Source organism: Spirosoma panaciterrae DSM 21099, assembly GCF_000374025.1.
GTDB classification, from domain to species: Bacteria; Bacteroidota; Bacteroidia; order Cytophagales; family Spirosomataceae; genus Spirosoma; species Spirosoma panaciterrae.
The window spans coordinates 57,672-226,327 of the sequence record NZ_KB893175.1 but is presented as its reverse complement, the minus strand read 5'-3'; the positions used below and the strand labels follow the sequence as shown (position 1 = coordinate 226,327).

129 protein-coding genes and 1 pseudogene (1 of these 130 only partly in view) are annotated in these 168,656 nt (G+C 48.3%); 60 read left to right on the top strand and 70 right to left on the bottom strand.

Annotated elements, in window-relative coordinates; translation table 11 throughout:
- Positions 1 to 249: transposase (locus tag B153_RS37195; protein ID WP_020596090.1), on the top strand; the 249-nt coding region annotated here is incomplete at its 5' end.
- Between the two features lie 120 nt (positions 250 to 369).
- Entirely contained in the window at positions 370 to 1,569 is a 1,200-nt protein-coding gene (locus tag B153_RS0107560) for a glycosyltransferase family 2 protein (protein ID WP_020596089.1), read from the top strand.
- Between the two features lie 100 nt (positions 1,570 to 1,669).
- Here B153_RS0107560 and B153_RS0107555 read toward each other — a convergent pair whose 3' ends face one another.
- Genes B153_RS0107555 through B153_RS0107545 form a run of 3 tightly spaced genes read right to left on the bottom strand, consistent with a single transcriptional unit; the run spans position 1,670 to position 4,762 of the window.
- Positions 1,670 to 2,044 (bottom strand): Hpt domain-containing protein, encoded by a 375-nt coding sequence (locus B153_RS0107555; protein ID WP_020596088.1) that lies wholly within the window; start codon positions 2,042 to 2,044, stop codon positions 1,670 to 1,672.
- Between the two features lie 45 nt (positions 2,045 to 2,089).
- The gene (locus tag B153_RS0107550; RefSeq protein WP_245564845.1) at positions 2,090 to 3,568 is read right to left on the bottom strand and encodes a response regulator; all 1,479 of its coding nucleotides are present in this window, start codon (positions 3,566 to 3,568) and stop codon (positions 2,090 to 2,092) included.
- Positions 3,569 to 3,622: 54 nt separating this feature from the next.
- Positions 3,623 to 4,762 (bottom strand): FIST signal transduction protein, encoded by a 1,140-nt coding sequence (locus tag B153_RS0107545; protein ID WP_020596086.1) that lies wholly within the window; start codon positions 4,760 to 4,762, stop codon positions 3,623 to 3,625.
- A 372-nt stretch (positions 4,763 to 5,134) separates the two neighbouring features.
- On the opposite strand from B153_RS0107545, the gene B153_RS38690 reads away from it, so the two are divergent.
- Entirely contained in the window at positions 5,135 to 5,263 is a 129-nt protein-coding gene (locus B153_RS38690; RefSeq protein WP_020596085.1) for a 30S ribosomal protein THX, read from the top strand.
- Between the two features lie 70 nt (positions 5,264 to 5,333).
- Here the strand turns inward: B153_RS38690 and B153_RS0107535 are convergent, their stop codons facing one another.
- Positions 5,334 to 7,925 carry a glycosyltransferase family protein gene (locus B153_RS0107535; protein WP_020596084.1) on the bottom strand — a complete coding sequence of 864 codons (2,592 nt, stop codon included), beginning with the start codon at positions 7,923 to 7,925 and terminating at the stop codon, positions 5,334 to 5,336.
- 414 nt (positions 7,926 to 8,339) lie between these two features.
- Between B153_RS0107535 and B153_RS0107530 the strand changes: the two genes are divergently transcribed.
- From B153_RS0107530 to B153_RS0107500, 7 genes are all read left to right on the top strand, one after another.
- Entirely contained in the window at positions 8,340 to 8,849 is a 510-nt protein-coding gene (locus tag B153_RS0107530) for a response regulator transcription factor (RefSeq protein WP_020596083.1), read from the top strand.
- A 232-nt stretch (positions 8,850 to 9,081) separates the two neighbouring features.
- On the top strand, positions 9,082 to 10,257 hold the full coding sequence (locus B153_RS38685; protein WP_051097232.1) for a sugar transferase: 1,176 nt from the start codon (positions 9,082 to 9,084) through the stop codon (positions 10,255 to 10,257).
- Complete coding sequence (locus B153_RS0107520) at positions 10,236 to 11,165, top strand: glycosyltransferase family 2 protein (protein ID WP_020596081.1); 930 nt, start codon at positions 10,236 to 10,238, stop codon at positions 11,163 to 11,165. Before B153_RS38685 ends, B153_RS0107520 begins: the two co-directional genes overlap by 22 nt.
- 70 nt (positions 11,166 to 11,235) lie before the next feature.
- Entirely contained in the window at positions 11,236 to 12,768 is a 1,533-nt protein-coding gene (locus B153_RS0107515) for an O-antigen ligase family protein (protein WP_020596080.1), read from the top strand.
- Entirely contained in the window at positions 12,725 to 13,870 is a 1,146-nt protein-coding gene (locus B153_RS0107510) for a glycosyltransferase family 4 protein (protein ID WP_026261980.1), read from the top strand. The genes B153_RS0107515 and B153_RS0107510 overlap by 44 nt, the downstream gene beginning before the upstream one ends.
- A 43-nt stretch (positions 13,871 to 13,913) precedes the next feature.
- Positions 13,914 to 14,771 carry a glycosyltransferase family 2 protein gene (locus B153_RS0107505; protein ID WP_020596078.1) on the top strand — a complete coding sequence of 286 codons (858 nt, stop codon included), beginning with the start codon at positions 13,914 to 13,916 and terminating at the stop codon, positions 14,769 to 14,771.
- Between the two features lie 155 nt (positions 14,772 to 14,926).
- Complete coding sequence (locus B153_RS0107500) at positions 14,927 to 16,135, top strand: glycosyltransferase (RefSeq protein ID WP_020596077.1); 1,209 nt, start codon at positions 14,927 to 14,929, stop codon at positions 16,133 to 16,135.
- A 32-nt stretch (positions 16,136 to 16,167) separates the two neighbouring features.
- Here the strand turns inward: B153_RS0107500 and B153_RS0107495 are convergent, their stop codons facing one another.
- The 5 genes from B153_RS0107495 to B153_RS0107475 all read right to left on the bottom strand — a co-directional run bounded on the left by B153_RS0107495 (position 16,168) and on the right by B153_RS0107475 (position 23,098).
- On the bottom strand, positions 16,168 to 17,886 hold the full coding sequence (locus tag B153_RS0107495) for a GMC oxidoreductase (RefSeq protein ID WP_020596076.1): 1,719 nt from the start codon (positions 17,884 to 17,886) through the stop codon (positions 16,168 to 16,170).
- Positions 17,887 to 17,922: 36 nt separating this feature from the next.
- Complete coding sequence (locus B153_RS0107490; RefSeq protein WP_020596075.1) at positions 17,923 to 18,462, bottom strand: gluconate 2-dehydrogenase subunit 3 family protein; 540 nt, start codon at positions 18,460 to 18,462, stop codon at positions 17,923 to 17,925.
- A 28-nt stretch (positions 18,463 to 18,490) separates the two neighbouring features.
- Positions 18,491 to 19,423, bottom strand: coding sequence for a sugar phosphate isomerase/epimerase family protein (locus tag B153_RS0107485; RefSeq protein WP_020596074.1), 933 nt, complete (start codon positions 19,421 to 19,423; stop codon positions 18,491 to 18,493).
- A 52-nt stretch (positions 19,424 to 19,475) separates the two neighbouring features.
- Positions 19,476 to 22,271, bottom strand: a complete 2,796-nt coding sequence (locus B153_RS0107480) for a PQQ-dependent sugar dehydrogenase (RefSeq protein WP_020596073.1) — start codon at positions 22,269 to 22,271, stop codon at positions 19,476 to 19,478.
- Positions 22,272 to 22,384: 113 nt separating this feature from the next.
- Complete coding sequence (locus tag B153_RS0107475; RefSeq protein ID WP_020596072.1) at positions 22,385 to 23,098, bottom strand: 4'-phosphopantetheinyl transferase family protein; 714 nt, start codon at positions 23,096 to 23,098, stop codon at positions 22,385 to 22,387.
- A gap of 257 nt (positions 23,099 to 23,355) precedes the next feature.
- Between B153_RS0107475 and B153_RS0107470 the strand changes: the two genes are divergently transcribed.
- The 3 genes from B153_RS0107470 (at position 23,356) to B153_RS0107460 (ending at position 28,302) form a co-directional block, all read left to right on the top strand.
- Positions 23,356 to 24,252 (top strand): T9SS type B sorting domain-containing protein, encoded by an 897-nt coding sequence (locus tag B153_RS0107470; protein WP_157634600.1) that lies wholly within the window; start codon positions 23,356 to 23,358, stop codon positions 24,250 to 24,252.
- Positions 24,253 to 24,451: 199 nt separating this feature from the next.
- Complete coding sequence (locus B153_RS0107465) at positions 24,452 to 25,891, top strand: MOP flippase family protein (RefSeq protein ID WP_026261977.1); 1,440 nt, start codon at positions 24,452 to 24,454, stop codon at positions 25,889 to 25,891.
- A gap of 971 nt (positions 25,892 to 26,862) precedes the next feature.
- Positions 26,863 to 28,302 (top strand): MOP flippase family protein, encoded by a 1,440-nt coding sequence (locus tag B153_RS0107460; protein ID WP_026261976.1) that lies wholly within the window; start codon positions 26,863 to 26,865, stop codon positions 28,300 to 28,302.
- Positions 28,303 to 28,355: 53 nt separating this feature from the next.
- Here B153_RS0107460 and B153_RS0107455 read toward each other — a convergent pair whose 3' ends face one another.
- On the bottom strand, positions 28,356 to 29,669 hold the full coding sequence (locus B153_RS0107455; protein WP_020596068.1) for a glycoside hydrolase family 2 TIM barrel-domain containing protein: 1,314 nt from the start codon (positions 29,667 to 29,669) through the stop codon (positions 28,356 to 28,358).
- Between the two features lie 165 nt (positions 29,670 to 29,834).
- On the opposite strand from B153_RS0107455, the gene B153_RS0107450 reads away from it, so the two are divergent.
- Positions 29,835 to 32,375: a glycosyltransferase family 2 protein gene (locus tag B153_RS0107450; RefSeq protein WP_020596067.1), complete on the top strand. Its 2,541-nt coding sequence runs from the start codon at positions 29,835 to 29,837 to the stop codon at positions 32,373 to 32,375.
- A gap of 60 nt (positions 32,376 to 32,435) precedes the next feature.
- Here the strand turns inward: B153_RS0107450 and B153_RS0107445 are convergent, their stop codons facing one another.
- The 5 genes from B153_RS0107445 to B153_RS0107425 all read right to left on the bottom strand — a co-directional run bounded on the left by B153_RS0107445 (position 32,436) and on the right by B153_RS0107425 (position 47,857).
- Positions 32,436 to 36,533 carry a non-ribosomal peptide synthetase gene (locus B153_RS0107445; RefSeq protein WP_020596066.1) on the bottom strand — a complete coding sequence of 1,366 codons (4,098 nt, stop codon included), beginning with the start codon at positions 36,531 to 36,533 and terminating at the stop codon, positions 32,436 to 32,438.
- 3 nt (positions 36,534 to 36,536) lie between these two features.
- Complete coding sequence (locus B153_RS0107440; protein ID WP_026261974.1) at positions 36,537 to 43,247, bottom strand: type I polyketide synthase; 6,711 nt, start codon at positions 43,245 to 43,247, stop codon at positions 36,537 to 36,539.
- Between the two features lie 178 nt (positions 43,248 to 43,425).
- A complete protein-coding gene (locus tag B153_RS0107435; protein ID WP_020596064.1) occupies positions 43,426 to 45,618 on the bottom strand; it encodes a GumC family protein in 2,193 nt (730 codons plus the stop codon).
- 10 nt (positions 45,619 to 45,628) lie between these two features.
- Positions 45,629 to 46,336: a TolC family protein gene (locus tag B153_RS0107430; RefSeq protein ID WP_020596063.1), complete on the bottom strand. Its 708-nt coding sequence runs from the start codon at positions 46,334 to 46,336 to the stop codon at positions 45,629 to 45,631.
- 327 nt (positions 46,337 to 46,663) lie between these two features.
- Complete coding sequence (locus B153_RS0107425; protein WP_020596062.1) at positions 46,664 to 47,857, bottom strand: glycosyltransferase family 2 protein; 1,194 nt, start codon at positions 47,855 to 47,857, stop codon at positions 46,664 to 46,666.
- A 269-nt stretch (positions 47,858 to 48,126) separates the two neighbouring features.
- Between B153_RS0107425 and B153_RS0107420 the strand changes: the two genes are divergently transcribed.
- Positions 48,127 to 48,402 (top strand): hypothetical protein, encoded by a 276-nt coding sequence (locus tag B153_RS0107420; protein ID WP_245564844.1) that lies wholly within the window; start codon positions 48,127 to 48,129, stop codon positions 48,400 to 48,402.
- Positions 48,403 to 48,521: 119 nt separating this feature from the next.
- Here the strand turns inward: B153_RS0107420 and frr are convergent, their stop codons facing one another.
- The 6 genes from frr to dusB all read right to left on the bottom strand — a co-directional run bounded on the left by frr (position 48,522) and on the right by dusB (position 53,577).
- Positions 48,522 to 49,082 (bottom strand): ribosome recycling factor, encoded by a 561-nt coding sequence (gene frr / locus B153_RS0107415; protein ID WP_020596060.1) that lies wholly within the window; start codon positions 49,080 to 49,082, stop codon positions 48,522 to 48,524.
- A gap of 92 nt (positions 49,083 to 49,174) precedes the next feature.
- Positions 49,175 to 49,903 carry a UMP kinase gene (gene pyrH, locus B153_RS0107410; protein ID WP_020596059.1) on the bottom strand — a complete coding sequence of 243 codons (729 nt, stop codon included), beginning with the start codon at positions 49,901 to 49,903 and terminating at the stop codon, positions 49,175 to 49,177.
- 140 nt (positions 49,904 to 50,043) lie between these two features.
- Complete coding sequence (locus B153_RS0107405; protein WP_020596058.1) at positions 50,044 to 51,006, bottom strand: sugar phosphate isomerase/epimerase family protein; 963 nt, start codon at positions 51,004 to 51,006, stop codon at positions 50,044 to 50,046.
- A gap of 17 nt (positions 51,007 to 51,023) precedes the next feature.
- A complete protein-coding gene (locus B153_RS0107400; RefSeq protein ID WP_020596057.1) occupies positions 51,024 to 51,524 on the bottom strand; it encodes an acyl-CoA carboxylase biotin carboxyl carrier protein subunit in 501 nt (166 codons plus the stop codon).
- Positions 51,525 to 51,592: 68 nt separating this feature from the next.
- On the bottom strand, positions 51,593 to 52,498 hold the full coding sequence (locus B153_RS0107395) for a DMT family transporter (protein WP_020596056.1): 906 nt from the start codon (positions 52,496 to 52,498) through the stop codon (positions 51,593 to 51,595).
- 83 nt (positions 52,499 to 52,581) lie between these two features.
- A complete protein-coding gene (gene dusB / locus B153_RS0107390; RefSeq protein ID WP_026261972.1) occupies positions 52,582 to 53,577 on the bottom strand; it encodes a tRNA dihydrouridine synthase DusB in 996 nt (331 codons plus the stop codon).
- 193 nt (positions 53,578 to 53,770) lie between these two features.
- Here dusB and B153_RS0107385 point away from each other — a divergent pair, with 193 nt between their 5' ends.
- From B153_RS0107385 to B153_RS0107370, 4 genes are all read left to right on the top strand, one after another.
- Positions 53,771 to 54,652, top strand: coding sequence for a CPBP family intramembrane glutamic endopeptidase (locus tag B153_RS0107385; protein ID WP_020596054.1), 882 nt, complete (start codon positions 53,771 to 53,773; stop codon positions 54,650 to 54,652).
- Positions 54,653 to 54,733: 81 nt separating this feature from the next.
- Positions 54,734 to 54,958 (top strand): putative signal transducing protein, encoded by a 225-nt coding sequence (locus B153_RS0107380; RefSeq protein ID WP_020596053.1) that lies wholly within the window; start codon positions 54,734 to 54,736, stop codon positions 54,956 to 54,958.
- Positions 54,939 to 55,772: a phosphatidate cytidylyltransferase gene (locus tag B153_RS0107375; protein WP_026261971.1), complete on the top strand. Its 834-nt coding sequence runs from the start codon at positions 54,939 to 54,941 to the stop codon at positions 55,770 to 55,772. The genes B153_RS0107380 and B153_RS0107375 overlap by 20 nt, the downstream gene beginning before the upstream one ends.
- Before the next feature lie 674 nt (positions 55,773 to 56,446).
- Positions 56,447 to 57,178, top strand: coding sequence for a carboxypeptidase-like regulatory domain-containing protein (locus B153_RS0107370; protein WP_026261970.1), 732 nt, complete (start codon positions 56,447 to 56,449; stop codon positions 57,176 to 57,178).
- A 27-nt stretch (positions 57,179 to 57,205) separates the two neighbouring features.
- Here the strand turns inward: B153_RS0107370 and B153_RS0107365 are convergent, their stop codons facing one another.
- Positions 57,206 to 57,985, bottom strand: coding sequence for a UDP-2,3-diacylglucosamine diphosphatase (locus B153_RS0107365; protein ID WP_026261969.1), 780 nt, complete (start codon positions 57,983 to 57,985; stop codon positions 57,206 to 57,208).
- Between the two features lie 218 nt (positions 57,986 to 58,203).
- Here B153_RS0107365 and B153_RS0107360 point away from each other — a divergent pair, with 218 nt between their 5' ends.
- Entirely contained in the window at positions 58,204 to 58,971 is a 768-nt protein-coding gene (locus B153_RS0107360) for a hypothetical protein (RefSeq protein ID WP_020596049.1), read from the top strand.
- Positions 58,972 to 59,051: 80 nt separating this feature from the next.
- On the opposite strand, the gene bioB is transcribed toward B153_RS0107360, so the two are convergent.
- The 10 genes from bioB to B153_RS0107305 form a co-directional block, all read right to left on the bottom strand.
- A complete protein-coding gene (bioB, locus tag B153_RS0107355) occupies positions 59,052 to 60,047 on the bottom strand; it encodes a biotin synthase BioB (protein ID WP_040761000.1) in 996 nt (331 codons plus the stop codon).
- A 131-nt stretch (positions 60,048 to 60,178) separates the two neighbouring features.
- On the bottom strand, positions 60,179 to 61,375 hold the full coding sequence (locus B153_RS0107350; protein ID WP_020596047.1) for an acyltransferase family protein: 1,197 nt from the start codon (positions 61,373 to 61,375) through the stop codon (positions 60,179 to 60,181).
- 2 nt (positions 61,376 to 61,377) lie between these two features.
- On the bottom strand, positions 61,378 to 63,357 hold the full coding sequence (locus B153_RS0107345) for a pyrroloquinoline quinone-dependent dehydrogenase (RefSeq protein ID WP_020596046.1): 1,980 nt from the start codon (positions 63,355 to 63,357) through the stop codon (positions 61,378 to 61,380).
- A gap of 105 nt (positions 63,358 to 63,462) precedes the next feature.
- Positions 63,463 to 64,662 (bottom strand): helix-turn-helix transcriptional regulator, encoded by a 1,200-nt coding sequence (locus B153_RS0107340; protein WP_020596045.1) that lies wholly within the window; start codon positions 64,660 to 64,662, stop codon positions 63,463 to 63,465.
- An 86-nt stretch (positions 64,663 to 64,748) separates the two neighbouring features.
- Positions 64,749 to 66,518, bottom strand: coding sequence for a signal peptide peptidase SppA (sppA, locus tag B153_RS0107335; RefSeq protein ID WP_020596044.1), 1,770 nt, complete (start codon positions 66,516 to 66,518; stop codon positions 64,749 to 64,751).
- Between the two features lie 185 nt (positions 66,519 to 66,703).
- On the bottom strand, positions 66,704 to 67,306 hold the full coding sequence (locus B153_RS0107330) for an inorganic pyrophosphatase (RefSeq protein WP_020596043.1): 603 nt from the start codon (positions 67,304 to 67,306) through the stop codon (positions 66,704 to 66,706).
- Positions 67,307 to 67,393: 87 nt separating this feature from the next.
- Positions 67,394 to 68,389, bottom strand: a complete 996-nt coding sequence (locus B153_RS0107325) for a glycosyltransferase family 2 protein (protein ID WP_020596042.1) — start codon at positions 68,387 to 68,389, stop codon at positions 67,394 to 67,396.
- A 387-nt stretch (positions 68,390 to 68,776) separates the two neighbouring features.
- Positions 68,777 to 69,505, bottom strand: a complete 729-nt coding sequence (locus tag B153_RS0107315) for a tRNA1(Val) (adenine(37)-N6)-methyltransferase (protein ID WP_020596040.1) — start codon at positions 69,503 to 69,505, stop codon at positions 68,777 to 68,779.
- A 71-nt stretch (positions 69,506 to 69,576) separates the two neighbouring features.
- Positions 69,577 to 70,215, bottom strand: coding sequence for a ribonuclease H1 domain-containing protein (locus B153_RS0107310; RefSeq protein WP_026261966.1), 639 nt, complete (start codon positions 70,213 to 70,215; stop codon positions 69,577 to 69,579).
- A 218-nt stretch (positions 70,216 to 70,433) separates the two neighbouring features.
- A complete protein-coding gene (locus B153_RS0107305; RefSeq protein ID WP_026261965.1) occupies positions 70,434 to 72,170 on the bottom strand; it encodes a PQQ-dependent sugar dehydrogenase in 1,737 nt (578 codons plus the stop codon).
- Positions 72,171 to 72,360: 190 nt separating this feature from the next.
- On the opposite strand from B153_RS0107305, the gene B153_RS0107300 reads away from it, so the two are divergent.
- The 7 genes from B153_RS0107300 to B153_RS0107270 all read left to right on the top strand — a co-directional run bounded on the left by B153_RS0107300 (position 72,361) and on the right by B153_RS0107270 (position 81,407).
- Complete coding sequence (locus tag B153_RS0107300; RefSeq protein WP_026261964.1) at positions 72,361 to 72,837, top strand: MarR family winged helix-turn-helix transcriptional regulator; 477 nt, start codon at positions 72,361 to 72,363, stop codon at positions 72,835 to 72,837.
- Positions 72,838 to 72,896: 59 nt separating this feature from the next.
- Entirely contained in the window at positions 72,897 to 74,228 is a 1,332-nt protein-coding gene (locus B153_RS0107295; protein WP_020596035.1) for a TolC family protein, read from the top strand.
- Between the two features lie 29 nt (positions 74,229 to 74,257).
- Positions 74,258 to 75,313 carry an efflux RND transporter periplasmic adaptor subunit gene (locus B153_RS0107290; protein ID WP_020596034.1) on the top strand — a complete coding sequence of 352 codons (1,056 nt, stop codon included), beginning with the start codon at positions 74,258 to 74,260 and terminating at the stop codon, positions 75,311 to 75,313.
- Between the two features lie 83 nt (positions 75,314 to 75,396).
- On the top strand, positions 75,397 to 78,528 hold the full coding sequence (locus tag B153_RS0107285) for an efflux RND transporter permease subunit (RefSeq protein WP_020596033.1): 3,132 nt from the start codon (positions 75,397 to 75,399) through the stop codon (positions 78,526 to 78,528).
- Between the two features lie 263 nt (positions 78,529 to 78,791).
- Positions 78,792 to 79,049 (top strand): acyl carrier protein, encoded by a 258-nt coding sequence (locus B153_RS0107280; RefSeq protein ID WP_020596032.1) that lies wholly within the window; start codon positions 78,792 to 78,794, stop codon positions 79,047 to 79,049.
- 224 nt (positions 79,050 to 79,273) lie between these two features.
- On the top strand, positions 79,274 to 80,779 hold the full coding sequence (locus tag B153_RS0107275; protein ID WP_020596031.1) for a DUF2271 domain-containing protein: 1,506 nt from the start codon (positions 79,274 to 79,276) through the stop codon (positions 80,777 to 80,779).
- Positions 80,724 to 81,407 carry a PepSY-associated TM helix domain-containing protein gene (locus tag B153_RS0107270; RefSeq protein ID WP_020596030.1) on the top strand — a complete coding sequence of 228 codons (684 nt, stop codon included), beginning with the start codon at positions 80,724 to 80,726 and terminating at the stop codon, positions 81,405 to 81,407. The genes B153_RS0107275 and B153_RS0107270 overlap by 56 nt, the downstream gene beginning before the upstream one ends.
- An 84-nt stretch (positions 81,408 to 81,491) precedes the next feature.
- Here B153_RS0107270 and B153_RS0107265 read toward each other — a convergent pair whose 3' ends face one another.
- The 8 genes from B153_RS0107265 to B153_RS0107230 form a co-directional block, all read right to left on the bottom strand.
- Complete coding sequence (locus tag B153_RS0107265) at positions 81,492 to 83,147, bottom strand: carboxylesterase/lipase family protein (protein WP_020596029.1); 1,656 nt, start codon at positions 83,145 to 83,147, stop codon at positions 81,492 to 81,494.
- 155 nt (positions 83,148 to 83,302) lie between these two features.
- Positions 83,303 to 83,881, bottom strand: coding sequence for a TetR/AcrR family transcriptional regulator (locus tag B153_RS0107260; RefSeq protein WP_020596028.1), 579 nt, complete (start codon positions 83,879 to 83,881; stop codon positions 83,303 to 83,305).
- Between the two features lie 185 nt (positions 83,882 to 84,066).
- On the bottom strand, positions 84,067 to 85,035 hold the full coding sequence (locus B153_RS0107255) for an MBL fold metallo-hydrolase (protein ID WP_020596027.1): 969 nt from the start codon (positions 85,033 to 85,035) through the stop codon (positions 84,067 to 84,069).
- 150 nt (positions 85,036 to 85,185) lie between these two features.
- Positions 85,186 to 86,433, bottom strand: coding sequence for a peptidase T (gene pepT / locus B153_RS0107250; protein WP_020596026.1), 1,248 nt, complete (start codon positions 86,431 to 86,433; stop codon positions 85,186 to 85,188).
- A 74-nt stretch (positions 86,434 to 86,507) separates the two neighbouring features.
- On the bottom strand, positions 86,508 to 86,960 hold the full coding sequence (locus B153_RS0107245; protein WP_020596025.1) for a GNAT family N-acetyltransferase: 453 nt from the start codon (positions 86,958 to 86,960) through the stop codon (positions 86,508 to 86,510).
- A 15-nt stretch (positions 86,961 to 86,975) separates the two neighbouring features.
- On the bottom strand, positions 86,976 to 87,449 hold the full coding sequence (locus B153_RS0107240; protein WP_020596024.1) for a pyrophosphohydrolase domain-containing protein: 474 nt from the start codon (positions 87,447 to 87,449) through the stop codon (positions 86,976 to 86,978).
- 88 nt (positions 87,450 to 87,537) lie between these two features.
- On the bottom strand, positions 87,538 to 88,098 hold the full coding sequence (locus tag B153_RS0107235) for a hypothetical protein (protein WP_020596023.1): 561 nt from the start codon (positions 88,096 to 88,098) through the stop codon (positions 87,538 to 87,540).
- Positions 88,099 to 88,153: 55 nt separating this feature from the next.
- The gene (locus B153_RS0107230) at positions 88,154 to 89,320 is read right to left on the bottom strand and encodes a M20/M25/M40 family metallo-hydrolase (RefSeq protein ID WP_157634601.1); all 1,167 of its coding nucleotides are present in this window, start codon (positions 89,318 to 89,320) and stop codon (positions 88,154 to 88,156) included.
- 248 nt (positions 89,321 to 89,568) lie between these two features.
- Here B153_RS0107230 and B153_RS0107225 point away from each other — a divergent pair, with 248 nt between their 5' ends.
- Positions 89,569 to 90,216, top strand: a complete 648-nt coding sequence (locus tag B153_RS0107225) for a carbonic anhydrase (RefSeq protein ID WP_020596021.1) — start codon at positions 89,569 to 89,571, stop codon at positions 90,214 to 90,216.
- 53 nt (positions 90,217 to 90,269) lie between these two features.
- Here the strand turns inward: B153_RS0107225 and B153_RS0107220 are convergent, their stop codons facing one another.
- The 4 genes and pseudogenes from B153_RS0107220 to B153_RS37185 all read right to left on the bottom strand — a co-directional run.
- On the bottom strand, positions 90,270 to 92,459 hold the full coding sequence (locus B153_RS0107220) for a glutamine synthetase III family protein (RefSeq protein ID WP_020596020.1): 2,190 nt from the start codon (positions 92,457 to 92,459) through the stop codon (positions 90,270 to 90,272).
- Positions 92,460 to 92,602: 143 nt separating this feature from the next.
- Positions 92,603 to 92,923 carry a hypothetical protein gene (locus B153_RS0107215; protein WP_020596019.1) on the bottom strand — a complete coding sequence of 107 codons (321 nt, stop codon included), beginning with the start codon at positions 92,921 to 92,923 and terminating at the stop codon, positions 92,603 to 92,605.
- Between the two features lie 966 nt (positions 92,924 to 93,889).
- Positions 93,890 to 94,930: a discoidin domain-containing protein gene (locus B153_RS0107210; protein WP_020596018.1), complete on the bottom strand. Its 1,041-nt coding sequence runs from the start codon at positions 94,928 to 94,930 to the stop codon at positions 93,890 to 93,892.
- 270 nt (positions 94,931 to 95,200) lie between these two features.
- Positions 95,201 to 95,386 (bottom strand): annotated as a pseudogene (locus tag B153_RS37185) (transposase); the annotation flags it as partial.
- A 602-nt stretch (positions 95,387 to 95,988) separates the two neighbouring features.
- Here B153_RS37185 and B153_RS0107205 point away from each other — a divergent pair.
- Complete coding sequence (locus B153_RS0107205) at positions 95,989 to 97,122, top strand: ATP-binding protein (RefSeq protein ID WP_020596017.1); 1,134 nt, start codon at positions 95,989 to 95,991, stop codon at positions 97,120 to 97,122.
- 107 nt (positions 97,123 to 97,229) lie between these two features.
- On the opposite strand, the gene B153_RS0107200 is transcribed toward B153_RS0107205, so the two are convergent.
- From B153_RS0107200 to aroQ, 4 genes are all read right to left on the bottom strand, one after another.
- On the bottom strand, positions 97,230 to 98,264 hold the full coding sequence (locus B153_RS0107200) for a glutamine synthetase beta-grasp domain-containing protein (RefSeq protein ID WP_020596016.1): 1,035 nt from the start codon (positions 98,262 to 98,264) through the stop codon (positions 97,230 to 97,232).
- A gap of 328 nt (positions 98,265 to 98,592) precedes the next feature.
- Positions 98,593 to 99,168 carry a MarC family protein gene (locus tag B153_RS0107195; protein ID WP_026261962.1) on the bottom strand — a complete coding sequence of 192 codons (576 nt, stop codon included), beginning with the start codon at positions 99,166 to 99,168 and terminating at the stop codon, positions 98,593 to 98,595.
- A 52-nt stretch (positions 99,169 to 99,220) separates the two neighbouring features.
- Positions 99,221 to 100,258 carry an aminotransferase class V-fold PLP-dependent enzyme gene (locus B153_RS0107190; RefSeq protein WP_020596014.1) on the bottom strand — a complete coding sequence of 346 codons (1,038 nt, stop codon included), beginning with the start codon at positions 100,256 to 100,258 and terminating at the stop codon, positions 99,221 to 99,223.
- A 77-nt stretch (positions 100,259 to 100,335) separates the two neighbouring features.
- Positions 100,336 to 100,761 carry a type II 3-dehydroquinate dehydratase gene (gene aroQ / locus B153_RS0107185; protein ID WP_020596013.1) on the bottom strand — a complete coding sequence of 142 codons (426 nt, stop codon included), beginning with the start codon at positions 100,759 to 100,761 and terminating at the stop codon, positions 100,336 to 100,338.
- A gap of 77 nt (positions 100,762 to 100,838) precedes the next feature.
- On the opposite strand from aroQ, the gene xerD reads away from it, so the two are divergent.
- The gene (gene xerD / locus B153_RS0107180; protein WP_020596012.1) at positions 100,839 to 101,774 is read left to right on the top strand and encodes a site-specific tyrosine recombinase XerD; all 936 of its coding nucleotides are present in this window, start codon (positions 100,839 to 100,841) and stop codon (positions 101,772 to 101,774) included.
- 141 nt (positions 101,775 to 101,915) lie between these two features.
- On the opposite strand, the gene B153_RS0107175 is transcribed toward xerD, so the two are convergent.
- Positions 101,916 to 102,452 (bottom strand): hypothetical protein, encoded by a 537-nt coding sequence (locus B153_RS0107175; protein WP_020596011.1) that lies wholly within the window; start codon positions 102,450 to 102,452, stop codon positions 101,916 to 101,918.
- A gap of 77 nt (positions 102,453 to 102,529) precedes the next feature.
- On the opposite strand from B153_RS0107175, the gene B153_RS0107170 reads away from it, so the two are divergent.
- Entirely contained in the window at positions 102,530 to 103,723 is a 1,194-nt protein-coding gene (locus B153_RS0107170) for an aminotransferase class V-fold PLP-dependent enzyme (protein ID WP_020596010.1), read from the top strand.
- A gap of 18 nt (positions 103,724 to 103,741) precedes the next feature.
- On the opposite strand, the gene gloA2 is transcribed toward B153_RS0107170, so the two are convergent.
- Genes gloA2 through B153_RS0107155 form a run of 3 tightly spaced genes read right to left on the bottom strand, consistent with a single transcriptional unit; the run spans position 103,742 to position 104,832 of the window.
- On the bottom strand, positions 103,742 to 104,131 hold the full coding sequence (gene gloA2 / locus B153_RS0107165; RefSeq protein ID WP_020596009.1) for an SMU1112c/YaeR family gloxylase I-like metalloprotein: 390 nt from the start codon (positions 104,129 to 104,131) through the stop codon (positions 103,742 to 103,744).
- Positions 104,132 to 104,137: 6 nt separating this feature from the next.
- Positions 104,138 to 104,329, bottom strand: coding sequence for a hypothetical protein (locus B153_RS0107160; RefSeq protein WP_020596008.1), 192 nt, complete (start codon positions 104,327 to 104,329; stop codon positions 104,138 to 104,140).
- Positions 104,326 to 104,832: a SixA phosphatase family protein gene (locus B153_RS0107155; RefSeq protein ID WP_020596007.1), complete on the bottom strand. Its 507-nt coding sequence runs from the start codon at positions 104,830 to 104,832 to the stop codon at positions 104,326 to 104,328. Before B153_RS0107155 ends, B153_RS0107160 begins: the two co-directional genes overlap by 4 nt.
- A 169-nt stretch (positions 104,833 to 105,001) precedes the next feature.
- Between B153_RS0107155 and asnS the strand changes: the two genes are divergently transcribed.
- Positions 105,002 to 106,486 carry an asparagine--tRNA ligase gene (gene asnS, locus B153_RS0107150; RefSeq protein ID WP_026261961.1) on the top strand — a complete coding sequence of 495 codons (1,485 nt, stop codon included), beginning with the start codon at positions 105,002 to 105,004 and terminating at the stop codon, positions 106,484 to 106,486.
- A 106-nt stretch (positions 106,487 to 106,592) separates the two neighbouring features.
- Complete coding sequence (locus B153_RS0107145) at positions 106,593 to 107,675, top strand: complex I subunit 1/NuoH family protein (RefSeq protein ID WP_020596005.1); 1,083 nt, start codon at positions 106,593 to 106,595, stop codon at positions 107,673 to 107,675.
- Positions 107,676 to 107,735: 60 nt separating this feature from the next.
- Here B153_RS0107145 and B153_RS0107140 read toward each other — a convergent pair whose 3' ends face one another.
- From B153_RS0107140 to B153_RS0107120, 5 genes are all read right to left on the bottom strand, one after another.
- Positions 107,736 to 108,428, bottom strand: coding sequence for a sulfite oxidase-like oxidoreductase (locus tag B153_RS0107140; protein WP_020596004.1), 693 nt, complete (start codon positions 108,426 to 108,428; stop codon positions 107,736 to 107,738).
- Positions 108,429 to 108,478: 50 nt separating this feature from the next.
- Positions 108,479 to 109,552, bottom strand: a complete 1,074-nt coding sequence (gene pheA, locus B153_RS0107135) for a prephenate dehydratase (RefSeq protein WP_026261960.1) — start codon at positions 109,550 to 109,552, stop codon at positions 108,479 to 108,481.
- 195 nt (positions 109,553 to 109,747) lie between these two features.
- Positions 109,748 to 111,226: a RagB/SusD family nutrient uptake outer membrane protein gene (locus B153_RS0107130; RefSeq protein ID WP_020596002.1), complete on the bottom strand. Its 1,479-nt coding sequence runs from the start codon at positions 111,224 to 111,226 to the stop codon at positions 109,748 to 109,750.
- An 18-nt stretch (positions 111,227 to 111,244) separates the two neighbouring features.
- Entirely contained in the window at positions 111,245 to 114,421 is a 3,177-nt protein-coding gene (locus tag B153_RS0107125) for a SusC/RagA family TonB-linked outer membrane protein (RefSeq protein WP_020596001.1), read from the bottom strand.
- Positions 114,422 to 114,697: 276 nt separating this feature from the next.
- A complete protein-coding gene (locus B153_RS0107120) occupies positions 114,698 to 116,593 on the bottom strand; it encodes a DNA topoisomerase IV subunit B (RefSeq protein ID WP_020596000.1) in 1,896 nt (631 codons plus the stop codon).
- 240 nt (positions 116,594 to 116,833) lie between these two features.
- Here B153_RS0107120 and B153_RS0107115 point away from each other — a divergent pair, with 240 nt between their 5' ends.
- The 19 genes from B153_RS0107115 to B153_RS0107025 all read left to right on the top strand — a co-directional run bounded on the left by B153_RS0107115 (position 116,834) and on the right by B153_RS0107025 (position 140,193).
- Positions 116,834 to 119,449, top strand: coding sequence for a polysaccharide biosynthesis/export family protein (locus B153_RS0107115; RefSeq protein ID WP_020595999.1), 2,616 nt, complete (start codon positions 116,834 to 116,836; stop codon positions 119,447 to 119,449).
- A 15-nt stretch (positions 119,450 to 119,464) separates the two neighbouring features.
- Entirely contained in the window at positions 119,465 to 120,577 is a 1,113-nt protein-coding gene (locus B153_RS0107110; protein WP_020595998.1) for a GumC domain-containing protein, read from the top strand.
- Positions 120,578 to 120,649: 72 nt separating this feature from the next.
- A complete protein-coding gene (locus B153_RS0107105; protein WP_020595997.1) occupies positions 120,650 to 121,489 on the top strand; it encodes an ABC transporter permease in 840 nt (279 codons plus the stop codon).
- Between the two features lie 88 nt (positions 121,490 to 121,577).
- Complete coding sequence (locus tag B153_RS0107100) at positions 121,578 to 122,837, top strand: ABC transporter ATP-binding protein (protein WP_020595996.1); 1,260 nt, start codon at positions 121,578 to 121,580, stop codon at positions 122,835 to 122,837.
- 134 nt (positions 122,838 to 122,971) lie between these two features.
- Positions 122,972 to 124,078: a DegT/DnrJ/EryC1/StrS family aminotransferase gene (locus B153_RS0107095; RefSeq protein WP_020595995.1), complete on the top strand. Its 1,107-nt coding sequence runs from the start codon at positions 122,972 to 122,974 to the stop codon at positions 124,076 to 124,078.
- Positions 124,079 to 124,189: 111 nt separating this feature from the next.
- Positions 124,190 to 126,256 carry an ArnT family glycosyltransferase gene (locus B153_RS0107090; protein ID WP_020595994.1) on the top strand — a complete coding sequence of 689 codons (2,067 nt, stop codon included), beginning with the start codon at positions 124,190 to 124,192 and terminating at the stop codon, positions 126,254 to 126,256.
- Between the two features lie 85 nt (positions 126,257 to 126,341).
- A complete protein-coding gene (locus B153_RS0107085; RefSeq protein WP_020595993.1) occupies positions 126,342 to 127,046 on the top strand; it encodes a WbqC family protein in 705 nt (234 codons plus the stop codon).
- A 102-nt stretch (positions 127,047 to 127,148) separates the two neighbouring features.
- On the top strand, positions 127,149 to 127,802 hold the full coding sequence (locus B153_RS0107080) for an acetyltransferase (RefSeq protein ID WP_020595992.1): 654 nt from the start codon (positions 127,149 to 127,151) through the stop codon (positions 127,800 to 127,802).
- 105 nt (positions 127,803 to 127,907) lie between these two features.
- The gene (locus B153_RS0107075; RefSeq protein ID WP_020595991.1) at positions 127,908 to 129,095 is read left to right on the top strand and encodes a glycosyltransferase family 4 protein; all 1,188 of its coding nucleotides are present in this window, start codon (positions 127,908 to 127,910) and stop codon (positions 129,093 to 129,095) included.
- A 190-nt stretch (positions 129,096 to 129,285) separates the two neighbouring features.
- On the top strand, positions 129,286 to 130,332 hold the full coding sequence (locus B153_RS0107070) for a glycosyltransferase family protein (protein WP_020595990.1): 1,047 nt from the start codon (positions 129,286 to 129,288) through the stop codon (positions 130,330 to 130,332).
- A 2-nt stretch (positions 130,333 to 130,334) separates the two neighbouring features.
- Positions 130,335 to 131,369: a glycosyltransferase family 9 protein gene (locus B153_RS0107065; RefSeq protein ID WP_020595989.1), complete on the top strand. Its 1,035-nt coding sequence runs from the start codon at positions 130,335 to 130,337 to the stop codon at positions 131,367 to 131,369.
- Positions 131,366 to 132,193, top strand: coding sequence for a DUF5672 family protein (locus B153_RS0107060; RefSeq protein ID WP_020595988.1), 828 nt, complete (start codon positions 131,366 to 131,368; stop codon positions 132,191 to 132,193). The genes B153_RS0107065 and B153_RS0107060 overlap by 4 nt, the downstream gene beginning before the upstream one ends.
- An 8-nt stretch (positions 132,194 to 132,201) precedes the next feature.
- Positions 132,202 to 133,227: a glycosyltransferase gene (locus B153_RS0107055; RefSeq protein WP_157634599.1), complete on the top strand. Its 1,026-nt coding sequence runs from the start codon at positions 132,202 to 132,204 to the stop codon at positions 133,225 to 133,227.
- 18 nt (positions 133,228 to 133,245) lie between these two features.
- Positions 133,246 to 134,262, top strand: coding sequence for a hypothetical protein (locus B153_RS0107050; protein WP_020595986.1), 1,017 nt, complete (start codon positions 133,246 to 133,248; stop codon positions 134,260 to 134,262).
- Between the two features lie 119 nt (positions 134,263 to 134,381).
- Positions 134,382 to 135,491, top strand: a complete 1,110-nt coding sequence (locus B153_RS0107045) for a glycosyltransferase family 4 protein (protein WP_020595985.1) — start codon at positions 134,382 to 134,384, stop codon at positions 135,489 to 135,491.
- 3 nt (positions 135,492 to 135,494) lie between these two features.
- Positions 135,495 to 136,391, top strand: coding sequence for a glycosyltransferase family 2 protein (locus B153_RS0107040; RefSeq protein WP_020595984.1), 897 nt, complete (start codon positions 135,495 to 135,497; stop codon positions 136,389 to 136,391).
- A 78-nt stretch (positions 136,392 to 136,469) separates the two neighbouring features.
- Positions 136,470 to 137,849, top strand: a complete 1,380-nt coding sequence (locus tag B153_RS0107035) for a hypothetical protein (protein WP_020595983.1) — start codon at positions 136,470 to 136,472, stop codon at positions 137,847 to 137,849.
- Positions 137,849 to 139,015 carry a glycosyltransferase family 4 protein gene (locus B153_RS0107030; RefSeq protein WP_020595982.1) on the top strand — a complete coding sequence of 389 codons (1,167 nt, stop codon included), beginning with the start codon at positions 137,849 to 137,851 and terminating at the stop codon, positions 139,013 to 139,015. The genes B153_RS0107035 and B153_RS0107030 overlap by 1 nt, the downstream gene beginning before the upstream one ends.
- 20 nt (positions 139,016 to 139,035) lie before the next feature.
- On the top strand, positions 139,036 to 140,193 hold the full coding sequence (locus B153_RS0107025) for a glycosyltransferase (RefSeq protein WP_020595981.1): 1,158 nt from the start codon (positions 139,036 to 139,038) through the stop codon (positions 140,191 to 140,193).
- A gap of 19 nt (positions 140,194 to 140,212) precedes the next feature.
- Here B153_RS0107025 and B153_RS0107020 read toward each other — a convergent pair whose 3' ends face one another.
- The 3 genes from B153_RS0107020 to B153_RS0107010 all read right to left on the bottom strand — a co-directional run bounded on the left by B153_RS0107020 (position 140,213) and on the right by B153_RS0107010 (position 143,940).
- On the bottom strand, positions 140,213 to 141,067 hold the full coding sequence (locus B153_RS0107020; protein ID WP_026261959.1) for a polysaccharide deacetylase family protein: 855 nt from the start codon (positions 141,065 to 141,067) through the stop codon (positions 140,213 to 140,215).
- A 94-nt stretch (positions 141,068 to 141,161) separates the two neighbouring features.
- The gene (locus tag B153_RS0107015; protein ID WP_020595979.1) at positions 141,162 to 141,926 is read right to left on the bottom strand and encodes a methionyl-tRNA formyltransferase; all 765 of its coding nucleotides are present in this window, start codon (positions 141,924 to 141,926) and stop codon (positions 141,162 to 141,164) included.
- 64 nt (positions 141,927 to 141,990) lie between these two features.
- Positions 141,991 to 143,940 (bottom strand): sialate O-acetylesterase, encoded by a 1,950-nt coding sequence (locus B153_RS0107010; protein ID WP_245564843.1) that lies wholly within the window; start codon positions 143,938 to 143,940, stop codon positions 141,991 to 141,993.
- A 165-nt stretch (positions 143,941 to 144,105) separates the two neighbouring features.
- Between B153_RS0107010 and B153_RS0107005 the strand changes: the two genes are divergently transcribed.
- The 4 genes from B153_RS0107005 to B153_RS0106990 all read left to right on the top strand — a co-directional run bounded on the left by B153_RS0107005 (position 144,106) and on the right by B153_RS0106990 (position 147,789).
- Positions 144,106 to 145,038, top strand: coding sequence for a glycosyltransferase family 2 protein (locus B153_RS0107005; protein WP_020595977.1), 933 nt, complete (start codon positions 144,106 to 144,108; stop codon positions 145,036 to 145,038).
- 41 nt (positions 145,039 to 145,079) lie between these two features.
- Positions 145,080 to 145,646 (top strand): WcaF family extracellular polysaccharide biosynthesis acetyltransferase, encoded by a 567-nt coding sequence (locus B153_RS0107000; protein WP_020595976.1) that lies wholly within the window; start codon positions 145,080 to 145,082, stop codon positions 145,644 to 145,646.
- Positions 145,643 to 146,416, top strand: a complete 774-nt coding sequence (locus B153_RS0106995) for a glycosyltransferase family 2 protein (protein ID WP_020595975.1) — start codon at positions 145,643 to 145,645, stop codon at positions 146,414 to 146,416. Before B153_RS0107000 ends, B153_RS0106995 begins: the two co-directional genes overlap by 4 nt.
- Before the next feature lie 164 nt (positions 146,417 to 146,580).
- Positions 146,581 to 147,789, top strand: a complete 1,209-nt coding sequence (locus B153_RS0106990) for a glycosyltransferase family 4 protein (RefSeq protein WP_020595974.1) — start codon at positions 146,581 to 146,583, stop codon at positions 147,787 to 147,789.
- Between the two features lie 67 nt (positions 147,790 to 147,856).
- On the opposite strand, the gene B153_RS37475 is transcribed toward B153_RS0106990, so the two are convergent.
- On the bottom strand, positions 147,857 to 150,922 hold the full coding sequence (locus tag B153_RS37475; RefSeq protein ID WP_020595973.1) for a beta strand repeat-containing protein: 3,066 nt from the start codon (positions 150,920 to 150,922) through the stop codon (positions 147,857 to 147,859).
- A 432-nt stretch (positions 150,923 to 151,354) separates the two neighbouring features.
- Here B153_RS37475 and B153_RS0106980 point away from each other — a divergent pair, with 432 nt between their 5' ends.
- Complete coding sequence (locus tag B153_RS0106980) at positions 151,355 to 152,680, top strand: glycosyltransferase (protein WP_020595972.1); 1,326 nt, start codon at positions 151,355 to 151,357, stop codon at positions 152,678 to 152,680.
- A 156-nt stretch (positions 152,681 to 152,836) separates the two neighbouring features.
- Here B153_RS0106980 and B153_RS34785 read toward each other — a convergent pair whose 3' ends face one another.
- The 5 genes from B153_RS34785 to B153_RS0106955 all read right to left on the bottom strand — a co-directional run bounded on the left by B153_RS34785 (position 152,837) and on the right by B153_RS0106955 (position 160,601).
- Positions 152,837 to 153,223, bottom strand: coding sequence for a hypothetical protein (locus tag B153_RS34785; protein ID WP_020595971.1), 387 nt, complete (start codon positions 153,221 to 153,223; stop codon positions 152,837 to 152,839).
- A gap of 436 nt (positions 153,224 to 153,659) precedes the next feature.
- Positions 153,660 to 154,121, bottom strand: a complete 462-nt coding sequence (locus B153_RS0106970) for a hypothetical protein (RefSeq protein WP_020595970.1) — start codon at positions 154,119 to 154,121, stop codon at positions 153,660 to 153,662.
- 547 nt (positions 154,122 to 154,668) lie between these two features.
- The gene (locus B153_RS38195; protein ID WP_026261958.1) at positions 154,669 to 156,126 is read right to left on the bottom strand and encodes a TolC family protein; all 1,458 of its coding nucleotides are present in this window, start codon (positions 156,124 to 156,126) and stop codon (positions 154,669 to 154,671) included.
- Complete coding sequence (locus B153_RS0106960; protein WP_020595968.1) at positions 156,101 to 159,322, bottom strand: efflux RND transporter permease subunit; 3,222 nt, start codon at positions 159,320 to 159,322, stop codon at positions 156,101 to 156,103. Before B153_RS0106960 ends, B153_RS38195 begins: the two co-directional genes overlap by 26 nt.
- A 139-nt stretch (positions 159,323 to 159,461) precedes the next feature.
- On the bottom strand, positions 159,462 to 160,601 hold the full coding sequence (locus tag B153_RS0106955; protein ID WP_020595967.1) for an efflux RND transporter periplasmic adaptor subunit: 1,140 nt from the start codon (positions 160,599 to 160,601) through the stop codon (positions 159,462 to 159,464).
- 416 nt (positions 160,602 to 161,017) lie between these two features.
- Between B153_RS0106955 and B153_RS0106950 the strand changes: the two genes are divergently transcribed.
- Both B153_RS0106950 and B153_RS0106945 read left to right on the top strand, forming a co-directional pair.
- Entirely contained in the window at positions 161,018 to 161,560 is a 543-nt protein-coding gene (locus B153_RS0106950) for a hypothetical protein (RefSeq protein ID WP_020595966.1), read from the top strand.
- Between the two features lie 114 nt (positions 161,561 to 161,674).
- Entirely contained in the window at positions 161,675 to 163,012 is a 1,338-nt protein-coding gene (locus tag B153_RS0106945) for a vanadium-dependent haloperoxidase (protein WP_026261957.1), read from the top strand.
- A 123-nt stretch (positions 163,013 to 163,135) separates the two neighbouring features.
- Here the strand turns inward: B153_RS0106945 and B153_RS0106940 are convergent, their stop codons facing one another.
- The 3 genes from B153_RS0106940 to B153_RS0106930 form a co-directional block, all read right to left on the bottom strand.
- The gene (locus B153_RS0106940) at positions 163,136 to 164,839 is read right to left on the bottom strand and encodes a tetratricopeptide repeat protein (protein WP_020595964.1); all 1,704 of its coding nucleotides are present in this window, start codon (positions 164,837 to 164,839) and stop codon (positions 163,136 to 163,138) included.
- 204 nt (positions 164,840 to 165,043) lie between these two features.
- Positions 165,044 to 165,253 carry a hypothetical protein gene (locus B153_RS0106935; RefSeq protein ID WP_020595963.1) on the bottom strand — a complete coding sequence of 70 codons (210 nt, stop codon included), beginning with the start codon at positions 165,251 to 165,253 and terminating at the stop codon, positions 165,044 to 165,046.
- A 39-nt stretch (positions 165,254 to 165,292) separates the two neighbouring features.
- Complete coding sequence (locus B153_RS0106930; RefSeq protein ID WP_020595962.1) at positions 165,293 to 166,210, bottom strand: hypothetical protein; 918 nt, start codon at positions 166,208 to 166,210, stop codon at positions 165,293 to 165,295.
- A 166-nt stretch (positions 166,211 to 166,376) separates the two neighbouring features.
- On the opposite strand from B153_RS0106930, the gene B153_RS0106925 reads away from it, so the two are divergent.
- Positions 166,377 to 167,783: a chloride channel protein gene (locus B153_RS0106925; protein WP_020595961.1), complete on the top strand. Its 1,407-nt coding sequence runs from the start codon at positions 166,377 to 166,379 to the stop codon at positions 167,781 to 167,783.
- Positions 167,784 to 167,789: 6 nt separating this feature from the next.
- On the opposite strand, the gene B153_RS0106920 is transcribed toward B153_RS0106925, so the two are convergent.
- Positions 167,790 to 168,656, bottom strand: partial view of a cation:proton antiporter gene (locus tag B153_RS0106920; RefSeq protein WP_020595960.1) — the 3' portion only. The gene runs 381 nt beyond the window's last position; 867 of the gene's 1,248 nt are visible here — the last part of the coding sequence; its start codon lies off the right edge, out of view; it ends in the stop codon at positions 167,790 to 167,792.

Here is a 168,656-nt window from a genome sequence, read left to right as displayed (position 1 = left end):
CACACAGCGGGCTACATCCAAGGGATGCGTCCGATTTGGGAAGCCAGAGGTTTGTACCTGTTTTTCTTGCCTGCTTACTGCCCTCATCTTAACCTTGCTGAAACCCTATGGCGTCATCTGAAAGGAGGCTGGCTAAGACCTGAGGATTATTTGACTAGTGATGATTTAGCCTATGCCTTAAATCGCTGTTTGGTGAATGTGGGTAGAAAGCTGATCATCAACTTCAGTGCTTTTAATGCAAACCAATAACCGAGGACTACTTATTTACCATATAGCAAATTAAATAAACACATAAGATACCGTATTTCTTATTTATATTTTTTTTGTGTTATTTTGGCTTTAAGCGACAATATCACCAAAGGCCTTCGCATGATAGCATCTCTCTACTATTTGATTCTCTTACTGGTTACTAGCTATCTGGTATTCAATGTTCTTTACTTGTTTCTAAGCGCTGTAGCGGGCCGAGTTGGTAAGGCCGACGATTCGCTTCCTGTGCAGGGTACCCTTCGCCGTATTGCCGTATTGATACCCGCCTATAAGGAAGATAGTGTGATCCTAGGCTCTGTGGTCGCCAATCTTAAGCAGTCGTATCCGGCCGAGTGGTACGATCTGATCGTCATTGCCGATTCGTTTCAGCCTGAAACCCTGGAGCAATTAGCCACTTATCCAATCAAAATCATCCCTGTTGAGTTTGAACAATCGACCGTTCAGAAGTCAATTCGTTTTGCCCTAAATGCTCTTCCGGAAAACTATTACGACATCATCGTTATTTCGGATGCTGATAACCACATGGCTACTGATTTTTTACAACGCATCAATCAGGCGTTTGAAAAAGGCTGGAAAGCAATTCAGGGGCACCGGGTGGCCAAAAACACCAACACGAGCGTGGCTATCTTCGACGCCATGAATGAAGAGGTCAATAATAATTTGTTCCGGGCAGGGCAGCGCGCGTTGGGTTTATCGGCTACGTTGATTGGCTCCGGGATGGGCTTTGAGCCTACAGTCATGAAACGAGCCATGAACCAGATTCAGACCGTCAGTGGCTATGACAAAGAGCTTGAAATGCTGCTTTTGATAGAAGGCATTAAAATTGGGTATCTGCACAAAGCATTTATTTTCGATGAGAAAGTGCAGAACATAGCGGTTTTTGAGCGCCAGCGTACTCGCTGGACTGCCGCTCAGGTTTACTTTATTAAGGAGTACTTTGCCATTGGAATGAACCAGTTAACCCGGGGAAATATCCATGCATTCAACGCGTTGCTGAAATCGTTACTCCTCCCCCGCACCTTATTATTGGTGGCGGTCTGCCTTCTTTTTTTCGTCAACCTGGTTATATATAATCCGGCTTTCCTGGTCTTTTCGGCTGGGTTGATTGGCGTATTATCATTCAGTCTGGCCATGTCTATCCCCTTATACCTCTGGCGTAAAATCTCGATCAGTGACTTTATGGTGTTGCCGCAACTCATTCTTAGTATGATGCGTACACTCCTCAACTTCAAGCAGGCTGGCAAAAAATTCCTGCACACCCCGCACACAGAAACGTCAGAATCACAGCAGGAAACGGCATAGGATCGTTTAATACCCATTTTTAGCAGGAATGACAGAAGCCCTTCGACTGGTCGAAGGGCTTCTAAATAAGGGTCGAAACAGTTTATCGATTTCTGACAGCTTAGCTTGTCAGCCGGGTCAGCTCTTCCCGAATCAAAGGCATGGCCTTGTCAAGACCAAACTTAAACTGATTCCAGGCTGATCGTATTGCTTCTGGATTAGGGTCTGTTTTTGCCTGGGCTTCTATGCTACGGAGTTTGGCTTCTAAAGCAGTCAGGCCAACCATGCCAACCCAGGGCAGCATTTTGTGCGCTGTTTTAGCCACCTCCACCCAGTTTTGCCGATCGATTTCCATTTCTATTTCTCGAAAATCAGGAAAAACCTCGTCCAGAAACAGTTCGAAAAGACTGGCTATCTGCTCGTTATCGCCGTCATATAGTTCATTTAAACGACCATAATCGATAGTATGCAAACTAGCCGAATTAAAATTTTCCATGGTTAAGTACCTTAGATAAATACGAAGAAACGTTTCGCCAACCGATCAATTGCCGGGAATACGCTGGCTATACTTTGCAATTTTATTAAATAAATCTTTAGGATTGAATGGTTTGGTGACATAATCATCCATTCCTACATGTACTGCCCGGTCGCGATTGCTAAACGTAGCTGAGGCTGTCAAGGCAACAATGGGGATTCGGGAATTCATTTTCCGGATTTCTGCGGCAGCCGTGTAGCCATCCATCACGGGCATCTGCAAGTCCATCAGCACCAGATCATAGTTGTTGGCCCGGCATTTATCAACACCCACCTGCCCATTTTCGGCGGTATCCACCTCGATTCCCCATTTGTGAAGAAACTTCAAAGCCACCTTCACATTGACAGGATAATCTTCAACCAGCAGAATATGCAGCCCTTTCAGCGTTTTCTCATCCACTGTATCGGGAACGGCCAGCGTAACGGCAGCCGATTGGCTAATCGGTAAGTTTAATATAAATGAGAATGTAGCCCCTTTACCCTCCTGGCTATCGACCCGAATTGCACTTCCGTACAACTCCAGTAACTTTTTAGTAATGACGAGCCCAAGTCCTGTTCCACCAAACTTACGGGTAGTGGCCGAGTTGGCCTGAGTAAACATATTAAAAATGGCTTCCTGTTTATCGGCGGCAATACCGATTCCGGTATCCTGAACCGACACAAAGATGGAGGCCATTTCTTCGGTGCGGTTTTCCAGGGCCAGTTCGATGGTGATCGTTCCATGATGCGTAAACTTGATCGCATTGGAAACCAGATTGGTAAGTACCTGCCCTATTCGAAGTGAATCGCCAATCAGCGCATTGGGAATATCATCATCGATCATCAGTCGAATCCGGTTCCCTTTTTCCTGGGCTTTTGCCTGCTGCGCCCGTTTAATATTCGAAACCAGTTGTTTGAAATCGAACGTAGTTTCTTCGAGTTCCACTTTTCCGGCTTCGATCTTGCTGAAGTCCAGAATATCGTTGATCAGGGCTTGCAGGTGTTCGATCGAGAACTGAAGCGTTTTCAGATTTTCGACCATCGTTGGCGGCACTTCTTCCTGAAGCATCAGATACGTCATACCGACAATCCCATTGAGGGGAGTACGAATTTCATGGCTCATCATCGACAGGAAGTCCGACTTGGCCTGCGTAGCTTTCTCGGCTTCATCCTTGGCCTGCCTTAACTCAGCCTCGATAGTTTTCCGGTACTCGATCTGCCGTTGCAGAAAATTAACCAGCCCAACCAGATTATCATTGTCAAAATCGGCAATCGACTCCCCTTCGGGCACTTCAATCAGCACAATAGCCTCCATCAGTTTTTCGACCGATTCCCGGCGCTGGCTCACCTCTTCTTTCAATCGCTGATTGACTTTCGAATACTCCCGATCGTTTAGGAGTGCCGAATGCTCCAGAAGTTCATTATCGCGGGCAAAGTTCTGATAAGACTCATTGACCGACTGAATAAACTGCTGCAGATTTTCATTCTGAAGGCATTCTTTGGTCAAATGCCGGTTTATCTGACGTACTAATGTTTTATGTAACGATGCCTCATTCATTCCTTACTGCTCCGAGAAAATGGTTATGGTCATAGTTTGATTATGCAGTTCGCCTGGCGAATTAGGCCCTGCTGGTGCAATTTCACCGTAGGAGTAGAAGCCGGTCATACAGGGCTTACTTCCAAAAATCCCTCGGGCTACTTCCACCTCCTCTTCCGTTCGCTGCCCTAACACCAACTTTCGGCCTACGCAGCTAATCAATAAGGCAAGCTCGGGAGTAGCACCCAATTGTGTCAATGAGTTTTGGGCAGCCGTTGCCGAAGCTTCAACCAACCGATCCAGATTCGGCCGCATAAACCGAACTGTTGACCCTTCTGGAATATCACCGGCAAACGTCATACTTTTTGCCGATTCATCGATGGATAAAATCGTGCGAACGAGCGGCCTTGATTCCGGTGTTATTTTAATCGACAAGGGGAAAAGTAAGGCTGTGCCGGGCAATCCTTCAGCATATTTACCTAAATAATCTTTGTACAGATCCAGCGCGCTCCGGTCGTCGATCTGGTAAAGCTCATTATAGGTCGACTTTGTTACTTCACGTTCGGGTCCGAAAACATCCCACCCTCCCATGGTTCCATGACCGATTTTCAATTCCTGGCCATACAATCCGATACCCACTACTTTACCGGATTCAGGATTCTGGTTAGCGCCAACCAGGGTCCGCTCAAATCGGTCAGCGTCCCCTGCTAAACCACCAATGACAGGCACCAGCCGATTCAGGCATCGGTTGGCTGCTCCTGTAAGTTCACTTCCATTCACTACGCCACCATCCGAAATAAGAATGATACCGGCCAGTTCTTCCCCATCGAGTGCCTGTGCGACCTGTTCGCCAACTCGTCCGCTATCTTTATGATTGCTGATATCAAACTGCACGGTTCGTACCATCGACTTTTCGAACCATACTGATGTTACCACCAAGGTATCATCATAAACTTTATCAGCTAAAATTTCGCCGGATGTAGAATTAATAACAATTTGGGCATTTGGATAAATTTCCCGTAAATAACCATAAGCATCTATTGTTTCCAACAATTTCCGCCCTCCGAAAGCTAGTACGAGTTGTGCCTTCTCGGCTAAAAAATCAGGAGATTCAGAAACTGTTTCCCAGTTATTTGCCGAAAATCTGGATTGCCTTATTTTCATATAGATGAATTGCTAAAAATCACAATAATAGGCTATTTTGTTTACCTACAAAACTACTAAAAAAAATTACTTAATTTATTTAATAAACAATAATGTTAATTCTTATTTACCCTTATAGCCGTATAATAAACATTTGAAAGTATGTTACATGTATAGTTAAAAAACTGAGCATATATACAACCCTTTTTTTGAGCGAAAACTGCCTCAAACAAGTGCCAGGAGACGTTTTTTTTTCGAAAGTAACTCATCTCATCTTCTACTAATGGCGATCGGCTTGCTGGTTACGGACAGACGGTATGACCAGTAAATTTCAACAATTTTGACTTTTTCAAATAAAATATAAAACTAATTCAACTAAACGAATCTCGACGTATGGGCAAAGGCGATAGCAAAACTCGGAAAGGTAAAATTTCTATGGGGTCGTATGGCAAAACCCGTCCACAGAAACCCAAGCGGTCAGGTGCGAAAAAAACGGCAACTCAACCTCCCTCTAAAAAGTAATTATTGCCCCTAAAAAAGCCCTGGCTAGGATATAGCCAGGGCTTTTTTAGGGGCAATATATTGGCAGTTGCTATGCCTTTCGGGCATTTGATTTCGTCGAAGAAGATTTCGGGGCCTCTACCGCAGGTGAGATAGCGACTTCAGGCTGGGGTGAAGGGCCAACGGGCCGATTGCGGTTTTCGTAAAAAATAACGAAGCCGATTAACCCGATCAGGAGCACATTACAGATCAGATCAATCATGTCGCCCGTTTTGGCCAGGGGTGGATCGAACCGAAACTCGATCGTATGCTTACCCGCCGGAACACGCATCGCTCGTAATGTGTAATTGGCCCGTAGATGTGGAGCGGGCTTTCCATCAATAAACGCCTGCCAGTCCTCTTCGCCCCGATAATAGACTTCCGAAAACACAACCAGGCCATCCCGAACCGCATTGGTCTCATAGATCAGCTTATCAGGACGATAGTTCGTCAATTGGATGGTACTACCTGTGTGGTCCATTTGCGAGGGTAAATTACCCAACTGCGTGGCAAACCGCTTATCCACAACGGCCGAATCGCGCGGGTTCAGGGTTTTCATGGCCGCCATTTCCGCATCGGCATCAGCTACCTGCTGAACCGTGCTTACAAACCAGGCAGCACCCAGCACTTCGGGGTTCGGAATTACAACAGGCCCACCTTGTTGTTGTGGGTTTGCCGGATCAGGCTGTCCCTGCTGAATAACATACTTTGCATTCAGCATATTGAGCAGATGCAGTGTATTGGCCTGGAAGGCGTAATTAATCAGTTCATTGTAGCGCCGAAGCCGGGTGGTGTTGTATCCACCTACCGACCGATGGAAATAGGAAGCCCGGTTGCTTTCCATAAAGGAGCCCGTCTGGTCAAATACTCGATACCCCAGCGACTTATCCTGAAGAATCTGCTCATCGGCCGGAGTTGCTTCGAAAATGGTAGTTACCTGCGATTTGGGAACGAAATCAGCGTTGTTCAGGAATCGTTTATCAACAGCAAACAGATCGAAAATCACTACAGCCAGGAGCAGTGAATAAAACAAAGTCGATTTGATTTTATCGGCAATAAACAACCAGACAACTCCAGCCGTCAGTACAATCAGGATTGCGGAACGGAAGGCATCCGAGCGCATCATGCCTTGCCGATCACTAATGAGCGGGGCCAGAAAGTCTTTAGCCGCATCCCCAAAGTACCTGGATAAGATCATGACATCGTTTGGTGTCTGAAAATTAAAGAAGGCCCCTCCCATGACCGCCATCACCAGGGCCAACCCGCCCGTAATACCCAGACTAATGAGTAATGGCTGGCGCAGTTGAGCCAGGGAAAGCTTTTCATTCACAATGGTCTGTATTCCCAAGGCAGCGCCAGCCGCCAAAAACAACTGAGCCAGACAAAACGCCATTGTCATGGCTCTAAACTTGTTTAGATAAGGCAGGTAATCAAACAGGAATTCGTTGAAAAACATCAGGTTCTTACCCCAGGCCAGCATCACCATCAACAAGGTAGCACTCAGCAGCCACCAACGTATCGGGGTCCGGATCACAAACATCCCTAGCACAAAAAGGAAAATTAGAGCGGCACCGGCATAGGCGGGCCCGCCTACCATAGGCTGATCTCCCCAATAGGTTGGCGCCCCCAATTCGGCCAATTGTTTTGCCGAACCCGGATCGACTCCTCTATTAACCATCGCCTTGTAAAATTCCGAGTCGGTTGTCAATCCTCCTCCTGAGGCCCCTCCGAATGCGCTTGGAATCAAAAGGGTCAGCGTTTCCGCTTTTCCATAACTATAGGTAAAGGCATAATCCTTGTCTAGTCCGCCTTTCGATTCACTACTGGGTGTTTTCCCGTCAGGGTTGGTTGTTTTTGCGGTCAGTTCCGATTTCCCCCGGATGGTTTCTTTGGTGTATTGATTCAGAACCAGCAATCGTTTACCGAAACTTCCAGCCGCTATTGCCCCAACGACAACCAAAGTCACTAATCCAATGGCCAGTTGACGACTCTTACCGTTTCTGAACAAAGCGATGCCCTCAATAAGAACATACAGGCCAACCGTCATGAACAGATAATACGTAATCTGGATGTGATTAGCGCCCAACTCCATTGACAGAAAGAGACCGGTCAGGGCAGCCCCTAACCAGTAACGCCCACGCAGGGTCAGAATAACCCCAGCCAGCATACCCGCCCCATAACCCAGGGCAAAAATCTTGGAAACGTGGCCAGCCTCAAGACTCACTATGCTAAATGTACCTAGTCCATAGGCAGCCGCCCCTAACGATGCGAGCCAGGCGTTACACCCCAGCACCGTTAGGAGAATATACATACTGAGCATCACGACGAAAATGATACTTGCTGTATTCGGCAATATATTGATTACTCCCATCACCGCTTTATATACTAAGATGTAGGGATAATTGAAGTCAATCATATAACCGGGCATCCCACTAAATACGGCATCGGTCCAAAGTGGCTTTTCCCCGGTTTGTTTTGCGATTTCCCGTATTTCACGAGCAGCAGCCGACGCTTCCTGAACATCGTGCATTGATAGGGTTTTACCCGATAAAACAGGAGAGAAATAAAGTAAGGTTAGGACAAATAGCCCCAAAACGGCAATCAGATGAGGCCGCAGGCGTTGAAATCGGGTTGGTTGGCTCATAAAAACAACTAATACGTACGTCAAAGATACGGGTTTGTGCTAAAACGGATAGGATGCAGCCGCATTGTTGCAGAGAATCAAAGTTGATAAAAACCTGGACATTAAAACGGAATTAAAACAACTGCCGTTTAATCAATTTTGTACTTTATCAAGTTAGCCAATAGTCTATGGGCGATAGCGCTTTAGTGGATTAAACTTTCAGGAAGGCTGTTTTGATAAATTCTTTATTGTCAACCGATTACCATAACTAACAAATCAGCAGATGACAATGCATAAAGTATAATTTTTCCGGTAAATCCAACGTATGTCCATGCCAATAAAGCAGTTTTTTTTTCAATAAAAAGTAACCAGTTATTGCTCTACTAGTCTAAAAATTTAAAATCTAACCCATAAGTAATTTTAACTTCATTACAAATGAACGCCAGGTATCATTTGCTGATTGTGGATGAAAACCCATACGTGGTCAACATTCTGGTCGAAACGCTTAGCAAAGATTTTAAGATTACTGTAGCCAATTCTGGGCAGGAAGCTGCCCGTTTGCTAATTCAAGGAAATCGCTTTGATTGTGTGCTGACGGAACTGGATCTGACTTTTTTCAATGGCCTTGAGTTAACCAAACTTATTCGCATGAGCCGACTGGCCTCACAAACACCTGTGGTCATTCTCTCTAACGTATCGGATAGTGCCACTCGGATTCAGTGCCTTGAACAAGGTGTTGATGCATTTCTTTCCAAACCATTTAACCCTCTGGAAGTCAAGGCAAAACTACATGCTTTACTCCGGCGGATTGAACTACCCATCGAAGAAATTCATCGGCAACTTATGCCCTTGACTACTGATACCGGAACCAAATCATTCTGGCAACAGAAGTCGCGACTTTTGTCGATGCTCTTTGGCAATTATCCATTGTCCCAAAGCGCATAAGCCTGACTACCTAGTTCGTTCTGCTTACGGAAGGTTTACACCTTGTTAGTATTCGTATATACCTCAAGGAATATAATTATTCCAATAAAAAACACGAATAAAAATCCGCACTTAATTCCTGCCAAGTTTCAAAGAGTTCGTCTTTTTGATCGGTATTAGGCTACTCAACCCAACAATGTCGGCCTGTCAGCTACCATATTACCCCCATTCAACGTCCGTTTTAGAAACTAAAATGTTAAACTCTTGTGTCTTACTGGTCATGCAGGACGATCTGATCGCCAACCGCATCGCTACCATAGCAGGCACTACCTGTGCTGTTGTACGGTTCAGGGACGAAAAAGATGCAGAACAGTGGTTGACCGACAGTCAGAAAGTCGATTTAATCATTGCCGATACGAATACTGGCCAATCGATGTCTGCTATTGTTCGTAATAAAGAAGACTATCGCCTGGTTCCTTTTCTGGTCACTTGCCGTCTTGGTAAAACTCAGATTTTACACACCGCCCTTATTACTGGTGCTACAGACATTCTGATTATCAACGAAGAGAACGGTAAGCTCGAATCAAAAATACAGTACTATCTCTCGTTAAATAGCCATATACGAACCTTACTGACCCAGGGAACTGGCTCTGTCTCATTTACGCATCCGAAAACTCCCTGGTGGAAACGCGTCATTGACATCAGCGTGTCACTGATTATCCTGGTTTTATTATCTCCCCTGATGCTTCTGGTAGCTCTGCTGATTTATCTGGACTCTAAAGGTCCTGTAATTTATAAATCAAAGCGGGCCGGTGCCAATTTCCATGTATTCGACATGTACAAGTTTCGCACAATGCGCGTCGAAGCCGATCAATTATTGAATCAACTTGCCGATTATAATATATATGCCCCCTCAACAGGTCCGAATACTCCAAACAATGATGTGGAACACCTTTGCAGTGCTTGTCGAGCACAGGGGATATCCTGTCAACGTCTGCTTTTTGATCAAGACAAACCCATCTGCGAAAAAGCGTACTTACAGGAAACGAGGACCTCAGCTAAATTTATGAAGTTCCGAAACGACCCCCGCGTAACCCGGCTGGGATCGTTCCTCCGCAATAGCAGCATCGACGAGTTGCCTCAGTTGTTCAATATCCTGCTGGGCGATATGTCGCTGGTCGGCAACCGACCCTTACCACTCTATGAAGCTGAAAAGCTCACGTCCGATGAGTATGCCAAACGATTTGCGGGCCCTGCGGGTCTGACAGGTCTTTGGCAGGTACAAAAACGGGCCAAAGGAAAAGGCCCCATGTCGGATCGGGAGCGGACTTTGCTCGACATTGAATATTCACACACGTTCTCACTCAAAACGGACCTCCTGATTATCTGGAGAACCTTCTTCAGCTTATGGCAAAAAGAGAACGTGTAGAGGGCCGTAACGAGCGGGCCTTTGTTTCGATAATCACGATAAACTACAACCAGGCCGAAATAACCCGGCAGTTTCTGGAGTCGGCCAAGACACTGAACTACCCGCATTATGAAATCATCGTTGTAGACAATGCCTCCGTTCAGCCGTTTGAGGCTACAATCGACCCAACCCTGTTTCCTACCCTCCAAATTGTACGAAGCGAAGTAAACCTGGGTTTTACGGGTGGTAATAATTTAGGTATACAGGTAGCTAAAGGTGACTATTATTTCATTGTAAACAATGATACGGAGCTATCACCAACCCTACTCGACGAACTGTTAAAGCCATTTATGGAGAACGAACAAGTGGGCGTGACCTGCCCCAAAATTCGCTTTTTCGATGCGCCACAGTTGGTTCAGTATGCTGGCTATAATCCGATCAATATGTTTACCGGGCAAGCTACGGCGATCGGATTTAAGCAAAAAGACGATGGGCAGTTCGATCAGCCTCACCCCACCTACTTTGCTCATGGCTGTGCGATGATGGTCAGCCGAAACGTAGTGGAGCGGGTGGGTCGATTTGCGGAGCGTTTTTTTCTGTATTACGAAGAACTCGATTGGTCGCAGCGCATCCGGAATGCGGGTTTTCTGATTTATTATCAACCATCGGCCTCAATTCTGCATAAGGAATCTGTATCGGTTGGGCAGAATAGTCCCTTGCGGACCTATTACCTGACTCGCAATCGTATTCTATTCATGCGACGTCATTGTTCTGTATTTCAACGGCTGGTCTTTTTCCTGTTTTTCAGTGCGTTCGTTTTTCCAAAACATGTTGGGACTTACCTGCTATCGGGTCGGCTCCGACACGCCAAGGCGTTTGTGAATGGAGCGATCTGGAATCTGACCTCGCCCAGTATTTCACCTGTGTAACCAATTGACAAGCTCGTTATCTACTTTAAACAAATACACCCATCTACTTTGACTCTGAGTTAGTAGCACTATGAATCTCCAGGCAACAACAAACCATCCCTTTCAACGAATCAGCCAATGGCGTGATAAGCCTTGGTTTTTTACGGTGATGGGTATACTAGTTGCTATAGCAGCGGGTTGGCTGGTTGGTGCCTGGGGAATCATGGGTGCAGTCATTACGATCGGGTTACCCATTGCGCTGGTCGTAGGCATTAGCGTTCTACTTGAACCCAAGATTGGTCTATTCCTATATATACAAATCAGCTTTGTGCTGGGTTTCAGCCGATTTCTGGAAACGGAATTAGCGGTAGGCACCGCCCTGGATGCGCTGTTGATGCTAACCCTGCTCAGTACATTTCTGAATGGAAAACGAATGGATTGGAAACGGCTCCGCCGACCCATATTCTGGCTGCTGATAACCTGGCTTTCCTTTACGATTCTGGAGTATTTCAATCCGAGCCACCCATTCCCGGCAGCCTGGTTTTATGGTGCCCGTTCGCTTTCGCTCAACTGGTTTCTGATAGCCATCGTGGTTCTGGTAGCACCGATTACCAAAAAAGACATTCGTCTGTTTGTGGGCTCCTGGCTTTTCTGGTCGTTCATGGCCGCCTTATGGGCGTTTAAGCAGCAATATATTGGCCTGGAGGCTGCTGAGCTTCGGTGGTTGGCTGCAGGAGCGGCAAAGCAGCATATTTTGTGGGGTCAGTTGCGTAGTTTTTCGTTTTACTCCGATGCCGGGCAGTTTGGCTCTGAGATGGCTGGGGTTACGCTCGTTTGTATTATTTTCTTTTTTGAAACAAGCTCCTGGATCAAGCGTTTCCTTTTACTGTTTCTGGCCATTATATTCTTCTGGGGATTTGCCGTTTCCGGTACACGTGGAGCCCTTTTTGTGATCGTGGCAGGTTACCCCGCTTATTTTGTTCTGAAGCGTAACCTGGTTTATATCTTACGCGGGCTCATGGTGGCCCTGCCCATATTAGCCTTCCTCTTATTTACCCATATAGGTGACTCGGTCTACCAAATCTGGCGGATTCGCACGGCTCTTCGGCCTACCCAGGATGCTTCGTTTCTGGTTCGGCTGGAGAATCAGCAAAAGTTGCAGCAGTATTTAAAAGACCTGCCTTTTGGCGCTGGTATTGGAACTACGTCGGGCAATGGCCAACGGTTTACCCCTAACTATTTCGCAGCCCAGATTCCAACTGACAGTTGGTATGTTCAGGTCTGGATTGAAACGGGCATTGTTGGTCTGTCCGTCTATCTGACATTCCTGGCGATGATCGCTCTCATCGGGACCATCAAAGTCTGGCAACTCAAAGACCCTTGGCTGACCTCAGTCATGATTGCCCTGCTCGCTGAATTTATCGGTATCTGTGTGGTGAGTTATACGAACCCAATTCTGGGTCAGTTCCCAACCAGTACGATTGTCTTCATCAGCTCAATTTTATTTACTACCTGCGATCGATGGGATTCACTTCCTGAGGCCCGGTCAACGGTTGATACTACCCATAAGCGCTATTTATATGAGAATCGGAATAGAAGCACAACGACTCCTTCGCCCGCATAAACACGGGATGGATATCGTAGCGCTGGAAACCATTCGAGCGTTGACGAACTTTAAAGAACACGAATTTATTGTTTTCGTCAAACCCGATGCAGATCGTAAGGGCTTGCCCAATTCACCCAATATTCAGTTCGTTGAACTGCCCGGAGGCCCCTACCCCGTTTGGGAACAGTATGCCCTGCCTAAAGCGATCAACCAATATGGTATCGATTTATTGCACTGTACTGCCAATACCGCCCCTCTCAACTGCCCGGTTCCCCTGCTGGTAACCCTCCACGATATCATTTTTCTGGAAACACAGCCTTTGATGGCCGGAAGCTGGTACCAGCGGTTTGGCAATCAATACCGACGCTGGAATGTGCCCCGAATCGTACGGTCCTGCGAACGAATCATTACGGTATCCAACTTTGAACGCCAGCGTATTATCGATCATCTGCATCTTGATCCTTCCCGCGTTGTAGCGATCTGGAATGCAGTGAGTGAACAATTTCGGGTCATCGACGATCAGGAGCAAATCGATACCATTCGACAGAAATATAAATTACCCAAGGAATTTATATTTTTCCTGGGCAATACGGACCCCAAAAAGAACGTACGGGGCGTTCTGAAATCATTGTTATTGCTTAAAAATCAGGGGCAGTTAAGTTTACCCGTGGTTATTTCGAACCTGCCGGCGCCGGCGCTTAACGACATCCTGACCGAGATTGGGGGGCAATCGCTCGCTGACGATATTATTTTGTGCGGCTATATACCTAACTATATTCTGCCGTTCATTTATAATGCCGCCACGATTTTCCTTTGTCCATCCCTGCGGGAAAGTTTTGGTCTGCCCATTCTGGAAGCTATGGCCTCTGGAACCCCTGTGCTTACCTCAACGACCTCATCCATGCCCGAGGTTGCTGGTAATGCGGCTCTGCTGGTCGATCCCACATCGATTGAGGAAATGGCCGATGGGATTAATCAACTGATACAGAAACCAGGTTTGCGAACAGACTTACGACAAAAGGGCTTGCAACGGGCAACCTTGTTTTCGTGGGACGCTACGGCGGGGAAATTACTTGATGTCTATAACCAATCGGTGCAGACACCAAGCTTAGTCTCCTGAATGTAAAGTTATTATCTATAAACCTTCCTCTTTTTAACCACCCATGAACGTTTTTTCTAACCCCGGCTGGCTTAAACCTTACGAGTATCCATTCAATTCCCTCGATCAGGTCCCCCAATCAGTATTCAATGAAATAAATGCTCGTCTGGATGAGCGTATCAGCCGCACTCCCCTGGTTTCGATTGTCATTGCGGCCTATAACGAAGAAATCAATCTGATTCGGGCCATCGGTACCTTATCCGCTATCGAAACGAAGATCCCGTTTGATATCATTGTCATTAACAATAATTCGTCGGACCGAACCCAGGAAACCATGGACAGGCTACACATTCAACGGCTTTTCCAGCCTATCCAGGGCTGCGGCCCGGCACGACAGCTAGGTCAGGAACATTCGACCAGTCAATATATTCTATTGGCCGATGCCGACTGTTTATACCCCAAAAACTGGCTCGATGAGATGATGAAGAAATTGACTCAGCCGGGTGTAGTATGTGTATATGGCCGTTATTCGTTTATAGCCCCACCTGATATTCCACGGTGGCAGTTCTTTATTCACGAAACATTGAAAGATGTGATGGCCGAAATCCGGCATGTCAAACGCCCTTATCTGAATGCCTATGGCATCAGTATGGGATATGTACGGGAAGCAGGGTTAAAGGCTGGGTATATTACCCATAACACCCGTGGCGACGACGGACGGTTATGTTTTGATATGATGCCCTACGGTCGGGTTGTTCAGATGAAGTCCAACTCTGCCCGGGTCTGGACAGGCCCACGAACTATCCTTCAGGAGGGCTCGCTCATACATGGGCTGAAAACCCGAATCGGCAAGGAGATAAAACGCGCGTTTACGTATCTGTTTCCACATCCTCCGCACGACACAAAAACGTCACACAATTAAGTATAATTGCTCAAATAAAACCTATTCAATCAGTCATACATACACCTAGTTTATTACCTGTAAACTTACACACTATCCCACTGCAACATCTTCCTCGTCCACCGCGTATCTAGTAAAAAACCACCATTCTAAAAAAGGACGTTTCGTTTGCATACATGCAACAATTTGACAGCATAGTCTGCCTCGGTCAGACAACCTGGGAAGGGGATTTCCAGAAGGCAGTTGTGCAACTTATGACTGAATTATCGGCTCGACACCGAATACTCTACGTAGATTATCAATATACGTTGAAGGACTGGGCTATGGGTCTCACCGGGCGACATGGTATGCCAGTCCGGGAGATTATTCGCTTAAAAGATCCACTCATCAAAAAGACCTTTGCCACTGGGCATGAGGTCCATGTATGGACTCCTCCTCTCATGCTGCCTGTCAACTGGATGCTGCCGAAAGCGCATGATTTGCTCGTCCAGCAGAATGTGAATCGGTTGGTAACCGGACTCCGACGGGTTATGCGGCAACTGGGCATGAGTCGTCCACTGGTCATCAACGGATTGAATCCGGTCTTTGGCCTGCCAATGCTAAAAAAACTGGACGAGTGTGCTACTATTTATTACTGTTTCGACGAAATCACGATCATCAACTGGATGCGTCGCCATGGTAGCCGTTACGAACCCGATTACCTTCGGCAAGTCGACGCGGTAGTTACCACCTCCGAAACGCTTCGTCAATCGAAGGCCATGCTCCAACCCAACGCCTACTGTGTGAAGAATGGGGTAAACTTCGAATTGTTTAACCAGGCATTCGAGTTAGCGCAGCAGCATCGGCCACAAAAACCGATTGTTGGCTATCTGGGTACGGCCGACAACCGGATAAACGTCGATATCGTTGAATACTGCGTCAAGACAATGCCCGACGTTACATTTCAGTTTATTGGTGAAGTGCATGAGCCCCGTTTAACCAGCAGGCTAGCTGCATATCCAAACGTACTTTTCACGCCATCGCGTCAACCGGGGGAGCTTCCGCCCTTGCTAGCCCAGATGCAGGCCGCTATGATTCCCTTCGTATGTAACGACCATACGTACACCATCTATCCACTCAAAATTAATGAGTATTTAGCGGCTGGACTGCCTGTCGTATCTACTCCTTTCTCACTATTACAAGACTTCGACGGTGTCATTGAATTAGCCAATAATCCGGAAGAGTTTGCCAGCGCCTTGCGTAGAGCACTAGCCGATACAAGTCCCGAGCGGGTAGCGGCTCGGGTTGCGATGGCCAAAGCCAATTCGTGGGCGCATCGGGCCGAAGAATTTGAAGCCGTTATAAAACAGGTTCCAGCCGCCTGGCAGCCAGAACCTGTTTTATAACTGAGTGTATCTTTTGCATGAATCTGTGACGCCTACAAAACGCCTTTCCGCATTTCTTTCACGGCATGGTCAGCAGCCCGCGCTGTGATGGCCATGAACGTTAGCGAAGGGTTTTGCGTGGATGTAGAAGTCATACAGGCACCATCAGTAACAAAAACGTTTTTGCAGCTATGCAACTGGTTCCATTTGTTGAGCAATGAGGTTTTCGGGTCTTTACCCATCCGAACACCACCCATTTCGTGAATATCAAGACCGGGTGCTTTGTCGGGCACATCGTGGGTTTGGATGTTAGTAAAGCCAGACACCGTTAGCATCTCCGTCATTTGCTCATGAAAATCCCGAATCATTTTCTCGTCGTTATCGTCATAGGCAACGGAGATACGAAGCAGGGGGACACCCCACTGGTCGGTCTGATTCGGGTCCAGAGCCACATAATTACTTTCTTTAGGAATGGTTTCGCCCATCATGTGCGATCCCACCCGCCAGTTTCCGTATTTAGGCTGCATAAGACTCGATTTCAGGCTCTCGCCCATACCCGACGTATCCATGTTTGTCATGCGGGATGACCCAAACCCTGCGGCATAGCCTCGCAGGAAATCGGTTTCCTGCTTGAACACATTGCGGAAACGGGGAATGTAGCTGCTATTGGGCCGAATCCCTTCCGTTTTCGTATCCTGAAATCCTTCATGCTCAGCCGAAATGGTTGTCCGGAAATTGTGAAAAGCTACGTATTTCCCCAACAGGCCATTGTCGTTACCAAGCCCATTCGGAAAACGGTTCGAGGTAGAGTTCAATAAAATCAGGTTTGAGTTGAGGCAGGCCGCATTGACAAAAATAATACGGGCGTAATATTCCGTCATCTGTTTGGTATGGGCATCAATCACCCGCACCCCAGTAGCCTTATTTTTCGTTTCATCGAAAATAATGGAATGAACAACCGAATCGGGACGCAGGGTCATTTTGCCGGTTTTAGCAGCCCAGGGCAAAGTCGATGAATTGCTGCTGAAATAGCCTCCGTATGGACAGCCACGCTGGCAAAGCGAACGGTTCTGGCACTGGGCCCGCCCCTGCTGATAATGAATCGGTTGCGGCTTGGTCAGGTGTGCACAACGGCCAATGATGATCGGACGTGTACCGTTGTAATGCTTCGCCATCTGGTCGGTGAAGTGTTTCTCCACACACGATTGTTCGTGCGGGGGCAAAAACTCGCCATCCGGCAATTGCGCAAGCCCATCTTTATTTCCTGAAATACCCGCAAATTTCTCTACATAACTATACCAGGGGGCAATATCGGCATAGCGAATGGGCCAGTCGACGGCAAATCCATCGCGGGCGGGGCCATCAAAATCATAGTCGGACCAACGTTGTGTTCCCCGCGCCCACATGAGCGATTTACCCCCTACCTGATAGCCGCGAATCCAGTCGAAGGGTTTTTCCTGAACATACGGATGCTCAGCGTCTTTGACAAAAAAATGGGTAGCATCTTCCCGAAACGCATAACATCGGCTGGCTATCGGATTGGCCTCTTTCAGCTCGCGGGTCAGTTGGCCCAGATGTTGAAACTCCCACGGCTGCATCATGGTAGTCGGGTAATCGGTAATGTGTTTCACATCCCGGCCCCGCTCCAGCACCAGTGTGCGTAAACCTTTACCCGTCAATTCCTTGGCTGCCCAGCCTCCACTAATACCTGAACCCACAACGATGGCATCGAAGGTACGCTCTTTAACCGAATCTATATTGAAATAAGACATGATGACAAATGAAACGAAATGATTGACTACGACACGTTATCGGCTGGCATTTTCGACTGTTTTCTGGACAGGTACACAACCATGATAAAAACCGGGGGCCATGTTGAATTTCTCCACGTTGACCAGGTAATACTCCGAGTTCAGATACCCCTGTATGGTTAGTCGCTTGGTCAGATCGATAAAGGGCTTAGCAACCGGATCGGTAGAAGCGGCCAATTGAGTCAGTACGGCTACTCGTTGCGTTGGATCACAATCGACAAACGGCTTGGTATAGGCTTGCTGGGCCGTTGCATCGACCAGAGCCAACCCTTGTTGCAGGGTCGTTTGGGCGGGTGCAGCGTAGCAATCCCGAATCATCCGTAAAGCAAACTGATGGACTTTCAGCGACTTTGCACCGGGTGTTGTAGTTTCGGGAATAAAGGTTTCAACGATTTCACCCAGTAGCATTTCTTCATCGACCGACACGATGGCTACAGAGCCCAGTGAGTCGGGAGTCCAGCCAGAGGCCCAGGCCGGAAGGCTCACCAGTCCGCCCACCGTTACGGCTAAGTTTTTTAAGACAGAACGTCGTTGCATAGGTACTAAATTGGTTTGTTCAATAACTTCAGGAAATCTGCTGTCCGACTCGATCCAGCAGGCGTTTAGTGGCGCGAATGCCTTCGTCCTCACTCAGCCGGTTGCCGGAATATTCGATACCGATATAGCCTTTAAAGGCCGAGGTCTTTTCTTTCTTCACAATCTGAAGCAACCGCTCATAGTTGATCGTTACTTCGTTTCCCTGTTCGTCGAAATCACGGGATTTCGCGCTTACACCTTTGGCAAATGGCATCATTTCCTGTACGCCCAGGTAGCGGTCATACACATCAGAATCGGTCAGTTTAAAATTGTCGAAATCGGGTAAGGTGCCCGCATAGGGGTTATTAACCTCTTTCATCACTCTGGAAAGCCACTTCCCATCAGACGAGTAACCACCGTGGTTTTCGACGATAACACCGATTCCGGCCTTGCGTCCATACTCGGCCAGCCGACCTAAACCGTCGATACTGCTAATAGCGATTTCATCGGCACTACCTTTTCCCCGAAGATTAACCCGGATGGAATGGCAGCCCAGAAACGTAGCTGCATCGATCCACGGGTAGTGGGATTCAACCGCCTGCTTCCGTTTAGTATCATCCAGATCAGCCAAAGGCCCGGCCGTATCGACCATAATCAGTACATTCCGTACACCCAGATCAGCCGTTCGTTTCTTCAATTCGCTCAGGTACGTCTGGTCTTTGGCTTTGTCTTTAAAAAACTGATCTACATATTCAACGGCAGTAATCCCAAAATCTGTCTTCGCTTTCGCCGGAAATTCCATATTGGTCAGTTTCCCGGCCTGTAAGGTCCGATGCAGGGACCATTCGGCCAGCGAAATGTCGAAGAACATCTTTCTGGCAGAAGCAGCCATCACGGATTCGATCGACCAGCCATGCAGCAGACTGACTCCGGCAGAAGTTGTCCCAAACTGTTTCAGAAATTCACGTCGGGTAGAGGGCATTGGATTGAGCGATTAGTATGAACCAAAGACATCAGTTGTTTGAAACGCCTGATCAGGTATCTCCGGGTATGAATTGGATGGACGATACACGCATCAGAATCTGGTTATCCCTGGCATTCGGATTTTTAAAGACAAAGTAAAGTTTATGTACGCCTTCGGCACCTGCAACAGTAGCCTTTCCAGAAGCAGGTCGTGGTACTTGACCAACCTGCGAACCCGACAGACGTGTTGGGTCCCGGACTTCTATAAAGGCGGTTTCGCCTATTAATTTACCCGAAGGCGAGTCCAGTCGAACCTCAATTACGCCCCCAGCCGCATCTACTTTGGGGGATGTCTGCACAACAAAATCAATCTGGCTGATACCTGTCAGGTCAATATCGTGATAACCCAGATAGGCGCCCGACCCAACTACATAAAAGGCTTTCCCCTGAGCCGTGATCAACTCAGTACGTTTTGATTCGTTGGCCGTTTCAGGAGCAACCATCGGATTTCGTAAAAAAACCAGGCTTTCTGACCGACTGGATGGTATCAACGATGAGCCTTTGTCTGCATAAGCGGCTCGTAGTACAAACGCCCCTCTGGCACTTTCTCCGGCTGGAATGTTGGTGGTGTAACTGCCAGTTGTTGGCAACATATTTACAAGAGGCTTCCCATCCGACAGGCTTAGAATGTAGTTTACAATCTGAGTGGCCTCAGTGATTGAAAGACCGGGATGAGGACTCATACTCGATTCACCCCAAACCCCTTTCCCTCCGGCTATGACTTTTCTGGCCAGACGCTCCGACGCACTGTTGTCGCCTTTATATTTTGCAGCAATCTCTTTGTAAGCAGGGCCGACTGACCGCGTTTCCAGAGAATGACAGGCCTGGCAATCACTACCGGCCATCAGTTGTTTTGCCGTTGAAGCCAGCATAGCCGTAGCATCGGCATACCGATGTCCAGTCGCCAGTTGAATCGTATCGAACCCCTCGGGAATGTACTGAATATTGACCGCAACCTGACTGGGTGAAATACGACCATCCTTCAGGCTACCATCTTCCTTATCACTAACCTCGACAGCATACTCAATCGTTTTACCCGGAAAAAAGAAGGTCTTGTTCCCTCGGGTAATGGCAAAATTCACAACTGGCGACTCATTACCCGCTTTCAACTCCAGTGACTGGCTATTCGTAGCTCCTTTCGAATCCGTTACGGTCAGGGTTGCGGTATAAACGCCCAGCTGGTCAAGGGTAAAACCAGGGTTAGCTTCGTTCGAGGTTTTGGCAACCCCATTCGACGATTTGACCTCCCATTGATATACCAACGCATCACCATCGAAATCGGTCGACCCTTTGGAGGAGAGGTTTACCTGAAATGGGACCGCTCCACTCGTTTTGCTGGCCGACGCCTGCACGACTGGTTTGCGATTGCCTCCATTGTATTCGATACGCACCAATCGGGCGTTGTCGTTTCCGCGAAACCAGTTACTCCCGTATTCAAGCAGGTAAAGGTCACCACTAGCCCCAAATTTCATATCGATGGGACTGTCGAAGCGTTCATTGGGCAGAAATCGCTCCATCGACACGTAGTTACTCTGCTGATCCATCGTAACAGCCATGATCCAGCCCCGAATAAAATCGGTGATGAACCATTTCCCTTCGTAGTAGTCGGGAAAAAGGCGTTCAGGGCTATTGAAATCTGCTTTGTGAAAGATGGGTCCTCCTACGGCACTACGTCCACCGCTGCCCATAATCGGGAACGTTTCGGATGCACCATACGAATACCAGATAAACGCTCCCTGCGCTGGCGGCAATTGAGTCAGGCCGGTATTATTGGGGGAATTATTAACGGGTTTGGCCGGATTGAAACGTTCACCCGATTTTCCAGTGGCAAAATCCCGATCCCAGTACGCGGCATTATTACCCACGAAGTAAGGCCAGCCAAAATTACCAGCCTTACGGGCCTGATTGAAATCGTCATACCCATTTGGCCCAATGCCTACCGAATCGCGCATATCAGGACCAACTTCACCCCAATACAAATACCCCGTTCGGCTATCGATCGACAATCGCCAGGGGTTACGCAAGCCCATTATGTAGATTTCGGGTCGGGTTTTTGCCTTTTCTTTCGGGAATAGATTACCCGCCGGAATGGTATAGGAGCCATTCGGAGTGGGATGAATACGTATAATTTTACCCCTCAGATCGTTGGTATTGGCCGATGATTTCTGGGCATCCCAGGCTTCCCGACCCGGCCGTTCGTCGATGGGTGTATATCCTGTTGCGCGTGGACTGGTATTATCGCCGGTAGCCAGATAAAGATTGCCCGAACGATCGAACACCATTCCTCCGCCTGTATGACAGCATTGCTCGCGCTGGGTAGGAATTTCTATCAGTACTTTCCGGGACGACATCAGTAGTTCATCACCACGCAGTTCGTACCGGGCAACAATATTTTTAGCCTCATCTCCCGCAGGTGAATAATACAGGTAAAGCCAGTGGTTGGTCTCGTACTGCGGGTCCTGAACAATACCCAACAACCCATCTTCGGCTTCGGAAACAACGCCCTCCCGGCTGGTGTATTTGGTACTGACGGGTATTGTAGCGATCAGGTTAATTTTGCCGGTAGCCGGATTGTAACTATGAATTTGCCCCTTCCGCTCGATAAACAGTACCCGGCCATCCCTGAACATGGTCATGGCCATTGGCTCATCCAATTTATCCGCTAACACTACCCTGGTAAATCGGTTGGCTTCGGGCGGCTGGCCAGCCTCCATCTGGTTCATCCGCTGCTCATGCTCAATTGACGAGAATGCCACCAGGGAAATCAAGACAATGGCAGACAGCAATATCGAAGGAAGCTTACGCATAAGAGTCTGGTTAAAAGGTAACAATTACGTTAACTAGTAAAAAGTACCTTTCCTCAAATTTACCCATTTTCGCTGGCAGGTTTAGCGCATTTATAGAATCTTCGTTCTTTAGCCTAACCCAAAAATCGACGATCGAGCGTATAAAATTGAGGAGCTTTACTCTTCAGTGGATGTGCCACGGCTGCCGGATAGTTCTCTTCAACCAAAAAGCTGTTTACCTGCCAGTTGCCTGAAGCCCCAATTATCAGACTATCAACGGTGTGACTCCCATCCAGTGAGGGAATCCGCGCGAAATCCTCATCGACGCCTTTTGCCGTTGCTTTAACCAGCGCTTCTTTCCGGGTCCAGAGCGTATAAAAAGCGTCAGTACAATGAAGGCTTTCAGTAATAAACCGTTGCTCTGACTCACTGAAACTCGGTGATAGAATCTCCTTATAGTCAAACTCCGGAACGCATTTTTCAAGATCAACACCAACCCATTGCTGGCTAACGGCTACCAGTATCCAATTGCCAGAGTGGGATAGATTAAAATGCCAACCGGGTGCATTTGTAAGCATAGGTTTTCGATTCACTCCCTCAGCAAGTACTATCGTGGCAGGAGATTGGCCCAGGTAGTTTCCAAGCAACCGTCGAAGTATACATCGCCCATGCACAAATCGATGTTGATCTTCCTGCCGACGAAAACGGTGGGCACGGTCGATTTCAGCCGGGGTTAGTTCGCTGGCAATTGCCTCCGGAGCGATCTGGTACGGCCACTCGAATCGAAAAATAGCCAACTCATCCGTAAACGAACAGGTATCCCAGTTTTGCCATTGAACAGACGACAATGTTGTACACGAGACGACAGAATTGGTACCGCTTTGATTCAACACAGGATTGTTAGTTAATACTAATCTATAATAGATACACAACAAAATGATATAACCCCACAAATGGTGACCAGGAAATTAGAATACTGTCTTAATAGACAGGTATGATGTGTGCGGCTCGCAAAGTTATCAGGAATAGCTATCGGCTATCCATTCCGTTTCCCCTTGCAATCGGTCTGATTGCCAGTTTCTTCTTTGCCTGCCCTCAACCGATTATGGCCCAACAGTGCGCCAATCCCTCTGGCGATCTGGTAATCAATCAAACGTTTGGTACGGCTGGCAATCCGGTTTCGCTTGTAAATCAGACAACCTATGAATTTGAGCCAATCGACTGTCCTGGAGATGGCCAATATGCGGTTTTGTCTTCGCTCGATGGCACCTGCTTCAATTCAACCTGGCATGCCGTTGATCGGGATCATACAGCTGCTGGTATACGGGGCAACATGCTGGTGGTCAATGGAGGAAACAAGCCGGGAGTTTTCTATCAACAGCCTGTTTCTGGTTTGTGTAAAGGTACTTCCTATGAGGTTTCCTTCTGGGTCATGAATCTTCTTCGTACAGAAACCTGTCTGAATGCGCTGATTCCTAACCTATCCATCCGGGTCGAAACCTCCGAGGGGCTTCTGATTCAAAGCCTTGCCATTGGTCAGATTCCTCAAACCGATACGCCCACCTGGCGTCGTTACTCGGTCCTGTTTACTGCGCCAGTCTTAACCGACGATATCGTTATAAAATTGATTAACAATCAGGGCGACTATGGCTGTGGAAACGATATGGCTCTCGATGATTTTCAGGTACGCCAATGTGGCGATTGCCCCGACCAGCCGGAAACCGTTTATATACCCGATGCCTTCAGCCCAAATAATGACGGCATGAACGACCGACTAACATTTTTCACACAGCTTAGAACAACAAACTCATTTAGAATTAACGTATTCAATCGTTGGGGAAACCTGATCTTTAGTAGTGACAATCCAGCCGATACCTGGGATGGAACCTTTAACGGACTGCCCTGCCCGGCCGATACTTACACCTGGATCGTTACCTACCAGTCGGTTACGCCACCTAAACGAGAAATTAGTCAGAGGGGTCGTGTTTTGCTGGTTCGCTAAGTGGTTTTGCAGACTAAACAACGATCCTGAAGAACCAGTAACGCAAAGGGAGTACATCGGGTGTTACAAATGAGTAAAATCAGAGTCTCAAGATAAACATCAGTTACGATACGCAAGCCTATCCTGGCAGTTTTGTTGACTGAATGCATAAGGACCTGTTGTCTAAGCGAATAGGACTTATTAACCCATAAGATATTAAATGAGTAATACACAAAAGGCAATGAACGGGGGAAAGTGGATTACCGTGTCAACGGTAATCGCTACCCTTTTTCAGTTTATACAGGTAGCCGTTCTGGCCCGCGTATTAGCGCCTTCCGATTTTGGCATCGTCAGTGTAAGCAATCTGATTCTTGCCTTTTTTCAGGTTTTTGCGAACCTTGGTTTCGCTAATTCCATCATTTACAAGCAGGAAAGTGATCGCAATGTTTTGTCGACTCTTTACTACCTGAACTTGCTGGTGGGCTTTGTGATTTTCATTGTTATTCATCTTTGTAGTCCATCCATTATCGCTTTTTATCACGAACCCAAACTGGCGCAGGTACTTAACCTATCGTCGTATTATTTTGTGATCGTGTATTTCGGGCAGATCTATATGTTTTTGCTCGAAAAAGAACTCCGGTTTAAATCGGTGGCCATCATCGACATTACGGGCTCGGTACTAGGCACAGCGGTTACGGTTACGCTGGCCTATAGTGGTTACCATGAGTTATCGCTAATCATCGGTTCGTTGGTTTCGCAAACCACCCGCTCTCTTTTGCAGATCGCCTTCGGCCTACAGTTCTTTATTCCCAAACTCTACTTCAATATCCGTACAATTAAAGAACACCTTCGTTTTGGCCTCTATAATATGGGGGATGGATTCCTGGGTTACGTTCAATCCAATACCGACAATATTTTTCTGGGCGGTATGCTTGGTGTTAAAATGTTGGGTTATTACACCGTAGCCTACCAGCTCTGTGTGTTCCCGATCATGAAACTGAACCCGATCATTCTACAGGTAGCCTATCCGATTTTGGCGCGCATGAAAGAAAACACGTCTGAGCTTCGGAAATCGTATCTGAAGATTCTGGATTTTATCAGTTACTGCAATCTCCCCCTTCTGGCTGGCCTTTTCATTACGGCCGATACGGTAGTACCGTTGATCTATGGGCCGGGCTGGGAAAAAAGCATCGAACTCATTCGGATCTTTGTCTTCGTAGGCATCTTCATCTGTTTAAGTCATCCGCTGTATACGGTAGCCTTTACTAAAGGAAAGCCTGGTCTGCTGTTCTACCTCAATCTGGGTACGCTGATCGTCAAGATCCCCTTGGTCTATCTCTTTGGAACCTACTGGGGTGTTATGGGTATTGCTGTCGCCTTCCTGCTCACTACCTTCCTGAACATGATCGTCAATTTTGGCATGGTTAACTACCTGATTGGCGACTTTTTTAGCGAATTCCTGAAAAACATTGCCAAGCCCGTTACCTTCTGCCTGATTATGGTAGCTATTATCAGCGTGTACAAAATGCTTGTTGGATTTTCAGGGCCCGTCAATGCCTTCGCAGAAATTGCGATTGGGGGCGCCATTTATGCCGTTCTCACGTTGGCCTATAAGCTCTCCTTCGATCAGATAAAAGCCTACCGCCAGGGGCTCTTGTGAGGGATGCTTTACTTTAAAGCCTGTTTTGCCTGTGACTTAACCCGTTGGGGATGATAACAACTTAACAAAGTCATTCTGCCCAGCCTCACGGATTGGGTTTCTCGACCGTTACCCAAAACGGTATATTATATTGGCCGTAAATACGTGTGCATGGCTATCCTACGCAAAACCGAATAACCAATAGGCTCCCGGCTTTGAAGGCTGTACAAACCGGCTTGAACTCACGCCTGTTTGATACTCCAGTAAACTAGAGAAACCCCTAAACAAGTAGGGAGTTGAATCCTGATGTATTGCGTGTACGTCCGGCGGACAAGTTCGCATTTCTGCTAGCTGGTGAGTTCCATCGCGGTTTCCCTGGGCATATGGGGTTCTTCCCAATACCCTTTAGCCCCACAAACTCTGAACCCATATAACAAGAACTTGGGGCATGAATCCGGGCACCAGACTTCCTAATAAATTACCCCAGTAAGAATCTTCCCAAAATCTGGTAATCATACCGGCACTAACGGCTCAGCTAGTGCTGTTCCAGTACCCACTGTTCAGGTTGAGGCCAATCAAAATCTTACGTCGATTTGCCAGTTTTCCTTCGCATTACAAGCGTAGTTCTCTCCTATAAACTGGTTGGTCAGAGTACATCTGTCGGATCTAGTGGAGGGAAATTAGGCTATCGTTTCAGTAGGTTATTTATACAAATTATTCTTTAAAGTATAATAATTTGGGTACACAATTTGCTATATAGAAAGCATTACTGCAGGCATGACAATCAAACCAATTTGAAGCCATAATTGCCGAAGTCGGGAAAGTAAGTCAGGAAATTACAAACTCGCTTATTGCTTGATATGCGAGCCGAACGAGTAGTGCATTGACTACCACAGGCGCAGCGGTTGAACAAGCTACGCTTATGTAAGCTCCCCTGAACCCCTTGACATCATTCATCGTCTCTAGTATTCATTTGCAAGCCAATTTACCCCATGAGTAACACCCAAAAGGCAATGAATGGAGGGAAATGGATTAGTATCTCAACAGCCATTTCAACGCTCTTTCACTTTGTACAGGTCGCTGTGCTGGCCCGCGTACTAGCCCCTTCCGATTTTGGCATCGTCAGTGTAAGTAACCTGACTATTGCCTTCTTTCAGGTTTTTGCGAACCTTGGCTTTGCCTACTCTATTATCTATAAACAGGAGAGTGATCGCAACGTTTTATCCACAATTTACTATCTGAATCTGCTGGTAGGTTTCGTGATTTTCATTGCCATTCATTTTTGTAGCCCATTCATCAGCGCATTCTACAACGAACCGAAACTGACCAGGATACTTAACCTGGCCTCGTACTATTTCGTAATCGTCTACGTAGGGCAGATTTATATGTTTCTGCTCGAAAAAGAACTCCGGTTTAAATCGGTGGCCATCATCGACATTACGGGTTCCATTTTGAGTGCAATTGTCACGATAACGCTGGCTTACAATGGCTACCATGAGTTATCATTAATTATCGGTTCGTTGGTTTCGCAAGCTACCCGCTCTCTTTTGCAGATCGCCTTCGGCATACAGTTTTTTGTTCCAAAGCTGTATTTCAATATTCATAAAATTAATGAACATCTTCGGTTTGGTATCTACAACATGGGCGACGGCTTTCTAGGATATATTCAGTCCAATGCTGATAATATTTTTCTAGGGGGTATGCTCGGTGTTAAAATGTTGGGCTATTACACCATTGCTTACCAGCTCTGTGTATTTCCAATTATAAAGCTTAACCCAATTATTTTGCAGGTAGCCTATCCGATTCTGGCGCGTATGAAAGAAAACAAGGCAGAGTTAAGAAAGTCCTATCTGCTCATTTTAGACTTTATTAGTTACTGTAATTTCCCCCTTTTAGCTGGCTTTTTTATTACGGCTGATACGGTGGTTCCACTGCTCTATGGACCGGGCTGGGAGAAAAGCATCGAATTAATACAGATTTTTGTTTTCGTCAGTAGTTTTATCTGCCTGAGCCATCCGCTGTATACGGTAGCCTTTAGCCAAGGCAAGCCCAATCTGCTGTTTTACCTTAATCTGGGTACGTTGATCGTCAAGATCCCCTTAGTTTATCTGTTTGGAACCTACTGGGGCGTTACCGGTATTGCGCTGGCTTTTCTACTGGCGACTTTCCTGAACATGCTCGTCAACTTTAGCATGGTCAACTACCTGATTGGCGACTTTTTGGGCGACTTCTTAAAAAACATTGCCAAACCCGTTATTTTCTGCCTGATCATGGTTGGCATGATTAGCCTGTACAAAATGCTCGTTGGGTACGCAGGTCCTGTCAACGCCTTTGCAGAGATTGCAATTGGTGGTGCGATTTATGCTGTTCTGACACTGGCTTATAAGCTTCCGCTCAATCAAATTAAAGCTTATAGTCAGGGGCTACTGTAAGGAGATGCTTTAGTTGAGGAAATTCGAAGTTGACAGAATCATTCTGACCAGCTTTACGGATTGGACTTCCCGACCGTTACTCGAAACGGTACATTGGCCGTAGCTACGTGCCCATGATTGTCATACACAAATCCGAATAACCGATAGGCTCCCGGTTTCGAAGGCAGCACGAACTGGATCGAATGAACACCCGTTTGAGTAATCAGGCCATCTACGGCCTGTATTGGCGTATCGATATAGTCGGCAGTTAGTCGGGCAGCGGGTTTAATTTCCCAATAGTAGGCCAGTGAGTCCTGATCAGGATCCTCTGCCAGTAGCTGAGCCTGATGAATGCGTTCTGTAGCAGACCATTGTATCCGCATCGTACTGGCACCATCAATACGGATCTGCCGGATTACCGGCGCCTGATTTTCCGGTGGCCGTTGCGTCCAGAGTTGCTGCATGAGTCCGACCAGTGAGGTTTCCCGCCCTTGCTCATCGAACATGCTAAACCAGGTGTGGGTATCCTCCTGCTTGTTGCCCCAGTAAAACATGTAGGCTCCTAAACAATTAGGGGGTCGGGACCCGATGTATTGCGGATACGTTTGGCGGACAAATTCGTATTTCTGCTGGCTGGTAGGTTCCATCGCGGTTTCCCAGGGCGTATGAGGCTCTTCCCAATACCCTTTGGCTCCAAATTCTGAAATCAGGTAGGGCTTTGTCCAGCCCCCGTCTTTCAGGTACTGATTTACGGACGAAATGGTACCGTAAACGTTAAACGAAAGGATGTCAATTTCTGGGCAACGTTCGCTGACGAGCCAAATAGCCCGACCACTATCGGGCGCAATGGCGGTCGTAACCGGATGATCGGGATCCAGTTCATGTATCATAGCAGCAATGCGGTTGACCTCATCGAAAACCCCGAAATTAGTAGCATCCTGCGCCCACTCATTTCCGACGCACCACATCAGCAAAGCCGGATGGTTGCGGTATTTCAATACCGTTTTCCGAATCTGCTCGTATTGCCGGTCTACTGCCTGTCGGTCATGGTAATCGAAACCATCCGCTTCTTTCCCCACCCAAACGCCAAACAGTACGGTAAGGTCCAGTCGTTGTGCCTGCGCCAAAATCTGATCGGCATCGAGGTCATCCCAGATTCGAATCGAATTCCCTCCGCAGGCTTTCAGTCGTTCAAAGTGGCTCTTACCGCCTGCTCCCTGAATAAAGTAGGGCCGACCATGCCGCAATAATTCATACGATTTTCCATTCCAGTGAATCGCTGTCGGTTTAACCGTCGATGAGTTTTCATCTTTAGGCGCTGTCGAACTAGGGCAACCGGACATGAGATAGCCCACCAGCAGATTGAATACTAGTAAACCCGTTCGCATTACTATTAAAATTTATCCTTCATCTATTTTGACTCTGGATATTTTTTAAAGTCAAAAAAGATACGAATTACGTAATACGAATACATAATCACGGTCCATTATTTTACTGAAAACCAGATCGTTGACTAAATGTGTTTTGTAAAGCGCAGTTTGAATCTAACCCATATGAACTGGCTTACTCATCTTCACCGTTCACCGAACGCTGACTATAACTTTGTCTATAAACAGAGCGACAGACAGCCCATTCGGATTCTGATTATCGCTGGTCTTTTATTTATCGCGGCTTTTTTAGGCGTGTATCTACAACCCGGCAATCGGGGCTATAGCTGGCTGTTTGCCATGCTAACCCTATCGGTTTTCTTCAAGCTCTTCCGGCTTCTCCACGAATGGTATCATTATTGGCAGGTTAAACCAGCCGTACCACCTGCCTCCTCCCGCACCTGGCAAGTCGATGTGTTAACGACCTATTGCCCGGGTGAACCGCTCGACATGGTCATCAACTCCCTGCGAGCCATTCAGGCAATGCCGTATCCGCATACAACTTACCTGTGCGACGAAGCCAATGATCCTTATCTCCGTCAGGTTTGTGCAGATATGGGCGTACGGCATATTACGCGTACGGATAAAAAAGACGCCAAGGCAGGCAACATCAATAATGCACTTCGGCAGGCTACGGGCGAAATATGTCTGGTCATCGATCCCGACCATGTACCGGCCCCAGACTTTCTGAATCATGTACTGCCCCATTTTGAGGACCCAACGATTGGCTTTGTGCAATGTGTACAGGGGTACTATAACCATAAAGAAAGTCTGGTTGCCTACGGGGCTGCCGAACAAACCTATACGTTTTATGGCCCCATGATGACCTGCATGGGGAATTATGGCACAGCACAAGCCATTGGGGCAAACTGTACGTTCCGAAGGGAAGCTCTCGATTCCATCGGTGGACATGCCCCAGGCCTTTCAGAAGATATGCATACCGCTATGCTTCTACACGCCAAAGGCTGGAAATCGGCCTATGTCCCCATACCGCTCTCCTATGGCCTGGTACCCAGCACGTTATCGGCTTACTTTAAGCAACAGCTCAAATGGGCACGGGGAACCTTTGAACTTCTGGTTACGACTTACCCACGAATTGTTGGCCAGTTGTCGTGGCGGCAGCGGCTTCACTACCTGACCATGCCCTTATATTACCTGCTGGGCGTGGTTCAACTGCTGGATTTGCTGATCCCAATCCTTTCGCTGGTGACGATGCGACTCCCGGTTCACGTAGACCTGCTGTTGTTTGCTACGGCCTATCTTCCGCTACTGCTCACTGCTTTTCTTATCCGGCAGTATTCGCAACGCTGGCTGATTGAGAAACACGAAGCGGGATTCCACATTTTTGGGGGTATTTTAAGCAGTGGTACCTGGTGGGTATACACATTAGGGTTGATCTACACCCTCTTTCGCATCGAAGTACCGTATCTGCCTACGCCCAAGCGCGACCAGCCCCGGAATAATCTGATACTGTGTCTACCTAATTTGCTGATGATTATTCTGACACTGAGCGCCATTGGCTATAGCATTTACCATTATGGCCGATTTGCCGTCAGTAATATCTATTCCCAACTCATGATTGGCTTCGGACTGCTCAACATTGCGATTCTATCACTGAATGTGATGATCGGCCAGGAGGTTTGGCTGGCCCAGATGAAAAGCTGGATAGCTCCCCGAATTTCGTTTCAGCGCCCCGTTTTCTGGCCGTTGCGAATTGCCTTCTGGCACCTTCGGTACGGCCTTTATCGCTGGCTTCGGCTTTCAGCTATCCCGTTATTTGTCCTGTTATTGATTGCTACAACCGGATTGGTAGCCTACACGAGTCGTAAGAAAACAGCAAAACTTCCGTCCGAACTCCGATACGCAACCACCCAATCATTTTATTATGGGCTGGAGCCTGCCCAAAACGATGTACATAAATCGGTTCCCGTACCTGACAAAGTCATTGTGCCCCAACATCTGGCCTGGTCGATTACTGGCAACGCTTTATTCCCCACACCCAACCTGTCGCTCCCGTCCAGCCAGTTACCGTTAATCTATCTGGAACCCACACTCACTGGGTATTCAGAGAATTCTGAAACAGCCTTGCAAATCTTTTTACGTACCATCTGCCAGGGTAAGTACGATACACAACTGCTGGCATTCACCAACCGACTAAAAAGCGATAAGCAGCCCCTCCTTATTTGTTTTGCGCCGGAATTTGACGATACTACACACGTTTGGGGAACCCATCAGGAGAAAACCCTTAAACTGTATAGGCAAGCCTGGCAATACCTGGTACTGTTTTGTCGGCAACTGCAACTGAACAACCTTACCTGGGTGTGGTGCCCCTCTCTACCATCCACCGTTGTCGACTACTATCCGGGGGGCGATTCGATTGACTGGGTAGGGCTCAATATAACCAACAGGCCACTTTCCAATGATGACCACCAGATCCATTCCTTTGCGGCTCTATACCAGTTGATGCACAATACGATTCGTTTACACGTTGCGTATAGTATCCGTCAAAAACCTATTCTGGTGACGCATTGTGGCACGAATACTTCAGGAATAACGGAGCGTGAATGGCTACAAAATGCCCTGACTATGATTACTGAGCGTTATCCTGAAGTTCGGGGTTTGATCCTTAACCCAAACCAGGCTGACCTGGTAAAACGAAGCCATTGAGCCTGCTTAACCGTTAACATAAACGGTTAAGCAGGCTCATCAAGAATTGTACGCGTATTTTTATGCAGTATCAAGCGCCCGCTGTAGTGCTTCGGCAAAGGCTTTATCATTTGGAGGCAAAAGCATCAGTTGATGATCGCCAGGCACACTATGCACGCGTACGCCTTGCTTAGCATATTTTTTCCAGCCCAGAAACTTACTGTCATCCACAAAGTACAGGCGGACCTGAGCTTTAAAAAGATCAATGATTCCGTCGTAGGGCTTCATGGTATAATGTGAAAACGCGTACTCGTGCTTCTCGATGATTTTATTCAGGTACTCCAGCCCCACTTCCGGTTCTGGTTCCTGACGCATACCGATTGCCTTTAGCAACGAATCAATTTTCCATTCAACATATCCTTGCTGGTACCTGAGCGTCTCAATAGGCTTCTGAATCAGCGACCTGGTAAACCATATTAATTTCGGAAACTGGCGGAGTACTTTGCGGATGAGCCAGTCGCCCATTGAGCGGTTCATATCGGATTCCTGCGCATTGGTATCGAACATTGCCAGCATTTTCACCTCTTTTCCCATCGCTTTAAGTTGCCGGGCCATCTCCAGAGCGACGTACCCTCCAAACGAATAGCCAGCAATAGCATAAGGGCCATTGGGATTTTGTTCCAGAACCTCGCTCAGATAAAAGGCTGCAATATCTTCCATGTTATCGAGCGGCTCATCTTTTCCATCCAGCCCCTTGGCCTGAAGCCCATAAATAGGTTGCTGTGGATCAAGATAACTAATTAAACTACTGAAATTCAGTAGATTCAAACCAATTCCATGAATAATATACAGGGGAACTTTATTTCCTTCTGGTCGAATGGGCACCAGCGACTTCCAGGTAGTTGGCTGATCGTTGGCCTGTAAAAGCTGCGCCAGTTTTCGCACCGTCGGGTAGGTCAGCAAAATGGATAAGGGGAGCCGCTTCCCGGTTTCTTTTTCCAGTTGGGTCATCACCTGCACCGCAATCATCGAGTGCCCACCCAATTCAAAAAAGTCTGTATCGATATCAATCTGGTCCAGCATCAGGGCTTCCTGCCAGATTACCGCAATCAGCTTTTCGGTGTCGGTAGAAGGGGCAGTATGCTTTCTATGTTCCACCGCCTGCATAGAAACGGGCTTAGGCAGTGCATTTTTGTCAATTTTACCATTTGGCGTAATAGGTAATTGAGTCAGGCTGACAAAATCCGTCGGCACCATGTACGAAGGCAGGTTTTCCTGCAATTGCCTACGCCACACCAGAATCTGGCTTCTGAATGCGTCTTCGCCCAACGGCGGATTCGTCACCAGATAAGCAATCAGTCGTTGGTCGCCAGGCCGATCTTCCCGAGCCACTACCACAGCTTCACTTATGCCTTTCTGGGTTACCAACGCATGTTCGATTTCGCCCAGTTCAATCCGATACCCTCGCACCTTCACTTGCTGATCGATGCGCCCCAGGCAATGGATTTCCCCATTGGCCATAAACTTACCTAAATCGCCCGTTCGGTACATGGTGCTTTTCTTCTCCCTATCGAACGGGTTAGCGACAAATTTTTCCCGCGTCAGTTCAGACCGGTTCAAATACCCGCGGGCCACCCCATCGCCAGCAATATAAATTTCGCCAACGCTTCCTTCGGGCAGCCGATTCAGGTGTTCGTCCAGAATATAAACCTGGGTGTTCTGAATGGGTCGCCCAATCGTAATGATCTCGTCGCTGGCCAGAATCTGCTTCCCGGTCGAATAGATGGTGGTTTCGGTTGGGCCGTACATATTCCAGAGTGAGCCACAACGAGCGGTTAATTTCTGGGCCAGGTCTTTCGACATAGGTTCTCCACAGCACAGAATTTTCAACGGCAAGCGAGTCTCCCAGCCAGCCGCAAGCATCATTTTATAGGTGATGGGGGTCGCCTGAATGATACTCACTCCAAAGTTCGACACCGTTTCGAGCAGTGCCCGGCCATCTTTTGTCGTTTCAGAATCGGCCAGTACCATCGTTGCCCCCACCAGAATCGGCAGATACAATTCCAGGCCAGCAATATCGAACGAAACCGTAGTAACGGCCAGCAGTATATCATCCTTCGTAATTCCCGGCCAGCTTATCATACTATAGAGCAGATTGACCAGGTTATGGTGCTCAATAAGCACCCCTTTGGGCTTGCCGGTCGAACCCGAAGTATATAGGATGTAGGCCAGATCGTTTCCGGTAACGTCAACAGCCGGAGCCTCTTTCGGATATTGATCAAGTTCGGCCAACAGGCTTTCCAACAACACGACCTTTGTTTGACTGGCTGGCTGACCGGAAACCTGATACGTAGTCTGGCTGGCCGAATGGTATTTTTTTGACGTAATCAGCAAGGTAGCAGATGAGTCGGCCAGCATAAAGGCAATCCGATCATGCGGATACTCGGGGTCGATCGGGACGTAAGCGGCTCCGGCTTTCAGAACGGCCAGCAACGTTATGACCAGATCGGGTGTACGATCCAGTACAACCCCCACTATGGGGGTGCTGCCATGAGCCGCATTCTCTAAACCCTGTTTCCGAATAGCCTGTGCGATCTGGTTAGCTCGTTCATGCAGTTCACGATACGTAAACGTCTGCCGCTCTGTTTCTCTGGTGAATACCAGCGCTGGTTTGTCGGCAAATTCCCTGGCTGTTTTTGCCAGTAACGAATGCAACGAAACCGTATGTGGATAGTTTGCGGCAGTATCGTTCCAGGCGGCCAGTTTTTTACTTTGATCGTCCTTATCCGCCAGAAGAATATCCTCGATCTGAATGTATGGATTTTCGACGATAGCTTTCAGAAGCCGCTCAAACTCAGCCATCATCCGGTCGATGGTCGTTTCCTTGAACAGGTGCGTATTATACGACCATTCAAAAACTAACGACGATTTGCCCGTTGCGGCATCGCTGATGTTCAGAAACAGATCGACGGCCCCAAACTCTCTCGGATTGCTGATAAACTGATAATCGAGCCCATGAAAATCCACTCCATTATCGAGACCCATATCAACATTAAAAATGACCGGAACCAGAGGTACGCGAGACGGATCGCGGGCAATCGGCAGTTTCTTCAGCAGACTGCCAAACGTCAGTCGCTGGTGTTCGTAGGCGTCGAGTATACCCTCCTTCCGTTGTTGTAAAAACTCCAGAAACGTCAGTTCAGGTCGGGGAAAGCTTCGTAATGGCAGCAAATTGACACAATGCCCCACCAATCCCAGGTAGCCGGTTGCCGACTGCCCGGATGTGGGTAAGCCTACGACAATATCATCCTGGCCCGTTACCCGATGCAGAAACACCTCAAATGCGGCCATTAATGTTGTCACAAAGCTGGCCCCAGCCTTAGCCCCCATTTTTTTTACGGTCCCGGCCAGGGTATCGTTCAGCAAATGGTCGCGTCGGGCAATGGCATACGTTCGCAGGGCTGGCCGCGCAAAGTCGGTCGGTAATTCCAGAACGGGAATCGTACTGCTGTATTGATTGAGCCAGAATTTTTCAACCTGCCGGTACCCCTCACTTCGCTCAAATATCTGCTGTTCAGCAGCATACTGACTATAGGCCGGAGCCTCGGGCAAATTGGGCGTGCGATTCCGGGCAAAGGCTGAATACAACGCGCTTAAGTCCTGCAGGAGAATCCCCAATGACCAGCCATCACATACAATATGGTGTCCGGTTAAGGTAAAGTGATAATCGGTGTCGGATAGTTTGATCAGGCAACCCTTAACCAATGGGCCGTTCAGCAGGTCGAACACATAGAGGGCATCCTGCTGAACATAATCGGTTAGGGCCTGTTCCTGTTCAATTTTTGATTTGGCGGAACAATCCAGATAGGCCAGGTCGATCGATAACTCATCGAAAATACAAATCTGGCGCCCATCAGCACTAAATGCAGAATGTAGTGCTTCATGACGGTGCACCAGGGCCTGCCAGGCCTTTCCGAAAGCAACCCGGTCCAGCAACCCATGAAACCGCAACGAAATTGACTCGTTGAAAGCGCGGCTGGCATCGTCACCACCGAGTTTACAGGCTGCCCAGATTTCGATCTGTGGTTCCGTTGCCGGAGCCAGACTCACGATTTGAGGCCCCTCAAACGGGTTAAAATCAACTGCAATCAGGTTTACATTCGCAATGCTTTCCGCCATCCGTCATTGATTTAATTCAACCTGCAGGTATTTTCCAGGCTGATCTGGATTAGGAATAAACCAGGCCGGATTGCCCTGCTGATCCCGCCCTAACTTAGCGCCAGGTGCCGGTGGTGTATGGCTGACACGAGCCGTCCCAATGGATTCCGGACTACGTGCGCTCACTCGATCGCCCTTAAAAATACCGACTTCAATTAATTCCTTTACACTTTCGGCAAAACATCGAACGATAGCATCGATTTCCTGTTCGGTATGTGCTTCTGTCAGAAAGCAGGGAAAACCGTCCCAGATGTGAATGCCTTTATCTCGCATCAATGTAAACAACAATTCACCGTATGCTACCTCTTCTTTAAACTTAATTTTCCATAATGAGCCAAAGTTAACCACAAAAAGGGGAAGTTTCCAGTTCTGCAAAACGGCATTCAGCTCATCGGCCAGCCGACTTGTCTTAAAGGTTAACGCCTGCTGTAATGCCGGACCCTGGGTTTTCATGTACATCAATGAAGCTTTAGCAGCCGCCAGAGCCAGAGGATGCCGAACAAAGGTTCCGGCAAAGTAAGTTACCCCGACTTCTGGAACCGATGCATCGCCATATTGCCAGAACCCTCCATCCAGTGCATCCATAAATGCCCGCTTACCAGCAATGACACCAATTGGTAAGCCAGCCCCCACAACTTTGCCGTACGTAGCCAGATCGGCTTTAATACCAAACAGGGCCTGGGTACCGCCCGGATGCGTTCGAAAGCCCGTAATGACTTCATCAAAAATTAACGCTGTACCCGATTTTTCGGTAATTCCCCGTACTTGTTTCAGAAACTCGACGGGCACAAACTCCGGTCGGCGGCTTTGTACTGGCTCAACCAGCACGGCAGCTAACTCATGGGCACGCTCGCGAATGATTTTCAGACTTTCGTCGGTACCATACTCCAGAATGAGCATATTCTGAACCGCTTCGGGCATGATACCCGGAGCGGCCGGGAAAGGCTTCAGTTTTTTGGTACCTCTCACCAGCACTTCATCCACAATGCCATGGTAAGATCCCGAAAAAGCAACGATGAGCGATCGGCCGGTAACTGTACGGGCGATCCGCATAGCCCCTAGCACAGCTTCGGAGCCGGTGTTACAAAGGGCCGATCGGTCGGTTTTGGTTAATTCACAGATAAGTTGCGTAACCTCGCCAGCCAGTTCATGCTGGGGGCCTACCTCAAACCCCGCTTCAATCTGTTCGTGCAGAACTTCTTTAAGCCAGTCAGGCTGATAGCCAAACATATTAGAGCCAAAGCCGTTCAACGCATCAATGTACTCGTTGCCATCAATATCCCATACTCTACTTCCTGCCGATCGGTTAACAACCAATGGATAAACGATTTCCTTCGTTAGGGGCCGAAAACCCGTGACCACTCGTGGGTCGGCCATATGGGCCCGATTTTGCTGCGCATACGCTTTACTTTTAGCCGTTTTCAGGGTGTACTGTTCCGTAAACTGGGCTAAAAACTGCCGCTGTCCGGGGCTTAATTCCGATGCCTGACGTTCGATGCGAGCGGTAGCGCCAAATGGCTTTTTCAGTTCGGCTTTCTCTTCCGGTGTCAGGTCGGGGGTATCCGCAATCGCATTCCCATTCTTCGCTGTCGTGTTATGGCTGATTATTGGCTGGGGCTTTGGCGCAGCCGTCGGCTGAGCGGTCGGCACGCTTCCCGTTTGTAACAGTTCAATCTGTTTGGCAAGCAATTGCAGTTGCTGAGCAATCAGGTCCAGGGCAGGGTTATGTTGGGGAGGACCATAGTGTCCGTTCACAACTACAGGCGGTACCGAGACAGAAACCGGGGCCGGAGCAACCGGCTGAGGGGCTGGCGGCAACTGCTGGTCAATAAAATCAGCCAACTGTTCGGGCGATGTGTATGTGCTGGTTAGCTGACGAAACGTAATGGGTAAGCCAAATTCTTTTTTGAGGGTTAAGGCTACCTGGGTCATCAAGAGCGAGTCCAGACCGATTTCCAGAAAACTGGTATCGGGCGAAACGCCCTCCATATCAATGCCAGATGCCTCTTCCAGCAGTTGATTGATCCGGCTAATCAATGCGTTTTTTCTCATAGTTTTTGGTGTGATTATTGGCAATGCAACTAGCGACCGATCCGGCAAATCTGTAACAGGTTGCTGATCGACAGGGGCATTACTCACTAAACCTATTTGTTTATGGGTATCAAAAGAGGAATTTTTCGATTGAGCTTCTATCGGCTCAAGCCAGCAATACGTTTTATCAAACGCATAGGTCGGCGCATGAACCTTTACCCGTTGTTGCCCATCATAAAAAGCCTTCCAGTTTGGTTCTATACCGTTCTGGTACAATTGCCCCAGCGTAGTCAGCAACGACTGGCAGGAGGTGGGCCAGTCGGGCAGATTGGCCAATCCGGCCAGCACTGGAATTGGCTTTTTCCCAACCTGCTGCCGAGCCAGCGTTGCCGTTACGTGGCCTGGACCAACTTCCAGAAGTAGCGGGTTTTCCAGAGCGATAATTTTATCGAGTGCATCGGCAAATTGTACCGTAGCCCGAAGATGATTGGCCCAGTACATCGGATCGGTAGCCTGTGCATCCGTCAGCCAGGTTCCGCTAACTGTCGATACGATTGGCTTCATAGGCCGATTGAGTGAAACGGTTCGCACAATCCTGGCAAACTCTCCCACAATTGGCTCCATCATACTCGAATGAAACGCATGGCTGGTTGCCAGCGGCTGGTTTGGGATTTCCTGTTCGTCCAGCAATCGGGCAAAATCAGCGATATCCTCATCCGGCCCGGCTACAACGCATAGCGTGTGGCTGTTTACAGCGGCCATGGAAATCGTGTCGGGCATCATTACGGCAATAACGCTGGCAGGTCTGCGAACCGATAACATACTACCGCGAGGTCGTTCACTGACCATACGGCCCCGGGCCGTAATGAGCATAAGCGCATCGGGCAACGAAACGATGCCTGCCAAATGGGCAGCCACGAATTCACCGATGCTATGGCCACATAAAACGGACGGCTCGATCCCCCAACTCATCCATAATTGAGCCAGTGCATATTCGGTCACAAACAGGGCGGGCTGTGTATAGCGTGTATTCTTTAAGCGCTGCTCAGCCTCCATATCCATCGATTCGGGGTAAATCACCCGCCGAATGTCAAGATCAAGATGCGGATGCAGCAAGGCCGCACAGCTATCAATAGCCTGCCGGAATACCGATTCATGTTCATACAGCCAGCGTCCCATGTTAAGGTATTGCGATCCCTGACCAGGAAACATAAACACCACCTCGTCGGGCCGTTGGACGGCCTTAGAAAGAGATGGTTTAGCCTGCTCAGCCTGTAATTTCTGTTTCAGTTCGGCCGATGTAGCAGCAACCATAAACCGTCGATGGCCGAAACTTACCCGAGTCGTCTGCAAGGTAAAGGCCAGATCGGCCAGGGTGGTGTCATCAAGCTGTTCGGCGGCCTGTGCCAGCTTTTGGGTATATGCGTTCAGGCTCTGCGACGACTTTGCTGACCAGCTAATTAACTGTATCGGCCGCCCCTCCGCTGATTTTGGTCGTTCTTCACCAAATTCTTCCAGGATGACGTGCACATTGGTACCTCCAACTCCGAACGAACTTACCCCGGCCCGACGGGGCAGATCGCCCACGGCCTTCCAGTCTGACAGGTGCGTATTGACAAAAAATGGCGAATTAGCAAAGTCGATCGCGGGGTTGGGTGTCTTGAAATTGATCGATGCCGGAAGTTGCTTATGAAACAACGCGAGTGTCGTTTTGATCAGCCCAGCTACACCAGCCGCCTGGGTTAAGTGCCCCATATTGCTCTTAATGGAACCGATCGCACAAAACTGTCGATTCGGCTGTTCGCCAAACGCCTGGGTTAAACCGTCAATTTCGATCGGGTCGCCCAAGGGTGTAGCGGTTCCATGCGCTTCAACATAACTGATCGTCGCGGGGTCGATAGCGGCATCGGCGATAGCCATAGCGATGGCACCAGCCTGTCCTTCCGAACTGGGAGCCGTAAAGCTTCCTTTTCCACCCCCATCATTGTTTACCCCCACCCCTTTGATGACCGCGTAAATTGTGTCGCCATCGCGGAGAGCAGCCTCCCTACTTTTTAGTAGCACTACCCCCGCCCCATCACTAAAGACAGTGCCCTGAGCATCAGCATCGAATGATCGGCAGTGACCATCCTGACTCAGCATAGCCCCTTCCTGATAGAGATGGCCGCTATGAATGGGGGTTGTGATACTGGCGCCACCCGCCAGGGCAACCTCGCACTGACCGTTGCGAATACACTGCACAGCCTGCGTAATGGCCAGCAGGGAAGTCGAACAGGCCGAATACACACTCACAGCCGGACCTTTCAGATTGAGTTGATAAGCCGTTCGGGAAGCTATGTAATCTTTTTCGTTCAGGGTCATCACCTGAAATGCACCCACCTGATCGATCAGATCTGTATGGCCTGGGATATTCTTCTGATAATACGTATTGTTGCCGCATCCCGCAAACACCCCCACCCGACCGTCGTAATGGTGAGGCAAATATCCCGTTTGTTCCAGCGTTTCCCAGGCAATCTCCAGGAAGATTCGCTGCTGAGGGTCCATAAGCTGCGCTACTTTAGGCGATAGCCCAAAGAAGGTCGCATCAAACTGTTCAGCTCCATCTATCACCCCCCGTGCCTTTACATAAAGCGGGTCCGTTTTCAGGCGAGCCGGAATCGATGCATCCAGTTCATCCTCTGTAAAAAACCGCGTTGTTTCTTTTCCAGCTTTAAGTAGCTCCCAAAGCTCATCAATCGTATTGGCTCCCGGAAAGCGTCCCGACATGCCAATGACGGCAATATCTGAGTTACGACTTGTAGAAGCAGTGTTTTGGTCTTTGGCACTGGATAGGTCAATCCGTACAGCCGACTGTTCTTTAGGCTGTAAATACCGGACTATACCTGCCAGGGTTGGGTATTGATAGAGCTTCGTAATCGGCAGCGTATACTGTCGCTCTTTTAGAAGCGCAACTGTTTTCTGAGCCAATAGAGAATTCCCACCCAGTTCAAAAAAGTTATCATCCAAACCAACCTGATCAATTTCCAATACCTCTTCCCAAACCTGGGCAATGCCCTGTTCAAGCACTGTTCTGGGCCTACGGTACGCTACCATCAACTCGGGTCGCTTGCGTTCAGGGGCTGGCAATTGCTTTTTATCGACCTTGCCGCTCGTGGTTTTCGGTAATTCCTCAAGCCATACAAAGGCCGAAGGCATCATGTAGTCAGGCAATTTTTGGGCAAGCTTCAACCGTACTTCCGGCGTCTTCGACTGACCGTCAGCCGAAACCAGATAGGCCACAAGCTGTTTTTGCCCACCCTGAGCCTCACGCGCCACAACCACAGCCTGTTTGATGCCCGGCACCTGATTGACCACTACTTCTACTTCACCCAATTCGACCCGGTGACCACGAATCTTAACCTGATCATCCCGACGGCCCAGAAAATCGATAGCGCCATCGGGTTGCAACCGCCCCAGGTCTCCTGTACGATAGACCCGCACTGGCCCCTGACCTGACACCGCCAGCTCAATGAACTTCTCACGGGTCAGACTGGGCTGATTCAGATAACCTTCGGCCACACAGTCGCCCCCAAAACACAATTCACCTGCCTCACCGGGAGGTAGAATATTCAGATTATCATCAACAACAAACAGATTCACGTTGTCGATCGGATAGCCTATACCAGGCAATGCCGGCCAACTGGCAGAATCACCCGTAAGTGTTAATTGGGTAACAACATGGCATTCGGTTGGTCCGTATTGATTGAATAAAACGCAATTCGGCAAGGCGGAGAAAAACTGAGCAACCTGAGGGGTAATTTTCAACTGCTCACCTGCCGTCATCACTTCCTGGAGCTGCTTCGGAAATACCTTCGTACTGACGGCAGCCTCAGCCAGATATTGCAAGGCCACAAATGGTAGAAACAACCGATTGATCGACTGCTCATCAATAAATCGAAGCAGGGCATTGAGATCCAGCCGAAGCGACTCATCGACCAATACGAGGGTTCCGCCGGTAGTTAATGTGGCAAAAATTTCCTGAAATGAAACGTCAAAACTCAGGGGTGCCAGTTGCAGCGTCTTTGTACCAGCGCCTGCCTGCGAATGGTTTGCCTGCCAGTTGAGTAGGTTTACGAGTGCTTTATGCCCCATGCAAACCCCCTTGGGCTTCCCTGTTGAGCCCGATGTATACAGCACATAGGCCATGCCTGCCTGCTGAGCCGCTGTCGAGCCTTCCAGCCGAAGAGTTGCTTCGGCCGACATAGTCAGGATACCTAAGCTCGCAAACCGGGCCTTCTCAGTGCCTGCCGCCACACAGCTTTGAAGATGCGCGTCGCTGATAATTTGTTGCAGACGCGCATCAGGATAGGCAGGATCGAGAGGTAAATAGGCTTTTCCGGCTTTCAAAATAGCCAGCACGCCAACTATCATGTCCAGGCTACGCGTACTACTGATACCAACTACCGGAGCCGAAGGTGTCGTCTGTAAAATCAGCTGGCATGCATGGTTGGCACGTTCATTTAGCTGACGATAGGTTAGGGTATCCTCGCCAAAGACAACGGCTAGGCGATCCTGATTCGCCTGAGCAACCTGCTCAACGAGTTGATGAACCAAAAGGGGTGCGAGGAAACTCCTGCTTAACGAATTATTCTTATGGGCACTCATAACTACTCAGGCAATTTCAGATTCTACGTGTTCTGTAGATAATATGGGCATCTACTACAGAATTAAACCTAAACAGATTGTGCGCTTTGCTTAGCAATGGTCTCTGGAACCAAAGGCCATTACTGACGTCTTCCATGAGGGTACTTTCTCATGGATCAATACGGATCGTTACTTGATGCTACAGCGCATTTCGCTGGGAATAGATCGAGTTTTCCTGAGTTGGTGGCAATGGCTGAATGGCATCAGCCCGACCTGGTACGTCGACGTAATCCCCCTCAACCCGATTCAATACCGTCAGAATGGGTTGATTCGTTACCCGGACATACATACTCAGTAGTTGTTTCTCGGCCCTTGCCCACGGGCTGTTTGCATCAATTACAAGTAGGGATAAAGCGCTGCTTTTGAGCAGATAAACTGGAATTTGATTATTGATAAGGGCAGGCAATTCAAGGATAATCCGATCAAACTGCGAAGGCTCAAAGCCCTGCGTATAATCAAGCAGGTAATCGATACCTGTAACATTCATAAAGTCTGGCCGAATCGTATATGGGAAATAGGTGATTCCCCGCTGCTGCGTACGCTGCTCTTTGCCCGTTGCGCGTGGGTAACAATACGCAATCCGTTGATCGGCATTTTCATAAAGTTGGTTCAGCCCATTCGCCACCCAGGTTTTCCCCTGCTTCGAGCGAATACTAAACAAAGTGATAATGGGAGGATAAGGCTTGGTCGTATTTTGCGAAACTTCAATGTTGATGGCATTGAAAAGCTGCTCAAACATACTTCGGGAGGCCATTGTAGCCCGGGTAAAGACCTGGGGCTTCCGAACCGTTGGAAAGATCGCTGATACAGGCATTCCGATCATGGCTTCGGCTTGTTCGGGCGACTTGATTCGTTTATCCATCCAGAACCGGAGGGCAGTTAGTAATAATGCCAAAAACAACCCTACTCCGAAGCCAATAGCAACCAGTTGCCAGCGCTTGGAAGGTTGAGGAAGCAACGGAAAATCGGGAGCATCCAGAATCTCCAGTGTTCCCCCAATGGATACATCCTGCCGACGGGTTTTCGACTGATCTACATTCTGTAACAAGTCGAAGTACTCTTTTTCGGCTACTGCCAAATCCCGATTCAACTGACGAAGCTGCGACCCCAACGGACCATACTCATTGGTTTTGGCATCGTATTCGTTCATCCGCTTCTTGTACAACTCCAGCCGAGCCGACGATTCTTCATATTCTAACGATTTAGCCAGTCGGTCGTTGGCTATGGTTTGAGCCGGAATAGCGTCGGTCGAATTGGTGGCGGCATCATATTTCTGAGCGCTGATTTTTAGGTCTTCCGAAGCTTTGTTGACCATCGCCTGCAACTGATCAAGGGTTGCTTTCGATTGTCCGTATGCTTTGGCATTGGCAAGTTTGTTTTCAGCATCCGCCAGTTTTTTTTGCTTTTCACTCAGATCATTATTTGCCGAGCGAATGCTGCCCTGCTGGCCCATCCGCTGATTGAGCGCATCCAGCGATGCTTTAGCCGCATTTCTTCGCATCAACTCATGGTTGTATTCCGTCTGCAACGCTTCACGCGAGGCCGCTACGTTTTTGGCTTCCTCGTCATAATCCAGTACCTGGTGGTTCTCGCTGAAATTACGTAGAGCGGTTTCGGCCTGTGCCAGCTTTTCTTTCGCCTTTTCCAGTTTTGATTCGTAATACCCAATTACGGAGTTGGTTTCAGAGGTTTTAAGCGTTGCGTAGCGCTGGTTGAGGAATTCGATTGCGTAGTGCAATGTACGCTGTGCTACGCCCGGGTCGTCGGCCTCATACTCCATCTGGAGTACATCATTGGTATTTTTACGGGGAGTAGCTTTAATGGCTTCACCTAGATGCTGGATCGAATAGTACGAATCCGATTTCATCAACAGGCTTTTGATCGGGTTACTGTACTGCGATTTGGCCAAACTATCAATCGTCCGCCGTAACAGAGCAGAATCGGCAGCGATAAACAACAAGTTTTCAAAACCAGGCGTAATGGCTTTATGCAATTGCTGAAACCCGGCATCGCGCAATACCAGCGTGTCAGGATGTTGTAGTCGCAAATGATCCGTCAGCAGACTAACAGCCACCTGAATTAACGTTTCGCGCGAGTTGAGCGTAGTAAGAATGTTGTCTATAGCACTGGCCGACCGATCCTGAAAAGCACTCTGCCGGTCCGACAGTAGGGAATAGCGCGAAACCAAACCCGTGTATAATGTTGCCTGCGATTTATAAACTTTAGGTTGATTTCGAGTAACAATAAAAGCCGTTCCTGCCGCCACAACCGGAATAAGAATGAACCAGAGCAAATGCTGTTTCAGCAGACGCAAAAAAACTTCGATTGTCATACCCTTTCCCTTAATTACGTTTCAAACGCTGAATCGGCATTCCCATTAACGCTTCGAAATAGCGTACATTCTTAATGAAATTACCTTTGGCCTGTTCTGATGCTGTTTTTGCCTGAACATATCGGCTGGTAGTGGCGGCCATTACGTCGGCGGTTATTCTCCCTTTTTGAATGTCGGCCTCCCCTACCCGAAGGGCTGTCAGCGAAGCCTGCTCATCGATAAGAAGAATTTTCAACAGCTGCTGTGAGGTAATCATGTCCTGATAAACCCCGATCAAATCCCGCTTCAACTGCAACTCGATGGTTTCTTTCTGAACCACTGCAGCTCTGTAATTGGAATAGGCCTGCCGAACCTGGTGTTTGCGCCCAAAAAGTTCATATAGTGGAAGCCGTACATCGACGCCTACACGATAGCCGTTGGTAATTTGCCCAATTGTACCCTGCCCGGGCAGTTTGGAGTCTCCTGATGAAACCAGCAATTGGTTCCCTCCAGAATAGTTGGCAAAGCCGGATACGTTTTGTAGAATCTGCAGTTTAGCCACTTCATGTGCTTCACTCAATGAGTTGGCCACTTCATTTTGATATTTAATCAGCGGGGAGTGCGAGGCAGCAATTTTCACTAAATCTTCGAATGGCAGCAATTGCCCCGCTACATCCTGATTAATGTCGAGATACAAGGTGTCATCGGCTAGTCCCGACGAAGCGCCAAAGGATACCATCCCTCGTGCATTACGGTTTTGACCGAAACCTGTTGTTACTGAAAGTAGCCCAATGAGAAAAAATAGACTAACTCGACAACCTATATTTAAATTAAAGTTTACTAAACGGCATACCATTTTGAAAAAATTTACACGAATCTATCTCCGCAGCAATCTACCGATAAGTCTACAATTGTCTTATTCCGACAATTTATTATGCATTATTAAGCTAATTTATATCGTTTAACTAATTAGCTTGTTGTTTACCCACTTGAGCAGGCTGTTTATCTCTTTTGACTCCTTAAATTCGGCTTTGTCACACACCAGTCTAAAGCCAGCCCCTACAAACTAGGGGGCCTGCGCATCAGGTGACCCTGTATGGGGTGTATGCATAAAGCGTTTAAAAGCTTTACGAATGTTCAGTAAGGCCTTTACAAAACTTAGCAGCAATACAGGTATAAATAAAAATTCGCGTATACTTACTCGTTTCCATAAATAAGCAGGCACTGATAGAATCAAACTGACACTCATCACCAGCAACAGGACAAGCGGAATCTGCCAAAGTAGCGGGTAGGGTGTCAGAAAACCGACTAAGAGCCCTAAAAGCAACAATCCCAGCAAAAGGATTTTTGGCAAAATAACTGCCTGAATAATCTTAAGGCCACTGGCAACACGTCCCTGTAAAATCTCCTGTATGCCTTTCCAGAAATAGAATTTAATAAACTGCCACTGAGCGGCAATCCAGCGGGTACGCTGATTCTGAAATACCGCCCGATGGGCTACTTTCTCATCATAAATGTAGGCATCTTCGAGATAAGCAATTTTACACCCGCTCAACACAATGTTGGTTTCCAGTTCTTTATCATATCCACCCATCGTATGCTGGGTCGACATAGCCTCTTTCATAAGCCTGGGCTCAAAGGCCATCCCCGAACCGATTGTAGCCGACGATAAGCCTAAAACCCGACTACCTTTCCGGAAAATATGGTTGTTTATCTCTTCACTAATGGCGTCCAGAATAGCCACACTGGTGTTGCTATTTTTAGCCACCCGATGCCCTTGAACCGCTCGCCATCCCTGTTCAAAAGCGGTATTGATACGAGCCAAAAAATCCGGTGCCATATGGTTATCGGCATCAGATACTACAAGTATATCATATTGCTCAAGTGGCAACCTCGATAAAGCCGCATTGATTGCCTTGGCAACCGTCGAAACGTCGAATGAGACTTCAAGTACCTTGATTGGAAACGTAGCTAATTGGGCGAGTGTCTGTGGCAAAAAGGAATCAGCTATTACAATAAGCTCAAGTCGGTCTGCCGGGTATTGCTGCTTCAGATTTTCAGTCACCGACTCTAAAATGACGGCATCTTCTTTGTAAGCCGGAATCAGTACACCAATTTTTCGGAATGTAAGCGGACTTGATACTGGGTTACGGTCATCCGCTTTGCCCAACCGACCAGCGATAGCAAACACGGCCCAGTACAAGACATTCACTACAATATATCCTAAAAAAATGCAATACAGACTATAAATAACTGACATAAAGCAATGACGATATTCAATTTGTACAGAAAGCTTTACTGAACAAAAAAGCAAACCGATTTACACATGAATTAGTAAACGAGGGAAAATTGGCAGGCAGATTTCCTTACTCTGAACGATTCTGAATCCCCTTCCGCCTGTTTACAATTCTGCGGGTGTAGGTCAGCCCGTTAGTTGTTCGGCCGGGTCGTTTTTCGTAGGATAGCCCTTTCATCTTTAAGACCAGCGTTTCGTTACCAAGTCACATAAAACAACGCAACCAAAACGACTTGCGCTCCGTATATATGGGCATGCGCTACATTGTTGTTTTCGCCCAGGCAGAAATTGGCTACGCGGTGGGGTTCGACAACTCCGCCGATGCTGTTGATTTTTTGTACTGGGGCTACGAAGAATATGACTTAATCCCCTACGGCATCTTCGATGTACTGACGGGCGAAGTGTGGCCATACGAACATCGGGGAGAGCGGGTAGTCGACGTCGATGATGAATTAATTAGCCGAACAGCCAAAGATTATTTAAAATCAGCCATTCGGCAAACGAAATAGCCCTGTAGGGAGAATTAGGGAATATATAGGCTGAATTACAGGCGAACGTAAATCAGCTCTTTACAATCAAAAAGCCGACCGTTGATGAATGGTCGGCTTTTTTTGATTATGCGGAGCCGTTATACGGCCAGAATATCTTTCTCTTTGGCCACGAACGTCTCGTCGATTCGAGCGATGAAAGCGTCTGTTAATTTCTGAACACGCTCCTCACCAACCTTTACGGCATCTTCCGAAACCCCATCTTTCACGAGCTTGCGGATGTCTTCGTTGGTGTCTTTACGGATGTTGCGAACGTTTACTTTAGCAACTTCGACCTCCTGTTTTACTTTTTTGACAAGGTCGCGACGGCGCTCTTCAGTAAGCGGTGGAATATTTAAGCGAATTAACTCTCCGTCGTTGCTCGGCGATAAGCCAAGGTTCGAATTACGGATGGCTTTTTCAACTTCGCCGATCAGTTTTTTCTCGAAAGGCTTCACCGCAATCGTACGTGCATCGGGCGTCGTTACGGAGGCTACCTGATTAAGTGGTGTCATAACCCCATAGTATTCGACCTGAATTCCGTCTAACATTTGGGGTGACGCTTTACCGGCGCGGATTTTTGTTAACTCGATGGCCAGGTGTTTTAGGGCCTTTTCCATCGTGTCCTTTGCATCATCGAGAAATAGCTCGATCTCTTCCATATAGTTTTTAATTTTGAATGAGTGAATAGTTGACTGACTGAATAAGTGTAGCGATGACTATTCAATCAGTCAACTATTTAATCATTCCATCCTTATAGTTTAGTCGTAACCAGTGTACCGACACTATCATCGCCCTGAATCAACCGGAGCAGACTGCCCTGATTGTTCATGTTAAAGACGATGATCGGCAGATTATTTTCCTGACAAAGCGTAAAGGCAGTAAGGTCCATAACGCTCAATTTCTTTTCGTAAACGTCGTCGAAGGTGATTGTCGTATACCGAACGGCTGTTTTGTCCTTCATAGGGTCGGCCGAATAGATACCATCTACTTTGGTGCCTTTCAAAACGACATCGGCCTCCACTTCAATGGCTCGTAATGCCGCCGTGGAATCGGTAGTGAAATAAGGATTGCCCGTTCCGGCTCCGAATATAACAACCCGACCTTTTTCGAGATGCCGGACAGCCCGACGACGAACGTAAGGTTCACAAACCTGTTCCATTTTGATGGCCGACATCACGCGGGTATACATACCGTGTTTCTCCAGCGAACTCTGGATAGCCATAGCATTGATGACGGTTGCCAGCATACCCATGTAATCACCCTGCACACGGTCGATGCCTGACCGCTCTCCCGAAACGCCCCGAAAGATATTTCCCCCACCAATGACAATAGCGACCTGTACGCCCAGATCAACAATTTGTTTGATTTCTTTGCTGTATTGTTCAAGCACATTTGGGTCGATATTATACCCATTAGGCCCAGCCAATGCCTCCCCACTCAGTTTGAGCAGGATGCGTTTATACTTTGTCTGTGATGTCATGAAGGGAAGTTTTGCGGGCAAAGATAGGAAAAGGGAGGAAAGGGAAGAAGGAAGGAAAGGAGAAAAGGACTGAGATTTTACCAGATGGCTTTGCTTTACTCCTTTCATTCGTTTCTCCTTTCGTCCTCTTCAGTCGTTGATCAGGCTTCCTGCCAAAGCGTCTTTATGCGACTCATATCGCGTTTCATTGCCGCAAACACTTCATTTTTAGGCACCGAAATCGTGGTTTTGCCGTGTTCAGCTCCCCCTACTGGATATTCGATATGGAGGGTGATCGGTACGTTTACAGCGTGCTTTTTTAAGTAAGCAAAATAGGTTTTGAAATCGATCATCCCTTCGCCAATGGGTACATCCTGCACGACCCATTTATCGCCCTTTTTCGCCCAATGGAAATCTTTCAGGGTAATGGCTTTGATCTGTGGCAAGATTAACCTTAGTCCATTGGGCCAGGCGGTACCCCCCTCGACCGTTGCGTGTCGGATATCGTATTGTACACCCATATGCTGCGGATTGGCTTTCTGGAGAATTTTCCAGATCTCCCAAATGTCGGACCCTACCAGTACACCAGCATGGTTCTGGTAACAGCCAATCAGATTGAGCGCTTTATTCAACTCGGCCAACGCCTGAATCTGATTCTGATATTGCTGGATCGACGCGGGCAGCGAACGTTTCTCGTCGTATTGATACCAGGCCATCCGATACGCCTGAAACCCAAGTCTGGCGGCTGTTTTCAAAAGACGCTGATCAACAGGGCTGGTGGCATCGCCAACAGCGGTGGTCATGAGTCGGGGAGGAAGCCCCGCTTTTCGGAGAGCTTCCGCAGCTTTAGGGAGTTCCTCTTCCACTCGCTCTGGACGCACATGTCCGTCGGGCCGTACGGTCAGGTCCACGCCTGCAAACCCCATACTGGCGGCCGCATCCGCCATGTCCGTATAATTCAGAAACTGCAGATGTTTGGAGAATATATGGATCGGTGGCACCACGGCGTCATCGGTTGGCAGGTTCGTATCAGATGCCGAAACGACTTCGGGCCATATCGGTAACATCCCTGCGGCTAAAGCGGTCTGGGTCAAAAAACGACGACGGGTATAGTGCGTATCCATACCTTCTAAATACCCGATCAGGAAAATTCTACCAATACCTGCCCTTTTTCAACCCGATCTCCTTTAGCGACCCGAATGGCTTTGATGCTCCCGGCGCCCGGTGCTTTCAGTACGTTTTCCATTTTCATCGCTTCCAGAATCAGCAGACTATCGCCCTTGTTGATGGTATCACCAGGTTGTACATTTATGCCAACGATCAATCCGGGCATCGGCGCTTTCAACTCATTCACTTTCGTGCTGGCGGCACTACTCATGCCCATTTTTTCGAGCAGTAAATCGAAGCGATCTTTTAGCTGAACCTGATGAATGTGGCCATTGATTTTCAGGCTTACCAACTTCTCGGCAGCATTTATATCCAGAATTTCAGCGTTGTAAGAACGATTCTGATGAAGAATATGAAAGGTTCGATCGGATAACTTCGCTAAATCCCAGGCAAATGGTTCCCCATTCAAGAGCGGACTGCCTGAACTAAAATCAATCGTGAATGTGGTTTCATCGGTTAGGGCAGCGGTGTACATAATCGGGATACGTTTTACGGTTGGCGTTGGCAGACACATCATCATACCAGAGACTACAAACATCAAACTTATTTATTCACCAGCCAAATTCCCAGCAGGCAAATACCCATTCCCGCAAATTGTACGGCATAAATAGTTTCGCCATCCAATACTCCCCACATCAGTGCCACAATTGGGATGAGATACGTTACCGAAGCCGCAAATAAAGGGGAGGCCAGTTGCACGACCCGGTTAAAAAAAATAGACATGAGCCCAGAACCGAACACCCCAAGCGTGGCTAAAGCGGCCAGTGACCAGTTATTTTTCACATCAACGACCCGGCTCAAAAAATCCGTTGGAATAAGGGTAAACAGGGCAATAGGACCCGCAAATGCAAACAACCAGGCTGTTGATACCAGGGCCGGCAGATGACTCAGGTAACGTCCGATCAGGTTTGTATTCAGCCCATAACAGATCGTAGCCAGCACAACCAGCAGGGCATATCCATTAAACTGAAACGACCCCGTAGCACTGAAAAATACCAGCAGTAGCGAACCCGCCAACCCTAACAAAATACCTGCCACCTGCCGAACCCGGAGCGGTTGACCAAAAACCAATCCACCCAGAATCAGGGTAAACAACGGGCTAAGTGAATTCAAGGCTCCGGCCAAAGAACTGTTCAGATGTGCTCCTGCTTCGGCAAACAGAAAAGCCGGAACAACAAAGCCAATTACGCCCGACGCCAGCAAGGCCATCCACCGATGCCGAACGGCTACCCGAACAGCAGACTGGCTACTTTGCCTTGTCAGAAAAGGGAGAAAGAAAACTAAGGCAAACACCAATCGGCCAGCGGCTACCTGTTCTGGCGGAAACGCTACCAGACTACGCTTAATCAATATGAATGAACTCCCCCAAACCAGTGCCAGTGCCCCAAGCAGTAGCCAGGCCATCAATGGCCGCTTGTGCAGTTGGACAACAGGCGGTTCGGTAGTCATATTTTTCAAGTAACAGGAGCGAGGATAAGTGCCAGGAGAAAACGGGCATCAGCAGTTCCTGGTACTTATGCTCGCTCCGGCTTTTAGGCTAAAAGAATTTCTTCTGAATAATGGTCAGCGATTTCATCCAGTACGGCACTCACTCCACTATAGGTGTCGGTAGTCACCAAACGCATCCGGTAAGGTTTGAAATCGGGCAGTCCTTTGAAGTAATTGGCATAGTGACGGCGCATTTCGAAAAGGCCAACGATTTCGCCCTTCCAGCGAATCGAGAAATCGAGGTGTTGACGGCAAACCGCTACCCGGTCGGCAATAGTTGGTGCAGGAAGATGCTGGCCCGTTTGGGCAAAGTGCTTTATTTCGTTAAAAATCCAGGGATACCCAATACTGGCCCGGCCAATCATGACACCATCCACCCCATAGCGGTTCTTATACTCAATCGCTTTTTCGGGCGAATCGATATCCCCGTTACCAAATATTGGAATATGAATACGCGGGTTGTCCTTAATACGGCCAATGAGGGTCCAGTCAGCTTCGCCCTTGTACATCTGCGCCCGTGTTCGCCCATGGATGGTCAGCGCCTTAATGCCGACATCCTGCAACCGCTCGGCAACTTCACCCACATTTTTTGTTGAATCATCCCATCCCAGTCGGGTTTTTACCGTTACGGGCAGTTGGGTGGCTTTCACCACCGCTTCGGTCATTCGGGCCATTTTAGGAATGTCCTGAAGGAGGGCTGCCCCCGCTCCCCGGCACGCCACATTCTTAACTGGGCAACCATAATTTATATCGATCAGATCGGGGCTTACCCGACTGGCTATTCGGGCACACTCGCCCATGGTTTCTACATCCGACCCGAAAAGCTGAATCCCAATAGGGCGTTCATATTCAAAGATATCCAGTTTCTGAACGCTTTTTGCCGCATCCCGAATTAAGCCTTCCGACGAAATAAATTCCGTGTACATCAGATCGGCTCCGTTGGCTTTGCAAACCGCCCGAAACGGCGGGTCGCTGACATCTTCCATAGGAGCCAACAGCAACGGGAAATCTGGCAGTTGTATAGTACCAATCGTGACCACTCAGGTATTGATTTGTGAAGTATGATAACAAATTTACGATTTGTAGCCTTATTTGGTTCCGTTATTTGCCGATACAGGTAGTTCATAGATCGTCATTCGTACACCATACGTCCGTATATTTACACAAATTATGCAACCCGTTTACCCTTCAGGAACCTCCAACTCCCGTCCTCCTACGCTTGGCGGCCTTATTATGCTCGTCGGTTTTATCCTCATGGGAGGTGTTGTCAGTACGTATTTGCTGTTCGGGCTGCTGGCCGCTACCCGTGGGCTGGATTTTGAGAAAACGCAGGCTTATCTGCAATCGCTGGCCGCCAACCCGATGTCGGTACCGGATAGCTGGTATGAACTTATGCTCCTCCAGGCCATCAACCACATGGGTACTTTCCTGCTGCCTTCGCTGATTTACTGGTATTTTATTGAGCGCCGTTCGTGGGGACAGTTCAACGATCGGCCTGTTTCGGCTGTAGCCGGCTTTAGTCTGGTTGCTCTGATTGTTGTAGCGTTCATGCCGTTTGATGGGCTTATCATCGAATGGAACCAGAATCTGCACCTGCCCGAAACACTGGCTCCCATTGAGCAATGGATGCGCGATCAGGAAAAGAAGCTAAACGGTATTACGCAATACCTGACCACGTTTAAATCGACGGGTCAACTGCTTATTGCGCTTTTGGTCGTGGCTGTTATCCCGGCTATTGGCGAAGAAGTCCTGTTTCGGGGAATTTTACAGCGCAACTTCAGCTACTGGACCCGAAATGCACACGTAGGGATCTGGCTGGCGGCTGCGCTGTTTAGTGCCATTCACGTGCAGTTTCTGGGTTTTTTTCCACGTATGCTTCTGGGGGCGTTGTTTGGGTATCTTTATTTATGGTCGGGTAACCTTTGGGTACCTATTTTAGCCCATTTTGTGAATAACGGGTTTACTGTATTCATGGTCTATCTGTATCAGCAAAAAGTTACCTCTATGAACATCGAAAGTACAGAGTCGGTACCAATTCTGGCTTCGCTGGCCGGGGCGGTTGTTACAGCCGGGCTCTTGTATTATTTCCAAAAAAGTAATTCTATACAAACGTAATGCAGAGACACCATGCTTAACCTCAGCAAATCATCCGGTCATGAGACGCCCAATCTGGTATCTCTACAATCTTAAAACAGAATGAACGAAAACTGGGAATCTATTTACGTAACTCCGCTGCCTCACCGGGCCGAACTGGTTAAAGCGCTGCTTCTGGAACATGATATTCCGGCAGTGGTCGTAAATAAACTAAGCAGTAGTTATCCGACTATCGGGTGGGGAAAAGGTGAGGTTGAGGTTCATGTACCGGCCAAGGATGCCATTCTGGCCAAAGTTATTTTAGAGAATGAGGCAACGTTTAGCTAATATGACCAATTTGCAGCAACGAGTAATTGCGGCTATAATTGGAGTTCCGTTTATTTTATTCATGATTTGGTACGCAGACTGGACATTTGCCCTCCTGTTCTGCGTAATCAGTGCATTGACCCAGCGCGAATTTTATCGGTTGTTAGGGCTGGACGGTTTCGAACCCCTTACCGCCTACGGCACATTGGTGGGCTGTATGATCTGTGTGCTGGCTTATTTTGTTGAAACTGACCAGATCGGGATGGGCAACTATTTTCTGATTTGCCCGGCTTCGTCGATGATCTTCCTGATAAAGCTCTATAAAAAGCGGGATATGAAACCCTTTACCAACATTGGTTTCACCTTTCTGGGTATCATTTATGTAGCCATGCCTTTCGCCCTGCTGATTATTCTTGCTCTGCGGGGTGGTGGGTTTCATCCAATGATTATTACGGGTTGCCTCCTCCTGTTATGGGCCAGCGACATCGGGGCTTATTTCGCGGGAACTAAGTTTGGACGACGAAAACTATTTGAGCGCGTATCGCCCAAGAAATCCTGGGAAGGTGCCTTAGGTGGCGCTGCTGCCGCCACCCTTATTGCGTCAGGACTGGCTCTTTATGCCAATGAGCTTCAACCCTGGCAATGGTATTGTGTGGGGGCCATTATTGTGGTAACGGGTACGTATGGCGATCTGGTCGAATCGTTATTTAAACGGAGCATTGCCATCAAAGACTCGGGAAGCAGTATTCCGGGACATGGCGGGTTTCTGGATCGTTTCGATGGCTTACTGCTGGCGGCTCCCTTCATTATTACCTTTCTAAAATTATTTGCCTAGCGCTTACCCGTCTACGAAAAAGAACGGTTCCTATAAAAACGCCCGGTTTCAAGCTGAACCGGGCGTTTGCGTTTACCGTAACTGTACTTCTTACTAAAACAAGGTGTTTGGATGCGTACTGAGTTAGATACCAGATCGATCATCAGGTAACGGTTTCCACCGATCCAACCTGCTTATTTTCTGCTTTCCCTGGTTATCATACTCTTCGGATCAATTCGCGCTGGCCATACTTACAGACCCATTTCGATCGGGGGCTAAGTAACTATCCCATTGAATACCGGGAAAAGACCCACTTAAATACCGGGAAGTACTCGTTGCTACACATGTATATCTGTAGATAATTTTGTACCCAGAAAAACTTTCTTTTCAGCTACTCAAGTTAAAACGTCTTAAGTAGTAAGCCCGGCCTGACTAACCGGGCTTTTTTTTACGCTTTCAAGGCGTAGTGGTTCGATTTTGCCCCCTAAACCAGCCCAGGCTAAACAGGTTAGCTTAACTCAGGGGTTAAAAATTTATGATTTAAAAATTCTTAAAAAGCCCTCCGCATCGCATTCATTCTCATGCGTTATCGTACAGAATCGGTAAATTTGTCACCTAAACTTTCTTAAAATTCGGGTAGTCGAAACCATATACTGCCTTTTCCTCGTTTACTTTGTAGTTTATTTGGCGAGTCTATGAAGAAGTCATTGACGTTATTGGTTCTGATTTTGGTGTTAACTGCCTTAACGGGACTCTATTCATCCGTAAAGGCCCAGGGACAGGACCGACAGGTAACGTTCACAGGCTTTATAACGGGAGGCAAAACGAACGAACCGTTACCCGGAGCCTACATTTATATTCCGAAAGCTGGTCGTGGGGTTTTGGCAGCTCCGAACGGGTATTTCGCTCTACCTGTATTTCCGGGCGATAGCGTTATTTTTAGTTATGTTGGCTTTCGCACCCAGTACCATATCATTCCGAACCGCTTATCTGACCTTACGTATTCGGCCGTGGTGGCGTTGCAGGAAGATGTAAAAACCCTGGCAGAAGTGAAAGTGTACCCGTATGCAACGGAAGAACTCTTCAAGGAAGCGTTTGTAAATCTGAAACTTCCAGATGAAAAAGAGCGGGAGAACTTAGCGAAGAATACAAGTCCGGAAGCCATCATGCGTCAGGCTGCTACGATGCCTATGAGTGCATTGGCCAACCACCAGAACTTCGTTAATCAGCAGTTTTTTGGCCGGGAATCTATTCTTGGACGAAGCTCTGCAACGACGTTTGCCTTCACCAACCCATTTGCTTGGGCTAACTTTATTCGCTCCGTGAAGCGAGGGGATTTTAAAAACAAAGAGTGGCGTAACGAAATCAATAAAGCCCCCCGCGAAAACGTCTCCCGAAAAGATATTTTACAAGACAATAACAATTAGCGCTCCGGGCAAATTTTACTACTTTCCTTACCGTTTCCAGGCATTCAGTTGTAAACCCGTTTCGTCAAAAACGGCATACGTTTTGGCGGCTACCCATTCCCCGAGATTTATGTATCGGCTAGCCTCGTTGACGGCCAGATCAAGGGGTAAGTGCCTGTGTCCAAAGATGTAAAAATCGTGGTGGGTTACGGCCTCTACCTCCCGACAGTACTGCATGAGCCATTCCCGGTCTTCGCCCAGGAACTGCTCCTCCCCTTTTTTCTGATTGCTGATTCGGCTCCGGCGCGACCACGCCTGAGCCAGTCCAATACCCAGATCAGGGTGAACCCAGCGAAAAAGCTGCCGGGCCAGTTTACTTTCAAATACTGTTTTCAGGCGTTTATAAACGAAATCGCCGGGGCCAAGGCCATCACCATGCCCAATCAAAAATCGCTTACCACCGATTTCGTACCGTCGCGGCTCCCGATAGACGGGTATCCCTATTTCTTTTGTGAAGTAATCCTTCATCCACATATCATGATTGCCGGTAAACAAAATAATTTTTATACCGGAATCGGTCAATTCAGCCAATTTACCCTGTAGACGAATGAATCCTTTCGGAATGCTGTGCTTGTATTCGAACCAGAAATCGAACACATCCCCAACCAGAAAAATCACCTCGGCATCGGTGCGGATTGTATCCAGCCAATCAACAACGGCCTGTTCGCGTTCACGACTTTGACTGGGAGATGGTGTACCTAAATGAAAATCAGAAGCAAAATACGCTTTTTGGCCAGGCGGCAATAAAATGGTTTCGATGGCGGACATGGAACGGGTATATTCAGCCGCAAAACTACGCAACGAACGTCGATCTCCCTCATTGGCACCCCCGTTAAGGCTGAGAACTTCGACAGAACCAATCAAATCCAGATAGCCCGATGCTTACTCCGACTCGATTAAAAGCCTGTTACAATCACGCAAAAACATAGTCATCTCTAAAATGGTATTTAAGAAAACGCTAATTTTGGCTTTTCTCCAATCATACCATGAAACTAAAGTCGCTGATAGTTGCTTTACCTGTACTGTGCTTTGCCTGCAGTAACCCTGGCTCAGACACTTCCGATCCGGCCAGCCAAATGGATGCCAGCCCAATTCTGGCCAAAAGACCCACAGGCCTCGCTGCACTCACAACTGATTTTAACTACGACGAACCCTGCAATATTCTGGGTGAAGAATACGTTCGCCAAACGTTCAATCTGGGCGAAACAGTTAAACTGGAAGAAGGACACGAACACGGTGGCTGCGATTTTGCCTGGGAAGGTGGCAGTAAAGTTGTTGTCTCATTTGGTGGTACAAGACCCTACTCCTCAACGTTCATGGCCGAATACCAGTTCGACAAGATGTACCAGGGGAAATCAGACGCTCAGCCTGAACCCGTAGCTGACGTACACGAACAGGAAATGACCAACAGTTCGGAAGGCACGAATCCAGAAGCAATGGTAGCCGACTCAGCCGTTTCGGAGCATCCTGCTACCGAAGATCATCAGCCTACTCATGGTGGTGTTACAGCAGCGACTCCTCACTTAACGGCCCCTGCTGTTAGCAAAGGGAACTTTGAAGCCATAGCCAATGTAGGCGACAAAGCCGTATGGGATGCAACCACGGGTGCCATGCACGTACTGTACAATAACCACATCATCAACGTAACGGTTGAAACGAAAGATAAAGCGGAAGTTAAGAAAGAGCGGGCCGCTTCGTTAGTCGAAGTGATCATCGAGAAGATCAACGAGAACGAATACATCCGTCGTTTATAATCAATATTGTATACCATAAAAAAAGGGACCGAATGACTCGATCCCTTTTTTTATGCCTATAGGTTGGGCACTAGACGACGTTAAAGCGGAATCTGTTCAAACACCACAGCAGGTTGATCGCCATTTTTGAAGGCTTTCCGGGGTCGGATGTTGAGCGTCTGAAATAACTGCTGATCAGCATCTTCGTCCGGGTTAGGCGTTGTCAGGAGCTTGTCCCCGGCAAAGATGGAGTTAGCTCCAGCCAGAAAGCACAAGGCCTGTTCTTCGGTATTCATCCGAACACGACCCGCCGAAAGACGTACCATGGCTTTAGGCATGATAATCCGAGCGGTAGCAATCATCCGAACCATTTCCCAGATCGACACCCGAGGCTGGTCTTCCAGAGGGGTTCCTTCAACGGGAACCAATGCATTGACGGGTACCGATTCGGGGTGCTGGGGTAATGTAGCCAGCGTATGCAGCATTCCGATCCGATCCTGATCCGACTCACCCATACCAATTATTCCCCCCGAGCAGACCGAGATTCCGGCCTTTCGAGCATGGCTAAGCGTATCTAAGCGATCATCGTAGGTGCGGGTTGTAATAATGTCGCCATAATATTCTTCGCTGGTATCGAGGTTATGATTGTAGGCATACAGGCCTGCATCCTTCAATCGCTGTGCCTGACTTTCAGTAAGCATACCGAGTGTGCAGCATACTTCCAGGCCCATTTCGTTGACCCCCTGTACCATTTCGAGTACTTTATCAAAATCTCGATTATCGCGTACCTCACGCCAGGCCGCCCCCATACAGAAACGGGTGCTTCCGGTATCCTTGGCCCGCTGTGCTGCCGTAAGCACTTCGTCGACTTCCATCAGTTTATGCACCTTTACACTGGTATGGTAACGAGCCGCCTGTGGGCAGTAGGCACAATCTTCAGGGCACCCACCCGTCTTGACCGAAAGCAGGGTACAAACCTGCACCTCCTGCGGATCATGGTGTTGTCGGTGAACAGTTGCCGCCCGGTACATTAAGTCCAGAACTGGCGAATTATAAATGTCGGCGATTTCAGCGCGGGTCCAATCGGTACGAAGCATGTCGTTGGCAATGAATTGATTCGAGATGTAACGTGAGTTCGGCATTGGAATGGCAATCCATCAGCAACAGGTACCATTCCCGAATTCAGCTTATGCTGGTAAAAATAGATGCTTCACCCCAATCAGGCAACTTATTTCATACCAAACAGCACCCTCATTGGCTTAAATGGACGAATCAGCATTCTATAGATAGCTATACAGCTACCTAATGACGACAGACTCACCACAAGAAAACCTGTGTAAACGCCCAGGCTGGTGCGCGTCAATACGAAATAGCCGATCAGGACAATGACCGTTTGATGAAGAATGTAAAACGGATAAACAGCCTCATTTAAATAAGGCAGTACAGGTTTACCCTTCCAGGATGGATTATGATTCAGATACTGATACCCATAGGCAATAGTCGCCAGCACCGAAAACCAGGTCAACGCAATCCGTTCGAAGCTGAACAGCGTGGTTAATAGCCTGGAATCATCGATGGTATCCATACTAACAAAGGCCCGAATGCTGTACAGGATTACGGTGAACAGGAGTGTGGCCATCAGATAATAACGGCGCTGCTCAGTAAGTATCTGCCAAAATTCTCGCCGACTGATGAGTACATAGCCCAGCCAGAATAGCAGTAGGTTCTTCATAAAATACGCCCAGTCGTTGACTAATGCGTGCGTTTCATGCGGAAAAAACCCGCCCAACAGTACATCATTCAACCACAAGGCACCAACCAGCCACAGCGCTCCACCGGGTTTGGCGATAAGCCTGCCAATTCGGCCGACAAACCGCTGTCCGTTTTCGCTTTGCAACCAATTGAATACGGGAATACTGAGCAACGAGTATAAAAACAGATAGCATACAAACCAGAGATGATGCCAGCTAAAGGCCCCTCCTTTGCCACCATCCTGATAAGGTTGAAACCGGAACACTTCGGGATAGAAATCGATGTAACTGCCTGTAAAGCGCCCCCGAAATAGCCATTCGATATAAATTTGGGGTGGAACAATCACCAACATACCGAACACCAGCGGAACAAATAACCGCCTTACCCGTTCACCTGCATATGACCTGAACGATCGTTTTTTCAGGGCGAAAAACGTACCCGCTCCCGAAATAAAAAACAGTAGGGGCATCCGCCACAGATGCAACCATCGCATTACCTCCTCCATGACCTGGCTGTGATGAGCGCTTTTAATATGCCAGCCCCACGACACATAGATCATGCCTGTATGGTAAAAAAGTAACGTCACAATGGCGATAACCCGCAACCAGTCGAGGTCGTACCGTCGTGTTGCTGAAACCAGATGAGCCGTAGAAACAGATTGAGGTTTCATCATCGTTAAGGCAGTTTAAACGCCATGACAAAATCACCCAGTTTTGTTCCCAGCTTTCCGTGTCCACCGGCCGCAATCACAATATATTGCTGACCATTCACCTGATAGGTCATAGGGGTAGCCTGCGCACTGGCTGGTAATGGGGCTTCCCATTGCAGACTACCATCTTCTGTTTTAAAAGCACGTAGGTGCCCATCAAAACTGGCAGCAACGAATACTAAGCCACCGGCTGTGGTAATGGCCCCACCGAAATTCAGAGAACCCCACTGTTTTGCCTCCGGGTATTTCCCTAAATCCAGCATATATCCCAGTGGAACCTCCCAGGCGAGTGTACCTTTCTGTAGATTGAGGGCAACCAGCGTACCCCAGGGTGGCGGGGTCTGCATCAGTAAACCACCGTCTTTGGGCTGAAACAAATAACTGCGTTTCATCACATACGGTGTACCAGCCTGCATACCCGTTTCGGCCCGCAGCAATTCCTCGTTGTTTCGTAAGGTGCCGGATAACTCCTCACGGGGTATCAACCGAATCAGCGCAGCCAGACGATTCACATTAGTAATCAACAAACCCGATGAAGGATCATAGCTCATACCACCCCAGTGAATCCCACCTACATTGCCGGGGATGATAATACTTCCCTGAAGCGAAGGGGGCGTAAAAGCACCTTCGTACCGATACGGCTCAATCCGATGCTGTGCGGTTGCTTTATCTTCGGCTGTAGGCCCCCAGGCTTCCAGTTTCTGCAAACCCAGCAAGGGGAGTGTTTTAGGAAACGGTTGGGTTAGGTGGGTTACTTCGCCCGGCACCGTCGATTTAGGAACAGGCCGCTCCTCAATCGGAAGCAGAGGTACACCCGTTTCCCGATGCAGGATGAAAACATGCCCCATTTTTGTCCCGACGGCTACGGCTGGAACCGGCTTACCCTTCTGGTTGAACGTAAACAACAGGGGCTGTGCAGCATTATCATAATCCCATAGATCGTGATGGACTGTCTGAAAATGCCAGACGACCTTACCCGTCGATGCTCGTATGGCGACAATCGAACTGGCATACAAGTTTTGCCCCAGTCGCTCTCCGCCGTAATAATCCGGGCTGGGGCTGGTGGTGGGTACGAAGACCAGATCCCGTTCAGGGTCGGCAGATATCAGCGACCAGGCATTGGCAGCACCCGACTGATGAGCATACGGGCCTTGCCAGGTATCATAGCCCGCATCTGCTTTTGTTCGGGGAATAGGATCCCAACTCCATCGCAACGCGCCCGTAACCGCATCATAGGCTCGCACAACCCCTCGCTCATAATTAAATCGATAGTTATCGCCCATCGACGAACCAACGACAATCGTATTTCCGATGACAGCAGGTGGTGACGTTACGCTGATGATTCCGACTCCCTGACGCAAATCGACACTTCCCGACTTGCCAAAAGATGCAATCAGCTTACCCGTAACGGCATCTAATGCCATAAGCCGTCCGTCGAGAGTGGCTACGAAGATTCGCTTAGCCACACCCGCCGATGCCTGTTTGTCGTTGGGCGCCGGCCAAACAGAAACGCCCCGGGAAGTAATTTCTGATAATTCCTGACGCAGGTACACTTCAGGATCGTACACCCATTTTTTCTGGCCGGTAGCAGCATCAATGGCAAAAACACGGGAAGTAGGTGTACTAAAATAAAGCGTCCCATCGACCATGATGGGCGTTGCCTCAAACGCTGCTTTTTCGGTAGCGTTTGTCCCTTTGTAGGTATCTAACTCGCCCGTCCGAAACGTCCAGGCCAGAGTAAGCTGTTTCACGTTGGCGGTGTTGACCTGTTTTAAGGGGGAGTAGCGCATACCTCCTCCGTCGTTCCCATAAGCGGGCCATTCGACCGTAGAGCTGGTCTGTGCGTTTACAATTGACAGTCCGAATAAGAGGCTACCCAACAAACAGGTAAAGTTCAAGCGTACGCTTTTCTTCGTAAACCCATAACGAGTTGCATAAACATTCATGAGCAAAGGGGCTTTTGAGTTGATGAAGCAAAATTGCGCTCTTCATCGTCCAAACGCTCTATTTGCCGATATACATGAAGTTCTTGCCGAACGGGACGAAGTTTTTCAGGCCTTTTGTTCCAGAACTTTTGACCGATACTGAGCCGGAGTCAGGTTGGTTATTCGCTTAAACGCGGTATGAAAGGCAGAAGGGGAGTTGTAACCGACCCGCTCGGCTATCTCGTCAATTTTGAGATTGGTCGTTGCCGGATCTTGTAGAAGTTGCTGAGCCTCACGCACCCGGTAGGAAGCCAGAAGATCAAAAAAACTCTGCGCTAATCGATCGTTCAGAATTTGCGAAAGATAATGCGGGGTTGTGTTTAGTCGTTGAGCTAGTTTAGGCAGCGATAGGTCACTTTCCAGAAACGGCTTTTCAGACTCCATCAACCGATTTAATTTTAGCAACAACGTTTCTTCAAGCTCTTCCGACAAGGCCGATTTCTCGTACTTTTTCTTTGGTTCAACCGATGTGCTGGACGATTCATCGACGGAAATTTCTTTGTCCTGAAGCGCACTTGACCCTTGCATTACCAACAGCGATGTAGCATAAATGGTCAGCGTTAGATAGGCAGCCAGAAAATGATCGCCCATATCTTCATGATATGTAGCTTTAACAATACCAATCAGCACCGGAAAAAAAATGACCAACGCCGATACGTTTCGAGCCATCACCATGGAAGCTGGCGCTTTTCCAAATAAGGGCAGATTGGCCTGTTTAAAGGCCTTCCTTACCTCCAGCAAAGCCAGTACGGTGTAAATCAGGCAGCTTAACAGTGTTAACTCGTTGATATAATCACGCAGACCTGTAAAATCGTCGTGCATGTAAGGCTCAGCATGTACAAACGGCAACTCAGGGTAAAAAGCGTTTATGTATGAATTGTATTTGAATTCAGCGGGCTGAACGATCCAGGTAATGGCATTCACCGACCAGATGGCTGCCGGAACCAGGTGCCATGCCCAGCGCCTGGGTAGTCGGGAATTTAACTTGGCATAAACAAAGAAATAAAACAGGGGTGCCAGGGCAAAATTGAACAGTTCACCATAATCGACCAGAGCCAGCATCCGAAACATGTAATTCGAATACTCCAGTCCAATTTCCAGCATGATCGCTGATACGCTCAGCAGGTAAAAGCCAAAGCACCGATTCGCCAGACTCTTTCGCCGTTGGCCTGTCAGGAAGAATACACCAAGAAACCACCCCTGTGCTACGCCCAGAAAGATCAGAAACGCAAACAGGTCAAGGCGAATCGGGAGCGTTTGCATCATAAATGACAATTGCGTAATGCAAGGTAAACAAAAAGGCCCGTAAGGTTTTCATCCTCATGGGCCTCTTCTATACATGGAACTGCTATTTATCGAATATCGATTTCAAATGGCAGACGCATCTGAATACCCTGCATCATTTTTAGTTTCTTCAGATAGGTAACATAGGGGGCCAGTTCGCCCAGTTGGGCCTGCACTTTCGACTCTTCATCGCCCGAGAATGAATTCATCAATTGCTCAAAGAATTCTTTCTTACGCGGCTGGTACTTCAGCCGATAGTCCCCTTCTTTCAGTTTTGCCGACTGGGCTGCCAATTTGATGGCATCATCTAACCCGCCAAGTTGGTCAACCAATCCGATGCTTTTACCCTGCGTACCCGTCCAGACACGCCCACCCGCAATAGCCCGAATGCTGTCGACGGGCAATTTCCGACCAGCCGCTGCTTTCCCGGTAAACTCCCCATAAATGCGTTCGGTAGCACGTTGCATGGCCTGTTTCTGAAAGGGTGTCATTTCGTGCGTAGCCGTCGGGAAATCGGCGTTGGTGTTGGTTTTTACCCGATCGTAGGTAATCCCCAGTTTGTCCTTAAAGAACGTTTCGGTGTTGAACAGAAGCGAAAATACGCCGATTGAGCCCGTAATCGTATTCGGCTCGGCCACAATCTTGTCACAGCCCATCAGCATATAATATCCGCCCGAAGCGGCATAATCAGACATAGAACCGATTACGGGTTTTGCTTTCTTAGCCAGCTCTACCTCCCGATACATCACATCCGATGCCAGGGCGCTTCCACCACCCGAGTTCACCCGCAGCACAATAGCTTTCACTTTATCGTCCTGCCGGGCTTTCCGCAGTTCTTCCACAATGGTTTCCGAACCAATGGTATTATCGCTGCTTTTTCCCGAATGAATATCACCCGACGCCACAATTACCGCAATGCGATTGGAGCCACTTCCCTCCGAATCAGAGCCCTTTTTTCCGGAATCTTCATACTTGCTCAGCGATACATAATTGATTTTCTTTTTCTCATCCAGACCCAATTGCTTGCGAATTACTGCTTCCAGTTCATCCTGATACCCCACGTTGGTAACCAGTTTAGTACGCAACGCATCCTGAGCCGTCTGGATGGTCAGATTATCGGCATATCGCTTGAGTGAATCGACCCGAAGCGCCCGGCTTTGTGCCACCCGGACAAGCATATGGTCGTTGATCGAATTCAGGAACGAGGTAACCTGACGACGGTTCGGCTCACTCATATCTTCCCGAATAAAGGGTTCAACGGCACTTTTGAATTCACCAACCCGGAATATTTCCGGCTTCAGGCCCAGTTTGTCAAGTGTACCTTTAAAGAACGAAAGTTCGGCCTCCAGCCCATTCCATTCCAGTTCGCCGGTAGGTGCCAGATAAATTTTATCGGCTACCGAGGCCAGATAATACCCTTTCTCACTCATGCCCTCGGCATACGCGTACACGAACTTTTTCGAGGCCTTGAAATCAATGAGTGCATTCCGAATTTCTTCGAGGGAGGCCCAACCTGCCATCGGGCTTTCAGCTTGCAGATAAATCCCCTCAATATTTTTGTCTTCCTTAGCGTCTTTTAAAGCCTGTTTGAGTTCAATCAGGCCGATCGCATCGCCCGTCGTACGGATCGGGCCAAAATCCCCAAACGGATTGTCGCTACTCCGCTCTTCAATGGGTTTATCCAAATTCAGTTTAAGGACCGACTTGGCAGCCACAGATGTCTTCGTGTCGGACGAGGAAAAAGCGGCCCCCAGCCCAATCAGCATCAAAAATCCAACGAAGGAGAACAAAATCAACCCGACGATGGTGGCTAAAACATATTTAAGAAACTGTATCATGAATAACTTAACTGTTGTGTGTCGCTACATCTATTACGCAAAAGTAACGTCAATTTAAGGCATCCCGTCGAAAAAATGTTGAGTGCACATTGGAGTGGATAAATGGCACAGGGCAGAGGGCGTATGGCAGCGGGTGATGTTCGCCCAAGCCATATGCCTTCTGCCCTGTGCTTCTAAACGATACCTTACATCAACTTATAATCGTTGATCGATGTTTGAATAACTTCCCAGGCTTCGGCCTGCCCATACACATTGGCCAGCTCCATGGCGACTGGCTCATCAGGCAATGTTTTGTACGTCAGGAAGTAATGGCGCAGCCGCTTCACAACGGCTTCTGGCAATTGCTCCAGTTCGGTATATTGCCCATACATGGCATCCCCTTTGAGCACGGCAATGATTTTGTCGTCGGCTTCGCCTTTATCGATCATCCGGAATCCGCCAATCGGAATAGCCTGTAAGATCAGGTCGCCATGCGTGATTTCCCGCTCAGTCAGTACACAGATATCGAGGGGGTCACCGTCGCCCATGCTAACCATCTTACCCGATTTTTCGGTTGCCAGTTTAGCAATCTGATCGCCACAGAAGGTTTGGGGAATAAAGCCGTAAAGAGCAGGCAATACGTTGGAGTACTGCTGAGGGCGATCTATTTTCAGAAAACCAGTTGTTTTGTCGATTTCATATTTGACGGTATCGGTTGGTACAATTTCGATAAAGACCGTCACTTGTTTGGGTGCCAGATCCCCAATGGGAATACCATGCCAGGGGTGTGCTTTAAAATTACTCTTCATTCGTGTTGTATATATATAAATTAAATTAATGGATGATGAACAATGTAAAGGCGACACTAAGTTACCCCCTATGCATTATTCTGTGTATCAGACAGTAGTTTTTTGTTCTGAAAAGCCGATTCGTTCGGCCACCATCTGGTCGCCCGATCGGTTCAGACTCTGGCGAACCAGCAATTCGCCCAGAAAACCCGCCAGAAACAATTGAACGCCCAAAATAATGGCCACCAGACCAAAAAAGAAAAGCGGATTGTCGGTCACGTTCCGAAACTTGACGCCATTGGCAATATTGATCAATTTCTCGGCGATCAGCCAGAGGGCCAATACCGAACCGATGAAGAACGATAATGTCCCAAAGGTGCCAAAAAAGTGCATAGGTCGTTTGCTGAAGCGATGTACGAACGCAATGACCAGCACATCCAGAAACCCGTTTACGAACCGTTCCAGCCCAAATTTAGTGGTTCCATACTTGCGGGCGCGATGCTGGACCACTTTTTCCCCAATCCGACCGAAACCATTCCAGTTTGCCACGATGGGCAGATTCCGGTGCATATCGCCGTACAGGGCTGGGGCAATGGTTTTCACTACTTTTTGTCGATACGCTTTCAGGCCACAGTTGAAATCGTGCAGTTGAACCCCGGATATCCAGCGCGAAACCGCATTGAACAGTTTCGTTGGCAACGTCTTCGTAATGGGGTCATAGCGTTTCTGTTTCCAGCCCGATACCAGATCAAACTTTTCCTCGGTTACCATCCGGTACAGTTCCGGTATTTCGTCGGGACTGTCCTGCAAGTCGGCATCCATAGTAATCACAATCTGTCCGCGTGCGGCCTGAAAACCCGTTTGCAAAGCCGCTGTTTTGCCATAGTTTCGGTTGAACCGTATGCCCCGAACGTTCGGGTTTACGCTCGACAACTGTTCGACAATAGTCCAGGAATCGTCGGTACTCCCGTCATCAACAAACAGGATTTCATACGTATAGTGCTGTTCCGTCACGACCCGCACAATCCAGTCGTGCAGTTCGGGTAACGACTCGTCTTCGTTATAAAGTGGGATCAGAACAGTTAGTTGAAGTAATTCAGTCATTGGATTGACGCTCCCTTAATTAACTCATTAACCGCCTTGTTGAATTGGCCTGGATTTTAGGTTTCAGTTCAACCATACAGTTTGTACTCGTTTGCTGGAGAAACTTTGGGCAAACGCTATCTTTACCAGAAACAAGTTTTTGCCGGAATTCGCTCTCGTTAATCGTATTATTCAACTCTTTAATCTCCTGTGTAACGTACTGGGTCACCTCACCTATTATGTCTACTGCATTTCCAACAGCAAAGGTAGTTGTCAAAATTGGAAGCGAGTGCATAGAAGGTCATTCCTGCCCTAAATTCATCGACCGATTCTAAACCCATCCAGACTATATTCCAGACTCAATCCATCGATCCTTCTCCATTCACCCCAGACGCTACTGCACAATTGTCAGAATATCAGATAAAAGTCCTGAAGCAACGCCCTGAATTCAGGGGTATAAGCCATCCCTGACTTACTTTGGGCATTGTGTTCGTAAATGGTCAACGTTTGGTCAGATACGTCAGATTGTGAGTATGAAAATCCGGTTATAACCCGAAAGAAGGGCTTTTGTGCATGATGACGTATCGATAGCCTTCTGAAGGGATACAAGCCTGACCGTTGAGCCAACTCAGCCAGTTTGCCAGCTTCATAAGGGGGCAACAGCACCCACCACTGACCATCCGGTTTCATCAGTCGGGCAACAGCCTCAATCAAGGCACCAAATGGTAGTTCATCGGTATGCAACGCCCGATTGACAGCCGCATCGGGCGACCGAAGATGATTGGTATAAAACGGCGGGTTGGTCAGGATTCGATCATAAATCCGCTCATCCCCAAAATCCTGAATGCGACTATGAAAAACCGTAACTCGTTCCTTAAACGGACTGGCAGCGCTATTTTCAGTAGCCTGAGCAAACGCACGTTCATCGATCTCTACGGCATCAACCCTTATGGACGGATTCCGTTGGGCCGCCATCAGCGCCAGCAACCCCGTTCCCGTACCAATATCCAGCAACCGTACCCCACTGGAGTCTAGACCTTCACCAACATCGGCGTAGGCTCCCAGCACACAAGCATCCGTACACACCTTCATGGCGGTGCGTTCCTGATGAATGGTAAACTGCTTGAAGGCGAACATGAACCGGGATTATTATGATTTTACTGTTTAAATCAGGGCGATCAAATTAATCATAAAAATCCTGGTTCAGATTACTTCCGCCCAAAATCGGCCGGATTTTCGCCCCAAACCGTCGTTTCCCATTTTAAAACAGGATTGGCGTAGCGATGCGTCTGAAGCCAGGTTTCGGCCCGGTCGAGGAGATCGAACAGTTCCGCATTACGAGCCGTTTCTTCCAGCTTGGTATTAGCCTTTTTCTTTTTCACCCAACCGATTGCCGTTCGGGAGTCGGAATAAACGGGAATGTTGCTGCCTTTTTGATGCAGTAAAGCCAGTGCATGAACAATCGCCAGAAACTCGCCAATATTATTGGTTCCATCTAGGTAAGGACCTTTCAGAAATAACCGTTGCCGGGTGGCGAGGTAGATGCCCTGGTATTCCATATCGCCCGTTGCAGTGTTCCAGGCCGCATCAACCACCAGACTGTCCAGAATTGGTTCTCCAACCAGTTCATCCAGTTTGCCCTGTTTGGCAGTAGGTTTAGTTCCCTGACCCATATGGAGGTGGGGTTTCTCCTTAAAGGCTTTCAAAGCAGCCGGTTTGCTATCGAACGATTTGAATAAGGGCTTGGCAAATCCGTCGGTCTGGGCTTTGGCGTCCTCCCAACTGTCGTACACACCCGGCTTTCGCCCTTGCCAGACCACATAATATTTAGGCTTTTTCTGAGCCATCGATTCTTTAAATTCAACGAGTAAATGAGGTGATTGACCCGTAACCTTATCTTTTGTTCCGGCCAATCGCGGGTCGATTATCGATCAAAATAACACGTTTCTTTCCAGAAATACGCTTCATACAGCCCGGTTATCTACCAATTCATGTCCCATACGGCCGATCTTACATCGACCCGTTATCCATAAACATGGCCGATCAGGTTTTCGAGCCCAGACCTTTATCGATGTTTTTTACCTGTCGATAGCCAAGCTTGTCCGATACGCCTGATCTTGCCATCCCCTTTGGTCAGAATATACATTTCCCTGGTAAACCGATTGTAGGCAATTCGAAGATCAACACGCTTTGATCCAGACAGTTCTGCCAGATTCGTAACTTTCCCATTCTGCATAATTGTCAGTTCATGGACGGAATGATCGGTCAGGTTCTTATCGATCGTGGCGAAGAAAACCCGGCCTCTGGCAATATCGCCAAAAACGTATTTGTGCTTCAGCGCTACCATGGGGCCATCATATACATAGCCTCCACTAATTGCATTCCCGTCCATATGATCGTACTGAAGAAAGGGGCTGATGAACCTGTCAGATTTTGTGTCGGGTACGGGATATACATTCTTCAAATCCTTCGAAGAAATGCCGTAATTCCCCTCCCGCACATTCCAGCCATAGTCGCCCCCTTTCCGGATAACATTGACTTCTTCGAAATTAGACTCGCCAACATCTGTGCAGAACAAGCGACCAGCATACCAGGCCAGCCGGTGTGGATTTCGGAAACCATAGGCATAAATTTCTCTGTATACCGCCGTGTCGTTCGCAGCCACAAATGGATTGTCGGCCGGAATACCATACTGCCCACTTTTACTATTTCGACCGAGCGGATCAATACGGATCAGGGTTCCTAACAGGGAGGTGAGCTTGTGGCAAAGTTCGGGATGCTTTCCGATCGTCGACCCACCATCACCGATACCAATGTATAGCTTACCGTACTCCTGCCCTCCTTTTATCGCTTCGGGATTAAACCCAATATCCTGCATACCGTGTGCAGAGGACGGCATATTGACGCGTAGCAATTCCCGTCGCTTGCCACGAAACACCTGACTGGCTACATCATCCATGTGCCATTCCGACACCACCCATTGCAACGCCACATTCACAGAGTCACTATAGCTATAATCGGCCCGCTTCCCCTTAAACGATTCGGTATGCGTAGTGTATATAAGCCCGTTTGTCAGAAAATCGGGATGAAAGGCAAAACTGCCCAGACCCGTGCCAAGCCCCGGTTCATTAATAAAATTCTCGATCAGGGGACGAACATCCAGAAACGTGCTGACTTCTTTACCGACCATTCGGTAGATCAGCCCACGTTGGTCACTGACGAACTGTATCCCATTGCCCGAAGGGTGAGGACGCAGGGAAGCGATCCGGGTACGTGGCATTTTATCGCTGGATGGCGGAATGGTCACGAACTCCTCCAGTTCAATGGTAAGGTCTGATTGGGCTACTGGCTCCGTCAATCGAGTGTTGGCTGTACCCGTATTATTGCTGACCGCCAGCGGTTGACTATTCTGTTTTTGAGTCTCATCAGCGATGTAGGCCACTATGGCCTTCAGTTCGTCGTCTTTCAGAAAATCGAATCCCGGCATAATCATCTTGTACCGTTTCGACAGACTTACCGCCCGTACATTTCCCGACTCAATCGCTTTCAGGGGATTCTTCATAAACGCAATGAGCTCACTCTCAGAAAGTAGACGAGTGATACCGCCCAGTTTCGGCCCGATTCCATCCTGTTCCAGTGCATGACAGGATACACAATGCGTTTTAAAAAGCGCTTTTCCCGGCAAATCATCCGGCATTTTCTGTATTCGGTCAGATACCGACAAGTCGTGGTTGTGGGGAACAGTAAGCCATACCAATGCAAGAAACGGAAGGCTATAGAGATAACGTAACGAAAAGGCCATACAGAAACAGTCAACCTATTTAAAAGCGTAGTTGAGCCTCCAACTACCATTCGGCTGTCGTTACACGATCTGAGCGTACGGCTCGTTACCTACTTCACTTCTCTTGAAAGATGAGTCAGCAGAAAAAAATCTAAAAAACTTTTCCATTAAACTATTGGTTGATATATCAACACAATAGTACATTTGCGCCATGATTACGAACAGAGAAGAGGAATTAAAGGCGAGGTTTTCGAAACGCATGGGCCGTTCACTCATTTTTACGGCGAATCATATGGGGCATCTACTGGCCAAACAATCGAATCGGGAACTCACCCGATTGGGTTTCACCCTCCAGATTGAGCAGGTGCCGATTTTGTTTATGGTGTATTTTTCGGGTGAGGACTTACTATCGCAAGGGGAAATCGCGAATATGTTGCAGAAGGATAAATCGGGCATTCAACGCTCCTTACGCACCCTGGAGCGAGATGGTTACCTCCGTATCGTGCCCGATAGTATTGACCGACGTAAGAATTTGATCCAGCTGACTCCGGCTGGAAAAATGGTGGTTGAAAAAGCCATTGAAACCGCTGAAACAATTGATAAGCAAGTGACCGATCAGTTAACGACAGAAGAGTTAGATGCATTCCTGGCCACACTACGTAAAATTTCTTCTATACTCGAGAAGTAACTTTTTTTTAATTAAATAGTTGATAGGTCTACAGTAGACACCTCAACTTTATTGGACGTATGAAACATAAAATTGCACTGAGTTTATGCGTACTGCTGGCCCAGGCTGGTTGGGCTCAGTCTACACAGAATTTTCGGTTGAAAGACTGTATCGATTATGGTCTTCAACACTACGGAACGGTTCGGATCGCTCAGAACCAGGTCGAATATGCGAATCAGCAATCCCGTCAGGCGCTGGGTCTGTATCTGCCACAGGTATCGGCAACCGGAACCCTAACCGACAACGTGAAGCTTCAAAAAAGCGTTATCCCGGCTGGGGTATTTGGTCCCGAACCCCAGGTATTCATTATCGGTCAAAAATACCAGACCAACGTTACGGCACAGGCCAGTCAGACGATTTACGACCGATCGTTGCTACTGGGTATTAAAGCAGCTAAACCCAATCAGCGGCTGGCCGATCTGAACACGCGTCAGACCCGCGAGGAGATCATTTATAACATAGCCAGCAATTACTATCAGGTATTTATAGCCCAGCAGCAAATTGCCTTACTCAAAGACAATCTACAACGGACGCAGCAGGTACTCAATATCTTAAAATTACAGCGCGACAACGGCGTTATTCAGCCCGTAGACTATACGCGTACCGAAGTCAATTACAACAGCACACAGTCGCAGTTAACGCTGGCCGAAAACGATTACAACCTGGCGCTGAATCGTCTGAAATACCAGATGGGTTTGCCTCAGGAACAGGACCTGACCCTATCCGACTCCACGTTGCTCACGCAGTTACCCGTTATCGAACAAGCGCCTTTTGAGGCTCAGAATCTGGTTTCCTTTCAGCAATCGGCCACCAATCTGGACTTACAGCGGCTGCAACTGGAACGAGTCCGGGCGGGGTATATACCAACCGTTTCGCTAACGGCCAATTACGGAACCGTCAATCTGGGGGCCCAAACAATCGATAAACTATTTACCAACTTTGTCGGCTTTGGAAGCATCGCCCTGCGGTTCAGCATCCCCATCTTCGATGGTTTTCAACGCGATGCCCAGATCAAGCAGCAACGGTTGACGGTGCTGAATCAGGAGGAACAACAACGTCTGAACATTGCGGCTTATCGGCTTCAGTTCAACAACGCCCAATCGCAGATTCAGCGGACGCAAACGAACGTATTGAACGGCGACCGAAACGTTAAGCTGGCTCAGGAAGTGTATAACATCACGACACTGCAATACAAACAGGGCGTCAAGTCGCTGACCGATCTGGTCAACGCGGATACTTCCTACCGACAAGCCCAGTCCGATTACATCAATTCACTTATTAACCTGTATCAGGCCCGGCTCGACCTCGAACAATCGAAGGGTTCTTTACTCACTTTCTACAGTCAACTCTAGTTCGTCAGAAGGCAATACAACCGAAAGCCATGAAAAAGACAACACTCATCATTATTACGTCGGCCCTGGCCATCGTCGCTTTGATCGGCTTCCGACTGGCGTCGAACAAAAAGAAAATAGATGCGCAAAATAAGCCGGTCGTCAATACGAACGTAGCCATTCCGGTAACCGTCAACCGCGTCGAAGAAGGAACGGTTAGTCAGCAGCTTATCAAAACGGGTAACCTCATCCCCTTCCGCGAAGCGACCATTACAGCCACAACAGCCGGAAAAGTAACCCGCGTCAACTTCGATCTGGGCACGCAGGTGCGGCAGGGGCAAACGCTGGTCGAACTGGATAACCGCCTGAAAGAATTGTCGTTGCAGGCCACCCAACTGAATATCGACAAGCTGAAAAAGGATGTAAACCGTTACAACACCCTGCTGGCTGGCAACGCGACCACCGAGATTCAGGTTAACGAAACCAAATACAATTACGAAAATGCGGTTAATCAGGCCGAGCAGATTCAGAAGCAGATTCAGGATGCCAATGTTAAAGCACCGATCAGCGGGCAAATCGTTCAGAAAGCCATTGAACCGGGCGTTTACATCACGGTTGGCAGCACCCTGGGTAAGGTACTGGACGTGGCCCGCCTGAAAGTGGATGTACTGGTCAATGAAAGCGATGTGTATCAGCTCCACAAAGGGCAGGCAGTGAAGGTAACGGCGGATGTATTTCCGGGAAAAGTTTTCAACGGCCAGATTTCCTACATCGCTCCACAAGGTACCGACGAGCATAATTATCCGGTCGAAATTACGATCAGCAATGCCAATGGTCTGAAAGCCGGAACGTTCGTCAACGTTGATTTCTCGCAAAAATCGAATCAGAAAGCGCTACAGATTCCACGCATTGCCCTGGTCGAAAGCATCAAGAATCCGTACGTATACGTGGTTGAAAACAACGTCGTTCACCAGCGCAAGCTCACCGTCGGACGGGATTTTGGCGATACCATCGAAGTACTGAGCGGCCTGTCGGTCGGTGATGTAGTTGTTACAACGGGGCAACTGAATCTGGGCGAAGGCAAACCTGTACAGATCACAAAATAATATTGAGCGATTGAGCGAATGAGTGATTGCGTGGCCTTCCACGTTCACTCAATCACTCAATCATTCATTCACTCAACAAGATTATGTCAATAACCGAGATCGCCATAAAACGGCCGTTACTGGTAACGACCATCTTTACTGTACTGATTTTGTTCGGTTTTCTAAGCTACCAGCAATTATCGTACAACCTGCTGCCCAAGTTTGAAGCCAACGTGATCAGCGTGGCTACTACCTATCGGGGCGCTTCGGCCGACGAGGTCGAAACGAACGTCACCAAGCGGATCGAAGACGCACTATCGTCCTTGGAAGGGCTGGATCGCATGACGGCTACCTCGCAGGAAGGCGCTTCAATTGTGATTATTCAGCTTAAAAACGGCGTCGATGTGACGCTGGCCCAACAGGATGCCCAACGCAAAATCGAACAGATTATCAACCTGTTGCCGGATGAAGTTGACCGCCCAATTCTGAACAAGTTCTCGACGGATGAGATTCCGGTGCTGCGGATGGGCGTAACGGCCAATTTGTCGCCAACGAAATTGTATGACCTGATCGATGATGAATTGAAACCACAGCTCTCGAACGTAGCTGGCGTTGGTCAGGTAAACGTGATTGGGGGAAACGAACGTCAAATTCAGGTCAACGTTGATGCCGAAAAACTGCGGGCCTACGGGGTTTCGATCGGTCAGGTATCACAAGCCATCAACGCAGCCAACACCAGCTATCCGGCCGGTCAGTTAGAAACGCAGCAGTCGCAATATTCCATCCGGTTCGATGCCTCGGTTGAAACCGTCAATCGATTACGGAATCTGGTCATTGCCCGACGGGCCGATGGCAGCGAAGTGCAGTTGAACAACGTGGCCGAGGTAGTTGATGCCGTAGCGAAACCAACGGCCATCAACCACATCAACGGCTTGCCCTCGATCGGTATCCAGATTCAAAAACAGTCGGATGCCAACGCTGTATCCGTCAGTGAACAGGTTCGGGCCCGGATAGCCCAACTCGAAAAGCAACATAGTGATGTAAAGCTAAAATTCAACATTGCATCCGACCAATCGACCTACACCCTGGCGTCGGCTCATGCGGTGGTTGACGACCTTTTTCTGGCCGTACTGATCGTTTCGGTTGTGATGCTGCTGTTCCTGCATAGCTTCCGTTCGTCGTTGTTCGTACTGGTGGCTTTACCATCGTCCATGATTCCGACGTTTATCCTGATGTATGTTTCGGGCTTTTCGCTGAACCTGATGACATTGATGGCGCTTTCGCTGGTCGTTGGTATTCTGGTCGACGACTCGATTGTGGTTCTTGAAAATATCAATCGGCACCTCGAAATGGGGAAAGACCGGGTTAAGGCAGCGTTGGATGGCCGGAACGAAATTGGCTTTACAGCACTGGCCATTACGCTGGTCGACGTGGTGGTATTCGTACCGCTGGCCATGACCGGCGGGCTGATCGGGAACATTCTTCGGGAATTTTCGCTGGTGGTGGTATTCTCCACGCTGATGAGTCTGGTCGTATCGTTTACGCTGACACCTTTGCTGGTATCCCGATTCGGAAAACATGAACCCCTGAACCCAAACTCGCTGTGGGGCAAATTAAACCTGGGTTTTGAAAACTTTCTGACTCGTATTACCAATGCATACGGACAAATCCTGGCGTCCGTACTCGGCCACAAGCGCTGGATTTTTCTGGCGGTGATCGGGTTGCTTATTGGGTCGATCGCCCTGGTACCAGCCGGATTTATCGGGGCTGCCTTTATGCCCCAAAGCGATCAGGGAGAGATGAGCGTTCAACTGGAATTAGCCCCAACGGCCTCTATTTACCAGACTAATTCGGTATCGCAGCGGGCAGAGCAACTTATTCTGAAGCACCCAGAGGTGACGAACGTATTCACCAATGTCGGGTATACAAGCAGTGGGATTGCTACTTCATCGAACAGCAACATCGTTGATCTGAACGTAAAGCTGGTTGACAAGAAACAACGGACCGTGTCGACGGATGATTTTGGGCAGATTCTCAAACGGGAAGTTGGGCAAATTCCCGGAGTTAAAGTTACGGTTAGTCCAGTGGGTATCGTTGGGGCTTCGCAGGCTCCGATTCAGATTGCCGTTAAAGGAACCAGTCTGGCCAGTATCCGGCAAGCCGCTGCTCAGGTGAAGGATGTAGTCAATTCTGTTGCAGGGACGCAGGATGTGAAATTCTCGGTCAAAGATCCTAAACCAGAAGTAACCGTCAGTCTTGACCGGGAGAAAATGGCCCAACTGGGTATCAGTGCTTCGGATGTGGGGATTGCCCTGCAAAATGCCTTCCGGGGAAATGACCTATCGAAGTTTAAGCAGAACGGCAATGAATACGACATTCTCATCAGTCTGGATCGTTTCGACCGGACAAATCCACAGGATGTCAGCCGCCTGACGTTTGTTAATAACCAGGGCCGGACGTTCGAACTTTCGCAGTTTGCCCGCGTCCAGGAACAGACGGGAGAAAGTGTACTGGAACGAATTGACCGGCTGTCGTCTATTACAGTTAACTCGCAGGTGGTTGGACGCCCGGTCGGTACTGTTGGCGCAGACATTCAGGCCAAAATGGCGAAGGTTAAACTCCCGGAAGGAGTTACGGTTCAATATCTGGGTCAGTTGCAGCAACAATCCGACGCATTCGGTAGCCTGGGTCTCGCCCTGATGATTGCCATTTTGCTGGTGTACTTCATCATGGTAGCGCTCTACGAAAGTGTGGTCTATCCATTCGTGGTACTGTTCTCCATACCAGTTGCACTGATCGGCGCGTTACTAGCCCTGGCTCTCACAATGCAAAGCCTGACCGTCTTTTCAATTGTAGGTATGATTATGCTGCTGGGTCTGGTTGCCAAGAACGCTATCCTGATCGTCGATTTTGCCAATCAGCTCAAAGCCGAAGGCCACGATGTAATTCATGCCCTGATCGAAGCGGGTAAAGAACGCTTACGCCCGATTCTGATGACGACCCTCGCCATGGTATTTGGGATGCTCCCCATCGCACTGGCGAGTGGCGCCGGTGCCGAAACCAAAAACGGGATGGCCTGGGTAATCATCGGTGGCCTGACGTCTTCCCTGCTACTTACCTTATTGGTTGTACCGTCGGTGTATCTGGTTGTGGATCGGCTCATTGCTAGGTTCTCAATGAAGAAAGTGCCCCCGAAAAAGCCACAGGAGCTTAATGTAGCCAAAGCCATTAGTTAGTCAATTTCTGTATCGCGGGTATTTAGCCCGCGATACAGATTTATATCGGATGTGCAAGCAACAAAAAAAGTACCTGACGCGTACTAGAGAATACAACAATACACATCAACAATGCGTACTATTTTTTAGATCAAACTGGTTGTTAAAACGGCTGTTGACAGACTAAATGGAAACACTGGATAACGAATAAGGGGAACTGGTTTGAACGGCCACGCCTACTTACGGATCGTTATCCATTACGCATTTCTAAAAATTCACTATTCATGACAACCTACGAACGAGTATTTCAAAAACTACAGCAATTTCTCTCCCGAACCTTTACCTTACCCTACTCAACCATTGCCGCCTATCAGCAACTGCAAGGCACTCTGGGCCTGAGCGAGTGGGAATTTACCGAAGCCGTCGTTGTACTGGAAACCCATTTTGGTGTGGTACTACCCGACGAAGTACTCACACCCAGGCTGACGGTTGGCGAATTATGTACGCTGGTCAGTCAACAGGCAGGTGTACCCACCCGATAAATCTGTATGTGGCCGTTTTTTAAACTCAACACCTGAACGATACGCTTCCGGGAAGACATTCGTAGGGTAAAACCAGCGATTCAACCGATCTGAATGGGCATTCGGATCGGTTCTTTTTTGATTAGCTACCAATGGCAATAACTTTCCGGCCGTTATCGTATAACGAATCATTAGCCGTATAACGCCACCAACCGCTAAACGAACGCATTTATCTTGTTCTGCTCATGAATACAATCTCCATCGTAGGCCTTGCCCCACTGATAGCCAGCTTGCCCGGCTCAGCTACCAGCGGTCTATTTATCAATCACCTGGAAAATGTCTTAGGCACATCGTTCGACCTTAAACTTTCGGCTCGCTCCTATACAGCCGCCCGTCTGGCCGAACAAAAGATTTTGTCCGAGATCGACCGACTCAATACCGTGTTGAGCGGCTATCGACCGGATAGTGAATTTAGTCAGTGGCTGGCGGCTCCCACCAACGAACCCGTTGCTATTTCTGATGATCTGTTTGCGGTATTGCGTGCATTCGAGCACTGGAATACCCAAACCTCGGGCGCTGTCAGCGCAGCCGCGCAGCAACTCAATCAACTTTGGCAGCAGGCTGCTGATCGGCAGTCGGTGCCTACCGAAACGGAACGCCAACAGGCAGTAGAAACTATTCATCAAGCCCATTGGCAACTTGATGCCGAACAGAAAACCGCTACGCGCTTAACGCAGGTTCCTCTTCGGCTCAATACGTTCACCAAAAGCTACGTACTGGATCGGGCCGCCGAGGTGGCGCTCAACGTACAGGGTATAGATGGGTTGGTACTCAATAGCGGTGGCGACATCGTGGTTCGGGGCCATTGGCAGGAACCTGTTTCCGTTGCCAACCCACAGGCCGATGCCGAAAATGCCGCTCCCATTGCCCAGCTTCAGGTAAAAAATAGTGCGATAGCCACCAGTGGAAATTACCGCAGGGGTTATCAGATCGGCAACCAATGGGTGTCGCACATCATGGACCCACGCACAGGTTTACCGGCTCAGGCGGTTATCAGCGCCACGGTACTACACCCCGATGCGGTAACGGCAGGTGCATTGGCAACGGCTTTCAACGTACTGTCTCCTTCCGAAAGCGAAGCGCTGGCTGCTCAGTTCCCCAATACCGAATACCTGTTGGTCACCCGCGATGGTCAAACCGTAAGCAGTGCCAACTGGCCGACCGCTACAGTCCCAGAACCGTCGTCCAGCTCTGCCGAAGCATTAACGACGGCGCATCTGATCTCGCTCCCCGTTAAAGACAAACTATGGAACCCCAGTCAGGAATTACAGATAACGCTGGAACTGGCCCGGTTCGAGGGACGTTCGCACCGACCCTTTGTGGCGGTATGGGTTGAAGACGAATCCGGAAAACCTGTTCGGCAATTGGCTCTTTGGTACAATAAACCGCGCTGGCTGCACGATCTGCGGGAATGGTATAGCCTGCAAACCGACAAAGCAGCTTCCGTCACCAGTGCAACCCGATCGCCGGGTGAGTACACGCTGGTCTGGGATGGCAAAGACGACGACGGCCAGTATGTTAAACAGGGAAAATACACCGTCCTGATCGAAGCAGCACGGGAGCATGGCTCTTATCAGCTTATCCGCCAGACCATGGACTTCAATGGAAAAGTTAAACAGCAACCCCTCACCGGAAATGTCGAAATCACAGCAGCCGCCCTGGATTACCGCGAAAAAACACCAATTCGCTAATGGACACTCCGTACGGCAACAGCCAGCCGCAAAGTCGCAGGGGGGAGTGCGCTGGGCAGGGTTGGCCCGCTGGCTACACCTCTATCTGTCGGTAGTGAGCTTTGTACTAGTGCTGTTCTTCGCCGTAACGGGCCTTACGCTCAACCATGCCGACTGGTTCGACGATGCGACCAAGACCACGGAACTGAAAGGAAAACTTAACCCCTCGTGGGTAGCAGGCACGGATACTGCTTCTGTCAATAAACTGGCCATTGTCGAATATCTGCGGGCAACGCACCAGTTAAAAGGGATGGTCAGCGAATTTCGGATCGACGACCGGGAGTGCTCGTTGTCCTTTCATGGACCGGGCTATTCGGCCGATGCGTTTGTGAAACGACCCGATGGAAGCTACGAGATCACAGAAACCAAAATGGGAGTAATGGCGGTACTCAACGACTTGCACAAAGGTCGGGATACGGGCCGTGGCTGGGCCTGGGTAATCGACATTGCTGCTGTATTCATGACGCTGGTTTCTATAACCGGGTTAGCGCTGTTGCTCGTTCTGAAAAAGCGTCGGGTTAGTGGCCTTGGCTGGTTAGTTATCGGGGGCATTGCCACGGGATTGGCCTACTGGCTACTAGTCGTTTAGCGTTTTAATCGAACACAGCTTGTTAGGCTAATTATGAACTGCGTCAATCATAATTAGCCTAACAAGCTGTGTTCGATTTGTTATTTAGGCGAGTGCTTTCCGGGCTTCGCGGTCGGGGTCGTTGGCTAGCGCAGGCACATCGTCCAGAATCATAGTTTCACCGTTCTGCGTTGTATAGGGCTTCCAGTTGGGGAGGCCACCGCCATTCGGATTGCCGGTTTTTGCAAAATTGATAAAGGAGCCAGCCATTTTTTCTGACAACGCGCGTGGCCGCTTCCCTCCGCCCGTATGGGTCAGCATCAGATCGGTGTTGTAGAACCAGAAACAAATGTCGTCGCAATGGAACGCCCGCATCCGGCCATCAAATAGCGGAGGCTGCCAGCCGAACCAGGCTACATACACGGGGGCTTTATGTTGCGACGCCTTGGCATCAGCAGCCGCAACAGCGTTTTTCCGGTTCGACACGATCAGTGCCCAAAGTTCAATCGGTCGGGCTTTCGGAAAATTCCGGGCATAGGCATCGACAATATCGCCCGATTTATCGCCAAATCGGGGTTTAAGCTTTTCCTTGACCTGATCCATCGAAATAGCCTCCAAAGATGCATCGGTACGATTGGGATTCATCTCGTGGAAGGTCGTGCAAATCATCAGCGGAATGTCGGCCGAGAAATGGTTCGGATCGCTGAAAAATGCACCACTGTTGAGATATTCCCCATCGCCAACGGGCGAATATCCTCCCCGCTGGATACCCATCCGTTTGGCTTCATCGGCCATTTTTTCGACCGCCCGATTCGCCACGGCAATGTATTCCAGCCAGGGTAGTTGCTGCAGTTTCTCGATTTCGCCAGGTTTCAGCCCGGCTTCTTCCATCACCTTCTGGCCCAGTTTTTCGGCATAGTCTTTATTAGCTCCTGCCAGTGAACTGCCACTTAGAGCGACCGCCTTATGAAAAAGTCCTTTAGCTGATGGCATATTCATGAGCGTCGTGACTTTGGCTCCCCCACCCGACTGCCCAATAATGGTTACGTTGTTAGGATCTCCGCCAAAGTTAGCAATGTTGTTTTTGACCCATTCCAGAGCTGCAACCATATCCAGGTTACCCACGTTGCCCGAAGCAGCATGACCACCCACCGCTTTCAGATCGGTATAGCCCAGCGGGCCAAGCCGGTGATTGAGCGAACAGAAAACCACATTGCCAAACCGGGCCAGATTTTCGCCATGATAGCCGTCCTGCTCGATGCCGTTTCCATTGGTGAAACCACCCCCGTGCAGCCAGACCACGACCGGACGTTTTTGTTTGTCCAGTGCCGGTGTCCATACGTTTAGCTTCAGACAATCTTCCGATACATCGTCGTAATTCCAGTGGTCGACAAACGAAGCATACGGATTGGCGTAGCGTTTTTCCATAATCTGGGGAGCCGAGTTCCCCCACCACAACGCGGGCCGAATGTCGGTCCAGGGAGTAGGTTTTTGGGGCGGCATAAACCGATTCTTGCCAGAGGTATCAGCTCCATATGGAATGCCCAGAAACTGATGAATGCCTCTGAGGATAAACCCTCTGACCTTACCGTATTCGGTGCTGGCCACTGCAATGGTATCGCCTACAAATAGCACTTGATCGTCACTTGTCGGCTTTGTCACTTTAGGGCGATTCGGAGCGGCATCCGTCGAATATGGTACGCCTAAACCGGCCACACCAACTCCCAGCGATTGCAAAAAATTGCGTCTTGAAGCGTTCATCGTTGACTGTATTAAAAAGTTAAAGATCGGTTAACTCTGCTACTGAAAATCCCAGACGAGTAAAGGAATAAGCTTATTGTCAAAAAGACACAATGAACCTTTTTTACTCTCCAGATGAGGCATTTGTTTCTGATTTTCACCGGATTTCCCTCTGCCTATACCCCAGCCGATTCTGCTTTCGTTTTCTCGTACAACTCAAGGCCTTCGCGGGTCAGCAAACCACGGATGAAATGATGCTTAATGGCGTCGTCGGAGTTTTCGTAGGGCGTTTCCCGCTGGCTTTGGTCGGCCCATAACCAGGCGATTACGGCCAGATCCAGATCGGCCCGGTACATAGCCAGTTCAATGCCGTGCTGCAGGTTGCTGACCAGAATGGTTCGGATATACTCGGCCCGGAACTGCTGAAAGAAACTCCAGACGGTGGGATAATGACGCTCAATATCCCGGAACAAGTTTGGGTTTACGGTCCGTCGGTAATGGATCAGTCGATTCCAGATTAACAGGGCTTCCAGAATCGGATTATCTATCCGCGTTAGAATGGCAGTAGCTTCACGCAGGTTTTCGTTCAACTGATTTTCCAGCATCCGTTGAACCAGTTCTTCCTTACTAGCGAAATACTGATAAACGGTCTTTTTCGAGATACCGAGTTCCTGGGCAATATCTTCCAGCCTGACGGTTCGCACGCCAAACTGATTAAACAGGTGCCGGGCTTCGGCAATAATTCGTTCTTTCATGCCTATTCGCTCTATAGCTGTATAAGCACATAAGCCCTAAATAGTTAATGGGATTAGCCTCAAATTGGGAAAATAAGCAGCATATTGCAGCTAGCGCCCAAAAAATATCTCCCCACTTACGGCTTTTTTTGCCAGCAAGTGAGGAGACATCCGGTGTTTGTGATTATACGTTAGTTCACAAGGTTTTATCGATTACGCTGAATGGACCAGATCATGTAGGTGAGTAAACCAGCCACTAATCCCAGACCCAGACCCCGTGCGACATGAAACGAAACCGGCGTTGGCATTTCTACAATTCCATATTCATCGGTTATAGCCGCCTGTTTCACGTATCGGCCCTCTGACGAAGGAATCGAACGGGATTCGAATTCGTGTGCAAGCCGATTTAACCCTAATTCCAGATCAAGCCCGCGTACCGATACACCGTGTCCGGTTCCGGCCGCCAGCGGATTAAGGTTGTTCAGCTTAATCACCGATTGTTTGGCCGCTTCCCAATCGCAGGTAAAATAGGCAGGCGGCCCGTGAAACTCTTCCCGCTGGGTAGCCACCGCTGTAATAGCGTTCTGGTTGGTGGTCACGAACGCATCGCCCGCAATGAGTGTCCGGTCTTTATCGCGGAACAGGGATATGTGCCCAGGTGCATGGCCAGGCGTATGAATAACTCGCCAATCGGGTAGTTCAGGGATTAGCCCATTCTCCGCAATCGGCTGAATGGCATCCCCAAAGTTCATAGGGCCAATGGGAAAAATCCAGGACATGTACGACATTCCTCCACCGCCAATGGCCGGATCGGGCGGAGGATAACTCGACATTCCGGTTAAGTACGGGATTTCCAGCCGATGCGCATAAACGGGTACATCCCAGTCGTTCAGCAATACGTTCAAGGAGCCCGCATGGTCGGCATGCCCATGGGTTAACACAATGGCTTTGGGTTTAGTACCGGGTCCAAACAGCTCCTCAGCCCGACTTTTTATAGAACTGGCATAGCCCATCAAACCGGCATCGACCAGCACCCAGGGATTACCATGACCGGGTTCCCCAATAAAAAAAACATTGACAAACAGTGTCTTCAAGCCCGCTACATCGGCGGTTACATCATAAGGGCTTTTCGCGCCGACCGTTATCGGCACATCCAGTTCTTGTTCGCTTTCCATATCCGTGACGTTTATAAAAAACGGTCAGTTCAGTTTACGCCATGGTTTCCATTTGATAAACGAACCCTGATACAAACTAACCTGACCGCCTTGTCACTCAACCCACAGATATGATGGATTGTTCAATAATACCGATATACGGTCTATTGCTCAACTCCGTTCTTCCCAGACCCTGGCTACATTTACGATAACTTCAACCGCTTTCTGCATATCCTGAACCGAAACCCATTCCAGCCGCGAATGAAACGCATGCTCTCCGGCAAATATATTAGGACAGGGCAACCCCATGAATGACAGTCGCGACCCATCCGTACCGCCCCGAATACTGCGTCGTTGAGCCGCTAGGCCAGCCCGCCGGATGGCTTCCAATGCATTATCGACCACGGCCGGGTACTGGTCCAGCACGTTTTTCATGTTGCGGTACTGTTCTTTAACCACAAATTGTGCCGACGAGCCGGGGTAGCTTGCCAATACATCGTTGAGCATATTTTGCAGGTACAATTCTTTCTCCTGCAGGCCCACCTCGGTAAAATCGCGAATGATAAATTCAAGCACAGCCTGGTCCTGATTACCATCCAGCCGCGTTGGATGAACGAAGCCCGCTTTCTCTTCGGTTGTTTCGGGCGAAAGGGCATTTTTGGGAAGAGCCGCCAGCAAATCGGCCGCTATTTTCAGGGCGTTTTCGAGCTTACCTTTGGCAAAACCCGGATGTGTGCTGACTCCCCGAATGGTAATTTTTACGGCATCGGCCGAGAAGGTCTCGTCTTCGAGCGTACCCAAAGCTTCTCCATCGATGGTGTAGCCGAAATCGGCCCCCAGCTTCTGAATGTCTACTTTTTCGGTACCCCGCCCCACCTCTTCATCCGGCGTAAAAAGCAACCGGATACGGCCATGTTTTAGGTCAGGATGCGTGAGCAGGTAGTTAGCCGCATCCATAATTTCGGCCACCCCAGCTTTGTTATCAGCTCCCAGTAGCGTAGTGCCACTAGCCGTGATAATATCGTTGCCAATCTGATGCTGAAGATCAGGATGTTCGTTCAGGCGAATTACCTGACCGGGATCGTCGGGCAGTATAATATCGCCACCGTTCCAGTTTTGATGAATAATCGGTTTTACGCCTTCTCCTGTCACATCGGGCGAGGTATCGACATGCGAACAAAAGCAGATGGTCGGAACCGTCGTTTTATCGGTATTAGCCGGAATGGTCGCATATACGTATCCCCATTCATCCAGTTCAGCATCGGAGATTCCCATCCGATGCAATTCTTCTACCAATAACCGACTAAGGTCTTTCTGTTTGGCAGTACTCGGATTGGCTGTTGACTGCGGGTCCGATTGCGTATCGATCTGGACATACCGAAGGAATCGTTCAACAGCCGTAAATTGGTAATCTTTCATACACGCTCACATAACTTCGGATTCTATGCTATAAAGAGAACTTTTTAACAACGAATCTACTCCTAATAAATTTCTCAAAAATGCAGCTTCATCCCCTCATGCGATGCGATGAAACCAAGCTTTTCATAAAATCGAAGAGCGTCAGGCCGTTGTTTATCCGTTGTTAATTGTACGGTATGGGCTTTGCGTTCTCTGGCTCGTTCAATCGCCCATTCTATCATTTTCTGGCCAATCCCTTCTCCCCGAACATCTTCCCGTATGCGAACCGCTTCAATTTGCGCCCGAATACCTCCCCGATAGGTCAGATACTGGATGAAACTCAACTGAAGGGTGCCAAGAAGGTCTCCGGTTTCGCTTTCCACCACGATCAACTCCTGATTCGGGTCTTTATTGATCGCTTCAAAAGCGTTGTAGTAAGCTTCCGGTAACGGATCTGTATCGTTTTCGCGCAACTGACCCAGTTTGTCGTTGGCCAGTAGTTTTACAATCGATGGAACGTCCTGCCGGGCAGCTTTTCTAAAAAGCATAAGTCCATGCGTTGGTTAGACCAGTTCGTTCAGAACTCCCTCCAGATCGGCTGGCGAGTAATTGACACTTTTCAGGGTTTTGTGATCCGCGTCGCGATATACCAGAAACTTACCGTCCGATTCAATAAAATGGCAGGCTACACCTTTGGCCTGGTATTCGGCTACGGTTGCTTCGGCTTCAGCTACGGTCAGGCAGGCTTTGCTCATATTCGAGCGCTGCACTTCATCAAATAACGCTTTGAATTTATGGCCCAGCCCAAATTCCAGTACAGCCCCCGACAGTACATACTGCAAATCACAAAGGGCATCGGCTACAGCAACAATGTCGCCTTCGGTAATGGCCTCGCGCAATTCATCAAGCTCTTCTGCCAGTAAGGCTACCCGCAGTTGACAACGGGCTTCCGAGGGGATCTGCGGAGTGTCTAAAATAGGGGCATGAAAGGTTCGGTGGAATTCTGCCACCTGATTAAGTGAGTCGGGTTGTTGCATAGTCCATTGAGTGATTGAGTGGTTGAGCGATTGAGTGAATAGTTGATATGTATTTTTTCACTCAATCGCTCAACCACTCAATCACTAATTAATTTTCGTCTTCGCTCGTGAAGGAATACAGGGTTGTGTCCAGGGAAAGTTTGTTGGCGTTGAAGTCGCGGACGAATGCTTCGACGATATCGTCGTTGATCTCTTCTACGTTCAGACACACATCCAGTGCAATGCCATAATCGGATTGCATATCGACCTCTACATGCTCCTGGACTTTTACCGTTTCGGTTTCTTCGATCTCGTCAATAATTTCGGTCAAAGCCGTTTCGGCCTCTTCTTCCAGCTCAGGCGAGATTTTATAGTTTGGCTTGCGGTCTTCGGGTGGCACATATTCCGGATAGGTCTTACGTACCTGCTCCACAGCCATTTCATACACTAAACTGCTGTGGTGTAATCGAAGCGTGTAGACCAGTGTATCGAAAATAACCTCTTCACCCTGGTATTTACCCGGAAACTGAATGTGTACGCATTCGCCTTCATCCAGGGTATCCAGATCATCGTCTTCGACATAAACGAACGATTTGCCTTCCTTCCGACATTCCTCCTTGAGGGCGCTGATTTCTTCAGGGTCGTACCCCTCGTTTTTATAGTTTGCCATGGGACAAAGCTAATGGATAATGTATAATGAACAATGCCGTTTACCGCCCCCTTGATTATCCGTTATTCATGATCCACTTCAACACAACCGCTTCGGCAAGCTCGGTGGCATCATTCATTGGCTCAGTTTCAATGTGTTCAAGGGTGTCGGTGGGCTGATGAATACGTGGCATCCGGCCTTGCTCGTCCAACGCACACAAAGCCAGTACGGGAATCCGATTGCGTACAAACCATACACTGTCGAAATCGGCGGTATGCCAGCGTCCAACCTGCGCCCGATCCCGAAATCGATCACTCATCAGCAGTTGCTTCGCCAATTGGGTCACTGTATTATCGTAGCGGATGCGATCGACCGTACCCGTTTGCTCAATGACGGTCAGCTTTCCGGCACCAAGTGTGTCAAAATTGATGGCCATCGTTTCGGTCCGTTTCCAGTCTCGTTTGTGGGCTTCTACGTAATGATAAGCGCCAATCATACCCACTTCCTCGGCGCTGGTAAGAACAACCTCAATGTCCAGATCGGGCAGATTTACGTCCAGCAATCGCTCGGCTGTCGACAAAGCCGCTGCCACTCCCGTTGCATTATCACTGGCTCCATTCGTGTACCCATTGAGCCAGTAACCAAGCGTTCCTAAAACTGCCTGGAGCCCAAAATAGGTCATCAGCGCATACCGAATATACTGAACATATGGCAAGCCCGTTTTTAGCGCTTCGAGGGCCGCAATACCAACCGCAAAGCCCATAAGCCAAAGCGAAATGATCAGCGACACCCGAAAGTTTGCCTGCTGTTTTGGCGTGTAGAGAAGCGATACAGGTGCCGTATCATAGTGAGCCATCAGAATAACTTTGCGCCTGTTTTCTTTGAGTCCGTTACTCGCCCAGCTACCAATCACATTACTGGCCGTATGCTGCACCGGAAACCGGGTAATAAATGAATAGTGCCAGTTGAAATACCGCCAGGCCATAACAGTAAAATACAACACCAGACCAACCGCAACGCCCGAAACCGGAATTAACGCCAGACTTATGAGCAGGCCCCCAATCAGCCAGTAGACAATCGTTATGTAGGTACGCGGAGTTTGAAACGATTCTGTACGCACCTCCGCTCCCATGTCGGTCAGGTAAGCTTGTAAAAGACGGGCCGCTTCTGCCCCCTGCGGGGTAGCCGCCCCCCTATGGGGTAACCGACAAAGGTCATGTAGTAGGTTAGCAGCAGAATACACGGGCTTGAGGTTATGATCGACGAAATAGCTCCGCAAATTACGTATGCTTTTTAATACAGTATCGAGGACAGGCTAATGTCAAATTCGCAAAAACTGCTTATTCTTTTAGATTCACCCTAGGGTCTACATTAAAAAGAGATTAAAAGGCAAAGTTAAGAGTTTACTAAAAACTGCTATCTTCACCCCTAAATTGTATAGGCTCCTTTTCCTATTGACGACTCATCAGTCACCATCTTTTTACTTTAGTTATGACAAGCTACCAGCAAATTTTTGAGAATAACCAGAAATGGATCACGGAAAAAACGCAGACCGACGGCGATTTTTTTAAAACACTAGCTGAAAATCAACAACCAGACTATCTATACATTGGCTGCTCCGACAGCCGGGTAACTGCCGAGGACATGATGGGCATTAAGCCCGGTGAAGCATTCGTTCATCGTAACGTTGCCAACCTGGTCAATAACATTGACCTAAACGTCATGTCGGTTATCGAATATGCGGTGCTGCACCTGAAAGTAAAACACATTATCGTGTGCGGGCATTACAACTGCGGAGGGGTTAAAGCTGCTATGCAGCCTAAAGATCTGGGAACCCTGAATCCCTGGCTACGTAACATCCGGGATGTGTACCGGGCGCACCAGGACGAACTTGACCTTATTACGGACGAACACGCCCGTTATGACCGGCTTGTTGAGTTAAATGTGCAGGAGCAATGTGTAAACGTTATCAAAACGGCCGCTGTTCAACTTTCCTATTTTGAACACGGTTATCCTGAAGTACACGGCTGGGTATTCGATCTTCGAACCGGGCGCATTAAAGATCTTGAATTGAATTTCCCGGAAATACTACACAACATCCAGAAGATTTATAACCTGACCGACAAACCCTGGTATTAGGCTATTCACCAAAACCGCATCGGCGACCCATTGGGTCGCCGATGCGGTTTTGACTATTTCACAAACAACAATTCCCGGTATTTTACCAGCGGCCAGTCTTCGTCGTCCACGATCTCTTCGAGCTTGTCTACTTCATAGCGAATGATCTCGAAATGATCCTTTACTTCGGTTGCGTACAGACGAGCCCGTTCAACCGTATCGCCCACGTTATTCGCTTTCTTCCGCGACTCAATCATGGCTTCAACGCCTTTTTTGATAACCAGCACGCGGGTCGAAATTTCACGGAGAATGTCTTTGATCGGCTCGGCTTCGGCACTCATACCCAACTCGACCAGATTTCGGGCGGTTTCGGCCAGTTTATTCTGATATTTGAGTGCTGTTGAAACGACGTGGTTCATAGCCAGATCGCCCATCACCCGCGACTCGATCTGCACATTTTTGATGTATTTCTCCAGCTCAATCTCATAGCGCGATTCGACTTCGGCATGATTCATGACCCCTGTCCGTTCAAATAAGGAAAGGGACTCGGGCTGAACGTAAACCGCCAGGGCTTCGGGCGATGATTTGATGTTCGACAGACCGCGCTGGGCCGCTTCCTCTACCCACTCATCCGAATAGCCATTCCCTTCAAACAGAATCCGTTTTGAGTTCGCATAATACTCTTTCAGAATGTCGACGATGGCCAGTTCTTTCTTTTCGTTCCGGGCCAATCGACCATCCAGATCGGTTTTAAACTTGTTCAACTGATCGGCAACAATGGCATTCAGCACCGTCATGGTCGAAGCTGAATTGGCCGAACTCCCTACTGCCCGGAATTCAAACTTATTGCCCGTAAAGGCAAACGGAGACGTCCGGTTACGATCGGTATTATCGCGCATCAGACTCGGAATCCGGTTCAATCCCAGTTTGTAATACACATTATCCCCTTTGTTGATCGTCACTTCCGACTTAGTTTCCAGATCAGTCAATGCCTGCGTCAATGTTTCACCCAGAAAGACCGACATGATGGCGGGTGGCGCTTCATTGGCTCCAAGGCGATGTTCGTTACCAGCCGATGCAATACTGGCCCGCAGCAGATCGGCATTGTCATGAACCGCTTTGATCACGTTGACCAGAAATGTCAGAAAACGAAGCGTCTCTTTAGGCTTTGTACTGGGAGCCAGCAGGTTAACACCCGTATTGGTCCCCATCGACCAGTTATTATGTTTGCCGCTCCCGTTGATTCCAGCAAACGGTTTTTCGTGGAAAAGGACTTTCAGGTTATGCTTTTCGGCTATTTTTTCCATCAGATCCATTAGTAGCGCGTTGTGGTCAATGGATAAATTGACTTCCTCAAAGGTTGGCGCTACTTCAAACTGTCCTGGTGCCACTTCGTTATGCCGGGTTCTGACGGGCATACCCAACTTCATCGACTCAAACTCAAAATCGACCATGAAGGCATTGACTCGCGGAGGAATCGAGCCAAAATAATGGTCTTCCAACTGCTGCCCCCGCGCCGGCTGATGACCAAACACCGTTCGACCCGCCAATACCAGATCAGGACGGGCATAGAACAAAGCCCGATCGACCACAAAATATTCCTGTTCAGGTCCCAGAGTAGGCGTCACTTTGGTAATGTTGCGGTCGAAATACTGACAAACAGCCGTCGCGGCCTTATCCAGCGCATTCAACGCTTTTAGTAAGGGAGTTTTGTAATCAAGGGCTTCGCCTGTATACGATATAAATACCGATGGAATACAGAGTGTCTTCCCCCCGGCACCATTATCCATCAAAAAAGCGGGTGAGCTGGGGTCCCATCCGGTATAGCCACGGGCTTCGAAAGTATTCCGAAGTCCGCCACTGGGGAACGAGGAAGCATCCGGCTCCTGCTGCACCAAGGCGCTTCCTTTGAATTTCTCCATGGCTTTCCCGTCTGATCCTACATCAAAAAAAGCGTCATGCTTTTCGGCCGTTTCGCCCGTCAGCGGCTGAAACCAGTGGGTATAGTGTGTAGCTCCTTTCGAGGTAGCCCACGATTTCATAGCGCCAGCTACTTCGTCGGCTATGGCCCGGTCGATCTGGCCATTGGTGTTGATGGCCTCGGTAACCTTCAGGTACGCTTCGGGCGACAGAAGCGATCGCATTACTTCATTGTTAAAGGTATAACTGCCAAAAAAATCACCAACGCGCTCGGTAGGTGCTGTTACGAGCATCGCCTGACGATTCTGGGCCATTTCAAGCGCTTTAAACCGAAAATTGGACATTGAGACGGTTTCGAGGTTTTAGGTTGAAAAATTAACCAAACATACACCCCTTCGGCCAGTTACAGCATACTAGCCTGGTATTTTCTTGTATCAACTTCATTCGGGAGGTCCATCCCCTGCTCTAGCAACTGGCCATCGGTGTACTACTCCTCGCTCGAAAGTAAACCTGTCACACCGAACAGGACTGTTCCTAAGATTTTGGGGCCGAACTTTTTGCCCGTAAACCGCCCGAATTCACTCATCCATTTCGTTTTTTCCAGTACTTTATCACCTGTTTCCCGCAAGGCATCTGCCGTTTCTTTTCCAGCCGCTTTCTTGGTAAAGTACATCACTGGAGCGCTTAACCCCAACAAGGAAATGCCTACTACAGCCCCGGCCACCGCTCCGATCGTACCTGACAGTTCCTTACCTGTTTCTTCAAACTGTTTCCATTTCTCTTCGAAATCATAGTCGTTGGCTTCCATACCTATTGTGCTAAGATTCAGTGATATTGACCATTAAAGGTAACCAAAAGCCAGACTACTGGACAAATATAATTCAGTGGCCGTATGCACGTTGTCAAAATTGGTTATCCAATAAAAAACGGGTTCGTCTTGCTTGCGCTTATCTTGACTAGCATCCCGATTGCGACGCATAACCAACTTAAGTCGGCAATCAGGTCAGTTGATCCAAGCCCAGACCGCTCTCTTGCGTCGTAGTGCTCTTTTCTCTAAACCCCGGTAGCTGGTTCCAATGTCATATCTATAACATTCTCGTTGTAGACAAATAACAAAATCGATGTCCTGCTGATGCAGAAAGGTAAACCAACGCTAGCCAGTATATTTCCGATCAGCTAAAAGTACCTTGCCTTTTAAGTTAAACCGTCGACTGGCTTGTTCGCTAAAGGCTTGCCGTTCACGTTCGTTACTATGCCCCTTTTTATTGAGATCCTGCGGCCGACCGTCAGAAAATAGGAATAGCGACTCCTGGGTAGAGAAGCCCTAGCAACTGTACGTTTTTTTGGCCAATCTGCCAGGTAGTGGCATCTAAAATGAGGTATCTCACACGACCACTTAATAAAGCAAACGTACAGCGTAATATACCGAGCGTAAGTTGTTCGGGGCACGTTGTGTTGAAAAATAGCATTAGCCACTTGTAATGACTGGCGGGTTGTCGATCTGGCTTACTCAGATGCGTGCCGATGCGATCTTTACCTAGTTATGGAGGTTGATTGCCCTATGGTGAATTAAAAAAGTGGCTTGAACTTTCTGGACGTTGAGAAGCTATTTCCCGATTTAATGGTATTACAGCACAGGAAGTACGTTGGAAAAACGTAGCAGATTTTTATTCGTCAGTCCGAATCAAGCCCATACATAAAGAAGCACGAAGTCGATTTACAAAGACTGAACCTGTAAACCGACTTCGTGCTTCTTTATGTATCACTGACTAACTCATTGATAAACTTTTATTTCCGCGATGTTGCCCCACCCATTGTTAGGTGATAGGTAGCGAATATAGCGTGCACTAACAGCCCAGGTAAAAGGCCCTGTTGGGCTAGCCCCCCAGTCTTTCTGGAATATTTCATAATCGGAGAACGTGATAGAACTAGAGCTAGGTATCGTATAAAGCGTGACAGCGTTGGTAAAGTTGGGGTCATTGCTAATCTGAAATTTTCCGCCTGGCATTCGGCTTCCCCAACCGTTACGGGGTCTATAGACAATCCGATTAATTGACTTGACGGAGCCTAAATCCAAACCGACCCATTGACCGTTTGCGCTTGGTGCATCAAAATAGGTATTGATGTTGCCATCGAAAACTTTATCACGAGTTGATACACCGTCATACGAGCCACTTGATCCTATAACCGTTCCCGTCAATCGGTGGGCAGCTTCACCAGCAGCCGTTGCTGTATATGAAGTCAGGCTGGCATAGGATGAGCTGGCTGGGCCACTGATAAATGGAGAATCAGATGGTCCCCAGCCTCCATATAAGGCTACAGCCGCCCCGACTTTCGTCGTTATTTTGACCGTTCGGGCCGTTGGATCGAAAACAAGTTCTACGCGGTAGCCAGCTCCCATGGCTCGTATTCTGTTTGTTTTCTGACTCGTGAGGTTACCCTGATTATCCAAATAGGTAATTGAGTTTGAGGAGGGCGGAGTTATGGAAAGGATAGTTATATCGCCACTCCCAGTTGTATTGATTTGTAGGGCTACGTCACATCCTCCGGTTGGCGTGCCATTGTTATCCAAAGCCCAGTTCAACTTCATGGTGATCGGGGTTACTCCACCAGGCACTGTAGCTAAAGTGGCTTCCTGATTGAGCAGGACCTTCTGGTCAGCAATAGCCACTTCTAAGTCATCACCCATGCGGGCACCCGAATGGGTTTGCTCACGAGCCGAATCATTACTAAGGGAAGGGGAAAGCTCGGCATGATTACAGGATAAAACGAACCCTACCAAGCCCAGCAGCAGTAAGATGAGATAAGTTTTCATATAGAAACTATTTTAAGGTTAAGTACATGAGACTTTAGTATTTAAAAAAGTAACCAATAATGAATAAAAATTTATATTCTTTTCGGCACTTATGGTTTCAAATACTTTTGGGAGACAGGATATGGTATCATTCTCTGCATTATAGATTCTATCTGGTCAAGTCAGCACAAATTGTAAATAAGTAATGAATTGAAACCAGGTTACTGTAAGCTGTATATTTCGGAGAAGTTGGATCTTCACCATTTTTGATACTGTTGGTGAATTCAAGTGTTATCGTTTTGGGACAAAAGTTGATCGACGCGTTTTAGCCCTTAGCTCCTCATTGAGCCAGTCATCCAGTCGACACAGATTGATGGCTGCCGCCGTCAACACATGTTGAAGGTGGGTCTTAGGCAAGCCAATATACCGCGACCGACGTAAACCAAAGGCTCGGACTCCCTGTGAAAGGGTGCCTTCTGAGATGGTCCTATATATCCGGACACGAAACTTATTTAACTTCGTGTCCGGATTTATAGGACCATCTCACTAATAGGGGGTTAGCAGCAAGTTTCGGGTATTTAGGTTAGTACTGCGACTAGCTAGCAAGGCTTGAGCGAGTAGCAGGAAATTCTTAATGATACCTCGACTGAACTGCGGAAAATAGCCGCTAAATTGCTGATAGAGTGAGTGGTCCACGAAGGTAATAATTAGAAGTGTAGTCACGGCTTCGGCCGTCCGATCCTAAGTTACCGACTGCTCACTCAACTTCTCAAAATGTCCAGTAGTCTAACCAAAAGCCGCTTAGGTACGCAACAAACCTGATGATTAGTCTTTTATAGCAACAAAAAGCCCAACCACTTTCACAGTTGGGCTTTTGCATGGATCTATTCAGGTGGGCTTACGCTTTTACAGCTTCTGCCGCCTTAACGGCCTTTTCGATGAGCACAGCTACTCTGTACGCATCGGCTGTTGATCTGGACCAACAGCATGTAAGCAGTAAATAAGATTATATTAGCTGATTTAGCCTTAAATTGGCTAATATAATCTTAGATTTAGCCTTAAATTGGCTAATTTACTTTATGATACCACGTCAATTAACGAGCGCCATCCGTCAGAAACTTGTGGAATCAAACAAGATTATTGTTCTGTACGGGCCACGGCAAGTTGGCAAAACCACTTTAGTACGACAATTGATTGATACCTTGTCGTATCGTTCGTTAAGCGTAAATGCCGATGAACTACTCTACCAGACCGTTTTATCAGGGCGTGATCTAAACCAGATGAAGTTACTAGTCGAAGGCTATGACCTACTTTTTATCGACGAAGCCCAGCGGATTCCCGATGTAGGCCTCAACCTAAAAATTTTACACGATGCACTGCCCAACTTAAAGATCATTGCGACTGGCTCTTCCTCCTTTGAATTAGCCAACAAAACGAAAGAAGCCTTAACCGGACGAACCTGGACTTACGAACTTTACCCCATCGCCTTGGGCGAACTCCGACACCAGCAAAACGCATTTCAATTAAACCAACGGCTTGAAGAGTTTTTACGGTTTGGTACCTATCCCGATACGCTCCAATTCGCCAATACAACCGACAAAGTACAGTATTTACGCGAGCTTTCTTCGTCTTACTTATATAAAGACATCCTGGAAATGGCTTCTATTCGGCACGCAGACAAGTTGCGAAAACTGCTGCAATTACTGGCGTTTCAGGTAGGTTCTGAGGTATCCCTAAACGAGTTAGGCAACACCCTTGGCATGAGTAAAGATACCGTCAGTACCTATATCGACTTACTTGAAAAAGCATTTGTGGTATTTCGATTGTCGGGGTTTAGCCGAAATCTTCGAAAAGAAATCAGCAAAATGGACAAGATTTACTTCTATGATCTGGGTATTCGTAATGTAGTCATTGATAACTTCCAGCCCCTCGATTTACGGATGGATGTTGGGGCTTTATGGGAAAACTTCCTGGTGATTGAGCGTCGCAAACGAAATGCTTATAATGGCTGGTTCGCTAATACTTATTTTTGGCGGACCTACACAGGTGCCGAACTAGACTATGTAGAAGAATCCAACAGCCAACTGGCTGGTTTTGAATTTAAATTTTCCCGCAAATCGGCCAAAGAACCCGCTTCATGGGCTGAGAACTATCCGGGTTCTAGCTTTCAGGTCGTCAATCAGGAAAATTATTTATCGTTTTTATTGGACTAGCTCTGGGGTACCCGCCCCGATCACTCAACCAGTAAGAAGCTGATTATGCACAAAAAAGCCCAACCACTTTCGCAGTTGGGCTTTTGCATGGATCTATTCAGGATGGCTTACGCTTCTACAGCTTCTGCAGCCTTAACGGTCTTGATGATGATCGCAGCTACTTTGTAAGGATCGGCAGCCGAGTTTGGACGACGATCTTCCAGCCAGCCTTTCCAGCCCCGCTCTACCGTTGCGATTGGGATACGGATCGAAGCACCGCGGTCCGATACACCGAACGAGAACTGATCGATCGACTGGGTTTCGTGTTTACCAGTCAGACGCAGGTGGTTGTCGGCACCGTATACATCGATACAGGCTTTGATGACCTCAGGTGAACTACCAAATCCGCTACAAATTTTTTCGTAAACTTCTTTGCTACCGGCTGTACGAAGTGTGGTATTCGAGAAGTTAGCGTGCATACCTGAGCCATTCCAGTCGGTAGCGCCCAGCGGCTTACAGTGCCAGTTGATCGAAATACCGTATTTCTCACCGATACGCTCCAGGATGTAGCGAGCAACCCAGATCTGGTCACCAGCTTCTTTCGCGCCTTTAGCAAAAATCTGGAACTCCCACTGACCTGTAGCTACCTCAGCATTGATACCTTCAACATTCAGACCAGCATCAAGGCAAGCGTCGAGGTGTTCTTCAATGATGTAACGGCCGTACGCATTTTGAGCACCAACCGAGCAGTAGTAAGGGCCTTGTGGACGTTTTGGGAAACCTTCTGCTGGGAACCCGAGCGGCTTATCGATGCTCATGTCCCACAGGAAGTACTCCTGCTCGAAACCGAACCAGAAATCATTGTCGTCATCTTCAATCGTGGCACGGCCGTTCGACTCGTGAGGGGTACCATCAGCATTCAGCACTTCGCACATCACGAGGTAGCCATTCTTACGCTGTGGATCAGGGCAGATGAAAACGGGTTTCAGCAAGCAGTCGGACGAGCCACCTGGAGCCTGTTCAGTTGACGAACCATCAAACGACCACATGGGGCAGTCTTCCAGTTTGCCAGAGAAATCGCCTTCAATTTTGGTTTTTGAACGTAAGCTTTGGGTGGGCTTATAACCATCGAGCCAAATGTATTCTAACTTCGCCTTTGCCATGATGTACAAGTGGATTGAGTTGAATAGGGGTTTTGTGCAATACTTTTGGCAAATATAATGCGGCTTTACAATAAAAAATAAATGCCATATACCCCTTCAACCATATTTTTTATGGTTTTTGCGGAAAAATTATAATTAAAATTCGTTTGGTACAGTAAATAGCCATATTTAGGCTATTTTTTTTATCACTTTATAATCTTAGTGGGTTTTTATAAAAATCCAGGAATTCGCCCGTTTTGCCCTTAAAAATCCTGTATTTATCGCCTGAATTTGTCTTTTTTGGGGATTTTCGCTTTAATTCAAAAGCTATTAAAGTACACTACTGGCCCTAAAAATCGGCAATGAGGTTCGTTTTGAACAACTTTATGGCGATGGCTAACAGGATAATACCGAATATTTTTCGCAACACAGCCAGGCCACCTGCCCCAAGTCGATCCTCCAGCCAGCCCGACGATCGCAGGACCGCATAAATCAGGATTAAATTCAGAACTATACCAATGATTATATTGACCGTCTGGTAAGCAGCCCGCAGGGAAATAAGTGTTGTTAGGGTTCCGGCTCCCGCAATTAGCGGAAAAGCGATTGGCACTATGTGGGTAGCTCCGCCTGTATCTACTTCCGACTTAAAAATGGTTCGTCCCAGAATCATTTCCAGACCGATCAGAAAAATGATCAAGGCCCCCGCAACCGCAAACGATGCAACATCGACTCCGAACAGAGCCAACAACTGATCGCCTACAAACAGGAAAGCAATCATGAGAGCACCTGAAGCCAGGGTAGCCCGCTCCGATTCGATCTTTCCCGACTTTCGACGTAGGTCGATAATCACAGGCAGCGAGCCAATTATATCGATTACCGAAAACAAAATGAGCGTAACCGAAACGATTTCTTTAAAATTGGGCATATGCAACGTGGTATACGCGGTTACCTGCCGAGACATTCCGACAGTGTATTGATCATTGTGCGGGCAGGCTGTCCGACTTACAGTAATTCAGTAAAAAATCCTTGAGGGTCTGCACATCAGCGTCAGAAATAGCGGGAAAATTAGCGATTCGGAATGTCGTCGTTTTCCAGTCGCCATATCCATTCCCCAACATGATTCCAGCCTGTAGGGCTGCCGTTTTAATAGCCTTTATGTCCGATTCGGTTCCTTCAACAGCAATAACTGTATCGGACCGTACCGATGGCTCCTGGTTCAAAACACGAAAGGGTGATCGAGCCAGTTCATTCTCAAAAAAGGCATACCAGTTGGCGGCTCGCTGTTTGATCACGCTGGCCACCTCGGCAACTGGCGGAACTTGCTGCAAAACGCGCATCAGCAGATAAATCCCCAATCCGTTCGGCGTATAGGGCGTTTGGAACTTTGAAAAATTCTCGTGAATAAACAGTAGGCTATTGTAATGGCTGTTCTCTCCTATGGCTTCGGCCCGTTTCAGCGCAGCCGGCGAATAAACCAGAACGGCAAGTCCGGCGGGTAAGCCAAAACATTTCTGGACCGAAGCAAACCAGACATCGGCTAATGACCAGTCGAGCCCAATACCGGCCATCGACGAAACCGCATCGACAGCAATCAGTCCCGTAAAATCACGGCGAAACTGGCCTAGCGTTTCCATCGTTACCTGAGTTCCGTTGGAGGTTTCGTTCTGAACGATACACAATACATCGGCTTCACTCAGGCTGGTCGGTGGTTTGATCCGGTAGGCATACTCGGCCCATTTTTTTCCGAACGCACCACTATGTGGATGCAAACTTGCTGTTTCGGTTAGCGACTGAGCCACTATCTCCCAGCATTCCGTTGCCGACGATACGAACGCAATATGATAGTCGGCCGGAATGGCCAGTTTTTCGTGCAGCAGACGAATGGTTTCTTTCACAATATCCATGAAACCGGCGCTCCGGTGATTCAGGCTAACAATTCCCTGACGAACTGCGTCAACGGCATAATCGGCCACCTGCGGATATACTTTTGAAGGACCGGGATAAAAGGTAATCATTCGTGCGACAAATTAAACGTGAATACCAGACCCTTTGCGCGATTAAACTTAAGTTGCATCACTCGATTCTTAAGGTTTTATTTTCCACTGATCAAATACCTCACGGCCATTTCATAGCCCATTAACCCCAGCCCGACAACAACCCCTTTGCATTTGGCCGACAGATAACTGTGGTGCCGGAACGATTCGCGGGCGTGTACGTTCGAGATATGCACCTCAACGGCTGGCGCTGTAACGGCCGACAGCGCATCGGCTATAGCAATGGATGTGTGGGTGTAGGCTCCGGCATTGATCACGATACCATCGACATCGAAACCAAGTTCGTGAATTTTATCGATCAGTTCGCCTTCGTGGTTCGACTGAAAATAGCGAAGTTGCACATCCGAAAACTGCTGTTCGAGGGTTTCCAGGTAATCGACAAACGAGCGGTTACCGTAAATAGTCGGTTCGCGCTTACCCAACAGGTTCAGGTTCGGGCCGTTAATAATAAGAATCTGTTTCATACAGGTAGGCTGGACGGCCACGTCCGGGCATCAGGAGCAAAGTACAAACCCTGGACGTGGCCGTCCGGGCTTCAGATATGTGGCAAAGTTATATAAACGCCTTTAAGAACTACCTCAAGCTGGAACGGTCGCTGGCCGAAAATTCGGTGGAAGCGTATCTGCACGACGCCGAAAAACTTTACGAATACATTCTTCTGACCGATCCTGCCCGAACGCCCATGCAGGTTACGGAAAAAGAGCTGATGAATTTTCTGAAGTATCTGGGCGAACTCGGTTTATCGGCACATAGTCAGGGGCGGATGTTGTCGGGGTTAAAATCTTTTTTTAAATACCTGTTGCTCGAAAATCTGATTCAGCATGACCCCACGCAGCAGCTCAAAGGGCCAAAACTGGGTCGTCAGTTGCCCGATACCCTGAGTTTTCCGGAGGTTGAAGCCATTCTGAACGCCATCGATCTCTCAACCCCCGGGGGCACCCGCGATCGGGCCATGCTCGAAGTGCTGTATAGTTCCGGTCTCCGGGTTTCGGAATTACTCAACCTGCGCCTGACCAACTGCTTTTTCGATGCGGGTTTTATTCGGGTTCTGGGCAAAGGCGATAAAGTCCGGCTGGTACCAATCGGCGAAGACGCCATGCACTATACGCGTATCTATGTACAGCATGTACGTAGCCAGTTGGATGTACAAAAAGGGGATGAAGACACTATCTTTCTGAATTTGCGTGGCAAGCAACTATCACGCATTTCGGTGTTTACAACGATCAAAAAACTGGCTACCGAAGCTGGGGTCAAAAAAACGATTAGTCCACACACATTCCGGCATTCGTTTGCCACCCACCTCATCGAAGGAGGAGCCGATCTCCGGGCGGTTCAGCAAATGCTTGGCCATGAATCCATTACCACTACCGAAATCTACACCCACCTCGACCGCGACTATCTCCAGCAAACGTTAAGGGAGTACCATCCAAGAGCCAGAGGATTTAAAGAGCGAACGAGCGAACGAGCGAAAGAGTGAAAATGGTATGCGCCAGTATTCCGCTCTTTCACTCTTTCGCTCTTTAAAAAAAGTCCCCGCCACTGAAACAGTAGCGGGGAGCCTCCAATCTAACTAACCCAAAACTATATGAAATAGTTGTGTTTTGACCAAGCGTTATTCCTACACATCGGCCAATGCTTTTTCACCCACAAACTGTTGGTTCTGATTCTTAAACAGCAAATTGAACGAGGTTAAACTGCCGTAGATCCGGGTGATATATTGTTGAATATTTATTTTCTCTTCATCGTCGAGGGCACTGGCATTTACCCGCTGTTCGAGTACGCGAAGGCGGTCCCGAACCATCACGATTTTATGAAAGAACGCATCGATAGGCATCTCTTTCTGGGCCAGATCGGCCCGACCGGGTTTCAGAATGAGTTTGCCGCCTTTCCACTTATCGCCGAGTGGCACAAGTTCGGTCTGGTCGACCCAGCGCTGAAGAACCCGAGTGAGTGATTGTTCAACATCGAACAGACTTACCAGATCACCATCGGGTTCCAGCGCATCGAGGATACTGAGCGGTGCGTCGAATTTGATTACTTTCACGCCATGCTCGATAAACGTAATTGTATAGCCATTGGCTTTTAGATTAATGACAACGCCATCGCCAAATTCTTCGTGTCGAACACGTGAGCCAATGCCTAGTAATGTAGTCATTGTATGGGGTAGGTTTTAGGTTTCAATCATGCCTTTACAAACCCCGTGCCAATTTTTTTCAGCAATCAACTTTTTATATGCTCATCAACTCAATTCCTCTTCGCTCACAAAAAGAGCAGTTCAATTTACCAACGTCCATCCATTACCTGAATTGCGCTACCCGTGCTCCCTTTAGTCGCTCTGTCGAACAGGCGGGTCATACGGCGCTTTCGCAGCAGGCCAACCCATTTGGCTTACACCCCGATGATTTTTTTACGGGTGCCGCTCGCACACGGATTCTTTTTTCCGAACTGATCCACAACCCCGATCCTGAGCGCATCGCTATAATACCCTCTGTTTCGTACGGCATGGCTGTAGTGGCTCGTAATCTTCATCGAAAACCCGGCATTCGGGCAGGGCAGCACCTGGTAACGATTACCGACGAATTTCCGAGCGATGTGTATGCCTGGGATCGTGTAAGCCTCGAACTCGATTTAACCGTTACGACCGTCGCTATGCCTACTCAGTTTCCGAAAGGAGCACTTTGGAATCAGCGGCTGCTCGACGCCATTGACGCCACTACAGCGTTGGTGGTCGTTCCCCCCGTTCATTGGATGTACGGCATCCGGTTCGATCTGGAAGCCATCAGCAAACGGGCCAGAGAAGTTGGAGCCTGGCTGGTAATTGATGGCACACAGGCCATTGGGGCACTTCCGTTCAATCTGGCGGATATACAACCAGATGCCGTTATTTGTGCAGGATATAAGTGGCTCATGGGCCCCTACTCGCTGGGGCTAGCGTATTTTGGCCCGGCTTTCGATAACGGGATTCCGCTGGAAGAGAGTTGGATGAACCGGCTCGACAGCAATCAATTTCATAGGCTGATGGACTACCAGCCTGCCTATCGCTCAAAAGCGTATCGGTATAACGTAGGAGAGCATACCCATTTCCTGCAAATGCCTATGCTTGAAGCCGCCTTAACCCAACTGATCGATTGGCAGCCTGCACGCATTCAGGCTTATACCAACGGTTTAATGGCCGATGCCTGGCCCATTCTTGAGAACTTAGGATGCCAGATCGAGCCCGAAAACGAACATATGGGTCGTAGTCATCATCTGGTAGGCTTATGGCTTCCAGAACATACCGACCCTATGGCTGTTCAACAGGCGCTTTTGAAGCGGAATGTATCGGTTTCGGCCCGTGCCCGCGTCCTTCGCATTGCCCCGCATGTATATAACGATGCCAATGACGTTGACGCCCTAATTGAGGTATTGCGTGACGTACTCATGTAGAGACGCAATGATGCGTCTCTACAGTTCATATAGTTCCAGGGGCAGCTCATCCGGATCGGCAAAGAAGGTAAACCGACGTCCGGTATGTTCGTCTACCCGAATGGGTTCCGTTACCACGCCCTGTTCGGTCAGGTGCTGAATAGCAGTGTCCAGATTAGCCACCGCAAAGGCCAGATGACGTAGCCCTGCAGCCTCTGGTCTTGATGGTCGTTTGGGCGGATTGGGAAACGAGAAAAGCTCAATCAGATACTGACCATTTAAGGCCAGATCCAGCTTGTAGGACTGCCGTTCTGCCCGATAGTATTCGCCCAGTATCGTACATCCCATTACCCTCGTATAAAACTGCTTCGACCGTTCATAATCGGAGCAGATAATGGCAATGTGATGAACAGCGGTCAGTTGCAACATGGCTTATCAGGGATTAAGTAGCGTATCTGTGGCCATGGTATCGGCAACGGTACCGTCTTTAGGCGGCAAAGCCCGTTCAACCTCACGGCGCTTATTCCAGGGGGCCGTTGTCCGACGAGCCATATCAATGGTAAACAAGACCACAAGGGTCGTGAAGGCGATAAAAACGATGACGAATATGCGACGATTACGATTCATTTTTCATTTGTAAGCTGCTTTGGTCCAATTTGAAATTCCAGATTTCCGGTTCGGCCTGAAATTTCGGACCAGTTCAGGTTTCCGAATGTTATAGCCACCACAGCCCCTTTACTCATGGAGCCAATATCCTTGTGGGTCAGGTACTCACCCAGATACGACACATCGGGGTTATGTCCTACAATCATGGCTGTAGTGACGGTAGCAGGCAATCGATTCAAAGCTGCCAGGTATGCCTTGGGCCCACCTTCATACAGAAACTGATTTAGGTCAATGCGGGATGTGTCGAATCCAGTTTGTTCGGCAATGACCTTGGCGGTGTCTTTAGCGCGGGGGGCTGTACTACTGATAATTACATCAGGCAAAACTGCTTTTTCCTGCAGGTATCGCCCCATTCTGGCGGCTGCAATGATGCCATCGGCAGTGAGTTGTCGGTCATGATCAGTCATAAACATGGCCCGGTCTTCAGCTTTAGCGTGGCGAACGATATACAAAGTTATCGGCATGGTGTCACAAATATGTGGGTGGTCTGTTGTCTGGATAAACGCAAAAATAAGGCCGTAATCGCCCCTGACCTACACTCTTATGATTTTACGGAATAAAATTGTTTATGGGCTATTCAACCGACAATCCGTACTTTTGCGGCCACAACTATTACTGGGTCATCATTTTAGTATGAGTTACTTACCGATAAAGCAGTTATTGAAAGCCGCTACTGGCGTGGATTCGCCTGTTGGCTCTACCGCTACCGTAAAGGGCTGGGTCCGTACAAAACGTGAAAGTAAAAACGCCGTTTTCATCGCTCTCAACGATGGCTCTACCATACAGAATATTCAGGCGGTAGCTGAGGCTGGCCAGCTTCCCGAAGTCACCCTCAAACTGATTACGACAGGTTCCTGCCTATCCATCACTGGGCAGATTGTGGAATCGCAGGGATCAGGGCAGGCTATAGAAATTAAAATTGCCGAGGTTGTCATTTATGGCACAGCCGACCCCGAAAAATATCCACTTCAGCCTAAGCGTCACTCGCTGGAGTTTTTACGCGAAATTGCCCATCTGCGCCCCCGAACCAATACGTTCAGTGCCATTTTACGCATTCGGCACGCCCTGGCTTTTGCGATTCATAAATACTTCAACGACCACGGTTTTTTCTACCTCAACACGCCCATTATCACCGCTTCGGATGCCGAAGGGGCCGGTGAAATGTTTCGCGTAACCACGCTGGATGCGATCAAACCGCCACTAACGGAAGACGGTAAAGTGGATTACAGTCAGGACTTCTTTGGACGTGAAACGAACCTGACTGTATCGGGTCAGTTGGAAGGTGAATTGGGCGCAATGGCGCTGGGTAAAATTTACACCTTCGGACCTACTTTCCGCGCCGAAAACTCCAACACGACCCGCCACCTGGCCGAGTTCTGGATGATTGAGCCCGAAATGGCTTTTTATGAACTGGAAGACAACATGAATCTGGCGGAAGATTTCGTAAAAACCGTAATCCGATACGCGATTCAGCATTGTGCCGACGACCTGGCTTTTCTGGATAACCGCCTTAAAGAGGAAGATAAAACCAAAAAGAAAGAAGAACAGAGTGAGCTGGGCCTGCTCGAAAAGCTTCAGTTTGTGATCAACAACGAGTTCGTACGACTTACCTATACCGAAGCAATCGAGATTCTGATCAGTTCAAAACCAGCCAAGAAAGGTCAGTTCCAGTTTGAGGTGAAATGGGGGATTGATCTACAATCGGAACATGAGCGGTATTTGGTCGAGAAACACTTCAAGAAACCCGTTATCCTGACCAACTACCCGCGTGCCATTAAGGCTTTCTACATGAAACAGGACCATGAACCAGCTACCAGCCCGCGTGGAGAGGTGTTTGGGCCAACGGTTCGCGCTATGGATGTCTTGTTCCCAGGAATTGGTGAGATCATTGGGGGTTCACAACGGGAAGAAGATCTGGACAAACTGGTTGCTCGAATGCAGGAAGTGGGTATCGAGCCCGAAGCCATCTGGTGGTATCTGGATACCCGACGGTTTGGCACCGCTCCCCACGCCGGTTTTGGCCTCGGTTTCGAACGTCTGGTTCTGTTTGTGACGGGCATGGGAAACATCCGCGATGTAATTCCTTTCCCCAGAGCCCCCAAAACAGCCGAGTTTTAACCTAATGATTGAATGATTGAGTTGCTGAATGATTGAATAAAAAAGCTTGCGCCAGCTATTCAATCATTCAACAACTCAATCATTCAATCATTCAATCATTCCCAACATGCTTGCTCTCCCTATTTTCCTGGCCATGGCTTCCGGCTTTGTTGTCGTTGGGGTTTATACCGAACGGAAGGTATCGGCCTTTATGCAGGATCGGCTCGGCCCTATGGAAACCGGAAAATGGGGATTGTTGCAACTCTTTGCCGACCTGCTGAAGCTACTTCAGAAAGAAGACATTGTGCCCACGGCAGCCGATCGTCGATTGTTTCTGCTGGCCCCTTCAATCATTTTCGCTTCGGTTTTTGCAGGCTTTGCCGTACTGCCACTCACACCAGATCTTCAGGGCTCCAAAGCGGATGTAGGCGTTTTTTACCTGATGGCTATTGTTTCGTTCGATGTGGTGGGCATCCTGATGGCTGGCTGGGGGTCGAATAATAAGTACTCGCTATTTGGCGCCATGCGTTCGGTGGCTCAGATTATTTCGTACGAAATTCCGCTCGGCCTGACCATCCTGTGCGTCGTTATGATCGGCCAGACACTTAATTTACAAGACATTAGCTTTCAACAAGGGATTTTCGGGCATGAAACCAACTATCTGTTTGGGTCAAAAGCATTAGGCATCGACGTATCGACTTGGGGTGGTATTTTTAGCTGGAATATCCTTCGAAATCCGTTTCTGCTCTTTGCCTACATCATCTTCTTTATCTGTACACTGGCCGAAAGCAACCGGGCTCCATTCGACTTACCCGAGGGCGAATCAGAAATTGTTGCCGGTTTTCATACTGAATATTCGGGTATGCGGTTCGCGCTGTTGTACCTGTCCGAATACGCCATGATGCTGCTGGTGTCGTTTCTGGGCGCGGTCCTGTTTCTGGGCAGTTGGAATACGCCATTCCCGAACCTCGGCCCTCTCCGACTAGCCGATTGGACCAGTGGTGAACCGGGTACGATCTGGGGGCACATCACAGGTGGTTTCTGGCTACTGTCGAAAGCCTTTTTTGCAGTCCTGATTCAGATGTGGGTACGCTGGACGTTTCCTCGCGTACGCGTCGATCAGATGATGTTCCTGTGCTGGAAAGTACTGACACCAGCCGCATTGATTTTACTGCTCATCTCGGGCATCTGGCGGCTGCTTATGATTTAATGAGTAAAAAGGTGTCCAAGCAAAAACGCCCTGAAATGTTCTATTTCCAGGGCGTTGGCATCACGAATATCGGTCGTTTCGCCAGGGGTAGGCCGTGTTCGAATAACCACGTTCTTCCCAGAATCCAAGTTGATTTTTTGGCAGAAATTCAATGCGTTTAATCCACTTTGCCCCTTTCCAAGCATAGAGTTGTGGAGTAATCATGCGCAATGGTCCGCCATGCTCGCGCGGTAACGGTCGTCCATCAGCGGTATGAACGAGCAATACATCGGGCTTGAGGGCTTCTTCGAGCGACACGTTGGTCGAATAGCCATCGTAGCCGTAGCACATCACATGTGTTGCTGTCCCTTTGGGGTCAACCAGGGCGGCTAAATCCATAAACCGAACCCCAACCCACGGAATATCTAGCCGCGACCAGGTGGTTACGCAGTGAAAATCACTCGTATCTTCTACCTGCGGCAACGCCAGTAAATCATCCCATTTGAGCCGAACCGGATGATTCACTTCACCGTCGATAGCAAGCTGCCATTTATCGAGTGGGATATTCGGTTGATACCCTAAATCCAGTACAGGCCATTTCGTAGTGACGGTCTGTCCCACCGGAACGGTTGGCATCCCATGGCGATTCGGCTGTCCCGAACCCCGTGGTTTTTCATCGGTCATGGAGGGAGTCTGCGCCATTTTCTCCTCAAACCGACGTTTGAGTTTCATTCGGGCTTCGACTATTCGCTCTGTTTTGTCGTTCGATTCCATGCCGTTATAAGTGATTTTACAGCGAAAAAGTTACAGTCTTTGATCGTCAATCAGGCAACCCGCACATAACTACCCAGCCATTTTACTTCGGCTGCATGATGGTTCAATATTTCCTGCAAATCGGGGTCGTTGGCATGGCCTTCGCATTCCAGCAAAAACCAGTAGCGGAAGGTAGCCCCTTCCCGCAACGGGCGGCTTTCTATTTTGGTCAGATTGATCCGTCGGGCATTGAATTCCTGTAGAAATTCGGCCAGCACCCCCGGTGAATCCGTATTCTGAAGTTTCGCAATCAGCGTGGTTTTGTCGTGTCCACTAGGCTGATTAACAAAGTCTTTTGCCAGGATCAGGAATCGTGTCCGGTTCAAATCACTATTTTCAATATTGTCGAACAGAATCGGGACATCGAACAACTTGGCCGCAATACCCGAACAGACAGCGGCCGAATTCGGATGCTGCGAGGCCAGTTTAGCCGCCTTCGAGGTCGATTCTACGGGCACCAGCTCCGGGCTAAGTCCATCAAAATAATCATGCAGGAACCGACTGCATTGGCCAAAGGCAATGTCTTTGGAATAAATGTGCGTAATGTCGGCCAGGTTTTCGGCTTTTGTCGCGAACGTAAAATGAACAGGAATCTGAATTTCGGCGGCAATCCGCAAGTCTTTTTCCAGTAGCAGATCAATGGCCTCTTCCACAACGCCCTCCTGATTGTTCTCAATAGGCACTACACCAAAGCGAACCCGTCCCGTTTCGACACTTTCGAACACCGACCGAATGTTGGGCAGAGCCAGATAGGTACTCATTGCCCCAAAGCGGCTTTCGGCCGCCTGATGCGTAAAACTCCCTTCTGGACCTAGATAAGCCACTCGTTCGGGAAGTTCCAGATTCCGTGAAACGGCAAAAATCTCCAGAAAGATCGCTTCAATGGCAGGGCGATTCAACAACCCATTATTCTGTTCATGCAGTCGATCAATAATCTGCTTTTCGCGTTCGGGCCGGTAGATCACGGCGTTGGTCGAACGTTTTAATTCACCTACCTGACGAACCAGTTCCATGCGCTGATTGAGGAGCGCCAGAAGTTGATCGTCGAGAGAGTCGATTTGGTTACGAAGGGATTCTAGAGTCATTATGGCCATACTTAATTCACAAAAGTACATTACGGGTTGCCTCCTGCAAACTTTCCTGGCCGAAAAGACCGGAATTGTAAAACACGCCATCCGTGAGCGCGATCCATTCGGTTTATAACCTTGACTGGCCCAAAACACCAACGCGCCTGACCGAAATTTCGGTCAGGCGCGTTGGTTTGATCTACAGAGGGTTTATTATAGCGGGTTCTGTACAATGGCCGCGTTCGAGTTGATTTCCCGACGTGGAATCAGGAATTCCCATTGGTTGTCTCCGGCAGGTACATCGAAGAGTACTGATACCGCCGAACTCAGGTTGGCTCCGTTTCGATTAAGCGGCTGATTCAACCGTTTTAGGTCGGTAAACCGGAATCCTTCACCCCAAAGTTCGACACGACGATGGAACAGTATCTCATCGATCAGGTCGTTGCCCGTTTTTGTTGACAGCTTGTACGAAGGGTCTCGCTGGCTTATCAGGGCAAACAATGTACTAGCCGCAGCGGCTGTATTCCCCTGACGGGCCTGAGCTTCGGCTTCGATCAAATACATTTCGGCAGCACGCATATAGGGGACATCGCCCATCGTACTGGTCGATGGCGTACCTGGCAGCTTAAATTTCTGAGTCATATACGGCACCCGTACCCCGCCCGTTGGAACGACTGAATTGGTAGTTGTAGGGGCTTTAACCCACATTTTCGAACGCACATCCGTCGTTGGAATCTGATCATAAAGCTTGCTGTTAATCACTTTGGGGTCTACACGAATGTTGGTAGAGTTAAAATTGCAGGAGATGTACGAATGATAGGCTCCAAAATACTCCGTCTGGTCTTCAAGGTGATCGAAACCCCACATCCATTCGGGATTGCTGATATCCGAAAAACCATCCTGGTATTGTGTTGCCGTCATAGGCGCATAGTTTTTACGAGCTTCAGCCGCATATTTTGCCGCATCGGCCCAATTTTGCTGAGCCAAAGCAACCCGAGCCTGAAATCCCTTGATCACCTCCAGGTTGATGTGCGACTTGTAGGAACGCGTCGTTGTCAACAAGGTAGCCGCTTCAGCTAAATCTTTGTTGATCTGCGCATACACGTCTTCGACCGTTGCGCGAGGCAGTCCTTCTGTGGTAGGCGTCAGAACCAGTGGTACGGCAAGCTGACTATTCGGTTTCGAAGCCGCATTATAGCGTTTTCCAAACAGTTGCACCAGATTAAAATACGAAAACGCCCGTAAGCCCAAGGCTTCTCCTTTGATCTGATTCCGTTCCGTTTGTGCTCCGGCAGCGGCATCAATATTAGCGATAGCGATGTTAGCATTGCCAATCAGCCGATAATAAAGCTGGTACGGCAACTGATCGCCTACTGACGTTTCGGATCGGTGCGCCTGCCAGCGGGTTTCGCCCAGATGCCAGGTATTCGATGTATTTGGAATGACGACATCCTCACCTAACACGTCCACAATAATCATCATAGCAGGATGTCCAAAGTGGCCCTGGGAATCGAGGTACCGTACGATCATGGCGCGGTAAATACCATTGATAGCCGCAGCCGCATTTTTAGTCGTGGCATAGGCCGCCCCGGCATCGATACTTCCGGTGGGGGCCGTTTCCAGATATTCTTTATCACAGGCCGTTGTGAGCATACCTACGACCAGAGCAGTTGTTAAAAATTTCAGTTTCATGAGTTGATGATGCTTAACTTATAATGTAAATGAAACCCCAAGAACGACACTTTTGGCCGGGCTGAATACGTTGCTGGTGACCCCAGTAAAATTCTGTTGCACGTTCATACCCTTTCGGTTCGACAGAATCAGGAAGTTTTCCGCACTCAGATATACCTGCGCATTTTCCAGGAATACTTTCCGGGCCAGGGTCGTTGGCAACGCATATGAGAGCGTTACTGAGCGAAGGTTCAGATAACTGGCATCGATGAGCCAGCGGTCCGAGGCCGCATCAAAGTCCGAAGTCCGACCGGCATCCATACGAGGCACATCGGTGATGTCGCCCGGATTACGCCACCGCTTCAGAATATCGACATGCTTGGCGCTACCATACCCTCCAGCACTCATCAGCGCAGCATAGGCTCCATCGTAGGTTTTACCGCCAATCTGATACACGACCAACGCCGATAGCGACAGCCCTTTGTACTTAAAGGTATTGGTAAAGCCCCCCATCAAGGCCGGGATCGATGTACCATTATAACGATAGCGGGCATTATTGACACTGTTGGTCAGGGTATCGCCCTGCTCAGTAATACGGGTATTTGCCGCTACGTAGTTGGCCGCTCGATACTGCGCTTCGCCATTGGCAGAGTTCACGCCTGCATACTCCCGCAGCCAGTAATCGTAGATTGACCGTCCCACTGCCAGTTTTTTTGTACCGTCGATGATCTCCGGGTTTTCGTCTGGCATTTTGGTAATCCGGTTTTTAAGGGTAGTCGCATTCAGATCCAGGCGCCAGGTGAAATCTTTTGTCCGAACAGGCTCTAGCCCCAGTTCTACTTCAATACCCCGGTTATACATGGTTCCAATGTTTCGGGTAACAGTAGAAATACCCGCCGACAGGGGTAGAGGCACATCAAAAATCAGGTTCGACGACTGGCGATTGAAGTATTCGACGGTACCCGATACACGTCCTTTGAATAGGCTAAACTCCAGCCCGACATCAAAAGAATTGCTCGATTCCCATGCCAGATTTCGGTTACCCAGACTGGTTTGCAAAATACCCGCTTCCGACGCGTTGTTCCAGCCCAATCCGTAAAGTGGCTGCCAGGCGTAGTAGCTAATATTGGCTCCATCGGCCGTATTGCCACCGCCGTCGTTACCCGTTTGCCCATATGAGCTTCTCAATTTCAGCAGATTGATACTCGGAATCGACCGGACGAACTCCTCCTGATCTAACCGCCACGCACCGCTGACCGAATAGAAAGTACCCCAGCGAGAATCGGTATAAAATTTACTTGAGCCATCCCGACGAACCGACCCCGATAGAAAGTATTTCTGGTCGTAATCGTAATTTACGCGTGAGAAATACCCCTCAACCCGGCGTGTGTTGAATACCGAAGACAGGTTGGTAGTAGTCGTGAAGTTTACCAGTTCATAATTCCCTTCCAGAATCAGTTGAGAGCGTGAACCGGCCAGGTTATTGTCATTGACCTGGAAATTTTCATGTCCGAGTAGTACTTCAAAATTATGCTTGCCAAATCCTTTGTTGTAGTTCAGCAACTGGTTCAGGTTGTAGCTCGAAATATTCTGAAATTCATGCGAAGCCCGGCCAGCCGGCGCCCCATCTCCCACTTCAGGGTTACCGAACGTATACCCGTTGTAGTTGGTAATATCGGTACCGATATTCACCGAAAACTTAAAATCCTTCAGGAAGGAAACTTCTGCAAAACCACGAGCACCCAATACATTCCGGCGGAAATAGTTCTGGTTCAGCAGCGTTTCGGCAACGGAATGGCGACCACCAAACTGCGGGCGGGCGGGCAGACCCAGAGCCGTCAGGTTACCATAATCCCAACGTCGATCCCCATTGGGCAGCGTTAGAAACTGGCCCGGATTCGCAGGATCGTAGGCATATACCGGGTAGATTGGCCCCATGTTCCGTGAGAAATAGAACGGATTGACAAAGGCAGTACTGCTACCTGCATCGGCCTGATTCGACTTTGTTAGGGTAGTTGAAATATTGGCACCCGCCCGTAACCACGACTTCATCTGCGAATTCACATTCAACCGGCCCGTAAACCGATCATAGTCCGACCGGATCAGATACCCTTTATCATTCAGATATGAGAACGACACGTAATAATCGGTCTTATTCTGGCCACCCGAAAGCCCTACGGTTATCTCATCCCGGTTGCCCTGGCGCATAATCGGCTTTTCCCAATTCAGATCATCGGGCGAAAACTTAAGCGTAGCATTCGGGTTCATTTGTCCGTTGACATCAACAACCTGGTTGTCCGGTACATTATATACGTTGTAACCGACAAGGCTAATCAATCGGCTGGTGGCATCCGCATTCGCCGTAGCCAGTGCCACTGGATTGGTTGCCCGATACGCCACACTGTTCCGATACATTTCCCACATCAGCGGATAGTACTCTCCTACGCCAACCCGATCATACTCAGGCAAACCGCGCGTACTAAACCCTTTGGTGTAGCGCACGTTGACAGCACTTCGGTCTTTCTGTCCTTTTTTTGTCGTTACTACAACCACCCCATTGGCCGCCCGCGACCCGTACAGCGCCGTCGAAGCGGCATCCTTCAAGACCGAGATACTTTCAATATCATTAGGGCTCAGGTTGGCAATGCTTCCCGAATATGGAATTCCATCAACTACATAGAGTGGGTCATTTCCCGAGGAAATTGAGCCAAAACCCCGGATTCGAATATCTGGTGCAGTACCAGGCTGTCCACTACCAGCCGTTGTCTGAACCCCCGCAATTGCACCGGAAAGAGCCTGCCCAATGTTTGTAATTGGACGATTCTGGATTTGCGTTGGCGAGATGATACCCGCCGAGCCTGTAAATGCAGCCTTTTTGGTGGTTCCGAAAGTCGTAACAATAACCTCATCCAGATTCGCTGCATCGGGAGTCAGCTCGACCGTGATCGTAGATTGATTCCCGATTACAAACTCTTTTGAGGCAAACCCAATAAAACTAAATACAAGCCGACCACTGGCTGGTGCATTGATCCGGTATTTTCCCTCGGCATCGGTGGTTGTGCCGCGCGAGGTTCCTTTGAGTTGAACGCTTACTCCGGGTAAGCCTACTCCATCTTCCGATGATGTTACCCGGCCCGACACAGTTATATCCTGTGCGACAACTGGCAAACTAAATACAATGGTTAATAACCAAGTAGTTAATAAAAGTTTTTTCATGAAGTGTTTGTAAGGTTGATTTTCCTTTAATCATTTTTTAATAAGCCGCAAAAATATTCCATAAATAGATATTAACAATATTTTATTCCAAAAAAGTAATTAATATCGGTATTAAAGATTGATATTATTAAATACATAACACTTTCAAGAATGAATATTATTTTCCATTTAATCCATGTTCGTTCTTGAGTAATACACGTTCCTAAAGGTCTCAAAACAGAAATGCCCACTGGCCAACCAGTGGGCATTTCCCAATACAGCTAAATCGTTAGCTATTTAGGCTACCAGTGCTGCTTCATCTACATCTTTTTCGATACGAAGGTTATCGATGATAAATCGCTGCCTCTCGGGCGTATTCTTCCCCATAAAATAGCTGAGCAGCTTCGGAATCGAGGTTTCCTTCTCCATAATTACAGGCTCTAATCGCATATTTTCACCGATGAATAAGCCAAATTCTTCCGGTGATATCTCGCCCAGGCCCTTAAATCGGGTAATTTCAACCTTCTTCCCACCCTTTGTAAGCTTGTCAATCGCTTTCTGCTTTTCCTCCTCCGAATAGCAATAGGTAGTCTCCTTATGGTTTTTAGGATTCCGAACCCGGAACAGAGGAGTCTCCAGGATGTAGAGGTGGCCATTCCTGACCAGATCAGGAAAAAATTGCAGGAAGAAAGTCAGCATCAACAACCGGATGTGCATTCCATCGACATCCGCGTCAGTAGCGATCACAATACGGTTATACCGCAGCCCTTCCAGGCCATCCTCAATGTCGAGCGCGTGCTGAAGCAGGTTAAACTCTTCATTTTCATACACCACTTTTTTGGTCAGGCCAAAGCAATTCAATGGCTTGCCTCGCAGGCTAAACACAGCCTGAGTCTGTACATTCCGCGATTTTGTAATCGAGCCACTGGCCGAATCCCCCTCGGTGATGAACAGAGTGGTCTGGTATCGATCTTCTGCTTTCAGGTCGGACAAATGGTTTCGGCAATCGCGTAGTTTTTTGTTATGAAGACTTGCCTTTTTGGCACGATCATTGGCCAGTTTTTTGATACCAGCGAGTTCCTTGCGTTCCCGTTCCGACTGTTCGATTCGCTTTTTGAGTGCATCACGTACCGATGGGTTAATGTGCAGGTAGTCGTCCAGGCGTTCTTTCACAAAATCGATTACAAATGAACGAACCGATTGGGCATTTGGCTCCGGCGACATATTGACCGAACCTAACTTAGTCTTCGTCTGCGACTCGAACACAGGTTCCTGAACCCGGATACTGATGGCAGCTATAATACTGGCCCGTATATCAGTGGTTTCATAGTTTTTGTCGTAGTGTTTACGTACGGTTTCTACAACGGCTTCTTTCAATGCATTGAGGTGGGTACCATGCTGCGTTGTGTTCTGCCCGTTGACAAACGAATAATATTCTTCGCCATACTGATTGCCGTGAGTAAGCGCAATTTCGATATCATGTCCTTTGAGGTGGATAATCGGATAGCGGAGCGAATCTTCATCGGTTTTATTCCGCAACAGATCGAGGAGGCCATTCTGAGAAATATACTTCTGCTTGTTGAATGCGATGGTTAGACCAGCATTCAGGTAGCAGTAATTCCAGATCATATTCTCCAGAAACTGCGGGATGAAGTGAAAATGCTTAAAGACGGTATCGTCGGGCTCGAAGCAAATCAGCGTGCCGTTGCGTTCAGACGAGACTTCCTCACCCTGTTGTTTCAGTTCACCCCGCTCAAATTCAGCCCATACGGTTCGGCCTTCCCGAAACGACTGCACCCGGAAGTAGGTCGATAACGCATTAACTGCTTTGGTCCCGACGCCATTGAGCCCTACCGATTTCTGAAAGGCACCAGAGTCATATTTCCCCCCGGTATTGATCTTCGATACTACCTCGACCACTTTACCGAGCGGAATCCCCCGGCCATAGTCGCGCACTTCGACCCGATGGTCGGTTACCCGCACGTCGATCGTTTTGCCGAAGCCCATTACGTGTTCGTCAATGCAGTTATCAATCGTTTCTTTCAGCAGCACATAGATACCGTCATCGGCAGCCGATCCGTCGCCCAGTTTACCAATATACATGCCTGGTCGCAGGCGAATGTGCTCACGCCAATCCAGCGAGCGGATGCTGTCTTCATTGTATTGAACCGGCTGGTTCAGAGATTCTGTCATGTAGGTTATCGGATTAACTAAAAAAGTAGTAGTTTTGCTACTCAATCCAACACATCGGAAAAATTATACCGTGTGTAGTTAGAAGTATAAAACTTACCATTCAAAAGGAAACTATTTAAAATCCAACAAAAGTTCACTTACTTTGCCAACTAAACTATCCTGCGTACTACACGAATTAATTGTTCGTTAATTACTGGTCTTAGTCGGCGTTGCTTGCAATTTGTTCGACTTCTTAAAAATATGCAAAATCCAAGAATTATTCACGTGTTCCCACTGAATTTTTTTCTTTTCGGCGATAGCCGTTTACCCCGTCAATTGACTAGCTGTTTTATTGGTTTACTGGCTCTTTTAGTCGGGTTGACAACCCAGGCTCAGGTAGCGCCCTCAACAGGGGCCGCCCCTGCTGCGCCAAGTTCGGCTAACCCAGCCGCCCCCGGCAGAGGAACCGCTCTTCCATCGGGCGTGAATCCAGCTAACCTACCAGCAAATGTTCAGCAACAACTCAACCAACGGGGGCAAAACGCAACCAACGGTCGTACTGGGAACCCTACCCCTGCCCAACAATCGCGTACGGGCAATAACGGGAACACAACGAACACGCCTAATGGTACGAATGGCAATCAGCAGTTCGATAAGCAGGACACCAATTCGGAAACCGCCCCGGCTACGGATGAAGAACTTGCTGAAGAACGCATAAAACAGGCTCAGCGCCGTGAACAGGAAGAACGTCGTCAGAAACTGTTCGGGTATTCGCTGTTCAACGACCCCGCCATGGCTGCGACTTTCCAGCCAAATATAAACATTGCCACGCCCCGCAACTATATCGTTGGTCCCGGCGATGAGTTAAACATTCGGATGTACGGGTATTCGGAAGGAGACTATTCGCAAAAGGTTTCGCCCGAAGGCTTTGTTTACATTGCTCAGCAAACGGGTATTGGACCAATTTTCGTTTCTGGCTTATCAGTAGAGAAAGCGAAAGAACGGCTGCTCAGCCGGATGGCAACGAAGTTTGTAGGGCTTCGGAATTCATCCTATGGGGCACAGAACACATTCCTGGAAGTATCGCTCGGGTCGATCCGTAGTATCCGGGTGACGGTCACCGGCGATGCTGTTCGTCCGGGTACGTACACCATGTCGGGTTTATCGACGGTCATGAATGCCATCTATCAGGCTGGTGGGCCTAACGACATTGGCTCCTATCGGAAAGTGCAGCTCATCCGCAACAACCGCATTGTAGCTACACTCGATTTATACGATTATCTGCTGAATGGTATTCAGCAAAACGACCTCCGTTTGCAGGATAACGACAACATTCGATTCACCACCTTCATTGAACGAATTGAAATTGGCGGAGCCGTAAAACGATCCAATATTTTTGAAATGCTCCCAGGCGAAACCCTCGATCGGTTGCTGTTCTATGCGGGTGATTTTACGGCCAATGCTTATAAAGGTCGTCTGAAGGTTACCCGGGTTACTGACCGCGAACTGAAGGTTACCGACGTTACAGCGCCAGAGTTCAAGACGTTTGTTATGCAGGATGGCGATGTCGTGTCGGTCGAACGGGTTTTGAATCGTTTTGAAAACAAGATTACGATTGAAGGGGCTGTTTTCCGTCCCGGTGAGTACTCGCTCGACAACAACAAGACGCTGAAAGATCTTATCAAATCGGCCGAAGGCATACGAGGAGATGCCTTTACAGGGCGCGTAAATATTGTACGAACCCGCGAAGATTTAGCGGTCGAAAACCTGTCGATCAATCTGGCTAACATTTTGGCTGGTACTGACCCGGATATCCCGCTTCAGCGTGAAGATCAGGTCATCATCCCTTCACGCTTCGAACTGGCTCAGCAGGCAACCATATCAGCCATTGGTGAATTGAACAAGCCTGACCCTGGTATGGCTTACATGGCCAATATGACGCTCAACGATGTGCTGGTCAAAACGGGTGGCCTGAAGGAATCGGCAGCTTATTCAGTTGTGGAGGTAGTACGCCGTAAAAAAGACGTCGATCCCAAATCGCCGACAGCCCAAATTGCCGATATCTACCGTTTCAACGTCAACCGGGATCTGACCCTATCCAATGATGCAAACCGAAATTTTGTTCTTGAACCATTTGATCAGATCATCGTTCGTCGTTCACCTAATTACCTCGAACAAACCTATGCGGCTGTTGTGGGCGAAGTAATTATGCCGGGGCCTTATGCCATTCGGAGCAAAGACATGAAAATTTCGGATCTGGTGATGCAATCGGGTGGTTTAACTCCGCAAGCTTATGTAGAAGGGGCTACGCTGGTCCGCCCTGTGCGATTGAGTTCAGACGAACTACAGCGGAAGCAGCGGGCTATTCAGGAGGTGGGCGACAATGCTTCCAAAACTATTGTCGAAACGGAAGTGCAATCGCCAACCTCTACGGAGTCGATTGGTATCAATTTGAAGAAAATCCTGACAAAACCAGGCTCAAGCGAAGACATCCTGGTACAGGAAGGCGATACACTTCGCATTCCAAAACTGCTTGAGACAGTACGAATTCAGGGAGAAGTGCAATTGCCCAACACGGTTAAATACCGCTCAGGACAGACATTCCAGGACTACATCTCGCAAACAGGCGGATTTACGTCGAAATCACAGCGTCGGAAATCGTTTATCGTGTATGCCAACGGTTCGGTCGACCGTACCCGGAAATTTATGTTCTTCAACGTTTATCCGCGTGTAGAACCCGGCGCGGAAATTGTAGTCCCAAAACGGACAGCAACGCCACTAACCCCACAGCAAATCCTCAGTTCAACCGCTGGTACCATTTCGTCATTACTTAGTGTCATCGGGTTGATCATCGCTTTAAGCCGGGTCGGAAACTAAGTCAGGAGTCTACGTATGAACCCTACAAATAAAACAAATACAGATCCAAACGTCATCGTGAGCCGTCCGTTGCCTCCCGATGAGATTTCGCCCAAATCGGTCGTTTTACGGGTATTAGCCGTCAAGAACGTTTTCTATCGAAACTGGAAACTGCTCGTTATTCTGGTTGGTATTGGGGGCATTGCCGGTTTTATCTACGACATGATGCACAAACCCCGAATCGTTTATACGGGCAGCATCATGTTCAACCTCGGTGGCGGCTCATCCAGCAGTAGTTTTGGTGGCGACTTAGGGCAGTTGGCCAGTGCATTTGGTCTATCGTCGGGTGCTCCTGATGCCAATATTTTCGTGGGCGACAACTTCCTGATCTATGCTACATCCCGGCCTGTACTGGAAAAGACGCTGATGAAAACCGACACGATCAATGGCAAAGATACGCTGCTGGTCAACTACTATATCCGTCACAGCGGCATCCGCGATAAAGAGTGGGAAGACAATGACTCCTTACGCGCTTTTTATTTTAAGAAAGCCAAAACGCCCGATCAATACACGAAAATGGAACAGATCGTGATGGCTGGTATCTGTGGCCGGATCGAAGGTGAAATGGCGATCAAGCAACCTGAGCGTAAATCCTCCTTCATGCAATTGGAGTGCTTCATGGAAGACGAAAAGCTGACGGCAACCTTCCTGAACACGCATCTGAAAACCATTGAGGAAGATTATCAGAAGAAACAAACAAAGAAAACCCGGGAGATGTATGAGATGCTCGAACAACGAGCCGACTCTCTAGCCAAAATAATCACGGGAACGGAGAATCAACTGGCTCAGTATATGGACCAGAATCAGCAGGTGGTCGTAGCCCAGGCCAAACTGAAAGAGAGTAAGTTGACCCGCAATTCGACCTTCCTCTCCGGTCTGTATTACCAGGCGCTCCAAAGTGCCGATAACATGCGTTTATCGCTGATCCGGGAAACCCCATTATTTACCGTTATCGAGCCCGTTACCTATCCATTATTCCGCGAAGTTATCAAGACACAGGGCCTTCAGGTTGGCATTGCGCTGACGCTGGTCCTTTCGATCGTGATCATTTTCGTACGGGAGACCTATCGTTCAATCATGAAAGAATAAGACGTTACGCTGAAGCGGTGACCAATAAACCCCACGAACTGTCTTATCAATACCTATAAACTGTAATTCGTTTTGAAAACACACGAAGTTGTTATCCAGCCAGGCCGTTCGGAACGGCACTATTGGCGGGATCTGTGGCGCAATCGGGAGTTGCTTTATATTCTGTCGATGCGCGACGTAACGGTTCGTTATAAGCAAACAGCACTTGGTACAGCCTGGGGCCTTATTCGCCCGCTTACCACCATGCTGATTATGGTATTTGTTTTCAGCAAGATTGCCAAGCTGCCGCCCGATCCCGGTATTCCATATCCGCTGATGGTGCTGGGAGGCATTACGGTTTGGACATTCTTCTCGACCGCATTTACCCAGATCAGCAACAGTGTTACCCTCAATTCAAACCTGGTCACGAAGGTATACTTCCCAAGATTAATCATGCCTTTGAGTTCGATTGCCATCAGTCTGGTCGACTTTCTGGTATCGCTTGGGCTGTTTATTCTGCTGGCCATCTGGTACCAGTTTATTCCCGACTGGCACCTATTGCTGCTTCCTGCCTTTATTTTACTGGCGTTACTGGCCTCTTTTGCGTTTGGCCTGTTCTTCGCGGCTGTCAATGTTCGCTTCCGCGATATAGCCCAGCTCATTCCGTTTATTGTTCAGGTTGGGTTTTATATCTGTCCAATTGCCTATAGCAGCCGACTGGTTGCCGATAAAGCGTCGGAATGGTGGGCGCCCTTGTATTGGGCCAACCCCATGGTGGGTATTATCGATGGGTTCCGGTGGTCGCTGCTGGGCGAGAAAGCCTACTTCAATCCGCAGAGTTTACTTATATCTGTCAGCATTGTACTGGTATGTTTGGCCCTCTCCCTCTACTTTTTTCGGAAACGGGAGAATACCTTTGTAGATGATATTTAAAAGTAGTAAGGAATAAGAAAGGCTAACAGACAAATAAAAGCGTTGTCGTCGGCCCTTCTTACTCCTTACTACTCGCTCCTCACTGCTTATGTCTGTCATTACTGTCGAAAATATTAGCAAGCAATACATCATTGACCATAAAAAGGGCAAGGGTGTCAATACATTGCGGGATGTCATCTCGGAAAATTTCCGGTCGATATTCGGCAACAAGAAAGACCAAACCACCATCACGCATGAGGAATTCTGGGCCTTGCGTGACGTTAATTTTTCGATTGAACAAGGAGATCGGGTAGGTATTATCGGACATAACGGCGCCGGTAAATCGACCATGCTCAAAATTCTGAGCAAGATTATCCAGCCCACCACGGGTACGGTTCGCATTCGTGGACGGGTAGCCAGCCTGCTCGAAGTAGGTACTGGTTTTCATCCTGAACTGACGGGTCGGGAAAATATATTTCTGAATGGCTCCCTCCTGGGTATGAGCCGGACCGAAATAAAAAAGCAGTTCGACGAGATTGTCGCCTTTGCGGGTGTCGAAAAGTTTCTCGATACGCCCGTAAAACGCTATTCGTCGGGGATGTATGTCCGATTGGGTTTTGCCATTTCCGCCCACCTCGACCCCGAAATTATGATCGTCGACGAAGTGCTGGCTGTTGGCGATGCGGAGTTTCAGAAAAAGAGTCTTGGCAAAATGCGGGATAATTCAGCGAGCGGCCGGACGATCATTTTTGTGAGCCATAACCTGACAGCCGTTCAGGCGCTTTGCAACAAAACCCTGTATTTCGAAAAAGGCCGATTGATCGAACAGGGAGAAACGAATCAGGTAGTGGCATCTTATCTGAGCAAGGTATCCAAAACGCGGCTGGTCCGCCAATGGGATACCCCGAAAGAAGCCCCTGGCAACGACCTGGTTCGGATTCGTCGAATCGAGCTAATCCCTGATTATGTAGATGATCTTACTCATATCGACGTTCGAACGTCGATGAAGTTCCGGTTCGAATTCTGGAACATGATGGAACGTGCCAATTTGAATCTGAGTCTGCATTTGAACTCACTTACAGGCGAGTGCATCTTCAATATCGGTACTCAATCACAGCCTTACGGCAAGGGATTAATCGCAGGCGAGTGTACTATTCCGGGGTATTTCCTTAATGATGGTTCCTACACAATTTCCATGATGATTGTCAAGGATACCGTTACCCCCGTTTTTGTTATGGAAGAAGGCATTACCTTTGATGTGGAAGATTATCGGGAAGGCATAGCGTGGTATGGTAAATGGCCTGGCTATGTACGCCCCCAATTTCCCTTTCACATTAAAATGCTGGAACCAGTTGTAAGTGAACAATAACCTGTTAGTCGGTTTGTAGTATAGGGATTTAGGGATGGTCAATCGTACAGACGTTTACGGTTTGTCTGTGTTTACCATACTCTGTATTAGAAATCAAACCCAGGAGCTGTTCATCAGGAACTGCCAATTGACGTATGATCTACATAACGAAATCATATTTACCTGACCTACAGGATTATGTAAAGTACCTGGAAGGTATCTGGGAGCGTGTACACCTCACCAATGACGGTCCATTGCTACAAAAACTGGAGGAAGACCTGAAAAAAGAGTTAGGTGTAAAACATCTTCTTTTCTGTACCAACGGCACCATCGTGCTTCAGATGGCGCTCAAGGCACTCAACATCACAAAAGAAGTCATCACAACCCCATTTTCGTATGTAGCCACGACCAATGCACTCCTGTGGGAAGGCTGCACGCCGGTTTTTGCCGATATAAACCCCGACGACTTTAATATAGATCCTGGCAAGATCGAGTCGTTGATTACCGAAAACACCCAGGCCATTCTGGCAACGCACGTATACGGCAACCCCTGCCAGATTGAGCAGATACAGGCGATTGCCGATCGGCATAACCTGAAGGTGATTTATGATGCTGCTCATACATTCGGGGCCAGCTATAATGGCCGCTCAATATTGAGTTATGGGGACATAAGCACCTGTAGCTTTCATGCGACAAAGGTATTTCATACCGTTGAAGGCGGTTGTATCGTCACAAATGACGACGCAATTGCCAAAAAACTAAGGCATTTCCGCTCATTTGGCCATCGAAACGATGATTACTTCGAGATGGGTATTAACGCCAAAAACTCAGAATTACATGCCGCAATGGGGCTTTGTGTGTTGCCTAAAGTTCCCGAGTTGATTGCAGCGCGTAAACTACGGTTTGGTTACTATGCCGATAAACTGGATTTTACCCGGATTACCCGGCCCACACTGCTCCCCGGTACTGATTACAATTACGCCTATTATCCAATTGTACTCGACTCCGAAGAAACCCTGCTGCGGGTTACCGAAGCCCTGAAAGCGCAGGATGTAGTACCCCGGCGTTATTTCTATCCATCGCTCAATACCCTCCCTTTTGCACTCAAAGACGGCGTTCAACAACCATGCCCCATAGCTGAAGATATAGCTTCGCGTGTGTTATGTCTGCCTCTTTATCCCGACTTACCCGAATCCGACATTGATCGAATTGCCACGTTAGTGAACGAAGCCATTGCCATTGTCAGCGAAGTAAACGGCTAATCTGTGATGATGACTACAGGCGCTTGCCAAAGCACGGCCTGCTTCACACGCACTCATTGTTCACCTGATCGCATCCGTTTACCTTAGTACCTGCACCGTATACCGTGCTTTATGACCCTGATTTATCTTCTCGCGTTAGCGCTATTTATTGGTTACATTAGTCGGCTCTCGACACAAATCTCAAGGCGTTCACTTACCGAATGGTGGCTGATCACATTTTTGCTGGGCGTAAGTAGCGTCATCCTAACCGGTTTTATACTGTCAGCTCTTTATTTAACAGCAAACACTCTGGTCTGGGCGGTTTCCGTTTTTTTAACAGCTACCCTCATCGGCTTTATACTACGCTGGCTGACTCCCGATCAGAAACCGTATTCTGTTTTATCGCTTATCCAGGAGCGTTGGTATATTGGCCGTCAATGGTTCGGGGGGCTGTCAGGTTATTCGCGTTTCTTATTCTCCCTACTATTCATCACCTTATCCGTACTGGCCGTCACCAACCTGCTGCTGGTACTGTTTACTGTCCCTAACGAATGGGATAGTATGACAGGCCATTTGAATCGTGTGATGCAGTACATTCAACGCGGCTCGATGCGCCATTTTGGCGGTACAAACTGGAACATCGATACCTATCCGAAAAGTGTTTGTACGCTTCAGATCTATTCATTTCTGATGACGGGCCATTTCGAAAATGGCTTCAAATTCATTCATCATCTAAGTTACTGGACAGCCATTGTTGCTGTTTTTGGTATTGTTCAGCGCATTGGTCAAAATCGACTGTCGGCCAGTTTCTTCTGTGCATTGGCTTTCGCTCTGCTGCCCGATTTTCTGATGCAGTCCATCACAACGGAAACCGATATTGTTCTGACGGCTTACCTAAGTGTGCTTTTATACATGCTGTTCAGCTATAAAAGCAGCCAGCCCAGCACCGACAATCGCTACTTGTACCTCGCGGGTATGGCATTTGGGATCGCGTTTGGACATAAAATCACCTTCGCTCTACTCCTCCCCTCGGTTTTCACCGTAATGGTCTACACCGTCTTTCTATCCTCTTCCTGGAACATTACGCTTCAACGGACCTGGCGGTTGGGAGCCGCTATTGTCGTGGGGGTCTGTTTATGGATGTTACCTACAGGGTACCTGAAAAATATTGAAGTATTTGGGCACCCGATCGGTCCACCAACTGCCCTCAAACACCAGTCCGTTGAACGAGCTGGTACACTTGGTAATTTGTTTGAACAAGGGAGCCGCAATGTCATTCGCTATGGTTATGACCATGTAAACCTGGATGGTATTCGCAATCTGACTATCGGTGCTCAGGTGAACCATGCGATGCGCCAACCACTGGTGGTGCTAGAAGATAAACTTCATATGCGTCTGGATGAAGAAACTGATTTCTCAATCCAGCCATTTGCTTTCGACCGCAAGTTCGTATTCTACAATGCGAATCCCTATTGGGGAATCTTTGGCTTTGGCCTTATCTTCCCTTTGCTGATTCTGGTTCTGATCGGCTATGTGCGCTCAACCCCACATACATTTCTGGGTATTGCTCTGCTACTTCACTTTGCAGCCCTGTCCTATTCAGCGCCTTACGACCCCTTCAAAGGCCGATACTTCATTGAGACCAGTTTATTTGGTGTCCCCTTTCTCGCCCTGCTGTTCCTGCACGCCCGCACATCGGTTGAGGTTCCCAACCGGGTCATCTGGAAAAGTTATGTCGGCCTGGTAACTGTTTTGGGATGTCTTTCAGCGATTCTTTGCATCTTCTTTAATACCCGCGCTCTTCCTTTTGCCTGGACCGCACCCGATGGACGTTCATTTCCGTCGGCTTTTGAGGCAGACCGCATCAAACAAATGACCCTGGGCCGTCCCGACACCTATATTCCTTACAAGCGTTTCGATGAACTGGTCCCCGAGCAGGCCACAGTGGCTCTGGCAACGATCAACGACGATTACGAATATCCGCTTTACGGCCCACACTTATCCCGTCGGCTTATTGCGATCAACCCGTTTGAGCAGGGTTTGAAACCCATTCCGAAAAATGCCGATTACCTGTTTTTCGATAAAAGTGTGATTCGTCCACAACCCGGCGACATTCGATTGGGTACTGATACCACCATGCGGGCCGCGATCATTGTTCCGGGAGAAGACTATTATTTACGAAAACTTAAAAAGGAGTGAGAAGTCAGAAGCGAGGTGAGCGAATCCATCTGGCCGTCATTGGCTTTTCACGTCCACGCCAACTTCCCAACTCCTACCTATGCCTATGACCATTGCGATCATGCAGCCTTATTTCCTGCCCTATGTTGGCTACATGCAACTCATTAAGGCTGTTGACAAGTTTATTCTCTACGACGATGTAGCCTTTATCAACCGAGGCTGGATAAATCGTAACCGACTGGCTATCAACGGGCAGGAATATCTGTTTACCGTTCCTCTGAAAGACGCCAGCCAGAATAAGCGAATCAATGAAGTGCATATAGCCGATGATCCGAAATGGCAGGGCAAATTATTGAAAACCATTGAGCAGGGGTACCGTAAAGCCCCCTATTATCAAACGGTTATGCCACTGGCCGAAAAAATCATCAACTTTACCACCGATTCGATTGCCGAATTGGTGTACTTTAGCCTGCATGAACTAACGCAGTATCTGGATTTACCGACTGACTTGATCCAGTCGTCGAGTATTTACAACAATGCAGACTTAAAGGCGCAGGAACGCATTCTGGATATTTGTCGACAGGAAGGGGCAACCCGGTACATCAATCCAATTGGCGGTACCGAGCTGTACGATAAACCAACGTTTGCCCAGGCTGGCATCGAGTTGAATTTTATTAAATCAAACAAAGTCGAATACCCGCAGGGCAATAACCGAAACCCGTTCATTCCCTGGTTATCGATTTTGGATATATTAATGAATAACGACTTAACCAGTGTCAGAGCGATGCTGGATGAATATGAATTAGTGTAGTATCAGGAGTTAGGAGCGAGAAGTGCACAGGGCAAAAGTTATCATTTTTTCGTGCGGCTGCCTGCCCAATCCTCGCTCCTCACCCCTCACTCCTTATAAAGCATGGCAAAAGTTATCATTTTTGGCGTAATGGATACGGCCGAACTGGCCCATTTCTACCTTAAGCACGATTCTGAACATGAGGTAGCCGCCTTCACCGTTAGCCGCGACTACATGAACGGTACTGAATTTCAGGGCCTGCCTCTGGTTGCGTTTGAAGAAGTCGAAACCATTTTTTCGCCCAGTGAATACAAGTTCTTCGCGCCTATGACAGGGCGCAATATGAATCGCAATCGCGAACGAATCTACCTCGAAGCGAAAGCCAAAGGGTATGAATTCATTTCGTATATCAGTTCAAAAGCGACAGTTTTTGGCAATCAGATCGGCGAAAACTGCTTTATTCTGGAGGATAATACCATACAACCCTTTACAACAATAGGCAACAATGTTGTGCTATGGAGCGGGAATCACATTGGCCACCACGGGCAGATCAAAGACCATGTCTTCTTTACATCTCACGTTGTTATGTCGGGGCACTGTGTCATTGAACCCTATTGCTTTTTTGGTGTCAATAGTACAATTCGCGATTTCCTCCATATTGCTACTGGCACGCTGGTGGGTATGGCCTCAGCCGTTTACAAAGACACCGAAGAGTGGGGACTTTATCTCGGTAATCCGGCTAAAAAATTACCCAAACCCAGTTACGAAGCGTATTGATTTTAGTATGCAGGAGTTAGGAGCGAAAAGAGAGAAGGTCTAATGCGTTTTTCCTGATGCGTCAGCCCTTCTCTCTTTTCGCTCTTAACTCCTCACTCCTTAAGCATGAATCTCCTTCTCATCGGGCATGATGCCAACCGCGCCGGAGCGCAGCTTGTTTTATTGAATGTAATGCGTCTGCTGAAAGCGGAAGGCTTTCAGATGCGCTTACTACTTGGGGAGGGAGGCCCACTTTTAGAAGACTATCAGGCGATTTGCCCCGTTACAATCTGGCCTACGCCCCCCACCTATGCCGTAGGAATTCTGGCCGATAAGGTTTTGTGGAAACTAGGTCAGTGGCAGTCGTTTTATGACCGAAAAACCAAAGCCCATCAGCAGGCGATTCGGACTCAACTCGCCTTGGACACGGTCGATCTGGTCCTGGTCAATACGGTTACCAGCAGCCGATGGTTTGCCCAATTGGCCATTCCTGCTCAAACACCTGTGGTTACGTTTGTCCATGAGCTGGATATGTCGGTTCGAATTTATACCCGACCCGATGAGCTGTCCTTACTACTAAAACGAACAAACCATCTGCTGGCTGTATCGAAAGCAACCGCCCGCTATTACGAGCAGGAGCATGGGTTCGATGCCGCCCGTATATCCTTATACACACTCATTGATACGCCTACCCTGGCGAAAAATGTACAGATAGCACAGCAGCAATCAACGCCCTATGCATCACTCGGTTTGCCAGCCGACGCGCTGATTGTGGGAGGGTGTGGTAATGCGGAATGGCGGAAAGGCAATGACCTGTTTGTGAGTATTGCCCGTCAGGTAATTGGTCGGTATACGGGCGAACAACCCATCCACTTCGTTTGGGTGGGTATGCCCAAAGGCACGCTGCACGACGACATCTGGCTGGATATTCGCAAAGCAGGGCTGGCCGATCGGGTACATCTGATTCCCCCCACTCCTGAAGTGCTCCGGTACACCAGTCGATTTGATGTGTTTGTGCTCTGTTCCCGCGAGGACCCCTACCCGTTGGTCGTGTTTGAGGCTGGTCTAAGTAGTGTGCCTGTCGTATGTTTCGATGGAGCCGGTGGGTCACCCGAACTGGTAGAAGCAGACGGTGGTTTCGTTGTACCGTACCTGGACCTGGATGCCATGAGCGATCGGATCGTTGAATTACTACAAAATCCTGACCTCCGTCGACAAATGGGCCAACGACTGGGACAAAAGATTTTAGAACGGCATCCGGCAAAACAAAGTGTTGATACACTCATACACTTGTTCAAGCAACTCACAGCCTAATTTATAGGAAATTAGCCGCACTAGTTGACTAATTTCCTACAGGCGAGGTTATGACTGCGCGATCCCGCTACCCGGTCGAATCCAGTTGGTATGAGCATCGTTACGTTTCTCGTAAAGGGATGCGTGAACCGACCCATTAGGACATCCGTTTTGTCGTCACTGAATTATCTGCTATCTTCCCAGCTTATTTATGACACTTGCTTTTACAATCTGCTCGATTAACTATCTGGCTCAGGCTCGAACGCTGGGGGAATCACTCCAGCAAACCAATCCTGATTATCGGTATATCATCGGGTTGGTTGACAAACTAAGCGCAGCCAACCTCCCCACTGAATTAATCCCTGATTACCCCATGCTCGAAGTGGACAAGATCGGGATTCCAGACTTTGGGGCCATGTGCGACCGCTACGATATTACCGAACTCAACACGGCAGTCAAGCCGTTTTTTATAGACTATTTTTACAAAACCTATCCCGACGCTACCGAAGTTATTTATTTCGACCCGGATATTATTGTATATCAGCCTTTACTGGATCTGAATAAAGCCCTGAAAACGTATAGCCTGGTACTGACTCCGCATACCTGCTCCCCCACCCCTGACTGGGAACGTCCAAACGAGTTACATCATTTGAACACGGGTATCTTCAACCTCGGATTCATTGGCTTACGGGCCGATGAAACAGCCCGTCGGTTTGTGAACTGGTGGAAAGAGCGCCTGGTCTATGAGTGCCGGATCGATCTTTGTGAAGGCTTGTTTGTCGATCAACATTGGGTTAATTTCGCCCCGGTTTACTTCGATAATGTACTGATCGATCACCACTTAGGGTATAATGTTGCCTACTGGAACCTGCACGAACGCTATTTCTTGCAGAACAAGGCCGGGGAGTGGCAGATTCGGGGAGCCATAGAGCCGCCTTTTCCGTCTGGTTCCCAACCGAACGTTGAACCGTTGCAGTTCTTTCATTACAGCGGTTACAATCCCGATCGACCCGATGAAATTTCGAAATACCAAACACGCTTTACTTTTGCCGATGCAAGTCAGGCCAAAGAGCAGCGTCCCGATGTACGCCCGCTATTCGATTTCTACCGCGAGCGGTTGCTGGCGAATCACAACGAACAGTATAGACAGTATCCGTGCGTTTACATTAAACCACCGGTAATACTTCGTTACAAACGAGTTCGTAAATTCCTTCAAACACCGTTCAACCAAGTTATTTCGCTGTTAGAATCGCACTGAGTATGAATGAGGGACCGCCTTTCCGGGAGCTCTGGACCTACCGTTTTCATAAGTATACCCACATAATCGGCAAGTTTTGGTCGGTTGGGATCAAGTATGTTCAGCTATGGTGGCTTAAACAAAGCAATGGACGTCGCCCCCTTGTCGCTATTATTCTTTCCGAACAAATGGGCGACATCATTGCCTGTGAGCCAGTAGCTCGGGAAGTTCGACGCAGGCATCCGAACGACTACATTATTTGGGTAGTGCGTAAAGCCTATCTTGATCTGGTCAAGTATCATCCAGACCTCGATGGGTACCTGATTGAAAAATGCCCGGGCGAACGGGTACGACTCCTCCAATCGGGCATTTTTGATAAGGTTTACAATCTGCATATTTCGCATCGAAAATGTAAGTACTGCCCCGAAGACCCCGTCAATCCGATAGCTGATCAGATTGGCCTGAACTTTGATAATTATTATGATCGGGGCGACCTGCTGTATGTTTTTCCACAGGCGGCTGGTTTACCTGCGCTTACCGCCGACCCCAAAATGTATATCCCGGAAGCGATTCGGCAAAAAATAGTCTCGCTATATCTACCAGCCAGGCCCATTGTCATTCACTGCCAGTCGAGCCACGTAATGCGCGACTGGCCGGCGGCAAACTGGAATAAACTGGTTCAGTGGATCCTTGACACATACCCTAACCCAGTTATTGAAATTGGGTTAACCCCTACCATAACCCTGAACCACCCGCACTATCGAAGCGTATGCGGCCAACTGAGTTTACTCGAAACGGCCGAAGTGATTCGACAGGCGTGTCTGTTTATTGGCATCGATAGTGGTCCTGCCCACATGGCGAATGCCGTCGGTACAGAAGGAATTATTCTATTGGGAAAGCTGTTCGACTTTGTCGATTATCTACCTTACTCAGGTCGTTTCAAGCGGGGCGAGGGCATTACCATCCTCAACCATTTCGATCACCACTGTGCCGATCTACCGTATAGCTGGGTACAGAAAGCGGTCGCCAAGCAACTGGGTCAGCCTAACTTTGCATGAAAGCATCAACACCCGTCAGCGTAAACGTCGTTATACCCGTTTACAAAACACAGCTTACTGACTATGAGCGCATTGCGCTAACTCAGTGCATAAACGTTTTAAAAAATTACCCGATTTGGTTAGCCACACCGCATTCGCTCGATATAGCCGCCTATCGCGAGATAGGGCCTAATTTGCAGGCCCGCTCCTTCGACGATCATTATTTTTCCGATATACAAGGCTACAATCGGCTTATGGTTTCAGAAGAGTTCTATCAGGCTTTTGCCGATCAGGAATATATGCTGATCCATCAGTTAGATGCCTTTGTCTTTAGCGATGAATTGGCGTACTGGTGTCAACAGAATTATGATTACATTGGTGCTCCCTGGCTACGTGACCGGGATTTTACGGGCCTGGGCGACCAACTTTGGTTTACGATCAAACAAAGGGTAGCCACTTGGCTGGATCTGAAAAAACCAGATGGTATTACCCCTCGGGAGATTATAAATCTGAACGGTGTTGGGTGCGGAGGTTTCTCACTTCGGCGTGTTCCGGCGATGCTACGCTGCCTGAAACCTTTCGCAAAAAAAATTGCTGAGTATAATCAACTTACTATGCACCAATACCACGAAGATGTATTTTGGGGTATTGAAGTGAATCGGTACTGGCCACACCTCCGCATTCCGAATTATCGGAAAGCATTGCATTTCTCGATTGAATTTTTTCCGCAATGGGCCGTTGAGCATTACAATCAAGGGCAATTACCATTCGGTTGCCACGCCTGGGATATTCATGGACTAACGTACTGGCGCCCCATTTTCGCCCAATACGGCTACCAAATATGACTGCGCGTATGACTACATCTGTGCAAAAACCAACTATTTCCATCGCCATCTGCACGTACAATGGCAAAACCTACCTACCCGTGCAATGGCATAGTCTGCTACATCAGCATCTGCTACCCGATGAGGTAGTAATATCCGACGACTGCTCTTCGGATGGTACGCCCGATTTGCTGAAGCAACTGGCCGACGAAGCGCCGTTTGACGTGCGTATTTTACCCAATACGACCCGCTTAGGCTATAATAAAAACTTCGAACGAGCTATTGCAGCCTGTAAGGGCGATCTGATTTTTCTTTGCGACCAGGATGATTTCTGGCTCCCGGAAAAAATCAGTACCATGACGGACTATATGGTTCAGCATCCTGAGGCCCAGATGGCATTCTGCGACGCCTGGGTTACGGATGAATACCTGGATGGGCGCGAAGAACGATTCTGGAAAGCCGTTCGGTTTGACGAAAAAACCAAAACCCGATGGCTGGCTGGAGAAATGATGGATGTTATGCTGGATGGTAATCGGATGATGGGCTGTGCTACCGTCGTACGGCAATCGTATTTACCCCTGATCATCCCTATTCCGAAGAACATTCCGGGGTATATATATGATGGCTGGATGGCCCTGGTTGCCGCTACCCAAAATGCCGTTCACTTTATAGACCAGCCTTTGCAGCTCTACCGAACGCATGTACAGCAACAAGTAGGGGTTCGACCACAGGAAGTTGGAGAACGCATTCGACTACGCGATCGGTTTACCCGACATAGAGCCCGTAAACTGGCCCCGTTGCATAAAAAGCAGATTCAATTAAATGTAATCAGCCAGCTTCTGAGCGAACGAGTCCCGCAGGATTCGCCAGGTTTGCCTCAACTTTATCGCCAGTTAGCTCATTACACCATGCGAAGCAATCTGCCTCCTAACCGTCTGAAACGGTTTATTCCCGTACTTACCAGTCTGTGGAAAGGCAATTACCATCGATACGTTGATCCGGCGGCCGACTGGTATGCACCTTATCTGGCGGTTTTGGGCGATTTGTTTGAATGACGTAGTTTTGCGCTTACTGTGTTACTTACCATCTGTACCCTTCGTCAATTACCCCAGGCGTTTGCCCTGGCCGATAGTTTCCGTCAGTTTTCGGCTACTGACCCATTTGTTCTGATTGGGTTGGCCGATGATCCTGCCCAGTTACCAACGGGTTTTACTTCGCCCTATCCGATTCTGCCAATTCAGGATATATTACCGGGTGAAGAGTTAAAGTCGTTGTCGGCTCAATACACGCCAACAGAATTTGCCGCAGCCTGTAAACCGTTGTTTATTAGCGAAGTATTCCGCCGGTATCCAGATGTAACTCGGCTTATCTATGCCGATCCGAATATCCATTTTTCGGCTCCTATCGATTCAATCTGGGCCCAGTTGGAGAAAGCCAATTTTGTGCTGACGCCATTTATCACCCGCGATCTTGCTCTGCCTGGTAGTACTGCCAAGTCGTGGCCCGACGAAAAGGCGTTCCAGAACATCGGACTTTATAATGCTGATTTTCTGGTCTTTAAGCGATCCGCTGAAACCGAACGGATGTTGGCCTGGTGGGATAATCGGGTGCGCGAACGAGCCAATATTGATTTCTGCGCTGGATTGTGTCTGGATCAGATTTGGCTTATGCATGTGCCGGTCTTTTTTCGCGATGTGGCTATTGTCAAAAATCCAGGCTGGCATGTAGGGCTTTGGAACCTTCCCGAACGAACCATCCATTCGATGGCCGATCGCTGGCAGGTAAGCGGTCCATCCAAGCAAAATCAACCCCTGCAGTTTGTTAATTTCAAGGGCTTATATAAAGCTGACGAGGGGTTTTTCCCGCATCAGAATCGCGTTATTCTGTCGAAACAGTCATCCATTGGAACATTACTGAAGAGGTATCAGCAGGCCGTTGCCCAGCAATCAGCGTCGGTATTTGAACCACTTCAGCCCGCTTATGGACTGAAGCCAGAAGCTCGGATCATTCGTGGCTGGCGTTATAAAACCATCCAATCAATGCAGGGTATAAATCGTTTTCTTGACCGGGTCTATCTGCCTGCCATTTGATAAGAGTATACGCCGAATAATCAGCATAGGTCAAGGATTTATCGCTAAATACCGTTATTTTTGTCGGCACGTTTTCTCAGAAAAATACAAACCGGCATTTGGTTTGTAGGTTTTCCTACATGAAAGTACTCTTCGACCATCAATCGTTCACGGGCCTGCCCTATGGGGGTGTGTCCCGCTATTTTTTTGAACTGATGCGTTCATTCACCAAGCGATCAGACATTGACTTTGAACTGTCGCTTCGGTTATCGAACAATGAATATTTAGATCAGGCTTCGTTTAGCAATCATTTTCGGTATCATGGGCTTGCCCAGATCCGGAATGCACACCGTGTTGCCTCCGTTCTTAATCGGTTATATAGTCTGCAACGGGTACGGGCCGGCAAATTCGATGTATTTCACCCGACCTATTATCATCGGTATTTTCTGAAAGCCATTGATAAAAAACCGTTTGTCTTAACCTTTCACGATGCTACCAGCGAACGTTTCGGCAAAGAGTATCCAGAGGTTGGAGAAGGGCTGTACGATTTAAAAAAGCAGCTTCTCCGTCGGGCCGACTGTATCATTAGTGTGTCGGAGTTTAGTAAGCAGGATTTGCTGCGTTACTTTCCCATCGATCCCGACAAGGTTAAAGTTATTCATTTGGGAACCCGCCTAAGTGATTCCATGCCCTTGTTCGATCCGCAAGCCCGGCCTTTTCCTGCCCCCTATCTGCTGTATGTCGGGAAGCGTGGGCTATACAAAAACTTTAATGGCTTTTTCCGGGCTGTTCAGCCGATCTTGCACCGCTATCCAGATCTGCACCTGATCTGCACTGGAGGTGGGTCGTTTACGCACGAAGAGCAAACGCTGTTTTATGCCAGCCGTCTGAACGAACAGGTGCATTATCGGCCCATAACCGATGCGGGTTTGATGAATCTGTACCAGCATGCCCGTGCTTTCGTTTTCCCCTCACTGAACGAAGGTTTCGGACTACCTGTACTGGAAGCGTTTAGTGGCGGTTGCCCGGTTGTGCTAAGCAATCGAAGTTCACTACCGGAAGTAGGCGCTGACGCAGCCCTTTACTTTGACCCTGAACATGATGATTCCATTGCTGAAGCGATCGAACGTATTGTTACCGACGATGCACTCTGCGTGGAATTGCGACAGAAAGGAACCCAGCGGCTCCAGTTGTTTTCGTGCGACAAAACGGCTCAGCAAACGCTGGAGGTGTATCAATCTATGTGCTAAGGCATGAATTCGAATCCAAACACGCTCCGGTCGTTTGTCACGCAACCCTATCGTCCATCCACCACTGACAACCTCGATCTGAGTAAATACCCAAAGCTGACGGTGGTTACGCCATCCTTCAACCAGGCTCAGTATTTGGAGCGGACTATATTAAGCGTTCTGAATCAGAATTATCCGAAGCTCGAATATTTTATTATGGATGGCGGCTCAACAGATGGCAGCCTTGATATTATAAAAAAATATGAACCCTACCTGGCTGGTTGGGTAAGCGAAAAAGATCGGGGCCAGACAGACGCCATAAATAAAGGGTTTCGGCAGGCAACGGGCGACTATGTGGCGTTTCAAAACTCCGACGATGTGTTTGCACCGGATGCATTCAGCCGGGTTGCCGAAGCCTGGCGCAAAGCCCCCCATACTGATGTTTTTTTCGGGGATATGTATATTACCGACGAAGAGGACGTTATTCAGGAAGAAATGCGGGCGCCAGACTTTTGTGTAGAATGCCAGGTTTATGAAGGCATGCAGGTGTTCAACCAATCGTTGTTCATGCGACGGGCCCGGCTGGAACAGGTTGGCTTGCTCGATGAAAGTCTTCGATTTGTGATTGATTACGAAATTGTAGCCCGACTGGGTGTACAGGCAGGCGCAACCTTTCGGCACGTTGACGGCTTCTGGGGAGGCTTCAGGGTCCAGCCTGACGCCAAATCGTCGACGATAGCCAGTTCGGTTGGTCTTCAGGAGCACCAGCTTGTTAAAACAAAATACCAGCCAATGCTGACCTCATCGCTGGGGGCATCATTCTGGCAGCGTTATTGTCGCTTACGCAAATTGCTGGCTTTTGTAGGTAAGGGCCAGTTTTCGTATGTTATACATCGGCTCAGGCTACGCCAGGCCCGATAACCGTTTTCGGTTTCCAGGTATGATAGGTCTCTCTTACCCCATACGCTGAAACCGAAAACCGAAACCAATGATCTGTTTATGAACGGTTTGATTCGTCTGTTTCGGTCTCTCGATTTTATGCGGATGGTGCTTGGCATCTGCATTATTGTTGATGGGTATCCACTTATATTCTTTTTTCGGGAAACGATGCGGCTGGCTCCAGGTAGTACAACCTTTACAGCTGTAGCTCTGGCCAGTGGCTTGTTGCTCATGGTGCCGTTTTCCATTTTCCGGCGACTTTACCGCCCCAATATCACTATGTTCTGGATGGGCATGGGGTATATTACCCTTAGCATTCTGTACATGTTCATCTTTAATGGTGTACCGGGCTTTCAGGATGCAGGCCGGGATATGATTTATTTCACGTACATATTGATTTTCATGTTTCTGCTGATCAATATTCCGAATGAAATCATTCCTTATTTTATCCCGGTGGTTGTCTGGTTCACGTTAGCCTCCAACCTGGGGCTCGTTTATTCGCTGATAACGGACCCAACCTGGGCAATTGGCCAACGGGCTACTATTACGCTGAACAATGGTGACCCTGGTTCTGGAAACCCCCACGCATTTTCGCGAAATGCCTATATGGGAGTTGTAGCCTGTGCTATCTGGCTGGTCCGTCCTAACACGCTTCTGATTTTTCGGCTACTGTCTTTTTTCGCCGGTGTGCTCAACATTGCCATATTGGTATTGACCCAAACCCGTTCTGCCATTTTGGCTTTTCTGGTTGCAGTTTGCTTTTTCCTGTATTTCAATGTACGACCCGCCCAGATTCGTACTGCTGCCCGTAGTCTGGTAAAACCAATCCCGATTATGGTTATGGTGGTAGGGTTTCTTGGTGTTGTCTATTTCTTCCAGCGGAACATCACCACCTATCTCATTTTATACGATTATGTAACGGCTTTCTTGTCGCGAAACATGGAAACCGTTTATGCCATGCTGGGCCTTAAATCGGCTGGTCACGACTATAAGGCCGTGCTGGATGACTCTACAGCCAACCGTTCGGTCAGTACCCAGTTTCTTCAGTTAGTTATATTTAGCCATATGCATATGCTTATTTTAGGCTATGGCTATAAATATCTTTACCTGGATATTCCCATACTGGAGTCGATTATCAATCAGGGCATTTTAGGATTCGTACTGTTTGGTGGGTTAAATTGGCTCATTCTGAAGCAAGCCTGGCGCATTATGAAGACCAACCCCAATCCGTTAAGTATCTTTTTAGCCTACTTTTACTTCCTGATTTTGGTCCAGGCATTCACGAATGGTCGCCCAAATGAGATTTCATTCTGGTTTCCAATCTGTCTGATGATTCGATTTATGGGCGTAGAGCATTTATTTCCAGCCCACTTATCGGATAAACCTTCGATAGCCAGCCCAGAGAAGTATGTCGTTGTGCCAAGTCCTGAACCTGCCTGATGCGTATTCTCATTGTCCATAACCTATTGTGGGCCCATTATAAATCGAGTGTTTTTCAGGCATTACAACAATTGGTCGACCAGCAAGCCGATCTGGTCGTCAATGTGCTACAGATTGCTCGCAACGAGCGCTCGCGGGCAGGGCTGGAGGCATCATCTGACGAATCGATACCTACCTATTCCTATCAGCACGAGTTACTTTTCGACACGTATATTGAGGAAGTTAGCCTATCACAACGCATTCGGGCACTCCTAAAGCGAGCAAGCGCGTTTCGGCCGGATGTTATCAACCTGACTGGTTATTACGACCCTGCCCAGCTTGTATTGCTGATCTGGGCGAAAAGTAAGGGCATTCGGGTGGTTATGCAGAATGAAAGTACGGCTGTAGATCAACAACGGGGCGGCTGGAAGGAACAGTTAAAACGATCGGTTTTTCGGCTGTGCGATGGGTTCTTTTGCTTCGGAAGCCAGGCTGCCGATTACCTCATCCAACTCGGCGTACCTCCTGCTAAAATTCTGCTCCGTAAAAACGCGGTTGATAATCCCGCAATAGTAGCGGCTTACGAACGAACATTACCCGAACGGGATTCTCAACAGCAAGTAGCTGGTTTACGCCCTAAAAACTTTATTTTCGTCGGGCGGCTTATCGAAATTAAAAACCTCCCCATGCTTATTACGGCCTTTGATGAAGCCAGCAAGCGGTCGATAAATGGAAAAGAGTGGGGGTTAATACTACTGGGCGATGGTGCTGAACACAACAGACTGACCAATCATATTCAGCATCTGGGCATTGCTGACCAGGTAAGATTGCTGCCGGGCCGACCCTGGTTTCGAGTACCTGAGGTATTGGCTCTGAGTGATGTACTGGTATTACCTAGCCAATCAGAGCCATGGGGGCTCGTCGTCAATGAAGCCATGGCCTGTGGGTTGCCTGTCATTGTCTCCAATCGGTGTGGTTGTGCTGTTGACATCGTACATGACGGACAAAACGGCTTTGTTTTTAATCCTGACCAACCAACCCAATTAACCTCTCGGCTGATACAGTTTATGGATGGAACCGTCAATACCCGGCTCATGGGGCAGTTTGCTAAAGAGTTCATTGCCCCCTATGCGCCTAAAGCCGTAGCCCAGGAAATGCTTGACGGATTTATCAAAATCACGAAATAATCGGTTATTTCGCGGCATCTATGCGAATTTTAAATATCTGTGCATACACCTGGCAAACGGGTGGCCCCCCTAAAATCATCTTCGACCATACACAGGTTGTGCTTCGGTATGGCCATCAGGTCGACATTTTAAGTCCAATTTCTCCCGGCGAAAAGCCCTATACTGTACCCGAAGGAGCCCGGTTGATTTTGTGCAAGCGAACGCCTGGTATTAGTCGCTTTTTTCGGGAATTTTCTATAGAGCTTTATCAGTATCTTAAGGAACATATCCATGAGTACGACGTCATTCACTGTCATGGATTATGGCACTTTGGGACATTGTCTCCCTTTATGCTCGATCGTTCAGTAGCTAAAGTCATAACCATTCACGGAGTGCTGGATCGTTGGGTGTATGCCCATAACAACTGGAAGAAGCAGCTCATGGATACGTTGGCCCAAAAGGCCTACTTGCGCCGGGCCGACTTGGTTCAGATCAACAATACCGATGAGCAGGAAGACGTACTGCGTTATCTTGGTGAGCGCCATCCCAACATCGTCATTATTCCGAATGGTGTAAAACGGAGCGATTTTGTGCAGCTTCCTCCCAAAGGAACATTCAGGCAAAAATTCAATTTACCTTCGGATAAAAAGCTGGTTCTGTTTATGAGCCGACTGAATATCAAGAAAGGACTGGATATTCTCCTGCCCGGCTTTAAAGACTACCTTATCAACCATCCCGATACCGTACTAGCCATTGCTGGTTCCGACGATGGGTATGAAGCCGCTACCCGCCAATTTATTGAGCAGCATAACCTGGGCGGGTCGATCCGGTTGGTCGGAATGCTTACGGGTGATGACAAGAAAGCCGCTCTTGTTGACGCCGACTTATTTACGCTTCCCTCCTATTCTGAAGGCTTTTCCATGGCGGTACTGGAAGCGATGGCTGCGGGTACACCTGCCCTGGTCTCCGATCGAGTTGGTTTTGGAGAGGCTATACGCCAACACAAAGCTGCTGGTCTGTTAAGCAACTTAACGGCAGAAGCCGTTACAGAAGGTCTGGAAAACCTACTCACCAACGATCAACTTCGCCAGCAGGTAGCCACCAATGCCTCCAATATGGTAAAGACGTATTACGATATTGATATAGTAGCGAAGCAATTGCTGGATGAGTACGTAAAAATCTGCAGGAAAAAGTTATAATACCCCTTCACCCCGACTGCTAAAGCGAAACCGTTCGTTGAATCACGCGTTCCCAATTGACCTGTTTGTCGGCTTCGGCCAGGTCAACGAATGGAAATTCAATGAGGAGTTGTTTCAGCTTTGGCAGGCACCCCTTAAGCCCATAGTAGGATTTAAATCGCCGTACCCGACTTAGGCCAGGAATCATAGGCTGCTCCGCATCGAAATCGCGGGGGTGGAAATAGGTCATGACATAAGGTGACCGACGCATCAACCCTTTGATAACCGAATATGGAAACAACCGAAAGTAGCCCCCACCCGAAAAAATCAGGTCCTGCCCAACTACGGCAGCCGTATTGATAGGAAACTCCTTGAGGAGTGTACCATCCACATTCAGATACCCTGGCTCAAACATATTCAGTGAGGCATCGCCCCCGTGCGCCCGTCGAGCCGAAAAGACGGAACAGTCAATCTCGATCCCTTGTTCGATCAGAATCGGAAACACCCACCGATTGTAGGCTTTTATCGAAAAACCCGGTGCGCGGTACGACCGAACTTTTTTGCCCGTTAAATCCTGCAAATGTTTGATCGAGCGTGTTAAATCTTCCTGAAACTCCTGGGGCGTTTGCTCGTAGGCGAGTTGATGGGCATACGAATGCGTAGCAATCTCATACCCAGCCGCATCGATACGTCGGATCACATCAGGATGCTTGTCTGCTACCCAGCCAAGACAGAAAAAAGTAGCCCGGCTTTTTGTATCCTCCAAAAGCTGGAAAATCAAATCCATATTTTGGTGAATACGGGTTTCATAACGTCCCCAGTCGGCTTCGGTGCGGGTCGATGCATTGTCCAGAATATGAAACCACTCTTCAATATCAAACGTAAGGATATTCATAAAAAAGGGAGGAAAGGGAGAAAAGAGAAAGGAAGTAAAGGGATCATGTTCCATCCATTCCCCATTCACTCCCTTTCCGTTATTTCGTCCTTCTTTAATAAAATCGCTTTCCTGCAGCCCGGAAAGCCTGCACATCCTCACGGGTAGGAAACGTAAAATACGTCATCTGCGAGGCATCATTTTCAATCAGTTCGTACTTACCCGAGTGAATTTTATCAATCGATTCCAGAATGGCATCCATGCCCATTTTCTTGGTCACGTCAATCAATTCAGCCTGGCTCATATTCCCGATAGCCAGTTTTTTCTGCACCAGAATGGGACCACTGTCGATGCCTTCGTCCACAAAAAAAACGGATACCCCTGTGTGGGTTTCACCATTTTTCAGCACCCAGAAAGAAGGCATCAGGCCACGGTATTTGGGCAACAAGGCTGTATGCAGGTTAATGCAGCCATGCGTTGCCACATCAAGCAATTTCTGTCTGAAAATCTGGTTACCCGCAATCGATACAAACAGGTCAGGTTTGTAAGCCCGAAGCTTATCGAGGTTCTCATCTTTGTTGATATTCCCTTCGATATGAATCAGCGGAATGTTCCGGTCGGCAAGCACCTTCCGAACATTATTCTGACTGTTTAATTTAGATGAAACGAACTTGAAACCATACCGAACAAAAAATGGGAAGCCGAAGATGTCGTAGGTCTTTTTCATCTTCTCAGTAAATGTTTCTCGCTTTCCAAATGGTGATACATCGAATACGACCGTTGCTACCACTTCGGCATAGGGTGGCAACTTCTTCAATAGATAATCAATATTACGAGCAAGATAGAAAGGATCATCCTGAGTAAGGATCACAAGGCGCATAACCGATTCGCAAATGTTAATGCCACAAAACTACGTATTCCACCGAAAAGGCAAGATTAGTTTCTTATCGAATGAGCAATTTTCGACGGATGGAACGGCCCTCAGTCGTTTGGAGGTCGACGATATAGAACCCGGCACTAAGGTCTGCCACACTTAATGAGAAAGCCTTCACAGCACTTCCATGCCAATTTTTCACCACCCTACCGACTCCATCCCGTAGTGTCAGGTCGGTAAATCTGATTTGATCAGCCTCCACATGAAGCATCCGATCAGTGGCCACCGGATTCGGATACAGTTGTACCAGCGGCTCAGCCGGCTCTACCCCCAGAACCAACGGTTTTGTCGTGACTACGTTACTGTATACTGATTCCGACGCGCTACTATAGGCCCGCAGTCGATAATAATACGTCCCATACATATCCGGCAGATTAGGGTCCGTAAATGTAGTAGCGGTGCCGTTCAGAACCGCGATCTGCTTAAACCGATTTGCCACCGTATCGGATCGCTCCAGAATTTGTACGTCGGATCCAGCCGAGGCAACCCAGTTCAATTGAATTTGCTTTTCGGATAACGGTTTGGCAGCCAGCGTCGTAACGGTGGCAATGGCATCGGCAATGGGCACATCAAACGAAAAAGCCCGCATACCCCGTGCATTTCGGAGGGTAGGGCCATCGTAAAAAGCGGATACCTCATCGGAGAAAAATGCGGGTAAATACCGTAACCTTTTCGCCGTAACGGGCTGCGTCAGGGCGAGCTTTACCCGGTTACCACTAGGTGTACCCGTCTTTACGAATCCCGGCTGTCCATCCAGGTAAAAATAATCTTTCTGGTAGCGAGTAATCAGGACCTGCCCAGTCGCGAAATTAAAAAAGGTGGTGTCATTCTTCCAGAGTACCTGATCCGTAAACTCCATCGTGACGGAATCTTTCTGAGAATTGTAAAATACCCGCTTAATATCAGGCGAATTAATCTGGATCGTATCCTTTGAGCCATAAATGTCACGGGCGATCTGCCGAAATTGTTCAAAAGCAAGCCGTTGATACGCTAACGGTTCATAGTGAACGCCATCGTATCCAGGCGTTCCTACCGTAGCGATCGTCTCGACGTTCTTAAATAAATATTTCGTTCGGCGCTGAAAATCGCGTAGGGCAGCCGCACTATCCTGCGGATTAGCATTATTCAGGATGTTGATCTGGCCAACATATAGGCGCATGTCGCCATAATCTTCCCGGAACTGGTTATAAAGCGTTCCAAACTTTCCAGCATAGTTTTTCGTACCTGTACCTGCATCTTCTTCCCCCTGCCGCCAGATAATGGCTTTAGCCAATTTAGCGGCACCTGCCCATTTCGCCCTGTAGAGCAAATCCCCATAAATTGTATTCGGATTGGCGTGGTTGTTGGGGTCGCGAAGCATCAATGCGTCAATACCTGTTCCCCCTTTAGCCCCATTGAGCACACAGGTAGGTATACCGTAATACTGTAGAATCAATCGCTGTAACGTAAGGCCCAATCCACCTACACTGGCATAAGGCTGCTTAGCTGGGTACCAGGCTATTTTATCCGGTGATTCACCTGCTGCATACCCTGCATTGCGCAAGTATTTATCATCAAAACTATACGAATAGTACTCTTCAAGCTGGGCTAGCGCCAATGCGTTGGATTGCCCATGAATGATGAAAAAGTCCCCGCAAACAACCCCATTTTGATTGGCAATCAGGACCGAATCCGTCTGTGTGTAGACATACACCTTAAATGTATATTGGGCCCGTTCCGCTTTGATCACAGACGAAAATCGGAACAGTGTACTATCTACGTTGGGAGTCAGTGGCTTGGTTTGAATACTAATCAGTGAATCTTCTCGCCATACTTCCATGTTGATCTTTGTAAACCAGGGCGTGTAATTGATGCCACTGATCACCACTTCGGCCTGATTATTCGCATCTCTGGGAAAAAGCTGGTAGGGATGCGGCATCTGTAGAAAAACTACCTGAGCCGATGTGGTGAAATAGTACAAAAACAATATGACTGTAATGTAAAGTGCCTTCACAAGCTTTGCTGAGTATAAAAAAAGTTATAATATTGCATCATCCTTCCACAGAAGAACGTGATGGTAAAATAAGGCTTTTTTTACATAAACCGGCAAAAAAGGCTATTTATTGAGCAAATAGTAACTTTAAGTATGACCGACGTATCTGTCATCATCCTGACCCACAACGAGGAAAAGCACATTGCTCGCTGCCTGGATAGTCTTCTCCCGTTTACGGATAAAATCTTTATTGTTGATTCATTTTCGACCGATCGTACCGTTGAGATTGCCCGGTCTATGGGGGCAGTTGTCGTACAGAACGCCTGGGTAAATTACGCAACTCAGTTCAATTATGGCATTGAGCATACACCTTTCCAGACGGCCTGGCTTATGCGTATGGATGCCGACGAGTACGTGATGCCCGAATTAGCTTCTGAAATCAATCAACGCCTGAATACATTGCCCGATCCTATTGGTGGTGTATATGTAAAGCGTCGGGTATTTTTTCTGAATCGCTGGATACGCTACGGTGGTTTCTATCCGATCTGGCTGCTTCGTTTATGGCGCAGAGGGGATGGTTTTTGTGAACAAGTATGGCATGATGAACACATAAAATTAACAAAGGGTGAACCAATACATTTCGATCACGACATTGTTGATCATAACCTGAACAACCTGACCTGGTGGACGCAGAAGCACAATCATTACACCATTCTGGAAATGATTAACCTGCTCAACTACCGGCATCAGTTTGATCAGGCCGAAAAAGTACAACCCCGTTTTTTTGGAACGCAGGATCAGCGAATTCGATTTTTAAAGGAAATGTATGCGTCTATGCCCTACTTCACCCGGCCTATCCTCTATTTCGTGTATCGCTACTTTATACGATTGGGCTTTCTGGATGGCCGGCCGGGGTTTGTCTGGTGCTTTTTACAAGGTTTGTGGTATCGTTTTCTGGTCGATGCCAAACTGCTGGAACTGGACATTCGAATTGGTAACGATAAAGAAGCGATTATCAACTACTTTAAAACCGAGTACGGTAAAGACCTCCGGGCTATTCGCCCGCAACAGGTTACTCAATCCTGACTCCCAATTCAACCGATCGTTCATTCAGGAACAAGACTAGTATGACGGAACAGATCAACGGAAAAACAGACCTGTCACGCTTCGACAATAGCTGGTACGACCACGGCCCACGGTGGCGGGTTGTGCTCTGGTTTCTTGTGAACGCCTATTTTTTAAATACCTATTTACCTATACCAGTTAGCCTCAAAATAGCGGTATTACGTTTGTTTGGAGCTAAAATCGGGCGTAATGTGATGATTAAACCAGCGCTAAATGTCAAATATCCCTGGTTACTGGAGATTGGGAATTACGTCTGGATTGGTGAGCAGGTTTGGATCGACAATTTGAGCCAGGTAGTCATCGGCGACAATGCCTGCCTATCGCAGGGAGCCATGATTCTGACGGGCAACCACAATTACCGAAGCGCAACCTTTGATCTGACAACCCAGCCGATTACACTAGCCGATGGGGTTTGGATTGGGGCAAAATCCGTTGTATGTGCGGGTGTCCGTTGCGAATCGCATTCTGTACTGTCGGTCAATTCAGTGGCCACACGTTCATTGGACGCCTACAGTATTTACCAGGGCAATCCGGCAACCTTTGTCCGAAAACGAACCATAACGGCGTGAAAGTTTCTATTATAACGGTTGTTTACAATGGTGCAGAATTTATTCGGGACTGCATCGAATCGATTCTGAATCAGACTTATCCAGATATTGAATACATCATCGTGGACGGAAAGTCGACGGATGGAACGGTCGAGATTATACAGTCGTACGGCACTAAAATTGCTCGATTTATCTCAGAACCCGATAAAGGCTTATACGATGCCATGAACAAAGGCATTGGTTTGGCTACTGGCGAAGTGATCGGTTTACTGAATGCGGATGACTTTTATCGGCACAATCGTGTGATCGAACATATGGTATCGACGTTCGAACGAACAGGCAGTGATGCCGTTTATGGTGATATGCTCTATGTTGACCGGGTAAATCCTCAACAGCTCAAGCGATACTGGCGCTCGGGCTGGTACAGCACAAATGCTTTCCTGTGGGGTTGGATGCCTGGGCACCTTTCGTTCTTTGCGAAACGCTGGCTCTATGAGCAATATGGCCCCTTTCGACTAGACATGAAAAGTGCCGCCGATTACGAACTCATGTTACGGTTCATTCACAAAAACAAAGCCAAAATTGCCTACATGGATGAGGTTACGATTGTGATGCGGGCTGGCGGAATTAGTAACAGTAGTCTTCAAAACAGGCTACGTGCAAACCGGGAAGACAAGCTGGCCTGGGAGCTTAACGGGCTCAAGCCTTACTTTTTCACCTTATGGTTAAAACCTTTGCGCAAGCTCAAACAGTATGTAAGCAAACCACCTGAGCCTACCAATCAGTTGTAATCTCTACCGTTAAATCAGATTTTCTTTGCCTCATTAGCTAAACCCATGAATTTTATGCTCCTTACAGCCCCAAAACCCAAATATCCGGTTGGCTTAGGTAGCATTACTCGACGCAAACTGACGAAAAACCCAGTAAGGGAATCAGTATCTTAACGTCCTGCCTTATGAACATCGACTTATTCATTGCCTACCTACAACATAAATTCAAAGACGATCTGTTTACACTCGGACTGTACCAGTGCGTATTATCGTTTCTGGTCGCCTGTTTTGTTTCGGTCGTAGCGATCCCGGTTATTATTAAAATCTCCGAGTTGAAATCACTCATGGAGAAACCTGGTGAGCGTCGGGCGCATTCTACCCCCACCCCTACCTTCGGTGGAATCGCCATTTTTGCCGGTCTGCTCATTTCGTATTTCCTATGGCCAAGTATTGACCAAACCGAGATTTACCGGACAAATCTGTCCATTGCCGGGATGACCATACTATTTTTTATCGGTATCAAGGATGACCTGGTGGGGATCGACCCTGCGAAAAAGATCATGTTTCAGGTTCTGGCAGCTATGATTCTGATTTTCTTCGGCGATCTGCGCGTTGATTATCTGTATGGCATTATGGGTTTTCATCATGTGGCCGAAATTGTTGGTATACTGCTCACCTGTTTCATTTTCATTGCGCTTACTAATGCCATAAACCTCATCGACGGGATTGATGGCCTGGCGGGTGGCATTGCTACCATTGCCAGCGGTACATTTGGGGGGTGGTTTTTAATGACCAACCATTTCTCGATGGCTTGTTTAGCCTTCACGCTTGCCGGAGCATTGTTAGGCTTTCTGCGCTTCAACTTCTCGAAAACGAGTAAGATCTTCATGGGTAATACCGGCTCGCTGATTATTGGGTTCATGCTGGCTTTCTTCGCGGTTCGATTTGTCAGCCTGAATGCATCTTACCGATATGAGCCTACCGCTTTTTTCAATGCGCCCATTCTGGCCATTGTTGTGCTGATTATCCCCATTTTCGATACTTTGCGGGTATTTCTGGTTCGGATACTGGCCGGACGCTCTCCCTTTTCTGCCGACCGCAATCATATGCATCATATTCTTCTTGATAACGGCTTATCGCATATTGGTGCAACAGCCGTTCTATGTGGTGTTTCGTTATTCAATACCATTCTGTTTTTGTTATTACACCGGAATATTTCCAATACATTCTCTCTCGTCATTATTGCTGGGTTATTTGGCGTGTATATGCTGGTTAGTTTTGGTCTTAAAATGCGGGTGAAATATATAACCACGCATCCACGTCGACGACGAGCTGTACTGCGCCGTGAATTACAGAGCGGTATCACAGGCAAACGAATTGTCGATTATTTATAAAACGGATTGCATAAAAAAGCCCTCTGAAAGACTCAGAGGGCTTTTTTATGCAATCCGTTTTCTTCACTTACTTTTTATCCGCCTTTTGCAATAGCTGTTGAACAAGCTGTTTTAAACTTTGTAATTCTTCCTCTACCGATTTGAGTTTCTGCTCCTGTTGCTGATTAACCGTCCGCTGCTCCTGATTGTCTTTCTCAAGTTGGATACTGTATAAGGTTAGCTCTTCTATCTTTTCCAGCAGCTTTGCGTCGGTTTTATGAAGGTCGTTCCCCTGTTCAACCATTTCTTTAGCAGATGGTACGCCGGGAAGGTGCTTATTCCTTTGTATAAATTGCTGAACTTCACTCAGACTTTTTAGTTGATATGTCGGTTCAAATACATGGTCGCTCCAGTCGGCTGAGTTCTTGATCGCTACTTTGATTTTTTCGGTTAAAATTCCATCCTGCACATACAACTTATATCCTACAGGTATTTTTGTAACCAAAGCTCCTATTACTACAGCATCGTCCCGAACAGGAAACAAATTTCCATTCTGACGAAGCCACAGATTATCGCTGGTCCCGACGTTCGTATTACTAACTACTGACGTTGAGACGACAGTGGTCGAAATTACCGTACCCGAAGCCACATTAGCCAGATATACATCTCCGTTCGCATTGACGGTCAAAACCTTTGTGACCGTTCCTGTAGGCACAAAATCGGATGTCAGGTTCGTAAAGCGTAAACCACTCACGCCAGAACTCGACGAAGTAATCTCTAATTTGGCATTTGGAGCCGTAGTGCCAATGCCCACATTGACACCGTTACCAAGGATAAGCGAATTGTTGGCCGTAACCTGAGCGTTACTACCGATAGCCACTGCATTTATTAAACCCGCCCTCCCATCGGCAGGACCGGCATTATATCCAATAAAGACATTTTCCTGACCAGTAGCATTATTCGACCCTGCCCCCTGGCCAATAAACACATTATTGCCACCGGAAGTATTTTTATAACCCGCATTATGACCAATAAAGACATTTTCATTGCCATTATTGGTATATCCACTTCCGCTCCCCAAAAATGTATTAAATGTGCCTGACGTATTTTGAACCCCGGCTGAGAAACCCATAAATAAGTTGTAACTACCCTCTTTATTTGCACTCCCAGCATCTCTTCCAATAAATACATTACTAGAACCTGAGTTATTACTATATCCAGCATTATGCCCTAGAAATGCATTGTACTCACCAACCTGATTAGAATAGCCTGCACCACTACCTAAAAACAGGTTAAAAACGCCAGATGTATTATTTAAACCGACATTGGTACCCATAAACGTATTCCCACTACCCGTCGTATTCTTTTCACCAGTCCGAAGACCAATAAATGTATTATCAGTGCCTGTTACGTTACTATACCCAGATGCATACCCCATAAACAAATTCTGAGAGCCCGTAGTCGTAGAAAAACCAGCCTGAGATCCTAGAAAGAGGTTTCCACCTCCCGTCGTATTTGCCTGTCCGGCATTTGCGCCACTAAACAAGTTGTGAGAACCTGTTGTCGTGCTCTTACCAGAATTTACACCCAAAAACGTATTATCCGTTCCGGCGGTGTTGGCCTGCCCCGACAGATACCCGACAAACGTATTTTGGCCACCCGTTGTATTGGCATATCCCGCCTTAGCACCAATGAAAACATTTTGTGATGCCCCATTGCTAAAGCCAGCCGAATCACCAATCATAATCGTATGATGGGCCGTTGAATTGGAATAGCCTGCACGAGTACCTATTGCAACATTACTATAACCGGATGTATTCGTATACCCACTATTGCTACCGATAAATGTATTTCCCATACCAGTTGTATTGGAAAAACCCGTTTGCTGGCCAATAAACACATTACCCTCTCCACTCACATTGCGAAAACCACTTCGGCTCCCCAGAAATGTATTGAATCGACCAATTGTATTTGTCTGTCCTACACTATCACCCACAAATACATTCGAAGAGCCCGATGTCGTATTCCTTCCGGCCGTTGCTCCGATAAATGTATTTTGTGTTCCGGTCGTATTGGAACGCCCCGATAAATAGCCTACAAACGTGTTGACTCCGGCTGTGCTGCTATACCCTGACTGAAACCCCACAAACGTATTTTGTATCCCAATTTGACTCAGGAAACCAGCCTTGGAGCCTATAAATACATTATTTCCTACGGTGTTGGTATACCCGGCCGAATCACCGACCAGTACATTATTGGAGCCCGATAAATTACTGTAGCCAGCCCGAATACCCACCGACACGTTGTTCGACCCTACTGTATTCGAATAGCTTGACGTGTTACCGATAAATGTATTATTGAGTCCTGTTGTATTGCTAAAGCCTGTACTCTCTCCCAGGAACACATTCTGGGCTCCAAGGGTATTGTTGTATCCTGCACGATACCCATTGAACGCGTTATATGACCCGGTTGTGGTATTAAAGCCCGCTTCCGTGCCAACAAACACATTTTGTGACCCAGTCGTACCCGCTCGGCCGGCATTGAAACCAAGAAATGCATTCCGGGCTCCGGTCGAATTATTATATCCGGCAAAACTGCCAATAAATGCGTTTTGAGAGCCCGTATTTCTATACCCGGCGAAACTACCGATGAACGCATTGTCGACTCCCGTTAGGTTAGTATAACCAGCATATGTCCCCAGAAAAACATTCTGTGAGCCAACCGTATTGCTATATCCGGCATACGAGCCTAAGAATGAATTGGAAAAGCCTGTTGTGTTAAACTGTCCGGCATAAGCACCTATAACGGCATTCTGAGAACCAATTGTGTTATTGGTACCTACATTGATACCAACAAACGTATTTTGAGAACCTGTTGTATTAGCCTGCCCGGTTCCAAACCCCATAAAGACATTGTAATACCCCGTAGTGGTCGATTGGCCTGCATTATAGCCCATAAATACGTTGTACAACCCACGCATGGAGCTATTCCCGGCAAAAGGCCCAACCAATGTATTGAAATTACCGGGCGTGACCGAGTTAGGCGTTGTAACGGCATAGTTTGACTGGCCTAGTACAAACGAAGGTAAGCCCCAAACAAACAACCCAATTACGAACCAATTTCCATTGAAAAGTCGAGATATAGATACCATCATAATCTATGCCAAGTATGAAACGTGAGAAAACCGGAAAAGTCAATTACCAAATGTACACGTATAGTGCCCAACTTAGTCATTGACGATACTTCATTATTTACTGTCCGGTAGCCGTTAGCGCGTATATTCTGGTCATATATCGTTGAGATGCCCAATTGAATCACCACAAAAAAATCTGTGCTACCGGCTCATAAATTTCCAGGCTCTACGATACACGCCAAATGCTGCGTACATTCTCTAAAAAGGCGCAAAAATCATTCCAAATGCCTATTTTTCTGGCACTTATACAGCTATCCTATTGAATGGCCTATCTGCCGTATAGGTCTCCTGACAACCCCATGAATCGCTTCAACGGACGTTTATTCCGTTTCGTAGCAACTGACATTGGCGGGGTCTAAGCCAGCCCGCAATTTTGAGGCAAACAACGAATCAATGACACCTCAACGCATTCTCTTCGCCACCATGCCCATGGATGGTCATTTTAGTCCTTTAACGGGACTGGCTGTGCATCTTAGCCAGGCAGGTCATGATGTACGGTGGTATGTAGGCGGCCATTATGGTCAAAAAGTTCATCAACTAGGCCTGCACCATTACCCATTTAGAAAAGCACAGACGGTCAATCAGGACAATCTGGATAGCTTGTTTCCTGAACGGGTTAGAGTAAAGAGTCCTTTAGCCCGCCTTCGGTTCGACATACACCAGGTGTTTTTACTTCGGACACCAGAATTTATCGAAGATCTTACCGAAATACATACAGAATGGCCATTCGATATACTGGTTCATGATGTAGGGTTTATGGGAGGAGTATTTGCCAGGCATCTACTGGGAGTTAAAACGGTCGGTGTTGGCGTGGTGCCACTTGCCGAATCAGACCCTTATGTTGGTGCATCAGGGCTCGGATTGCATCCTCGTATGGCTTGGCCTGGTCAACTATTTTTAGGTTTGGTCCGGCATCTAATTCAGAAGTATGCCCTTAAAACATGCCACACACTGTATAATCAGTACCGTCGGCAATATGGTATGCCTCCCGCCAACGATTTCGTATTCGATGATCTTATACGTACTTCCGATTTGTATTTGCAAAGCGGGGTGCCAGGGTTTGAGTACCCCCGTCAACGTATCAGTCCAAATATCCGTTTTGTAGGACCACTACTTCCTTACAGCAAAGGGCCTAAACGAATGTATGAACTGGTTAATAAGGTATCTTCTTTCAAACGAATCGTTCTTGTAACGCAGGGCACTATCGAACGCGACGTGGAAAAACTAATTGTTCCCACGCTTGAAGCCTTCAAAAATGAACCGGATACCCTCATAATCGCTACGACTGGTGGCTCACAAACAAACGAACTCAGGGCTCGTTATCCGATTCGTAACGCGCTGATCGAGGACTATATCGACTTTAATATGGTGATGCCCTATGCCAGTGTCTATATCACCAATGGTGGCTATGGTGGCGTTATGCTGGGGTTACAACATAAATTGCCCATTGTTGCGGCTGGTATCCATGAAGGTAAAAATGAGATTGCAGCCCGGCTTGACTATTGTCAGGTGGGCATCAACCTTAAAACGGAAAGGCCCAAACCCGTCCAGATTTATAAAGCGGTTGAAACCCTGTTAAGCGACCTAAGGTATCGGGAAAACGTGCAGAAGTTAGGCGCCGAATTGTCGTCATATCCCCCAAACGACCTGGCCGAACGCTATATAGCTGACTTATATCAGGAATACGCTCTCCCAAGCGAAGAGACGGTATGGGCCTGAATCACAAAAGGATAAGGGAACGATAAAGTCCCTTATCCTTTTGTGCAAAATATATTGTTGGTGCTGGACAGCCGTTCCCTTGCTCACTAAGCCAGGAAAGCCATGTGTTGCTGCTAAAGATCTTTGAATCTCCCTATCGATTTAATAGGCATCCAATCATGAGTTGACGGTCTCCTTCATTAAGTTCAACAAAGCCAGATCAAGTCCTTGAGGTGTTTTTACCCGTTTTGGCGATGGATACTGCACTTCCGACACATTTTGTTTCGTCAGTAGCGGAACAATTTCTGGCCAGAAGTCGCACAAAAACCAATGCATGTTCATGCCTGGATGATTTACGTTTTTAAATGCATCCATCAGAATCAGTCTGGTTTTGGGTTCTGCAGATTTGAGAACAAATTTGAGCGTGAAGTATATAGCCGATAGCTCAGTTCTGGTAAACTCGTTACCCCAGCTCCGTGGCAAAACGCCCGGAAATTCAACTTCTGTAGCGACCAGCGTCTTAATATACTCCTTCAATAGACTAACGTTAGTTTTTGTTTTCATGGTGGTTGAGTTTTACTACCGCATAAATGATTAAATTTCCAATAATTATAAAATATAGCTCAATAAATTTACTAAGCGTATAAATTACAAAGCATTTTAACAGAACTCGGAGACAAATCGAGTTAGCAAAATTGGCCGATATCGAGTGTAATAATACTACAGAAATGTGATTTTTACAGAATAATAAATTTTTTGTGACCCAACCAACTAAAACTTAGTCTAAAGATCGACCGACGCAATGTGGTCATTTTATATGTGCCGACAAGCCCTACCAACGTTGGTGGGGTTTTGTGTAGTAGACTGTTTACTTGGTACTTCGTTTACCAAATCTATTCCCAAACGTGACTGAGTTGCGTATAGATTTGCATTGCGCAAAGTGCCCAAACGCACCAATGCGTTCTGTGCGTTATTTATTGCGACCGTCTATTTGCACACCTCAATTTTCCCTTTTCATCGTCCAGGAAGACTTACCCCCCGTTACCGAGTCTGTTATCGTTCCATCTGATAACGTATTTTGACTACTGATAAAGGTAGCATTGCCTAACTGCGTATGTTGATAGCCACCATCATAATTCAAAGTAGTCACTTTAAACGAAAAGGTATTGCCACTCAAACTCCAGGTACCGTAGGCATACACATCGCTTCCAGGCGTTTTACTTTTGTAGGTCAGGGTACCATCATCATAAATAGTAAAACTAAAAAAGAAAGATTTTCCAACATACGTTGGATCAGTGGCAGAAACCGTGTAGGTACCCGTCCAGAGTCCATAAATAGTCGAATTGGCCGGCGTAACGCCAGCTCCATCAGAATGGCAGCCTTGAACTATATTTACAGAGACGACAAGTACCAGATACAGCCCGTATCGGTAAAAAGTGCTTTTTTCAGTAAGAAACTTCATTTGATGTGTTGTAAATGGAATACAACGTAGAAGAAAAGAAACCCTAAGCATTACTCCATTAAATAACCCTTAATGGCCATATAGACAAACAGAAGTAAACTACTGCTTAGCAGGGCTAGAATCAGAATTAACACGGGTCTTAGTCGTCGTTCGCTTGGTGTAGGCATTTTATCAGTGGTCACGGTTCCGATTGAGTTAATCAACTCGACTTTAAGCGTTTTACTTCTTTTTCAGCTCAGTCGTATACAGAGTGAATTTGTCCAGGCTCTCTGACAGTGCCGCATTTCTTTTCACAAATTCCCTCTTTTTTATGTATACCTGCGGGTACACAGATACGAGAAACCTGGACGACTATACACAAAGTAAGGCCGGAGCGCTCAATCGACAAAAAAATCCAGGCAATTTCTCGACTGTCTCCCTGGCTCTATATCAAACGTATGTTCCGTTGTTAGTCATTTAAAAAATAAGGCGGGCTATCCCTTACAGGACAGCCCGCCAGCGCGACTGAATAGTCTATATGATACACGATATACCTCTGACATTGAGGCTATTGCCAGCCTCCACCCAATGACCGATACAGATTGGTTAAGGCAACAAATTGCGCTTGCTTTGTATTGATGAGCGCCAATTCAGCTTCCAAAACACTGCGCTGAGCGGTGATTACTTCTAAATAAGAAGCGTACCCATTGGCAAACAGATCATTTGACGTAGAGACTGCCTGCTGGAGCATGTTTACCTCCTGCGATTTTAACTGAGCAACCTGTCGATAATTTTCGATCCCGCGCAGATTGGTCATCACTTCGCCAAAACCTGTCTGAACAATTTGCTGATAACGGTATAAGGATTCCCGGTTCTGGGCAACAGTCTGCTGGTAATTGGCATTTAGAGCACGTCGATTCAGAATAGGAGCCGATAAGCCCCCCAAAATACCGGCAGCAATCGACGCCGGACTGAACAGTACGGATGTACGGAAGGCATTCAATCCCAGATAAGCCGTCAAATTCAGGCTGGGCAGGAATTCGGCACGGGCTACATCGACATCAACATGCGCAGCCTGTAACTCAAGCTCTGCCTGCTGAATATCAGGCCGTCGAATAAGCATCTGCGTCGGAAGTCCCGCTAAAACCTGACTCGGCAGCTCACGCTCCTGTAAAGATTTTCCGCGACGGATGGTTTGTGGATAGCGGCCCAGCAGCCGATTTAACTGATTCTCATTCTCGACAATCTGCTGCTTTACCTGCCCAATTCGGCTTTGGGTGTTGAGGAGTTGTGCCCTAAACTGCTGAACCGCCAGTTCTGTGACCCGGCCAGCCTGCTTCTGAATACTCACCAGATCGACAGCTTTTTGCTGGTAATCGATATTTTCCTGAAGAATTTCCAGTTCACCATCCAGAGCCAGTAGGTTATAGTAATACCGGGCTATTTCGGCAACCAGGGCCGTGGTTACGGCCTGTCGTCCTTTCTCAGAAGCCAGCAGGCGTATATAAGCCGATTTCTTCCGATTGCGAAGTTTTCCCCATATATCGACCTCCCACGAACTCCGGGCACCCAGAAAGTAATCGGGTGTGGGGTTCGGCGTTAATTGACTGCCCCGAATATTATCGGATAGGTTCGTGTCGTAATTGCCAACACCCGTCATGGTATATTCCCCGTACCGATCCACTCCGGCTGAGGCTACTGCATTGACCTGGGGAGCCAGAAAACCCCGGCTGTATTCGAAATTGGCTCTGGCAACCTCGATCCGCTGGGTCGCTATGCGTAAATCCAGATTGCTGGTCAGCGCCGTGTCGATAAGCCGAGTCAGATTGGTGTCGGCAAAAAAGCTTCGCCAGCTTTGAGCCGCGATACTAGTTGAGTCAGCTTGACGGACAAACAATCCGGGAACGGGCTGTTGGGCAGGAAGAAGTAGTGGTTTGGGAAGCTGGCAACTCCCAAGTAGTCCTAACGCTATGATATAGGGACTAACTCGCCAGCATACATTACGGAGTGTGAATAACTTGACCATTGACTTGTTTGGGCGTAGATGAAACAACGTGCGGAGAACCTAAGTCCAGAGAATCTGCCTCCATATTATCTTCGTCATCATCTGGTTTTGAACCAAATCGTTTACCCAGTCTGGCGAAGAAGACAAACAGGCCGGGTATCAGGATCAACCCGAAAAGCGTGCCGGTCAGCATACCTCCGGCAGCCGCAGTACCAATGGATCGGTTTCCGAGTGCACCGGCACCGGCGGCCATGCAGAGTGGAATCAGACCAGCAATGAATGCAAAGGAGGTCATCAGGATCGGGCGTAAACGAGAAACGGCTCCTTCCAGCGCTGCGTCGATTATCGAAGCTCCCTCACGTTGGCGTTGGTTGGCAAACTCGACGATCAGGATGGCATTTTTACCAAGTAGCCCGATGAGCATAACCAGAGCCACCTGCGCATAAATATTATTTTGAAGCCCGGCCAGTTGCAGAAAAGCAAACGAACCAAATATACCCGTGGGCAGGGATAGCAGAACGGGTAGCGGCAACAAGACACTTTCGTACTGAGCCACCAGCAGCAGATAAACAAATACCAGACAAATGGCGAAAATATACACCGCCTGATCGCCCGACTTAACCTCTTCCCTCGACATACCCGACCATTCGAACCCAAACCCTTTGGGAAGCTCCTTAGCTGCTACCTCCTCAACGGCCCGAATCGCATCGCCACTACTGTAGCCCGGAGCCGCGTCGCCGTTGATCATGGCCGAGGTATACATGTTGTAGCGGGTAAGTTGTTCGGGACCATATATCCGTTCGAGGCTGACGAAGTTGGCATAGGGCACCATTTCTCCCTGATCATTTTTGACGCGCATATTCAGCACATCTTCCGGTTTGACCCGATAATTAGGAGCCGCCTGCACCATCACTTTGTACATCTGCCCGAACCGGATAAAGTTGGAGGCATAGTAGCTACCCATCAGGGTTTGCAGGGTACTCATCGCATTGTCAATCGAAACCCCTTTCTGCGACGCTTTTTGCTGATCGACATGGAGCAGATATTGCGGAAAACTAGGATCGAAACTGGTAAAGGCGTCGTTGATTTCCGGCCGTTTTTTCAGGGCTTCGATAAATTCCTGGACAACTTTGGCCGTCTTTTGCAGGTCGTCACTGCGACTACGGTCGAGCAAGCGGAGTTCAAATCCGCTGGAATTCCCAAACCCCGGTACCGTAGGCGGAGGGAAAAACTGAATGCTGGCGTCGGTAACGCCCTTCGTCTCTTTCTCCAATAGTTTGATCAGATCGTCAGTCGAAACGGTACGGTCATCCCAATGTTTGAGGTTAATCATAGCCATACCATAGGAAGCTCCAGCCCCGTCGGTCAGGAGGCTATACCCAGCCAAAGTTGATACGTTTTCAACCGATTGCTGCTTGAGAGCCACTTCCTGAATAGCGTCAAGGACTTTCTCGGTCCGGTCGACGGTAGCTCCGGCGGGTGTTGTCACGTTGGCGTAAATCATGCCCTGGTCTTCGGTAGGAATAAAGCCCCCCGGCAGCAGTTGAAGTATTCCCCAGGTACCCAACACGAATGCTAACAGCAATCCCCACGTAACGACGCTCCGACTCACGATCCGACGTAGCAACCGCTGATAACCGTTCGCCAGTGACTCGTACCCCCGGTTAAATCGGGCAAAGAAGCGACCCAGCAGGCCTTTTTTCTCATGATGTACCGGGCGCAGCAGCAGCGCGCATAAAGCCGGGGTGAGGGTAAGGGCATTGATACCCGAAATCACGATGGCGATAGCCAGGGTCAACGAAAATTGTCGATAAAAAATACCGACCGGCCCCGACATGAACGCCACAGGAACAAACACGGCCGACATCACCAGCGTGATCGCTACAATGGCACCGGCAATGTCGTGCATGGCGGCAAAAGTGGCTTTTCGAGGGGTAAGATGCTCTTCCTCCATCCGGGCGTGTACCGCTTCGACAACAACAATGGCATTATCGACCACAATTCCAATGGCCAGTACCAACGCAAAAAGTGTCAGCAGATTGATCGAGAAGTCGATGGCGCTCATGAAGGTGAACGTTCCGATCAGCGCCACAGGAACGGCCAGTGCACAGATCAGGGTAGAACGCCAGTCCTGCAAGAAGAGAAAGACGATCACAAACACCAGCAAAAAGGCTTCCATCAGCGTACGAATCACCTCATGAATAGACGCATCCAGAAACCGCGACACATCATAGGCATAATTGTAGGTCATTCCCGCCGGAAACGACGATTCTTTCAACTCAGCCATTCGCTGTTTGACAGCCGCAATCACGTCGCTGGCATTGGAACCCGGCCGTTGTTTCAGCATGATCGACGCCGATGGGCGGCCGTCATTTTTCGATAGCACCGAATAATCCAGTGAGCCAAATTCGACATCGGCAACATCTCTCAGGAACAGCAACGAGCCATCGTTTTCGGTCCGGATGACCAGGTTTTCGTATTGCTGAGGCTCAAAGAACTTACCCGTATACCGCAATACGTACTGCAACACCTGAGGAGCTTTGTCGGCAGCTTCACCAGCTTTACCGGGAGCCGCTTCAACGTTCTGCTTCCGGATAGCCTCTACAATCTCATTGGCCGAAACATTATAGGCCGTCATCCGGTCGGGCTTGAGCCACACCCGCATGGAGTAATCGCGGCTACCCATAATGGCGGCAAAACCCACCCCGTCGATCCGTTTCAATTCGGCCAGCACATTGATGTCGGCGAAGTTGTAAATGAATTTTTCATCGACGGTTGGGTCATCGCTGACAATATTGAGGTATAGCAGCATGCTATTAACCTCTTTCTCAGTCACTACCCCTGCTTTAATTACCTCTTCTGGTAGTTCATCGATTACAGTCGTTACCCGGTTCTGTACGTTTACAGCGGCCAGATCGGGGTCGGTGCCAACTTTGAAGAAAACCGTAATCAGTGTCGTTCCATCATTGCCCGAAATGGAAGTCATATAGGTCATGTTCGGCACCCCGTTGATAGCTCGTTCGAGGGGAGTCGCCACTGCTTTCACGCACACATCGGCACTGGCACCCGTATACCGGGTCGTTACCGTTACCGAGGGTGGCACAATGTCGGGAAACTGCGTGACGGGCAAACCCGTCAGGGCTAATATCCCGAGCAGGACCAGCAGTACGGAAATAACCGTCGATAATAAAGGTCGCTTTATGAATATATTAAACATCGGTATACAGAGTCATTGATGGATACTACTGGTCATTTAGTGGTCATTCAGTAGTCAATCATGGTATGGATTGTTTCGAGTAATCCATAACAATACATGACGTGAAGCTTATGACTATTGAATGACGCCAAGCAAATGGCTACAAATGGGCTGAGGCATATAGAGCCTGCAAGCGTTTGGTTGGCAGGGCTTTTGGGATGATGGTCATACCATCCTTGAGGCTTTGGATGCCCTCGTATACGATCCGATCTCCCGCCTTCAGCCCCGTCTGGACGATATACATCTGATCGACCCGACTCCGGGGAATAAAACTTCGGGTACGGACTCTATTTTTGGCATCGACCACATACACGAAGTTTTTATCCTGCACTTCGAAAACGGCTTTCTGAGGCACTAGAACGGCATCATCGACTTCGGTTGCCAGGCGAATTTTGCCGGTAGCTCCATGCCGAAGCAATCGGTTGGGATTCGGAAAACTGGCTCGGAACGCTATCGTACCCGAATTACCTTCAAATTCCGTTTCGGTGGTTTCAATCTTCCCTTTGAACGGATAAGGTGTATCATCAGCCAGCAGCAGATCAACCTCCCGAACAGTCGTTTTATCCGGGTCGCGCCGTTTTTTGATAAATGCCAGATACTCCTTCTCCGAAACGTGGAAGTAGGCATACATCTGCCTTAGGTCTGAAATGCTTGTGAGCAGGGCCCCTTCTTCGATCAGGCTCCCCCGTTTGAACGGGATTCGGTTAATAACTCCATCGAATGGTGCGCGGATGCTGGTCAGCGACACATGAAACTGAGCTTTGGTCAGAGCGGCTTTGGCGGCATTGATGGCGGAGCGGGCCGTTTCCATTTTTGCTTTGGCCAGCTTCAGTTCGGATGGCGATATAACGTTTTTCCCGACCAGTAGTTTCACCCTTTCCAGTTCAACTGCGGCTGATTGTTCATCGGCCAGAGCACTCTCCAGACTAGCCTGGCCTCTATCGACTTCAACCTGGTATTCGGTCGGATTAAGCTGGAATAAAAGCTGGCCTTTCCGAACGGGCTGCCCTTCGTCGACCAGGATTTTATCTAGATAGCCAGCTACCCGCGCGCGTACTTCCACGTTCTGAATAGCCTCCAGCTCACTAGTATAATAGTGATCGAGTGTTGCGTCCTGTTGTGTTAGCTGAATAACCGGAAGAGCAGGCGTCGTTGTTTCTGACTTCTGCTCGCTGTGTACAGAACAGCCCGTTAAGGCGATACCAAGTAATAAACTGAATAAACCAGCGTGATTATGCATAAATAAGATTAGTATACCTGACTAAACAAAACATTGGTTTAGTAATTCTTGCGTTCATCCTTTCAGCAAGGAGGTATACTCAACTAAGGAGCAGATTAAAAAAATATTAGAATTTCCTTAGAGATGGTCCAAATCGTTAATCTTATTTTAATGAACGTATAGGTTAAGTGGATTTAATCAGTATGCCTGCTCAGCTTATCACGACGATAGTCGATCTGCTGATTGGTCTAGTTACTTCACGAATGATTCACAATGCTCAGATTATCGATCCGATCAGGGACTGATATTTATCAGGCTGATCAAGTAATTGAGTAGATTTTTAGAATTTTGAGCTCCTTTTCGAATACGGCGTATAATCAATAAATTGATCATACCGGAGTGGCTTCGTCGTAGGTCGCCCTTCGGGTACACATTGCGTGAAGGCATTAACAGCCATCGGTTTCCTTGTACTGTTGCTCTACCACTGGATAGGGCTGCCATTGGCTGTATTTACCTTTGAGCAAGGTTACGAATCGGCAACGCCCGTTTCGACTGATGACCAATGGAAAGTGGTTAAACTGCCTATTTCTCTCCCTTATACGTCGGCCTGGGAAAATACAGATGGGCATGAAGGACTAATTCAGGATGGCGACGAATTCTACAACATCGTCCACCAGCAATATGCCAACGACACCCTATATACTGTACTGAAAACGAACCAGAACGCCAAAGAGCGCTTTTTTGATCTGGCTGAGCAGCTACAGGAGATGAACAGCAACGATCAGTCGTTGCCGAAAACGCCACTGGGACGGCTGCTCAAACTGCTGGGCGAGCGGTTTACCACATACCTGCCTCCCAGCCCCTATTACCTGGCCCAGCCAGATGTTCAATCGCTTCAATCCAGTAAAGGCTTCGGAGTAATACAGCTCGCTTATGCCGCTATTGGCATCGATGCACCATCGCCCCCGCCCAAACAATAGCCTGATTTTCAATGGTTTACCTATGGAGCTAGTCCATGCTTAACAGCCTGGCTACAAGCTTCTTATTCTCATTTTGGCTTCCCCAGCGAGGCCCTTTACCATTCAGGCTATTTTATGAAACCACTATTGATAAGCTTTTTGCTACTAGGTATATTGGCTTGCCAGCCCGATACGCCACCCGAACAGTATAACGCGAAGGCAGCGAACCCGCAACTGCTCTACGACTGTTCGAAAACACTGACGGATATTATGATCCATGATATTTTTAAGCCACCCGTTGCCAGTCGGATTTATGGGTATTCGTATCTGGCAGCTTATGAAGCACTCCGGCCAGGGTATACGGGATACGCATCAATGATGGGCAAACTCAATGGGTCGAAAGCTACTCCTCAGCCTGATTCAGGGGTAGCCTACTGCTATCCCATTGCCAGTTTGACTGCGTTTATGACGGTTGGGCGGGCACTGACTTTTTCAGCCGATTTGTGGGATACATTTGACAAAACATTTAAGCCCCGTTTAAAAGCTCTGCAAATTCCGGATGAGGTATATGAGCGTTCAGTGCAGTATGGCGAACAGGTTGCGAAGCACATCTTGGAGTATGCCAGCAAAGATCATTATAAAGAAACGCGCGGTTTCCGATATTCGGTAACCAATAAGCCGGGAACCTGGGTACCTACTCCCCCCGCTTATGCCGATGCCTGCGAACCGCAATGGAATACCGTTCGCTTGTTTACCCTGGATTCGGCCCGGCAGTTTCGGTGCCCTCCCCCCGCCAAATACGATCTGAATCACAACAGCCCGTTCTGGAAACTTACTGAAGAAGTGTATACGATTGGCCAACGACAGGATAAGACCGAACAGGCCATTGCGTACTTCTGGGACGATAATGCGTTTGTGACCAACATTTCGGGCCACGTGATGTTTGCCAGTAAAAAAATGTCGCCACCCGGTCATTGGCTGGCTATTGCTACCACGCTGGCCCGTCAGCAAAAACTGAACATGGTTCAGGCTGCTCAGTTGTTTTCGCTGACGTCGATTGCCATGTTCGACGCCTTCATTGCCTGCTGGGATGAAAAATACACACACATCCGCATTCGGCCAGAAACAGTTATCAATACGAATATCGATCCGCAGTGGCGCCCTTTTCTGGAAACCCCGGCTTTCCCCGAATACGTCAGTGGGCACAGCGATATTTCGGCGGCAGCGGGCAAGGTAATCGAACAGTTGATTGGGAATAACGTGGCCTTTACCGATTCGACAGAGTTGCCTTATGGGCATGGGGTACGTTCATTTGCATCGGTAGAAGCAGCCTATCAGGAAGCTTCGGTGAGTCGGGTATATGGAGGGATTCACTACCGTGACGGCGTCGAAGAGGGCACTATTCAGGGAGAACACGTTGGGCAACATGTATTGCAAAGGCTACTGCCCCAATCGCTCGTAGCCAAGCGATAGCTGAATCGGAAACGAATTGAACCGCTAGGGAGCAATAGACTCCTTAAAACAAAACCGCTACCAGAGATCAATGCTCCGGTAGCGGTAAAAGCAAGTCATAATGAACCAACGGTAATAAAAGCACTATTGGGAGCTGGGTCGCGGTGCAGAAATAGCGACCAGATCTTTATTGTCGGGGAACCAGTCCAGTCCTTTCTGAAGCCATTCATTGCGGGCAGCTTCATCTTTGGTAACCAGTTCATTGTAAGAAATGAGGTACTTAAAGGCCAGCACCAGATCATTTTTGTAGCGTGTACGCTCCTCAGGTTTATCGGCTACCATTGTGATAAACTGCTCAAAATAAGGCTTTGCTTTCCCATTCCGTACTGCGTCTTCGGGTTCGTAGGCATAGTAATTTGCTTTGGCGCGGTAAAGGATCGTAGGTGCATAATCAGGCGATCCTTGTTGCGCCAGCGCCAGCGCCGAGTCGGCCAGGGCGAACCGGACGGTATCGCGCGTCAGTTTCCCTGAACTATCGCGCTGAAAGCCAAGCGTGTAGTTACTCATACCGTAGCGAAACAAATCCTGAACATCGGCTTTGAAGCCGTGTTTGGCAGCCGAATCGAGAGCAGCAACCGCTTCGGGATGCTTTTTGGTCCGGTAATAATAGCGGGCAATGTCGCTGTACAGATTTTCGCTGGTATCGGCAGGGGCTGCTTTTTCCAGATAGACCACCCCTACCGAATCGTCGTCCGTCGGTTCGGTAGCCAGATACGCCTGCCCCAGATACTTGTAATCGTCGGGCATGATTTTTTCCGGAGCTTTTTCCAGGAACGTAGTAAGGTTTTCGATGGCTTTCTGGGGCTGCTTCAGCGATGAATAAGCCCATCCCTCGATCCGGTACACAATAGGATTCTGACCCAGCGCCGTTCGGTTACTATCAATCAGACTGATAGCCCGCTGATAGTCTTTCGCCAGAAAATGAAACTGAGCCTGCCGGAGCAATGTTTCCTGCCGTTTGTCTTTCGATACGTTCTCGTACTGATCGATATAGCTGGCCGCTTCCTTATATCGGTTGACCAGAAAATAGAGTTCGGCCAGTTGGTTGTAGGCCGGAGCGTAGTTTGGATTGGCCTCAATGGCTTTTTTATAATTCTCTACAGCCAGATTCAGATTGCGCCCCTGCCAATAGATGTCGCCGATGCGCTGGTATACGCGCGACGGATTCATTCCCAGTTCGATAGCGCTCTCGTAGCGTGATACGGCCGTTCCGGCATCCCGGTTCTGGTAGTAAGCATCGCCCAGAGCAAGCTGAATAGAAGCATTTTTCTTATCGCGATCAGTGGCTCGATTCAGGAAATCGATTGCCTTTGCCGTATTGACAATGCGTGGGTAAATGGGTTTTATGGAACCATTGCCCGGTGTCAGATACCCCGTATATGCTTCTCCAATTCGGTACAGAATCTCTGCATTTTTACCTTTGCTTTTCTTAATTACCTCATCCAGTTTCGGATTGGCGTTCACCGTATCCTGTTTGACCAGATACGTTAAAGCAGACCCGGTCTGATTCAGTGGCACACGCTTTTCATCCATCGGAATGCCTTTTTCAAACCAGATTCTGGCTGAGTCGGGCTGTCCTGTTCGGAGATATCCATAGCCTGCTTCGAAATAGGTTTGGGCGGATGGATTTTGTTGTACATTCTTCAAAAGAAGCTGTTTGGCCTCATCGAATCGGCCAAGATTGAGCAATGTGTTCGCATCAGGACCTGCCGTTTGGGCCAATGCCAAACCTGCCGGTGCAGCCGATAGCATAGCGAGAACCATTGCCGTTCGAACATGCGTTTTCATAATCGTCGTTGTTTTAGGAATTAAGCCAATCCACACTCATTGGATTACTTCACTAAACTACTATCGGCAATTAAGAACGGGCTTAAGGATTGCTTAGAATTGCCTTAGAAGGCTTTTATTGTACTTAAGCGTAGTTTGTTTAGGTAGTTCCGATGCAAGCATCTGACATCACAACGGGAGGATTGGTCAGCGTGTAATTATTAGCTAGATGGGTATAGCTTCTGCCCAGTACCCTTCCTTTTTAACAGCATCGATGACCTGCTCGCCAATTCGATTATCGGTTGTTTGAACGGTCAGCAGGCCACTTGCATTCACATTCCAACCATCTACAGGCTCTATGTCGTTCAGGCTGAGGGTAACGGCGGCCACATCGTCGGACGTTAGCAGGTTTGTTTTGAAATTAAGCGTTTCCATACAGTAAGTTGTTGACGGATTGATTGCTGATACAATCGGTTAAAAGAACCAGAAACTATCCCGCAGCCGGAACTCAACGGTCCCCAGAAAAGCATCCCGCGTGTAGATCGACGCCCGATACAATCCTGATTGTAAAGCTGTTTGGGGTGTAAATCGAAAGACAATTCGCTGTGGTGATTGGGTAAAGGATACCATTTGTGCCGCATGCACAGGAATAACTTCGTTCAGATTGGGCAGGGCTATAGTCGTTGTTCGAATGGCAGGAATCATAGCTTCGCGGTTTGCATCGGTCAGGCTTAAAAATACCTCCTGACGACCCTCCAGTTGAAGCTCAGCAGGAACCGTACAGGATACAAGCAGGCTACGAATTTTTGTCGCTTTGGCCGTTACTTTTTTGTTGCTTTTAAGCGGTTCGACCAGAAAAGCATTCCCCGTGAGACTAGCGCGGGGTATCGTAACCGCCAGATCGGTATTCAACGAACGTAGCCGTTGTTCCAGCTCCTTATTCTGACCAAGGAGAAGCGCATTGGCATCGGTCAGCCAGTTTATCTTATCTCTCGATGCTTCCAGTTGGCTTTCCAGACTATCACGAATTATAGCCAATGAATCTCCCTGATGCCGAAGCTGTTGAATTGTGCTTGTCTGACGACGCTTTGTCTGTTTTAGTTTGTCTGCCTGTCGATCCTGTTCATTTAACATGCCGTAAAATTGATTCAGGCGCTTATCGAAGTATACCTTATCATCAGCAGCCGTAGCCAGTTGGCTTTCCAGATTATGTATATCATCTTCGAGGTGAAATTTGACCGATAGCAGCGAGTCGGCCCGTAATTCGACCTGATTATAGTGATTGGTCCACATCCGATTGTTTCGCCAGTAAATACCACCGGCCAACCCGACAACGATGAGCAGCGCCAACGTCCAGGCCAGATTGATTGAGGTGCGTCCAGTTTCTTTCATAAGGGGTTGTTGTTTTAAACTGGTGAAGGAATGCCCAAAACTGGACTATAGTCGTTACAGATGCCTTAAAGAGATATTAGAATTTGCTTAGACCTGAGCGTTTCGTAAATCAACTTGGCTGCCTTAGCGTTACTAGTCAATAAGACTCTGTTTAATCGTTGCACGCATGCTTCCTAAATTGACCCGGTATGCCCGCGTACTGGACTGGCTCGACCAGCATGTGATTCGTCGGCTCTATACCGAACGAGTCCGTCGGGTTATTCTACAAAGCTTACCGTTTTGGGTAGCCTCTCTGCTGGTGGGTCTGATTGCCGTTGGGTATGAAGAATTATTTCTTTGGGCCGAGCACCTGAGCTTTACCTGGTTGAGCCGCCAACCCTATCTGGTTTTCATTTTAACTCCCCTGGCCTTTGTATTGGCCTGGCTAGCGGTAAGTCGCTGGGCACCAGCCGCCCGAGGTAGTGGCATCCCGCAAGTGATGGCAGGTATTGAGTTGTCGACGCCCAAAACCCACGGTCGCATCGCCTATCTACTGAGCCTTCGGGTTGCCTTTGTTAAGGTACTGAGTAGTGTCGTTCTGTTGCTGGGTGGTGGTGTTATCGGTCGAGAAGGACCAACCATCCAGATTTCTGCGGCCATTTTTCGGGCCATCAATCGCTTACAACCCGCCGGATGGCCGCAGCTTTCACGGCAGATTGCCTTAGTCACGGGTGGAGCGGCCGGGCTGGCGGCAGCCTTCAACACCCCATTGGGGGGTATTGTGTTCGTGGTGGAAGAACTCACGCAAACCCACATTACCCGTTTCCGAACGGCCGTTTTTACCGCTGTTATCATTGCCGGGATGACGGCCCAGGCCATATTAGGGCCTTATCTGTACCTTGGCTTCCCTAAGATCACGTCGACAACAGGCTGGTTTTTAGGGATTGTGGTGCTGGTTGCCATCTTTTGCGGACTGGCGGGAGCTGCTTTCGCCAAAATGTTGTTGTGGGCCAATGCTTACCGCCGACGGTTCACGACCTTACCAGCTCAGGCTGGCTGGGTGGCCGGATCTGGATTGCTGCTGGCCGCGCTGGCCTTCTGGGTCGGAACCGATGCCTTTGGTACCGGAAAACCCATCATTAACCGACTGCTGTTTCAGAATGATCATCAGACCCCCTGGTATCTGTTTCCGGTCCGCTTTGCGGGCATGACGCTCAGCTATTGCAGTGGGGCTGCGGGCGGTGTATTTGCCACGTCGCTCAGTGCGGGGGCTATTCTCGGCGATGGTTTATCCCGGCTGGTTCGCGTTCCTGCTTCGGATACCAATCTGGTAATTCTGGTGAGTATGGTCAGCTTTCTAACCGGCGTTGTTCGCTCGCCCTTTACAGCCGCTATCCTTGTGCTGGAAATGACCGACCGTCACTCGGCTATTTTTCAACTCCTGCTGGGTGGACTGATGGCACAGGGAGCAGCCTCGCTCATAGACCCGGTTTCCTTTTATGAGCATCTGAAAGCTGGTTTTGTGTATGAAGCGCTGTCGCAACCGGAATCAGCCAACACGCAGCAATCCCCCGAACCCGTTCAGGCCGACTAACCAAGGTTAAGGCGATGTTGGGTATAACCGTCTGATTAAGCGTTCCATAGTTAGTCCCTGTCCAATAACCGAAAACAGAACCACTGCGTAGGTAAGTGTGACAATCAAGCCCTGACCCGATAGCTTAGCCGGAATGGAAAGTGCCATGGCAATGGATAAACCGCCCCGCAAACCACCCCAGGTAAGCATGACAGGTGCGTGTTTGTCCAGGCTGAGCCAACGCCGTGCCAGTTGAAAGGGAAACCAGATCGATACAAACCGAGCGGCAAGTACCAGCACGATAACGGCTCCACATAGTGGCAGATAGGCCACCTGAAAATCGATCAGCAACAGCTCAACCCCGATCAGAACAAACAGGATAGCATTGAGAATGGCATCCAGCAACTCCCAGAACTTATCGACGTATTCTTCCGTCACATCGCTCATGGCTTCACCACGGGCCTTTCCACCCATGAGTAAACCCGCCACAACCATAGCCAGTGGCCCGGAAATATGGAGTTTCTGAGCCAGCAGATACCCACCCATCACCCCCGCTATCGTGATCAGGACCTCGGTCTGGTAATGATTGATGGATCGTAATAAGCGAAAGAGTCCATAGCCTAGAATCAGGCCAAACAGCACTCCCCCCCCAGCTTCTTCCAGAAACAGCAAAGCGATATTGCCCGCACGAATACTTTCGGTACCATTTACAGCGATTCGGTAAATGGATGCAAAGACAACAACCCCCACGCCATCGTTGAACAGAGATTCGCCTACAATGTTATACTTGACATTTGCCGGCAGTTTAAACTTGGCCAGGATTCCCAATACCGCAATGGGATCGGTGGGCGAAATCAGTGCCCCAAAGAGCAGGCACAATGGAAACGAAATGCT

Excerpts from the sequence above, each read along its gene's own strand:
- B153_RS0107560 (WP_020596089.1), top strand. The coding sequence starts at position 370 with ATGATAGCATCTCTCTACTATTTGATTCTCTTACTGGTTACTAGCTAT.
- B153_RS0107555 (WP_020596088.1), bottom strand. The coding sequence starts at position 2,044 with ATGGAAAATTTTAATTCGGCTAGTTTGCATACTATCGATTATGGTCGT.
- B153_RS0107545 (WP_020596086.1), bottom strand. The coding sequence starts at position 4,762 with ATGAAAATAAGGCAATCCAGATTTTCGGCAAATAACTGGGAAACAGTT.
- B153_RS38690 (WP_020596085.1), top strand. The coding sequence starts at position 5,135 with ATGGGCAAAGGCGATAGCAAAACTCGGAAAGGTAAAATTTCTATGGGG.
- B153_RS0107535 (WP_020596084.1), bottom strand. The coding sequence starts at position 7,925 with ATGAGCCAACCAACCCGATTTCAACGCCTGCGGCCTCATCTGATTGCC.
- B153_RS0107530 (WP_020596083.1), top strand. The coding sequence starts at position 8,340 with ATGAACGCCAGGTATCATTTGCTGATTGTGGATGAAAACCCATACGTG.
- B153_RS38685 (WP_051097232.1), top strand. The coding sequence starts at position 9,082 with ATGTTAAACTCTTGTGTCTTACTGGTCATGCAGGACGATCTGATCGCC.
- B153_RS0107520 (WP_020596081.1), top strand. The coding sequence starts at position 10,236 with ATGGCAAAAAGAGAACGTGTAGAGGGCCGTAACGAGCGGGCCTTTGTT.
- B153_RS0107515 (WP_020596080.1), top strand. The coding sequence starts at position 11,236 with ATGAATCTCCAGGCAACAACAAACCATCCCTTTCAACGAATCAGCCAA.
- B153_RS0107510 (WP_026261980.1), top strand. The coding sequence starts at position 12,725 with ATGAGAATCGGAATAGAAGCACAACGACTCCTTCGCCCGCATAAACAC.
- B153_RS0107505 (WP_020596078.1), top strand. The coding sequence starts at position 13,914 with ATGAACGTTTTTTCTAACCCCGGCTGGCTTAAACCTTACGAGTATCCA.
- B153_RS0107500 (WP_020596077.1), top strand. The coding sequence starts at position 14,927 with ATGCAACAATTTGACAGCATAGTCTGCCTCGGTCAGACAACCTGGGAA.
- B153_RS0107495 (WP_020596076.1), bottom strand. The coding sequence starts at position 17,886 with ATGTCTTATTTCAATATAGATTCGGTTAAAGAGCGTACCTTCGATGCC.
- B153_RS0107490 (WP_020596075.1), bottom strand. The coding sequence starts at position 18,462 with ATGCAACGACGTTCTGTCTTAAAAAACTTAGCCGTAACGGTGGGCGGA.
- B153_RS0107485 (WP_020596074.1), bottom strand. The coding sequence starts at position 19,423 with ATGCCCTCTACCCGACGTGAATTTCTGAAACAGTTTGGGACAACTTCT.
- B153_RS0107480 (WP_020596073.1), bottom strand. The coding sequence starts at position 22,271 with ATGCGTAAGCTTCCTTCGATATTGCTGTCTGCCATTGTCTTGATTTCC.
- B153_RS0107470 (WP_157634600.1), top strand. The coding sequence starts at position 23,356 with ATGGCCCAACAGTGCGCCAATCCCTCTGGCGATCTGGTAATCAATCAA.
- B153_RS0107465 (WP_026261977.1), top strand. The coding sequence starts at position 24,452 with ATGAGTAATACACAAAAGGCAATGAACGGGGGAAAGTGGATTACCGTG.
- B153_RS0107460 (WP_026261976.1), top strand. The coding sequence starts at position 26,863 with ATGAGTAACACCCAAAAGGCAATGAATGGAGGGAAATGGATTAGTATC.
- B153_RS0107455 (WP_020596068.1), bottom strand. The coding sequence starts at position 29,669 with ATGCGAACGGGTTTACTAGTATTCAATCTGCTGGTGGGCTATCTCATG.
- B153_RS0107450 (WP_020596067.1), top strand. The coding sequence starts at position 29,835 with ATGAACTGGCTTACTCATCTTCACCGTTCACCGAACGCTGACTATAAC.
- B153_RS0107445 (WP_020596066.1), bottom strand. The coding sequence starts at position 36,533 with ATGGCGGAAAGCATTGCGAATGTAAACCTGATTGCAGTTGATTTTAAC.
- B153_RS0107440 (WP_026261974.1), bottom strand. The coding sequence starts at position 43,247 with ATGAGTGCCCATAAGAATAATTCGTTAAGCAGGAGTTTCCTCGCACCC.
- B153_RS0107435 (WP_020596064.1), bottom strand. The coding sequence starts at position 45,618 with ATGACAATCGAAGTTTTTTTGCGTCTGCTGAAACAGCATTTGCTCTGG.
- B153_RS0107430 (WP_020596063.1), bottom strand. The coding sequence starts at position 46,336 with ATGGTATCCTTTGGCGCTTCGTCGGGACTAGCCGATGACACCTTGTAT.
- B153_RS0107425 (WP_020596062.1), bottom strand. The coding sequence starts at position 47,857 with ATGTCAGTTATTTATAGTCTGTATTGCATTTTTTTAGGATATATTGTA.
- frr (WP_020596060.1), bottom strand. The coding sequence starts at position 49,082 with ATGGAAGAGATCGAGCTATTTCTCGATGATGCAAAGGACACGATGGAA.
- pyrH (WP_020596059.1), bottom strand. The coding sequence starts at position 49,903 with ATGACATCACAGACAAAGTATAAACGCATCCTGCTCAAACTGAGTGGG.
- B153_RS0107405 (WP_020596058.1), bottom strand. The coding sequence starts at position 51,006 with ATGGATACGCACTATACCCGTCGTCGTTTTTTGACCCAGACCGCTTTA.
- B153_RS0107400 (WP_020596057.1), bottom strand. The coding sequence starts at position 51,524 with ATGTACACCGCTGCCCTAACCGATGAAACCACATTCACGATTGATTTT.
- B153_RS0107395 (WP_020596056.1), bottom strand. The coding sequence starts at position 52,498 with ATGACTACCGAACCGCCTGTTGTCCAACTGCACAAGCGGCCATTGATG.
- B153_RS0107385 (WP_020596054.1), top strand. The coding sequence starts at position 53,771 with ATGCTCGTCGGTTTTATCCTCATGGGAGGTGTTGTCAGTACGTATTTG.
- B153_RS0107380 (WP_020596053.1), top strand. The coding sequence starts at position 54,734 with ATGAACGAAAACTGGGAATCTATTTACGTAACTCCGCTGCCTCACCGG.
- B153_RS0107375 (WP_026261971.1), top strand. The coding sequence starts at position 54,939 with ATGAGGCAACGTTTAGCTAATATGACCAATTTGCAGCAACGAGTAATT.
- B153_RS0107370 (WP_026261970.1), top strand. The coding sequence starts at position 56,447 with ATGAAGAAGTCATTGACGTTATTGGTTCTGATTTTGGTGTTAACTGCC.
- B153_RS0107365 (WP_026261969.1), bottom strand. The coding sequence starts at position 57,985 with ATGTCCGCCATCGAAACCATTTTATTGCCGCCTGGCCAAAAAGCGTAT.
- B153_RS0107360 (WP_020596049.1), top strand. The coding sequence starts at position 58,204 with ATGAAACTAAAGTCGCTGATAGTTGCTTTACCTGTACTGTGCTTTGCC.
- bioB (WP_040761000.1), bottom strand. The coding sequence starts at position 60,047 with ATGCTTCGTACCGATTGGACCCGCGCTGAAATCGCCGACATTTATAAT.
- B153_RS0107350 (WP_020596047.1), bottom strand. The coding sequence starts at position 61,375 with ATGATGAAACCTCAATCTGTTTCTACGGCTCATCTGGTTTCAGCAACA.
- B153_RS0107345 (WP_020596046.1), bottom strand. The coding sequence starts at position 63,357 with ATGAATGTTTATGCAACTCGTTATGGGTTTACGAAGAAAAGCGTACGC.
- B153_RS0107340 (WP_020596045.1), bottom strand. The coding sequence starts at position 64,662 with ATGATGCAAACGCTCCCGATTCGCCTTGACCTGTTTGCGTTTCTGATC.
- sppA (WP_020596044.1), bottom strand. The coding sequence starts at position 66,518 with ATGATACAGTTTCTTAAATATGTTTTAGCCACCATCGTCGGGTTGATT.
- B153_RS0107330 (WP_020596043.1), bottom strand. The coding sequence starts at position 67,306 with ATGAAGAGTAATTTTAAAGCACACCCCTGGCATGGTATTCCCATTGGG.
- B153_RS0107325 (WP_020596042.1), bottom strand. The coding sequence starts at position 68,389 with ATGACTGAATTACTTCAACTAACTGTTCTGATCCCACTTTATAACGAA.
- B153_RS0107315 (WP_020596040.1), bottom strand. The coding sequence starts at position 69,505 with ATGTTCGCCTTCAAGCAGTTTACCATTCATCAGGAACGCACCGCCATG.
- B153_RS0107310 (WP_026261966.1), bottom strand. The coding sequence starts at position 70,215 with ATGGCTCAGAAAAAGCCTAAATATTATGTGGTCTGGCAAGGGCGAAAG.
- B153_RS0107305 (WP_026261965.1), bottom strand. The coding sequence starts at position 72,170 with ATGGCCTTTTCGTTACGTTATCTCTATAGCCTTCCGTTTCTTGCATTG.
- B153_RS0107300 (WP_026261964.1), top strand. The coding sequence starts at position 72,361 with ATGATTACGAACAGAGAAGAGGAATTAAAGGCGAGGTTTTCGAAACGC.
- B153_RS0107295 (WP_020596035.1), top strand. The coding sequence starts at position 72,897 with ATGAAACATAAAATTGCACTGAGTTTATGCGTACTGCTGGCCCAGGCT.
- B153_RS0107290 (WP_020596034.1), top strand. The coding sequence starts at position 74,258 with ATGAAAAAGACAACACTCATCATTATTACGTCGGCCCTGGCCATCGTC.
- B153_RS0107285 (WP_020596033.1), top strand. The coding sequence starts at position 75,397 with ATGTCAATAACCGAGATCGCCATAAAACGGCCGTTACTGGTAACGACC.
- B153_RS0107280 (WP_020596032.1), top strand. The coding sequence starts at position 78,792 with ATGACAACCTACGAACGAGTATTTCAAAAACTACAGCAATTTCTCTCC.
- B153_RS0107275 (WP_020596031.1), top strand. The coding sequence starts at position 79,274 with ATGAATACAATCTCCATCGTAGGCCTTGCCCCACTGATAGCCAGCTTG.
- B153_RS0107270 (WP_020596030.1), top strand. The coding sequence starts at position 80,724 with ATGTCGAAATCACAGCAGCCGCCCTGGATTACCGCGAAAAAACACCAA.
- B153_RS0107265 (WP_020596029.1), bottom strand. The coding sequence starts at position 83,147 with ATGAACGCTTCAAGACGCAATTTTTTGCAATCGCTGGGAGTTGGTGTG.
- B153_RS0107260 (WP_020596028.1), bottom strand. The coding sequence starts at position 83,881 with ATGAAAGAACGAATTATTGCCGAAGCCCGGCACCTGTTTAATCAGTTT.
- B153_RS0107255 (WP_020596027.1), bottom strand. The coding sequence starts at position 85,035 with ATGGAAAGCGAACAAGAACTGGATGTGCCGATAACGGTCGGCGCGAAA.
- pepT (WP_020596026.1), bottom strand. The coding sequence starts at position 86,433 with ATGAAAGATTACCAATTTACGGCTGTTGAACGATTCCTTCGGTATGTC.
- B153_RS0107245 (WP_020596025.1), bottom strand. The coding sequence starts at position 86,960 with ATGCTTTTTAGAAAAGCTGCCCGGCAGGACGTTCCATCGATTGTAAAA.
- B153_RS0107240 (WP_020596024.1), bottom strand. The coding sequence starts at position 87,449 with ATGCAACAACCCGACTCACTTAATCAGGTGGCAGAATTCCACCGAACC.
- B153_RS0107235 (WP_020596023.1), bottom strand. The coding sequence starts at position 88,098 with ATGGCAAACTATAAAAACGAGGGGTACGACCCTGAAGAAATCAGCGCC.
- B153_RS0107225 (WP_020596021.1), top strand. The coding sequence starts at position 89,569 with ATGACAAGCTACCAGCAAATTTTTGAGAATAACCAGAAATGGATCACG.
- B153_RS0107220 (WP_020596020.1), bottom strand. The coding sequence starts at position 92,459 with ATGTCCAATTTTCGGTTTAAAGCGCTTGAAATGGCCCAGAATCGTCAG.
- B153_RS0107215 (WP_020596019.1), bottom strand. The coding sequence starts at position 92,923 with ATGGAAGCCAACGACTATGATTTCGAAGAGAAATGGAAACAGTTTGAA.
- B153_RS0107210 (WP_020596018.1), bottom strand. The coding sequence starts at position 94,930 with ATGAAAACTTATCTCATCTTACTGCTGCTGGGCTTGGTAGGGTTCGTT.
- B153_RS0107205 (WP_020596017.1), top strand. The coding sequence starts at position 95,989 with ATGATACCACGTCAATTAACGAGCGCCATCCGTCAGAAACTTGTGGAA.
- B153_RS0107200 (WP_020596016.1), bottom strand. The coding sequence starts at position 98,264 with ATGGCAAAGGCGAAGTTAGAATACATTTGGCTCGATGGTTATAAGCCC.
- B153_RS0107195 (WP_026261962.1), bottom strand. The coding sequence starts at position 99,168 with ATGCCCAATTTTAAAGAAATCGTTTCGGTTACGCTCATTTTGTTTTCG.
- B153_RS0107190 (WP_020596014.1), bottom strand. The coding sequence starts at position 100,258 with ATGATTACCTTTTATCCCGGTCCTTCAAAAGTATATCCGCAGGTGGCC.
- aroQ (WP_020596013.1), bottom strand. The coding sequence starts at position 100,761 with ATGAAACAGATTCTTATTATTAACGGCCCGAACCTGAACCTGTTGGGT.
- xerD (WP_020596012.1), top strand. The coding sequence starts at position 100,839 with ATGTGGCAAAGTTATATAAACGCCTTTAAGAACTACCTCAAGCTGGAA.
- B153_RS0107175 (WP_020596011.1), bottom strand. The coding sequence starts at position 102,452 with ATGACTACATTACTAGGCATTGGCTCACGTGTTCGACACGAAGAATTT.
- B153_RS0107170 (WP_020596010.1), top strand. The coding sequence starts at position 102,530 with ATGCTCATCAACTCAATTCCTCTTCGCTCACAAAAAGAGCAGTTCAAT.
- gloA2 (WP_020596009.1), bottom strand. The coding sequence starts at position 104,131 with ATGTTGCAACTGACCGCTGTTCATCACATTGCCATTATCTGCTCCGAT.
- B153_RS0107160 (WP_020596008.1), bottom strand. The coding sequence starts at position 104,329 with ATGAATCGTAATCGTCGCATATTCGTCATCGTTTTTATCGCCTTCACG.
- B153_RS0107155 (WP_020596007.1), bottom strand. The coding sequence starts at position 104,832 with ATGCCGATAACTTTGTATATCGTTCGCCACGCTAAAGCTGAAGACCGG.
- asnS (WP_026261961.1), top strand. The coding sequence starts at position 105,002 with ATGAGTTACTTACCGATAAAGCAGTTATTGAAAGCCGCTACTGGCGTG.
- B153_RS0107145 (WP_020596005.1), top strand. The coding sequence starts at position 106,593 with ATGCTTGCTCTCCCTATTTTCCTGGCCATGGCTTCCGGCTTTGTTGTC.
- B153_RS0107140 (WP_020596004.1), bottom strand. The coding sequence starts at position 108,428 with ATGGAATCGAACGACAAAACAGAGCGAATAGTCGAAGCCCGAATGAAA.
- pheA (WP_026261960.1), bottom strand. The coding sequence starts at position 109,552 with ATGACTCTAGAATCCCTTCGTAACCAAATCGACTCTCTCGACGATCAA.
- B153_RS0107130 (WP_020596002.1), bottom strand. The coding sequence starts at position 111,226 with ATGAAACTGAAATTTTTAACAACTGCTCTGGTCGTAGGTATGCTCACA.
- B153_RS0107125 (WP_020596001.1), bottom strand. The coding sequence starts at position 114,421 with ATGAAAAAACTTTTATTAACTACTTGGTTATTAACCATTGTATTTAGT.
- B153_RS0107120 (WP_020596000.1), bottom strand. The coding sequence starts at position 116,593 with ATGACAGAATCTCTGAACCAGCCGGTTCAATACAATGAAGACAGCATC.
- B153_RS0107115 (WP_020595999.1), top strand. The coding sequence starts at position 116,834 with ATGCAAAATCCAAGAATTATTCACGTGTTCCCACTGAATTTTTTTCTT.
- B153_RS0107110 (WP_020595998.1), top strand. The coding sequence starts at position 119,465 with ATGAACCCTACAAATAAAACAAATACAGATCCAAACGTCATCGTGAGC.
- B153_RS0107100 (WP_020595996.1), top strand. The coding sequence starts at position 121,578 with ATGTCTGTCATTACTGTCGAAAATATTAGCAAGCAATACATCATTGAC.
- B153_RS0107095 (WP_020595995.1), top strand. The coding sequence starts at position 122,972 with ATGATCTACATAACGAAATCATATTTACCTGACCTACAGGATTATGTA.
- B153_RS0107090 (WP_020595994.1), top strand. The coding sequence starts at position 124,190 with ATGACCCTGATTTATCTTCTCGCGTTAGCGCTATTTATTGGTTACATT.
- B153_RS0107085 (WP_020595993.1), top strand. The coding sequence starts at position 126,342 with ATGACCATTGCGATCATGCAGCCTTATTTCCTGCCCTATGTTGGCTAC.
- B153_RS0107080 (WP_020595992.1), top strand. The coding sequence starts at position 127,149 with ATGGCAAAAGTTATCATTTTTGGCGTAATGGATACGGCCGAACTGGCC.
- B153_RS0107075 (WP_020595991.1), top strand. The coding sequence starts at position 127,908 with ATGAATCTCCTTCTCATCGGGCATGATGCCAACCGCGCCGGAGCGCAG.
- B153_RS0107070 (WP_020595990.1), top strand. The coding sequence starts at position 129,286 with ATGACACTTGCTTTTACAATCTGCTCGATTAACTATCTGGCTCAGGCT.
- B153_RS0107065 (WP_020595989.1), top strand. The coding sequence starts at position 130,335 with ATGAATGAGGGACCGCCTTTCCGGGAGCTCTGGACCTACCGTTTTCAT.
- B153_RS0107060 (WP_020595988.1), top strand. The coding sequence starts at position 131,366 with ATGAAAGCATCAACACCCGTCAGCGTAAACGTCGTTATACCCGTTTAC.
- B153_RS0107055 (WP_157634599.1), top strand. The coding sequence starts at position 132,202 with ATGACTACATCTGTGCAAAAACCAACTATTTCCATCGCCATCTGCACG.
- B153_RS0107045 (WP_020595985.1), top strand. The coding sequence starts at position 134,382 with ATGAAAGTACTCTTCGACCATCAATCGTTCACGGGCCTGCCCTATGGG.
- B153_RS0107040 (WP_020595984.1), top strand. The coding sequence starts at position 135,495 with ATGAATTCGAATCCAAACACGCTCCGGTCGTTTGTCACGCAACCCTAT.
- B153_RS0107035 (WP_020595983.1), top strand. The coding sequence starts at position 136,470 with ATGAACGGTTTGATTCGTCTGTTTCGGTCTCTCGATTTTATGCGGATG.
- B153_RS0107030 (WP_020595982.1), top strand. The coding sequence starts at position 137,849 with ATGCGTATTCTCATTGTCCATAACCTATTGTGGGCCCATTATAAATCG.
- B153_RS0107025 (WP_020595981.1), top strand. The coding sequence starts at position 139,036 with ATGCGAATTTTAAATATCTGTGCATACACCTGGCAAACGGGTGGCCCC.
- B153_RS0107020 (WP_026261959.1), bottom strand. The coding sequence starts at position 141,067 with ATGAATATCCTTACGTTTGATATTGAAGAGTGGTTTCATATTCTGGAC.
- B153_RS0107015 (WP_020595979.1), bottom strand. The coding sequence starts at position 141,926 with ATGCGCCTTGTGATCCTTACTCAGGATGATCCTTTCTATCTTGCTCGT.
- B153_RS0107005 (WP_020595977.1), top strand. The coding sequence starts at position 144,106 with ATGACCGACGTATCTGTCATCATCCTGACCCACAACGAGGAAAAGCAC.
- B153_RS0107000 (WP_020595976.1), top strand. The coding sequence starts at position 145,080 with ATGACGGAACAGATCAACGGAAAAACAGACCTGTCACGCTTCGACAAT.
- B153_RS0106990 (WP_020595974.1), top strand. The coding sequence starts at position 146,581 with ATGAACATCGACTTATTCATTGCCTACCTACAACATAAATTCAAAGAC.
- B153_RS37475 (WP_020595973.1), bottom strand. The coding sequence starts at position 150,922 with ATGATGGTATCTATATCTCGACTTTTCAATGGAAATTGGTTCGTAATT.
- B153_RS0106980 (WP_020595972.1), top strand. The coding sequence starts at position 151,355 with ATGACACCTCAACGCATTCTCTTCGCCACCATGCCCATGGATGGTCAT.
- B153_RS34785 (WP_020595971.1), bottom strand. The coding sequence starts at position 153,223 with ATGAAAACAAAAACTAACGTTAGTCTATTGAAGGAGTATATTAAGACG.
- B153_RS0106970 (WP_020595970.1), bottom strand. The coding sequence starts at position 154,121 with ATGAAGTTTCTTACTGAAAAAAGCACTTTTTACCGATACGGGCTGTAT.
- B153_RS38195 (WP_026261958.1), bottom strand. The coding sequence starts at position 156,126 with ATGGTCAAGTTATTCACACTCCGTAATGTATGCTGGCGAGTTAGTCCC.
- B153_RS0106960 (WP_020595968.1), bottom strand. The coding sequence starts at position 159,322 with ATGTTTAATATATTCATAAAGCGACCTTTATTATCGACGGTTATTTCC.
- B153_RS0106955 (WP_020595967.1), bottom strand. The coding sequence starts at position 160,601 with ATGCATAATCACGCTGGTTTATTCAGTTTATTACTTGGTATCGCCTTA.
- B153_RS0106945 (WP_026261957.1), top strand. The coding sequence starts at position 161,675 with ATGAAACCACTATTGATAAGCTTTTTGCTACTAGGTATATTGGCTTGC.
- B153_RS0106940 (WP_020595964.1), bottom strand. The coding sequence starts at position 164,839 with ATGAAAACGCATGTTCGAACGGCAATGGTTCTCGCTATGCTATCGGCT.
- B153_RS0106935 (WP_020595963.1), bottom strand. The coding sequence starts at position 165,253 with ATGGAAACGCTTAATTTCAAAACAAACCTGCTAACGTCCGACGATGTG.
- B153_RS0106930 (WP_020595962.1), bottom strand. The coding sequence starts at position 166,210 with ATGAAAGAAACTGGACGCACCTCAATCAATCTGGCCTGGACGTTGGCG.
- B153_RS0106925 (WP_020595961.1), top strand. The coding sequence starts at position 166,377 with ATGCTTCCTAAATTGACCCGGTATGCCCGCGTACTGGACTGGCTCGAC.